This is a genomic window from Micromonospora sp. NBC_00898 (assembly GCF_045207895.1).
Lineage (GTDB): Bacteria > Actinomycetota > Actinomycetes > Mycobacteriales > Micromonosporaceae > Micromonospora.
In genome coordinates this window covers 5,910,038-6,138,799 of sequence record NZ_CP108775.1, presented here as the reverse complement: position 1 = coordinate 6,138,799, position 228,762 = coordinate 5,910,038, and the positions used below count along the sequence as shown (strand labels likewise).

The 228,762-nt window shown below is 72.8% G+C and carries 212 protein-coding genes, 6 tRNA genes and 2 pseudogenes (2 of these 220 only partly in view); 128 read left to right on the top strand and 92 right to left on the bottom strand.

Annotation, left to right across the window (positions count from 1 at the left end):
- On the bottom strand, positions 1-235 hold the beginning of the coding sequence (locus OG799_RS29815) for a M1 family metallopeptidase (RefSeq protein WP_406039775.1). It extends 1,238 nt beyond the left edge of the window; the window shows 235 of its 1,473 coding nt (coding positions 1-235); it begins with the start codon at positions 233-235; the stop codon falls past the left edge of the window.
- Here OG799_RS29815 and OG799_RS29810 point away from each other — a divergent pair.
- A complete protein-coding gene (locus OG799_RS29810) occupies positions 227-661 on the top strand; it encodes a hypothetical protein (protein ID WP_406039773.1) in 435 nt (144 codons plus the stop codon). The genes OG799_RS29815 and OG799_RS29810 overlap by 9 nt on opposite strands.
- On the opposite strand, the gene OG799_RS29805 is transcribed toward OG799_RS29810, so the two are convergent.
- Positions 649-1,050 (bottom strand): nuclear transport factor 2 family protein, encoded by a 402-nt coding sequence (locus OG799_RS29805; RefSeq protein WP_406039771.1) that lies wholly within the window; start codon positions 1,048-1,050, stop codon positions 649-651. The genes OG799_RS29810 and OG799_RS29805 overlap by 13 nt on opposite strands.
- 1,172 nt (positions 1,051-2,222) lie before the next feature.
- Between OG799_RS29805 and OG799_RS29800 the strand changes: the two genes are divergently transcribed.
- Positions 2,223-2,603 carry a VOC family protein gene (locus tag OG799_RS29800; protein WP_406039769.1) on the top strand — a complete coding sequence of 127 codons (381 nt, stop codon included), beginning with the start codon at positions 2,223-2,225 and terminating at the stop codon, positions 2,601-2,603.
- 237 nt (positions 2,604-2,840) lie between these two features.
- Here the strand turns inward: OG799_RS29800 and OG799_RS29795 are convergent.
- From OG799_RS29795 to OG799_RS29775, 5 genes and pseudogenes are all read right to left on the bottom strand, one after another.
- Positions 2,841-2,951, bottom strand: a tRNA-OTHER gene (locus OG799_RS29795).
- A gap of 259 nt (positions 2,952-3,210) precedes the next feature.
- On the bottom strand, positions 3,211-4,812 hold the full coding sequence (locus tag OG799_RS29790) for a hypothetical protein (RefSeq protein WP_406039767.1): 1,602 nt from the start codon (positions 4,810-4,812) through the stop codon (positions 3,211-3,213).
- Positions 4,813-4,895: 83 nt separating this feature from the next.
- Positions 4,896-5,158, bottom strand: a pseudogene (locus OG799_RS29785) (transposase); the annotation flags it as partial.
- A 169-nt stretch (positions 5,159-5,327) separates the two neighbouring features.
- Positions 5,328-5,400 (bottom strand) — tRNA-Arg (locus OG799_RS29780).
- Positions 5,401-5,436: 36 nt separating this feature from the next.
- Positions 5,437-5,527 (bottom strand) — tRNA-Ser (locus OG799_RS29775).
- Positions 5,528-5,661: 134 nt separating this feature from the next.
- On the opposite strand from OG799_RS29775, the gene OG799_RS29770 reads away from it, so the two are divergent.
- Complete coding sequence (locus OG799_RS29770) at positions 5,662-7,089, top strand: hypothetical protein (RefSeq protein WP_406039765.1); 1,428 nt, start codon at positions 5,662-5,664, stop codon at positions 7,087-7,089.
- A 73-nt stretch (positions 7,090-7,162) separates the two neighbouring features.
- Here the strand turns inward: OG799_RS29770 and OG799_RS29765 are convergent, their stop codons facing one another.
- Positions 7,163-7,936 (bottom strand): CPBP family intramembrane glutamic endopeptidase, encoded by a 774-nt coding sequence (locus tag OG799_RS29765; RefSeq protein ID WP_406039763.1) that lies wholly within the window; start codon positions 7,934-7,936, stop codon positions 7,163-7,165.
- A 146-nt stretch (positions 7,937-8,082) separates the two neighbouring features.
- Here OG799_RS29765 and OG799_RS29760 point away from each other — a divergent pair, with 146 nt between their 5' ends.
- Positions 8,083-9,204, top strand: coding sequence for a globin domain-containing protein (locus tag OG799_RS29760; RefSeq protein ID WP_406039761.1), 1,122 nt, complete (start codon positions 8,083-8,085; stop codon positions 9,202-9,204).
- A 112-nt stretch (positions 9,205-9,316) separates the two neighbouring features.
- Here OG799_RS29760 and OG799_RS29755 read toward each other — a convergent pair whose 3' ends face one another.
- The gene (locus tag OG799_RS29755) at positions 9,317-10,846 is read right to left on the bottom strand and encodes a peptide deformylase (RefSeq protein ID WP_406039759.1); all 1,530 of its coding nucleotides are present in this window, start codon (positions 10,844-10,846) and stop codon (positions 9,317-9,319) included.
- 394 nt (positions 10,847-11,240) lie between these two features.
- Between OG799_RS29755 and OG799_RS29750 the strand changes: the two genes are divergently transcribed.
- Complete coding sequence (locus tag OG799_RS29750; protein ID WP_406046449.1) at positions 11,241-11,966, top strand: IucA/IucC family C-terminal-domain containing protein; 726 nt, start codon at positions 11,241-11,243, stop codon at positions 11,964-11,966.
- Between the two features lie 27 nt (positions 11,967-11,993).
- Here OG799_RS29750 and OG799_RS29745 read toward each other — a convergent pair whose 3' ends face one another.
- Complete coding sequence (locus OG799_RS29745; protein ID WP_406039757.1) at positions 11,994-13,796, bottom strand: hypothetical protein; 1,803 nt, start codon at positions 13,794-13,796, stop codon at positions 11,994-11,996.
- Positions 13,797-14,006: 210 nt separating this feature from the next.
- On the opposite strand from OG799_RS29745, the gene OG799_RS29740 reads away from it, so the two are divergent.
- Positions 14,007-14,717 carry a class I SAM-dependent methyltransferase gene (locus OG799_RS29740; RefSeq protein ID WP_406039755.1) on the top strand — a complete coding sequence of 237 codons (711 nt, stop codon included), beginning with the start codon at positions 14,007-14,009 and terminating at the stop codon, positions 14,715-14,717.
- Positions 14,718-14,820: 103 nt separating this feature from the next.
- Here the strand turns inward: OG799_RS29740 and OG799_RS29735 are convergent, their stop codons facing one another.
- Positions 14,821-15,354: a YbhB/YbcL family Raf kinase inhibitor-like protein gene (locus OG799_RS29735; RefSeq protein WP_406039753.1), complete on the bottom strand. Its 534-nt coding sequence runs from the start codon at positions 15,352-15,354 to the stop codon at positions 14,821-14,823.
- Positions 15,355-15,568: 214 nt separating this feature from the next.
- A tRNA-Ser gene (locus OG799_RS29730) sits at positions 15,569-15,660 on the bottom strand.
- 97 nt (positions 15,661-15,757) lie between these two features.
- On the opposite strand from OG799_RS29730, the gene OG799_RS29725 reads away from it, so the two are divergent.
- On the top strand, positions 15,758-16,297 hold the full coding sequence (locus OG799_RS29725; RefSeq protein WP_406039751.1) for an AAA family ATPase: 540 nt from the start codon (positions 15,758-15,760) through the stop codon (positions 16,295-16,297).
- 9 nt (positions 16,298-16,306) lie between these two features.
- A complete protein-coding gene (locus tag OG799_RS29720) occupies positions 16,307-17,284 on the top strand; it encodes an NAD(P)H-quinone oxidoreductase (protein ID WP_406039749.1) in 978 nt (325 codons plus the stop codon).
- On the opposite strand, the gene soxR is transcribed toward OG799_RS29720, so the two are convergent.
- Entirely contained in the window at positions 17,271-17,729 is a 459-nt protein-coding gene (soxR, locus tag OG799_RS29715; RefSeq protein WP_406039747.1) for a redox-sensitive transcriptional activator SoxR, read from the bottom strand. The genes OG799_RS29720 and soxR overlap by 14 nt on opposite strands.
- 46 nt (positions 17,730-17,775) lie before the next feature.
- Here soxR and OG799_RS29710 point away from each other — a divergent pair, with 46 nt between their 5' ends.
- Both OG799_RS29710 and OG799_RS29705 read left to right on the top strand, forming a co-directional pair.
- On the top strand, positions 17,776-18,468 hold the full coding sequence (locus OG799_RS29710; protein ID WP_406039745.1) for a transketolase: 693 nt from the start codon (positions 17,776-17,778) through the stop codon (positions 18,466-18,468).
- A 2-nt stretch (positions 18,469-18,470) separates the two neighbouring features.
- On the top strand, positions 18,471-19,364 hold the full coding sequence (locus OG799_RS29705; protein ID WP_406039743.1) for a transketolase family protein: 894 nt from the start codon (positions 18,471-18,473) through the stop codon (positions 19,362-19,364).
- A gap of 184 nt (positions 19,365-19,548) precedes the next feature.
- Here OG799_RS29705 and OG799_RS29700 read toward each other — a convergent pair whose 3' ends face one another.
- Positions 19,549-20,256 (bottom strand): glycosyltransferase family 2 protein, encoded by a 708-nt coding sequence (locus OG799_RS29700; protein WP_406039741.1) that lies wholly within the window; start codon positions 20,254-20,256, stop codon positions 19,549-19,551.
- A 429-nt stretch (positions 20,257-20,685) separates the two neighbouring features.
- Here OG799_RS29700 and OG799_RS29695 point away from each other — a divergent pair, with 429 nt between their 5' ends.
- Positions 20,686-22,284: a ricin-type beta-trefoil lectin domain protein gene (locus OG799_RS29695; RefSeq protein ID WP_406039739.1), complete on the top strand. Its 1,599-nt coding sequence runs from the start codon at positions 20,686-20,688 to the stop codon at positions 22,282-22,284.
- Positions 22,285-22,345: 61 nt separating this feature from the next.
- On the opposite strand, the gene OG799_RS29690 is transcribed toward OG799_RS29695, so the two are convergent.
- From OG799_RS29690 to OG799_RS29665, 6 genes are all read right to left on the bottom strand, one after another.
- Complete coding sequence (locus OG799_RS29690; RefSeq protein WP_406039737.1) at positions 22,346-22,951, bottom strand: hypothetical protein; 606 nt, start codon at positions 22,949-22,951, stop codon at positions 22,346-22,348.
- A gap of 55 nt (positions 22,952-23,006) precedes the next feature.
- Positions 23,007-24,428: a sensor histidine kinase gene (locus tag OG799_RS29685; protein WP_406039735.1), complete on the bottom strand. Its 1,422-nt coding sequence runs from the start codon at positions 24,426-24,428 to the stop codon at positions 23,007-23,009.
- 135 nt (positions 24,429-24,563) lie between these two features.
- Positions 24,564-25,256, bottom strand: a complete 693-nt coding sequence (locus tag OG799_RS29680) for a response regulator transcription factor (protein ID WP_406039733.1) — start codon at positions 25,254-25,256, stop codon at positions 24,564-24,566.
- A gap of 69 nt (positions 25,257-25,325) precedes the next feature.
- A complete protein-coding gene (locus OG799_RS29675) occupies positions 25,326-25,838 on the bottom strand; it encodes a hypothetical protein (protein WP_406039731.1) in 513 nt (170 codons plus the stop codon).
- A 120-nt stretch (positions 25,839-25,958) separates the two neighbouring features.
- Complete coding sequence (locus tag OG799_RS29670; protein WP_406039729.1) at positions 25,959-26,105, bottom strand: hypothetical protein; 147 nt, start codon at positions 26,103-26,105, stop codon at positions 25,959-25,961.
- A gap of 243 nt (positions 26,106-26,348) precedes the next feature.
- On the bottom strand, positions 26,349-27,521 hold the full coding sequence (locus OG799_RS29665; RefSeq protein WP_406039727.1) for a thiolase family protein: 1,173 nt from the start codon (positions 27,519-27,521) through the stop codon (positions 26,349-26,351).
- Between the two features lie 117 nt (positions 27,522-27,638).
- On the opposite strand from OG799_RS29665, the gene OG799_RS29660 reads away from it, so the two are divergent.
- Entirely contained in the window at positions 27,639-28,070 is a 432-nt protein-coding gene (locus OG799_RS29660) for a PH domain-containing protein (RefSeq protein WP_406039725.1), read from the top strand.
- Between the two features lie 85 nt (positions 28,071-28,155).
- Here the strand turns inward: OG799_RS29660 and OG799_RS29655 are convergent, their stop codons facing one another.
- Complete coding sequence (locus tag OG799_RS29655) at positions 28,156-29,103, bottom strand: rhomboid family intramembrane serine protease (protein ID WP_406039723.1); 948 nt, start codon at positions 29,101-29,103, stop codon at positions 28,156-28,158.
- A gap of 25 nt (positions 29,104-29,128) precedes the next feature.
- Entirely contained in the window at positions 29,129-29,659 is a 531-nt protein-coding gene (locus OG799_RS29650) for a peptidylprolyl isomerase (RefSeq protein ID WP_406039721.1), read from the bottom strand.
- Positions 29,660-29,744: 85 nt separating this feature from the next.
- Between OG799_RS29650 and OG799_RS29645 the strand changes: the two genes are divergently transcribed.
- Positions 29,745-30,548 carry a hypothetical protein gene (locus tag OG799_RS29645; protein WP_406039719.1) on the top strand — a complete coding sequence of 268 codons (804 nt, stop codon included), beginning with the start codon at positions 29,745-29,747 and terminating at the stop codon, positions 30,546-30,548.
- A gap of 80 nt (positions 30,549-30,628) precedes the next feature.
- Here OG799_RS29645 and corA read toward each other — a convergent pair whose 3' ends face one another.
- Positions 30,629-31,777 (bottom strand): magnesium/cobalt transporter CorA, encoded by a 1,149-nt coding sequence (corA, locus tag OG799_RS29640; RefSeq protein ID WP_406039717.1) that lies wholly within the window; start codon positions 31,775-31,777, stop codon positions 30,629-30,631.
- A gap of 448 nt (positions 31,778-32,225) precedes the next feature.
- Positions 32,226-33,320 carry a PLP-dependent aminotransferase family protein gene (locus OG799_RS29635; protein WP_406039715.1) on the bottom strand — a complete coding sequence of 365 codons (1,095 nt, stop codon included), beginning with the start codon at positions 33,318-33,320 and terminating at the stop codon, positions 32,226-32,228.
- Positions 33,321-33,517: 197 nt separating this feature from the next.
- Between OG799_RS29635 and OG799_RS29630 the strand changes: the two genes are divergently transcribed.
- Together OG799_RS29630 and OG799_RS29625 are read left to right on the top strand one after the other, a co-directional pair.
- Positions 33,518-34,402 (top strand): 3'(2'),5'-bisphosphate nucleotidase CysQ, encoded by an 885-nt coding sequence (locus OG799_RS29630; RefSeq protein WP_406039713.1) that lies wholly within the window; start codon positions 33,518-33,520, stop codon positions 34,400-34,402.
- Between the two features lie 102 nt (positions 34,403-34,504).
- Positions 34,505-36,028: a hypothetical protein gene (locus tag OG799_RS29625; RefSeq protein ID WP_406039711.1), complete on the top strand. Its 1,524-nt coding sequence runs from the start codon at positions 34,505-34,507 to the stop codon at positions 36,026-36,028.
- 59 nt (positions 36,029-36,087) lie between these two features.
- On the opposite strand, the gene OG799_RS29620 is transcribed toward OG799_RS29625, so the two are convergent.
- From OG799_RS29620 to OG799_RS29605, 4 genes are read right to left on the bottom strand one after another with little or no spacing between them, the layout of a single operon-like run.
- Complete coding sequence (locus OG799_RS29620; protein ID WP_406039709.1) at positions 36,088-37,002, bottom strand: glycosyltransferase family 2 protein; 915 nt, start codon at positions 37,000-37,002, stop codon at positions 36,088-36,090.
- Positions 36,999-37,988 carry a sulfotransferase family protein gene (locus OG799_RS29615; RefSeq protein ID WP_406046448.1) on the bottom strand — a complete coding sequence of 330 codons (990 nt, stop codon included), beginning with the start codon at positions 37,986-37,988 and terminating at the stop codon, positions 36,999-37,001. Before OG799_RS29615 ends, OG799_RS29620 begins: the two co-directional genes overlap by 4 nt.
- 20 nt (positions 37,989-38,008) lie before the next feature.
- Positions 38,009-38,593, bottom strand: coding sequence for a glycosyltransferase (locus OG799_RS29610; RefSeq protein WP_406039707.1), 585 nt, complete (start codon positions 38,591-38,593; stop codon positions 38,009-38,011).
- The gene (locus OG799_RS29605; RefSeq protein WP_406039705.1) at positions 38,590-39,066 is read right to left on the bottom strand and encodes a UDP-N-acetylglucosamine--LPS N-acetylglucosamine transferase; all 477 of its coding nucleotides are present in this window, start codon (positions 39,064-39,066) and stop codon (positions 38,590-38,592) included. Before OG799_RS29605 ends, OG799_RS29610 begins: the two co-directional genes overlap by 4 nt.
- A gap of 498 nt (positions 39,067-39,564) precedes the next feature.
- On the opposite strand from OG799_RS29605, the gene OG799_RS29600 reads away from it, so the two are divergent.
- From OG799_RS29600 to OG799_RS29560, 9 genes are all read left to right on the top strand, one after another.
- A complete protein-coding gene (locus tag OG799_RS29600) occupies positions 39,565-41,370 on the top strand; it encodes a Wzz/FepE/Etk N-terminal domain-containing protein (RefSeq protein WP_406039703.1) in 1,806 nt (601 codons plus the stop codon).
- A complete protein-coding gene (locus OG799_RS29595) occupies positions 41,367-42,368 on the top strand; it encodes a DUF3048 domain-containing protein (protein ID WP_406039701.1) in 1,002 nt (333 codons plus the stop codon). Before OG799_RS29600 ends, OG799_RS29595 begins: the two co-directional genes overlap by 4 nt.
- Positions 42,365-43,864 (top strand): O-antigen ligase family protein, encoded by a 1,500-nt coding sequence (locus OG799_RS29590; protein WP_406039699.1) that lies wholly within the window; start codon positions 42,365-42,367, stop codon positions 43,862-43,864. The genes OG799_RS29595 and OG799_RS29590 overlap by 4 nt, the downstream gene beginning before the upstream one ends.
- Positions 43,864-45,075 (top strand): hypothetical protein, encoded by a 1,212-nt coding sequence (locus OG799_RS29585; protein WP_406039697.1) that lies wholly within the window; start codon positions 43,864-43,866, stop codon positions 45,073-45,075. The genes OG799_RS29590 and OG799_RS29585 overlap by 1 nt, the downstream gene beginning before the upstream one ends.
- A 17-nt stretch (positions 45,076-45,092) precedes the next feature.
- Positions 45,093-45,956 (top strand): sulfotransferase domain-containing protein, encoded by an 864-nt coding sequence (locus OG799_RS29580; RefSeq protein ID WP_406039695.1) that lies wholly within the window; start codon positions 45,093-45,095, stop codon positions 45,954-45,956.
- Entirely contained in the window at positions 45,944-47,554 is a 1,611-nt protein-coding gene (locus tag OG799_RS29575) for a lipopolysaccharide biosynthesis protein (RefSeq protein WP_406039693.1), read from the top strand. The genes OG799_RS29580 and OG799_RS29575 overlap by 13 nt, the downstream gene beginning before the upstream one ends.
- Positions 47,555-47,582: 28 nt before the next feature.
- Positions 47,583-48,515, top strand: a complete 933-nt coding sequence (locus OG799_RS29570) for a sulfotransferase family protein (protein WP_406039691.1) — start codon at positions 47,583-47,585, stop codon at positions 48,513-48,515.
- Positions 48,516-48,649: 134 nt separating this feature from the next.
- The gene (locus tag OG799_RS29565) at positions 48,650-49,690 is read left to right on the top strand and encodes a glycoside hydrolase family 26 protein (protein ID WP_406039689.1); all 1,041 of its coding nucleotides are present in this window, start codon (positions 48,650-48,652) and stop codon (positions 49,688-49,690) included.
- Positions 49,691-49,933: 243 nt separating this feature from the next.
- Entirely contained in the window at positions 49,934-52,984 is a 3,051-nt protein-coding gene (locus OG799_RS29560) for a malectin domain-containing carbohydrate-binding protein (protein WP_406039687.1), read from the top strand.
- 122 nt (positions 52,985-53,106) lie between these two features.
- Here OG799_RS29560 and OG799_RS29555 read toward each other — a convergent pair whose 3' ends face one another.
- Positions 53,107-53,499, bottom strand: a complete 393-nt coding sequence (locus OG799_RS29555) for a cyclic nucleotide-binding/CBS domain-containing protein (protein WP_406039685.1) — start codon at positions 53,497-53,499, stop codon at positions 53,107-53,109.
- Between the two features lie 115 nt (positions 53,500-53,614).
- On the opposite strand from OG799_RS29555, the gene OG799_RS29550 reads away from it, so the two are divergent.
- The 5 genes from OG799_RS29550 (at position 53,615) to OG799_RS29530 (ending at position 57,396) form a co-directional block, all read left to right on the top strand.
- Entirely contained in the window at positions 53,615-54,064 is a 450-nt protein-coding gene (locus OG799_RS29550; protein WP_406039683.1) for an NUDIX hydrolase, read from the top strand.
- Complete coding sequence (locus OG799_RS29545; RefSeq protein ID WP_406039681.1) at positions 54,061-54,831, top strand: hypothetical protein; 771 nt, start codon at positions 54,061-54,063, stop codon at positions 54,829-54,831. Before OG799_RS29550 ends, OG799_RS29545 begins: the two co-directional genes overlap by 4 nt.
- A gap of 81 nt (positions 54,832-54,912) precedes the next feature.
- Positions 54,913-55,644: a sugar phosphate nucleotidyltransferase gene (locus tag OG799_RS29540; protein ID WP_406039679.1), complete on the top strand. Its 732-nt coding sequence runs from the start codon at positions 54,913-54,915 to the stop codon at positions 55,642-55,644.
- Entirely contained in the window at positions 55,632-56,696 is a 1,065-nt protein-coding gene (locus OG799_RS29535) for an iron-containing alcohol dehydrogenase family protein (RefSeq protein WP_406039677.1), read from the top strand. The genes OG799_RS29540 and OG799_RS29535 overlap by 13 nt, the downstream gene beginning before the upstream one ends.
- Positions 56,674-57,396, top strand: a complete 723-nt coding sequence (locus tag OG799_RS29530) for a CDP-alcohol phosphatidyltransferase family protein (protein WP_406039675.1) — start codon at positions 56,674-56,676, stop codon at positions 57,394-57,396. Before OG799_RS29535 ends, OG799_RS29530 begins: the two co-directional genes overlap by 23 nt.
- 131 nt (positions 57,397-57,527) lie before the next feature.
- Here the strand turns inward: OG799_RS29530 and OG799_RS29525 are convergent, their stop codons facing one another.
- Positions 57,528-58,796 carry a glycosyltransferase gene (locus OG799_RS29525; protein WP_406039673.1) on the bottom strand — a complete coding sequence of 423 codons (1,269 nt, stop codon included), beginning with the start codon at positions 58,794-58,796 and terminating at the stop codon, positions 57,528-57,530.
- A gap of 80 nt (positions 58,797-58,876) precedes the next feature.
- Here OG799_RS29525 and OG799_RS29520 point away from each other — a divergent pair, with 80 nt between their 5' ends.
- The 24 genes from OG799_RS29520 to OG799_RS29405 all read left to right on the top strand — a co-directional run bounded on the left by OG799_RS29520 (position 58,877) and on the right by OG799_RS29405 (position 84,782).
- Entirely contained in the window at positions 58,877-59,737 is an 861-nt protein-coding gene (locus OG799_RS29520; protein WP_406039671.1) for an Fpg/Nei family DNA glycosylase, read from the top strand.
- 327 nt (positions 59,738-60,064) lie between these two features.
- Entirely contained in the window at positions 60,065-61,576 is a 1,512-nt protein-coding gene (locus tag OG799_RS29515) for a sugar transferase (RefSeq protein WP_406039669.1), read from the top strand.
- A gap of 32 nt (positions 61,577-61,608) precedes the next feature.
- On the top strand, positions 61,609-62,832 hold the full coding sequence (locus OG799_RS29510) for a sensor histidine kinase (RefSeq protein WP_406039667.1): 1,224 nt from the start codon (positions 61,609-61,611) through the stop codon (positions 62,830-62,832).
- Entirely contained in the window at positions 62,829-63,590 is a 762-nt protein-coding gene (locus tag OG799_RS29505) for a LytR/AlgR family response regulator transcription factor (RefSeq protein WP_406039665.1), read from the top strand. Before OG799_RS29510 ends, OG799_RS29505 begins: the two co-directional genes overlap by 4 nt.
- 68 nt (positions 63,591-63,658) lie before the next feature.
- The gene (locus OG799_RS29500; RefSeq protein ID WP_406039663.1) at positions 63,659-64,351 is read left to right on the top strand and encodes a DUF5701 family protein; all 693 of its coding nucleotides are present in this window, start codon (positions 63,659-63,661) and stop codon (positions 64,349-64,351) included.
- Between the two features lie 152 nt (positions 64,352-64,503).
- Positions 64,504-65,181, top strand: a complete 678-nt coding sequence (locus tag OG799_RS29495; protein WP_406039661.1) for a response regulator transcription factor — start codon at positions 64,504-64,506, stop codon at positions 65,179-65,181.
- A 68-nt stretch (positions 65,182-65,249) separates the two neighbouring features.
- Complete coding sequence (locus OG799_RS29490; RefSeq protein ID WP_406046447.1) at positions 65,250-66,251, top strand: ATP-binding protein; 1,002 nt, start codon at positions 65,250-65,252, stop codon at positions 66,249-66,251.
- Positions 66,248-67,903 (top strand): DUF4153 domain-containing protein, encoded by a 1,656-nt coding sequence (locus OG799_RS29485; RefSeq protein WP_406039659.1) that lies wholly within the window; start codon positions 66,248-66,250, stop codon positions 67,901-67,903. Before OG799_RS29490 ends, OG799_RS29485 begins: the two co-directional genes overlap by 4 nt.
- Before the next feature lie 75 nt (positions 67,904-67,978).
- Positions 67,979-68,422 (top strand): hypothetical protein, encoded by a 444-nt coding sequence (locus OG799_RS29480; RefSeq protein ID WP_406039657.1) that lies wholly within the window; start codon positions 67,979-67,981, stop codon positions 68,420-68,422.
- A 1-nt stretch (position 68,423) separates the two neighbouring features.
- Positions 68,424-70,064 carry a cation acetate symporter gene (locus tag OG799_RS29475; RefSeq protein WP_406039655.1) on the top strand — a complete coding sequence of 547 codons (1,641 nt, stop codon included), beginning with the start codon at positions 68,424-68,426 and terminating at the stop codon, positions 70,062-70,064.
- A 164-nt stretch (positions 70,065-70,228) separates the two neighbouring features.
- Positions 70,229-70,993, top strand: a complete 765-nt coding sequence (locus OG799_RS29470) for an ABC transporter ATP-binding protein (RefSeq protein ID WP_406039653.1) — start codon at positions 70,229-70,231, stop codon at positions 70,991-70,993.
- Positions 70,978-72,696: an ABC transporter permease gene (locus OG799_RS29465; protein WP_406039651.1), complete on the top strand. Its 1,719-nt coding sequence runs from the start codon at positions 70,978-70,980 to the stop codon at positions 72,694-72,696. Before OG799_RS29470 ends, OG799_RS29465 begins: the two co-directional genes overlap by 16 nt.
- 271 nt (positions 72,697-72,967) lie before the next feature.
- Positions 72,968-73,546 carry a flavin reductase family protein gene (locus OG799_RS29460; protein WP_406046446.1) on the top strand — a complete coding sequence of 193 codons (579 nt, stop codon included), beginning with the start codon at positions 72,968-72,970 and terminating at the stop codon, positions 73,544-73,546.
- Positions 73,547-73,704: 158 nt separating this feature from the next.
- Entirely contained in the window at positions 73,705-74,073 is a 369-nt protein-coding gene (locus OG799_RS29455) for a DUF485 domain-containing protein (RefSeq protein ID WP_109803791.1), read from the top strand.
- A complete protein-coding gene (locus tag OG799_RS29450) occupies positions 74,051-75,724 on the top strand; it encodes a cation acetate symporter (protein WP_406039649.1) in 1,674 nt (557 codons plus the stop codon). Before OG799_RS29455 ends, OG799_RS29450 begins: the two co-directional genes overlap by 23 nt.
- A 90-nt stretch (positions 75,725-75,814) precedes the next feature.
- Complete coding sequence (locus OG799_RS29445) at positions 75,815-76,795, top strand: NAD-dependent epimerase/dehydratase family protein (protein ID WP_406039647.1); 981 nt, start codon at positions 75,815-75,817, stop codon at positions 76,793-76,795.
- Positions 76,796-76,868: 73 nt separating this feature from the next.
- The gene (locus OG799_RS29440) at positions 76,869-78,107 is read left to right on the top strand and encodes an LCP family protein (RefSeq protein WP_406039645.1); all 1,239 of its coding nucleotides are present in this window, start codon (positions 76,869-76,871) and stop codon (positions 78,105-78,107) included.
- 207 nt (positions 78,108-78,314) lie between these two features.
- Entirely contained in the window at positions 78,315-79,529 is a 1,215-nt protein-coding gene (locus OG799_RS29435) for an LCP family protein (RefSeq protein ID WP_406039643.1), read from the top strand.
- Between the two features lie 190 nt (positions 79,530-79,719).
- Complete coding sequence (locus OG799_RS29430) at positions 79,720-80,658, top strand: LCP family protein (protein ID WP_406046445.1); 939 nt, start codon at positions 79,720-79,722, stop codon at positions 80,656-80,658.
- A gap of 29 nt (positions 80,659-80,687) precedes the next feature.
- On the top strand, positions 80,688-81,023 hold the full coding sequence (locus OG799_RS29425) for a rhodanese-like domain-containing protein (protein WP_406039641.1): 336 nt from the start codon (positions 80,688-80,690) through the stop codon (positions 81,021-81,023).
- A 12-nt stretch (positions 81,024-81,035) separates the two neighbouring features.
- Entirely contained in the window at positions 81,036-81,827 is a 792-nt protein-coding gene (locus tag OG799_RS29420) for a glycerophosphodiester phosphodiesterase (protein ID WP_406039639.1), read from the top strand.
- 76 nt (positions 81,828-81,903) lie between these two features.
- Positions 81,904-83,358 carry an ATP-binding protein gene (locus OG799_RS29415; protein ID WP_406039637.1) on the top strand — a complete coding sequence of 485 codons (1,455 nt, stop codon included), beginning with the start codon at positions 81,904-81,906 and terminating at the stop codon, positions 83,356-83,358.
- A 61-nt stretch (positions 83,359-83,419) separates the two neighbouring features.
- Positions 83,420-83,836, top strand: coding sequence for an ATP-binding protein (locus OG799_RS29410; RefSeq protein WP_406046444.1), 417 nt, complete (start codon positions 83,420-83,422; stop codon positions 83,834-83,836).
- 61 nt (positions 83,837-83,897) lie between these two features.
- Positions 83,898-84,782 (top strand): DUF5926 family protein, encoded by an 885-nt coding sequence (locus OG799_RS29405; protein ID WP_406039635.1) that lies wholly within the window; start codon positions 83,898-83,900, stop codon positions 84,780-84,782.
- A gap of 23 nt (positions 84,783-84,805) precedes the next feature.
- Here OG799_RS29405 and OG799_RS29400 read toward each other — a convergent pair whose 3' ends face one another.
- Positions 84,806-86,026, bottom strand: coding sequence for an arginine deiminase (locus OG799_RS29400; RefSeq protein WP_406039633.1), 1,221 nt, complete (start codon positions 86,024-86,026; stop codon positions 84,806-84,808).
- A 162-nt stretch (positions 86,027-86,188) separates the two neighbouring features.
- Here OG799_RS29400 and OG799_RS29395 point away from each other — a divergent pair, with 162 nt between their 5' ends.
- The 5 genes from OG799_RS29395 (at position 86,189) to pheA (ending at position 89,668) form a co-directional block, all read left to right on the top strand.
- The gene (locus OG799_RS29395; protein WP_406039631.1) at positions 86,189-86,926 is read left to right on the top strand and encodes a hypothetical protein; all 738 of its coding nucleotides are present in this window, start codon (positions 86,189-86,191) and stop codon (positions 86,924-86,926) included.
- Positions 86,927-87,158: 232 nt separating this feature from the next.
- Positions 87,159-87,617, top strand: a complete 459-nt coding sequence (locus OG799_RS29390; RefSeq protein WP_406039629.1) for a PAS domain-containing protein — start codon at positions 87,159-87,161, stop codon at positions 87,615-87,617.
- A 75-nt stretch (positions 87,618-87,692) separates the two neighbouring features.
- Positions 87,693-88,082: an ACT domain-containing protein gene (locus tag OG799_RS29385; protein WP_406039627.1), complete on the top strand. Its 390-nt coding sequence runs from the start codon at positions 87,693-87,695 to the stop codon at positions 88,080-88,082.
- A gap of 121 nt (positions 88,083-88,203) precedes the next feature.
- On the top strand, positions 88,204-88,701 hold the full coding sequence (locus tag OG799_RS29380) for a hypothetical protein (RefSeq protein WP_406046443.1): 498 nt from the start codon (positions 88,204-88,206) through the stop codon (positions 88,699-88,701).
- Positions 88,702-88,711: 10 nt separating this feature from the next.
- Positions 88,712-89,668 (top strand): prephenate dehydratase, encoded by a 957-nt coding sequence (pheA, locus tag OG799_RS29375; RefSeq protein ID WP_406039625.1) that lies wholly within the window; start codon positions 88,712-88,714, stop codon positions 89,666-89,668.
- 42 nt (positions 89,669-89,710) lie between these two features.
- On the opposite strand, the gene OG799_RS29370 is transcribed toward pheA, so the two are convergent.
- The 3 genes from OG799_RS29370 to OG799_RS29360 form a co-directional block, all read right to left on the bottom strand.
- Positions 89,711-90,433: an AIM24 family protein gene (locus tag OG799_RS29370; protein WP_406039623.1), complete on the bottom strand. Its 723-nt coding sequence runs from the start codon at positions 90,431-90,433 to the stop codon at positions 89,711-89,713.
- A 94-nt stretch (positions 90,434-90,527) separates the two neighbouring features.
- Positions 90,528-90,887 (bottom strand): metallopeptidase family protein, encoded by a 360-nt coding sequence (locus OG799_RS29365; protein ID WP_406039621.1) that lies wholly within the window; start codon positions 90,885-90,887, stop codon positions 90,528-90,530.
- Between the two features lie 102 nt (positions 90,888-90,989).
- Entirely contained in the window at positions 90,990-91,421 is a 432-nt protein-coding gene (locus OG799_RS29360) for an OsmC family protein (protein WP_406039619.1), read from the bottom strand.
- A gap of 145 nt (positions 91,422-91,566) precedes the next feature.
- On the opposite strand from OG799_RS29360, the gene OG799_RS29355 reads away from it, so the two are divergent.
- The 3 genes from OG799_RS29355 (at position 91,567) to OG799_RS29345 (ending at position 94,160) form a co-directional block, all read left to right on the top strand.
- Complete coding sequence (locus tag OG799_RS29355) at positions 91,567-92,292, top strand: hypothetical protein (RefSeq protein ID WP_406039617.1); 726 nt, start codon at positions 91,567-91,569, stop codon at positions 92,290-92,292.
- A 234-nt stretch (positions 92,293-92,526) separates the two neighbouring features.
- The gene (locus OG799_RS29350; RefSeq protein ID WP_406039615.1) at positions 92,527-93,348 is read left to right on the top strand and encodes an HAD family hydrolase; all 822 of its coding nucleotides are present in this window, start codon (positions 92,527-92,529) and stop codon (positions 93,346-93,348) included.
- Positions 93,348-94,160 carry an HAD family hydrolase gene (locus OG799_RS29345; protein ID WP_406039613.1) on the top strand — a complete coding sequence of 271 codons (813 nt, stop codon included), beginning with the start codon at positions 93,348-93,350 and terminating at the stop codon, positions 94,158-94,160. Before OG799_RS29350 ends, OG799_RS29345 begins: the two co-directional genes overlap by 1 nt.
- Positions 94,161-94,200: 40 nt before the next feature.
- On the opposite strand, the gene OG799_RS29340 is transcribed toward OG799_RS29345, so the two are convergent.
- Positions 94,201-94,797, bottom strand: a complete 597-nt coding sequence (locus OG799_RS29340) for a bacterial proteasome activator family protein (protein ID WP_406039611.1) — start codon at positions 94,795-94,797, stop codon at positions 94,201-94,203.
- An 84-nt stretch (positions 94,798-94,881) separates the two neighbouring features.
- On the opposite strand from OG799_RS29340, the gene OG799_RS29335 reads away from it, so the two are divergent.
- Together OG799_RS29335 and OG799_RS29330 are read left to right on the top strand one after the other, a co-directional pair.
- A complete protein-coding gene (locus tag OG799_RS29335; protein ID WP_406039609.1) occupies positions 94,882-95,709 on the top strand; it encodes an alpha/beta hydrolase family protein in 828 nt (275 codons plus the stop codon).
- A 50-nt stretch (positions 95,710-95,759) separates the two neighbouring features.
- A complete protein-coding gene (locus OG799_RS29330; protein ID WP_406039607.1) occupies positions 95,760-96,965 on the top strand; it encodes an ABC transporter substrate-binding protein in 1,206 nt (401 codons plus the stop codon).
- Positions 96,966-97,039: 74 nt separating this feature from the next.
- Here OG799_RS29330 and ddaH read toward each other — a convergent pair whose 3' ends face one another.
- Entirely contained in the window at positions 97,040-97,873 is an 834-nt protein-coding gene (gene ddaH, locus OG799_RS29325) for a dimethylargininase (protein WP_406039605.1), read from the bottom strand.
- A 59-nt stretch (positions 97,874-97,932) separates the two neighbouring features.
- Between ddaH and OG799_RS29320 the strand changes: the two genes are divergently transcribed.
- The 3 genes from OG799_RS29320 (at position 97,933) to OG799_RS29310 (ending at position 101,692) form a co-directional block, all read left to right on the top strand.
- Positions 97,933-98,391, top strand: coding sequence for an Lrp/AsnC family transcriptional regulator (locus tag OG799_RS29320; RefSeq protein ID WP_109800426.1), 459 nt, complete (start codon positions 97,933-97,935; stop codon positions 98,389-98,391).
- Between the two features lie 141 nt (positions 98,392-98,532).
- Complete coding sequence (locus tag OG799_RS29315) at positions 98,533-100,467, top strand: beta-propeller domain-containing protein (RefSeq protein ID WP_406039603.1); 1,935 nt, start codon at positions 98,533-98,535, stop codon at positions 100,465-100,467.
- Positions 100,468-100,738: 271 nt separating this feature from the next.
- The gene (locus OG799_RS29310; protein ID WP_406039601.1) at positions 100,739-101,692 is read left to right on the top strand and encodes a zinc-binding dehydrogenase; all 954 of its coding nucleotides are present in this window, start codon (positions 100,739-100,741) and stop codon (positions 101,690-101,692) included.
- A 154-nt stretch (positions 101,693-101,846) separates the two neighbouring features.
- Here the strand turns inward: OG799_RS29310 and OG799_RS29305 are convergent, their stop codons facing one another.
- The 3 genes from OG799_RS29305 to OG799_RS29295 form a co-directional block, all read right to left on the bottom strand.
- Complete coding sequence (locus OG799_RS29305) at positions 101,847-102,950, bottom strand: T3SS (YopN, CesT) and YbjN peptide-binding chaperone 1 (protein WP_406039599.1); 1,104 nt, start codon at positions 102,948-102,950, stop codon at positions 101,847-101,849.
- A gap of 172 nt (positions 102,951-103,122) precedes the next feature.
- Entirely contained in the window at positions 103,123-103,380 is a 258-nt protein-coding gene (locus OG799_RS29300; RefSeq protein WP_406039597.1) for a DUF6457 domain-containing protein, read from the bottom strand.
- On the bottom strand, positions 103,377-103,976 hold the full coding sequence (locus OG799_RS29295; protein ID WP_406039595.1) for a molybdenum cofactor guanylyltransferase: 600 nt from the start codon (positions 103,974-103,976) through the stop codon (positions 103,377-103,379). Before OG799_RS29295 ends, OG799_RS29300 begins: the two co-directional genes overlap by 4 nt.
- Positions 103,977-104,237: 261 nt before the next feature.
- Between OG799_RS29295 and fdhD the strand changes: the two genes are divergently transcribed.
- Positions 104,238-105,092: a formate dehydrogenase accessory sulfurtransferase FdhD gene (fdhD, locus tag OG799_RS29290; protein ID WP_406039593.1), complete on the top strand. Its 855-nt coding sequence runs from the start codon at positions 104,238-104,240 to the stop codon at positions 105,090-105,092.
- Positions 105,093-105,107: 15 nt separating this feature from the next.
- Here fdhD and OG799_RS29285 read toward each other — a convergent pair whose 3' ends face one another.
- From OG799_RS29285 to OG799_RS29270, 4 genes are all read right to left on the bottom strand, one after another.
- Positions 105,108-105,290, bottom strand: coding sequence for a hypothetical protein (locus tag OG799_RS29285; protein ID WP_406046442.1), 183 nt, complete (start codon positions 105,288-105,290; stop codon positions 105,108-105,110).
- Between the two features lie 764 nt (positions 105,291-106,054).
- Positions 106,055-107,356, bottom strand: coding sequence for an MFS transporter (locus OG799_RS29280; protein WP_406039591.1), 1,302 nt, complete (start codon positions 107,354-107,356; stop codon positions 106,055-106,057).
- A gap of 1 nt (position 107,357) precedes the next feature.
- Entirely contained in the window at positions 107,358-107,957 is a 600-nt protein-coding gene (locus OG799_RS29275) for a winged helix-turn-helix domain-containing protein (protein ID WP_406039589.1), read from the bottom strand.
- A 115-nt stretch (positions 107,958-108,072) separates the two neighbouring features.
- Positions 108,073-109,110, bottom strand: a complete 1,038-nt coding sequence (locus OG799_RS29270) for a DUF4192 domain-containing protein (protein WP_406039587.1) — start codon at positions 109,108-109,110, stop codon at positions 108,073-108,075.
- A gap of 162 nt (positions 109,111-109,272) precedes the next feature.
- On the opposite strand from OG799_RS29270, the gene OG799_RS29265 reads away from it, so the two are divergent.
- From OG799_RS29265 to OG799_RS29245, 5 genes are all read left to right on the top strand, one after another.
- The gene (locus OG799_RS29265; RefSeq protein ID WP_406039585.1) at positions 109,273-110,187 is read left to right on the top strand and encodes a fructosamine kinase family protein; all 915 of its coding nucleotides are present in this window, start codon (positions 109,273-109,275) and stop codon (positions 110,185-110,187) included.
- Complete coding sequence (gene moaA / locus OG799_RS29260; RefSeq protein ID WP_406039583.1) at positions 110,184-111,197, top strand: GTP 3',8-cyclase MoaA; 1,014 nt, start codon at positions 110,184-110,186, stop codon at positions 111,195-111,197. The genes OG799_RS29265 and moaA overlap by 4 nt, the downstream gene beginning before the upstream one ends.
- Positions 111,198-111,200: 3 nt before the next feature.
- Positions 111,201-111,446: a MoaD/ThiS family protein gene (locus tag OG799_RS29255; protein ID WP_406039581.1), complete on the top strand. Its 246-nt coding sequence runs from the start codon at positions 111,201-111,203 to the stop codon at positions 111,444-111,446.
- 20 nt (positions 111,447-111,466) lie between these two features.
- Positions 111,467-112,738: a metallophosphoesterase gene (locus OG799_RS29250; protein ID WP_406039579.1), complete on the top strand. Its 1,272-nt coding sequence runs from the start codon at positions 111,467-111,469 to the stop codon at positions 112,736-112,738.
- Between the two features lie 94 nt (positions 112,739-112,832).
- Entirely contained in the window at positions 112,833-116,027 is a 3,195-nt protein-coding gene (locus tag OG799_RS29245; protein WP_406039577.1) for a UvrD-helicase domain-containing protein, read from the top strand.
- Between the two features lie 361 nt (positions 116,028-116,388).
- Here OG799_RS29245 and OG799_RS29240 read toward each other — a convergent pair whose 3' ends face one another.
- Positions 116,389-117,009 carry a prepilin peptidase gene (locus OG799_RS29240; protein ID WP_406039575.1) on the bottom strand — a complete coding sequence of 207 codons (621 nt, stop codon included), beginning with the start codon at positions 117,007-117,009 and terminating at the stop codon, positions 116,389-116,391.
- Between the two features lie 11 nt (positions 117,010-117,020).
- Complete coding sequence (locus OG799_RS29235) at positions 117,021-118,061, bottom strand: EamA family transporter (RefSeq protein ID WP_406039573.1); 1,041 nt, start codon at positions 118,059-118,061, stop codon at positions 117,021-117,023.
- Positions 118,062-118,485: 424 nt separating this feature from the next.
- Here OG799_RS29235 and OG799_RS29230 point away from each other — a divergent pair, with 424 nt between their 5' ends.
- Together OG799_RS29230 and OG799_RS29225 are read left to right on the top strand one after the other, a co-directional pair.
- Entirely contained in the window at positions 118,486-118,920 is a 435-nt protein-coding gene (locus OG799_RS29230; RefSeq protein WP_406046441.1) for a hypothetical protein, read from the top strand.
- A gap of 139 nt (positions 118,921-119,059) precedes the next feature.
- Complete coding sequence (locus OG799_RS29225) at positions 119,060-120,295, top strand: AAA family ATPase (RefSeq protein ID WP_406039571.1); 1,236 nt, start codon at positions 119,060-119,062, stop codon at positions 120,293-120,295.
- A gap of 19 nt (positions 120,296-120,314) precedes the next feature.
- On the opposite strand, the gene OG799_RS29220 is transcribed toward OG799_RS29225, so the two are convergent.
- Positions 120,315-120,860 carry a GNAT family N-acetyltransferase gene (locus tag OG799_RS29220; protein ID WP_406039569.1) on the bottom strand — a complete coding sequence of 182 codons (546 nt, stop codon included), beginning with the start codon at positions 120,858-120,860 and terminating at the stop codon, positions 120,315-120,317.
- 146 nt (positions 120,861-121,006) lie between these two features.
- On the opposite strand from OG799_RS29220, the gene OG799_RS29215 reads away from it, so the two are divergent.
- Together OG799_RS29215 and OG799_RS29210 are read left to right on the top strand one after the other, a co-directional pair.
- A complete protein-coding gene (locus OG799_RS29215) occupies positions 121,007-121,555 on the top strand; it encodes a DoxX family protein (RefSeq protein ID WP_406039567.1) in 549 nt (182 codons plus the stop codon).
- A 204-nt stretch (positions 121,556-121,759) separates the two neighbouring features.
- The gene (locus OG799_RS29210; RefSeq protein ID WP_406039565.1) at positions 121,760-123,205 is read left to right on the top strand and encodes a glycosyltransferase 87 family protein; all 1,446 of its coding nucleotides are present in this window, start codon (positions 121,760-121,762) and stop codon (positions 123,203-123,205) included.
- 37 nt (positions 123,206-123,242) lie between these two features.
- Here the strand turns inward: OG799_RS29210 and OG799_RS29205 are convergent, their stop codons facing one another.
- From OG799_RS29205 to moaC, 4 genes are read right to left on the bottom strand one after another with little or no spacing between them, the layout of a single operon-like run.
- The gene (locus OG799_RS29205) at positions 123,243-123,674 is read right to left on the bottom strand and encodes a molybdenum cofactor biosynthesis protein MoaE (protein ID WP_406046440.1); all 432 of its coding nucleotides are present in this window, start codon (positions 123,672-123,674) and stop codon (positions 123,243-123,245) included.
- Positions 123,671-124,930: a molybdopterin molybdotransferase MoeA gene (locus tag OG799_RS29200; RefSeq protein ID WP_406039563.1), complete on the bottom strand. Its 1,260-nt coding sequence runs from the start codon at positions 124,928-124,930 to the stop codon at positions 123,671-123,673. The genes OG799_RS29205 and OG799_RS29200 overlap by 4 nt, the downstream gene beginning before the upstream one ends.
- Before the next feature lie 37 nt (positions 124,931-124,967).
- Positions 124,968-125,438 carry a molybdenum cofactor biosynthesis protein B gene (locus OG799_RS29195; RefSeq protein ID WP_406039561.1) on the bottom strand — a complete coding sequence of 157 codons (471 nt, stop codon included), beginning with the start codon at positions 125,436-125,438 and terminating at the stop codon, positions 124,968-124,970.
- A complete protein-coding gene (gene moaC / locus OG799_RS29190) occupies positions 125,435-125,926 on the bottom strand; it encodes a cyclic pyranopterin monophosphate synthase MoaC (RefSeq protein ID WP_406039559.1) in 492 nt (163 codons plus the stop codon). The genes OG799_RS29195 and moaC overlap by 4 nt, the downstream gene beginning before the upstream one ends.
- An 873-nt stretch (positions 125,927-126,799) precedes the next feature.
- On the opposite strand from moaC, the gene OG799_RS29185 reads away from it, so the two are divergent.
- The 5 genes from OG799_RS29185 (at position 126,800) to OG799_RS29165 (ending at position 132,590) form a co-directional block, all read left to right on the top strand.
- Positions 126,800-129,355, top strand: a complete 2,556-nt coding sequence (locus OG799_RS29185; RefSeq protein WP_406039557.1) for a putative bifunctional diguanylate cyclase/phosphodiesterase — start codon at positions 126,800-126,802, stop codon at positions 129,353-129,355.
- A gap of 72 nt (positions 129,356-129,427) precedes the next feature.
- Positions 129,428-130,771, top strand: a complete 1,344-nt coding sequence (locus tag OG799_RS29180; RefSeq protein WP_406039555.1) for a glycosyltransferase 87 family protein — start codon at positions 129,428-129,430, stop codon at positions 130,769-130,771.
- 10 nt (positions 130,772-130,781) lie between these two features.
- Positions 130,782-131,414 carry a phosphoribosyltransferase gene (locus OG799_RS29175; RefSeq protein ID WP_406039553.1) on the top strand — a complete coding sequence of 211 codons (633 nt, stop codon included), beginning with the start codon at positions 130,782-130,784 and terminating at the stop codon, positions 131,412-131,414.
- Positions 131,415-131,437: 23 nt separating this feature from the next.
- On the top strand, positions 131,438-131,815 hold the full coding sequence (locus tag OG799_RS29170) for a zf-TFIIB domain-containing protein (RefSeq protein WP_406039551.1): 378 nt from the start codon (positions 131,438-131,440) through the stop codon (positions 131,813-131,815).
- 94 nt (positions 131,816-131,909) lie between these two features.
- On the top strand, positions 131,910-132,590 hold the full coding sequence (locus OG799_RS29165; protein WP_406039549.1) for a maleylpyruvate isomerase N-terminal domain-containing protein: 681 nt from the start codon (positions 131,910-131,912) through the stop codon (positions 132,588-132,590).
- Positions 132,591-132,599: 9 nt separating this feature from the next.
- Here the strand turns inward: OG799_RS29165 and OG799_RS29160 are convergent, their stop codons facing one another.
- The 4 genes from OG799_RS29160 to OG799_RS29145 all read right to left on the bottom strand — a co-directional run bounded on the left by OG799_RS29160 (position 132,600) and on the right by OG799_RS29145 (position 138,819).
- Positions 132,600-133,016, bottom strand: a complete 417-nt coding sequence (locus tag OG799_RS29160; protein WP_406039547.1) for a nuclear transport factor 2 family protein — start codon at positions 133,014-133,016, stop codon at positions 132,600-132,602.
- 111 nt (positions 133,017-133,127) lie between these two features.
- Positions 133,128-133,304 (bottom strand): hypothetical protein, encoded by a 177-nt coding sequence (locus tag OG799_RS29155; RefSeq protein WP_406039545.1) that lies wholly within the window; start codon positions 133,302-133,304, stop codon positions 133,128-133,130.
- Positions 133,226-133,624, bottom strand: coding sequence for a sigma-70 family RNA polymerase sigma factor (locus OG799_RS29150; protein ID WP_406039543.1), 399 nt, complete (start codon positions 133,622-133,624; stop codon positions 133,226-133,228). The genes OG799_RS29155 and OG799_RS29150 overlap by 79 nt, the downstream gene beginning before the upstream one ends.
- A gap of 1,121 nt (positions 133,625-134,745) precedes the next feature.
- On the bottom strand, positions 134,746-138,819 hold the full coding sequence (locus OG799_RS29145; RefSeq protein WP_406046439.1) for a replicative DNA helicase: 4,074 nt from the start codon (positions 138,817-138,819) through the stop codon (positions 134,746-134,748).
- Positions 138,820-139,232: 413 nt separating this feature from the next.
- Between OG799_RS29145 and OG799_RS29140 the strand changes: the two genes are divergently transcribed.
- Positions 139,233-140,765, top strand: a complete 1,533-nt coding sequence (locus OG799_RS29140) for a hypothetical protein (RefSeq protein ID WP_406039541.1) — start codon at positions 139,233-139,235, stop codon at positions 140,763-140,765.
- 169 nt (positions 140,766-140,934) lie between these two features.
- On the opposite strand, the gene rplI is transcribed toward OG799_RS29140, so the two are convergent.
- From rplI to rpsF, 4 genes are all read right to left on the bottom strand, one after another.
- Positions 140,935-141,381: a 50S ribosomal protein L9 gene (rplI, locus tag OG799_RS29135; RefSeq protein ID WP_406039539.1), complete on the bottom strand. Its 447-nt coding sequence runs from the start codon at positions 141,379-141,381 to the stop codon at positions 140,935-140,937.
- Positions 141,382-141,395: 14 nt separating this feature from the next.
- Positions 141,396-141,635, bottom strand: coding sequence for a 30S ribosomal protein S18 (gene rpsR / locus OG799_RS29130; protein ID WP_013289355.1), 240 nt, complete (start codon positions 141,633-141,635; stop codon positions 141,396-141,398).
- A 41-nt stretch (positions 141,636-141,676) separates the two neighbouring features.
- A complete protein-coding gene (locus OG799_RS29125; RefSeq protein WP_186832304.1) occupies positions 141,677-142,210 on the bottom strand; it encodes a single-stranded DNA-binding protein in 534 nt (177 codons plus the stop codon).
- Between the two features lie 81 nt (positions 142,211-142,291).
- Positions 142,292-142,582, bottom strand: a complete 291-nt coding sequence (gene rpsF / locus OG799_RS29120) for a 30S ribosomal protein S6 (RefSeq protein WP_074315517.1) — start codon at positions 142,580-142,582, stop codon at positions 142,292-142,294.
- A gap of 660 nt (positions 142,583-143,242) precedes the next feature.
- Between rpsF and OG799_RS29115 the strand changes: the two genes are divergently transcribed.
- Positions 143,243-144,034: a deoxyribonuclease IV gene (locus OG799_RS29115; RefSeq protein ID WP_406039535.1), complete on the top strand. Its 792-nt coding sequence runs from the start codon at positions 143,243-143,245 to the stop codon at positions 144,032-144,034.
- Positions 144,031-146,136, top strand: coding sequence for a hypothetical protein (locus OG799_RS29110; protein WP_406039533.1), 2,106 nt, complete (start codon positions 144,031-144,033; stop codon positions 146,134-146,136). Before OG799_RS29115 ends, OG799_RS29110 begins: the two co-directional genes overlap by 4 nt.
- An 18-nt stretch (positions 146,137-146,154) precedes the next feature.
- Here the strand turns inward: OG799_RS29110 and OG799_RS29105 are convergent, their stop codons facing one another.
- The 3 genes from OG799_RS29105 to OG799_RS29095 form a co-directional block, all read right to left on the bottom strand.
- A complete protein-coding gene (locus OG799_RS29105) occupies positions 146,155-147,825 on the bottom strand; it encodes a glycosyltransferase family 87 protein (RefSeq protein ID WP_406039531.1) in 1,671 nt (556 codons plus the stop codon).
- 120 nt (positions 147,826-147,945) lie between these two features.
- Positions 147,946-150,702 carry a transglycosylase domain-containing protein gene (locus OG799_RS29100; protein ID WP_406039529.1) on the bottom strand — a complete coding sequence of 919 codons (2,757 nt, stop codon included), beginning with the start codon at positions 150,700-150,702 and terminating at the stop codon, positions 147,946-147,948.
- Positions 150,703-150,899: 197 nt separating this feature from the next.
- Positions 150,900-151,364, bottom strand: a complete 465-nt coding sequence (locus tag OG799_RS29095; RefSeq protein WP_406039527.1) for a DUF5318 domain-containing protein — start codon at positions 151,362-151,364, stop codon at positions 150,900-150,902.
- Between the two features lie 173 nt (positions 151,365-151,537).
- On the opposite strand from OG799_RS29095, the gene OG799_RS29090 reads away from it, so the two are divergent.
- Positions 151,538-152,176 carry a PadR family transcriptional regulator gene (locus tag OG799_RS29090; RefSeq protein WP_406039525.1) on the top strand — a complete coding sequence of 213 codons (639 nt, stop codon included), beginning with the start codon at positions 151,538-151,540 and terminating at the stop codon, positions 152,174-152,176.
- Positions 152,177-152,199: 23 nt separating this feature from the next.
- Positions 152,200-153,279, top strand: coding sequence for an inositol-3-phosphate synthase (locus OG799_RS29085; protein WP_406039523.1), 1,080 nt, complete (start codon positions 152,200-152,202; stop codon positions 153,277-153,279).
- An 80-nt stretch (positions 153,280-153,359) separates the two neighbouring features.
- Here the strand turns inward: OG799_RS29085 and OG799_RS29080 are convergent, their stop codons facing one another.
- Entirely contained in the window at positions 153,360-153,839 is a 480-nt protein-coding gene (locus OG799_RS29080) for a methylated-DNA--[protein]-cysteine S-methyltransferase (protein WP_406039521.1), read from the bottom strand.
- A gap of 101 nt (positions 153,840-153,940) precedes the next feature.
- Between OG799_RS29080 and OG799_RS29075 the strand changes: the two genes are divergently transcribed.
- Both OG799_RS29075 and OG799_RS29070 read left to right on the top strand, forming a co-directional pair.
- Positions 153,941-154,462: a SigE family RNA polymerase sigma factor gene (locus OG799_RS29075; RefSeq protein WP_406039519.1), complete on the top strand. Its 522-nt coding sequence runs from the start codon at positions 153,941-153,943 to the stop codon at positions 154,460-154,462.
- Complete coding sequence (locus tag OG799_RS29070; protein ID WP_406039517.1) at positions 154,459-155,559, top strand: hypothetical protein; 1,101 nt, start codon at positions 154,459-154,461, stop codon at positions 155,557-155,559. Before OG799_RS29075 ends, OG799_RS29070 begins: the two co-directional genes overlap by 4 nt.
- 102 nt (positions 155,560-155,661) lie before the next feature.
- Here the strand turns inward: OG799_RS29070 and OG799_RS29065 are convergent, their stop codons facing one another.
- Together OG799_RS29065 and OG799_RS29060 are read right to left on the bottom strand one after the other, a co-directional pair.
- A complete protein-coding gene (locus OG799_RS29065; RefSeq protein WP_406039515.1) occupies positions 155,662-157,713 on the bottom strand; it encodes a S8 family serine peptidase in 2,052 nt (683 codons plus the stop codon).
- 201 nt (positions 157,714-157,914) lie between these two features.
- On the bottom strand, positions 157,915-159,375 hold the full coding sequence (locus OG799_RS29060) for a CCA tRNA nucleotidyltransferase (protein ID WP_406039513.1): 1,461 nt from the start codon (positions 159,373-159,375) through the stop codon (positions 157,915-157,917).
- Positions 159,376-159,499: 124 nt separating this feature from the next.
- Here OG799_RS29060 and murJ point away from each other — a divergent pair, with 124 nt between their 5' ends.
- The 7 genes from murJ to OG799_RS29025 all read left to right on the top strand — a co-directional run bounded on the left by murJ (position 159,500) and on the right by OG799_RS29025 (position 168,121).
- A complete protein-coding gene (gene murJ / locus OG799_RS29055; RefSeq protein WP_406039511.1) occupies positions 159,500-161,260 on the top strand; it encodes a murein biosynthesis integral membrane protein MurJ in 1,761 nt (586 codons plus the stop codon).
- 456 nt (positions 161,261-161,716) lie between these two features.
- Positions 161,717-163,339 (top strand): protein kinase family protein, encoded by a 1,623-nt coding sequence (locus OG799_RS29050; protein WP_406039509.1) that lies wholly within the window; start codon positions 161,717-161,719, stop codon positions 163,337-163,339.
- 43 nt (positions 163,340-163,382) lie between these two features.
- Complete coding sequence (sigM, locus tag OG799_RS29045) at positions 163,383-164,171, top strand: RNA polymerase sigma factor SigM (RefSeq protein ID WP_406039507.1); 789 nt, start codon at positions 163,383-163,385, stop codon at positions 164,169-164,171.
- Positions 164,168-165,241 (top strand): hypothetical protein, encoded by a 1,074-nt coding sequence (locus OG799_RS29040; RefSeq protein ID WP_406039505.1) that lies wholly within the window; start codon positions 164,168-164,170, stop codon positions 165,239-165,241. The genes sigM and OG799_RS29040 overlap by 4 nt, the downstream gene beginning before the upstream one ends.
- Positions 165,242-165,434: 193 nt before the next feature.
- Entirely contained in the window at positions 165,435-166,388 is a 954-nt protein-coding gene (trxB, locus tag OG799_RS29035; RefSeq protein WP_406039503.1) for a thioredoxin-disulfide reductase, read from the top strand.
- Between the two features lie 39 nt (positions 166,389-166,427).
- Positions 166,428-166,751, top strand: a complete 324-nt coding sequence (gene trxA / locus OG799_RS29030) for a thioredoxin (RefSeq protein ID WP_091199733.1) — start codon at positions 166,428-166,430, stop codon at positions 166,749-166,751.
- Positions 166,752-166,960: 209 nt separating this feature from the next.
- Complete coding sequence (locus OG799_RS29025) at positions 166,961-168,121, top strand: N-acetylmuramoyl-L-alanine amidase (protein WP_406039501.1); 1,161 nt, start codon at positions 166,961-166,963, stop codon at positions 168,119-168,121.
- A gap of 7 nt (positions 168,122-168,128) precedes the next feature.
- Here OG799_RS29025 and OG799_RS29020 read toward each other — a convergent pair whose 3' ends face one another.
- Positions 168,129-168,794: a GNAT family N-acetyltransferase gene (locus tag OG799_RS29020; protein ID WP_406039499.1), complete on the bottom strand. Its 666-nt coding sequence runs from the start codon at positions 168,792-168,794 to the stop codon at positions 168,129-168,131.
- A gap of 289 nt (positions 168,795-169,083) precedes the next feature.
- Between OG799_RS29020 and OG799_RS29015 the strand changes: the two genes are divergently transcribed.
- Together OG799_RS29015 and OG799_RS29010 are read left to right on the top strand one after the other, a co-directional pair.
- Complete coding sequence (locus OG799_RS29015) at positions 169,084-170,397, top strand: PLP-dependent aminotransferase family protein (RefSeq protein ID WP_406039497.1); 1,314 nt, start codon at positions 169,084-169,086, stop codon at positions 170,395-170,397.
- 7 nt (positions 170,398-170,404) lie between these two features.
- Positions 170,405-171,400 (top strand): D-alanine--D-alanine ligase, encoded by a 996-nt coding sequence (locus OG799_RS29010; RefSeq protein ID WP_406039495.1) that lies wholly within the window; start codon positions 170,405-170,407, stop codon positions 171,398-171,400.
- A gap of 139 nt (positions 171,401-171,539) precedes the next feature.
- Here OG799_RS29010 and OG799_RS29005 read toward each other — a convergent pair whose 3' ends face one another.
- The 9 genes from OG799_RS29005 to rpmH all read right to left on the bottom strand — a co-directional run bounded on the left by OG799_RS29005 (position 171,540) and on the right by rpmH (position 180,473).
- Entirely contained in the window at positions 171,540-172,361 is an 822-nt protein-coding gene (locus OG799_RS29005) for a hypothetical protein (RefSeq protein WP_406039493.1), read from the bottom strand.
- A gap of 1,362 nt (positions 172,362-173,723) precedes the next feature.
- A complete protein-coding gene (locus OG799_RS29000) occupies positions 173,724-174,737 on the bottom strand; it encodes a ParB/RepB/Spo0J family partition protein (protein WP_406039491.1) in 1,014 nt (337 codons plus the stop codon).
- A gap of 27 nt (positions 174,738-174,764) precedes the next feature.
- Positions 174,765-175,910 (bottom strand): ParA family protein, encoded by a 1,146-nt coding sequence (locus OG799_RS28995; protein ID WP_406039489.1) that lies wholly within the window; start codon positions 175,908-175,910, stop codon positions 174,765-174,767.
- A 529-nt stretch (positions 175,911-176,439) separates the two neighbouring features.
- Positions 176,440-177,171 carry a 16S rRNA (guanine(527)-N(7))-methyltransferase RsmG gene (gene rsmG / locus OG799_RS28990; RefSeq protein WP_406046438.1) on the bottom strand — a complete coding sequence of 244 codons (732 nt, stop codon included), beginning with the start codon at positions 177,169-177,171 and terminating at the stop codon, positions 176,440-176,442.
- Positions 177,172-177,817: 646 nt separating this feature from the next.
- Entirely contained in the window at positions 177,818-178,411 is a 594-nt protein-coding gene (locus tag OG799_RS28985; protein WP_406039487.1) for a protein jag, read from the bottom strand.
- A 214-nt stretch (positions 178,412-178,625) separates the two neighbouring features.
- Positions 178,626-179,600 (bottom strand): membrane protein insertase YidC, encoded by a 975-nt coding sequence (yidC, locus tag OG799_RS28980; protein ID WP_406039485.1) that lies wholly within the window; start codon positions 179,598-179,600, stop codon positions 178,626-178,628.
- A gap of 3 nt (positions 179,601-179,603) precedes the next feature.
- Entirely contained in the window at positions 179,604-179,843 is a 240-nt protein-coding gene (yidD, locus tag OG799_RS28975) for a membrane protein insertion efficiency factor YidD (protein WP_406039483.1), read from the bottom strand.
- A gap of 44 nt (positions 179,844-179,887) precedes the next feature.
- Positions 179,888-180,301 (bottom strand): ribonuclease P protein component, encoded by a 414-nt coding sequence (gene rnpA, locus OG799_RS28970; protein ID WP_406039481.1) that lies wholly within the window; start codon positions 180,299-180,301, stop codon positions 179,888-179,890.
- Positions 180,302-180,335: 34 nt separating this feature from the next.
- Positions 180,336-180,473 carry a 50S ribosomal protein L34 gene (gene rpmH / locus OG799_RS28965; protein WP_067300964.1) on the bottom strand — a complete coding sequence of 46 codons (138 nt, stop codon included), beginning with the start codon at positions 180,471-180,473 and terminating at the stop codon, positions 180,336-180,338.
- 640 nt (positions 180,474-181,113) lie between these two features.
- On the opposite strand from rpmH, the pseudogene dnaA reads away from it, so the two are divergent.
- From dnaA to OG799_RS28940, 5 genes and pseudogenes are all read left to right on the top strand, one after another.
- Positions 181,114-183,050, top strand: a pseudogene (dnaA, locus tag OG799_RS28960) (chromosomal replication initiator protein DnaA).
- A gap of 785 nt (positions 183,051-183,835) precedes the next feature.
- A complete protein-coding gene (gene dnaN / locus OG799_RS28955) occupies positions 183,836-184,969 on the top strand; it encodes a DNA polymerase III subunit beta (protein ID WP_406039478.1) in 1,134 nt (377 codons plus the stop codon).
- Between the two features lie 41 nt (positions 184,970-185,010).
- Entirely contained in the window at positions 185,011-185,883 is an 873-nt protein-coding gene (gene gnd / locus OG799_RS28950) for a phosphogluconate dehydrogenase (NAD(+)-dependent, decarboxylating) (protein WP_406039476.1), read from the top strand.
- A 17-nt stretch (positions 185,884-185,900) separates the two neighbouring features.
- Positions 185,901-187,034, top strand: a complete 1,134-nt coding sequence (gene recF / locus OG799_RS28945; RefSeq protein WP_406039474.1) for a DNA replication/repair protein RecF — start codon at positions 185,901-185,903, stop codon at positions 187,032-187,034.
- Positions 187,024-187,767, top strand: coding sequence for a DUF721 domain-containing protein (locus OG799_RS28940; protein WP_406039471.1), 744 nt, complete (start codon positions 187,024-187,026; stop codon positions 187,765-187,767). The genes recF and OG799_RS28940 overlap by 11 nt, the downstream gene beginning before the upstream one ends.
- Before the next feature lie 102 nt (positions 187,768-187,869).
- On the opposite strand, the gene OG799_RS28935 is transcribed toward OG799_RS28940, so the two are convergent.
- Positions 187,870-188,424 (bottom strand): hypothetical protein, encoded by a 555-nt coding sequence (locus OG799_RS28935; RefSeq protein ID WP_406039469.1) that lies wholly within the window; start codon positions 188,422-188,424, stop codon positions 187,870-187,872.
- Positions 188,425-188,948: 524 nt separating this feature from the next.
- Between OG799_RS28935 and gyrB the strand changes: the two genes are divergently transcribed.
- From gyrB to OG799_RS28905, 6 genes are all read left to right on the top strand, one after another.
- Complete coding sequence (gyrB, locus tag OG799_RS28930) at positions 188,949-190,895, top strand: DNA topoisomerase (ATP-hydrolyzing) subunit B (RefSeq protein WP_406039467.1); 1,947 nt, start codon at positions 188,949-188,951, stop codon at positions 190,893-190,895.
- 130 nt (positions 190,896-191,025) lie between these two features.
- A complete protein-coding gene (gyrA, locus tag OG799_RS28925; RefSeq protein ID WP_406039465.1) occupies positions 191,026-193,545 on the top strand; it encodes a DNA gyrase subunit A in 2,520 nt (839 codons plus the stop codon).
- A gap of 4 nt (positions 193,546-193,549) precedes the next feature.
- Positions 193,550-194,461, top strand: coding sequence for a DUF3566 domain-containing protein (locus tag OG799_RS28920; protein WP_406039463.1), 912 nt, complete (start codon positions 193,550-193,552; stop codon positions 194,459-194,461).
- 150 nt (positions 194,462-194,611) lie between these two features.
- Positions 194,612-194,685, top strand: a tRNA-Ile gene (locus OG799_RS28915).
- A 42-nt stretch (positions 194,686-194,727) separates the two neighbouring features.
- The gene (locus tag OG799_RS28910) at positions 194,728-194,856 is read left to right on the top strand and encodes a DLW-39 family protein (protein WP_240943722.1); all 129 of its coding nucleotides are present in this window, start codon (positions 194,728-194,730) and stop codon (positions 194,854-194,856) included.
- A 46-nt stretch (positions 194,857-194,902) separates the two neighbouring features.
- A tRNA-Ala gene (locus tag OG799_RS28905) sits at positions 194,903-194,978 on the top strand.
- A 55-nt stretch (positions 194,979-195,033) separates the two neighbouring features.
- Here the strand turns inward: OG799_RS28905 and OG799_RS28900 are convergent.
- From OG799_RS28900 to OG799_RS28890, 3 genes are all read right to left on the bottom strand, one after another.
- Positions 195,034-195,201 carry a hypothetical protein gene (locus OG799_RS28900; protein ID WP_406039461.1) on the bottom strand — a complete coding sequence of 56 codons (168 nt, stop codon included), beginning with the start codon at positions 195,199-195,201 and terminating at the stop codon, positions 195,034-195,036.
- Between the two features lie 355 nt (positions 195,202-195,556).
- On the bottom strand, positions 195,557-196,330 hold the full coding sequence (locus OG799_RS28895) for a dienelactone hydrolase family protein (RefSeq protein WP_406039459.1): 774 nt from the start codon (positions 196,328-196,330) through the stop codon (positions 195,557-195,559).
- Between the two features lie 327 nt (positions 196,331-196,657).
- On the bottom strand, positions 196,658-197,617 hold the full coding sequence (locus OG799_RS28890; RefSeq protein WP_406039457.1) for a helix-turn-helix transcriptional regulator: 960 nt from the start codon (positions 197,615-197,617) through the stop codon (positions 196,658-196,660).
- Between the two features lie 128 nt (positions 197,618-197,745).
- On the opposite strand from OG799_RS28890, the gene OG799_RS28885 reads away from it, so the two are divergent.
- Positions 197,746-198,183 (top strand): VOC family protein, encoded by a 438-nt coding sequence (locus OG799_RS28885; protein ID WP_406039455.1) that lies wholly within the window; start codon positions 197,746-197,748, stop codon positions 198,181-198,183.
- A gap of 35 nt (positions 198,184-198,218) precedes the next feature.
- Here the strand turns inward: OG799_RS28885 and OG799_RS28880 are convergent, their stop codons facing one another.
- A complete protein-coding gene (locus tag OG799_RS28880; protein ID WP_406039453.1) occupies positions 198,219-199,118 on the bottom strand; it encodes an aminoglycoside phosphotransferase family protein in 900 nt (299 codons plus the stop codon).
- Positions 199,119-199,314: 196 nt separating this feature from the next.
- Here OG799_RS28880 and OG799_RS28875 point away from each other — a divergent pair, with 196 nt between their 5' ends.
- Positions 199,315-200,265 (top strand): L-threonylcarbamoyladenylate synthase, encoded by a 951-nt coding sequence (locus OG799_RS28875; protein ID WP_406046437.1) that lies wholly within the window; start codon positions 199,315-199,317, stop codon positions 200,263-200,265.
- Positions 200,266-200,274: 9 nt separating this feature from the next.
- On the opposite strand, the gene OG799_RS28870 is transcribed toward OG799_RS28875, so the two are convergent.
- The 3 genes from OG799_RS28870 to OG799_RS28860 all read right to left on the bottom strand — a co-directional run bounded on the left by OG799_RS28870 (position 200,275) and on the right by OG799_RS28860 (position 202,749).
- Positions 200,275-200,730 carry a GNAT family N-acetyltransferase gene (locus OG799_RS28870; RefSeq protein WP_406039451.1) on the bottom strand — a complete coding sequence of 152 codons (456 nt, stop codon included), beginning with the start codon at positions 200,728-200,730 and terminating at the stop codon, positions 200,275-200,277.
- 60 nt (positions 200,731-200,790) lie between these two features.
- Positions 200,791-202,209, bottom strand: a complete 1,419-nt coding sequence (locus OG799_RS28865) for a serine/threonine-protein kinase (protein ID WP_406039449.1) — start codon at positions 202,207-202,209, stop codon at positions 200,791-200,793.
- A gap of 204 nt (positions 202,210-202,413) precedes the next feature.
- Positions 202,414-202,749 carry a hypothetical protein gene (locus OG799_RS28860; RefSeq protein ID WP_406039447.1) on the bottom strand — a complete coding sequence of 112 codons (336 nt, stop codon included), beginning with the start codon at positions 202,747-202,749 and terminating at the stop codon, positions 202,414-202,416.
- Positions 202,750-202,821: 72 nt separating this feature from the next.
- Here OG799_RS28860 and OG799_RS28855 point away from each other — a divergent pair, with 72 nt between their 5' ends.
- Positions 202,822-203,241: a CBS domain-containing protein gene (locus OG799_RS28855; protein WP_406039445.1), complete on the top strand. Its 420-nt coding sequence runs from the start codon at positions 202,822-202,824 to the stop codon at positions 203,239-203,241.
- An 86-nt stretch (positions 203,242-203,327) separates the two neighbouring features.
- On the opposite strand, the gene OG799_RS28850 is transcribed toward OG799_RS28855, so the two are convergent.
- Positions 203,328-207,926 carry an HAD-IC family P-type ATPase gene (locus OG799_RS28850; protein ID WP_406039443.1) on the bottom strand — a complete coding sequence of 1,533 codons (4,599 nt, stop codon included), beginning with the start codon at positions 207,924-207,926 and terminating at the stop codon, positions 203,328-203,330.
- Positions 207,927-208,151: 225 nt separating this feature from the next.
- Between OG799_RS28850 and OG799_RS28845 the strand changes: the two genes are divergently transcribed.
- The 4 genes from OG799_RS28845 to OG799_RS28830 all read left to right on the top strand — a co-directional run bounded on the left by OG799_RS28845 (position 208,152) and on the right by OG799_RS28830 (position 210,785).
- Entirely contained in the window at positions 208,152-208,412 is a 261-nt protein-coding gene (locus OG799_RS28845; RefSeq protein WP_406039441.1) for a hypothetical protein, read from the top strand.
- Between the two features lie 83 nt (positions 208,413-208,495).
- A complete protein-coding gene (locus OG799_RS28840) occupies positions 208,496-209,893 on the top strand; it encodes an MFS transporter (protein WP_406039439.1) in 1,398 nt (465 codons plus the stop codon).
- A 92-nt stretch (positions 209,894-209,985) separates the two neighbouring features.
- A complete protein-coding gene (locus tag OG799_RS28835; protein WP_406039437.1) occupies positions 209,986-210,180 on the top strand; it encodes a hypothetical protein in 195 nt (64 codons plus the stop codon).
- A 56-nt stretch (positions 210,181-210,236) separates the two neighbouring features.
- A complete protein-coding gene (locus OG799_RS28830; protein ID WP_406046436.1) occupies positions 210,237-210,785 on the top strand; it encodes a YbaK/EbsC family protein in 549 nt (182 codons plus the stop codon).
- 55 nt (positions 210,786-210,840) lie between these two features.
- Here OG799_RS28830 and OG799_RS28825 read toward each other — a convergent pair whose 3' ends face one another.
- The 4 genes from OG799_RS28825 to OG799_RS28810 all read right to left on the bottom strand — a co-directional run bounded on the left by OG799_RS28825 (position 210,841) and on the right by OG799_RS28810 (position 214,229).
- Positions 210,841-211,473, bottom strand: a complete 633-nt coding sequence (locus tag OG799_RS28825) for a DsbA family protein (RefSeq protein ID WP_406039435.1) — start codon at positions 211,471-211,473, stop codon at positions 210,841-210,843.
- Between the two features lie 20 nt (positions 211,474-211,493).
- Positions 211,494-211,919: a SufE family protein gene (locus OG799_RS28820; protein WP_406039433.1), complete on the bottom strand. Its 426-nt coding sequence runs from the start codon at positions 211,917-211,919 to the stop codon at positions 211,494-211,496.
- 66 nt (positions 211,920-211,985) lie between these two features.
- Positions 211,986-212,405, bottom strand: coding sequence for a CBS domain-containing protein (locus OG799_RS28815; protein ID WP_406039431.1), 420 nt, complete (start codon positions 212,403-212,405; stop codon positions 211,986-211,988).
- A 54-nt stretch (positions 212,406-212,459) separates the two neighbouring features.
- Positions 212,460-214,229: a proline--tRNA ligase gene (locus OG799_RS28810; protein WP_406039429.1), complete on the bottom strand. Its 1,770-nt coding sequence runs from the start codon at positions 214,227-214,229 to the stop codon at positions 212,460-212,462.
- A 262-nt stretch (positions 214,230-214,491) separates the two neighbouring features.
- Between OG799_RS28810 and OG799_RS28805 the strand changes: the two genes are divergently transcribed.
- Positions 214,492-214,986: a GNAT family N-acetyltransferase gene (locus tag OG799_RS28805; protein WP_406039427.1), complete on the top strand. Its 495-nt coding sequence runs from the start codon at positions 214,492-214,494 to the stop codon at positions 214,984-214,986.
- A 199-nt stretch (positions 214,987-215,185) separates the two neighbouring features.
- A complete protein-coding gene (locus OG799_RS28800) occupies positions 215,186-215,347 on the top strand; it encodes a hypothetical protein (protein WP_406039425.1) in 162 nt (53 codons plus the stop codon).
- Positions 215,348-215,377: 30 nt separating this feature from the next.
- Here OG799_RS28800 and OG799_RS28795 read toward each other — a convergent pair whose 3' ends face one another.
- The 3 genes from OG799_RS28795 to OG799_RS28785 all read right to left on the bottom strand — a co-directional run bounded on the left by OG799_RS28795 (position 215,378) and on the right by OG799_RS28785 (position 217,123).
- Complete coding sequence (locus tag OG799_RS28795; protein WP_406039423.1) at positions 215,378-215,713, bottom strand: VOC family protein; 336 nt, start codon at positions 215,711-215,713, stop codon at positions 215,378-215,380.
- Complete coding sequence (locus OG799_RS28790; RefSeq protein ID WP_406039421.1) at positions 215,647-216,102, bottom strand: helix-turn-helix domain-containing protein; 456 nt, start codon at positions 216,100-216,102, stop codon at positions 215,647-215,649. The genes OG799_RS28795 and OG799_RS28790 overlap by 67 nt, the downstream gene beginning before the upstream one ends.
- Before the next feature lie 79 nt (positions 216,103-216,181).
- Positions 216,182-217,123, bottom strand: coding sequence for an inositol-3-phosphate synthase (locus OG799_RS28785; protein ID WP_406039419.1), 942 nt, complete (start codon positions 217,121-217,123; stop codon positions 216,182-216,184).
- 125 nt (positions 217,124-217,248) lie between these two features.
- On the opposite strand from OG799_RS28785, the gene OG799_RS28780 reads away from it, so the two are divergent.
- The 7 genes from OG799_RS28780 (at position 217,249) to OG799_RS28750 (ending at position 222,864) form a co-directional block, all read left to right on the top strand.
- A complete protein-coding gene (locus tag OG799_RS28780) occupies positions 217,249-217,542 on the top strand; it encodes a hypothetical protein (protein ID WP_406039417.1) in 294 nt (97 codons plus the stop codon).
- Between the two features lie 130 nt (positions 217,543-217,672).
- Positions 217,673-218,203 (top strand): SigE family RNA polymerase sigma factor, encoded by a 531-nt coding sequence (locus tag OG799_RS28775; RefSeq protein WP_406039415.1) that lies wholly within the window; start codon positions 217,673-217,675, stop codon positions 218,201-218,203.
- On the top strand, positions 218,200-219,330 hold the full coding sequence (locus tag OG799_RS28770; RefSeq protein WP_406039413.1) for a hypothetical protein: 1,131 nt from the start codon (positions 218,200-218,202) through the stop codon (positions 219,328-219,330). The genes OG799_RS28775 and OG799_RS28770 overlap by 4 nt, the downstream gene beginning before the upstream one ends.
- Before the next feature lie 168 nt (positions 219,331-219,498).
- The gene (locus OG799_RS28765) at positions 219,499-220,506 is read left to right on the top strand and encodes a hypothetical protein (RefSeq protein ID WP_406039411.1); all 1,008 of its coding nucleotides are present in this window, start codon (positions 219,499-219,501) and stop codon (positions 220,504-220,506) included.
- Positions 220,507-220,665: 159 nt separating this feature from the next.
- Positions 220,666-221,433, top strand: a complete 768-nt coding sequence (locus OG799_RS28760; RefSeq protein ID WP_406039409.1) for an SGNH/GDSL hydrolase family protein — start codon at positions 220,666-220,668, stop codon at positions 221,431-221,433.
- A 3-nt stretch (positions 221,434-221,436) separates the two neighbouring features.
- Positions 221,437-221,883, top strand: a complete 447-nt coding sequence (locus OG799_RS28755) for an imidazolonepropionase-like domain-containing protein (protein ID WP_406039407.1) — start codon at positions 221,437-221,439, stop codon at positions 221,881-221,883.
- Between the two features lie 78 nt (positions 221,884-221,961).
- On the top strand, positions 221,962-222,864 hold the full coding sequence (locus OG799_RS28750) for a sulfurtransferase (RefSeq protein ID WP_406039405.1): 903 nt from the start codon (positions 221,962-221,964) through the stop codon (positions 222,862-222,864).
- A gap of 74 nt (positions 222,865-222,938) precedes the next feature.
- On the opposite strand, the gene OG799_RS28745 is transcribed toward OG799_RS28750, so the two are convergent.
- Positions 222,939-223,523 carry a TetR family transcriptional regulator gene (locus OG799_RS28745; protein ID WP_406039403.1) on the bottom strand — a complete coding sequence of 195 codons (585 nt, stop codon included), beginning with the start codon at positions 223,521-223,523 and terminating at the stop codon, positions 222,939-222,941.
- Positions 223,524-223,623: 100 nt separating this feature from the next.
- Here OG799_RS28745 and OG799_RS28740 point away from each other — a divergent pair, with 100 nt between their 5' ends.
- Entirely contained in the window at positions 223,624-224,778 is a 1,155-nt protein-coding gene (locus OG799_RS28740) for an FAD-dependent oxidoreductase (RefSeq protein WP_406039401.1), read from the top strand.
- Here OG799_RS28740 and OG799_RS28735 read toward each other — a convergent pair.
- The gene (locus tag OG799_RS28735; protein ID WP_406039399.1) at positions 224,775-226,097 is read right to left on the bottom strand and encodes an MFS transporter; all 1,323 of its coding nucleotides are present in this window, start codon (positions 226,095-226,097) and stop codon (positions 224,775-224,777) included. The genes OG799_RS28740 and OG799_RS28735 overlap by 4 nt on opposite strands.
- Positions 226,098-226,225: 128 nt before the next feature.
- On the opposite strand from OG799_RS28735, the gene OG799_RS28730 reads away from it, so the two are divergent.
- The 3 genes from OG799_RS28730 to OG799_RS28720 form a co-directional block, all read left to right on the top strand.
- Positions 226,226-226,852 (top strand): TetR/AcrR family transcriptional regulator, encoded by a 627-nt coding sequence (locus tag OG799_RS28730; protein WP_406039397.1) that lies wholly within the window; start codon positions 226,226-226,228, stop codon positions 226,850-226,852.
- Positions 226,853-226,964: 112 nt separating this feature from the next.
- Positions 226,965-228,332, top strand: a complete 1,368-nt coding sequence (locus tag OG799_RS28725; RefSeq protein WP_406039395.1) for an acetyl/propionyl/methylcrotonyl-CoA carboxylase subunit alpha — start codon at positions 226,965-226,967, stop codon at positions 228,330-228,332.
- Between the two features lie 94 nt (positions 228,333-228,426).
- Positions 228,427-228,762: the beginning of a hydroxymethylglutaryl-CoA lyase gene (locus OG799_RS28720; RefSeq protein WP_406039393.1), read on the top strand. 585 nt of this gene lie beyond the right edge of the window; only the first 336 of its 921 coding nucleotides appear in the window; the start codon lies at positions 228,427-228,429; its stop codon lies beyond the right edge, outside the window.

Genomic DNA, 228,762 nt, shown 5'->3' with positions numbered 1-228,762 from the left:
CCAGGCCGTAGTGCAGCACGTCGAGTGTGGCAGTGCCCCGGGCCGGGTAGATCGGGTCGGCCACCGGGGTGGAGTTACCGGCCTGCCAGGCGGTGTAGTCCACCGCGGGCGCGGTCGGGCTCGGGCTGGCCGAGGGGGACGAGGACGTGCCGGCCGCCGGGGTGTCGCCGTTCGAGGTGCAGCCCGCGACGAGCAGCGGCGGCAGGAGCAGGGTCAGGAGTACTGGGTGACGCATCAGCGCACCGTACGGGAGCCGGCGTTTCCCGTGGGGGCGGTCCACCGCCGCCCGCGCGTGGTCGCAACTCTCAAAGCGCGGAAACAATCGAAACAAATTGCACCGTACGCGCAGTTGGCGACCTTCCCGACGAGGAGGCAGCGGTCGGCCCGGGCGGTGCCGCTGCCGGCGGTGGTCGTTCGTGCGCTCGGGGATCACCAGCAGGGCCAGGAGGCGGAACGCCTAAGCCTCGGGGCGAAGCGGCCGAGCCTGGGCTACGTCTTCACCACGCCGATCGGCACGCCGCTGGATCCGCGCCACTGCACCCGGCTCGTCCAGGACCAGTGCGCCGCCGCAGGGCTGCCGGCGATCCGGCTGCATGACCTACGGCACGGCTGCGTCTCAACCGCCGATGGTGTCGAGTCCCGATCGCGTCATTCGGCGTAGGGGTTGGCCACCTGGAACGAGTCCTCGTAGAGGCGAAACTTGACGACCTTGTCACCGCTCACCTGGAAGTGCATGGCCACGGCCATCTCGTACCGCCGGCCGGTGTTCAGCGCTACGCGTCCGAACCGCCCCAGCATCACCGCGTGATCCCCGTCGTACAGGATCGCCTCGACGTCGTCGACGTTCTCCTCCGGCACGATGTTCGCGGCGAGGGTCCGCATGTATTCAGCGACGTCGGCACGCTTGGACCGCCTTCCCGTCCACGGTATCGACGGAGGCCCGGGCACGTCCCAGTCGATGTCGTCGGCGAAGAGCATCGCGATGTCCTCCGGGTCGGCTCCGCCGCCGAGCATGCCGAAGAAATGCTCCACCACGTCACGAGTGGCCATTGTGTACCTACCTCCAGTGCAGTCTGCGCGGGAACCGGGTGTCCATCCGCGCGATTCGACTCATCCTTGAGGCGGGATGTCCGCGACGCCATTCGGCAGCACGGCGCGGGCCGCGCGTACGAGGTGCGTTTCTCAACGGTTCCTCTCCGTGCTTGACGCCACTATCGACCAACGGCTCAACACTGGTGACAGGCCGCTCTGGCCAGAGGTGAGAGAGAGCGCCACAGGCGCGATGGAGCGTCGCGAACCCCGACAACACCGGGCCCCGCTGCTGGCCGCCGCACGACGGCGAAGCGGGCGGCGCCGAGGTCACTGACGGTGGTGGTTCACGGCAGTTCGATGGCGTCCGCCTCGGCCTGGTTGAGGAGGGCCGGGGTTCGGTGCGGAGCCCGAGGTCCTCTGGTCCTGGTCCTCCGTCAGCGTGGCCGGCCGGCCCGGCCGATGCCGGCCGGAGGTCGCCAGCAGGCCGGGGCCGGGCCGGCGCGGCCCGCTTGCGGGCCGCCTTGATCGCGATCACCAAGGATGTCTACGGACACCTGATGGAGGGTGAGCGTCGATTGGCTGCGGAGGCGATGTCCCGTGCGCGGTTCGGGAGCTGAGGGACCGGTGGCTCCCAGCGTGGCTCCCAGGCCCCCCGCACGCTGATGCCGGCGGACATGAAAATGCCCCCGACCTGCCCTTTTGGCTGGTCGGGGGCAATCCCTCGCTCTGTGTGCCCGAAGGGACTCGAACCCCTAACCTTCTGATCCGTAGTCGTCCTCTCAAGACTCTGCGGCTGACCAGGGCTTTCACAAGATCGAAGCACCAGAGACCCAGCCGGGTAAGGCGCTCTGCCGCCTCCGCTCGGATGTTCACCAGCCATCGAATAAGTCAACTGCCTTCGTCGGTGCGCCGCGTGGTCCTCGACCGCTCCCGAAGGCCCTACCCTTCCCCGAGGTACCTGGGAGGCCAGGCAGGGCGGTACGCGCACGTCTAGGGCGTGTCTCAAAGTCAGCTGCCCTACTGCGCGACCTACGGCCCTCGCCTGGCAGCCCGGCCAGGCGAGGGCCTGAAATCACCTCGCCTCTGCTCGCCTCGCCCGGTACGGTCGCGCGAGTGTTCTCACTGCAGGGAGCCCATGAGATCCGCGTGCGGCCACCCCGGCAGTTCCCACGCTGAGAGTAGGTTCGTCAATGGCATGCCGTATCAGTGAGCTCGTGCTCAAGTGCCGCGACCCCGAGGTGCTGGCGCGGTTCTGGTGCGAGGTCCTGGACTTCATAGTGCTCGATCGCGAGGAGGAGGGCTGCATCGAGATTGGTCCGCGCGAAGGGTTCGGCGGCCCGCAGCCGACGATCTTCCTCATCCGCAACGACGAGCCGAAGAACGGGCATGCCCGGCTGCACATCGACGTCAACGCCACCGACCGCGATCAGGACGCCGAGCTCGAACGCCTCCTGGCCGTCGGGGCCGAACTCGTCGACATCGGTCAGCCCGCGGAGGCGTCCTGGCACGTCCTCGCCGATCCAGAAGGCAACGAGTTCTGCCTGCTCAAGCCCCGCCTCGACCCACTCTGACGGCCCTCGTCGGCAACGAGGGCCGCGCCCGGGTGGAGGGTGGGTGGCCACGAGGTCTCCGGGTCTCCCGGTAGTTCTGGGCGGTACGGGGCGAGCAGGTGCGGATCTTGAGGTCCCGCTCGTAGACGGTCACGTGCAGCGAGTTGATCATGTACGGAGAGTAAGGTTCTGTAGCGGTGAGTAGCTAGACAGAAAGAAGCCCCCTAGCTGGCTTTGGGCCTGCTAGGGGGCTGTCTGTGCGCCCGAAGGGACTCGAACCCCCAACCTTCTGATCCGTGGACAGATAGCTGTCGATGCACTGCGAGCTCGACCCGACCAGCCCGGCCCGGTCACGCTCCGTTCGGGCGCGTCCCGGCGGATACCAGCAGGTCCGGGCAATGCGCTCATCGGAAACGATGCGCCGAAGCTTCCCTGGGTGAGACGCAAGTCCAGTGGGGTACCGGCACGTCCACGCCAGTTCGCCGACGTCCGATCACCATCCGAGCACCAGCCGACCCCACTGCGCCTGGCTCTGCTGATCGCGATGCGCCTGAGCTGTCTGACGACAAAGGTGCGGCCCCTCCCGAACGGGGAGAGGGCCGCACCTTTTCTGCTGCATGGTGGTAGGTCAGGCCGCTGGCAGGCTGGTGAACACCAGCGGCCCGGACGGTGCCGGAGCACCGCCGTTGGGGTAGCCCCACGACCCGCTGTTGCCCGCCGAGGTGCTGAGCGTGAAGCCCACCGTGTACGTCCCCGGCGGCAGGTCGCGGAAGTACACCGGCAGCGAGACGTGCCCGTCGGGCCCGACTTGGATGCCGCCGTTCGCGCCGCCGACGGAGTGGCCGAGGGAGTTGTAGATGGTGGTCGAGAACCCGGTCACCGGAGCGAGCGTGACGTCGTCGATGGTGACGTCGACGGTGATGCCGTTGAACAGGTCGCCCGGAGCGGCCTCGGCGGGGTTCAGCGCCGCCGCGATCGCCACCGGCCGGGCCGTGTCGGGTACCCGAGTGGCCCGCAGGTCGAGCACGGGCCCGGCGTAGTAGGCGCCGTACACCGAGACCGCACCGGCCGCGTCGGTGAGCAGGATGCCGTCGATGGTGCAGGAGCTGGTCAGCTGGCTCATCACCACCGGCAGTGAATACGTGCCCGCCGGTCCCTCGGTCAGCACCTGGTTCCAGGTCGAGCAGCCCGTGGTCTCGACCGTGGCGGTCAGGTCGCCCTGTACTCCGCTCGCGGTGAACGTCAGCGTGGTCGTCGCCGGCTCGCGCCAGTTGTTCACCTGCGTCGGGTTCAGCGCGAACCCGGTCGCGTCGATCACCTCGTTACGAGTGACCCGCACTGTGGGCGCGCCGAGATCGGTGTAGCGCTTGGTGTTGCCAGCCCGGTCGGTCAGGCTGACTGCCTTGACCGCCCAGTCGCCCGTGGGGCTGTCCGCGGGCAGGGTCACCGGCAGGTTGCACTCCACGAACCAGATGTCGCCCCAGACCTGGCTGTCGCCGCAGAGCTGGTATCCCTGGCCGCTGTCCACCAGCGTGAACGGCGAGACGATCTCGGCGGTGCCGGGACCGTCCAGCACCAGGCGGCCCTTCCAGAAGCCCGCGCCCGGGTCGTCCTGGACGTACAGTCCGTAGTGCAGGGTCACGCCGGAGCCGCTGTTGTACACGTGCTCCTTGGTTGGCGAGGCGAGCCAGACCCGGTCGGTCACCGGCGGCGCGGTGTCGGGGGTCTGGGTGGCGGCCAGCACGGCGGCCGGGCTGATCTTGTTGCCGGACAGCGTGCGGGTGGTGCCCTGGTCGTCGGTCGCGGTGATCTTCGTGACGCGGTAGGTCACCGGCGCGGCCGGGCCGTACTCGGTCACGAGAAAGTCGTACGCGTATGACGAGCTGGCGATCCCGCCCGTGTACGGCCCGACGACGGGCCAGCCGCCGTCGAGACTGAATCGGATCTGCTCGACCGGCCCGAGCGCGGTGGTGCCGCTGTAACGCTGCACGTAGATGCTGCCGCTGAGGTCGTGGGCGGTGGTCGACGTGTCGGTCACCGTCCAGTTCAGGGTGACGGTCGTGCCGCCGGTGGTGGTGTCGACCTGGTCCGTCGCGAATGCGATGCCTGAGAAGGCGATCTTCGGGTTCGCCGCCGCGACGGCCGGTGCGGCCGCCGCCGCGAGCAGCGCCGTGGCCGCAGTGGCGGTGGCCAGGATGCGTGAGACTGCGCGAAGGCGGGCAGCTGCCATGTGTCCTCCCCGTTGACGTGCGACCGGACCGCGATGGTCCGGTCGGCGCGGGCCGCCGTACAGCGGACTGCGCGCGCAGCGTATTAGATGCGCGCAAGGGCGGGAAGCGCGAATACGGCCTCTCCCTGGCCGCGGAGGGGCCGTACGGTGCGCCCGGGCCAGCTGACCCGCAGGGTAGTCCACGATGGCGCTGGTGCCGTACCGTCGAGAGATCGGGTGACCAGGTAGAGGGACTTCAGCGCGGCCTGCTCGGTCGGGAAGTGCCCTCGGGCCCGGACGGCCGGCGGTAGCGGGTGTTGAGCGACTCGATGGCATCGGTGGAGCAGATGATCCGGCGAATGTCGATCGAGTCCGTCAATCGAACTCGGCCGTGGCTACACCGACGGAGACGGACAGACCGGGACGTAGGACAGCCTCGTCGTACGAGCACCATTCGAGCACCAATGCGTCCATCGGCACGGAACAACAAGCGGCGCCTGGCCGCCTTTTGGCAGGTCAGACGCCTCTTGATCTTGTGCGCCCGAAGGGACTCGAACCCCTAACCTTCTGATCCGTAGTCAGATGCTCTATCCATTGAGCTACGGGCGCCTGCTGCTCGGCCAGTCTACACACCTGGCTTTCGCGCGGAGACTCCGGGATTCGAACCCGGGAGGGGCTTTAAGACCCCAACCGCATTAGCAGTGCGGCGCCATAGACCAGACTAGGCGAAGTCTCCCTGGTGGCCCGGAGACCACCGCGCCCGAGGATACAGGTCCGTACCCACTCGGGGCAAAGCGACTACGGCAACGGCACCCCGATGCCGCGTTTCCGACGTGTGCCAGGTCACGCGCGGGTCTACGCTCCATCGATATGCAGGAGCAGCCGCCGAGCGATCCGCCCCGCCGCGAGCCCGCCCCCGGCGCCCGGCGGAGCCGCTCCCCGAAGCCGACCTTCGCCGCGCCGCCGACCCCCGAGCCGCCCGTCCCGCCGACCCGCCAACCAGAGGCGGACAGCGGTCCGCCGTCCGGGGCGCGGCGGGCAAAGGCCGCGCCGGCCGTGCTCTTCCAGCCGCCCGACCTCGCGCAGGCGGCGCCCCGCACCCCGGTGCGCGGCGAGCGATCCTCCGGGGCGGAGGGCCGGACCGGTCCCACCGCGACCGCCGCGCCTCGGCCCCGTCCCGCGACCAGGGCCGCCCCGCCTGGCGATCCCGATGACCCGGCGACCCGAGCTGTCCCGACTCCGCCGACCGGCGACCCGGCGACCGAGGCCACCCCGGCCCCAGGCGCTGAAGACCCGGCGACCGAGGCCACCCGGCCTCCCGGGGACGAGAACCCGGCCGCCGCAGCAGGTCCGCAGGCGGTCCCGACCGGCCGGCGGGCGGAACCAGCCCGTACCGGGCCGGATCCGGTCCAGCCCGGGTCGGTGGCGGACGAGGAGGCCCCGCAGCGCACCCGTCGCGCCCGGGTGAAGAAGGCGAGCGCGGTGAAGAAGGCGAGCCCCGCGAAGAAGGCCGCGCCGGACAAGGACGGCACCCGGGCCGCGACGCCGAAGAAGGCCACCCCGGCGAGGAAGACCACCGGGCGTCCCAGCCAGCCGGGTCCGGCCACGGTCGTCGTACCAGCAGCCGACGGGGTGGAGCCGGCGTCGGGGCGTACCGCCGGGGTGGAATGGCGGGCGATCACCTCGCGCGTCCTCGGCCACCCGGCCTTCGCGCCGGAGCTGCTGGCCCTGGCGGCGGTCGAGGCGCTCGGGCCGCGCGCCCGGGAGTGGGTCGGCGGGTTGCGGGACACCTACCCGGACGCCGACGCGGACGGGCTGGCCCGGCTGGCCACCCGGCGGTTCGTCCGGCTGGCCGGGGCCGGCGGCGCGGTCGCGGCGGGCGCCGGGCTATTCGCGCCGGTGGCCGAGCTGGCGGCGGTGCTCTGGGCGCAGGCCCACCTGGTGCTGCACCTGGCGGCGGCGTACGACCGGGACCCGGCGCATCCGGACCGGGCGGCGGAGCTGCTGGTGCTGACCCAGGTCCACCCGGACGCCGGGAGCGCCCGCGCCGCCTTGGACGCGGCCCGGGCGGCCGACGGGCCGGGGGAGGGGCCCTGGCCGCGGGCCGCCGAGGCGGCCTGGCGGCTGGCCACGCCGCTGGCCGCGCAGGCCGGCGGCTGGCTGGGCCTGCGGCTGGCGTCGCGGCTGCTGCCGGGGGCGGCGGCGCTCGCCGCGGCGGCAGGTGACGCGGCGGCCGCCGAGCGGCTGGCCGCCCGAGCGATCGCCGCCTACCGCCCGCCCCGGGTGCCCGGTCGATGATCGTCCCGCCGTGCGGCACGTGGGGCCTTCAGCCGCCCGGGAGAGCGTGGGATGCCGCCACCGGCCCCGCCGGTCACAGCCAGCCGAACCAGGCCTTCGGCAGCAGCGCGTAGCCGACGAAGGCGACCACGTCGAGCAGGGTGTGCGCCACGATCAGCGGCGCCACCCGGCGGGTACGCAGGAAGACGAGGCTGAAGATCACGCCCATCACCGCGTTGCCGAGGAACGCGCCGAAGCCCTGGTAGAGGTGGTAGGAGCCGCGCAGCAGCGCGCTCGCCGCGATCACCGCGACGAGCCGCCACCGGAGCTGCCGTAGCCGGGTGACCAGGTAACCGACCACGATCACCTCCTCCAGCACGGCGTTCTGCACGGCGGCCAGGATCAGCACCGGGACCGCCCACCACAGGTGTGGCAGCGCCGCCGGGACCAGGGTGGCGTTGACGCCGAGGTGCGCCGCCGCCCAGAACAGCGCCAGGCCGGGCAGGCCGATCAGCGCCGCCAGGCCGGCGCCCCGGGCCAGGTCCGACCCGGGCCGCCGCAGGTCCACCCCGAGCGTCCGCGCCGGGTCGCCCGGGTCGCGGGCCAGCAGGTGTACGGCGAGCAGCACCGGCAGCAGCGCGAAGAAGATCCCGACCAGCTGGTACGTCAGGTCGAGGTAGGGCCGGGCCGACTGGGAGGTGTTCAGCGTCGCGGTCTGCTTCGACAGCGGACCCGCGGCGGTCAGCTTGGCGGCCAGCGACACCAACGCGTAGACCGCCGACTGCCCGAGGGAGAGCCCGAGCACCAGCAGCGTCTCGGTACCCAGGGTCCGGCGGGACACCGGGCGGGTGAGCTCGTCAACCGTCACCGGACCACTGTGCCGCACTCCGGGGCCGCTCGGCACCGCCCGGTGAGGCGGAGTGAGCCGGTCGCACATTATGTGCGACCGGTGCGCACGCTCCGTGGAGATTCTGTGGGGGCCCGATCCGCCGTCAGGAGAAGGAGCGTGCCCCCGTGGAGAACTTCGCGCGGCTGCTGAAGGAGAGCTGGACCCTGGTCGAGGAGGACCGGAAACGGCTGAGCGCTCACTTCTACGCCCGGCTCTTCCTGCTCGACCCCGAGCTGCGCAAGCTCTTCCCGGTCCAGATGAGCGGGCAGGGCGACCGGATCCTGGAGGCGATCGTCACCGCCACCCAGACGGCCGGCGACCCGGAGAGCTTCGACGAGTACCTGCGCGGGCTGGGCCGGGACCACCGCAAGTACCACGTCGACGCCGCGCACTACGAGACCATGGGCGTCGCCCTGCTGGACGCGCTGCGCAGCACCGCCGGCGACGGCTGGAACCTGGAGTACGACCAGGCCTGGCGCGAGGCGTACGCGAGCATCTGCGAGAAGATGCTGGCCGGGGCGGCGGCGGACGACAACCCGCCGTTCTGGCACGCCGAGGTGCTCACCCACGAGCGGTACGGCCCGGACACGGCCGTGCTGACCGTCCGAGCCCTCCAGCACCCGCTGCCCTGGAAGGCCGGCCAGTACGTGAGCGTCGAGGCGCCCCGGCACCACCCGCGGGTGTGGCGGACGTACTCGGTGGCGAACGCCCCGAACGACGACAACGTGCTGGAGTTCCACGTGCGTACGCCGAGCGGCGCGGCCGGCTGGGTGTCCGGGGCGCTGGTCCGCCGGACGAAGCCGGGCGACCTGCTCCGGGTGGCCGCCCCGATGGGGTCGATGACGCTGGACCGGTCGTCGACGCGGGACATCCTCTGCGTGGCCGGCGGGGTCGGGCTGGCCCCGATCAAGGCGCTGGTGGAGGAGCTGATCAGCTTCAACCGGACCCGCTGGGTGCACATCTTCTACGGCGCCCGCCGGCCGGAGGAGCTCTACGGCCTCGCCGGCCTGGCGGAGCTGGTGACCGCGCACCCGTGGCTGTCGGTGACGCCGGCGTGCAGCGAGGACTTGGCCTTCGACGGCGAGCTGGGCGACATCTCCGAGGTGGTCACCCGGTACGGCCCCTGGACGACGCACGACTGTTACGTCTCCGGCTCGGCGCCGATGGTCCGGGCCACCCTGCGGGCGCTCGCCGCCGACGAGGTCCCGCCGGAGCACATCCGGTACGACACCTTCGGCAACCTGTAGGCGTTTCTCCCCCCGAGCCGGGTCGCGTGCCCCTGCCGCCTGGGGCACGCGACCCGGCCCCCGTCCGCCGGTGCGCGGGCCGGGCCGGCAACCGGCCCGCGTGCCGGAGGGGTCAGTAGCGCCAGGGGGCGCCGGACTCGCGGTACTCCCCCACCGGCACCAGGGGCACCCCGGGCGCCATCCGGTCGACGTAGAGCCGCCCCTCCAGGTGGTCGATCTCGTGGGCGACCAGGCGTGCCATCGCGTACTCGAAGGACGTGATGATCCGGCTGCCGTCCCACTGGGCGTGCTCCACGTCGATCCGCAGCGCTCGGGGCACCAGGCCGCGGTGGTCGAAGAAGGAGAGGCAGCCCTCGTACTGCTCGTCGGTGTCCGGGGCCGAGTCGACGATCCGGGGGTTGAGCAGGACGACGGGCTCGGCCATCCGGTCGGCCGGACGGACCACGGCGGCGGCCCAGCCGAGTCCGAGCTGCGGGGCCGCGATGCCGACCCCCTTGTTGAACGGGTGCAGCTCGTCGAGGCGGGCCAGGGTGGCGCAGAGCCGGTCGACCCCGTCCCGGGCGGTGTGTTCCTGGCGGGGCAGGTCGAACGGGCGGGCGGGCTGGCGGAGCAGGTCGTCACCGCGCTGCAGGATGCCGATGCCACGCATCCGGTCGCTCGCCCGGACCCGCACGCCGGTCGCCGGACCGTCCGGCTCGGCGTCCGGGGGCTGGTTGCGGAAGCGCCACTGCAGCCGGTAGCGGGCGTTCAGCGGCGGGTCGTCGGTGGACCAGTCGAAGAGCGCCCGGTCGCCCTGGTCGTGCCGCTGGATCTGGGTACGCAGCGGCCCCTCCTCCGAGGAGAGGGAGGTCTCCACCCCCCAGACCTGCGGGTCCAGCTCCACCGGGAGGTCCAGCCGGACGGCCAGGTGCCGGGTGGGCAGGCGGACCGCCCGCTGGAACCAGGGCCCCCACTTCTCCCGCCCCACCCGGTACGCGTACTCGATGATCACCCGGTCGCCGGGGTAGAGCGGGAAGCGCCCCTCGGCGTTCTCGAAGAGCAGCCAGATCTCCTTGAACGCGTCCCGGTCGTGCTTGGCCCGCCAGTGCATCGGCTCAGGCTCGCCGCCGTCGTCCCGGTACGCCCGCAGTTGCAGCTCGGCGAAGGTGAGCGGGTGTTCCCGGTGGTGCCGGTTGGAGCGGCCCGGGTCGTTGGGGTAGCGGTCGACGGCGACCCGGACCAGGTACCGGCTGACCGGCTCGGTCCCGGCGTTGTAGAGCTCCCGGCGGATCACGCAGCGGTAGCCGTCGCCGGTGTGGGTCAGGCTGGCCAGCTCCCGCTCGACCACCAGGCCGGTGCCGGGGGGCAGCCACTGGCCGGAAACGGGCGGTTCCCGGTGCGCGCCGCCGGCGCGGGCGTGCCGCAGCTGGTCGTACGCCCGGAAGCGCTGCCAGATCGCGCCGCTGGCCTCCAGGACGGCCTCGGCCCGGCGGGCGAAGTCCTCGGTGGGGCGGTGCCGGCGGCCCTCGACGTGGCTGACGTAGGACGGGTCGAAGCCCATCAGGATGGCGAGCTGTTTCTTGGACAGGCCCCGGTCGGTGCGGTGCCGGGCGAGTTCGGCCGCGAACGAGTCCGCGGCCAGATCGATGGGTGAGGTCGTCATCGGCTTCCTCGCGACCGGGAGTACCAGTTTCACTTTCGGTGGCCGAACGTGCACAGAAACTGGCTCGTACTCGACACTCACCTTGACAATTCAGCCACGTACGTCGATGCTTGCGCCGGTCCTGGACCGGCCGGGCGGCGTTTTCGCCCCCGCCCGCCGGGTAGTACGCCGACACGCGGTGACCGGTCGGCGGGGTGACCGGCACCTCTCCATCCGCCCCCCGGTGCAGCTTCCCCGGACCCGGAGCACGTGGTTAGGCTAGCCTTAGCTCAGATGGGCCTGCTCATACCGACCGGGCGGCACGACCAGACAGGGGACGGATCAGGTGACAGCGGTGCTGCCGAGGCGGGACGTCGCCACGCCGCTAGCCCCGGTGACCGCGACCCTGCGCGCCATGTTCGGCACGGACGACCTGCCCGGACTCGCGCCCGGCCTGCTGGTCACCTCCGACGAGGCGCGCTGGACCCCGGCGACCCGACTGGTCGACGGGACGATGCTGCCCGAGTTCCTGCGCGCCGCGACGGTGCGCTGGGGCGGCACCCCGCACGCCTGCGCCGCGCTGGCCTGGAAGTCGTACAGCTACTGGGTGGCGCTGCCGGTGGTGCTCGGCTGGGCCTCGGCCCGGCGGGTGCCGATGCTCGACCCGGCCGACGTCCTGATCCACTTCGAGGACCACCGTCCCCTGCTCACCCTGGGCCTGCGCCACTCGACCACGGTCGCGGTGCTGCCCGGCGACCCGCTCGCGCTGACCGACGCGCCGGACGTCCGGGTGGTCGCCGACGAGGCCGAGTTGCTCGGCGCGCTGCGCGCCTCGCTGCTCGACGCCCACCTCGCCCCGATGATCGCGGCCATCCAGGCCGAGGTCCGGATCGGCACCCGTACGCTGCTCGGCTCGGTCGCCTCCGGCATCGCGCACGGCATCCTGCGGGCCGCCGACACGCTGCCGGGCTCGTCGACCCGGAGCATCGAGACGCTGCTGGACGCGCTCGACCTCGCCGACCTGGTGGAGCTGCTCCCCGGCCCGGCCGGCGAGCCCACCGTCCAGCGACGGACCTGCTGCCTGGCCTTCACGCTGCCCCGGCCGAAGATCTGCCAGGGCTGCTGCGTCCGGCCCTCCTGACCCCGCCGTGCCGGGGCTCGGCCACGCTCAGTCGACCAGGGGGCGGACGTCCCAGAGCCACACCCCGCCGGTCAGCACCGGATCGATCCCGGTCAGCTCGGTCATCCCCCGGTGCAACGCGCCGGCCTGCTTCTGCCGGGGGTCGAGGAGCACCGCCCCGGCCCGCCAGTACCGCAGGTCGTCCACGGCGGCCACCCGGTCCTGCGGGGTGATCGGCGGCACCGCGTCGGTTTGCCGGATCGTCGTGAAGAAGGTGCTGGTGGGGCGGGGCGGCGCGGTGAAGAGGGCGACCCGGCCGGCGCCGGGCCGGGTGTCCGGGGCGAGGAAGTAGCCCCGGGCGAGCGGCATCTCCAGCCGGGTGTCGGCGGACCAGCGCAGCGGATCGGCGTAGGTGGTGTCCGGCAGTGGCAGGGTGACGACGCTGTGCCCACCCGCCACGTACGGCCGCCAGGCACCGAAGCGGACGAATTCCGGCGTGGGGTCGAGGCGTACCGAGGGCAGCGGCGTCGGCAGGATCGGCAGCAGGGCCATCGCCAGCACGGTCGCCGTGACGAAGCGGATCTGCGGGCGGGCGTCGGGGTGCCGTCGGGCCAGCCGCCGCGCGTGGTCAGCGCCGATCGCGAGCAGCACCCCGATGATCGGGGTCAGCGCGAGCGACCAGCGGGTCGGCACCACCGAGTGCAGGATCGGCAGGTCCTCCAGCGGCGCCCACGGCCCGGGCACCCCGGTGTCCCGCCCGTCGAAGCGGATCGCCCGGCCCAGCGAGAAGAGGGCGAAGAACAGGCCGGCCACGGCCAGGCCGAGCACGACGGCGTTGCGGCGCAGCCACCAGACCAGCGCGATCACCAGGACGACGAGGGGCCAGCCGAAGAAGGCGTTCTCCTCGGTGGCGTTCTTGGCCAACCGGGCGCTGTTGCGGGGGTCGCCCGCCAGCGACTCGCCGGACCAGGCCACGAACGAGGCGAGGTCGGTACGGTAGCCACGGATCAGGCGGGACAGCCCCTGGTACGCGCCGGGCCCGAAGAACTGCACGTACAGCGGGTACGCGAGCAGCGCCCCGGCGACCGCGGCGGCCACGCCCAGCCCGGCGGCGAACGGCCGGAGCCCCCGCCGCAGCTCCGGCCGGCCAAGCGCGAGCGCGGCGACGACGACGGCCAGGCCGATCGCGGTCATCAGCAGGATCTCCAGGTTGAGGAAGGCCTGCCAGACGATCACCAGTCCGAGCAGCACGCCGTTGCGCAGCCAGCGCCCGGGTTCGGCCAGCCGCAGGGTCCGCCAGACGATCAGCGGCACCACGAACTGGGAGACGATGTTGGGGTGGGCGTTGGCGTGCGACACCATCGCCGGCGCGAAGGCGCAGAAGCCCGCCCCGAGCCAGGCCGGCCCCCGGGCCCCGATCAGCACCCGGGAAAGGACGAAGTACCAGGCCACGCCGGTGGCGATCAGTCCTGCGGTGAGAAAGACCAGAAAGGCCGTACGTGGCCCGAAGAAGATGGTTATCGGTGTCATGGGTAGCGAAATGGATAATACGGACGTATTAGCCATGAGATTGACGCCGTCCGGGACATTCATCCGGTCCGAAAAGAACGGATAGGCGAAATCGGTCACGACCCGCGCGCCGTGCGCCATCATCCACTCGAACTGCGCCTGATCGGAGCGGTTGTCCCGCACCCCGTCACCGGGATTCAGCCAGAACCGCGCGGTCACCCAGAAAGCGAGCAGCACGAAGCTGAGCACGGCGGCGGCGTCGATCCAGCGGTCCCGCCCGCCCCGTACGTCCCGGTCGGGCTCACCCGCAACGACACCGCCGTCCGATTCAGGAGTAGTCATAACAATTCGGAGCGTAGTCAGGGTATGGCAGGGCCGTGACATGTTTCGGGGTACTGGCGTAATATGTGCCGGGTTCGCCGACCGCCGATCACGTGCCCACCCCCGACCGCATTTCGGCCACCCCCGGTGCCCCGATTCCCACACCATCCATGCGGATGGTTGACTCTGTCGGTCCAGGCGCGGGTCAGTCATATCGTGAGGAATCGACGCATGGCAGAAATCACTGGGGATCAGCGCGTCCAGTCGGAGGTGCTCGAAGGCCTGGCGACGGCGGTCAACCACCGCAGGTGGTTCGTCGAGCTGGCGGTGCCCTACCTCGGTGACAATCCCATCGAGATCGGCAGTGGGCTGGGCGACTACGCCCTGGAGTGGTCCGAACACCTGCCCCGGATCACCGCCACCGAGGCGGACCCGGACCGACTGGTCCAGCTCAAGGAACGGCTCGCCGAGCACCCGACCGTCGAGGTCCGGCAGATGCTGCTGCCGCACTCGGAGCGCGGCGACTACAGCGCCGCCGTGTCGTACAACGTGCTGGAGCACATCGAGGACCACGTGGGCGCCCTGCGCAGCATGCGCGACCTGGTCCGGCCCGGCGGCGCCGTGGTGATCATCGTGCCGGCGTTCCAGTTCGCGATGAGCCCGGCCGACATCGCCACCGGCCACGTCCGGCGATACACGAAGAAGTCCCTGGCCGCGGCCATGACCGAGGCCGGCCTGACCGTCGAGAAGATCCACTATGCGAACGCGCTCGGCCTGATCGGCTACTTCATGGCCACCAAGGTCTTCCGGCTGATGCCGAAGGAGGGCCCGATGGTAAAGGTCTACGACACCCTGGTCCTCCCCGCGACCAAGGCGGCCGAGCAGCGCCTCCGCCCCCCGTTCGGCCAGTCCGTCTTCGCGGTCGCCCGCGTCCCCTCCTGAGCCCCACTCCTCGCTCCCCGCGATCTTGCACTCTTGGTCCCCGATTCACGGCTTCTGTCCGTGATGCCGGGGCGGCAAGTGCAAGATCGCGGGGAGCGAGCGGTCACTCCTTGATCTGGTACGTGGGGCGGATGACCGCCCGGGCGAGGGTGTGGAAGGCGAGGTTGAAGCCGACGAAGGCGGGACTGGCGGCCGGGCCGACGTCGAGGCGCTCGACGTCGACGGCGTGCACGGCGAAGACATAGCGGTGCGGGCGGTCGCCGGGCGGCGGGGCGCAGCCGCCGTAGCCGGTGTCGCCGTAGTCGTTGCGGATGCTGAAGGCACCGCCGAGGTCGCTCTCCTTGACGCCGGTGGGCAGCTCGGTCATCGAGGCGGGGACGTCCACCAGCACCCAGTGCCAGAAGCCGCTGCCGGTCGGGGCGTCCGGGTCGAAGCAGGTCACCACGAAGCTCTTCGTCTCGTCGGGGAAGCCCGACCAGGAGAGCTGCGGCGAGACGTTCTCCCCACCGGAGCTGCCGTGCGCGTACCGCGCGTCCATCGGCTCGCCGTTGTGCACGTCGTCGCTGGTCAGGTTGAACGCCGGCACGATCGGCAGCAGCTCGTACGGGTCCGGGGCGATCGGTCGTTCCAGGGTCATCGATACGGGTCCTTCCGGGTGCGCGATTGTCCTGCGCCCCTTCATACCCCGCCGACGCGCCGACTCGAACCGAAAGCGCGTCGTGTCCGGGCCATCCCGGCAAGAAGGTCGGGGAGGAACGCCTCTGGCAAGCCGAACAGGGTCTGCTTCGGCGCCGTGACGGATAACCGGTCTGCTACTCGCCGAACGCGACTGAGGCTGCGCCGAGGGAGCGTGGCGGAGGGTGTGGGATTCGAACCCACGAAGGACATCGCTGCCCTTACCGGTTTTCAAGACCAGCGCCATCGGCCACTAGGCGAACCCTCCCGGTTCGCGCCCCCGAGGGGTACGCGACCGTGCCTAGTCTGCCACGGCCCCCTCGGCGGGCGAGCCGGCGTCCCACCCTCGGTGTCAGGATGGCCGCATGTGGGAGAAGCCGTCGGTGGTGCTGATCACCGGCATCATGGCGGCCGGCAAGTCCACTGTGGCCGAGCTGCTGGCCCGCCGGCTGCCCCGCTCGGTGCACCTGCGCGGTGACCTGTTCCGCCGGATGGTGGTCGGCGGCCGGGCGGAGATGACGGCGCAGCCGTCCGAGGAGGCGTGGCGGCAGCTGCGGCTGCGCTACGAGCTGGCCGCGTCGGTGGCCGACCGGTACGCGGAGGAGGGTTTCACCGTCGTCCTCCAGGATGTGGTGCTGGGGGCGGACCTGCCGGCCATGGTCGAACGGATCCGGCACCGGCCGCTCGCGGTGGTGGTGCTCGCGCCGCGACCCGAGGTGGTCACGGCCCGCGAGCGGGACCGGCCGAAGCAGGGGTACGGCGACTGGCCGGTGGCCGACCTGGACGTCGAGTTCCGCGCCGACACCCCGCGGATCGGGCTCTGGCTGGACACCTCCGAGCAGACGCCGCAGGAGACGGTGGCGCAGATCCTGGCCCGGGCGTGGACGGACGGCCGGATCGGGTAAGACTGGGCCATGCGTGCGATCACGATCCCGGAACCCGGCGGACCCGAGGCACTCGTCTGGGCGGAGGTACCCGATCCGGAACCCGGCCCGGGCGAGGTGATCGTCGACGTCCGGGCGAGCGCGGTGAACCGGGCGGACCTGTTGCAGCGGCAGGGGCACTACCCGCCGCCACCGGGCGCCCCCGCGTACCCCGGGTTGGAATGCTCCGGGGTGATCAGCGCGGTCGGGGCCGACGTGACCGGCTGGACGGTGGGCCAGGAGGCCTGCGCGCTGCTGGCCGGCGGCGGGTACGCCGAGCGGGTGGCCGTGCCGGCCGGTCAGTTGCTGCCGGTGCCGGCCGGCGTCGACCCGGTCGACGCGGCGGCCCTGCCCGAGGTGGCCTGCACGGTCTGGTCGAACGTCGTCGCGCTGGCCCGGCTCACGAAGGGCGAGACGCTGCTCGTGCACGGCGGCGGCAGCGGGATCGGCACCTTCGCCATCCAGCTCGGCGTGGCCCTCGGCGCGACGGTGGTGGTGACCGCCCGGGCGGGCAAGCACGAGCGGCTGCGCGAGCTGGGCGCCGCACACACGATCGACTACCGGGAGCAGGACTTCGTCGAGGAGGTCCGCCGGGTGACCGACGGCCGGGGCGCGGACGTGATCCTCGACATCATCGGCGCCGCCTACCTGCCCCGGAACGTGGCGGCGCTGGCCACCGGCGGCCGGCTGGTGGTGATCGGCATGCAGGGTGGCCGCAAGGGTGAGCTGGACCTGGGCGCGCTGCTGGCCAAGCGGGCCTCGGTGGCGGCGACCGCGTTGCGCTCCCGGCCGCTCGGCGAGAAGGCGGAGATCGTCCGGGGGGTCCGGGAGCAGGTGTGGCCGCTGGTCGAGTCCGGGGCGGTCCGGCCGATCGTGGACCGCCGGGTGCCGATGGCCGACGTGGCCGAGGCGCACCGCCTGGTGGAGACCAGCGACCACCTGGGCAAGGTGCTGCTCACGATTCCGTGACGGCGTCCGGGCGCGGCAGCATCAGCCGGGCACCCGGGCCCTCCGCGGCCAGCGAGTCACCGGGGTTGTAGAGAGCGCAGCGTTGCAGCGACAGGCAGCCGCAGCCGATGCAGCCGTCCAGGTCGTCGCGGAGCTTGCCGAGCAGCCGGATCTTCTCGTCCAACCGCTCCCGCCAGACCCGGGACAGGGCGGCCCAGTCGTCCGGCGTCGGGGTACGCGACGACGGCAGCGCGTCCAGCGCCTCCCGGATCTCCTCCAGCGAGACACCGACCTGCTGGGAGATCCGGACGAACGCCACCCGGCGCAGCTCGGAGCGGGCGTACCGGCGCTGGTTGCCGCCGGTGCGCTCAGCCCGGATCAGGCCGAGCCGCTCGTAGTAGCGCAGCGCCGAGGGGGCCACCCCGCTGCGGTCGGACAGCTGCCCGATGGTGAGTGATTCGTGCATCACATGACCTTGAGTTGAAGTGAGCTTCAGGTCTCAGGCTAGCCACATGACGACGACAACCGCCACCGACCCCGCCACGCTCGGGGCGTTACTGGACCGCATCCGGGCCGGCCGTGAGTTCGGCGCCAACGTGTACTCGACGCTCGACGTGCTCCAGGTGCTCTACGACCGGGTGCTGCGGATCACCCCGGAAACGACCGACGACCCGGACCGGGACCGCTTCCTGCTCTCCAAGGGGCACGCGGTCGCCGGCTACTACGCGCTGCTCGCCGCGAAGGGGTTCATCCCGGTGGCCTGGCTGGACGACCAGGGCGGCCCGGACAGCCGCCTCGGCGACCACCCGGACCGGCTGCTGGTGCCCGGAGTGGAGATCGGTTCCGGGTCGCTCGGCCACGGGCTGGGCCTCGGCGTCGGCACCGCGCTCGGGCTGCGGGCCCAGGGCCGGCACACCCCCCGCGTTTACGTGCTGCTCGGCGACGCCGAGCTGGACGAGGGCTCCAACCACGAGGCGATCGCGTACGCCGGGGCGACCGGACTGGCCGGCCTCACCGCGATCGTGGTGGACAACCGGTCGGCGAGCCACGGCTGGCCGGGCGGGGCCGCCAGCCGGTTCACCGTCAACGGATGGAGCGCCGTGACCGTCGACGGGCGCGACCACGACGCCCTGCACACCGCCCTCACCGGGCACGACAACCACCGACCGCACGTCGTCGTCGCGGTCATCACGGACGGGGAGTGACCATGCGGGACACCTTCGTGACCACGGCCGGCGAGCTGCTGGACGACCCACGGACCACCATCGTGCTGGCCGACATCTCCGCCGCCGCGTTCGCCCCGGCCGCCCGGCGCCACCCGGACCGGGTCATCAACGTCGGCATCCGGGAGCAGCTCATGCTGGGCGTGGCGGGTGGCCTCGCGCTCACCGGGCAGCGCCCGATCGTGCACAGTTACGCGCCGTTCCTGGTCGAGCGGGCGTACGAGCAGATCAAGCTGGACCTCGACCACCAGGGCGTCGGGGCGGTGCTGGTCAGCGTCGGCGCGTCGTACGACCGGGCGGCGGCCGGCCGCACCCACCTGGGCCCGGCGGACGTCGCTCTGATCGACACCCTGCACGGCTGGACGGTGCACGTCCCCGGCCACGCCGACGAGGTGCCCGGGCTGCTCCGCGACGTGGTGTGCGGGCGGGACTCGGCGTACCTGCGGCTGTCCACGCAGAGCAACGCGCACGCGTACCCCGACGCGGGTGACCTGCGGGTGCTGCGCGACGCCGGTCCGGGCGCGCCACTGCTGGTGGCGGTCGGGCCGCTGCTGGACGCGGCACTGGCCGCCGTCGCCGGGCTGCCGGTCACCGTGGCGTACACGCACCGGCCGCGCCCCTTCGACACCGTGGGCCTGCGGGCCCTCGCGGGCACCGAGGTGATCCTGGTCGAGCCGTACCTGGCCGGCACGTCCGCCCGGGTGGTCGGCGACGCGCTGGCCGACCGGCCGCACCGGCTGCTCGCCCTCGGCGTGCGCCGGGAGGAGCTGCGCCGCTACGGCTCGCCCGAGGACCACACCCGCCGGCACGGCCTGGACGCCGGCGGGTTGCGCCGCTCGATCGAGGGTTTCCTCGCCGCCGTGCCGGCGTCGGCCTGACCGACCGCGGGGTCCGGTCCGGTCGCCGCGGGCAGCTGCGCGGCGTGCCGGGCCGGCGCGCGGCCGTGGCCAACCACAACCGGGGCAGGCAGACGGCGGGCCGAGGAAGCGACGGGACCCCGCGCCCCGGTCGAGCCGGGGCGGCGGGGTTCCGCGGTGGTTCGGGTGGGCGGCGGCCCGTGATTCAGCGCTTCGCGGCACCGACCGGGTGGCGGCGGGCGCGCTCCCGGGTCAGGATCCAGAGCGCCTCGACGCCGTCCTTCCAGGTGATCTTCTTGCCCTCTTCGCGGCCGCGGGCACGGTAGCTGATCGGCACCTCGTACGGGCGGATCCGCTGGCGCAGCAGCTTGCCGGTGACCTCGGCCTCCATGCCGAAGCCACGCGACTTGATCTGAAGCGAGCGGTAGAGCTCGACCGGCAGCAGCTTGAAGCAGGTCTCCAGGTCGCCGATGTAGGAGTTGTAGAGCACGTTGGCGGCCAGGGTGACGCCCTTGTTGCCCATCACGTACCAGAAGCTGTAGGAGCTGTGGCTGCCGAAGGTGCGATTGCCGTAGACGACGGTGGCGTGCCCATCGAGGACCGGCTCCAGCAGGCGCGGGATGTCCTGCGGGTCGTACTCCAGGTCGGCATCGAGGATGACCATGTACTCACCCTCGGCGTTGTCGACGGCGGTCTTGATGGCCGCGCCCTTGCCGGCGTTGCGCTGGTGGGTGATCACCCGCAGCCGCGCGTCGTCCACCCGCCCGAGGATCTCCGAGGTGCCGTCCCGGCTGCCGTCATCGACGACGACGAGCTCGATCTCGCACGGGTAGTCGACCGCCAACGCCTGCTTCACGGCATCCGCGACCCGTTCTTCCTCGTTGTAGACCGGCATGAGGATCGAGAGCTTCACGGGATATCTCCACGGTGGGGTCGGCAAATCGGCCCTAGCGTAGCCTGGCTCTCCAGCGCGCTGCAGCCCACCACCTCGCCGACGGGTCGCGGGCGCCGGACGGCGCGACCCCGATGATCGTTGGCGGGGCGTCCGGGGACCGCCCTGCTCACGGCCGCCGCGGGCGAGAGCGCGGTGCGCCCGGCACCACCGAACCCGCCCCGCTCCCTCCTCTCGTAGCGGGCCACCCGGCCGCGCGGTGTCAGCCGTCCGGTCAGCCTCGGCCGACCCCGGGTACCGACCCGTACTCCCAGCCGCCCGATCTGTCGGAAGAGTTCCCTTCCGCACCGGGCCGCAAGGTTTCCGAGACGCATTCACATCTCGCCTCCCGACGGTTACCTTCTGGTAACTCAATCGACGTCCCACGATTGAGCCGAAAGGAGTGCGTCGATGCTTGGCACCTCCACCAGGCGCGAACGGACGACCCGACGGCGTGCCCTGGCCGTCCTGTCCGCCGCCGCCCTCACCCTGCCGACGCTCGTCGGACCGGCCTCCCCCGCGGCTGCCGCCGACCGTCCCGCCATCCAGCCGCTGCCGACCGCCCTCGAAACCATCCGCGCCGCCGAGGCCACCGCCCTCTACGGCGCCCCCGACATCCGTCCTCTGGAGCAACGCCGCACCGCCCTGGTCACCATGGGCGACAGCGAGATCTCCGGTGAGGGGGTCGGCAACTACGTCCCCGGCACCCACCAGGACGGCAACTGGTGCGACCGCTCCTACGACCAGGCCGTGTTCCGCACCGGCATCCCGGCCGACGAGAAGTACAACCTGGCCTGCTCCGGCGCCACCCCGTGGAACCTGGTCGCCGGCGGGCCCACCCAGCACAACGAGCTCAACCAGGGTGACCACCTGGCGATCAAGGCCCGCAACACGCACGTCAAGCTGATCTGGGTGGTCGCCGGGGCCAACGGCGACGGCACCATCCAGTTCGGACCGGTCGCCACCGACTGCGCGGTCCGCCGGGTCTTCTTCCAGGGCGCCTGCTACCCGACGTACACCGACCAGTGGACGATCCGCACCGACGGCAGCCGGCGGGCCGTCGAGGAGGCGGTCACCTCGATCCGGCAGACCATGACCGGTGCCGGCTACCTGCGCTCGGACTACGAGCTGGTGCTGATGTCGTACCCCAGCCCGGGCAGCCCGGACGTGGAGGACAACCCCGACTTCCCCGGCTGGTACGCCGGCGGCTGCCTGCTCTACCTGGCCGACGCCGCATTCGCCCGGAACAAGGCGGTGCCGCTGTTCGAGACGGCGCTGCGCGCCGCGGCGGCGAACACCGGCACCCGCTACCTGGACGCCAGCCGGCTCTTCCACGGTCACGAGGTGTGCACCGACAACACCTCGGTCCGGGGCCTCTACATCGAGGTGGGGATCTGGGACGAGAACGCCGCCCGGCAGTCGTTCCACCCCAACTACCGGGGCCACGGCATGTTCGCCCAGTGCATCACCCAGTTCTGGAACTCCGGGCAGGAGCGGGCGACCTGCGTCGACCCGGCCAGCACCGGCCAGGGCGTGCTCTACCCGGGGCTGATGGAGTTCAAGCAGCTCCGCAACGCGGCCACCGGCACCTGCGTGGACGGCAGGGGGTACGACTCCCGAAACGGCACCGTCCAGCAGTCGTACGCCTGCCACGGCGGCCGTAACCAGGGCTTCTGGTACGACCCGACCCGGCGGTCGCTGCACTCCGAGCTCTCCCACGACCGTTGCCTGGACGTCTCCGGCGGGTCGCTGACCTCGGGCACGGCGGTCAACAGCTACGACTGCCACGGCGGGCTCAACCAGCAGTTCGTCTTCGTCGGCGGCCAGCTCAAGCCGGCCGGCGCGACGAACCTCTGCGTGGCGTTCGACAACCCGTGGCTGGGCACCCCGCGGCTGCGGCTGGCCGGCTGCTCCACCAGCACCCGCCAGCAGTGGTCCTTCGAGTCGCGGTCGTTCGCCAACCCGGTGGGCTACGGCCACGACGACTTCATCGGATCCCGGGTCTACTGAACCGAGGCGCTAGCAGGGGCCCCCTGTACAAACGGAATCCGCTAACAGGGGGCCCTTCCTCTCAGCTCTGCTTGAACGGGACCACGACCAGCCGGGCCACGCCGCCGTCGCCGTCCTTGGCGCCGGCCACCCCGACCGTGGTGCCGACCTTGACGTCCGTCGACTGGATCGTGGTACGCCGCTCGACCACCCGCAGGTTGTCGCCGAAGGTCCAGGTCACGGTGAAGCCGTCGGTCGACTTGACGGTCATCGACTTCGCGTCGATCGCGGTCACCTGGCCCCGCTGGACGGCGACGGTCTTCGTACCGCCGTCCTTGGTCTGCACCACGACCTCGCCGTGCAGCGTGTTCTTGCGCAGCAGCACCCGGGCCCGGTGCCGCTTGCGCCACTCCTGCCCGCGCTCCCCGCGCTGGCCCTTCGAACCGGCCTGGGCGGAGGCGGACGGGTCGGGCGACGCCGAGGCGGCGACCGGCTCCACGTCCAGGTCGGCGGCGTCGAAGCCCATCGCGGTGAGCGCCTGGCCGTCGGCGCCCATCGCGGCGGCGACCTCGACCGCGGTCTCCTTCGCCGACTCCTGGGCCAGCTGGGCCGGGCCGCAGCCGGCGAGACCGAGCGCGGCCGCCGCGAGCAGCGCGGTGACGCCGGTGACGATTCCCTGACGTGCCATCAGTGTTCCTCTCGTCCGTGGAGCATCAGCGTCCCGCACGCGGGCGAGCGGACCGTCAGGCCCGTGTTCGGGTCAGGTAAGGATCTCCGGGCAGCCGGACGGTGAAGGCCGCCCCACCCTCCGGCGCGTGCCCGGCGGCGATCTCACCGCCGAGCCGGCGGACCAGCCCGGCGGCGAGCGCCAGCCCGAGCCCGCTGCCCACCTTGCGTGCCCCCCGGTACCGCTGGTGCAGCGCGCCCCGCTCGAAGGCCACCGCCAGGTCGTCGTCGGTGAAGCCGGGTCCCCCGTCGCGGACCTCGACGATGCCGCCCGCCGCCGGGTCCGCGCCGGCCGCCCGGGCCGCGAGCACCACCGGCGCCCCCGGCGGTACGACCCGCAGCGCGTTCTCCAGCAGCCCGTCGAGCACCTGCCGGATCCGCCCCGGATCGGTGTACGCCGGCACCGGCCCGTCCGGCACCTCCACCCGGAACGCCACCCCGAGCGCCGCGCACCGGTCGGACCAGGTCCGTTCCGCCTCGGCCGCCAGTCGGGCCAGGTCGACCGGGACCGGTTCGAGCGGGAAGTCGGCCGCCTCCAGCCGGGCCAGCGACAGCAGGTCGCTGACCAGCCGGTCCAGGTGCTCGGCCTCGGCGAGCATCGTCCGGCCGGTGTCCGGCACCCCGTCCGCGTCGATCACCCCGTCGGCGAGCGCCTCGGCGTAGCCGCGGATCGCGGTCAACGGGGTGCGCAGCTCGTGCGAGACCGAGAGCAGGAACTCGCGTTGCCGCCCCTCGCTGGTGGCCAGCGCGGCGGCCAGGCCGTTCAGCGCGTACGCCAGGTCGGCCACCTCGTCCGGCGGCTCGACGGGTACCCGTACCGCCCGGTCCCCGGCGCGCAGCCGGGCGGCGGCGGTGGCCGCGGTCCGGATCGGCCGGGCGAGTCGACGGGCGAGCAGCAGCCCGGCCGCCACCCCGGCGGCGAGCCCGGCCAGCAGCGGCAGCCAGAGGCTGAGCAGCACCTGCCGCCACGGCCCGTTGCGGGTGGCCCGGGTCAACACCACCCCGTCGCCGCCGGGCAGCGCCCGCCCCTCGACCAGGGCCCGCCGGCCGTCCACCAGCCGCCGTCCGGAGAGGTCCTTGCCGGTGGACACCCGGGTCACCACCTGCCGGGGCAGGCCCGGGCGGTCCACCTGGCCGGCGCGGACGACGTACACGTCGATCTCCTGCTGGCGGAGCTGGCGGATCAGCCGGTCCCCGGCGTTGTCGCGTTGCCGCGCGGGGCGGACCCGCAGCACGTCGGCGGCGAGGCGGGCCTGGGCGGCGAGGGCCTCCTGATCGCGCCGCTCCGCGCCGCGTACCGCGAGGGGGACCGCGACCAGCGCGGTCACCAGCACCGACACCAGCGCCACCGCGCAGGTGACCAGCACCGCGCGGGCGGTCAGCGTGCCGGCGAGGCGCTGCCGGCGCGGGGCCGGCGGCGCGGTCCGCGGCCCGATCACAGGCAGGGCGACGGTCGGCTGGTGCGGCCGGCCCGCTCCGACGTGCGGCGGTGGGCCGGCGGTTGGCGGCGGGCCGGGGGTGGCCAGGAGCCGGGCGGCGGCGGTGGCCCGGCGGGTGGTCGCGGCGCGGCGGGGTCAGGCATCGGCCGCGTACCCGACGCCGCGGTGGGTGCGGATCACGCTGGCCGGGCCGAGCTTGGCGCGGACCTGCGCCACGTGCACGTCGACGGTCCGGGTGCCGGCGTGCGCGGCGTACCCCCAGACCCCGGCGAGCAGCTCCTCCCGGGTGAACACCCGGCCCGGCCGGGCCATCAGATGGGCGAGCAGGTCGAACTCGGTGGAGGTGAGCTGGACGGGGGCGCCGGCCGCGGTGACCGTCCGGCGGGCCGGGTCGAGGACGACCGGGCCGACCACCCGGGGCTGCTCCGCCCCGGCCGGCGCCCCGGTGGCGCGCCGGAGCACCGCCCGGACCCGGGCGACCAGCTCCCGGGGGCTGAAGGGCTTGGTCACGTAGTCGTCCGCGCCCAGTTCCAGGCCGACGATCCGGTCGACCTCGTCGTCCCGGGCGGTGAGGAAGATGACCGGCGTCCAGTCGCCGGCCTCGCGGAGCCGCCGGCAGACCTCCGTCCCGGCCAGGCCGGGCAGCGCGATGTCCAGCACGCAGGCCACCGGGCGCAGCCGCCGCGCGGCGGCGAGGCCACCGACGCCGTCCCGTTCCAGGTGTACGCCGAACCCGTCCCGGCTCAGATAGAGCCGGACCAGGTCGGCGATGGCCGGCTCGTCCTCCACCACGAGGACGAGCCCGCGCTGCGGAGCGTCGGCGGTCACCGGCCCATGATTACCGACCGGTGGCCCTGCGGGACATCCGGGGAACGTTCGGGTTCGGTAAGGAGCCGGTCAGCGCACCGGCGCCGGGCGGAACGCGGCCGGCCGGGCGCCGAGCGGCGGCTCGCCGATGGTGGCGACCAGCCGCTCGGCGGGCGCCCGGAGGCGGGTACGGAAGGCGTGGTTGAGCAGCGCGTCGAGCTGCCAGACCTGCTTCGGGTGGTGGGTCCGGATGAGGAACCGCTCGCGGGCCCCGTCGATGGCCGTGGCGGCCAGCTCGACGCTGTGCAGGCGGGGGTCCGGGCTCCAGGTGACGTTGCTCAGCTCGCGCAGCTCGGTGTTGAGGTGCAGCCGCAGCCGGTGCAGCACCCGGGTCTGCTGGGTGACCACCAGGCGGCGGTGGGTGAGGAGCATCAGGTAGTCGCCGCCCACCGGGTGGTCCGGGCGGCTGCACCGGGTGACCAGGATGGTGGCGTCGCCGGAGCCCACGCACCGGCGGAAGACCGGCATGTGCCGGCTGACGATCTGGGTCGCCAGACCGGTCTCGGCGGCGGCCGGAAGGAACGTTCGGGAGAAGACGTCCATGACCTGTGCAACGACCGCTGACCAGGTGTGATATGGGTCACGGCTGATTTCTGCAACTTCCATCCGTGCAAGTCGCACGTGGAGTCCGACATCGGGACCCCCACCGCCACCGCTCCCAGGTCAGACCGGCAGGTCGGCGAAGAGCTCACCCAGCCAGCCGGGGACGGCCGAGGCGTACTCGGCGCGGGCCGGATCGGTCGTCCGCAGCGCGCGCCGCCAGGACAGCGCCCGGCTCACCGTCGCCACCCGCATCGCCAGGTCGGCCACCTCGCGCAGCGTCGCCCGGTCGTACCGGTCGGTCCAGGCCTCCAGGTACGCGTCCCGGAGCCGGACCAGCGCCCGGTCACCGGGCTTCAGCTCGCCCGCGTACGTCGAGCGCGTCGTCGCGCCACCGATCGGTCGACCAGGCGGTTCCTCCGGTGCGGGGCGTCGTCACGTTACGCAGAGTAGGTGCCTGCGCCTGCGGCGAGGCCATTTCCGGCCGCCGCCGGTTACCGATCGGGCCCCTGGTCAGAGCAGCTCGACGATGGTGGCGTTGGCCATCCCGCCGCCCTCGCACATGGTCTGCAGGCCGTAGCGGATGCCGTTGTCCCGCATGTGCTGGAGCATGGTCGTCATGATCCGGGCGCCGGAGCCGCCGAGCGGGTGACCGAGGGCGATGGCCCCACCGCGCGGGTTGAGCCGCTCCGGGTCCGCCTCGGTCTCCGCCAGCCAGGCCAGCGGGACCGGGGCGAACGCCTCGTTCACCTCGTACACCCCGATCTCCTCGATGCCCAGCCCCGCGCGGCGCAGCGCCTTCGCGGTGGCCGGGATGGGGGCGGTGAGCATGGCGACCGGGTCGTCGGCGGCGACCACGGCGGTGTGGATGCGGGCCAGCGGGCGCAGGCCGTGCCGGCTGGCCCACTCGCTGGTGGTGACCGCGAGCGCCGCGGCGCCGTCGGAGATCTGGGACGCGGACCCGGCGGTGACCACGCCGTCGGTCCGGAACGGGGTGGCCAGCTCGCCGAGCTTGGCCAGCGAGGTGTCCCGGCGGATGCCCTCGTCGGCGGCGAACTTGCCGCCGTCGGCGAGCGCGACCGGCGCCAGCTCGGGGTCGAACGCCCCGGCGTCCTGCGCGGCGGCGGCCTTCTCGTGGCTGGCCAGCGCGAACTCGTCGAGTTGGGTGCGGGAGAAGCGCCAGCGCTCGGCGATCAGCTCGGCGCCGACGCCCTGGTTGAACGGGAGCGGCGAGTCCGCGGCGACGCCCTCGACGCCCCGGTAGCGCTCCAGGATCTGGTCGCTGAACGGCATCCCGCCGGCCACGCTCGAACCCATCGGCACCCGGGTCATCGACTCCACGCCACCGGCGACCACCAGGTCGGCCTGACCGGAGAGGACGGTGGCGGCGGCGAAGTGCAACGCCTGCTGGCTCGACCCGCACTGCCGGTCGATCGTGGTGCCGGGCACCGACTCGGGCCAGCCCGCGGCGAGCACCGCGTTGCGGGCGACGTTCCACGACTGCTCGCCGACCTGCGAGACACAGCCCCACACCACGTCGTCGACCTGGCCGGGCTCGATGCCGGTCCGCTCGGCGAGGGCGCGCAGCACGTGCGCCGAGAGGTCGACCGGGTGGACGCCGGCGAGGCTGCCCTTGCGCCGCCCGACCGGGGTCCGTACCGCACCGACGATGACCGCGTCACTCATGTTTACTCCCCGGTAACCTGCGCTGCTCCCGATCCTACGTCGTCACCGGCCGGTCGTCCGCCCCCGCCCATCCCGCGGCGCCCGGCCGACCTCCCGTCCGGCTGGCATGCTGGGACGGTGCAACCACTGTCCTCCCCCGTGCAGAAGTGGCGGGTGCCGGTGATCCTGCCGGTGGCCAAGCTGGTCGGCGCGGTCGTCGTGCTCGGGCTCGGGCTGCTCTTCGCCGGCGACGACCGGGTCCAGCCGGTGCTCGCCGGCCTGGCCGCCGCCGCGCTGGCCGGCTGGGGGCTGCGCGACCTGCTGGCGCCGGTCCGGCTGGCCGTGGACCCGGACGGGATCACGGTGGCCCAGGGCTTCGCCGGGCACCGCCGGCTGGCCTGGTCGGAGGTCGAGGCGATCACCGTGGAGCGGCGGACCCGCCGGGGGCTCACCGCGGAGACGCTGGAGATCGACGCCGGGGAGTCGCTGCACCTCTTCGGCCGGTACGACCTGGACGCGCCGCCCGCCGAGGTGGCCGAGGCGCTCCGCGCCGCCCGGGCCGCCCGCTGAGCCGTTCGGGCCCACTGCCGGTGCGCCCGCCCTCGGGCACGCGGCTCCCGCCGGTTCGCCGCCCCTCGCGGCGCTGAGCGGTGGGTCAGCCGCCGGTCAGCATCCCGGTGCGGACCAGGGCCAGGCCGAGGAGCGCCACCAGGATGATCGCGCCGCCCGCGACCTGGAACACGCTCCGCCGCATCCGCGGGGCGTACGCCAGGACCAGCGCCATCACCGCGCCGGTGACCAGGCCGCCCAGGTGTCCGGCGATGGAGATGCCCGGAACGGTGAACGTGAAGATCAGGTTGATCACCAGGATCGGCACGATGGCCGAGGTGTCCCGGCCCAGCCGGCGCATGATCACGAAGATCGCGGCGAAGAGGCCGAAGATCGCGGTCGACGCGCCCGCCGACGGTTGGTTGACCGGGCTGAACAGGTAGACCGCGACGTTGCCGCCGAGTCCGGCGATCAGATAGAGCGCAAGGAAGCGCAGCGGGCCGAGCACCGCCTCCAGCGTCCGGCCGAGCACCCAGAGCGCCCACATGTTCAGCAGCAGGTGCGGCAGGCCGTAGTGCAGGAACATCGCGGTGACCAGGCGGTACCACTGGCCCTGGGCGACACCGCCGAGGGTGCCGTCGGGAAAGACGGCCTGGCCCAGCACCGCGCCCCAGTCAGTCAGCGGCGTGGAGCCGCCCATCAGGCCACCGAAGCCGGAGCCGCCGACGGCCGCGTCCCCGCCCCGGTCCGCGGCGATGGAGAGCAGCATGACCAGCACGTTCAGGGCGATCAGCGTCTTCGTGACGTAGCCGCGGCGGCCGGCGGCACCGCCACCGAAGGCGGTACGCGCCGGCCGCACACTGCGGCGGCCCTCGTTGACACACTCCGGGCACTGGTGCCCGACCGCGGCCTCCCGCATGCACTCCGGGCAGATCGGCCGGTCGCACCGGCTGCACCGGACGTACGTCTCCCGGTCGGGGTGGCGGTAACAGACCGGGGTGGTGGGCACCGACCCGCCGGTCCCGTCACCCGCCTGTCCGGAGCGCTCAGTCATGCAGGCAAAGGTACCCGGGTGGCGCTCACGCCGGCTGGCGCTCGATCTCGACGCGCTCGATGACCACGTCCTGCAGCGGCCGGTCGCTCGGGCCGGTCGGGGTGTTCGCGATCGAGTCCACGACCTTCGCCGACTGCTCGTCGGCCACCTGGCCGAAGATGGTGTGCCGGTTGTTCAGGTGCGGCGTCGGCGAGACCGTGATGAAGAACTGCGAGCCGTTGGTGCCCGGCCCGGCGTTCGCCATCGCCAGCAGGTACGGCCGGTCGAAGCGCAGCTCCGGGTGGAACTCGTCGGCGAACGTGTAGCCCGGGCCACCGCGACCGGTGCCGGTCGGGTCACCCATCTGGACCATGAAACCGCTGATCACCCGGTGCGAGATGGTGCCGTCGTAGTACGGCCCGCTGCCCGGCTGGCCGGTGCGCGGGTCGGTGTACTCACGGTTGCCCTCGGCCAGCTCGACGAAGTTGCGGACGGTCTTCGGCGCGTGGTTCGGGAAGAGCTCCAGCCGGATCGGGCCAGCGTTGGTGTGCAAGGTGGCGTAGACAGCCTCGGCCACGGGTACTCCTCACTCGTTGGTCAGTTTCCATGCGGATCCTCCCATGTGCCCGATCTGGCAGTGCGGAGGCATCCGAAGGTGGAGGATGGCGAAGGAACAACTCCCAGGAGGTGGGACCGTGTTTGGAATCGGGCGGCGAAAGACCCAGGGACAGTTGGCCAAGGCCGAGCTGAACCAGGGCATCGGTCACCTGAGGCAGGCTGCCACGTACGCGGCGAAGGGCGCCGGCGCCACCGTCGGCCCGCGGGTCCAGGCAGCCCGGGGTGCCGTCGCGCCCACCGCGGTCATCGTGCGGGACCGCGCGTCGAGCGGTGTCGCGTCGACGGTCGCGGCCCTCGCCCCGCTGGTCCTGGCCATGCGCAACGCGCAGGCCCAGTCCGCGGGCAAGGCCATCGTCGACAGGAAGGCCGCCGCCGCCAAGCAGGTCGCGGCGAGCAAGAAGGTGAAGGCGAAGAACATGAAGGCCGCCAAGAAGAAGCAGAAGAAGTCGCGGGGGATGATGACCGGCCTGCTGGCTGCCGGCACCGTCGCCGGCCTGGCCGGCGCGATGGCCATGCGCCGCCGCCGCGAGCAGCAGGAATGGGCCGAGTACGACCCGACCGGCAAGCTCGACCCGATGCGCGAGGACGTGGACACCATCGTGGTGGACACCCCGGAGCCCAGCGCCAAGGTGACCGACGCCACGACGACCGGCGCCGGCAGCTCGACGGTGGCGAAGGGCGGCAGCGCGTCCACCACCACCGCCGGCCCCCCGCCGGTGATCCAGCCGACCGACAAGGTCCCCTCGGTCGCCGAGGGCGCCCGGGACGCCTCCGGCCGGCCGGCCGACGACATCACCAAGGCGATGGAGAACGGCAAGACCAGCGCCAAGGCCAGCGGTCGCCGCTGACCGCGGGCTCCCGGAAAGCGCCGGCGCGCGGGGTCAGCCCCGCGTGGCCGGCGCTTCCGCGTGCCGGCCGCCGGCCGCCGTCAGAGCCAGCCGTTGCGGCGGAACAGGCGGTACAGCGTGAACGACGACGCCAGCATCAGCGCCCAGACGCCCGGGTAGCCGTACGTCCAGCCCAGCTCCGGCATGTACTTGAAGTTCATGCCGTAGATGCCGGCGATCGCGGTCCACACCGCGCCGATCGCGGCCCACGCGGCGATCTTGCGCATGTCGTTGTTCTGGTCGACGGTGACCTGGGCCAGCCGCGCCTGCAGGATCGAGTTGAGCAGGTCGTCGTAGGAGTTGACCTGCTCGACCGTGCGGCTGAGGTGATCCTGCACGTCCCGGAAGTAGCGCCGCACCTCCTGCGGCACCTCCCGGTTGACCTGCGAGGTGAGGCTCATCAGCGGGCGCTGCAGCGGCATCACCGCCCGCTTGAACTCCACCAGCTCCCGCTTCATCTGGTAGATCCGCTGGATCCGCCCGTTGCCCTGCCGGTCGAAGACGTCCGCCTCCAGCACGTCCAGGTCGTCCTCGAGCTGGTCGGCCACCTCCAGGTAGAGATCCACCACCCGGTCGGTGATCGCGTACGCGACCGCCCACGGTCCGTGCAGCAGCAGGTCCCGCTTCGCCTCCAGGTCGGCCCGGACCGGGGCGAGCCGGCAGGCGTCCCCGTGCCGGACGCTGATCAGGAAGTTCGGCCCGATGAAGAGCATCACCTGGCCGGTCTCGACGACCTCGGAGTTCTCGGTCAGCTCCGTGTGCTCGCAGTAGCGGGCGGTCCGCAGCACCAGGAAGGCGACGTCGCCGAAGCGCTCCAGCTTGGGACGCTGCTGGGCCTTGACCGCGTCCTCGACCGCCAGCTCGTGCAGCCCGAAGGTGGCGGCGATCGCGGTCATCTCGGCCAGCTCCGGCTCGTGCAGGCCGAGCCAGACGAACCCGTTGCGCTCCCGGCGGGCCGCCTCCAGCGCGTCGGCGTAGTGCCACTCGCCGGGCTGGCGCTTCCCGTCGACGTAGAGACCGCAGTCCACGATCCCGCTGCGGCCGGGGCCGACCGGCTCCGGGGTACGCGGGGAGCCGTCGGCGTTGAGGATCCGGGACATCGCGCGGACCGGCGCCGCCCAGGCGCGCGGCCTGAGCACCCGGCCGCCGTTCTGCCCGGTGGATCCGTCACGTTCGGTCCGGTCCGTCATCTCGCCCCCCTCCGCTGACGCTGCGGCTTGCAGGTTACGCCGCCGGGGGCGATCCGCAGCGCGGGCGAGCGCCGGGCGGTCGGCGGGCCGAGACGTGGCTCACCGGCCCGGCCGGCACCTGGATCATCACGGCCGGCTCGGGGGAGATCGACTTCAGGTCGCGGGGATGCCGAGCAGGTCCGCGGAATGTCGGCACAGCGACGGGTGGCGCCGGGCGGGCCGGCCGCGTCAGGGGGGTGAGGGGCGACACGGCCCACCCGGCACCCTTGGGGGCGGGAGTGGTGCTGCGCGCGCCGGCGGTCCGGGGCAGCCGAGGTGCGACTTCCGGCGTCGAACCGGCCACCCGGAGAAGGTGAACGGCGCTCGCAGCATTGTGAGCCGTCGGCCGGCCCGGGGGGGAGACCCGAGCCGGCCGGTATCGCTCAACTGTCAGAAACCCGACAGAAAATCAGCCGCGTACGGCCTCGATCGCCTCCGCCAGCCGCCGCACGCCCTCGTCGATGCGGTCCGCCGTCACCGCGGAGAAGGCCAGCCGCAGCGCGTGCCGGCCGCCGTCGAGCACGAAGTCGCTCCCCTTCACCACCGCCACGCCCCGCTCGGCGGCGGCCGGGGCCAGCCGGTCCACCTCGACGTCCTCCGGCAGTTCCACCCAGAGGAAGTAGCCGCCGTCCGGCTCCACGAACCGGGCCTCCGGGATGTGCCGGCGCAGCGACTCGGCGAGCACCCGGGCGCGCTCGCCCAGCGCGGTCGACACCTTCTCGATCGAGCGCTCGATGTCTCCCGAGACGCAGAACTGGTGCACGATCGCCTCGGAGACCATGCCGGGCGAGATGTAGAGGCTGGTGGCCTTCCTCGCGATGTCGGCGATCAGGTCCGCCGGCCCGACCAGGTAGCCGACCCGGACCCCCGGGCAGACCGTCTTGGTGAAGCTGGAGGCGTGCACCACCACGCCCCGGGTGTCCATCGAGAGCATCGACGGCTGCGGCTGGCCGCGGAACCGGATGTCCGCGTACGGGTCGTCCTCGAAGATCGTGAACTCGTACTCGGCGGCCAGCTCGAGCAGCTCCCGGCGCTTCTCCAGGGAGAGCGTCACGCCGGCCGGATTCTGGTAGTTCGGGATGACGTGCGCCAGCCGCGGCCGCACCCCCGACTCCAGCAGCTTGCGCAGCTCGGCGGTGTCCAGGCCGTCCGGCTGGATCGACACGCCGTGGATCTCGCCGCCCATCTTCTGCAGGTTGAGCAGCGTCCGGTCGTACGTGGGACGCTCGACCACCACCGCGTCGCCCCGCCGGACCAGGTGGTCGAAGAGGAACGCGTCGGCCTGGAGCGAGCCGTTGGTGATCAGCACCTGGTCGGCCTCGACCCCGTGCTTCTCCGCGATCCACTTGCGCAGGGGCGGGTAACCGACGGAGGTGCCGTACGCCGTGACCCCGGCGGGATCGGCGTCGAAGGCGCGGACGGCGGCGGCCTTGAGCCCCTCGACATCGACGATGTCCAGTGAGGGAGCGCCACGGGCGAAGGAGATCAGCTGCTCGGCGGTCATGCGCACGAGCCTAGGGCCTGGTCCGGCCGGTCCGACCGGCATACACGCGAAGTTCAACATGCGGGCAGCAGAACCGTCCACCTGGGCCACCCGGGATCCGAACCGGGCTGGCGACCTGTCGCCTGTCGGACCGTACGCTGGCGTCGATCACACGGCGACCGGAGGATTGCAGGTCGCTGTCGGACCAGGACGAGGTGGTGGCGCACGTGACCCAGGACGGAACCGGTCAGCTCGACGACCAGGCCTTCGCGGAGTGGCTGGCCGGGCGGGCGGGCGCGGCGCTGACCGCCCTGCGGGCCCAGCACGGCTTCGCGGACCCGGCCGCCCTCAAGGACGCCGGTGACCGGGCCTCGCACGAGCTGATGACGACCGCGCTGGCCCGGTGGCGGCCGGCGGACGCGGTGCTCTCCGAGGAGGAGGCCGACGCCCGACGGGCCTGGGCCGCCGGGGAGGGCGACGCCCCCGCCCGACTCGGCACCGACCGGGTCTGGATCATCGACCCGCTCGACGGCACCCGGGAGTTCTCCGAGACCGGCCGTACCGACTGGGCGGTGCACGTCGCCCTCTGGCAGCGGTCGGCGGGCCCGGACGGCGGGCTGGTCGCCGGCGCGGTCGGCATGCCCACCCGGACCACGGTGGACGGTGCACCGCTGATCCTGGGCACCCGCTGCCCGACCCCGGCGGCGGTGGACGGGCCGCTGCGTATCGCGGTCAGCCGCAGCCGCCCGCCGGCCTTCGTCGGCGAACTGGTCGACCTGCTCGACGCCCGCGCCGTGCCGATGGGCTCCGCCGGGGTCAAGGTCTGCGCGGTGGTGACCGGCGAGGTCGACGCGTACGTCCACGCCGGCGGCCAGTACGAGTGGGACTCCGCCGCCCCGGTGGCCGTGGCCCTCGGCGCCGGGATGCACGCGTCCCGGATCGACGGCTCGCCGCTGCGCTACAACCGGGCCGACCCGCGCCTGCCCGATCTGCTGGTCTGCCGGCCCGAACTCGCCGAGCGGCTGCTCGACGCCATCGCGCGGACCGGGGTCGAGATGCCCGCTTCGACCGTCACCGTCAGCACCGCTGAGGCGTTCGGCTGAGTGACACGGTACCCATGGCCCAGGTGACCGGGGGATAGTGTCGGGCGGGAAACAGCACCGACCTACCGCCCCGTGACGGGCCGCCGCCAGCCAGGGAGGGTCATGCCGGCCGAGCGAGACCAGCACCGCGTCGTCGGGTCGTCCCAGCCGACCGGCCTCTGGCCGGGTCAGGACATCCCACGCCAGCAGGGCGACCCGACCCTGCCGTGGCCGGACGCCGGCCACCCGGGACCCGCCGACGCCGCACGGACGGACGCCGCCGGGGCGGCGCTGCCCTGGCCGGGCGCCGGGGAGCCGACCAGGCCGGTCGGCACCGCCGTCCACCCCGCGCAGAGCTGGGCGGACGCCGGGTACGCGGAGCCCGGGTACCCGGACGTCGCCGACCCGGAACCGGGCTGGCCGGACGGCCCCGACGCGGCGCGGACGTGGCCGGGCGACACCCGGGCGATGCCGCCGAGCCCGCCGGTCGAGCAGCCGTGGCCGGGCGACGCCGGGTCCGTCCCACCGACCGCCGGCGGCCCGGACGGGCGGTGGCCCGGTGCGGCACCGCCCCCCGCCCCGCCCACCGGCCCGCGACGCCGCTGGCGGCTGGCCGCCGCGGCGGCCGTGACCCTCGCCCTGGCGAGCGGCGGGGTGGCCGTGGCGACGCTGCGCGAGCCGGACCCGACGTCGCCGCAGGCCGGCCCGAACCGGTCGGGCGCGGCGCAGACCGGGGCGCCCGACCCGGCGACGGCCGCGCCGTCGGCCACGCCCACCGGGGTGGCCGGGCTCGGCGGCCGACCGGCCAGCGCCTCGCCGTCCGCCGGGCGCGGCCCCGCGTTCGCCGGCACCCGGCTGACGCTGCCCGGCGCGTCGATCGCCGTGCAGGGTGGCGAGACGTTCGGCCAGGCCCTCGCCCGTTCCGACCGGACCTTCGGCAAGCTCCGGATGGCCCGGGTCTTCTTCCCCGGCCTCCCACCGGCCTGGAACGGCAGCCGGGCCGACGTCGCCGACCGGACCGTGGTGGTCTCCTTCAAGGCCTCTCCTCAGGAGGTCAACAGCGGGAAGTACGACTCCCGGCTGGCGTCCTGGTTCGCCTCGATCCCCCGCGACCACAACGTGTACTGGTCGTACTTCCACGAGCCGGAGGACGACGTCGAGCGGGGCGCCTTCACGCCGGCCGCGTACAAGGCGGCCTGGCGTCGGATCGCGGGTCTGGCCGACCGGGCGGACAACCCCAAGCTGATCAACACGGTCATCCTGATGTGCTGGACGCTCGACCCGAAGTCCGGGCGTGACTTCGACGCCTTCTACCCCGGCGGCGACGTGGTCGAGACCCTCGGCTGGGACTGCTACAACTGGGGCGCCAAGTGGAAGCGGTACGCGTCCCCGCAGGAGATCTACGGCCGCATGATCAGCAAGTCCCGGGAGCTGGGCAAGCCCTGGGGCGTCGCGGAGACCGGCAGCGACCTGGTGCCCGGCGACTCCGGCACCGGGCGGGCGACGTGGATCCGCTCGATGGCCGGTTACCTCAACGGCCAGCGGCCCGAGTTCGTGGCGTACTACAACCAGGTGGTCAGCCAGGGCGACTTCCGGTTGCAGGACTCCCCGAGCATCCAGGCCTGGCGGTCGTTCTGCGTGGCCTGACCTGACCGCGACGGAAACGGGCGGATGACCGGCTGGTCACCCGCCCGTCGCGGGTCCGCTCAGATGCCCCGGCCGCGCTTGTGCAGCGTGCGCAGCACCCGGTCGGCGTGCACCGCCCGGGTCGCCACCGCCAGCGCCAGGTAGGCGCGCGGCTCCTTCGGGTTGCGGGCCAGGGTGCGCCGGGCCCACCGGACGGCGTCGAGCCGGTTGCCCATCGCCGCCTGGGCGAAGGCGATCTGGCCGGCCACCCGGGCCTCGCCGTGCGGCACGGTCGCGAACTCGGGGTAGCGCCGCAGCAGCCACTGCAACGCCGTCGAGATGGTCTCCCAGCGCTGCGCGAAGTACGACCGCTTGTGCCACCGGACCAGCACGTACGGGCTGTCCACATTGACCAGCGGGGCGTACCGGGCGGCCCGGAGCAGGAACTCGTAGTCCTCCGCGTAGCTGCCCGGGATCTGCTCGTTGACCAGGCCGATCCCGTCGAGCAGGGCGGCCCGCCGGATCAGGAACGTCGACGGGTGCAGCTCGGTGAGCCGGTCCCGCAGCAGCGCCTCCAGCGACACCCGGGACCGGTCCAGTGAACGGTCCACCGTCCGGTCGTCGTAGCTGACCCGGATGCCGCAGCTCACCAGCGCCCCGTCCGGGTGCACGTCGAGCGCGCCGAGCTGGGCGGCGAGCTTGCCGGGCAGCCACTCGTCGTCGTCGTCGCAGAACGCGACCAGGTCGCCGGTGGCCGCCTCGATGCCGGTGTTGCGCGCCCCAGCCAGCCCCGGAGTCCGGGTGTTGGTGATAACCCGGACCCGCCGGTCCCCCTCGGCGATCTCCAGCGACCGGTCCGGCTCGGACTGGTCGTAGACCACGATCGCCTCGATCGGCCCCGGATGGGCCTGGCTGAGGATCGCGTCGAGCGCGGCCCGCAGCAGCTCCGGACGGTCCCGCGTCGGCACGACGACGGAAATGCTCGGACCGGTCACTGCGTCTCTCCTGTTCGCGAGGTGGACTCCCGCTGGCCCAGGTAGCCGTACCGGAGCCGGAAGGGCAGGGTGGCCAGGCTGACCACGGCCCGGCTGCGGCGCGGCAGCCGGCTGCGCCACGCCTCGTCCCGGCGGACCTGGAGCGGGCCGCCGCTGAACCGCAGCGGGTTGCCGGCGACGCTGTGCACCCGGACGGGCGACGCCGGCGGCGACGGTTCCAGGTCGCCGCGGGAGTCGTCGCCGGTGAGGATGCGCAGCGCCGCCGGGTCGTCCGGCAGACCGGCGAACTCGCGGAGCCGGCGGACGGTGCCGGCCGGGTCGGTGGTGAAGTCCTCGTAGCGCAGCCGCAGCACCGAGGCCCGGGCGGCGAGCAGGTGGAACGCGGCGTTCTGCGCGGTCCACAGCTTGCTCACCTCGAACGGCGAGAACGTCGGCATGAAGTCCTCACCGTCGACCACCTCGGGCCGCTTGACCTGCTTGCCCCACGAGTACGCGACCGCCCGGCTGTCCCGGACCAGGTGCAGCACCCGCAGGTCGAGCCCCTCGGCCCAGCGCAGCGCGAAGGCCAGCGAGGCGTGCTTGCTGGAGTCCACCACCACGCTGGCGCCGGTCACCTCGATCGCCGCCCGGTAGATGCGGGTGTAGAGGTCGGCGTACCGGCGGACGTCGGCGAGCTCCGCCGCGGCGAGCGAGCCCTTGGCCAGCCGAGGGATGTGCCGGGTCCGGTCGACCCGGTCCTTGAGCGCCAGCACCTCGTCCCGGTCGATGGTCGACCAGCCGCCGAAGGCGCTCTCGCCGACCTGCCGCCAGAACGGGCAGGCGGTGAAGCGTTCGCCGCAGCCGCACCGCTCGTCGGCGCCGAGCGCCCGCTCCCACAGGTGCACGACCTCACCCACGGCGCACACGTCGGGGCTCTGCGCGAGGAGGAGTTCCAGCAGGGTGGAGCCGCTGCGGCCGAGACCGCCGACGAAGAGCACCCGGGGCATGCCGGCCGTCCCGCCCCCGCTCACCGTCGCCCCCCGCCGGTGCGCTGGCGGACCCGCCGCGCCACCAGGTCGTCGATGACCCGGCCGACCCGGGCCACCGCCTCGGCGCGTGGATCCGGCCGGTCCGGGTCCGCCGTCAGGACGAACCGGGACGGGTCGGCCAACCCCTCGTCGAGGGCGGCGACCAGGTCGGCCTCGGACTCGCAGAGCCGGACCAGGCCGGCCGCGCCGAGCCGGCGCGCGAAGAGCTGCTGGTGGTTGTCCACGTGCTCGTCGTGGGTCGGATCCCGGGGCACCACGATCGGCAGGTGACCGGTGCGTCGCGCCTCGGTGATGGTGGCCGGGCCACCGTGGCTCACCACGAGCGTGGCCTCGGCCATCGCGCGCTGGAGTTCCTCGTGGTCGAGGAACGGCGCGGCGCCGGGCAGTCGCGGTGCGCGGCTGTGCCCGTACTGGAGGACGAGCCGGACCCCGGTGTGGCCGGCGTGCCAGCGCTCCAGCCAGTCCACCAGGCGGTCGAACCGGTGCACGTCGGTGCCCACCACGACCAGCACGTACGGCGCCGGGTCGCGGCCGTCGCGCTGCTGTGGGATGTACGCGGTCACAGCAGGTTCCCCACGACGGTCGCCTCCGGGTACATCCGGCGCTGCTCCTCCCACTGCACGAGCATCACGGAGAGGAAGGGGCGGCAGAGCCGGGCGGTCAGTGTCGCGCTGTCGATCCGGTCGTACACCTCGATGTAGACGGTCGGGATGCGCCGCAGCCGGGCCGCGACGACGAACGGCAGGGCCACCCCGGCGCCGGTGGTGACCACCGCGTCGACCTGGCGGCGGCGCATCACCCGCAGCGCCAGGAACGCGTTGCGGACCAGATTCGGCAGGTTCCGCGTGGTGGGGTAGTGGGCCCAGACGACGTCCTCGCCGTCGAGCAGCGAGCGGGCGTCCGGGGTGTCGAAGGTGACCCAGGCGCGACGCCGGTCCCGGTACCACGGCTCCAGGGCCAGCAGCTGGGCGAGATGCCCGCCACTGGACCCGACGAGCAGGACCTGACCCGCGCCCTCGGTTGACCCGCCTACCAACGTTCCTCCCCGTCCGGTGCGATCGCGCCCGGATTTTCGTGATTGACCCTCGGACGCGCCATGACAACCTATCGGCGCGGGGGCGGACAACTGAAGTGGCCGTTGGACCGATCCGCCGCCACCGGTCGGCCCGGCTCGCGCGGACCGTCGCGTCCGGGACCCGGGACCGGCGAGGGTCCGGGCCGCGGGCGAGGTCAGGCGTGGTCCGGGGCCACCGCATCACGACCGGCCGGGAGTGTGTCAGGATTCCGTCGCCCGCTCCGGGGGAGGCGTCGACGTGGACGCCGCGACCGGTGCGGACCGGCGGGGAGCGCGGGACCCCGCCGAATGGTCAGGCGTGGTCGGCCACATCTACGCGGGCCACCTACACCTGGGCATGCTTACCGGAACATGAGCGGACTTTCCCTCATCGTTCGGATCGGGGACACTCAAAGCCACGGTCCGGTCCAGCTGCGCCGTGGACTGCCCGGCTCGGTCGAAAGGGAGCGACAGACTCTGATGCCCTCACCCCACCTGGCCGAGAGCGACTCCGACGGACCCGTCCTGATGGCCTACCTGGGCTGGCTCCGCCGCCGCTGGTGGATCCTGCTCCTCGCGGCGGTCCTCGGCACGGTCGGCGGCCTGGCGATGAGCCAGTTGCAGCACGCGCGGTACACGTCGACCACCTCGCTGCTGGTGCGCCCGCTGGGGACCGGCCCGGACAGCAACCCGAACGCCAAGGTCAACCTCGACACCGAGGCGCAGGTGGTCCGCTCGCTCGTCGTCGCGGACCGGGCCCGCACCCTGATGAAGAGCACCACCCCGACCGACCAGCTGCTCCAGTCGGCGACCGTCACCGTGCCGCCGAACAGCCAGGTCCTCCAGGTGGCGTACGAGGCGGAGAGCCCCGCCCAGGCTCAGGCCGGGTCGCACGCCTTCGCGCAGGCGTACCTGGACCTGCGCAAGGCCACCGCCCAGAAGGGGCTGGACAACGAGACCACCTCGCTGAAGCAGCAGATCGCGGACGTCACAAAGCAGCTCAGCGCGGTCGCCGGGAAGATCGCGGCGGCGCCGGCCAACTCGGTCGAGCGGGAGCGGGCCGAGGCCGACCGGAGCGTGCTCACCAACCAGCTCGCGTCGCTGAACAACCGGCTCAGCCCGCTGCTCTCCACCGACACCGACCCGGGCGAGATCATCTCCGACGCCCGGCTGCCGACCAGCCCGAGCTCGCCGAACCGGATGCTGAACCTGGCCAGCGGCATGGGCGCCGGCCTGCTGCTCGGCATCGTGCTGGCGCTGGTGCTGGACCGGCTCGACACCCGGGTACGCCGCGGCCGGGACATCTCCGACCGGGTCGGGCTGCCGCTGCTGCTGGAGCTTCCGACGCGGACCACGACGCTGGCGGTGCTGCCGGCGACCCACAAGATCTCCCGGGAGCTGGGCCGGCTGCGCAACGTGCTGCTCTCCGCCGTGCCCCAGCCGGCCGAGGCCGGCCGGGGGCGTCAGCTCCTGCTCTGCGACGGTTCGGCCGGCACGGCCGCCGGGTTCGTCGCCGCGAACCTGGCCGCCGCGTACGCGCGTACCGGCCAGCAGGTCGCCCTGATCACCACCAAGCCGGACTCGGCCCTGACCGCCATCACCGGGGTCGCCGAGGGCCGGCACAGCCTGGCCGCGGTGCTCCGTCGGGACGTCCCGGCGCTGAAGGCGCTCGCCCCGGTCCCCGGGCTGGGCCAGCTGCGGGTGCTGGTCCCCGGTGATCTCGACGCGGACGTCGAGCTGCCGGTGGCCGCGCTGCTGGAGATCCTCGGCGAACTGTCCGCCCGCTTCGACCACGTGCTGATCGAGACCGCGCAGCCGACCCTCGCGGTCGAGGCGCAGGCGCTGGGCCGGCACGTCGACGCGGTGATCATGGTGGCCGAGGCCGGTCGCACCCGCAGCGGCGAGCTCACCGCCGCGCTGCGTCAGTTCGAGCAGGTCGACGCCCCGGTGATCGGCGCCGTCCTCGCGCCGCGCCTGCCCGCTCCGGCCGGTGCCGGCGGCGCGGGCGCCAAGCCGGTGGTCCCGGCGAACCGGCCCAAGCCGCGGCCGGGCCCCGGCCCGTCCGCCGGCTCGCCGTCGGTGGAGTCGACCATGGTGCTGCCCCGGATGAAGTCGTCCGCGTCCGGCGACGCGTCCGGGTCGGCCAAGCCGGCGAAGCCGGCCGGTCCGGTGCCGGTGACCGGCAACGGGCACGGCGGCACCTACCGGTCGCGGGGCGACGGCGCGGGCACCGACGGCCCGGCCCGGAGCAGCTACGCGCTGGACTCCGGCGAGGACCTGGGGTGAACCGCCGGCAGATGCTCCGCGCCGCCCTCGCCCCGGCCCTCGTGGTCGGCTTCGGCACGGCGTGCAGCGAACCTGAGCCCACCGGCAGCACCGAGGTGGTGGACCCGGGCGCGGCGGCGACCCCCGCCCCGAGCCCGACCCCGAGCCAGCCCCCGGCGCCACTCACCGGCCTGCCGGTCAGCGCCGCCCCGGTGGCCGCCCGGCAGGCGCTCGCCGTGCCGGTCCGGGTCACCCCGTCGACCGCGCCGGCCGGCCTGAGCTCGGCCGACCTGGTGTACGTCGAGTTCGCCGAGTCCGACACGCTGCACCTGACCGCGGTGTTCCAGTCCCGGGACGCGACCAAGGTCGGCCCGGTCACCGAGATCCGCCCGGTCGACATCCGCTCCGTCGGCGTGCTGCGGCCCTTCGTCGGCTACGACGGCGGCCCGACCGGTTTCCTCAGCCAGTTCGAGAAGTCCGGGCTGGCCGGGGTCACCCCGGCCGACGACGGCGACAAGGTGTTCAGCTCCGACTACACCTCCACCGCCGCGCTCTGGAAGGCCGCGCCGAAGGGCGGCCAGCCGCCCACGCCGGTCCTCGACTACGCCACCGCCGGCGCCGCCCTGGCCGGGCGGGACCTCGCCCCGGCCCGGGAGCTGACCGTCGCGGTCTCCGGCGGCCCGCCGATGGTCTGGCGGTACGACGCGCAGAAGTCGGTCTGGGTCGGCAAGGTCGGCACGGCGACGGTCACCGCCGCCTCGGTGATCGTGCTGACCATGGAGTACCGGACGTTGGACGTGCGAAATCCGTCGCCGCGTTCGCTGCCGTCGGCCACCGTGTTCGGCGCGGGCGCCGTCGTCGCCGTCTCCGGCCCGTCCAGCGCCCGGGGGACGTGGCGCAAGCCTGGCCAGCCGCTGGTCTGCAACATCGCCGACCTGGGCGGCGACCTGCTGCACCCGCAGCCCGGCAACGCCTGGGTGATCTACGCGCCGACCAGCGCCAAGGTCACCGTGAAATGAGCACGGCCACCCCGCACCGCACCGCCCGCGGCTCCGCTCCCGTCGGCGGGGGCCTCCCCCAGCCCAGCGCGGCCCGGCCCGCGCCGGCGCCGGCGCCGGCGCCGATCCGGCCGCGGGGCTGGTCGTTGCGGCTGCCGACGGGGTGGCCGCTGACCGCGCTGTTCGTGCTCTACCCGCTCTGGTGGGCGCTCGGCGTGTCGACCTTCATCGTCGTCATCCTGGCCGTGCCGATGGCGGTGCAGCTGCTACGCCGCAGGCAGGTGCGGGTGCCCCCGGGGTTCGGCATCTGGCTGCTGCTGCTGGTCTGGGTGCTGCTCTCCGTGGTGACGCTCGACCTCACCGCGCCGGACACCCTCCCGCCGGCTGGCGGCGGCCGCTACATCGGCTGGGCCATCCGGCTGGCGAACTACGTGGCGATGACCGTGGTCATGCTCTACGTGCTCAACCTGAGCGAACGGGAGCTCCCCCGGCGACGGGTGATCCGCAACTTCGGCTTCATGGGCGTCGTCGTCGTGATCGGCGGCTGGCTCGGCTCGCTCTTCCCGACGGCCGGGTTCGTCGCGCCGCTGCAGCTCGTGCTGCCGCACTCGATCGCCAGCCAGCCCTTCGTCGCTTCGCTGATGGACGTCAAGTTCGCCCAGGTCCAGCAGGTGATCGTCGGGGAGGCGAGCTCGCCGCGGCCGTCCGCGCCGTTCGCGTACACCAACTCCTGGGGCGAGAACACCGCGATCCTGCTGATCTGGCTGCTGGTCGGCTGGGTGGTGCTGGGCCGGCCGGTGCGCCGCGTGCTGGGCATCGCGATCGCGCTGGCGGCGATCTTCCCGATCATCTACTCGCTCAACCGGGGACTCTGGATCGGCCTGGGCATCTCCGCGGTCTACGTGGCGATCCGGCTGGCCCTGCGCGGCCGGATGGCGGTGCTCGGCGGCCTGGCCCTCGCGGTCGGTCTGATCGGCATCCTGATCATCGCCACCCCGCTCGGGAAGACCTTCGACGAACGCCTGCAGAACGGGCACAGTGACGACATCCGCACCACGCTGTCCGAGGGTGCCCTCACCGCCGCGAACCATTCACCCGTCCTCGGGTACGGCGGAAACCGCGCGCTGATCGGCAGCAACCGGTCGATCGCCATCGGCAAGTCCGACGACTGCAAGCAGTGCGGCAACCGGGAGCTGGGCAGCAACGGCCAGCTCTGGGCGCTGCTGGTCGGCCAGGGCTACGTCGGCGCGTTCTGCTACAACGCGTTCTTCCTCTACTGCCTCTGGCGGTTCCGACACGACCACAGCGCGATCGGCATCGCCGGCAGTCTGGTGCTGATCCTGATGCTCTTCTTCCAGTTCACGTACGGGGCACTGGAAGCCACCCTCGCCTACGGCCTGATCTCGGTCGCCCTGCTCGCCCGCAACGACCGGCTGCGCCGGGCCGTCGCGCCGGCGCCGCCCAGGAACACCGTGGGTGGGCTGCGGGCCCGAATCGAAGCAGCCGGTGACCGCTGATGGTGTTCCGTGTTCCTCCGGACGGTGACGGCCGGTCCGCGTACCTGGCCGAACTGGCGGAGCTGATCTGGCCCGCGCCGGCCGAGCCGACGCTGCGCAGGGGCGGCCGGGGCTGGGTGGTGGTGCCGTCGGCGGCCCGACCGCGGCTGCTGGTGCCCACCGGCTCTCCCCGGGCCGCGGCGAGCGCCGTCCGGCACTCCACGGAGGCGGTCGGCCGGAAGGCGAAGCTCGTCCGGCAGGGGCTGGCCGCCGCGTTCCGGCTCGGGCTGGGGCCGCTGGTGTTCCGCGACCGGCTGGTGGTGGACGCCGCCGCCGGCACGCTCGACCAGCACCTGGCCACCGTGCTGGGCGTACCGGCGCTGGTCAGCATGCACATCGGACCGGCGCGGGCGAACCGCAAGCCCGTGCTGCAACTGCTCGGCCCGGACGGGCGGGCACTCGGGTACGCCAAGCTGGGCGTCGACCCGCTCACCCGGACCCTGATCGACGTGGAGGCCGCCGCGCTGCGCCGGCTGGCGGACCTGCCGCTCGGCCCGGTGACCGTGGCCGGGGTGCTGCACCACGGCGAGTGGCACGGCCACGCGCTGCTGGTGCAGGAGGCGCTGCCGGTGCGGCTGCCCCGGGCCACCCCGGCCGCCGCCGCGGCGACCGAACGGGCGGCGATGGTGGCGGTGGCCGGCTGCCTGGGGGTGCGCCGCCGGTCGTACGCGGGAAGTGAGCACGCGGCCCGGCTGGCCGACGCGGTCGACGCGCTCGGCGCGCGGCCGGAGGCCGGGCGGCTGCGCGCGGTGCTGAAGGCCGTCGCGGACGTCGATCCGACGGTGGCCTTCGGCGCCTGGCACGGCGACTGGAACGGCGGCAACAGCGCCGTCCTCGCCGACGGCCGGGTGCTGGTCTGGGACTGGGAGCGGTTTGAGGCCGACGTGCCGGCCGGGTACGACGCGCTGCACCGGGCGGTGCAGACCGCCATCGGGCACGACGGCGTGGAGCCGGCGGACGCCGCCCGGGCGCTGATCGCGGGCGCGGCGGGGACGCTGGCGCCGTTCGACCAGGACGGCCGGAACGCCGACCTGGTGGCCGTGCTCTACCTGGTGGAGCTGGCGGCGCGCTATCTGCGGGACCGGCAGGCGGAGGCGGGTGCGCGACTGGGGCACGTCGACGCCTGGCTGCTGCCGGCCGTCGAGGAGCACCTGGCCCGCCGGGCCCGGTGAGAGTGAGGAGTGGGGACGTGACGGTGGCCAAGGAGCAGGCGCTCCGCGCGGTGAAGTCGGTGAGCCGGACGGTCGGTCGGTTGACCGCCGGATCGCGGATGACGCCCGGATTCCTGATCGTGGGGGCGCAGCGCTGCGGCACGACCTCGCTGTTCAAGACGCTCTCCCAGCACCCCGGCGTGCTGCCGCCGGCGTATCACAAGGGCGTGCACTACTTCGACACCGACTACCACCGGGGGATGAACTGGTACCTCGGGCACTTCCCCACCACCGCGAAGGCGGAGGCGGTCCGCGGGCAGCTCGGCGTCCGTGGGATCACCGGCGAGTCGAGCCCGTTCTACATGTTCCACCCGCTGGCCGGTCAGCGGATCGCCAAGGACCTGCCCGGGGTGAAGCTGCTGGTGCTGCTGCGCGACCCGGTGGAGCGGGCGTACTCGGCGCACTCGCACGAGCTGGCCCGGGGCTACGAGACCGAGGCGTCGTTCGAGCGGGCGATGGAGCTGGAGGAGGAGCGGACGGCCGGCGAGCGGGAGCGGATGACCGCCGACCCGACGTACCTGAGCCACCACCTCCAGCACAACGCGTACCTGGCCCGGGGGCGGTACATCGAGCAGCTGGAACGGCTGACGGCGCTGGTCGGCCGGGAGCGGCTGCACGTCATCGACAGTGATGACTTCTTCGCCGACCCGCGGCCGGCGTTCGACGCGGTCTGCGACTTCGTCGGCCTGCCCCGCTGGGCGGACATCTCCTTCGGCAAGCACAACTCGCGGTCCCGTTCGCCCATGTCGGCGGCGTTGCGGGCCCGGCTGGAGGAGCACTTCGCCCCGTACGACGAGCGGCTGGCCAGCTGGTGGGGACGTGTGCCGTCGTGGCGGCGGTGACCCGGACGGACGCCGGTGACGGCCCGACGGCGATCCTCCCGGTCGTCGGCGGGCCCACCCAGGCCGGCGCGGGCGCCGGCCTGGGTGGCGCGGCCCGACAGGGTTTCGCCAACCTGGTCGGCGTCGGCATCGCCGCGGTGGCGGGTTTCGGGCTGAACATCGTCATCACCCGGGGCTGGTCGGTCCGCGAGGCCGGCATGTTCTTCGCCGCCGCCAGCGCGTTCATGATCGCGTCGTCGGCGGCCCGGCTCGGCACCGACGTGGGGACGGTCTACTTCGTCAGCCGGTACCGGGCCCTCGGCCAGCGGGACCGGATCCGCGGCACTGTCCTGGCCGGGCTGCTGCCGGTGCTGGCCGTCGGGGCGCTGCTCGCCCTGGCGGGCTGGCTGGCCGCCCCGGCGCTCGCCGAGCTGACCATGCCGGAGGCCGGTCCGGGTGCGGTGACCGCGCTGCGCATCCTGCTGGCGTTCGTGCCGCTGGCGGCGCTCACCGACTACGCGCTCGCCGCCTGCCGGGGCTTCGGGCAGATGCGTCCGCTGTTGACCGTGGAGCGGCTCGGCCGGACGCTCATCCAGTTCGTCGCCGTCGCGGTGGCCGCCTGGCTGGGCCTCTCCGCCACCAGCGCGCTGCCGCTGGCCTGGGCGGTGCCCTACCTGCTGGCCGCCGCCGTCGCGCTGGCCTGGCTCGGCCGGCTGGTCCGACGCGCGGAACGGGACGTCGCCCGGCCGGTGCCGGCGGGCGAGCTGGCCGGGCCGTTCTGGCGGTTCACCGGGCCCCGGGCGCTGAGCAGCCTGGCCGCCATCATCGTGCAACGACTCGACATCGTGCTGCTCAGCGCGCTGCGCGGGCCGGCCGACGCGGCGATCTACACCGCGGCGACCCGGTTCCTGGCGCTGGGGCAGCTCTCCAGCGTGGCGCTGGCCGGCTCGGTGCAGCACCGGATGGCCGCTGCCTTCGCCCGGGACGACCGGGCCGAGGCGCGCCAGCTCTACCAGGCCGCGACCGGCTGGCTGGTGCTGCTCTCCTGGCCGGCGTACCTGGTCTTCGCCGCCTTCGCCGGGCCGATGCTCGCGCTCTTCGGCGCCGGCTACGGCGCGGGCCGCCGGGTGGTGGTGCTGCTCGCGCTGACCATGCTGGTGGCGACCGGCTGCGGCATGGTCGACATGGTGCTCAACATGGCCGGGCGGACCGCCTGGACCTTCTACAACGCGATGGCCGGCACCGCGGTCAACGTGCTGACCAACGTCGCGCTCATTCCGGCGTACGGCATCGTCGGCGCCGCCCTGGCCTGGACCGCGTCCATCCTGGTCACCAACCTGGTGCCGCTGGCCCAGCTCTGGTGGTCGCTGCGGCTGCACCCGTTCGGGCCCGGCGCCCGCGCCGCCATGGCCCTGTCCACCGCCGCGTTCGGGCTGCCGCTCGGACTGGCCAGCCTGCTCGGCGCCTCGGCACCGGTGCTCGCCGCGGTGGCGGCGGCTGGCGCGGCGGCGTACCTGGCCGGTGCCTGGCGCTGGCGGACCACCCTGCACCTCGACGCGCTCCGCACGCTGCGCCGCGGCCGGAACCGCTCCGGCCCGACGCCGGCCGCACAGTCGTGACCTGCCCCTGCGTACCGATGGGACACCGATGACCAGCAGCACGCCCCTCGCCCCGCACACCGGTCTCTCCGCCGTGAAGGCCGCGAAACTCGCCGCTGTCGGCCTGGTGGCGGACCGGAAGGAACGCCGCGAGCTGGAGCGGCCGGTCCCCGCGGCCAGCCGGAAGCTGAGCCTCAAGGTGGAGCGGCCGATCTTCATCCTCGGCGCGCCCCGCTCCGGCACCACGTTCCTGGGCAGCTGCGTCGGGGCGCTGCCGAACGTCTCGTACCACTTCGAGCCGCGGCTGACCAAGGCGGTGGCCCGCTGCGTGTACGAGGGCAGCTGGACCCCGCAGCGGGCGGCCCGCTACTTCCGCGGCTACTACGGGGCCCTGCTCGCCGCGTCCGGGCACGGCGGGCTGCGGTTCGCCGAGAAGGACCCGGAGAACTGCTTCATCGTGCCGTTCCTCACCGAGGTCTTCCCGGACGCGGTCTTCCTCCACGTCTACCGGGACGGCCGGGACGTGGCGGTGTCGCACGCCGAGCAGCCCTGGCTGAACGCCTCCTCCACCGGCACCGGCAGGAGCGGTCGCGGCGGCACCCCGTGGGGCGCCGCGCCCCGGTTCTGGGTGGAGCGGGAGCGGCACGACGAGTTCACGAAGGTCTCCGACCTGGCCCGCTCGGCGTGGATGTGGCGCCGGTTCACCGGCAGCGCCCTGGCCCAGCTCGCCGAGCTGCCCGCCGAGCGGGTCCGGCACCTGCGCTACGAGGACATCGTCACCCGGCCGGCGGAGGCCGCCGAGGCGGTCGCCGACTTCCTCGAGGTCGGCGACCAGGCGGGGCGGCAGGCCCTGCATGCCCGGTTCGGTCAGGCCCGCCCCGGGTCGGTGGGCCGCTGGCGGGCCCGGCTCGGCGAGACCGACCTGGCCGACGTCCGGGCCCAGGCCGAGCCGCTGCTGACCGAACTCGGCTACCCCGGGTGAGCGCTGTCGCACCGGTAGAGTGCTTGGGGTCGTCCGGCCTCCCCCGGCTCCGCTGACGCGGCGCCGCCGGGAAACCGTGGGGCGGGCGACCTTCCTGGGGAGAGGTTGCGGTGGTACGACGATTACGACGGACGATGGCGGCTGTGCTCACCCTGGCCTGCCTGGCGCCGGGGGTGGCGGCCTGCGAGTCGGAACCGGTCCGCCGGACGGAACAGCCAGTGGTGGTGCCGCCGCCCACGGTGGAGCCGCGGACCGGCCCGGTGCGGACCACCGGGCGCGGCCCTGAGCCGCCGGAGCAGGGCGCCTGGCTGGGCGCCTGGGTCAAGCCGCAGTGGCACAACGCCACCGGGCGGGCCGCCGCGCTCGACGAGTTCAACCGGGCCGCCGGCGGGAAGCTCACCATGGCGCACATGTTCCACCAGTGGAACGAGTCGTTCCCGGGCGCGACGGAGCAGGCGTTCCAGGCCATGGGGAAGCTCCAGATGATCTCCTGGCAGGGCACGGACACCCGCTCCACGGTCAGCGGCACCTACGACCCGCTGATCCGGCAGCGGGCCGAGGACGTGAAGGCGTTCGGGCTGCCGGTGCTGCTGCGGTACCGCTGGGAGATGGATCGGCCCAACCTGGCCGCCAGCATCCATTCGCCGGAGGACTACGTCGCCGCCTGGAAGCACATCCGGGCCATCTTCACCGAGGTCGGCGCCACCAACGCGGCCTGGGTGTGGTGCCCGCACGCGGACGGCTTCGCCGAGGACGAGCGGGCCGCCGAGGCCTACTACCCCGGTGACGACCAGGTGGACTGGCTCTGCGCCGACGTCTACCCGGGCCCGGAGTGGGCGAGCTTCAGCAACCGGATGGACCATTTCATGGCCTTCGCGCAGAAGCACCCCCGGCCGGTGGTGATCGGCGAGTACGGCCTCACCCAGGAGGGCCGGCCCGGCCAGCGGGCCGACTGGCTGCGCGAGGTGCGCCCGTACCTGAAGAAGCACCCGCAGATCAAGGCCGCGCTCTACTTCGCCGCGAAGCAGACCACCAAGCCGTTGTACGACAGCACGTTCGGCAACGACCCGGAGAGCGCGGCGGTGTTCCGCGAGCTGGCCACCGACCCGTACTTCTCCCCGCCACCGCCCGACCTGACCGCCTCGTCGGCGCCGCCGCCGACCCCGGCCCGGTGATCGTCCCTCGTCTTTTCGTGTGATCCGCGCTGGCTCCCCGGACCGGCCGGGAAAATTGCTCGGCCAATATCACGATCCCGGGTGGACGCGGCGCACCTTGATGCGCGAAAGTGTTGCTTTCACGTCTGTGGTCGGCCGTCCCGGTCGGACGCCTCACGCCGCTCCGATAACCGGCCCCGATCACAGCTCTCCGACGCGCCTCCGGAGTTGCCTGTGCCTTCCTCGTTACTGAGACACCGCACGGTGTCCCTGTTCGGCGCCGCCGTACTCGGCGTCGCCAGCCTCTTCACGGCGAGCCCCGCGCTCGCCGCCGCGCCGAACCACGACACCGTGGTCGCGGACGTGCCATCCAGCAAGACGCCGAACATCCTCGACGGCAACGTGGTGGCCATCTACGACGCGGGCAGCAAGGTGATCGTCGGCGGGTCCTTCACGCAGGCGCAGAACCACGGCTCGACGGACACCCTCAACCGCAAGTACGTGCTGGCCTTCGACAAGGCCACCGGCGACATCGACACCGACTTCGCCCCAGTGCTGGACAACGAGGTCAACGCGCTGGTCGCCGGGCCGACCCCGGGCACGGTCTACGTCGCCGGCAAGTTCAACACCCTCGGCGGCGCCAACGGGTACCGCAAGCTGGCCCTGCTCAACGTCGCCGACGGCACGCCGGTCGCCGGGTTCAAGGGCCCGGCGTTCAACGGCACCATCAACGACATCGCCAAGGTGGGGGACCGGCTGCTGGTCGGCGGCATCTTCACCTCGGCCACCGCGAACGACCCGCGCGCCGGGCTCGCCTCGCTGAACGCCACCACCGGCGCCCTGGACAACTACCTGACCACCGCGCTGACCGAGCACCACAACTGGACCACCGGCAGCACCGGCGCGCAGGCCGGCGTCGGCCCGGAGAAGCTCGCCGTGTCGCCGGACGGCAAGCAGATGGTGGTCATCGGCAACTTCAAGAAGGCCGACGGGGCGACGCACGACCAGATCGTGCGGATCAACCTCGGTGACACCTCGGCGAGCATCGCCGACTGGAACACCGACCGGTACGCCCCGGCCTGCCGGGCGCTGTCCTTCGACTCGTACGTCCGGGACGTGCAGTTCTCCCCGGACGGCAAGTACTTCGTCGTGGGCACCACCGGCGCCGCGTACCCGGGCACGCTCTGCGACGCGGTGGCGCGCTGGGAGACCGACGCCACCGGCACCGGGCAGCAGCCCACCTGGGTCAACTACAGCGGTGGCGACACCTTCCTCTCCGTCGGCATCAGCGAGCAGGCGGTCTACGTCGGCGGCCACTTCCGCTGGTCGAACAACACGACGGGCACCGACAAGGCCGCCCCGGGCGCTGTCGGCCGGCCTAGCATCGCCGCGCTCGACCCGGTGAACGGCCTGCCGCTGGCCTGGAACCCGGGCCGGCACCCCCGCGGGTACGGCGTCACCGAGCTGCTGGTCACCGATGAGGGCCTCTGGCTCGGCAGCGACGAGGACTGGATCGGCAACTTCCAGTACAAGCGGGCGAAGATCGCCTTCTTCCCGCTGACCGGCGGCGACGCTCCGCACTCCACCGCCATCAAGGGCCTGCCCGGCAACGTCTACCAGGCAGGCCAGTCGAAGCCGGCCCAGGTGCTCTACCGGGTCAACGCGGGCGGCCCGCAGCTGACCGCGATCGACGGTGGCCCGAGCTGGGCGGCCGACTCCTCCACCGCCCCGAGCAGCCTGCACAACGCCGGCAGCAACACGAAGGGCTACGCCACGCCGGCGACGCTGGACTCGACGGTGCCGGGCAGCACGCCGGTCGACCTGTTCAGCACCGAGCGGTGGGACCCGACCACCGCGCCCGACATGCAGTGGAACTTCCCGGTCCCGGCGGGCGCTCAGATCCAGGTGCGGCTCTACCTGGCCAACCGGTACTCCGGCTCCGGCACCGAGGGCGCGCGGGTCTTCAACGTGAGCATCGACGGCGCGCTGAAGCTGGACCGCTTCGACGCGGTCGCCGCCACCGGCGGCACGGACCGGGGCACCATGCGCTCCTTCCCGCTGGTCAGTGACGGCAACGTGGACGTCGACTTCGGCCACGTCGTGGAGAACCCGCTGGTCCAGGGCATCGAGATCGTGCAGGTCGCGCCGGCGCCCACCGCGGACGACGTGCTGTACCGGGTCAACGCGGGCGGCGCCGCGGTCGCCGCCGCGAGCGGCCCGGCCTGGGCGGTCGACACCGTCGAGGCCCCGAGCCAGTACCACAACGCCGGCAGCAACACGAAGGGGTACGCCACCCTGGCGACTCTCGACGCCACGGTTCCCGCCGGCACCCCGGCCGCGCTGTACAGCGACGAGCGGTGGGACCCGAGCACCGCGCCCGACATGCAGTGGGACTTCCCGGTCCCGGCCGGGCAACAGGTCCAGGTGCGGCTCTACCTGGCCAACCGGTACTCCGGCACCAACACCCCGGGCAAGCGGTTCTTCGACGTCAGCATCGACGGCCTGGTCCGGCTGAACGACTTCGACCCGGTGGTCGAGGCCGGCGGCACCGACCGGGGCACGATGCGCGCCTTCACCGTCACCAGCGACGGGAACGTCGACGTCGACTTCGGTCGGGTCGTGGAGAACCCGCTCGTGCAGGCCATCGAGCTGGTCAAGGTGGCGCCGCTGCCTAGCACGGCGGAGCTGAACAGCGTCACCAAGCGGTCGTACGACGGCGCCTCGGCGGCGGGTACGGCCGGCCCGGTGGCCAACTCCGACGGCACCGCCTGGTCGTCCGCGAATGGCGGCTTCTGGGTGGGCGGCACGCTCTACTACGGGATGAACGGCTCGCTCTACCGGCGCTCCTTCGACGGCGACACCTTCGGTACGCCGAGCAAGGTCGACCCGTACCACGACGCCCTCTGGGACACCGTCGAGACCGGGTCCGCCAAGCCCGGTGAGTCGCAGACGTACGCCGGGTCCGCGTCGAGCTTCTACGCGGAGATCCCGAACGTGACCGGCATGTTCTACAAGGGCGGGCGGCTCTACTACACCCTCGCCGGGCAGAGCAGCCTCTACTGGCGCTGGTTCACGCCGGACAGCGGCACCGTCGGTGCCGACCGGTTCACCTACATGACCTCGACGTTCTTCGCCGGGGCGGGTGGGGTCTTCACCGCCGACAGCTCGCTCTACGCGGTTCGGCAGAGCAGCGGCAACCTGGAGAAGATGGCGTGGCCGACCGACCCGTCGGCCCCGCAGTTCTCCTCCACGGTCAGCGGCCCGGGCGTGGACGGGGTCGACTGGCGCGGCGCGGCGGTCTTCGTCGGCCCGTGATCTGACGCGACACAGCGATGGCCCGGCCGGTATCGGCCGGGCCATCGCCTTTTCCCGGCCTGGACGCGTCGCGTCCGGGCCGTCGTCGTCCCCGGGGCCCGGGTCGCGCCCGGGCGGTCCGCTCAGACCGTGGTCGGCGCGTGCTCCCGGGCCCAGACCCGCATCAGGTCCCGGACCGAGATCACCCCGGCGACCTCCCGGCCGTCGAGCACCACCAGGTGCCGGAAGCCGCCGCGGGCCATGGCCGCCGCCGCCTCCTCCACCGTCCAGTCCGGGCCGGCGTAGACGACGTCCCAGGTCAGGTGGGCCGCCGTGTGTTCGGTGTCGGGGTCCAACCCCGCCCCGATCGCGTTGAGGACGTCACGTTCCGTCATGATCCCGACCCCCTCGGAGTCGGGGTCGATCACCACCGCCGAGCCCACCCCGCGGGCCGACATCATCCGGGCCGCCTGGCGGAGCGTGTGCTCCGGGCCGACCACGAGCACCTCACTGGACATCGCTTCCCGAACCTGCATCACGCATCACCCCTGTGGGACGGCGGCCATCGGTACGTCAATGGTGGGCCATCGATGCGTACCGGGACAAGACCGGGCATCGCCGGAACCGGCCCCGGCTCGCTACTGTCGTCACGTGCCCACCGAGCCTCTCCGCTGCGCCGGCGCGCTGATCGTGGACGACGACGGCCGCATCTTCATCCAGCGCCGGTCCCCGGACCGGGCCATCTTCCCCAACTGCTGGGACATCGTCGGCGGCCACCTGGAACCGGGCGAGGAGGTGGCGGAGGCGCTGCGCCGGGAGGTCACCGAGGAGACCGGCTGGAGCCTCTCGCACGTCCTCGGTCTGGTCGGGGAGTACCGCTGGACCGGCGACGACGGGCTGGACCGGCTGGAGACCGACTTCCTGGTCCGGGTGGACGGCGACCTGAGTCGGCCCCGGCTGGAGGCGGGCAAGCACACCGAGTTCCGCTGGCTGGGCGAGGAGGACGTCGCGCTGCTGGACGAACACCGCGACATCAACGACGGGCTGATCCGGCGGATCGCCGAGAACGGCTTCGCCGCGCTGCGGTCGATCGGTCTGTGAGCGACGGCGTCGAGCTGGCACCGCACCGGTTCGCCGGGCTGGTCGCCCCGGCAGTCGACCGGGCCTTCGTCGCCGGCATGCTCGCCGGCCGCGACGGCGGCGGCGCCGAGCTGAGCTCCCGGTACGGCGGGCCGGCCGCGACCGGCTTCCTGGTCGAGTTCCGCGCCCGGCTGGCCGCGCCCGGCGCGACGGTCGACGGGCCGGGCTTCGCGGCGGTCACCCGCTACCGCGATCCGGCGTCCTGCCGGCGCGCCCTGGACAAGCAGGTCGCCCACGGGATGCTCCACCGGATGCCCGACGGGGGCTTCGGCGCCACCGAGCGCGGGCTCGCCTTCCTCGCGGAGATCTACCAGGTGCACGCCGAGGTGACCGAGGAGCTCTGGGCCGGCCACGACGACCGGGTGGTCCGCCTGGTGGAGGCGCTGGGCAGGCTGCTCGCGTACGCGCTGGTGCTGGCGGACTCGGGTCCGGCGAAGGCGGGTTCAGCCTTCGGCGCGATGGCCCCACCGTACGAGCCGGAGGGCACCACGCCCGGGGTGCTGCTGCTCAACCGGCTGGGCACGCTGCGGTACCACCGGGCGGACGCGCACGCGGCGGCGTGGGCGGCGGCGGGCCACACCGCGGCGAGCATCGCGGAGCTGCCGCCCGGGGCGGAGCGGCTGGCGATCGAGCTGGAGACCGACCGCCGGGCCGCCGGCCCGTACGTCGTGCTGACCGCCGAGGAGCGGCTGACGATGCTCGCCGACCTGGCGGCCCTGCCCGGCTGAACCACGGTTGGCGGCAGCGGCGAAGTCCCCCGGGGCTATCCTCCACCGGTGACCCGGAGTCGTACTGAGGAGGATGCCGGCATGATCGGGATGGTGCTCGCGGCCGGTGCGGGGCGCCGACTGCGCCCGTACACCGACACCCTGCCCAAGGCGTTGGTGCCGGTGGACGGTGACACCACCATCCTGGACATCGCGCTGCGCAACCTCGCCGAGGTCGGGCTGACCGAGGTGGTGATCGTGGTCGGCTACGCGGCGGACGCGGTCGTCGCGCGGCAGGCGGCGCTGGAGGAGAAGTACGGCGTGACGATCACGCTGGTGCACAACGACAAGGCCGAGGAGTGGAACAACGCCTACTCGCTCTGGCTGGCCCGGGAGCACTTCGCCCGCGGCGTGCTGCTGGTCAACGGCGACACCGTGCACCCGGTGAGCGTGGAGAAGACCCTGCTGGCCGAGCGCGGCCCGGGCATCCTGCTGGCCATCGACAACATCAAGGCGCTGGCCGAGGAGGAGATGAAGACCACCTTCGACGCCGCCGGCCAGCTCACCCGGATCACCAAGGTGATGGACCCGCTCGAGGCGTACGGGGAGTACATCGGCGCGACGCTGATCGAGCCGCAGGTCGCCGACGCGCTCGCCGACGCGCTGGAGGCGACCTGGCGGCGCGACCCGAACCTCTACTACGAGGACGGCTACCAGGAGTTCGCCGACCGGGGCGGCGAGGTGCGGGCGGCGCCGATCGGCGACGTCTCCTGGGTCGAGGTCGACAACCACGCCGACCTGGCCCGGGCCCGGGAGATCGCATGCCGCTACTAGCGCGTAGCGTGCTGACCCCGCTGCACATCGACGTGCGGCGGGGCGCGGTGGCGGACCTCGGAACGATCCTCGCCGACGGACGGATCTCCTCCGGTGGTGACGTCGCGGTCGTGGTCGGGCCGGGGCAGGGGGAGAAGGTCGCCGACCTGGTCCGCCCATCGCTGCGGTCGGCTGACGTGTTCACCGTCGCCGGGGGCACCCTGGACGCCGCCGACGACCTCGGCGGCAAGCTCCGGGCCCGGTCGTACGACGCGGTGGTCGGCATCGGCGGCGGCAAGACCATCGACGTGGCGAAGTACGCGGCGACCCGCCGGGGCCTGCCGATGGTCTCGGTGGCGACGAGCCTCGCCAACGACGGGATCGCCTCCCCGGTGGCCAGCCTCATCACCGACGGGCTCAAGGGCTCCTACGGGGTGCACATCCCGATCGCGGTGATCGTCGACCTGGACTTTGTGGAGGCCGGACCGGAGCGGCACAACCGCGCCGGCGTCGGCGACGTGGTCAGCAACATCAGCGCGCTGGCCGACTGGGAGCTGGCCCGCCAGGTACGCGGTGAGCCGTTCGACGGACTAGCCGCCTCGCTCTCCCGGGCGGGCGCCGAAGCGGTGCTCAACCACCCGGGCGACATGAGCGACGACGCCTTCGTCACCGTGCTGGCCGAGGCGCTGATCTCCAGCGGCCTGGCGATGGCGATCGAGGGCACCAGCCGACCGTGCAGCGGCGGCTGCCACGAGATCATGCACGCGATCGACGCGCTCTTCCCCGGCACCGCCTCGCACGGCGAGCTGGCCGGCCTGGGCGCGCTGTTCTGCACCTTCCTGCGCGGCGACCACCGCCGCTTCGCGGAGATGTCGGCCTGCCTGGCCCGGCACGGCCTGCCCCGGCTCCCCGCCGACGTGGGACTGACCGACGACCGGTTCGTGGAGGCGGTGCAGTTCGCGCCGGCCACCCGGCCGGACCGCTACACCATCCTCGAACACCTGGCGATGTCGCCTACCGAGACGCGGGAGCGGCTGGCAGACTACGCCGGTGCACTCCGTGACCTTGGCTGAGCCGTCCCGCCCCACCGTCGCCGACTTCCACCGGGTCAACCGGGGCGGCGGCCTGTTCAGCGAGTCGGTCAGCCAGTGGCTGGGCGCGGTCTTCGCGCTGGTCGCCCAGCGGCTCGGGCTGCGCCCCACCGCGCTGACCCTCGCCAACCTGGTGCTCGGCCTGGCCGCCTCGGTCACCGTGGTCGCGCTCGCCGGCAAGGTCGCCGCCGGGTCCGTCCCGGCCTGGGTCGTCGGCCTGGTCGCGCTGGTCGGCTGGCAGGTCGCGTACGCCCTGGACTGCGCCGACGGGCAGCTCGCCCGGGTGACCGACCAGCGCAGCGCGGCGGGCGCGCGGGTGGACGTGCTCTGCGACGTGGCCGCCCAGATCGCGCTGGTCGCCGCCCTCGGCGCGACCGCCGTGGCGCAGCGCCCGTCGACGCCGGCCTGGCTGATCGCGGTCTTCGCCGGCACCTGGATGGTCAACCTGGTCACCTCGGTGATGCAGGCCGGCCCGAACGCGGCCAGCATGGTCACCTCGACCTCGCTGCCGGTACGCCTGGCGAAGCTGGTCCGCGACTACGGCGCGGTGATCTTCCTGGCTGGCCTGGTGCTGACCGTCGCCCCCGCCCTGACGCTCTGGGTGATCGTCGCCTTCACGATCGTCAACGGTGGCTTCCTGCTCGCCAGCATCGCCTTCTCCGCCCGCGCCTCCCTCCGCTGACGGCCCCGCGCCTCCCGCACGCGGCAAGGCCGCAACCTCGAGGAAGCTGCTGCCTCCACGCGACGGGATGCAGCAAGTTCCCCGAAGTTGCGTGAGCCGGACCCGGCGCGGCGCGAGCGGGCGGGGGTGGGTCAGGCGGGGTGGGGGGTGCGGGAGACCGCGGCGTAGATGTCGATGAGCTGCTTGGTGACCACGTCGGGGTGGAAGGTGCGCTCGTAGCGGGCGCGGGCGGCGGGTGCCAGCGCGGCGGCGCCGGCCCGGGCCACCGGCAGGGCGGCGGCGAGCGCGGCCGGCTCCGGGGCCACCACCCAGCCGGCCTCGCCGGCCTCGATCCCGACCGGCGGGGTGACCCGGCTGCCCCCCGGGACGGCGGAGGCGACGTCGGCCGGGCCGGTGCCGGCGGGTTCGCGGGGGGTGTCCGCGCCGACCAGGTACGGGATGCCGCCGAGCGCGGTACCGAGCACCGGCCGCCCGCTCGCCAGCGCCTCGATGATCACGGTGGGCAGCACGTCGTGCCAGGTGGAGGTGGCCAGCACGACCGCGCTGGCGTCCAGCGCGGCCCGCACCCCGGCGCGGTCGAGCGGGCCGAGGAAGGTGACGTCGGCCCGTTCGGCGGCCGCCGCCTCGACCAGCGGGCGCAGCTCACCGTCCCCGGCGATCCGCAGCGGGCCGAGCTCCCCGTCCGGGTGCCGCCGCCACGCCGCCAGCAGCAGGTCGAGGCCCTTCTCCGGGGAGAGCCGGCCGAGGAAGAGGAAGCCCTCGCCGAGCGGTGCGGGGGCGCCCGGGTCGGGGATCGCGTTCGGCTTGACCACGATCCGCTCGTCCGGGATGCCGTAGTCGCTCAGGTGGTCGGCGACCGCCGTGGTGAGCGCGATGAACCGGTCGACGGACTTCCAGGTCGGGCGGTGCACGGCCAGGGTGGTGGCCATCAGCGCGCTCTGCGCGCGGGACCCCCGATAGCAGCGGTGCACGATCGCCGGCACGCCCAGCGCCCGACCCCGGCAGTCCTGGCAGATCACGCCGTCGCGGAAGTAGAGCCCGGAGGAGCAGACCTGCCGGTAGTTGTGCACCGTCTGCACCACGGGCACGCCGTGCTTGTGTGCGGTCCGCACCACCCAGGGCGAGAGCAGCGGGTACGGGTTGTGCAGGTGCAGCACGTCCGGCCGGTGCTCGGTGAGCAGCCGGCTCAGCTCCTGCTGGGCGCGCGGCGCGTAGATCGGCGAGATCGGCAGCAGCGCCTTCGCCGTCTTCGGCATCGTCGGGATCTCGTCGGAGCTGCGGATGAAGGGCAGCACCTCCACCCCGGCCGCGGCGAGCTGGGCGATCTCCGCGTCGACGATGGTGTTCTCGCCGGAGGGCTGGGCTTCCCGATACCGGTTGTGCGCCACCACGATTCTCACGGAGCTCGCCTTTCGTTCGCGACTGCGGGACTCGCAAGCTCATTCCTCGCGCTCACCGGAAAGAAGGCTACCGTTGTGTGATGCCCGAACTCCCGGAGGTGGAAGCGCTCGCCGGATACCTGCGTGAGCGTGCGGTGGGGCGGCGGGTCGACCGGGTCGAGGTCGCCGCGATCAGCGCCCTGAAGACGTACGACCCGGCGCCGAGCGCGGTCGCCGGCCGGACGGTGGTCGACGCCGGCCGGCACGGCAAGTTCCTCGACGTGATCTTCGACGGCGGCCTGCACCTGGTGGTCCACCTGGCCCGGGCCGGCTGGCTGCACTACCGGGAGGCGTTCCCGTCGGCCGCGCCGCTGCGCCCCGGCAAGGGCCCGATCGCCCTGCGGGTACGCCTCGACGACGGCTCCGGCTTCGACCTGACCGAGGCCGGCACCAAGCGGAGCCTGGCCGCGTACCTGGTGACCGACCCGGCGCAGGTGCCCGGGGTGGCGAAGCTGGGTCCGGACGCGCTCGGCGCCGACCTGGCCACCTTCGCGGAGCGGCTGCGCAGCCGGCGCGGCCAGGTGAAGGGGGTGCTGACCGACCAGTCGGTGCTGGCCGGGGTGGGCAACGCGTACTCGGACGAGATCCTGCACGCCGCGAAGCTGTCGCCGTTCGCGATCACCGACCGGTTGACCGACGACCAGTTGGCCACCCTGCACGCGGCGACCCGGGCGGTGCTCGGCGACGCGGTCCGGCGCTCGATGGGTCAGCGGGCCGCCGAGCTGAAGGGCGAGAAGCGCTCCGGTCTGAAGGTGCACGCCCGGACCGGGCTGCCGTGTCCGGTTTGCGGGGACACGGTGCGGGAGGTCTCTTTCGCCGACTCCAGCCTCCAGTACTGCCCCACCTGCCAGACCGGCGGCAAGCCCCTCGCTGACCGTCGGTTGTCCCGACTCGTACGGTGAGTAACGACACCTCCCGACTACGGAGAGGAATCGGCCTGAGCGCGCCGAACCTCCCGGTCCGCGGCTCTACCGAGGCCGCCGTCCATCGGTATAGTGGCTCGGTCCCCGGCTTCGAAACTGGTGCGGAGCCGGCCGGATCCCAAGCTGGCACCACCGGGCGGGTTGTCCTTCGGGTCGCCGTCCGACCCGGAGCCCGCGTGGGAGACTGGAACGGTGGGCGACCCGGGCCCTCACGGCGAGTGAGGGCGCGTGTCATGCGGGAGGACATGGGTTGAGGTGACGGCAAGCCTCCAGCGCCCGGTAACCAACACAGGCCGGAGCAAGAGCGTGCGGCACGTCGACAGCTTCGAGATCCAGCCGCCGACTCCGCCGTCGCACAACGGCGTACCCCGGTCGGCGTGGGCCCGTGCCCGCCGTCGCGTCTCCCGCTGGCACCGCCCCTACATCGCGGTGCTGCTCCTGCTCGACTACGGTTCGGCGGCCCTGGCGAGTTTCCTCGCGATCAATGTCTTCGAACAGGCCTCCTCCGGCTTCTACGGCGCGGAGCAGAACCCGGCCTGGTTCCACACCGTCGCCTTCGGCCTCCTGCCCCTCGGCTGGTTGATCATCCTGTGGGGCAACCGGGCGTATGACCGGCGCTACCTCGGCCTCGGCCCGGACGAGTTCAAGCGGGTGGTCCGGGCCGGCGTCACCGTCGCCGCCACGGTCTCCTTCATCGCCTTCGCGACGAGGACCCTGCTCTCCCGGTGGACGGTCGGTTTCGCCCTGCTCGGGGCCCTGCTGCTGATCCTGCTCTGCCGCTTCCTGGCCCGGTTCGCCCTGCACGCCGTGCGCCGCCGCGCGGGCCACGCCGGGCACCGGATGGTGCTGGTGGGCACCCTGCCGGAGACGCTGGAGGTCTACACCGCGGTCACCCGCAACCCGGACGCCGGGCTGGTGCCGGTCGCCATCCACATCACCGACGGGTACGCCGCGGCCCGCGGCATGGAGACCCCGGTGCCGGTCTACGCCGGCCGGGACGTGCTCGCCCTGGTCCGGGAGGTCGGCGGGGACACCATCGCCGTCTGCGGCTCGGCCAGCGCCGAGCCGGGCGAGCTGCGCCGGCTGGCCTGGCAACTGGAGGGCTCCGGCGTCGACCTGGTGGTCGCCCCGCAGCTCACCGACATCGCCGGGCCGCGGGTGCACATCCGGCCGATCGAGGGCCTGCCGCTGCTGTACGTCGAGGAGCCGACCCTGTCGGGTCCGGCGCTGCTGGCCAAGAACCTGCTGGACCGGGTCGCCGCCGGGCTGGGCCTGCTGCTGCTGGTGCCGCTCTTCCTCGCCGTCGCCATCGCGATCCGGATCTCCGACCGCGGGCCGGTCTTCTTCCGCCAGCCCCGGGTCGGCCACGAGGGGCGGACCTTCCGGGTCTGGAAGTTCCGCACCATGTACGTCGACGCCGAGGAGCGGCTGGCCGGCCTGGTCGACCAGAACGAGACCGACGGCATGCTGTTCAAGATGAAGGAGGACCCCCGGGTCTTCCCGGTGGGCCGCTTCCTGCGCGCCTCGTCGCTGGACGAGCTGCCCCAGTTGATCAACGTGCTCTGGGGCGAGATGTCCCTGGTCGGGCCGCGTCCGCTTCCGGCCGACGACGGCGACTTCCTCGGCGACGTCCGCCGCCGGCTGCTGGTCCGCCCGGGTATGACCGGGCTGTGGCAGGTCTCCGGCCGATCCGACCTGTCCTGGGACGAGGCGGTCCGGCTCGACCTCTACTACGTCGACAACTGGTCGCTGGCGTACGACCTGAGCATCCTATGGCGCACGGTGGGCGTGGTGCTGGCCCGCAAGGGCGCGTACTAGCGCCCGGGCCCGCCACCCGTCAGGATCGCTGCGTGGGTGGCAACCTCTCCGCCGTGTTCGGCGTCGTCTCACTGGTCACCGCGCTGGCCGCGGCGCTCTGGGCGGTGCTGCGGCTGCGCGCCCGTCGGGGCATCGCCACGGCCACCCAGCGGGCCACGTATGAGGTGCTGCACACCGCCGGCCTGGCTGCCGAGCCGCTGCGCGGGGGGTTGAGCGCGGCGGGCGCGGCGAAGGCCGTACGTCACCTGCGGACCCTGGTGGGTGCGGCCGGGCTGGCCTTGACGGACCGGGCGGCGCTGCTCGCCCTCGACGGGCGCGGCGCGCACCACGGCGACCAACTGCTCGCGGCGGCCCGGCGGGCGGCGGCGGCCGGGCGCTCGACGGTGCTACGCGAGTCGGAGCTGCACTGCGACCTGGTGGACTGCCCGGTCCGCGGCGCGGTGGTGGCCCCGCTGAGCGCGGACGGGCGGGTGGTCGGGGCGCTGGTGGCGATCGCCGACGGCCAGCCGGCGCCCGGGCTGGTGCAGGCCACCCTGGAGACCGCGCACTGGGCCGGCGACCAGCTCGCCCTGGCCGAGCTGGACTCGTCCCGGGAACGGCTGGCGCGGGCCGAGGTGCGCGCTCTGCGCGCCCAGATCAGCCCGCACTTCATCTACAACGCGCTGACCGCGATCGGCTCGTTCGTCCGGACCGATCCGGAGCGGGCCCGGGAGTTGATCCTGGAGTTCGCCGAGTTCACCCGCTACTCGTTCCGGGCGCACGGCGAGTTCACCACCCTCGCGGAGGAGCTGCGCTCGATCGACCGCTACCTGACCATCGAGCGGGCCCGATTCGGTGACCGGCTCCAGGTGCGGCTGCAGATCGCCCCGGAGGTGCTGCCGGTCACCCTGCCGTTCCTCTGCCTCCAGCCGCTGGTGGAGAACGCGGTCCGGCACGGGTTGTCCCGCAAGCCGGGCACCGGCATGGTGAGCATCGAGGCCCGGGACGCGGGCGCGGAATGCCACATCACGGTGGAGGACGACGGAGTGGGGATGGATCCGACGACGCTCACCGCCGGCATCGCCGAGCTGGCCGGCGCCGGCAGCGACCCGACCGACGACCCGGGCCAGCACGTCGGCCTCTCCAACGTCGACGAGCGGCTGCGGTCGGCCTTCGGGGACCGGTTCGGCCTGGTCGTGGAGACGGGCCTCGGCTCGGGTACGAAGGTGAGCATGCGGGTACCGAAGTTCCACCCCGGCGTGCGGGCGAGCTCATGAATCAGACCGGGTTCCTCCGGGTGCTGGCGGTGGACGACGAACCGCCGGCGCTGGACGAGCTGGCGTACCACCTGCGGGCCGACCCTCGGGTGGCCCGGCTGCACACGGCGGGCGACGCCACCGAGGCGCTGCGGGTACTCCGGGACGGCGACGTGGATGTGGTCTTCCTGGACATCAGGATGCCCGGGCTGGACGGAATGGAACTGGCGCGGGTGCTGCGCCGGTTCGCCCGGCCGCCGGCGATCGTCTTCGTCACCGCGTACGACGACGGCGCGGTCGACGCCTTCGACCTGGGCGCCACCGACTACGTGCGCAAGCCGGTGCGGGCGGAACGGCTGGCCGAGTCGCTGCGCCGGGTGATCGGCTCCCGGGTGGTCCCGTCGCATCCGGCGGCGCTGGCCCGGGCGGAGGAGGATCCGACCATCCCGATCGAGCTGGCCGGGACGACCCGGATGCTGCCCCGGTCGGCGGTGCGCTGGGTGGAGGCGCAGGGGGACTACGCCCGGCTGCACACCGCGGACGGCTCGCACCTGGTCCGGGTGTCGCTGGCGACCCTCGCCGAGCGCTGGGCGGACGCCGGGTTCGTCCGGGTCCACCGGTCGTACCTGGTGCAGTTGAAGCTGATCGCGGAGCTGCGGCTGGTCAACTCCGGCTACGTGGTCGTGATCGACGGGGCGGAGCTGCCGGTGAGCCGCCGGCACACCCGCGAGTTGAAGGACAAGCTGGTCCGGGCGGCGAAACAGGACTGGAATCGCTGAGCCGGGAATAACCACCGCAATGGCGTACGTTGTACGGTAGGCCGTACGACACCAGTGGGAGGTCGCCCGTGTCCGCAACCCCGTCCGCCACCGCCGTGACCACGTTCGACGCCGCAGCCGAGTTCGACCGTCAGGTCGGGACGCTGCTCCGGCTCGGCTACCCGAAGCTGGCCGGGCTCACCGAGGAGGACTTCACCACGCTGGTCACCCCGCTCCGCGCCGCGGCCGTCGGCGGCCCGCCCGGTGGTGCCGGACACCGGCCGCCCACCGACGCCCGGGTGCCGTTCCTGCTGGTGATCACCCGCAACCTCGTGCCGGAGCAGGCGCGACTCGGGCTCACCACGCTCGCCGGCAAGCGGAAGCCCGGCTTCCTGGACCGCAACTTTCCCGCCGCCGACCTGCCGACCTTCGACCCGATCAAGGAGCTGGAGGCGCCGGCCGGACCGGCGTACCTGCTCTTCGACGTGGACCGGGGCGAGGAGTTCCGCAACCTGCCGCCGTCGGCCGCGCTGGAGGGGATGACCGCCCAGGACCGGCTGCCGCTCACCATCGACGAAGGGATCGCCTTCGTCACCCAGCACCCCGCCGCGCTCGCGTCCAACCGGTGCTTCTCGCTGGTCGGCTCCCGCTGCGGCGACAAGCGGGTACCGGCGCTCTGGATCAGCCAGGGCGCGCCGAAGCTCGGCTGGTGCTGGTACGGCAACCCGCACACCTGGCTCGGCTCCGCCACCGCCCACCCGGTCCGGGTGGGCCCGGCCTGACCACCGCCGGGTCGGTCGGGGAAGGTGACTCCGGTCGTCCACAGCGAACTCGCCCTCATCCACCGGGTTATCCACAGGAGTGAGGCGTTCTCCACAGGTTGTTCACAAGGCGAGCCACCGATCTCCACGGCTGGTCCCTACAGTCGGACGCCATGAAGGAACGCCGGGTACTGGTGGTCGAGGACGAACGGACCATCGCCGAGTCGGTCGCCGCCCGACTACGCGCGGAGGGCTTCACGGTGGACATCGCCGGGGACGGCCCGAGCGCCGTCGACCGGTTCCGGGCCGGACAGCACGATCTCGTCGTCCTCGACGTGATGCTGCCCGGCTTCGACGGGCTGGAGGTGTGCCGGCGGATCCAGTCCGACCGCCCGGTGCCGGTGCTGATGCTCACCGCCCGGGACGACGAGACCGACCTGCTGGTCGGGTTGGCGGTCGGCGCGGACGACTACCTGACCAAGCCGTTCTCCATGCGCGAGCTGGCGGCCCGGGTGCACGTGCTGCTGCGCCGGGTGGAGCGGGCGGCCGCCATTCCGCCGGCCACCCTGCGGCTGGGCGACATCGAGATCAGCCCGGCGGAGCGGCGGGTGGTCAAGGACGGCGCCGAGGTGCACCTGACCCCCACCGAGTTCGACCTGCTGGTGCACCTGGCCGGCCGGCCGCGCACGGTGCTGCCCCGGGAACGACTGCTCGCCGAGGTGTGGGGCTGGGCCGACGGTGCCGGCACCCGTACCGTCGACAGCCACGTCAAGGCGTTGCGCCGCAAGCTCGGCGCGGACCTCATCCGGACGGTGCACGGCGTCGGGTACGCGCTGGAGGTGCCCGCGTGACCGGCCGCCTGGTGGACCGGCTGAACCGAGTGCTGCCCAGACCGCTCGACCCGGTCCGCTCGATCAAGATGAAGCTCGGCGTCCTGCTGGTCGCCTCCTGGACGGTCGCCGTCGGCTACTTCTGGTACGGCGTCGGCTGGCTCCCGCCCGGCACGGCGCTGACCGCGATCGGCATCGCCCTGCTGACCGCCCAGGTGCTCGCCCACGGCATGACCTCCCCGCTGCGCGAGATGACCGCCGCCGCCGGGGCGATGGCCCGGGGCGACTACACCCGCCGGGTGCGGGCCACCTCCCGCGACGAGGTGGGCGAGCTGGCCCAGGCGTTCAACAAGATGGCCGCCGACCTGGCGGCCGCCGACCAGCGCCGGCGCGAGCTGATCGCGAACGTCTCGCACGAGTTGCGTACCCCGATCAGCGCCCTCCAAGGTGTGTTGGAGAACCTGGTCGACGGGGTCGCCACCCCGGAGCCGGCGGCGCTGCGCGCCGCGCTCACCCAAGCCGAACGGCTCGGGCACCTCGTCGCCGACCTGCTCGACCTGTCCCGGCTCGACGCCGGCGTGGTGCCCCTGCGCCGGGTCCGGGTGGACGTCGCCGACTTCCTCGACGAGGCGGTGGAGCACGCCGTCGCGACGGCGGCCGGCACCGGGCAGGACGTCCATTTCCGACTCCGGCCGCTGGCCGCCCCGCTGACCGTGCACGCCGACCCGTGGCGGCTGCACCAGGTCTTCGCCAATCTGCTCGACAACGCCGCCCGGCACAGCCCGCCCGGCGGGACCGTGCTCGTCGCCGCCGAGGAGCGGGCGGGGCAGCTGCACGTCGAGGTCAGCGACGAGGGCGAGGGCATCCCGGCGGCGGAACGCTCCCGGGTGTTCGAACGGTTCACCCGGGGCGAGCGGGCCGCCAGCGGCGGCACCGGGCTGGGCCTGGCCATCGCCCGCTGGGTGGTCGAACTGCACGGCGGCTCCATCCGGGTGGCCGACCCACCCACCGCCGAGACCGGCACCCGCCCCGGCTGCCGGATCGAGGTCACCCTGCCGCGTACCGAACCCGCCCGAGAAGAGGCCGCATGACCACCGCACCCCCGCCGCGACCGCCCGTGGACCCCCGACTGGCGCTGCCCGGCCCGGCGGCCCTGCGCTCGCAGCTCACCACACCGCCCGCGACGACCGGCCCCGTGCCGCAGCCGTCCGCGTGGAAGCGGCGCTGGCCGGGAGCCACCGGAGCGGCCCGGCCGGCGGTGCTCGGGGCGGTGGCGGCGGCCGCCGGGGTGAGCGCGTCGGTGGTGCCGGTGGACCGTCCGGGGCTGGGTTGGCTGGTGGCCGCCCTGGCCGGGAGCGCCGCACTCGGCACCGCCGCCGCGAAGCCCCGGACCGGCCCCGCGGCGCCAGGCGTACCGGAGAAGAGCGTCACCACCGCGGGGGCCGGCGCGGCCGCCCGTCCCGACGCCACGGGGGCGTCGGGCCGGGCGGTCCGGCTGACCTGGGCCGTCGCCACCGTCGCCCTGGCCGGGGTGGGCACGGTACGCGCCGCCGACTGGCTCTTCGCGTTCTGCGTGCTCGCCGCGGTCGGCACCGCCTCGCTCGCCGTGTCCGGCGGCCGGACCCCGCTCGGCGTGCTGACGGCGGGGGTGCTGCCGCCGATCGCCGCCCTGCGGGCACTGCCGTGGGCGGCCCGCGGCCTGCCCCGGCCGCGGCCGGACGGTCCGAGCGTCGGCCGGAGCCTGGTCAGCGTCGGCGTCACGGCCGCGCTGCTCCTCCTCTTCGGGCTGCTCTTCTCCTCCGCCGACGCGGTCTTCGCCGATCTGGTTGCCGAGGCGCTGCCGGACGTCTCCCCGCCGGGCGTGTTCGGCTGGGTGTTCCGGCTGCTGCTCGTCGGCGCGGTGCTGCTCGGTGGGGCGTACCTGCTGGCCGCGCCGCCGGACCTGGAGCTGCGGGCCGGACCGGCCCGGACGGTCCGGCGGCTGGAGTGGGCGCTGCCGCTGGCCCTGCTCGACGCGCTCTTCGCCGCGTTCGTGCTGGTGCAGCTCGCCGTCCTGTTCGGCGGTTCCGGCCACGTGCTGCGCACCGCCGGCCTCACCTACGCCGAGTACGCCCGCGGTGGCTTCTGGCAGCTGCTGACGGTCTCCGCGCTGACCCTGCTGGTGATCGCCGGGGCCACCCGCTGGGCGCCCCGACGCAGCCGCGCCGACCGGGTGCTGATCCGGGTGCTGATCGGCGGGCTCACCGTGCTGAGCCTGGTGGTCGTCGCCTCCGCGCTCTACCGGATGCGGGTCTACACCGACGCGTACGGGGCGACCCGGCTGCGGCTGGTGGTGGCCACCGTCGAGCTCTGGCTCGGGCTGCTCTTCGTGCTCGTGGGAGTGGCCACGGTCCGGCTCCGGGGCGACTGGCTGCCCCGGCTCGTGCTCGGCGCGGCGGTGGTCGCGCTGCTGGGTCTGGCGGTGGTGAACCCGGACCGGTTGATCGCCGACTGGAACGTGGACCGCTACCAGCGGATCGACCGGCTGGACGTGGGCTACCTGTCGCAGCTGTCCGCCGACGCCGTACCGGCGCTGGACCGGCTGCCGGAGCCGCTGCGGTCCTGCGCGCTGCGGGACATCGCCGGGCAGCTGCCGGCGGACGGGTGGCGCAGCGGAAACCTCGGCCGGGCCCGGGCCCGCGCGCTGCTCGGACCCGACCCGGCCGAGGCGGACGTCGTGGCCTGCCCGAACCTGCGCTGGTGAGCCAGGGGGGCGGTGCACCCGGACCGCTGAGCGCCGCCCCTTGACATTCCCGGCGGGCGGGCGAGACTGCCGGGGATGACCGGAGCGGAGGAACAGGACCGCCCGGGGCGGCCCGGGGTCGCCCCGGTGCCGACGCCGCGCCCGCCGGGGCCGCCCCGGCGGACCCGGATCGTGCTGGCCGAGGTGTCCCGCCGGGACAGCCCTGCCGACCGCACCCGCACCGAGCTGGCCCAGCAGACCCGGGTCGGCGAGGCGCTGGTCCAGGGCCTGGTCCGGGCGCAGCTCGCGCTGGCGCTCCGGCTGAGCCTGGTGGTGCTGATCGCGCTCGGCGGACTGCCCTGGCTCTTCGCCATCGCGCCCTCGGTCGGCCGGCTCACCGTGCTCGGGGTCAACCTGCCATGGCTGCTGCTCGGGGTGGCCTCGTTCCCGTTCCTGATCGCGGTCGGCTGGGCGTACGTGCGGTGGGCGGAACGGAACGAGCAGGACTTCACCGACCTGGTCCAGCGGCCGGAGCGCTGAGGTGGGCAACGGGTACGTGGTCCCCGCGATCGTGGCGGTCACCCTGGTCACCGTCGGGATCGGCTTCTACGGGCTGCGGCTGGCGCGGACCACCTCCGACTTCCTGGTCGCCTCCCGGGCGATCAGCCCGACCTGGAACGCCGCCGCGATCGGCGGGGAGTACCTCTCCGCGGCGAGCTTCCTGGGCGTGGCCGGGCTGATCCTCAAATACGGCGTGGACGTGCTCTGGTACCCGGTCGGTTTCGCCGCCGGATACCTGGCGCTGCTGCTCTTCGTGGCGGCCCCGCTGCGTCGGTCGGGGGCGTTCACCCTGCCGGACTTCTGCGAGGTGCGGCTGGGCTCCCGGCGGCTGCGGAAACTGGCCACCGTCTTCGTGATCTTCATCGGCTGGCTCTACCTGGTGCCGCAGTTGCAGGGCGCCGGGCTGACCCTGGCCACGGTGGCCGGCTCGCCGTACCCGGTGGGTGCGCTGCTGGTCGCGGTGGTGGTCACCGGGAACGTGGCGCTCGGCGGGATGCGGGCGATCACCTTCGTCCAGGCCTTTCAATACTGGCTGAAGCTGACCGCGCTGGCCGTACCGGCGATCTTCCTGGCGTTGCAGTGGCAGGCCGACGCCCGCCCGGCGGTGACCCCGCCCGACGGGCCGGCGTTCCGGACCGCGACCACCGTCGTGGTCGAGCACCGCGCCACCCTCACCCTCACCGACGGCGACGTCCGAGAGGTACGCCCGGGCGACCGCCTCGAATTCGCGGCCGGCGACCCGGTGCCGGAGGTCGCCGGCACGGCCACCCGGGCGACGGACTGGCTGCTGCCCGACACCGCCGGGGACGACGACCGGGGGCTCTTCGCGACGTACTCGCTGATCCTGGCCACCTTCCTCGGCACCATGGGCCTGCCGCACGTGCTGGTGCGCTTCTACACCAACCCGGACGGCGCGGCGGCCCGCCGCACCACACTGGTGGTGCTCGCCCTGGTCGGGGTCTTCTACCTGCTGCCCACGATCTACGGCGTGCTGGGCCGGATCTACACGCCGCAACTGCTGGTGACGGGGCAGACCGACGCGGTGGTGGTGCTGCTGCCCGGGGCGACGCTCGGGGGCGGCACGACCGGGCGGCTGCTGGCCGCGCTGGTCGCCGCCGGGGCGTTCGCCGCCTTCCTCTCCACCTCGTCCGGGCTGCTCACCAGCGTCGCCGGGGTGATTTCCACGGACGTGTTCGGGCGCGGCTCGGTACGCGGCTTCCGGCTGGCCACGGTGATCGCCGGCGGGGTGCCGGCGGTGCTCGCGCTGAACGTCTCCGGGCTGGACGTCTCCCAGGTGGTGGGGCTGGCCTTCGCGGTGGCCGCGTCGAGTTTCTGCCCGCTGCTGGTGCTGGGCATCTGGTGGCGCGGGCTGACCGACCTGGGCGCGGCGGCCGGGGTGCTGGTCGGCGGTGGCGCGGCGATCGGCGCCGTGCTGGTCACGGTCCTCGGGCCGCCGCTGAGCGGGTGGCCGGCGACGCTGACCACCCAGCCGGCGGCGTGGACGGTGCCGCTGGCGTTCACCGTGATGGTGGCGGTGTCGGTGGCCACCCGCCGCCGGCTCCCCGCCGACGTCGGCGCGACGATGCTGCGCCTGCACGCCCCGGAGACGCTGCGACTCTGACCCGTCGGTCTCGACTGCCGGAACGCCTGGCCGGGCTGGACGTGCTGCCGCTGGACCGCTGACCGGGTACGACCCGGGCCGCGATCGGCCTCCTGCCCGGGTAGGAGATCGAGGTCGTTCCGTGGCCGGAGAGATCACTGGCACCGGCGGACTAACGTCGGGACATGACCCAAGAGCACCCCGCGCTCGCGTTGCGCGGCCTGGCCAAGCGGTTCGACACCAAGGTGGCGGTCGCCGGGGTCGACCTGGACGTGCCGGCCGGCTCGTTCTACGGGCTGCTCGGCCCGAACGGGGCGGGCAAGACGACGACCCTCTCCATGGCCGTCGGCCTGCTGCGGCCCGACGCCGGCCAGGCCCGGGTGCTCGGGTACGACGTGTGGGCCGACCCGGTCCGCGCCAAGAGCCTGCTCGGCGTGATGCCGGACGGCGTACGGCTCTTCGACCGGCTCAGCGGGGCGGAGCTGCTGGCGTACCACGGTCTGCTGCGCGGCATGGACCCGGCGGTGGTCGACCAGCGGGCGGCGGAACTGCTCGACGTGCTGGCGCTCACCGACGCCGGCCGGACCCTGGTGGTGGACTACTCGGCCGGCATGAAGAAGAAGATCGGCCTGGCCTGCGCGCTGCTGCACGGGCCCCGGCTGCTGGTGCTGGACGAGCCGTTCGAGGCGGTCGACCCGGTGTCGGCGGCGCTGATCCGCGACATCCTGCACCGGTACGTCACCGGCGGCGGCACGGTGGTCTTCTCCAGCCACGTGATGGAGGTCGTCGAGCGGCTCTGCTCGCACGTGGCGATCCTCGCCGACGGGACCATCAAGCGGGTCGGCACGCTCGACCAGGTGCGCGGGGACCGACCCCTGGAGGAGGTCTTCGTCGAGGTGGTCGGCGGACGGACCGCGACGGGCGAGGAGCTGTCGTGGCTGTCCCGGTGACCGCGCCGGCCGAGCCGGCCCGGCGGGTCTCCGCCCGGCACTTCGTCCGGCTCAAGCTGCGGGTGCTCGGCAACAACTTCCGCGGCCAGGGCTGGCGGATCGCCCTCTTCGTGGTCGGCATGCTGGGCGGGCTCTGGTTCGCCGCCGGCGGCTTCTTCGCGCTGGCGGCGCCCGGCCTGGCCGGCGAGCCCCGGTACGCGCTGCTGACCGCCGCCTTCGGCGGGGGCCTGCTGGTGTTCGGCTGGCTGCTGCTGCCGCTGGTCTTCTTCGGCGTGGACGAGACGCTCGACCCGGCCCGGTTCGCGCTGCTGCCGCTGAGCCGCCGCACCCTGGTCACTGGCCTGTTCGCGGCCGCCCTGGTCAGCGTGCCGGTGCTGGCGACGCTGGTGGCGGTGTCCGGGCTGGTGGTCACCGCCGGCGCGTTGGGCGGCTGGGCGGCCGGCCTGGTCGCGGTCGTCGGGGTGGTCGCCGGGCTGCTGCTCTGCGTGGCGGCGGCCCGTGCGGTGACCAGCGCCTTCGCCACCATGCTCCGCTCCCGCCGGGTACGCGACCTGGCCGCCGTGCTGCTGGCCGTGGTCGCCGCCCTGCTCGGGCCGTTGCAGATCGCGGTGCTGGCGGCGGTCCGACAGGCCGACTGGGACCGGCTGACCGGGGTGGCCCGGGTGATCGGCTGGACCCCGTTCGGGGCGCCGTGGACCGCCGGCATCGACGTGGCCGAGGGGCGGGTGTGGGCCGGCCCGGTCAAGCTGCTGATCACCGCGCTGACCATCGGCGCGCTGCTGCTGTGGTGGTCGCGGTCGCTGGAGTCGGCGATGGTCGGCACCGTCAGCGCCGGCCCGGCCCGCGAGCCGCGCGGTCCGTTCGCCCGCGACGGGCGGGCCGCAGCCGGTGGGGCGGTCGCTCAACTCTTCCCGCGCGCCGTCGGCTGGGCCCGGCGGGACCGGTTCGGCGCCCTGGTCGCCCGGGAGTGCCGCTACTGGTGGCGGGACGCCCGGCGACGGGCCAACCTGATCACCATCGCGGTGGTCGGCATCTTCGTGCCGGTGATGGTCAACCTGGGCGGCTCCCGGCTCGCCACCGACGGCGGGCAGGCGTTCGGCGAGGCCACCGCGGACTCCTCGCCGGTCCTGGTCAGCCTCTCGATGCTCTTCGTCGGGGTGCTCGCCTCGGTGACCCTGGCCAACCAGTTCGGCTTCGACGGCAGCGCGTACGCGGCGAACGTGGTGGCCGGCGTGCCGGGGCGGCTGGAGCTGCGGGCCCGGATGACCGCGTTCTCGCTGTACGTGGTGCCGATCCTGGGCGTGGTCGCGGTCGTCCTCGCCACGCTGCTCGGGCACCCGGCCTGGCTGGGCGTGATGGCCGGCGCGCTGCTCGCCGCGTACGGCAGCGGGCTGGCGATCAACGGCTTCGTCTCGGTGCTCGGCGCGTACGCGCTGCCGGAGACGAGCAACCCGTTCGCGATGAACACCGGCGCCGGGGTGGCGAAGAGTTTCCTCACCCTGCTGTCCATGGTCGCCTCGGCGGCCGCGGCGGTGCCGACGGTGGTGGCCGCGGCGCTGCTGGGCGACCTCTGGCTCTGGCTGGCCCTGCCGGTCGGCCTGGCGTACGGGCTGGGCGCGGCGCTGCTCGGCTCGTACCTGGCCGGCGACGTGCTGGACCGCCGCCAGCCGGACCTGCTGGCCGCCGTCACCCCCCGCCGCTGACCGGTCTCTGGTCCCTCTCGGCGGGCGCGTTCACCACCGTCTGGCGTTCCGGCGCCGGTCGCCGAGCGGATCGGCGTCCGGCTGCTCGGGTCGCAGCGCCAGACATGCCGGCGAGCGATATGACTGACAGGCATAATTATGACGCTCAGGCATATCGCTCTCCGGTACGCCGGCTTCCGCCCGCTGGCGGCCGAGCGCCGGCGCAAGGAACCGGCCACGGTCCGCGCGACGCCCGACACCACGGGCACGGCCGTCGCGATGCCCCGCCGACCTGCACGACCGCTTCCTCGGTTGGGCGCGGGCCCGGGGCGGCACAATGTTTCACGTGAATCATGAGCCGGGTGCCGAGATCCACCACACCGACCCGTTCGCCGTGCCGGCCGGGCAGCGTTCCCCGGTACGCCGGCTGCGCGGGCGGCTCGCCACCCCGGTCACCCTCTGGACCGCGCCGGGGCCGGCCGGGCTGACCGTCTCGTCCACCCTGGTCGCCGAGGGCGAACCGGACCGGCTGCTCGGGCTGGTCGACCCGGAGGCGGACCTGTGGGCCGCGATCGAGGAGGCGGGCCGCTTCGCGGTCTGCCCGCTGGGCCCGTCGCACCGGCAGCTCGCCGACCGGTTCGCCGGCCTCTTCCCGTCCCCCGGCGGTCTCTTCGCCACCGGGCCGTGGACCGAGACCCCCTACGGCCCGGTGCCGGCCGACGGCGGCGGGTGGGCTGGCTGCCGGCTCGACACCGCCCGGGAGTACGGCTGGGGGCTGCTGGTCGAGGCCACCATCGAGGCGGTCGACCTGGTCGAGGAGACCGCCCCGCTGCTGCACTACCGGGGCCGGTACCGCGAGCTGACCGACTGAGCGGCGACCGGTCAACGGAGTGACCTGAGTCACTCGGCGCAGCCGGACCACCGTTCGGCGCAACCGGCGACCGACGTCGATCCCGGCCTTCCCCGGCGGGGAGCGCGCTCCTTACCGTGCGCGAAACTCCCCACGCCTGTGAAGGTGGTGATCCACAGATGTCCACGGACACACCCGCGTCCGCGCCGGCCGAATCCGCCGCGGAGCGGTACCTCGCCGTACAGCGGTCGGACGAGTTCGCCGGGTTGCGGCGCGCGCTACGCGGCTTCGTCTTCCCGATGACCGTCGCGTTCTTCCTGTGGTACGCGCTCTACGTCATCCTCTCCGCGTACGCGCGGGGCTTCATGGGCGCGAAGCTCATCGGCAACATCAACGTCGCCCTCGTCTTCGGCCTGCTCCAGTTCGTCTCGACGTTCGTGATCGCCTGGCTCTACTCGCGGTTCGCCGACCGGCGGATCGACCCGGTCGCCGACCGGATCCGCGCCGAGATCGGGGAGGTGACCCATGAGCACGGTCCTCGCGGCTGAGGCGGGCAGCACCACCGCCCGGAACCTCACCATCACGCTCTTCCTGATCTTCGTGGCGATCACGCTGGCCATCACCGTCTGGGCCAGCCGGCAGACGAAGACGGCGACCGACTTCTACGCCGGCGGTCGTTCCTTCTCCGGCTTCCAGAACGGCATGGCGATCGGCGGCGACTACATGTCGGCCGCCTCCTTCCTGGGCATCGCCGGGATCATCGCCCTCTACGGCTACGACGGCTTCCTCTACTCCATCGGCTTCCTGGTGGCCTGGCTGGTGGCGCTGCTGCTCGTCGCCGAACTGCTGCGCAACTCCGGCCGATACACGATGGCCGACGTGCTGGCGTTCCGGATGCGCCAGCGCCCGGTCCGCACGGCCGCCGCGGTCTCCACCATCACGGTGTCGATCTTCTACCTGCTGGCCCAGATGGTCGGCGCGGGCGCGCTGGTAGCGCTGCTGCTCGGCATCAAGCCGGGCACCACCTTCCTCGGCATGGACGCCGACACGGCCAAGATCGCCACCATCATCATGGTCGGCGCCCTGATGATCATCTACGTCACCGTGGGCGGCATGAAGGGCACCACGTACGTCCAGATCGTCAAGGCCTTCCTGCTGATGACCGGCGCGGTCGTGATGACCCTGCTGGTGCTGGCGAAGTACAAGTTCAACCTGTCCTCGCTGCTCGGCGACGCCGCCTCCGCCTCCGGCAAGGGCGCGAACTTCCTCGAACCCGGCCTGCGGTACGGCGTGGAGACGCCCGGCGACGCGCTGAAGACCTTCTACAGCAAGATGGACCTGCTCTCGCTCGGCATCGCGCTGGTGCTCGGCACCGCCGGCCTGCCGCACATCCTGATCCGCTTCTACACCGTGCCGACCGCCAAGGCGGCCCGGAAGAGCGTGCTCTGGGCGATCGGCATCATCGGCACGTTCTACCTGCTCACCCTGGCCCTCGGCTTCGGCGCGGCCGCCCTGGTCGGCGGGAAGGCGATCACCGCGCAGGACAAGGCCGGCAACACCGCCGCGCCGCAGCTCGCGGAGGCACTGGGCAAGGACTTCTTCGGCGGCAGCCTGGGCGGTGCCACCCTGCTGGCGATCATCGCGGCGGTCGCCTTCGCCACCATCCTGGCGGTGGTCGCCGGGCTCACCCTGGCCTCCTCGTCCAGCCTGGCGCACGACTTCTACGCCAACGTGATCAAGAACGGGCAGGCGTCCGAGCGGCAGGAGGTGACCGTCGCGCGGATCTCCGCCCTGGTCATCGGCGCGATCTCGATCGCGCTGTCGATCTACGCGCAGAGCCTGAACGTGGCGTTCCTGGTGGCGCTGGCCTTCGCCGTCGCCGCCTCCGGCAACCTGCCGGCGATCCTCTACAGCCTGTTCTGGCGGCGGTTCAACACCTCCGGCGCGGTCTGGGCGATCTACGGCGGCCTGCTCGCCGCCGTGGTGCTGGTCTTCTTCTCCCCGGTGGTCTCCGGGGCGCCGACGGCCATGTTCCCCAAGCACGACTGGCACTGGTTCCCGCTGTCCAACCCGGGCCTCATCTCCATCCCGTTCGGCTTCCTCTGCGGCTGGATCGGGACGCTGCTCTCCAAGGAGAACGACGAGGAGAAGTACGCGGAGCTGGAGGTCCGCGCCCTCACCGGCGCGGGTGCCCACTGACGCTCACCTGTTAAAAGGGGCCCCCTGCTATACGTGAGGCGTTAACAGGGGGCCCCTGCCTGCGTCCCGGCGCTGAGTAGGCTGGCCGGCATGAAGGTAGAGCCCCGCTTCGGACCCGGACACCGAATCCTCGTCACCGGCGGAGCCGGCTTCGTGCCGTCCCACCTGGTCGACGCCCTCATCGCCCGCGGCTGCACCGTCGTGGTACTGGACAACTTCGTCACGGGTTCCAAGGACAACGTCGCCCACCTGTTCGAGAGGCCGACCTTCACCCTGGTCGAGGCGGACATCTCCGAGGGGCTGCCGACCGACCACCCGGCGCTGGCCGAGCGCTTCGACGCGATCCTGCACATGGCCTCCCCGGCCAGCCCCACCGACTTCGAGAAGCTGCCGGTGGAGATCCTTCGGGTCGGCTCGGTGGCCACCCTGCACCTGCTGGAGCGGGCCACCGCCGACGGCGCCCGGTTCCTGATGGCCTCCACCTCCGAGGCGTACGGGGACCCGAAGGAGCACCCGCAGCGCGAGACGTACTGGGGCAACGTCAACCCGATCGGCGTGCGCAGCGTCTACGACGAGGCGAAGCGCTTCTCGGAGGCGGCCACCATGGCGTACCACCGCAGCCGGGGCACGGACACCGCGATCGTGCGGATCTTCAACACGTACGGCCCGCGGATGCGCCCGGACGACGGCCGGGCGATCCCGACCTTCATCTCCCAGGCGCTGCGTGGCGAGCCGATCACCGTGCACGGCACCGGCAACCAGACCCGCTCGATCTGCTACGTCGACGACCTGGTGCGCGGCATCCTGCTGCTGCTCGACTCCACCGAGACGGGCCCGATCAACTGCGGCACCGAGCACGAGATGTCGATGCGGCAACTCGCCGAGCTGATCGTGTCACTCTCCGGAAGCAGCTCCGAGGTGAGCTACATCACCCGCAGCGCGGACGACCCGGAGATGCGCCGGCCGGACCTCACCCTCGCCCGGGAACTGCTCGGATACGAGCCCACGGTGGCGCCCGAAGACGGCCTCGGACGCACGATCGAGTATTTCCGCGAGCGGCTAGGGTACTGATCCAGGCTGGAAGGACGCTGACACCGGCCGCACCTGAGAGCGCCACTGGCTCGAGCGACCTACCCTCGGTTACATGTCAGCGACCGCCTCTGTCGGCCTCCCGCTCCCGTACCTGGTCCGGAGCGCGGGTCGCGCCCAGGTCCCCGGCTCCGGCCGGGGCGCCGCCGGGCGCGCCCGCGCCACCGAGGCCCAGTGGTATCCGTCGTACGACGAGGAGCCGCGCCCCGGCGGCCCCGCCGGGCCGGGCGGGCCCTCCGGTCCGGGCGGCCCGGGCGGCGGCGCCGGCGGGCCGGGACGACGTGGCCCGCGCCCGCGCTGGGGCCGGATCGGTCTGGTGGCCGGCGTCGCGGTGCTGGTGCTCGCGCTGCTCGGCGGCGCGGGCGCCTGGTTCTACGCGCGCAACCTCAACGGCGACCTGGCCCGCACCGACCCCTTCTCGCAGATCACCGGGGGCCGGCCGGCCAAGACGGTCGACGGCGCGCTGAACATCCTGCTGGTCGGCAGCGACTCCCGGGACCCGGACGCCCCGGTGGAGAGCGCCGGCAAGTGGCGGGCGGACACGCTGATCGTGATGCACATCCCGGCCGACCACAAGCAGGCCTACCTGGTGTCCATCCCGCGCGACCTCTACGTGCGGATCCCGGAGAACGCGGGCGCCGACTGCGACTCCGGGCAGCGCGCGAAGGTCAACGCGGCGTTCGCGTTCGGTGGCCTGCCGCTCGCGGTGAAGACGGTGGAGTGCTTCAGCGACGTGCGTATCGACCACGTCATGGCGATCGACTTCGCGGGCTTCAAGGAGGTCACCGACGCGCTCGGCGGGGTGGACCTGAAGGTGGAGCGGACCATCACCTCGATCCACAAGCCGTACCGGACGTTCACCAAGGGCGTGAACCACATGGACGGCGCGGAGGCGCTGGACTGGATCCGGCAGCGCAAGCAGTTCCCCGAGGGCGACTTCGCCCGGATGCGCCACCAGCAGGAATTCCTCAAGGCGCTGATGGACAAGGCGGCGAGCACCGGCACATTGACCAGCCCCAGGAAGCTGAACGCTTTCCTCAAGTCGGTGACCGACGCGGTCACCGTCGACCAGGGCTTCTCGCTGGTCGATATGGCGATGCAGTTCCGCAGCCTGCGCGGGGAGAACCTGACCTTCATCACCAGCCCCAACGTGGGCAGCCAGACGATCAATGGCGAGTCGGTAGTGGTCTCCGACCGGGAGAAGGCCCTCGCGATGTACCAGGCGATGTCGGCGGACACCATGGCCGACTGGGTGAAGGCCAACCAGGAGAGTGGCGCGGGGAACGGCGGCTGAAACCCATCCCTCCGGAACACTCCACCGGTCGGCGGTCAAGGCTCCTCCACGGCGAGCCAACCGCCGACCGGTTGCTTTCAATTAGCCGTTCGGTCGAACCGCCGGGACAAGTGCCGGGATTGGCGGCAATAGTTCCGCGGGGAGGTCGCAAGAACGATAACGGGTACGTACAGTGGTCGAGCCCCCGATCATCGAGCTGGAGCACGCATGCCGGTCCAGACCAGCCGTCGCCCTCAGTCACCGGATCCCGGAGCACCCGGCCGGGTGCCGCCCCTCATCCCGACGCAGCCCGGCCCCGGCGGCCGGGGCGGCGGCGGAGCCAAGAAGAGCAACCGTCGCAAGGACCCGCTCTGGGCCCGGCTGACGCTCATTTTCGGCGCGGTGCTGATGATGACCAGCGGCCTCGCCATCGTCGGCAGCAAGGCCGTGATCGGCCAGGCCACCAGCAACATCGCCCAGCGCAACCTGCTCGGCGAGGCGGGCAAGACCGACGCCGAGGGCGGCAACAGCCTCGACGGCCCGATCGACATGCTGCTGCTCGGCGTCGACGCCCGGGAGCGCTGGGCCGCCGACGACGTCCGTTCGGACACGATCATCATCCTGCACATCCCGGCCAGCCACGACCAGGCGTACCTGATCTCGATCCCCCGGGACACCGAGGCGCAGATCCCACCGTTCGAGAAGAGCGGGTACAAGGGCGGTACGGACAAGATCAATGCGGCCTTCCAGGCAGGCGCCCGCAACGGCGGCGGCTGGGAAGGCGGCGCCCAGCTGATGGCCAAGACCATCAAGAAGATGACCGGGATCAGCTTCGACGGCGCCGCGATCATCAACTTCGGCGGCTTCAAGAACGTCATCGACGCCCTCGGCACCGTCCGGATCTGCGTCAGCCACGAGGTCAAGTCGCACCACATGATGATGGTCGATGGCAAGCCGATGTGGAACGCCGACGCGAAGAAGACCGGCAAGCCGATGACGCCGGTGGTGCACAAGAAGGGCTGCAAGGAGATGGCGGGCTGGGAGGCGCTCGACTACGCCCGCCAGCGCTACGGCCTGCCGAACAGCGACTACGACCGCCAGCAGAACCAGCAGCAGCTGATCAAGGCGATGGCCAAGAAGGCCACCCAGAACGGCACGCTGACCAACCCGATCAAGCTGAACCAGCTGATCAAGGCGGCCGGCAAGGCCTTCATCCTGGACACCGGCGGCGTCCCGATCGACGACTTCATCTTCACCATGAAGGGCGTCAACGGCAACGACCTCACCACGCTGCGCACCAACGGCGGCACCTACAGCCCCAACGCGGACCACACGCGGGAGTCCCTCAACCAGCTCAGCATGGACATGTTCAAGGCGGTCAAGAACGACAAGCTCGCCGAGTTCGTGGTGGCCAACCCGAGCGTCCTCTCCACCCGTAAGTGATCCGGCGTCCCGGCGGTGGCTGCACGAAAGCGGCCACCGCCGGCGTGTTTCACCCGTAGCCTGACGTGAGCGGTTCTCACGTCACGGCTGCGGGAGGGGTGTCACGTCCAGGCCAGCACGGACCAGACGCGGGCGGCCCGGACGGGGCGTCCGCCTCCCCCGGCTCCTGCTCGGCAGCGGCCTCGCCCTGATCCTGCTCGCCACCCTCGCCGTGGCCGCGCTGCACTGGCTGACCAACCGGTACGACCGCTCCGTGGTCAAGGAGCAGCTGCTCGACCCCAGCGCCAGACAGCGGCGCACCGACCTCCACGGCGCGCTCAACTACCTCCTCGTCGGCTCCGACCACCGCCCCGGCGCCAACGCCGAGGACCAGCGTTCCGACACCGTCCTCATCGTCCACGTGCCGGCCGGCATGCGGCAGGCGTACCTGATCTCGATCCCCCGGGACCTGCTGGTCACCATCCCGCCCGCGCCGGGCTACGGCGGCGGCCAGGACAAGATCAATGCGGCGTACGAGCACGGCGGCGGTGGGCAGGCCGGTGCCCGACTGCTCTCCGCCACCCTGACCCGGCTCACCGGCATCCGCTTCGACGGGGCCGCGCTGGTCGACTTCTCCGGCTTCAAGGAGGTCATCGACCTGCTCGGCGGCATCCGGATGTGCGTGGACACCGAGGTCCGCTCGATCCACACGAAGACCCTCTTCACCCCCGGCTGCCAGCAGATGGACGGCGCCCGCACGCTGGACTACATCCGGCAGCGCTACGACCTGCCCGGCGGCGACTACGACCGGCAGCGGCACCAGCAGCAGATGCTCCGCGCCGTGCTGGACAAGGCCGGCGAGACACACCTGCGCAGCGACCCGGTGAAGCTCGACCAGGTGCTCCGGGCGGTGGGCGGTTCGCTGACCGTGGACACCAACGGCGTACCGCTGGAGGACCTGCTCCTCGCGTTCCGGGCGCTGCCCGCGGACGCGCTGAGCGGGGTGCAGGTCCCGTCGTACCCGCGGACCATCGACGAGGTCTCCTACGTCGTGCTCGACAACGGCGGCAACGGGCTCTTCGACGCGGTCCGGGGCACCCGGCTGCCCGAGTGGGCCGGGGCCAATTCCCGCTGGGTCAACCGGTTGTGACCGGACCGGCCCGACTAGGCTTGGTAGCCGTGTTCGGACCCCAGGTTCCCAGCGTCCCCGCGTCGGCCGTGCCCGACGACACCTACCTGCTCGACGTCCGCGAGGACGACGAGTGGAACGCCGGTCACGCGCCGGCTGCCCACCACCTGCCGATGATGGAGCTGCCCGCCCGGCTCGCCGAGGTGCCGAACGACCGGGAGGTCGCGGTGGTCTGCCGCTCCGGCGGCCGGTCCGCGCAGGTCGTCGCGTACCTGATGCGCAACGGCTGGGACCAGGTGCGCAACGTCGAGGGCGGGATGGGTGACTGGGCCGCGGCCGGCCGACCGGTGGTCACCGACGACGGGCAGCCGGGCCGGGTCGTCTAGGGGCCGACGGGCATGGGCGACCCTTTGGTCTTCGCGCACCGCGGCTCCTCGTACGACCTGCCCGAGCACACCCTTGCCGCGTACCTGCGCGCCCTCGACGAGGGCGCCGACGGCCTGGAGTGCGACGTCCGGCTGACCCGGGACGGGCACCTGGTCTGCGTGCACGACCGCCGGCTGGACCGGACCAGCAACGGCCACGGGCTGGTCAGCGCGCGTACCCTCGACGAGCTGGAGATGCTCGACTTCGGCTCCTGGCACCCGGGCGGGCTGCCCGCCGACGGCGACGAGCAGCTCGACGAGTCGCACACCCGGCTGCTCACCCTGGAACGGCTGCTCGACGCCGTGCTGGCCGCCGGCCGGCCGGTCCGGCTGCTGGTGGAGACGAAGCACCCGTCGCGGTACGGCGGGGACGTGGAACGCCGGCTGGTCACCCTGCTGCGCCGGTACGGCCTCGCCGACCCGCGGCCCGACGACCGGGTCCGCGTCACCGTGATGTCCTTCTCCCCGCTGGCTGTACGCCGGATCCGGGACCTCGCCCCCGCCCTGCCCACGGTGCTGCTGCTGGAGGTGCTGCCGCGCTGGCTGCGGCTGGGCCGGCTGCCGTTCGGCACCCGGATCGCCGGGCCGGGGATCGGGCTGGTCCGGGCCCGTCCGCAACTCGTCCCCGCGCTACGGGCGGCCGGCAACCAGGTGTACGTCTGGACGATCAACGAGCCCGACGACCTGGAGCTGGTCCTCGACGCCGATGTGGACGGGGTGATCACCGACCGTCCGGCCCGCGCGCTGGCCCGGCTCGGCCGTTGAGCCCGGGCCCGGCGGTCGGCGCGGGTCGACCGCCCGGGGGTGTCCCCGGACCGGTCGGCCGGGGCACACTCGGGACATGCCGGAGCGAACCGACTACACCGCCCTCATCGCCGGCCACACCACCGTGATCAGGATGATCAACGCCGGGGACTCCGGCCTGCCCGTCCTCACCCAACTGCTCCGGGTCGTCCAGCCGGCGATCGGCGCGGCCAGCCTCGCGTTCGTGGAGTTCGCCCCCACCGGCGGTCGGGTGATCGCCGCGACCGGCGCCGCCGAGTGGGCCATCGGCCGGCCGCTGCCGGCCGCCGACCCGGCCACCGTCTGCCTCCTCTCCGGCCCCCCGGTACGCCAGTTGCGGGTGGACCGGATCCCCGGCGCGCTCGCCGACGAGCTGGCCGACCGGGGCCTGCTGCGCATGATCGTGGCCCGCGCCGAGATCGGCGGCCTGACCGTGGGCAGCCTGCACGCCCTCTACCCGGACGGCGACCCGGAGGACACCTCCCAGCACGCCGTCCTCGGCTACATCGCCTCCTGCATCGCCCACATGTACGGCGACCAGACGGGCCTACCCGTGCACGGCGACGGCCCGGTGGTGGCCGCCCTCGCCGACGGGCTGGCGGTGGTGGACCGGGACCACCACGTCCGGCTCTGGAACCCGGCCGCCGCCCAGGTCACCGGCCGTCCGGCCGAGGAGGCGACGAGCCGTCCGCTGCCCTTCCCGCTGCCCCCACCGGGGCAGGTGCTCGACCACCGGCTGCCCGACGGCCGCTGGCTGCGGATCACCTCCGGGGAGCTGCCCGGCCCCGGCGTGCTGCGGGTGGTCACCTTCCGCGACATCACCGACCAGCAGCGGCGCGACCACGACCGGGACCTCTTCGTCGCGGTGACCAGCCACGAGCTGCGTACCCCGGTCACCGTGATCAAGGGGTACGCGGACACCCTCACCGATCACTGGGAGTCGCTGCACGACGACGACCGGCGGCAGGCTGCCCGGATCATCGGGCAGCGGGCCAACGAGCTGGCCCGGCTCGTCGACCGGCTGCTCTCCGCGGCCACCGACAGCCGGCCCGGCGGCGAGCCGGCCGCCCCCTTCGACCTCGCCGACGCCCTCCGCGCCGCGGTGCCCGACCTGCCGGCCGACGTCCGGCACCGGATCGTCCTCGACCTGCCGGACGACCTGCCCAAGGCGCTCGGCGACCGGCGCAGCCTGGCCACCGTGCTGACCGAGCTGAGCACCAACGCCGGGAAGTACTCGCTGCCGGACACCCCGATCGAGGTGGGCGCGTCGGCCAGCGACGGGACCGTCTCGTTCCGGGTCGCCGACCGGGGCATCGGCATCCGCCCCGAGCACGTGGAACGGGCGTTCGACCGGTTCTGGCAGGGCGAGTCCGGCGACCGGCGGCGCTATCCCGGGGCCGGGCTCGGCCTCTATCTCGTCCGGCAGATCGTTGAACAGCAGAATGGATGGGTATCCCTTCGACCGAGGGTCGGTGGCGGTACCGTCGCAGAGGTGCGGCTGCCGCGGGGATGATCCCGACGGGGGCGGGAAGGGACGACGGGTGTCGAGGGGCTCGGCCGAACGGTCATGGTGCGTGGTGGTGCCCCACCACGCCACCGGTGCGCGCCTGGCCCGACACCGGCTCGCCGACGAGCTGGCCGATGTCGTACCGCCGATCCTCCTCGCCGACCTGGTCGCGGTCCTCGCCGAACTGGTCGGCAACGCCGTCCGGCACGCCGACCCGCTGCCCGGCGGGGTGGTCCGGGTGGCCTGGCGGCTCCGGTCGACCGCCGACGGGCAGCGCGTCCAGCTCCGGGTCACCGACGGCGGTTCCGCGTCGGGCCCGCTGATGCGGGCGGCCGACCCGGACGCCGTCGACGGGCGCGGGCTGCACATCGTCTCCGGCCTGGCCAGCCGCTGGGGAGTCGACCGGGACGGCCTCGGCCAGAGCGTCTGGGCCGAGTTCGACCCGGTCGCGACGACCCGGTCGGACCTGGTCGTGGCCGGCTGAGCGGGCCTCGGGGGCGGGTCGTGACCATCCCGCGCCGGCCCGGCATCTAGGCTGTCTCGCCGTGAGCAAGCGTCGAAAGAGCCAGCGGGCCGCCGAAGCCACCCCCAAGCGGGAGAAGGTGCGCGACATCTTCGTGCCCCGCCCGTTCGAGGGGCTGGTGGACGAGCCGGAGTGGATCGCCCTGCGCGAGCTGGTCCCGGCCGCCTCCGCGCCGCTGCGGCTGACCCCCGAGCTGGTCGACGAGTACGGCGACCGCCCGGTCACCCTGGCCACCGTGCTGCCGATGGCCGCCCCGGCGATGACCAAGCCGGACGGGCGGGTCTTCGTCGGCCTCCAGCGGCACCAGCAGTCCGGCGACGTCTCCCGGGACCTGGCCGAGGCGCTGCTCTGCGCGCTGCGGACCGAGCCGGGCGGCCAGGTCACCGTGCCGCCGCTGCCCGGCCCGGGCCCGCGCCTCCAGGACATCCTGGTGGACGGTCCGCTGGAGATCACCATGCACGACGGCTTCGAGTTCTGGCTCGACCCGGGCGCGGCCGACGACCCGACCGTGCAGGCGTCCCTGGAACGCGCCAACGCGGCGGTCTACCCGACCGTCCGGCTGGCCGCGGCCCGCGCCGCTTACTGGTGCCAGGTGCCGGAGAAGGCCCACGTGCGCTGGGTGCTGCCGGACGACGAGGACGCCGCGCTGGACGCGCTGTCCCGGCTGAGCGTGGCCGGCACACTGACCCTCGGGGAGCACACCCGCTTCGCCGGCATGTTCCGGGCGCACGGCCGGCTGGCGCCGGTGTGGGACCTGCCGGAGGAGACCCCGGCGGCCGAGTGGGAGGCGCCGGTGGCCGCGTTCGCCGACCGGTACGCCGAGGCGCTCAAGGAGACCGAGCCGCTGGACGCGGCGGGCCGGCGGGCCCGGCACGGCCTGGTCGGCCGGCAGATCACCCTCCGCTGACCGGCTCCGTGGCGGGAGCGGTCTCAGAGCTGCACGGGTCGCAGCGGCTCGCGGACCAGCGGGCAGGACATGCAGCGCGGACCGCCCCGGCCGGAGCCCAGCTCCGAGCCGGCGATCGCGATGACCTCGATGCCGGCCCGCTCCAGCTGGGCGTTGGTCTCCACGTTGCGCTCGTAGCCGACGCAGAGCCGGGGCGCGAGGGCGAGGGTGTTGTTGCCGTCGTCCCACTGCTCCCGCTCGGCGGTGACCGGATCGAGGCCGGTGTCGATCACCCGGAGCTGGTCCAGGTCCATCGCGTCGGCGGCGGCGCGCAGGAACGGCGCCGGCCCGTCCACCCGCAGCTCGTCGCCGTCCGCGCCGGCGATCACCGTGTACGCCGACAGCGTGCTGGCGATGTTCGGGTACATCAGCACGGCGTCCACGTCGACCATGGTGCAGACGGTGTCCAGGTGCATGGTGGCCCGCTGCTGCGCGACCGGCACCACCAGGATGGTGTGCGCCAGGCCGGCGGCGAAGACCTGCCGGGCGAGACGTTCCGCCCCGGCCGGGGTGGTCCGCTCGCCCACCCCGACGGCGAGCACCCCCGGCGCCAGCAGCAGCACGTCGCCGCCCTCCAGGTGCTCCAGCTGCGGGTGGTAGACGAACTCGGTGCCGACGAAGCGCGGGTGGTACCGGTAGATGGCGTCGGTCAGCGTGGTCTCCCGCCGCCGGGCCGGCATGGCCAGGCTGGTCACCCCGACCCGGTCGCCGATCCACACCGAGGAGTCCCGGGTGAAGAGCAGGTTGGGCAGCGGGTCGATGACGAAGTCGTGCCGGTCCATCAGCGTCCACACCAGACCCCCCGGGCGGTCCGGGCCGACCCGCAGCTCCTCGTGGGCGAGCCCGGCGATGAACACGTCGGCGAGGGCGGCCGGATCGAGGTAGGTGAGGTGGTCGGCGACCCGGCGGCGGAGGGTGTCGCCGAGCCGGGGCGAGCGCAGCACCAGGTCGGCGAGTTCGGCCCGGGCGTCGGCCACGGCGAGCGTCTCGGCCAACAGGGTGGCGAGGTAGAGCACCTCGACGCCGCGTTCCCGCAGGGCGGCGGCGAAGGCGTCGTGCTCCTCCTGCGCCCGGCCCACCCATGGGATAGCGTCGAAGAGCAACGAGTCGTTGTTGCGGGGGGTGAGCCGGGCGAGTTCCGGCCCGGGGCGGTGCAGCAGCACGGTGCCGAGCGGGGCGACCTCGCTGTCCACGTAGTGGGTCACCTTCGCAGCGTAGGCCAGGCTTCCGCACCATCCTGAAAAGAAGTGTGAATGAATATGGCATTCATCCGCAGTCATTCCGGCGTTCCAACTTGCCCAACACCGGGGTCCGCAACGTAGGGTGATGGAGACATAACTTCGAGGGACCTTTTGCCGGAGGTCGCGATGACTGTCTTTCCCGCTCGTCAAGCCGTACCCACCCGGGCCCTGCCGCCCGTCGCGGTGCCACACCCCAGGGTCGAGCCCACCTCGGTGCTCGAACCGGCCCGACCGACTCCGCTGGAGTGGGCCCGCCGCCGTCGGGCCGAGCGGGGCGCCCGCCGGCTGGAGGCCGCCGGAGCCCGCGCCCTGGGCCAGCTCGACCACCTCGGTCCCGCCTGGCACGTCATCGAGTGGCCGCGTACGGACGTCATGGATGTCCTGCTCGACCATGACCGGGACGACCGGGCCGGCTTCCTGGCCATCGGCCCGAGCGGCCTCTTCGCGGTCACCATTGCCGACCACGGCCGCGCCCGGGTGCTCGTCGCCGGGGACGTCGTGCAGATCAACGGCAAGCGTCCGCCCTATGTGGCCGAGGCGCGCCGGGACGCGAAGCGGGCGAGCAAGGCGCTCTCCGAGGCGGTCGGCCTGCCGATCCCGGTGAGCCCGGTGCTGACCTTCGTCGGCTCCGGCGTGATCAGCGTGTACGGCCTGCCGAAGGATTGCCTGATGGCCACCCACCGGGAGCTGGACCGCCTCCTCGTCGCCGGGGGCAACCGGATCAGTCCGGCCACCGCCGAGAAGCTGTCCCGGGTCGCGCAGCACCCGAACACCTGGCTCAACGACACGTACCGTCCAGCAGCCGACTACCGGTGGTACGACGAGGGCCGAACGGCCGCTGACAAGCGGGCCGCCCACCGGTAACGTCACCGGCGACGCCACGCGGTCCGGGGACCTACCTCGGCAGTGCCGTCGGTCGGCGCCGTCGCCGGCCGCCCGGTCACCGGGCATCCGCCACACCGACGCCTGTCCCACGGCACCACCGGCGCCCTGGGCAGCCGAGGAGCGCCGAACGCCGGTGCATCCGAACGCGGTCAGGCGGCCGTCGGGGCGACCGGATAGCGTGGACAGACCGTCGGTGTACATAGGAGGCGCGGTGGCCCACGTCGAGCTCTCGCTCTCGGAAGTGTTCGCGCCGACCACGGAGACACCGACAGCGCAGGAGTCCGACAACTTCGGGCAGTGGTCGAGCATCGTCTCCCACGCCGCGGAGCCCTGCCTGCTGATCGACGCCGACACCACGGTGGTGGCCATCTCCTCGTCCGGGTGCGACCTGCTCTGCCTCGGCGCCCCCGAGGACGTGATCGACCGGCCGCTGCTGGACGGCGGCCTGCGCCTGGTCGACTTCACCGCCAACCGCAGCGAGCTGACCGAGCAGGAGACGGACAAGATCCCACCGCTGCTCGCCCTGCACTCCGGCCGGCTCGCCCGCGGACTGCTCCGGGTCCAGGGCCCCGGGGACGACGGGCCGGGCGTCACCGTCGACGCGATCTCCACGCCGGTGCTCACCGACGGCTCGGTCGCCGGCTCACTCACCTTCTTCTCCGCGGTCTGACCTGCGACAACGGGTGGTACTCGCCGCACCCGACGGTGCTGGGGCGGACCCTCGCCGAGGACGTATGGTGCCCTCATGCTCGATGTCGCTCTGTTGCCGGGCGGGTACGCCGTGTGCCGGTTGCCGGCGGGCTTCCGCCTCTGCCCGACCCTGTGGGGCGAACTGGGCGACCACGACGTGGTGACGGTGAGCTGGAGCGTCGACGGGATCTCCCTGATCTGCCCCGCCCGTCGGGTGCCGGAACAGGCGGTGGTGGAGACGGAGTGGCGGTGCCTGCGGATCGTCGGCCCGCTCGACCTGGCGGTCACCGGCACCCTCGCCGCGCTGGTCGACCCGCTGGCCCGGGCCCGGGTCAACGTGGTGGCTTTCTCCACCTACGACACCGACCACGTGCTGGTTCCCGCCGTGCGGCTGGCCGAGGCGACGACGGCGCTGGAGCGGGCGGGGCACCGCGTGCACAAGTGACCTTCACCCCGCCGCGCGATCCTCCTACGATGGGCTCGGCCACCCGGCCGAAACGATGTCCGTCGATATCAAGGATCGGACCGTGCCACCCATCGCACCCCGCCGCACCGCCCACCGGCGGCTGACCGTACCGGTCACGCTGCTCGCCCTGCTGTCCCTCACCGCCTGCGGCACCCCGCCCGAACTGCGCCGACCCGCCCAGCAGACGGCCACCGCCCCGACCGCCACCGGCACGCCCACCCCGACCACGGCGACCCCCGCGCCCACCCCGACGGCCCCGACCACACCCACCCCCACCCCCACCGGCAACGACCTGGTCGCCGTCCCCTGCCCCACCGGCCCGTCCAGGGACCGGGTGATCTCGCTGCTGCGCGGTGCCGCCGGGGTGCTGCCCCGGGACGTCCGGGTCCGGGTCCGAATCGGCCCGCTCTGCGCCGGGGACTGGCAGTACACCGTGCTCGACGTGACCGGGCACGAGGAGCTGCAGGTGGTCACCCGGGGCCGGCCGGGGGCGCTGGAGCTGGTCACCGCCGGCACGGATGTCTGCGGGGCGCAGGTACGCGCCGCCGGGCCGCCCGGCATCCGGACGTTGGCCTGCGACGGCACGCCAGGTGCGTAGGCTGGTCGCCATGCCCGGAACACCGCCGACCCGCTACGTCTACCTGGGGCCCGAGGGCACCTTCGCCGAGCAGGCGCTGCGTACCGTGCCCGCCGCCGAGCGGGGCAGCCGGACGCCGGCCCGCAGCGTCGGTGAGGCGCTGGACAGCGTACGGGCGGGGGACGCCGACGCCGCCCTGGTGCCGCTGGAGAACTCGATCGGCGGCGCGGTCGGGGTGACCCTCGACGAGATGGCCGAGGGCGAGCCGCTGGTGATCACCCGCGAGGTGATCCTGCCGGTGGAGTTCGTGCTGGCCGCCCGTCCGGGGGCGGCGCTCGCCTCGGTCGGCAGTGTGGCGGCGCACCCGCAGGCGTCGACCCAGTGCCGGGGCTGGCTCCGGGACCACCTGCCCGACGCGACCGTGGTCGACGTGCTCTCCAACGGCGCCGCCGCGGCGGGTGCGGCCACCGGCGAGTACGACGCGGCCATCTGCGCCCCGATCGGGGCGGCCCGGCACCGGCTGACCGTGCTGGCGGACAAGATCGCCGACCACCCGGACGCGGTCACCCGGTTCGCACTGGTGTCCCGCCCCGGCCCGCCGCCGCCGCCGACCGGGGACGACGTCACCTCGCTGGCCATCTACATCGCCCATGACCGGGTGGGCGCGCTGCTGTCGGTGCTGATGGAACTCGCCGTCCGGGGGGTCAACCTGACCCGGATCGAGTCCCGACCCACCGGCGAGGCGCTCGGCCGGTACGTCTTCTTCCTCGACTGCGCCGGCCACGTCGCCGACGTCCGGCTCGGCGAGGCGTTGCAGGGCCTGCGCCGGGTCTGCGCCGACGTGCGCTTCCTCGGGTCGTACCCCCGGCACCGCTGGAGCCCGGCGGCGGCCGAACGGCCGGTCCCCGCACCGGCCGGCCTCTCCGACGCCGACTACGCCGACGCGGCGGCCTGGCTGGCCCGGCTGCGCGCCGGCGAGCTGAACTGACGGTGCGGGGACGACCGGACTGGGCGTCCCCGCACCCGACGGTCACTGCAGCAGGCCGCCGAGCAGACCGCCCTGCTGCTGCTGGGCACCGCTGCCGTGCACCGGCGGCTCCTCGGAGGGCTGCACCACCACGAAGCCCTGACCGGCGAAGCTCATGGTGAACGCCTCACCGGTGCTGCGGCCCAGCAGCGTGCCCAGGCCGAGCTGCTCCGCCCGGTGGTAGCCGGTCTGCAGGTTGGCCGACCAGCAGACCGCCGCCTGCGGGTCCACGTAGGTCGGCTGGTCCACGTTGAGCACCACCGGGGTGCCCTTGGTGGTGATCGCGATCCGGCCATGGCCGGTGAAGACGCAGTTGAACAGGCCGGACGAGGACGCCATGCCGGCGCCGCCGACCATCTTGATGTCGTACTGGAGGGTGGAGTCGAAGGCGAGCACGCTGGACCCGTTGATCGACAGGGCGTCGCCCGGCTCCAGGTCGATGATGTGCACGTCCTTGGCCAGCTCGGCGAGGAAGACGTCGCCCCGGCCGGCGAGCTTCATCAGCGGGACACCCTCGCCGGTCAGGCGCTGCTTGATGAACTTGCCGATGCCGCCGGAGCCCAGGGCCTGGAACTGCACCTGCCCCTGGTACGCGACCATCGACCCGACCCGGGCCATCGCCTCGCCGTTCAGCTCGATCTTCAGCATCTTGGAGTTCTGCAGCCGCATGCCCGGCTGCTGGGACTCCTTCTCAAGGTTCTCCGCGGAGAACAGCGCGCTGCGCATGGGTCTTCCTCCTGCATCGGGGTATCTCTCCCGCAGGCTAGGTGACCCGCGCAACGGCCGGCATCGGCCGAGCGGGGTGGGGCGGCCAGCCCGGTCAGCCCCAACCGAGCGCGTGCAACCGGGCGTCGTCGATGCCGAAGTGGTGGGCGATCTCGTGCACCACGGTCACCGCCACCTCGTCGACGACGTCCTCCTCCGTGTCGCAGATCCGCAGGATCGGCCGCCGGTAGATGAGGATGCGGTCCGGCAGGACGCCGGAGTAGTCCCAACCCCGGTTGGTGAGCGCGTGCCCCTCGTAGAGCCCGAGCAGGTGCTCGCCCGGCGGCGGGTCGTCCTCGACCAGGATGACCACGTTGCTCATCAACCCGAGCAGCTCCTCGGGCACCTCGTCGAGGGCCTCGCCGACCAGCTCCTCGAACCGCTCACGGCTCATCTCGACCGGCACGCCGCCCATTGTGCCCGACCGGGACCCACGCCGCGCCGCCCGCAGCCCTGGATGGGCGGAACGCCGGAGGCCCGGCCGGGCGGACCCGGCCGGGCGCCGGGTCGCCTCGGGTCAGGAGGCGAGGCGGGCGGTGAGGCTGATCTGCGCGCCCGGCGAGAGCAGCCGCGAGATCGGGCAGTTCTCCTTGGCGGCCTCGGCCAGCTTGGTGAACTGGGCCTCGTCCATGCCCGGGACCTGGCCGACCGTCTCCAGGTCGATCCGGGTCACGGTCATGCCCGCGTCGGTCTTGTCGAAGTGGACCTTGGCGGTGGTCTCCACCGAGGTGTCGGTCGCGCCCGCGTCGGCGAGCTGCTTCGACAGGGCCATCGAGAAGCAGCCGGCGTGCGCGGCGCCGATCAGCTCCTCCGGGTTGGTCCCCTCGCCCTCCTCGAAGCGCGACTTGAACGAGTAGTTCCCGGTCAGCCCGCCCTTGCGGGTGCGGACGGTCCCGGCACCCTCGGTGAGGTTGCCCTGCCAACGTGCGGATGCGGTACGGATAGGCATGCCCCGACGCTAATCGAAACCGGGCTGCCCCGCACCGAGCAGCGCGGACGAGGCGCGGGGCCAGGCGGCCCGACTCGCGGTACCCGACCGCCCCGTGCCGGCTGTGTCATGATTCGGCGCAGGCCCGCGCGCGGAAGGGTGGCCGATGTCCCAGGATCTCCCCATCCCCAGGCAGGACAACCGGTCCGACGGGACGACCGTCGTGGAGTGGGGCGACGGGGAACCCGCGCCGCCCGGCCGGGTCGGCCGCTCCCTGGCCGGCCTGGGGCGGGACCGCCGGCTGCCGCTGGTGCTGGCCGGCCTCGGCGCGGTGGCCGCGGTCGCCTCGCTGATCGGCGAGTGGCTGGTGATGACCGTGCCGAACGGCGGCCCGGAGGGGACCACCTTGATCCGGGTCCCCGGCGGGGTGGCCGACGTGGACGGCTTCGGGGTCGGCTACCTGGTCGGGCTGTTCGGCCTCGCCGGCGCGGTGGCGCTGGCCCTGCGCGGCACCGCCGCGGTCCGGCCCAACGCCCGGGTGGCCGGTCTCGGCCTCGCGCTGGCGATCCTCGCCGTACTGACCGCGACCGCGTTCTCCCTCGACCACTCGGGCCAGCGGACGCTCTTCTACTCCTCGGAGGCGGGGTTCCAGGTCGACTACGGCCGGGGCCTGGTCACCGCGTTTTTGGCCACCGTCCTGCTCGGGGCTGCGCTGTACCTGTCCGGCCGGACCGTGCCCCCGCCGGCCGCCGCCGGGTCCGGGGCGGAGCCGGAGCCCGGGTCGTCCGGCCGGGGTCGCCGCCGGCAGCGGACGGACGACCTCCCGCCCGCGCCGGCCGACCTGACGGTCCAGCCCACCGTGCCGTTCGCCCGCCCCGAACCCCCGGCCTGAGCCGCCCGCCTTCGCCACCGCCCCCGAGCCCCGGGCCGCCGGCTGAGTGCCGGCGAGGCCCGCGGGCGGGATCGTCGGACCGTCACCGCACGGTCGCCGTGGGTTGGCGCCCGATTCGCCGGGAAGCCATGGATGCGACCTGTTCCGCGAGGTACGGTTGCTGCCCGCCGTTCGAGGGCCGAGGCACCGACGACCAGGACGGCTGGCGTGACGGCGGCGGGCGAAGGAGGAACCATGACCCGCCCGGGACTGCCCAAGCTGATCGCCACCGACCTCGACGGGACGCTCGTCCGCAGCGACGACACCGTCTCCGCGTACACCCATGAGGTGCTCGACCGGGTGCGGGCCGCCGGGATCCCGGTGGTCGGCGCGACCGGTCGCGGGCCACGGCTGACCGAGCTGACCCGCAACGACATCCGCGCGGCCGACTTCCTGGTGATGGCCGGCGGGGGACGGGTGGTCGACCAGAGCGACCCGGCCGGCCCCGTGGTGCTGCGCGACGAACGCCTCCCCGGTGCGGTGCTCGCCCGGCTCCTCACCGACCTGGAGGCGGTGGTCGGCCCGCTCACCGTCATGGTCGAGGCCTCCGACGAGCACGACGCCCCGCTCTGGGGCGACTACCACCCGAGCTGGCCCTACCCGGACCGCTTCGAGGCGCGCAGCCGCGCGGAGTGCGTCTCGTCCGACGTGATCAAGGCGTTCGCCCGAACCGCCGACCACCACGTCGACGAACTGCTGGCCGCGGCCCGCCGGATCGTCCCGCCGGAGACGGCCACGCTCACCCAGGCGGGGCTCGGCTTCATCGAGATCTGCCCACCCGGGGTGGACAAGTCGACCGGCCTCAGCGTGGTCGCGCAGACCCTCGGGGTCGACCCCGCCGAGGTGCTGGTCTTCGGCGACATGCCCAACGACCTGCCGATGTTCGCCTGGGCGGGGTGGGCGCGGGTGGCCGTCGCCAACGCCCACCCGGAGGTTCGCGCCGCCGCCGACGAGGTGACCCTGCGCAACGACGACGACGGCGTTGCGGTCTACCTGGACCGACTACTGTCCCGGTGATGGGAGAGGCACCTCGGCTGGTCGCGACGGACATCGACGGCACCCTGCTCCGGGACGACCGGACGCTCAGCCCGCACACCGCCGAGGTGCTGGCCCGGATCTCCGCCGCGGGCACGCCGGTCGTGCTGGTCACCGGCCGGCCCATCCGCTGGCTCCAGCTCGTGTACGACCAGCTCGCCGAGCCGCTCCCGGCGATCTGCGCGAACGGCGCGGTGGTGTACGACCCGGTCACCGACGAGGTGCTGCGGGCCGACCCGCTCGCCCCGGAGCTGCTGGCGGAGGTGGCCCGGCGGCTGCGGGCCGAGGTGCCCGGGGTGAGCTTCGCGGTCGAGATCGTGGACAGCCGGCAGATGCGCCACGAGGCGCACTACCCGCTGCGCTGGGACGCCGACCACGACGCCATCCGGGCCGTCGAGTCCCCCGAGGAGCTGCTGTCGGTGCCGGCGGTCAAGCTGCTGGCCCGGGCCGGCGAGCAGGACCCGGACGCGTTCGTCCAACTGGTGGCGGGGTCGCTGGCCGGGCTGGCCGAGGCGACCCACTCGTCGTACAGCGGGTTGGTGGAGATCTCCGCCGCCGGGGTGACCAAGGCGGCCGGTCTGGCCTGGTACTGCGCCCGGCTCGGCATCGACGAACGGGACGTGCTGGCCTTCGGCGACATGCCGAACGACCTGCCGATGCTGACCTGGGCCGGCCGGGCCGTGGCCGTCGCCAACGCGCACCCCGCCGTCCTGGAGATCGCCGACGAGGTGACGGCGGCGAACTCGGCGGACGGCGTGGCCGCGTACCTGGAGAACGTCTTCGGGGTGGGCTGAGCGGTCCGGACGCCCGCGTGCGCGCGGCGCCCGGCCCCGGTCAGAGGTACTGGCCGGTGCTGTGCCCCTCGCCGCCCTGCGGCTGGCCCATGCCGGGCATCCCCGGCATGATCCCGTTGGGGCCGCTGGGCAGCGCCTGCCGGCCGGAGCGCATCTGCTCCAGCTGCACCCGGGCTGCCATCTGCTGGGCGACCAGAGCCGCCTGGATGCCGTGGAAGAGCCCCTCCAGCCAGCCGACCAGCTGGGCGTGGGCGATCCGCAGCTCGCTCTCGCTGGGTGCCTTCTCCTCGGTGAAGGGCAGCGAGATCCGCTCCAGCTCCTCGCGCAGCTCGGGGGCGAGTCCCTCCTTCAGCTCGACGATCGAACGCTCGTGGATCTCGCGCATCCGGTGCCGGCTGGCGTCGTCGAGAGGAGCGGACTTGACCTCCTCCAGCAGCTGCTTGATCATGCTGCCGATCCGCATCACCTTGGCCGGCTGCTCGACCAGGCGGGTGGGGTCCTCGCCCTGCCCCTCCTCGGTCTGCATGGCGCCGACCGGCCGGCCGTCCGGGCCGACCACCACCACGGTGCCGGGGATGCCGTCGTGGCCCGGCTCGTCATTCTGTCCAGCTGAGCGCGCATCGGTCATGGGTCCCATCTTTACCCAGCGCCCGCCACCCACACGCGGCGGGACCGGGTCCCGGGCCGAAACGACCCACCCGGGCGCGCTACCGTCGCGCTCATGTCCGCAGACCCGCGCGCCGTGCTGACCCGGCCCGCCCCGCCGCCGGACGCCACGGTCGCCTACGGCGACCACCCCGAACAGGTCGCCGACCTGCGCCGGCCCGCCGGCGACGGCCCGCCCCGACCGCTGGTCGTCGTGGTGCACGGCGGGTTCTGGCGGGCGGAGTACGACCGGAGCCACACCGGCCCGATGGCCGCGGCGCTCGCCGCGCTCGGCCACCCGGTCGCCCAGGTCGAGTACCGGCGCACCGGCCAGCCCGACGGGGGCTGGCCGCACACGCTGACCGACGTGCTGGCCGGGGTGGCCGCGCTGCCCGGGCTGGCCGCCGCCGCGCTGCCGGGCCGGGTGGCTGCCGTGCCGCCGATCCTGGTGGGTCACTCGGCCGGCGGTCACCTGGCGCTCTACGTCGCGGCGCGCGCGCCGGAGACGGTCGGTGGGGTGCTGGCGCTGGCCCCGGTCGCCGACCTCGCCGAGGCGTACCGGCTGGACCTGGACTCCGGGGCGGTGGCCGCGCTGCTCGGCGGCGGCCCGACGGAGGTGCCCGACCGGTACGCGGCGGCCGATCCATCGGCGTTGGTGTCGGTCCGGGTACGGAGCGTAGTCGTGCACGGCGGACAGGACCGCCAGGTGCCGGTCGTCATGAGCCGCTCCTGGGTCGCCTCGGCCCGGGCCGCCGGCTCCCCCGCCACCCTCGTCGAGCTGCCCGAATGCGAGCATTTCGGGCTGATCACGCCGGACTCGGCGGCCTGGCCCCGGGTGGTCGACGCGTTGCGGTCCCTGCACGATGATCTTCAGGGCATTGACGCAGCGTCGCCAAGCAGGTAGAACGCCGAAGGGGCGGTAAGCCCCTGCAACGTTTTTTCGGAAGGAAATCGGTGTCACAGATGAACCGCAGGCAGGCTCTTCAACTGCTGGCCGCGCTCGGTACCAGCGGACTGGCGGCCGGCTGCGGCTCCGACGCCGAGGACTCGGCCGCCGGCTCCGGCAGCCCGATCAAGATCGGGCTCATCGTGCCCGGCACCGGCGCCAACAAGGCGATCGGCGACGAGATCACCAACGGCTTCCAGCTCTTCCTGGGCCTCAACAACCAGCGCCTCGGCGGCCACCCGACGACCCTGATCTCCGCCGAGGAGGGTGAGAACGCCAAGAGCGGGCAGGCTGCCGTCGACCGACTGCTCTCCGAGGGCGTCCTCGCGCTCACCGGGGTGGTCAGCTCCGCCGTCATGCTCGGCATCCGGGACAGCGTCGAGCAGGCCCGAGTGCCGCTGATCGGCTCGAACGCCTCCCCGACCAGCCTGCAGAGCGTCGTCTACATCTGGCGCACCTCGTACGTGCTCGACGAACCCGGCCGGGCCCTCGGCCAGTACCTCAACGAGACCCTGCCCGCCACCAGCCGGATCGCCATCATCGCCCCGCAGAACGGGAGCAGCCGGGACGTCATCGACGGCTTCCGGAAGGGCTACGAAGTGAACAACCGCCGCATCGACGACGCCCCGATCTTCACCGCCGACGTCGCCAACCCGGGCAGGGGGGTGTACACCGACGCGATCCGCCGGGCCATGGACCACCGGCCCGACGTCATCTTCTGCCACTACGCCGGCCCGGCCGCCGTCCAGTTCATCAAGCAGATCTACGACGAGGGCTACCGTGGCAAGATCTACGCCCCCGGCTTCCTCACCGAGGGCACGGTCCTCGGCAACCTGGAAACCGAGGACAGGTCGATCGAGGCGTACGGCATCGAGACCGCACTCAACTACTCGGCCGACCTGAACAACCCGGCCAACCGGGTGTTCGCCTCGGCGTACCGCAAGACGTACCAGACCTCCCCGACCACCTACGCGATGGCCTCGTACGACGCCGCCCAGGTGCTCGACAAGGCGATCCGGCTGGTCGGCGGGGCCCCCACGCCGCAGCAGGTCAACCTGGCGCTGGGCAAGATCGGCCAGATCGACAGCCCGCGTGGGCCCTGGCAGTTCAACCAGCCGCGCACCCCGCAGCAGAAGTGGTACCTGCGCCGCGTGCAGCGCGACGGTCAGCTGCTCTCCAACGTCGTGATCAACGAGCTGGCCACGCTCGGCTGAGCCGCCGCCCCGTACGCCGACGGGCCGGTCTCCCCTGCGGGAGGCCGGCCCGTCGTTCGGGTGGGACCCGAGGGTCAGTGGCGCAGCTCGGCGATGCAGCACTTCACGCTGCCGCCGCCCTTCTTCAGCTCGGCCAGCTCCACCGGGACCGGGGTGTAGCCGGCCGCCTTGAGCTTGCCCGCCAGCCGGGTCGCCTCGCTGTTCAGCACCACGTTCGCGCCGTCGCTGACCAGGTTCAGGCCGAAGGCCAGGGCGTCCTCGTCGTCCGCGAGCACCGCGTCCGGGAAGAGCTGGGCGAGCACCTTCTGGCTGGCCGCCGAGAAGGCGCCCGGGTAGTAGACGACGTTGGTGTCGTCGATCGACGCGAGCGCCACGTCCAGGTGGTAGAAGCGCGGGTCGACCAGGCGCAGCGAGATCACCGGGCGGCCGAGCGCCTCCTGCGCCTCGGCGTGCGCCGGCAGCTCGGTGCGGAAGCCGTGGCCGGCGAGGATCAGACCGCCGTGCGCCTCCGGCAGGTACGCGAAGTCGCCCTCGCCCTCGTTGGTCTCGCTCGGCGCGATGAACCGCCAGCCCTGCGACTCGTAGAACGCCCGGTGCGCGGCGGCCTCGGCGGCCCGCTGCTCGTGCTTGAACTGGGCGCCGTAGACCGTACCGTCCACCACGAAGGCGCCGTTGGCCGCGAAGACCATGTCGGGCAGCCCCGCCTCGGGGGCGAGCAGGTGCACCTCATGGCCAAGGCCGGCGAGCGTCTCGCGCAGGCGGTCCCACTGCTTGACCGCCAGCTCCGCGTCGACCGGCGCGGTCACGTCCATCCACGGGTTGATGGCGTACTCGACCGCGAAGTGCTCGGGCGAGCACATGAGATATGTCCGCTTTCGCGGGACTCGCTGCTGGTTCACGGTCACCAAGAGTAGGTACGGTACAACTTTGGTAACAGCCACAACCATTGCTTCCCAGAGGCGGAACGTTGCAGATCGACGCCGTAGACCAGCGAATCATTGCGTTGCTCGTGGCGGACGCCCGCGCGTCGTACGCGGACATCGGCACCCGGGTGTCACTCTCCGCCCCCGCCGTCAAGCGACGCGTCGATCGACTCCGATCGGCCGGGGTGATCCGCGGGTTCACCGCGGTCGTCGACCCGGCCGCCGTCGGCTGGACGACCGAGGCCTTCGTCGAGCTGTTCTGCGCGGGCCGGACCACCCCGGCGCAGATCGGGGCGGCCGCCCGCCGGCACCCGGAGGTGGTCGGCGCGTACACCGTCTCCGGGGAGGCGGACGCGCTGGTACACCTGCGGGCCGCCGACATCGCCCACCTGGAGGAGGCGTTGGAACGGCTGCGCGCCGAGTCCTTCGTGACGTCCTCCCGGAGCACCATCGTGCTGTCCCGGCTGGTCGAGTCGCCCGGCGTCGGCCCCTCCGGCGGCTGACCCGTCCCCCGCCGCCTCCGCCCTTCCTCGGCGGCGCTCCCGTTCCCGGCGGCGCTCCCGTTCCCGGCGGCGCTCCCGTTCCCGGCTCGGCCCGCCGGGCGGGCCGGGAACCGGGCGGCGGGGGGCGGCGTCCAACGGTGCATGAGACCGGCGACCGCCTATGCCACGACCGGGGGCCTGCTCGCCCTGAGCCTGCTCGCCGGAAGCGCCGTCGCGCCCCGGGCGGCGGTGCCCGGGCCGACGCCACCCGCGGCCGCACCCCGGCTCGTCGGGTACGACTCCTGCGCGGAGGCGCTGGCCGGGCTGCGCGCCGCCGCCACCGCCGCCGTCGGACCGTGGGGCTTCGAGTCGGGCTGGCGTACCGGGTTCGCCGGTGACGCGGTGATGCCTGCCGGCGCCGCAGCGCGGCCCCAGGCAGCGCCGGCGGGCGACAGCAGGGCGACCGGGTCGAAGGCGCCGGAACATTCCGCCACCAACAGCCACGAACCGGGGGCGGACGAGCCGGACCTGGTGAAGACCGACGGCCGGCGGATCGTCGTGGCCAGCCAGGGGATGCTGCGGGTGGTCGACCCGGCCACCCGCAGGGTCACCGGGCAGCTCGACCTCTCCACCGGGGATTCGGGCCGCCGCTGGTGGTCGGAGAGCAGCCTGCTGCTGCACGGGGACCGGGCGCTGGTGCTGGTCCGACCGGCCGGCCCGGAGGCGCTGCCGGCGGCCGACCCCCCGACCGACCCGGACCGACCCGAGCGGCCGACCGACCCCGGCCGGCCGGCCCGCCCCGCCGGGCCGCGCCTGCTCCTGGTCGACCTGGCCGGGCGGCCCGCGGTCGTCGGGGAGTACCGGATCGAGGGGAGCCTGCTGGACGCGCGCCAGACCGGCGCGACCGTCCGGGTCGTGGTCCGCTCGCAACCCCGGATCTCCTTCCCGTACGACGAGCGGCGCACCGACGCCGAGCGGACCGCCGCCAACCGGGCGGTGATCGCCAGGGCCGGCCTGGACGCCTGGCTGCCCCGCTACGAGTGGACGGCCGGCGGGGAACGCCACACCGGTCGGGTCGGCTGCGACCGACTGAGCCGCCCGACCGCCAGCACCGGCACCGCCCTGCTGAGTGTGCTCAGCTTCGACCTCGCCACCGGCCGGCTGGGCGACGGCGACCCGGTCAGCGTCGCCTCGGACGCCGACACCGTCTACGGCACCGCCGACAGCCTCTACCTCGCCGGCGTGAGCGACACGGGCCGGCGACCCGGCCGGGGCGAGCCGCGACGGCCGGATCCGGAGCGCACCGACATCTACCGGTTCGACACCAGCGGCCCGGGCCGGCCCCGGTACGTCGCCGCCGGCAGCGTCCCCGGATCACTGCTCAACCAGTACGCCCTCTCCGAATGGCAGGGCCACCTGCGGGTGGCGACCACCCACGTCGGGTCGGGGGGCCGAACGGAGTCGGCCGTGTACGTGCTCGCCCGGCAGGGCGACCGGCTGACCGAGTCCGGCCGGGTTGACGGCCTCGGCCGGGGCGAACGGATCTACTCGGTGCGCTTCCTCGGCGGCACCGGCTACGTGGTGACCTTCCGACAGACCGACCCGCTCTACGCGCTCGACCTGACCGACCCGACCGCGCCGCGACGTACCGGCGAACTCAAGATCAACGGCTGGTCGGCGTACCTGCATCCGGTACCGGGCGACCGCCTGCTCGGCGTCGGCCAGGAGGCGGACGACCGGGGGCGGGCACAGGGACTCCAGGTCTCGCTCTTCGACGTCCACGACCCGGCCCGACCCGCCCGGCTGGCCCGCCACCACGTGCCAGGCGGCGGCTCGGCGGCGGAGTTCGACCCGCACGCGTTCCTGTTCGACCCGGCCACCGGCCTGGTCGCGATGCCGCTGTTCACCGGCGGCGTCCGCCTGCTCACCGTGACCGACCGGGGGATCACCGACATCGGCACGGTCACCCAGCCGCAGCACGGCGCCGCCAGCCGGTCCCTGCTGGTCGACGGCCGACTCTGGACCGTCTCCGAGACCGGGCTGGCGGTCGTCGACCCGGCCACGGCGCACAACCTCGCCTGGCTGCCCTGGACCTGACATCTCCCTCCCCCGGCGGGTGGGAGCCGGGAGCCCCACCGGCTACCGGCCCCCACCCGCCGACCAGCCCGGCCGGTCACCCCGTACCGGTCACGGCCCGCCGGGCGCCGCCGGTCGGCTCACCCCGGCCGGGCCCCAGTTGCCGGGCGCCGGGCGCCGGGCCTCGGTTGCCGGTCATGGTGCCGGTCGTCGGGCGCCGGGCGTCGGGCGCCGGTTGACCTCAACGTCGGTTGAGGTTGTTCAGTGTGGGTAGGACTGCGGAAGGGGAGCCGTGCGGGCGGTGTGGTTGCGGGAGTTCGGGGGTCCGGAGGTGCTGGTGCCGGGGCCCGCGCCGGATCCGGTGCCCGGACCGGGGCAGGTGCTGATCGAGGTGGCCCACGCCAACCTGACCTTCGTGGAGACCACGTTCCGGGCGACCGGCTTCGGGCCGTTCCGCGCCACGCCGCCGCTGGTCCCCGGCAACGGGGTCGGCGGCGTGATCGCCGCCGTCGGCCCCGGCGTCGACCCGGCGCTGGTCGGACGGCGGGTGGTCAGCGGGACCGGCGGCTCGGGCGGCTACGCCGAGCGCGTGGTGGTGGACCGGGACCTTCCCGTCGAGGTGCCCGCCGGGCTGCCGCTGGACGAGGCGGTCGCGGTGCTCGCCGACGGTCGTACCGCGATCATGCTGGCGGATGCGGCGCGACTGCGGCCCGGCGACCGGGTGTTGGTCGAGGCGGCGGCAGGCGGGGTCGGCATCCTGCTGACGCAGCTCGTGGCCGCGGCCGGCGTGCGGGTGGTCGCCGCCGCCGGGGGCACCCGGAAGGTCGCCCTGCTGCGCGAGCGCGGCCTGGACGTGGTGGTGGACTACCGGCAGCCGAACTGGACCGACCGGGTTCGGGCCACCGGTGGCGTGGACGTGGTCTTCGACGGTGTCGGCGGCCCGCTGGCCCGGGCCGCGTTCGACCTGCTGGAGGCGGGCGGGCGGATGCTGAGCTTCGGGCTGGCGAGCGGCGCCTGGGCCGAACTCCCAGCCGGCCTCGTGGCGGCCCGGGGAGTGACCCTGCTCCGCCCGGCCGCCGACCCGGCGGCGCTGCGCCGGTTCACCGAGCAGGCTCTGGCCGAGACGGCCGCCGGACGGCTGCGACCGCTGATCGGCCAGCGCTTCCCGCTGGAGCGGGCGGCCGAGGCGCACGCCGCGATGGAGTCCCGCGCCACCGTGGGCAAGACCCTCCTCGACGTCCACTGACCCGCCCACGCCCGTCGAGATCCGCGCACTTTCCCGGGAAGGTGGCCTCCGCACGCGGAATGGCCACTCATTCCGGGAAAGTTGAGGCCTCGGCGGGGAGCTGGGGCCTCGGCGGGGACCTGGGGGCTCGTCGGCGGGGGGGACGGGCGGGGCGTCAGAGGTACATGCCGGTGCGGTGCTCACCCTGCGTGCGGGACGGCTTGTCCCCTTCGCCGAAGAAGCGCTTGCCGCCGAACTCGCCGTGCAGCCGGTCGTCCAACTCGTCGGCCAGCCCGGTCATCACCTGAACGGCGAGCATCAGATGGGTGGCCTGGAAGTTCCGGCCGAAGACCGGGATCGAGGCCCAGACCGTGTCGTCGGCGCAGTAGAGCCGCCCGATCGGCATCCGGTTGGTCAGCTCGGAGAGCTTCACGTAGAGGCGTTCGGTCGGCTCGACCTCGGTGAGCACCGGGGAGAAGACGTCGACCAGGGGCGGGTTGTCGCGTACCCGGACGAAGACCATGGCCGAGCCGGCCCGGATGTTGATGTCGCCGTCCGAGTCGACCTGCAACTGGTCGGACGACGACTTCAGCATGGTGGAGACGACGGTACGGACCCGATCCTCCAGCGCCAGCACGTCGTTCTCGCCGGCCTGCGCGGCGGCCGCGGCGACCAGCGCCTCGTCGAGGTCGGACTCGACGTCGCGGTCCGGACCGAACTCGCTCCGCGCGGTGCCCATGGGCTCCATCGGCAGCGGCTCCCCCTCGGCGTCGTGCACGAGGTAGACGAGGAAGGCGGGGTGCGGCGCGCCGTAGACGTCGCGGAGGGTGCGGGAGAGCACCGCCGCGAGGCGGGTGGACTCGGAGACGGCGCAGTCCAGGCCGAACTGCTCGCCGGAGCCCTCGACCACGCCGGGCGGCGACCAGCCGAGCGCGATCATGTCGGCCACGGCGGCCCGGTCCAGCCGGTAGCCCTGCGGCAGGGTGGCGTTGCCGACCGCCCGCGCGGCGAGCCTGCCCTCCGCGCCGACGTCCACGCTGATCGAGTAGACGGCGTCTCCGGTGCCGGAGGCGGTGGGGTCGAGGGTCAGCTCCACGTGCGCGCCGGTGGGCAGGGCGCGCAGCCGGTCGGCCAGCGCGCGGGCGAACTCCCGCCAGGCCTCGGTCACCTTCGCCCGCAGGTCGGCAGTGGTCGGCTCGTCCAGCAGGATCGACTCGTACTGCTCCGGCGCACCGCCGGCCGCGTCATCCGCCGGCACCGAGGGGTGGTCTGCCGTCATGATCGCCTCCGTCCGTCATGGTCACCCTACCCACGGACGGTGAGCGCCGAATCAGGCCGACCCGGATCGGACAGCGGGCGGGGCCGACGAACTCGACCGGCTTTTCGGCCGGGCCGGTGCCGTCCAGCTCGACCGGCTATTCGGCCGGGCCGGTGCCGTCCAGCTCGACCGGCTATTCGGCCGGGCCGGTGCCGTCCAGCTCGACCGGCCAGGTGGCGGCCAGCTCGCTGAGCCGCGACGCCGCCCCGGCGGCGTCGGCGCCGCGCCCCACGGCGAGCCCCAGCAGGTACGCGGAGACCGGCGCGCCCGGACGCAGCACCTGGTGGGCCACGTCCTTGGCCAGGTCGAGCACGACCGGCACCGGCACCTGAGCCGGGTCGAGGCCCAGCTCGGCGCAGGCCGCCGTGACCCAGTCGTCCATCACCGTCATCGTGTCCACTCCTCGGCCCGGCGTACGTCCTCGTCAGTGTCGCAGTCGAACCAGGGCGGCGGGCCGGAGCCGGACCAGGCCACCTCCCGCACCGTCAGGCCGGCCAGCACCGCCCGCACCGGGGCCCCGTCGAGCGTGCCGCCCCGCTGCGCGGCGAGCCGGTCCAGGGCGGCCCGCAGCGCGGCGACCCGCCACACGCCGCAGAGCTGCTGCCGGCGACCATCCCCGTCGACGTAGCAGGCCCCGTCGGCCGTCGACCCGTCGAGCTGCCGCAGCAGGTCGTCCACCGCCCCGGCGGTGAGCAGCGGCAGGTCGGCGGCGAGCAGGGCGACGGTGGCCGTACCCGGGTCGAGCAGGGCGAGCCCGGCCCGCGTGGCGGCGGCCGGGCCGCCACCCGGCGGCTCCTCCCGGGTCACCCGCACGTCGGGCGGGACGCGGCCGGCCGCCCCGACCACGATCCGCGGCTCGGCCGCGGCGACCGCCGCCAGCACCCGGTGCAGCATCGGCCGGCCGCCGACCGGGAGGGCGGGCTTGTCCACCCCGCCCATCCGGCGGGCCGCGCCCCCTGCGAGCAGCACCGCCGCGTACGCCCTCACCCGGCCACCGTAACCCGGTCCCGCGTGACGCTGCCCACGGCCACCTGGCGGGCTGGCGAACCTGATCCACGGGTGCGGCAGCCGGCCGGGTCCGAGCAGGCGGTCACCGCCGTTCGCCGCGACCGGCCGGCATCACGCGGTCGCGGCGATCCCCGCCGCCGGGCGTGGATGCGTGGTCACCGCCGTTCGCCGCGGCCGAGGTGGATCACGTGGGGTCGCGTCGCCGTGCGGTGCGGCGGCCGGACGGGGCAGGATGGCGGAATGGGACGGGCGACTGATCGGCGCGGGGTTCTCCGGATCGACCTCGACGCGGTGGCGGACGGACGCGCCCGGGTACGCCGCCCGGACACCCTGGCGGTCGAGGAGCCGCTGGAGATCCGGGTGGGCCCGGGTGGGCCCGGCCGGCGGCGTCCGCTCGCGGTGACCATGCGTACCCCCGGCGACGACCTGGACCTGGCGATCGGTTTCCTGCTCACCGAAGGGCTGATCCGGTCCACCGAAGACGTGCACACCGCCCAGCTCTGCGCCGGGCCGGAGACGCCGAACACCTACAACGTGGTCGACGTGGTGCTGGCCCCGGGTGTGCCGGAGCCGATCACCGACCCCTCCCGCAACTTCTACACGACCAGCTCGTGCGGGGTCTGCGGCAAGGCGAGCATCGACGCCATCCGGACCCGTTCGACCTTCACCATCCGGGACGACCCGATGACCGTGCCGGCGGAGGTGCTGGCCGCCCTCCCGGACCGCCTCCGCTCGGCCCAGCGCGCCTTCGACCGGACCGGCGGCCTGCACGCGGCCGGCCTCTTCACCCCGGACGGGGAACTGGTCGTGCTGCGCGAGGACGTGGGTCGGCACAACGCGGTGGACAAAGTGGTCGGCTGGGCGGTGCGGGAGCAACGGTTGCCGCTGGCCGGGCACCTGCTGCTGGTCTCCGGCCGGGCCAGCTTCGAGCTGACCCAGAAGGCGTGGATGGCCGGCGTACCGCTGCTCGCGGCGGTCTCCGCGCCCAGCACCCTCGCCACCGAGCTGGCCGAGGAGGCCGGCATGACCCTGGTCGGCTTCCTGCGCGGGCGGACCATGAACGTCTACGCCGGCGTTAAGCGGATCACCGGGTAAGGCCGCGCGAACGCGCTACTCCTCGTCGGCCAGCTCCGGCCGGTGCTCGCGTATCCATCGTTCGACATCCTCCGCGAGCCACACGTTCCCCTGCTGCAGCTCGGCCACTGGAATCGGGAACGAGCGGTGCGACGTGATCGCGTAGACGCGCTGGCGGCTGATCCCGCCAAGCCGCATCCGGATCTCGTGCGCGCCCATCAGCTTCACAAGCTGACCGTAGGCACCCGTCAGCGGGTCACGGAGCAAGATGCTTTGCGCCGTTGACTTACGCTCTTGTCATACGTCAACATACTGCCATGGGTAAACAAGCAGCTACGGAGCGAATACCGTCGAACCTCGTCCACAGGCGTCCGCACTGGTGGTCCCGGTACTGTGTGTGCGGCCTGCGGTGGCCCTGCCCAGACAGACGCTACCGGCCCGCCCCGGCCGAACCGCCGAACCGCGCCCGCTGGATCGACAACACCCAGACCGTTGCCTTCCCACAGGTGGGCCGGGCGGGCTGGCTGACCCCCGCTCAGGCCTGGCGGGCGAACGGCGGTCGTTGGTGAGTCGCCCATCCCGCCCCCACCTGCCGATGCGCCCGCTATGGATGTGCCGCAACTGCGGCCAACCCTGGCCGTGCGGCTCGGCCCGACTGTCGCTGCTCGCCGAGTACGAGGGCAATCGGGCAGCCCTGATCCTGTATCTGTCTGCTCAGTTGGCCGAGGCCCGCGATCAGCTCGGGCAGCTTGGCGACAACATCTCACCCGCCGATCTCACGGACCGCTTCATCGGATGGGCCCGTTCGCGCGCCTAATACGGCAGCCGCCGTTTGAGATTGTCGCGGGTCGGTTCGGGGTGGACGAGGTGCGGCCACCGCATGATCGTCTGTCTTTTATGGACAAAAACTGAAATCTGGCGGTGGCCATGTGCCACAGCGTAGGCCTTGCCGGATGGCGGGGGTCCTGGCCGAGGTGCCCGGATCATTCGCGGGCCGGTTCGGGCGAGTCGAGCCGCGCCGCGCGGCGGCGGCGTTCGTGACCGGGCTGCGGTCGGAGCTCGAGTTCGCCCTGTGCCGGTGCAGGTCTGGGGAGGGCGAGCAGCACGACCACGCCGGCCAGGCAGTAGGCCCCGCCTTGCGTGACGATGACCGGCAGGATCCCGATGCGTTCACCGAGGGTGCCCGCCGCGATCGTGCCGAGCAGCATTGCCGCGCCGTTCACGGCGGCCGTCGCCCCGAACACCCGGCCGCGGTGGTTATCGGTTGTCGCGTTCTGAAAGACCGCCATGCCGCCCGCTGTCAGGAACGCGGCCGGCAGCCCGACGAGCGCGATGAGTACCGGCGCGGGCCAGAGCACGTGCGTGGCCAGCGGATACAGGAACAGCACCAGGTCCAGTGCGCCGAATACGACCGTTCCCCAGCCGAACATCGTTCGCGGCGCGAAATGGTGCCCGATCACCGTCGCGGTAAGGCCACCCACGATGCCGCCGACCGCCTGGGCCGCCATGATCACACCGAATGCGCGGGCGTCGCCGCCCAGCACGTCGCGCACGAACGGCGCCATCAGCGTTCCCATGATCGCTTCGCCGATGCCCGTGATGACGGTGAACGCCAGGAAGACCTGCAGGACCCGGCTGGAAAGCGCGATGCGCATGCCTTCGGCCCATTCCCGCAGCACGTGCGGACGCGTCGCCGAGCCGGATCGACGCCGGACGCTGATCAGCCACAGCAGCCCGGCCGCGAGCGCGAACGTCACCATGTCCACGAGGCTCAGCAGGGCGATGCCACCGACTGCCGCGATCACCCCACCCAGCGCGGCGCCGACCAGGCGGGCGACGTCGCGGGCCTGGCCGTTGAGCGAGTTGACCGTGACGAGGTGGTCGGCCGCCACCAGGGACGGCACGAGCGCGGCCTCGGCCGAGGTGAAGAACGGCGCGATGCAGCTCTGCACCGCGATCACCAGGTAAACCAGCCAGACCTGCCCGGCGTGCTGCACCGCGAGCAGCGGGAGCAGGGCCACGACCATCAGCACGTTGGTGACGACCATGGTGCGGCGGCGGTCCCACCGATCGGCGTAGACGCCCGCGATTGATCCGAGCGCGATCTGCGGGAGCAGCGAGGCCAGGACCGAGCCTGCGGATGCGAGCGTGGACCCGGTCAAGACATAGATCTGGTAGGCGAGCCCGGTCCGCAGGATCCAGTCACCGGTAAGCGAGATCAGGTTCGCGGCGAGCAGCAGCCGCAGGTCGCCGTTGCCAGCGAGGATCCGCCAGAGCCGTCGCACGTCATCCTCCCGTGGCCGTCGCACGCAGCGGCGTGGCCACAAGCGTCAGATTCACCGGTACCGCGTTGGCAGGCCGTTTGTCGGCGTCGCCGAGCGGCCGCCGCTGAGCCAACGGCGCCACGAGCTCGTCCCACCGCTGCTTGAGCTCGGCGAACTCCTCGGCCGTGAGGTAGAGCAGACTCTGCGAGACGCCGACGTGCTCAGCCCAGCGGGGATCCTCGTCGGCGCGGCGCTTCTGCCAGTCCGCGAGTTGGGCGGCAGCCTGTTCAACGAGATAGCGGTCGAGCAACTCAACGGATTCCCAAGCCTCGAGCGACCTGTCCGCCGCCTCGAACCGATGCGAGACGGCAGTGAGCCGCCAAGGCCGCTCCCGGTTGTCGTCGGCGTCGGCATGTTCGACGAAGCCGTACTTGGCGAGCTGGCGCAAATGATGCGAAGCGAGCGCCTGACTGATGCCGAGCTGCCGGGCGGCGTCCGCGGCGGTGATGGATCCCTCGCGACCAACCAGAGCACCCAGCTTCAGGCGTAAGGGATGAGCAAGCGCCCGCAGCGCGAGCGGATCATTGACGACCCGCCGCCCGCGATCCGATTCCAAGGACATGCTTGGAGTCTCAACTCGGCAGCACCGGACTGTCAAGCAAGCACTTGGAATCGTGCCCACCAGCGACATCTCAGACGGTGGCTGCGGTACTAACCCACGAGTAGTTGGTCCATGATTATCTGGGCCGGCGGGATCGTCGACGTACGACGGCAGTTGTGAAAACGGCCGGCCAACCGTCCAGCTCGGACGGGGCCACGCCGCGCCGGAGCAGGTCGTCGAGGAGCAGCGCGAGGGAGTAGTCGGGACGGGTGGCGAGCACCCGTTCCAGCGCCACCGCCGCCAGGGCGCCGTGCCCGGCCCGCCAGGCGGCGAACGCGAGCAGGCTGCCCGGCGCGGCGATCAGTTCCGGCTCGGCCCGGCGTAGCACGTCGGTCCAGAGGCCGATGTCCCCGTCCCGCCCGTCGGTCCGCTCCCAGGCGAGGTCGCGTACCGGGAGCTGGGTCAGGAGCACGGTCAGCCAGGCCACCTCGTCGTCGCCGAGCCGCTCGCCCCGCCGGTGCCGGCGGAACGCGGTGCGGACCGCGGCCACCCCGGCCGACCGGACCGACCGGCCACCGACCAGGGCGGTTTCCGCCGCCTCCTCGGTCAGCACCGCCAGCCGTCGCCGGGCCCGGGCGGTGGCCCGGCGCATCGCCACCCGGACCGGCCCGTCGAGCGGGGCCACCTGCGCGGTCAGCGCGGCCCGGTCGGGGAGGGCGACCTGGCCGGCGAAGACGGCCGCCGCACTGACCTCGCTGGCCGCCGGGTCGTACGGGGTGCCGTCGGGCGGGCAGCAGTCAGGTTCGACGCACAGGTACGACCACCAGCGGCCGTCGGTCACCCGCAGCGCGTCGAGGACGACCACCCCGGCGTCGTCCAGTGCCTCGCCGACCGCGTCCACCGCCCCGGTCACCCGGGACGCCGGCCCGTAGCCGATCACGGTCGCCGACTCGGCGCCCTGTCGGGTGATGACCCCGGCCAGGTGGCGGGCCGGCGGACGGGGATCGGCGCCGGGCTCGGGCAGGTCGCCGCGGGCGGCGAAGATGACCTGCCGGCCGCGCAGCGCCACCACGACCACGCTGTCGGCGGGGTGGAAGCCGAGCAGGTACGGCACGGCGGCGATGAGGTCGGCGGGTGAGCGGACGGCGAGCCGGGGGCGGTCGGTCGGTGTCATGCCGGGAGCGTGCGGCGGACCGGGGCCCGGCCGACAGGCCCTGTGGACGACACGCGGGTTGTCCACAGATACGGAGAGTATCGGTGCAGGTGACGACGATCCGCGGCCGCCGGCAGCGCTACGTGGCCCTCGCATGTCGGCTGGAGCGGCTACCTTGCGCTCATGGACCTGGCGTACCTGCGGGCGCACCCGGAGCACCTGCCGACGTTCCTGACCCACCAGCGGATCCGGGAGACACCGGTCTCCGGCGGTGACATCTGCGCCGCCTCCCGGCTCACCCTGGACGACGGCCACTCGGTCTTCGCCAAGACCTGGCCGGAGTCGGCGGGTCGGCCGGTGCCGGAGGGCTTCTTCGCCGCCGAGGCGGCCGGGCTGCGCTGGCTGCGGGGCGCCGGCGCGGTGGGCGTACCGGAGGTGGTGGTGGCCCTGCCCGGGCTGCTGGCGCTCGACTGGGTCGAGCCGGGCGAGCCGACGCCGGAGGCGGCCGAGCGGTTCGGCCGGGAGCTGGCCGCGCTGCACCGGGCGGGGGCACCCGCGTTCGGGGCGGAGTGGCCCGGCTTCATCGGCGCGCTGGCGCAGGACAACACCCCGGATCCGGGCCCGTGGTCCGACTGGTTCGCCCGCCGCCGGCTCATGCCCTACCTGCGGCTGTCGGTGGACGACCGAGCGCTGGGCCAGCCGGAGATCCGCCTGGTCGAGGAGCTGGTCGACCGGATCGGGGAGCTCGGCGGGGACGAGCCGCCCGCCCGGACCCACGGCGACCTCTGGCCGGGCAACCTGCTCTGGGGCGCCGACGACCGGGGGTGGCTGATCGACCCGGCCGCGCACGGCGGGCATCGGGAGACCGACCTGGCCCAGCTCACCCTCTTCGGAGGCGCAAGCCACCTGGACCGGATCCTGGCCGCCTACGACGAGACCTGGCCGCTCGCCGACGGGTGGCGGGAGCGGGTGCCGCTGCACCAGCTCCACCTGCTGCTGGTGCACACCGCCCTGTTCGGCTCGGCGTACCGGGATGCGGTCGGCGCCGCCGCCCGAGCCGCGCTGCGGGGGGCCGGACGCGCTACCGTCGACAGGTGACCGCCGCCCCGACGACCCCCGGCGTCCTCGTCGACCGGTACGGCCGTGTCGCCCGGGACCTGCGGGTCTCGCTGACCGACAAGTGCAACCTGCGCTGCACGTACTGCATGCCGGCCGAGGGGCTGCCCTGGCTGGCCGGGCCGCAGCTGCTCACCGACGAGGAGATCGTCCGGCTGGTCCGGGTCGCGGTGCAGCGGCTCGGCGTCACCGAGGTCCGCTTCACCGGCGGCGAGCCGCTGATCCGGCCCGGCGTGGCCGGCATCGTGGCCGCCGTGTCGGCGCTGGAACCCCGGCCCCGGATCTCGGTGACCACCAACGGCATCGGGCTGGAACGGCTCGCGCCGACCCTGCGCGCCGCCGGCCTGGACCGGGTGAACGTCTCGCTGGACACCCTCGACCGGTCCCACTTCACCGAGCTGACCCGCCGGGACCGGCTGGCCGATGTGCTCGCCGGGCTGGCCGGCGCCGCCGCGGCCGGGCTGACCCCGGTGAAGATCAACTCGGTGCTGATGCGCGGGGTCAACGACGACGAGGCGCCCGAGCTGCTGCGCTTCGCCCTCGACCACGGCTACGAGCTGCGCTTCATCGAGCAGATGCCGCTCGACGCCCAGCACGGCTGGGACCGGGCCACCATGGTCACCGCCGAGGAGATCCTGGCCTCGCTGGGTCGGGAGTTCACCCTGACGCCCGACCCGGTCGAGCGGGGGGCTGCGCCGGCCGAGACGTGGCTGGTCGACGGCGGCCCCGCCAAGGTGGGGGTGATCGCCAGCGTGACCCGGCCGTTCTGCGGGGACTGCGACCGGACCCGGCTCACCGCCGACGGCCAGGTACGCGCCTGCCTCTTCGCCACTGAGGAGTCGGACCTGCGCGCCGCGCTGCGCGGCGGCGCGGACGACGCCGAGCTGGCGGCCCGCTGGCGCACGGCGATGTGGGGCAAGCGCGCCGGCCACGGCATCGACGACCCGTCGTTCCTGCAACCCGTCCGGCCGATGTCCGCGATCGGAGGCTGACCGGTGGAGCTGACCGTCCGCTACTTCGCCGGCGCGCGGGCTGCCGCCGGCCGTCCCGAGGAGACCGCATCCGCCGGGCGCTCGCTGGACGAACTGGTGGGTGAGCTCGCCGAGCGGCACGGCGAGCGGCTCGCCGCCGTGCTGGGGGTGGCGAGTTTCCTGGTCGACGGCGTCGCCTGCCATGATCGCCGGGCACCGCTGCCGGCCGGGACGACGGTGGACGTACTGCCGCCGTTCGCGGGCGGCTGAGGAGGCTCACGGTGTTGGCGATGGCGACCTTCGTGGGCTTCGCGGTGCTCGTCACCGCCCTCATCCACCTCTACCTGTGGACGCGGCTGGTCCGGGACACCACCGGCCCGGGCCGCTGGCGGAGGATCGGCGGCCTCGCCGCCCTGCTGCTGGCGCTGCTGGTCCCGGCCACCATGGCGGGGACCCGCAACGGGACGTACTGGCTGGCCTGGCCCGGGTACCTCTGGCTGGCGCTGATGTTCTACCTGCTGGTACTGCTGCTGGTGCTCGAAGTGCCGATGGCGGTGGCGAAGCTGGTGCTGCGACGCCGCGCGGCGGTCGCCGAGCCCGCCGCGGCCGCGCCGGAGCCGGCCCTCGTCGGCGCCGCCGAGCCGTCGGCCGCCGGCAGCCTCGCGCCGCCGGCCGGGCCCGTCGCCGACCCGCCGGCCGCGGCGGTCGACCTGCCGGACCACGACCCCGCCCGCCGCCTGCTGCTCGCGCGCGGCGCGGCGATCTTCGCCGGGCTCACCGCCGCCGGGATCACCGGGTACGGCGTCCGCACCGCGATGGGCCCGCCGCAGCTCGACCGGGTACGGATCCCGCTGGCGAAGCTGCCGCGCAGCATGGACGGCCTGCGGATCGCCACCGTCTCCGACATCCACCTGGGCCCGCTGCGCGGGCGGGCGCACACCGCGCGCATCGTCGAGATGATCAACCGGATGGACGCCGATCTGGTGGCCGTCGTCGGTGATCTCGTCGACGGCTCGGTGGCCGAGCTGGGCGAGGCGGCGGAGCCGCTGCGCGACCTGCGCTCCCGCTACGGCAGCTTCTTCGTCACCGGCAACCACGAGTACTACTCGGGCGTCGAGGAGTGGGTCAGGGAGGTCGACCGGCTCGGGTTGCGGGTGCTCCAGAACGAGCGGCAGGAGATCCGCGCCCGCGGCGGGGTGCTGGACCTGGCCGGAGTCAACGACGTGAGCGCCGCCGGCACCGGGCTGGCCGCCCCCGCCGACTACGCCGCCGCGCTGGGCGACCGTGACCCGAGCCGGCCGGTGGTGCTGCTGGCGCACCAGCCGGTGGCCGCGCACGAGGCGGCGAAGTTCGGCGTCGACCTGCAACTGTCCGGGCACACCCACGGCGGTCAGATGGCGCCCTTCAACCTGGCCGTGAAGCTGCAGCAACCGGTGGTCTCCGGCCTCGGCAAGGTGGACGGCACCACGGTCTACGTGACCAACGGCGCCGGCTTCTGGGGCCCGCCCGTCCGGGTCGGCGCCCCGCCTCAGGTCACCCTGGTCGAGCTGCGCGCCCCATAGCGCGCCCGCGCCGCGCAGTCCAGCACCGCATTGCTCAGGTCACGCGTACGCGTGGCGGCGGGCGGGTGGTGCACCGGGCGTGACAGTATGCGGCGTGCCTCCGTTCAGCGCCGCGCCCCCCGGTGGCCTCCCGCCATTCGTCGCGGACCTGCACATCCACTCGAAGTACTCCCGCGCGTGCAGCCGTGACCTGACCCTGCCGAACCTCGGCTGGTGGGCCCGGCGCAAGGGCATCGGCGTGCTCGGCACCGGCGACTTCACCCACCCCGCCTGGTACGACCACCTCCGCGAGACCCTGCACCCGGCCGAGCCGGGTCTGTACCGGCTGAGCCCGGAGGCGGAGCGGGACATCGCCCGACGCCTCCCGCCCCGGCTGGCGAGCGCGGCCGAGGCGGACCCGGTCCGGTTCATGCTGAGCGTGGAGATCTCCACGATCTACAAGCGGGACGACCGCACCCGCAAGGTGCACCACCTGATCTACCTGCCCGACCTAGACGCGGTGGCGCGGTTCAACGCCGCGCTCGGGCGGATCGGCAACCTGGGCTCGGACGGCCGTCCGATCCTCGGCCTGGACTCCCGGGACCTGCTGGAGATCACCCTGGCGGCCAGCCCGGACGGCTACCTGGTCCCGGCGCACATCTGGACGCCCTGGTTCTCGGCGCTGGGCTCGAAGTCCGGCTTCGACGCGATCGCCGACTGCTACGCCGACCTGGCCGAGCACATCTTCGCGGTGGAGACCGGCCTCTCCTCGGATCCGGAGATGAACTGGCGGGTCGGCAGCCTCGACCGCTACCAGCTCGTCTCGAACTCCGACGCGCACTCGCCGCCGGCGCTGGCCCGCGAGGCCACGGTCCTGAACTCGGCCCGCGACTACTTCGCCATCCGGGAGGCGCTGCGGACCGGCGAGGGGCTGGCCGGGACGATCGAGTTCTTCCCGGAAGAGGGGAAGTACCACGCCGACGGGCACCGGCTCTGCGGCGTGAACTGGTCGCCGGAGCGGACCCGGGAGGCGGGCGGGCGCTGCCCGGAGTGCGGCAAGCCGCTGACGGTGGGCGTACTGAGCCGGGTCGAGGAGCTGGCCGACCGGCCCGAGGGGCACCGGCCGGCGCACGCCCGCGCGGTGACGCACCTGGTGCCGCTGGCCGAGATCCTCGGCGAGATCAACAAGGTGGGCGCCCGGTCGAAGAAGGTCGAGGGGAAGCTCAACGAGCTGGTCGCCGCGCTGGGACCGGAGCTGGGGATCCTCACCGCCACCCCGCTGGACGAGATCGGCCGGGTCGGCGGCGAACTGCTCGCCGAGGGGATCGGCCGGCTGCGCCGCGGCGACGTGCGCCGGCTGCCGGGCTACGACGGCGAGTACGGCGTGATCACCCTCTTCGACCCCGCCGAACTGGGCGGTGCCGGCAACACGGGAGCCCAGGAGACGCTCTTCGACGTACCGGTGCCGGCGCAGCGACGGCCCGCGGAGTCGGCGCCGAAGCCGAAGGCCAGGCGCCCGGCGGCGGCGAAGGCCGAGCCGAAGCGGAAGGCCACGCCGCCACCGCCACCGCCGATCGCACCGGCGCCCTCCCCGCACGAGCCGTTCGAGCCGATGCTCGCCGGCATGGAGGAGGTCGGTACCGGCCTGCTGGACCGGCTCGACGCGATGCAGCGGGTGGCCGCCTCCGCGCCGGGCGGCCCGTTGCTGATCGTGGCCGGCCCGGGCACCGGCAAGACCCGGACGCTGACCCACCGGATCGCCTACCTCTGTGCGGAGCTGAACGTCTTCCCCGAGCAGTGCCTGGCGATCACCTTCACCCGGCGGGCCGCGGAGGAGCTGCGGCACCGGCTGGACGGTCTGCTCGGCCCGGTGGCCGAGGACGTCACCGTGGGCACCTTCCACTCCCTCGGGCTGAGCATCCTGCGCGAGAACGCCGAGGCGGCGGGCCTGCCTGCGGACTTCCGGATCGCCGACGACGCGGACCGGGCGGCGGCCCGCACCGAGGCCGGCGACGACGCGGCCCGCTACACCGCGCTGCTGCGCAAGCAGGACCTGGTCGACCTGGACGAGCTGCTCACCCTGCCGGTCGCGCTGCTGAAGGGCGACAAGAAGCTGGTCCGCGAGTACCGGGACCGCTGGCGCTGGATCTTCGTCGACGAGTACCAGGACGTCGACGCCGTCCAGTACGAGCTGTTGCGGCTGCTCAGCCCCGCCGACGGCAACCTCTGCGCGATCGGCGACCCGGACCAGGCGATCTACTCGTTCCGGGGCGCGGACGTCGGCTACTTCCTGCGCTTCTCGCAGGACTTCACCGACGCCCGGCTGGTCCGGCTGAACCGCAACTACCGATCGTCGGCGCCGATCCTGGCCGCCGCGGTGCAGGCCATCGCGCCGTCGTCGCTGGTCCGCGGCCGCCGGCTGGACCCGGCCCGGCTCGACCCGGAGGCCCCGCTGGTCGGTCGCTACCCCGCGGCCTCCGTCTCCGACGAGGCCGATTTCGTGGTACGCACCGTCGACGAGCTGGTCGGCGGCCTCTCCCACCGGTCGCTGGACTCCGGCCGGATCGACGGCCGGTCGACCGCGCTGTCGTTCTCCGACATCGCGGTGCTCTACCGGACCGACCAGCAGGCCGCGCCGATCGTGGACGCACTCGCCCGGGCGAACATCCCGGTGCAGAAGCGCTCGCACGACCGACTGCGGGACCGGCCCGGGGTGGCGGCAATCGCCCGGGAGCTGCGGCACGCCGACGGCGTCGACGGTTCGTTGGCCGCCCGCGTCCGGCTGGCCGGTCAGGTGGTGGCGGAGCGCTTCGCCGTGCCGACGCTGGACGGTTCCGGCACGGTCCGCCCGGAGGACGTCCGGACGGCGGTGGACCTGCTCACTCCGCTGGCCCGGCGCTGCGGCGACGACCTGGAGCTGTTCCTGTCGCAGCTCACGACGGGCGCGGAGGTGGACGCCCTCGACCCGCGCGCCGAGGCGGTCACCCTGCTCACCCTGCACGCGGCGAAGGGCCTGGAGTTCCCGGTGGTCTTCCTGGTCGGCGCCGAGGACGGGCTGCTGCCGCTGCGCTGGCCCGGCTCGGAGCCGGACGACGACGCGGTGGCCGAGGAGCGCCGGCTCTTCTTCGTCGGCCTGACCCGCGCCCAGGACCGGCTGTACGTCAGCCACGCCGCCCGCCGGGTCAGGCACGGCGCGGAACGCGAGTGCCGGCCCTCACCGTTCCTCGACGTGATCGACCCGGGCCTCTTCGAACGCTTCGGCGAGGCCGAGCCCCGCCGCCCCAGGGACCGCCAGCTCCGCCTGATCTGAGCGGGTGGCGTGACCGATGGCGGCCGGAGGCCGGTGGCGGCCGGTCGCGGGCGCGACGCGGTCACAGGCGCGACGATCCGGCGGGCAGCCCTGCCAGGAAGTCGGACGACGCAGGGTGATGACCCTGCGTTACCTCGCTCCGTTCCGCCATTGTCGTGGGCATATGACTGTCAGGCATATTTATGCCTCCCAGTCATATCGCTCAGCGGGGGTTAGTCCCGGACGGCGCGACACGCCGTCGCCGGCCGGTCGCGACTCGGACCGACCGGGAGGCGCCGACCGGGAGGCACCGACCGACGAGACCCGTCGGCCCGTCCCCGTGGTCGAGCCGACGTTCCACGGGCTGTCTTGGCGGGGCGCGTCAGGAGAGCAGGACGGCCAGCCAGGCGCCGGCGAGGATCGCCGGGCCGAAGGGCAGGGCGGTGTCCCGGCGGACCCGGCGGGCGACGAGCAGCACCAGCACCACGGCACCGTTGAGCAGGTGGGGCAGGAGCAGCCCGAGCCAGAGGGTCGGCCAGCCCGACCAGCCGAGCGGCAGCCCCAGCGCCGCGGCGAGCTTCACGTCCCCGAAGCCGAGCCGCGCGCCGGGTAGCAGCGCCAGCAGCACGTACCCGGCGAAGGAGAGCGCCGCCCCGGCCAGGGCGCCGAGCAGCCGGCCCGGGGTGCCGGCGGCCAGCGCCGCGGCGACCAGGCCGAGACCGCCGCCGAGCGCGGCGGCGGCGACCAGCGAATCGGGGAGCCGCAGGCAGGTCAGGTCGACCAGGGCGAGCACGAGTCCGGCGGTCGCCACCAGCAGGAACGCCGGCAGCGCCGGATCGGCGTCGCACCGGACGGCCAGCCCACCGAACACCAGCGCCCCGACCGGCGCCGCCACCCGTCGCCGCGACCCGGGGCCGGGCGTGAAGCGGTCGGCGACCACGGGGGCGGCCCAGCCGGCCAGCGCGCCGAGCAGCGCGACACCCGTCACCAGCCCGGCGGACACAAGCCCGGACGTTACCGGCGGGCCGGCTCCGGGGCTGTCCCGTCCACCGGCCGGCGCGGCCGTTCGGTGGTCACCACCAGCGCCACGCCGGCGACGATCACCGCCCCGCCGAGCAGCACCCGGGCGGTGACCGGCTCGGCGGCGAGCAGGGCGCCGAGCGCCACGGCGACCGCCGGATTGACGTAGGCGTACGTGGCGACCAGGGAGATCGGCGCCTGGTGCAGCAACCAGACGTACGCGGTGAAGGCGACCAGCGAACCGGCCACCATCAGGTACGCCAGCGCCGCCCAGGACCGGCCGGTCACCTGGGCCGGGGAGAAGCCGTGCCACTCGCCCCGCACCGCGCCGGTCACGGCCAGCGCCACCGCGCCGGCGACCATCTCGTAGACCGTAGCCACGAAGGGGTCGGCCGGCATCCGCAGACGTCCGGAGAGGAAGGACCCGACGGACCAGCAGGTGGCCCCCGTGACCACGGTGAGCGCCCCGGCCAGCGGCACGGACCCCGAACCGCCGGTGGGGAGCACGAGCAGAACCAGGCCGACGAAGCCCAGCGTCACCCCGGCGAAGGTCCACGGCCGGGGCCGGTCGCCGCCGAGCGTACGGAGCAGCACCACCAGCAGCGGGACGGTCGCCACCAGCAGCGCGGCGATGCCGGAGGGCACCGCGACGCCGACCGGACCGGACTCGGCCAGCACCACCAGGCCGTTGCCGCCGGCCAGCAGGAGCACCCCGACCAGCGCGGCCGAGCCGAGTTGCCGGCGGTCCACGCGGAGCGCGCCGGGGCCACGGCGGAGCCGCAGCACCACCGCCAGCACCAGGCCGGCGGCGGCGAACCGGCCGGCCGCGGAGGTGAGCGGCGGCAGCGACTCGACCGCGATCCGGATGCCCAGGTAGGTGGAGCCCCACAGCACGTACACCAGGACCAGCGCGGTCCAGATCAGCGCAGGTCGGGTGGGCGGGGCGGGGCGGTCGACGGCGACCGGCCCGTCCGGCGTGGCCGCGGAGGCCGGGACGGGTCCGGAGGGCGTCGCACTTGCGGGGCGTGAGCTCATCGGTGGACCACGCTACGGTGACCACGGCGTCGGCGTCCCCTGTTGGTGGCCGGCCTCTCAACACTGGCGCAGCAGGAGGGCGTTCATGACGAACTTCGGACCACCGGTCGGCGGCTCCCCGGAGCCGTGGGGTGGACGGCGGGCCGACGACGCGTACGCTCCGCCGCCCGACCCGCGGTACGACGCGCAGCCCGGCGGGTGGGGCGAGCCGCCCGCCCAGCGGTACGAGCCGGCGGCGGGGACGGGGTGGGAGGGGCAGCCACCCCGGCAGCCCAGCTACGGCTCCGCGTACCCGCCCTACCAGCAGCCCGCCCAGGGGTACCCGCCGGCCGGGCAGCCCGGCTACCCGCCGGCCCCGCCGTACGGCAGCGACGATCACCCGTACGCCGAGCCACCGCCCCCGCCGAAGCGCGCCAAGGGTCCGCTGATCGCGGTGCTCGCCGTGCTGGCGGTGCTCGTCCTGGGCGGCGCGGCCACCCTCTACCTGCTGCGGGACGACCCGGCCCCGGTGGCCGGGCCGACCCAGCCCGCCGACCCGGCCGCCGGGCCGTCGGCGGGGGCGACCGAGCCGGCCGTCCCGGCCACCACGGCGCCGGCGCCGGCGTCGTCGGCGGATCCGCGGTTCGTCAAGGTGGGGCAGTGTGTCCGCAACGAGGGTCCGGCCGGCGGCAAGCCGAAGCTGCTGATCAGCGAGTGCGGCGCGAAGACGTACCAGGTGCTGCGCCGCTACGACGGCTCGACCAGTGGGGAGAAGGACGCCCAGGCCAAGTGCGCCAAGGTGGACGGCTATACGAACTGGTACTTCTTCGACAGCGAGCTGGACACCCTCGACTTCGTCCTCTGCCTCAAGCAGCGCTGATTCCATCCGTAGCCAAAACTAGGGCTGTCTAGCGTGAGAGCTAGACAGCCCTAGTTTCATCTCGACGGTCCCGACACGCCGGTAGGGCCATCTATCCATGTCTAGCCCTGCGGCTAGACGGCCCGATACTCTGCGATGCGTGGATCCGGTCCGCAACCCGTACGCCCCGGGCGCCGGGCAGCGCCCGCCCGAGCTCGCCGGGCGGGGGCGGGAGCTGGACGTCTTCGACGTCGTGCTGGAACGCATCGCCCGGGGCCGCCCCGAGCGCAGCCTGATGCTCACCGGCCTGCGCGGCGTCGGCAAGACCGTCCTGCTCAACACCCTCCGCTCGCAGGCGATCAACCACTTGTGGGGCACCGGCAAGATCGAGGCCCGCCCGGACCAGTCGCTGCGCCGGCCGGTCGCCGCCGCCCTGCACATGGCGGTCCGCGAACTCGCACCCCGGCACCGCGCACCGGACCGCATCGACGGCTTCCTCGGCGTGCTCAAGGCGTTCGCCCAGCGTTCCGCGCCGACCGGACGCGGGACGGCCGCGCCGAAGCTGCGCGACCGCTGGCAACCCGGCATCGACGTACCGGCCAGCAGCGGCCGGGCCGACTCCGGGGACATCGAGATCGACCTGGTCGAGCTGCTCACCGACGCCGCCGCGGTGGCCACCGACGTGGGCACCGGCATCGCGGTCTTCATCGACGAGATGCAGGACCTCGGCGCGGAGGACGTCTCGGCGCTCTGCGCCGCCTGCCACGAGCTGTCCCAGCTCGGGGCGCCGCTGATCGTGGTCGGCGCCGGGCTGCCGCACCTGCCGGCCGTGCTCAGCGCCGCCAAGTCGTACTCGGAACGGCTCTTCCGCTACCAGCGGATCGACCGGTTGGACCGGATCGCCGCCGACCAGGCGCTCTGCGCGCCAGCCGAGCGCGAGGAGGTCGAGTACGAGCAGAAGGCGCTCGACCTGCTCTACGAGAAGTCCGGCGGCTACCCCTACTTCGTCCAGGCGTACGGGAAGGCCACCTGGGACCACGCCCCGCGCTCGCCGATCACCGCCGCCGACGTGCGGGTGGCCGCTCCGGAGGCCGAGGCCGAGTTGGCCGTCGGCTTCTTCGGTTCCCGGTTCGAGCGGGCCACCCCGGCCGAGCGTGAGTACATGCGGGCGATGGCGACGCTCTCCCTGGTCGAGGGGGAGGAGAACGGGCGGGACGACATGGACGCCGCGGTGCCCACCGCGGAGATCGCCCGCTCGCTCGGCCGCAAGCCGGCGAGCCTGTCCCCGGCCCGGGACGCGCTGATCAAGAAGGGGCTGATCTACTCCGGGGAGCGGGGCACGGTCGCCTTCACCGTCCCGCACTTCGGCCGGTACCTGCGGACCCAGCCGGCCTGATCGCGGCCGTGCCGGAAGGTCAGACCTGGGCCCAGGGCGACGGGAAGATCACCTCGCCGCGCGGCGGCGGCGCCTCCCCGCTGACCGACGGGGGCAGCACCAGCGCCTGCCACGGCTCCCCCAGCCCCGACCACGGGCTGGTCAACCCCATCCGGTCGGCCCGTTCGAAGCCGAACCGCCGGTAGAAGGCCGGGTCGCCGAGCACCACCACCAGCCGCTCGCCCAGCTCGGTCGCGGCGTCCAGCGCCGCCTGCACCACCGCCGTGCCGTGGCCGACCCGCTGCCGGTGCGGGGCGACCGCCACCGGGCCGAGCGCCAGCGCCGGCGCCACCCCGCCGTCGGAGTGGACCCGGACCCGGGTCAACAGTGCGTAGCCGACCACCTCGCCGCCGTACTCGGCGACCATGGCCAGCTCGGGGATCCAGGCGTCGCTGTGCCGCAGCTCGTCGACGAGCCCCACCTCGGGTGGGGTGGCCACGTCGGGCCGGGCGAAGGCGGCGGACAGCACCCGGGCGACCGGCGCCTCGTCCGCCGGCCCCTCTGGTCGCAGCCGCAGGGTCGTCACCCGCGCGACCTTACCGGTCCGGAGGCGTCCATCCGCGACGGTCGCTGGAATTCGTCGCGGCGCGGGTCCCGCTGGATGTCCATGTCGGCCGATCCCTTTCGGGTGTTGCCCGGATAGCGGACCCCGGCACGGGGTATGACTGAGGCATGAAACCCGTGCGATCCCTCGCCCGTGTCATGTTGAGCGGAATCTTCGTGGTCAGCGGTGCCCGCAACTTCCAGAATCCTGGTCGTCTGGTCCCGGCCGCCAAACCGATCACCGACCGGGTTGCCCCACTGATCCAGAAGAACGTCCACCCCCGGTTTCCCACGGACGCCGAGACGCTGGTCCGGGTCAATGCGGTCACCCAGTTCCTCGGCGGCCTGATGCTGGCCAGCGGCAAGTTCACCCGTCCCGCCGCACTCGTCCTCGCCGGGTCCCTGGTGCCGGTGACCGCGGCCGGCCATCCCTTCTGGAACAACGACGACCCGGCGGCGCGGAACAACAACCAGATCCACTTCCTGAAGAACGTCGGGCTCTTCGGCGGGCTGCTGCTCGCCGCCGCCGACACGGAGGGCAAGCCGGGGCTGCGCTGGCGCGCCGGCCACCGGATCGGCCACTCCCGACGCTCCGTGCAGCGGGCCGTCCGGACCGCCCGCCGGGAGGCGAAGATCGCCGTACGCTCGGCGGCCACCGCCCGACGACTTCCGGGCTGACCTGCATCAATACGGCCACCACCCCCCGCAAGGCCGCGAATTACCTGAACCACCAGACACCCGTTAACGCGGTGGAAATGTCAAAAACATGTGTGGGATCGGACACGGTCGCATAACGCGGGAGGCAGCAACGTGAGGCACCGTTCTAGGCTCCGTGCGGGACCTGGACGGGTAGGACGAGCTTGGTACGGGGGTGGCCACGCCATGCCGGCGACCGTCGGTAGACGGATGGACCGCCTCGCCCCAGTCCACCGCGTGACCCGTGGGATCGATCGCAGGACAGTCGTACGGACCGGCATCGTGGCCGCCGTCGCCTACGCCGCATGGCTCGCCATCGGCGCGTTCGGGCGGCCGTACAACTTCTTCGACATGAAGATCTACCACGGCGCCGTGGTGTGGTGGGCGAGCGGCAACGAGCTGTACGACTTCATCGCGCCCTCGACGACGCTGGGTTTCACCTACCCACCCTTCGCCGGCCTGGTCATGCTGCCGATGTCCTGGCTGCCGGTGGGGGCCGCCGGCTGGTTCAACGCGCTGGCCAGCATCGGCGCGGTGGCGGTCGTCCTGGCCGCGCTGCTCCGTCCGATCGTGGACCGGCTGGGCTGGCCGCTCTGGTTCACCGTGGGCATCGCCACGCCGATGGCCGTCGCCATCGAACCGGCTCGGGAGACGCTCGGCTACGGGCAGGTCAATCTGCTGCTCTTCGCCCTGATCATGGCGGACCTGATCGGCCTGCGCTGGCGGGCGAAGCGGGGCACCCACCACGACACCGCCACCTCGGCGCTGGCCCGGTTCGTCTACAGCGGCGTCTGGGCCGGGGCCGGGATCGGCCTGGCCACCGCGGTCAAGCTGACGCCCGCGCTCTTCATCGCGTACCTGATGATCACTCGTCAGTGGCGGGCCGCGCTGACCGCGGTCGGCACCACCATCGGCGTGACCCTGGGGACGTTCGCGCTGGTCGGCGAGGAGTCCCGGACGTACTTCAGCAGCGTGCTCTGGCAGACCGAGCGGGTCGGCGCGGCGGACATGACCCCCAACCAGTCCCTCGCGGGCCTGCTGGCGCGGCTGTACGACTCGATCGAGACGCCCGGCCTGCTCTGGCTGGCCTTCTCGGTGCTGATCCTGGCGCTCGGGCTGTCCCGGGCCGCCGCCGCCCGGGCCGACGGCGACGAGCTGACCGCGTTCACCCTGGTCGGGCTCACCACCAACGTGATCAGCCCGATCTCCTGGTCGCACCACCTGGTCTGGGTAATCCCGGCGATCATCGTGCTGGCCGACGCCGCGGTCCGCCGCCACGAGGCGAGCCGCGGCCTGCTGCCCCGGGTGGGCACAGCGCCGGCGGCCAACGGGGTGCCGGGGGTCAACGCGTTGCGCCCGCCGATCTGGTACCCGACGCTCACCGGCCTGCGGCACGGCGTGGCCGCGCTCGGCCTCTACCTGCTCTTCCTGATCTCGCCCATCTGGCCGTACGAGCACCAGCTCCCCGAGGTGTCGCACTACCAGGACGGCCTGTTCGGCGCGCTGATGGAGAACTCGCTGGCGATCGCCCTGATCGTGCTGGTCGCGGCGCTGCCCTGGCGGCCCGGCGCGGAGCCGGCGTTCTACAACGACCGGCCGATCCGGGCCGCCCAGCCCGCCGGCCGCCGCTGACCGTCCGGCCGGGACGGCGGCCGGGCCCGTCGGCCGGTCAGGGGCAGTTCACCCACTCCTCGGTGCCGTCGGCGAAGACCTGCCGTTTCCAGATCGGCAGCCGCGCCTTCACCTCGTCGACGAGGCGGGCGCAGGCCGCGAACGCGGCGGCCCGGTGGGCGGTGCTGACCGCCGCGACGAGGGCCACGTCGCCGATCTCCATTGGGCCGATCCGATGGGAGACGGCCACCGCGTACACGTCCGGATCGGCGGCGACCTCGGCGGCGACCTCCCGCAGCACGGCCTCGGCGCTCGGGTGGCCCTCGTACTCCAGGCTGATCACCGGACGGCCGTGGTCGTGGTCGCGGACCACACCCTGGAATGAGACGACCGCGCCGGCCCGCCGGTCGGCCACGGCCGCCTCGTGGGCGGCGAGGTCGAGCGGTTGGTCGGTGACCGTGCCGTGGGCGAGGGTGTCGGCGGGGCTCACCACGTCCGCTCCCCGGGGGTCAACGGCAGCGGGACGACCGGCACCCGCGCGCCGGCCTCGCCGGTGGTGCCGGGGCGGATGACCGCGAAGCCGTCCGCGCCGGCCAGGCCGCGCAGCATCGCCGAACCGACGTGGCGGACCGGATGGGCGGTACCGGCGGCCCGATCCAGCCGGACCAGGGCGAGATGGGTGTGGTCACCCCGGCCGGGCACCGGCTCGGCGAGGGTGGCCAGCGGCAGCGTCGGCATCGGTCGCCCCTGCAGGCCGGCGAGCAGCGGCGCGACCAGCGAGACCAGCGCGACGATGGCGGACTGCGGGTTGCCGGGCAGGCCGGCGACGAACCGCACCCGACCGTCCGCGTCGACCAGCCGGGCCAGCAGCATCGGGAAGCCGGGGCGCACGGCGACGGTGTTGACGACGTAGTCGGCGCCGAGCGCCGCCAACGTCGCGTGCAGGTGGTCGACCGGCCCGTGCATGGTGCCGCCGGTGGTGCAGACCAGGTCGGCGTTGGTGAGCGCGGCGCGCAGGGCGGCCACGTGGGCGGGGAGGGTGTCGGCCACCGGGCCGACCACGTCGCCCGGGCGAATCTGGCAGCCGTACCGGCGCAGCCAGGCGGGCACCGCCGGGCCGAGGGCGTCCCGGACCCGACCGGCGGCCGGCGGACCGGAGGTCAGCAGCTCGTCGCCGAAAACCAGCAGCGCGGCGCGGGGCTGGCGGCGGACCCGCAGGGTGTCGTGGCCGCAGGAGGCGGCCAGCCCGATCAGCGCCGGGTCGACCGGGGTGCCGGCGGGGAGCAGTTCCTCCCCGGCGTACGCCTCCTCGCCCGGCTCGCGCCACTCCGGCGCCGGCCGCGGCGTGCCGGCGACGCGGCCGTCGTCGGTCCGGGTGGACTCCTCGATCCGCAGGATGGCGGTGGTCCCCTCCGGGACCATCGCGCCGGTGGCGATCTCGACGGTGGTGCCGTCGGCGGCCAGCGGCGGCGGCGTGTTGCCCGCGAGCACCCGCCCCACCACCTCCCACGGGCCGTCCCCGCGCACCGCCCAGCCGTCCACGCTGGAGGTGGGGAACGCGGGCAGGTCGGTCCGGGTGGTCAGCGGCTCGGCGAGGGTGTGGCCGTCGGTGTCGGCGAGCGGCCGGTTGACGGCGGGAAGCGCGGCGGCCAGGCCGACGGCGTACACCCGGGAGCGGGCCTCCTCCCAGCCGGCCGGCGGCGGCGCGGCGACCTGGGCCGCCGCGGCTGCGGTTTCCGTGCTCATCCGGCGAGCCTATCGCCGCGCCGGCGGACCCGCGCCGTCAGTGGTCGCCGCCACGAAGCTGGTCGACGGCGTGGCTGAGGATCGGCCCCAGCACGGCGAGCCCGTCCTTCGCACCGCCGGTCGACCCGGGCAGGTTGACCACCAGCATCCGGCCCGCCACCCCGGCGACCCCCCGGGAGAGCGCGGAGGTGGGGACCCGGTCGCGGCTGTGTGCCCGGATGGCCTCGGCGATGCCGGGGATCTCGTAGTCGAGCAGCGCCCGGGTCACGTCCGGCGTCCGGTCGGTCGGCGTGATGCCTGTCCCGCCGCTGGTCAGCACGACGTCGACCGCGTCGGCCCGGGCCGCGCGCAGCGCCTCGCCGACCGGCTCGCCGTCCGGCACGACGACCGGCTCGTCGACCTCGCAGCCCAGCTCGCGCAGGCCGGCGACGAGCAGCGGGCCGCTGGTGTCGGCGTAGACGCCGGCGGACGCCCGGTTGGAGGCGACCACCACCCGGGCCCGGATCACGGCCGGTCCTCCGGCCGCACCCACTCGCCGGTCTTGCCGCCTTCCTTGCGGAGCACCCGGACCGCGTCCACGCTGGCCGCCGGGTCGACGGCCTTGACCATGTCGACCAGGGCGAGGCCGGCGACGGCCACCGCGGTCAGCGCCTCCATCTCGACCCCGGTCCGGTCGGCGGTCTTCGCGGTCGCGGTGATCTCGACCGTGTCGACGGTGAGCCGCAGGTCGACGGTGACCCCGTGCAGGGCGATGGGGTGGCAGAGCGGGATCAGGTCGGGGGTGCGCTTGGCGCCCATGATCCCGGCCAGCCGCCCGACGGCGAGCGCGTCGCCCTTGGGCAGGCCGTCGCGGCGCAGCAGGTCGACGACCTCCGCGGTGGTGCGGAGCCGACCGGCGGCGACGGCGAGCCGGCCGGAGACCGGCTTGGCGGAGACGTCGACCATCCGGGCCGCGCCGGCCGGGTCGACGTGGGTGAGCTGCGCGGGTTCGGTCACGGCCGCGAGCCTATCTTTCGCGTACGACGCGTGCCGCGATGCTCGGGAGCAGCGTCGCGTCCTGCAACACCCGCCGGAGGACGGTCGCCAGGCGGCGACAAGAAATCGATAACGCCGTTCGGCCTGCTCAACCCGGCTACGGGTGGCTCGTAGATTGGTGAACCGCCGTAGGTCCAGCCGATCCTGGGTGAGGTCACATCGGTAACCGCAGCCTTCCCGGACAAGAAGCCCCCGCCTCCTCCCGAGGGGTCGAAGAGGCGGCGCAGATTGGCGGCGTAGGTGCGGATATTGGCCGCGCTTCCGGCCACCGGGCCTGATTTCCAAAGCCCGGCTCAGCCTGCACAAATGAATCCGTTGCGCGGTCCCACGATCTGCATGGAATTCCACCGGCCGGCGCTACCGACAGGATGCGGGCCCGGCGAGTCCGCAGTTCATCCGCAACGCCTTGAAACGTCGCCCGAACTGCTGATGAGACTTGCCGGAAAACAGGCAAGTCTGATGGCACTCTTCGGCTCGGCCGACCCCTCCGGGATCGCGCTGGGCTACTGGACCGACACCTTTTGCTTACGGGTGGACGCTCTCCGCACAGCCACTATGGACAGAACGTCATGAAGCGTCACAGTGTTGGCTAATATTGCGCATAGCGACTTTTATGCCTTCTAAGCGTGCGCTTGCATCTCCTATTCTGTCGTTCGCACGGTAAAGGTCCTAGCGGGACCTCTCGAGAGACGATCTGGAAGGAGCCAGCGATGCGCGGCAGCGAGTGGCACTGACTCAACGCTTCACGCAGGGAACCTCCCACGGTAGGCTCCCGGCATCAACAATGCCGGCTGATGCCGGCCCAGGCTTCAGCCGTTCAGCCCGTGGAGCCGGATGAGCCACACCGACGGACGACGTGTTGTGGGGACCGATCGGCACCTTGTGACGCTCGTCGGTCTCATCGTCGTTCTTGCCTCGGTCACCACGGTCTACGCGTTCCTCTTCTTCCTGCGAGACATACCCAGTTCCGTGCGGGATGTCGCCACCCTGATCACGCTGCCCTTCATGATCGCGGTCAGCGTGATCGTCAAGACACCCGTACGGATACGGTCCACGACACTCGCCATCGCCTGGGTCGAGACCGCCATCGTGATCGGAGTGGCGGTCGCGCCCTGGCCATGGGTCATCCTGAGCACCGGCGTCGGGGTCGCGGCAGCCTCCGCCGTACTGCGTCTCCCCGCGATCAAGACGGCCTTCGGGGTCGGCAAGAACATCCTCATCGCAGCGGGTGCCGCAACCATGGTCGCCCTGCTGAACTGGCACTGGTCCTCATCGTCCGTCGGAGACCTCATCGGCGCGTTGGGGGCCATCTACCTGGTCGCGGCGATTCTGGACGACGTGCTGGCCATGCCCGTCATCGCGCTCGCCTCCGGCACCCGGATCTCCCGCCAGTTCCGCAGCGACCTCGACCTCCGGATCGCCGGCTTCGCCGTCCGGTTCGTGGTGGCCGTCTGCACCCTGCTCATCCTCCGCGCCGACCCCCGGCTGCTGCTCGCCGTGCCACCGCTGGTGCTCAGCCTCCACCTGGCGTACTCCACCCGGATCCGGACCCGCACCGAACAGCAGGCCTGGCAGCGGCTGGCCCGGACCACCGACGCGCTCAACGTGGTCGACCTGGACCAGGTGCTGACCACCGCCGTCACCCAGGCCGCCGAACTCTTCTCCGCCGACGAGGTCGAGATCGAGCTGCGCGAGGGCGGCCGCACCGTACGCGGCACCACCGTCGGCATCCGGCACTACGGCGACCGCGCCGAACCCAGCACGGTCGGCGGGACCGTCATCCCGGCCGCGCTGGAGGGACACGACCGGGCGGTCGACCTGGGCGTGCTGCGGCTGCGCTTCGCCGGCCCGGTCGAGCTTTCCGAGCGGGAGCAGTACACGCTGCGTACCTTCGCCTCCGCGCTCTGCACCGCGGTGCGCAACGCGCAGGCGTACGCCGAGCTGGCCCGGATCGCCGAGGAGCACGCGCACGACGCCACCCACGACACCCTGACCGGGTTGGCCAACCGGCGCCAACTGCTGGACGAGGGCACCCAGCAGCTCACCAACCGGCACGCCGACGGGGTGACCGCGCTGGTGCTGATCGACCTCAACCACTTCAAGGAGGTCAACGACACGCTCGGACACAGCGCCGGGGATCGGGTGCTCATGCAGGTCGCCGACCGGCTGCGCGGCGCGACCCGCACCGGCGACCTGGTGGCCCGGCTCGGCGGCGACGAGTTCGCCGTGCTGCTGCGGGGGCTGCCGGCCCCGGCGGTCGCCGCGCACCGGGCGGAAGCCCTACTGGCCGCCCTGCACGAGCCGCTGCACCTGGACGGCATGCGGATCAGCGTGGAGGCCAGCGGCGGCATCGCCGTCGCGCCGGCCACCGGTGGGATGACCGAGCTGCTGCGCCGCGCGGACGTGGCGATGTACCAGGCCAAGCGGGCCGGCCAGCGAATCTCCACGTACGCGCCGGCCCGGGACACCGCCGACCTCGGCCGGCTCACCCTCAACGGTGAGCTGCCCCGGGCGGTGGCCGACCACGAGTTCACGGTCAACTTCCAGCCCATCGTCGACCTGGGCAGCGGCGAGGTCACCGGCGCGGAGGCGCTGGCCCGCTGGCACCACCCGACGCACGGCATCATCGATCCGCTGCGCTTCCTGGAGGCGGTGGAACGCTCCGGCCTGCTGCCCGCGTTCGCGGAGGCGATCCTCGACCAGGCGCTGATCGCGGCCGGCAGTTGGCGCGCCGCCGGTTTCGACCTGCCGGTGTCGGTGAACGTGTCGCCGCGGAGCCTGCTCGACGCCCGCTTCCCGGGGGCCGTGCTGGCCCGGCTGCGGGCGCACGACCTGCCGCCCGACCGGCTGGTACTGGAGCTGACCGAGACGCTGACGCTCAGCCAGCTCGACGTGGTCGACCGGGTGCTCAGCCGGCTGCGCGACTCGGGCGTCCGGCTCGCCCTCGACGACTTCGGCACCGGCTACTCCTCGCTCTCCCTGCTGTCCCGCATCCCGGTGCACGAGCTGAAGATCGACCGCAGCTTCGTGACGGCGATGGAGACCTCCGCCGAGGCCGCCGCGGTGATCCGCTCCACCCTGGACCTCGGCCGCAGCCTCGACCTGGCCGTGGTCGCCGAGGGTGTGGAGAGCGAGCCGCAGCGGCGGGCGCTGTGGGAGCTGGGCTGCGCCGCCGGGCAGGGCCACCTCTTCGCCCGGCCGCTGCCGGCCGGTTCGCTGCTCGCCGCCCTCCAGCGCGGCGCGGGCGGCCGCCCGGGCACGCTCGCGGCCGCGCTGCACGACGCGGGCGCGGTGATCCGCCTGCCCGGCCGCCGCCAGGCCGGTCGCGGCCGCACGGCCGGCGCCCCACCCACCGCCGGCCAGACCGCCGACGAGCCCCGGCTGCGCTGACCGGCCCGCTCGGGGTCGACGCATCCCGAGCGCCGGACGGTACGGCGGTCACGGTCTGCGAGACTGGCCGGCGTGACCGCCACCCCCCAACGGACGATCCGCCGCCGACGCTGGCCGGCCCTGGACTCCGCCGCCGGCGGCCTCGCCCTCGACCTCGGCCTGTACGCGGTGTCGGCGCTCTTCGCCGCGGTCACCGCCGCCACGTCCACCCTCGCGCCGCATCGCGCCTGGGGGGCGATCGCAGCCGTCGGCTACCTGGTGGCGGCGCTCACGGTGACCGGTCAGCTCCTGCTCCGGCAGCGCCGGCCGGAGGCCGCCGGGCTCGCCGCCCGCGCCGCGGTGACCGCCTTCGCCTGGGCCACCGCGACGTTGCTGCCGCTGGCGGTACTCAGCAGCCAGCGGGCGTCGGGGCGTACCGACCGGGCGCAGGAGGAGGTGGTGGTGGTCGAGCACGCCGGAGCCCGGCTCGTCGAACACGGCACCCCCTACCTCGGCCACGACGCGATCGCCGCGCTGCCTCCCGCCGAGCAGTTGCTCGGCTACACCCCGTACCAGCCGGGGATGGCGCTGTTCGGGCTGCCCCGGGCCGCCGTCGACGCCTGGTGGACCGACCCGCGGGTCTGGTTCGCCCTGGTCACCGCGCTGGTGCTGGCCCTGGCCGTGGGCACCCTGCGGGCCAGGACCGCGTCGGGGCCGGGTCGCCCGGACGCCGCTGTGCTGCGGGGCGTACAGGCGGCCACCGTGCTACCGGTCTGCGCGCTGACCCTCGCCACCGGCGGCGACGACCTGCCCGTACTCGCGCTCTGCCTGCTGGCCCTCGCGCTCGCCGCCGCCGACCGGCCCGGCCGGGCCGGGGTCGCGGTGGGGGTGGCCGGCGCGCTGAAGCTCTTCGCCTGGCCGGTCGCGGTCGTCCTGATCTGCTGGGCGGCCACCCGCCGGGCCGGCGCCCGCACCGCCCTCGGCGCGGTCGGGTTGCCGGTGGCCGCGCTCCTGCCCGCCCTGCTGGTCGACCGGGACGCCCTGGTGGAGAACGTGCTGCGCTTTCCGCTCGGGCACGGGCTGGTGACCAGTCCGGCGCAGTCCCCGTTCCCCGGCCACCTGATCGCCACGCTGCTGCCCGCCGGCCGGGTGCTCGCCGCCGCGCTGCTGGTGGCGGTGGGGGCGGCGATCGCCGTCCGGCTCGTCCACCGTCCGCCGCGCACCGCCGCCGCCACCGCGCTGATCTGCGGGTACGGGTTGCTCGCCGCGATCCTGCTGATGCCCTCGACCCGCTTCGGCTACCTGCTCTACCCGCTGGCCCTGCTCGTCTGGGCCCCGGCGCTCGCGCTCGCCGGGAGCCGGACCGCCGAGGACCGGCTCACCGCCCTGACCGGCATTACCGGCAAGTGCGGGGCGGAGCCCGCAAACAGGGCGTAAACCTGAGGACATGAACACCTATCGCGACCGGACCGAGGCCGGCCAGGCGCTCGCCGACCGACTCAACGGACTCGCCGGGCAGCCGGACGTCGTCGTCCTCGGGCTGGTCCGCGGCGGTGTCCCGGTGGCCCGGGTGGTCGCGCAACGGCTCGGCGCGCCGCTGGACGTGCTGGTGGTCCGCAAGCTCGGCATGCCCTGGGCGCCCGAGGTCGCGTACGGCGCGCTCGGCCCCGACGGGGTACAGGTGCTCAACGAGATGATCGCCGGCGGGCTCAGCGAGCACGACCGGGCCGAGGTGCGGCGGCGGGAGCAGGCCGAGCTGGACCGGCGGGAGAGCCGGTACCGGGCCGGTCGGCCCCCGCTGGACCTGCACGGGCGCACCGCGGTCATCGTCGACGACGGCCTGGCCACCGGGGCCACCGCGCGGGCCGCGGTGCAGGTGGCCCGGCACCTGGGCGCCGGCCGGGTGGTGGTGGCCGTCCCGGTCGGCTCCGAGCAGGCGTACCAGATGCTGGCCGCCGAGGCCGACCAGGTCGTCTGCCCCCAGACCCCGCCGGACTTCGGCGCGGTCGGCGCGTACTACGACGACTTCCACGAAGTCTCCGACGACGAGGTGGCGCAGGCGCTCACCGCCACCGCGTGACCCCACCGGGTACCGTCGGTGTCATGCAGCTCACCTGCCCCAAGTGTCACGGAGACATGCGCCAGTACGAGCGCAGCGGCGTCATCATCGACCAGTGCGGCGAGTGCCGCGGCATCTTCCTCGACCGCGGTGAACTCGAAAAGCTCTTCGAGGCCGAGGCCAACTGGAACAAGCAGCACGGCGCCCCCGCCCAGGCGGCCCAGCCGGCCGGCGGGTACCCGCCGCCCCCGCCGCCGCCCGCCTCGCACCAGCCCGGGTATGGCGCCGTCCCGCCGCCGCCCCCGCCGCCCGGCCACGGCTACGCCCAGCCCGCGTACGGCCACGGACAGCACTACGGCTACCACGGCCACTACAAGCGGAAGAAGCACCACGGCGGCTTCCTCGGCGAACTCTTCGACTGACACCGGCATGGCCGGGTCGGCACCCCGCCGGCCCGGCCGTCCCGGGTCGGGGGCCGACGTGCCGACCGGCCACGGTCGTGGCACGCTGCACCCCATGACGGCCATCCGGCAGCACGAGGCGCTGCGACAGGCGTACGACGGGCTCACCGCCGTGGTCACCGGGCTGGACGACGCGGGCTTGCAGCTGCCGACCCGCTGCCGCGGCTGGCTGGTCGCGGACCTGCTCTTCCACGTTCTCTGCGACGCGCAGCGGGCGCTGGTCGCGCTGGCGAGCCCTGCCGACGGCCCGGCCGACGTGGACGACGTCAGCTACTGGCGCTCGGTCCCGACCGGCGGCGACGACACCAGCGCGAAGCACGCCTGGTGGGCCCGCCGTTCGGCGGCCGCCTTCGACCGGCCCAGCGGGGTGGTCCGGATCTGGTCGGACACCGCGCCCGCCGCCGCCCGGGCGGCCGCCGCCGCCGACCCGGACGGCTTCGTCACCACCCAGGGCCACGTGCTGCGGGTCCCCGACCTGCTCGCCACGCTGACCACCGAGGCGGTGATCCACCACCTCGACCTGGTGGTTCAGCTGCCCGACGCGCCGCCCCCGGCCGAGCTGCCCACCCGGGTCGCGGTGGCCACCATGGACGGCCTGCTCAGCGACGACGCCGTCCGCCCCACCGGCTGGGACGACCGCGACTACCTGCTCCGCGCGGCCGGGCGGATGCCGCTCACCGACCGGGACCGGCTGGAACTGGGCGGGGCCGCCGGCTGGTTCCCGCTGATCGGCTGACCCCGCCGCTCAGCACTCGGCCGGCAGGCCGAAGTCGGGCAGCAGCCTGGCGTCGAAACTGGCCACCTCCGACACCACACCGTCGGCCACGGTCAGCACGGTCAGCCCGAGCCCCGTCCGCCGGGGCGCCCCGGGCATCCGCAGGTACGTGCCGACGGTTGGCTGCCGGTTCGCCCAGGTGGGCAGCGCCCGCACGGCGAGGGGCCCGGTCGGGTGCAGCAGCGGCGCCCACGCGTCGAGGATGCGCTCGCGGCCCGCGTACCAGCTCGGCTCCGCACCGGTGTGGCCGCCGGCCCCGGCCTGGTGGGAGACCCGGGCGTCGTCGCGCAGCAGCGCGCGGAGCGCGTCGTCGTCTGACCCCTCGATCGCCGCGACCCAGCGGTCCAGCAGTTCCCGCTCCGCCCGGTCGGCCACCGGTGCGGCCACTCGTCCCAGCGGGCCGGCAGCAGCTCCCGTAACGGCGGAACGGGCGCGTTGCGGCGCGCTGTTCACGGCGGCGACGCTGGTCGCCAGGGCCGCGGCGGTGCCGGCCGCGTTTTAGCCGAGCACGTCGCGGATGATCAGCACCGCCCGCTGCCGGGGCGACAGGTGCTGGAGGGCGGCGAGGAAGGCCAGCTCGATCGTCTCCCGCCGGATCAGCGCCGCTTTCGGCTCGGCCTCGGGCGCCGCGGCCGGTTCCAGCAGCCGGTCCGGGTACGGCTGCAGCCACGGCACCGCGACCACCGGCGGCACCCCGGCCGGCCCCGCCGGTCGGCGGGATGCCGGTCGAGGTGGTCCAGGCAGGCGTTGGTGGCGATCCGGTAGAGCCAGGCGCGGAAGGACGGCCGCCCCTGCCAGGTCTCCCGCCGCCGCCAGGCCCGCAGGAGCGTCTCCTGGACCAGGTCCTCCGACTCGGCGTACGAGCCGAGCATCCGGTAGCAGTGCACCCGCAGCTCGCCGCGGTGCCGCCCGGTCACCCGGGCGAAGGCCCGCTCGTCGCCGGCCGCCGCGGCCTCGTCCTCGGTACGCGTCGTGCTGATGCCGCCGTCCACCACGTCCCCCAGCCTGTCACCGGTCGTGCCGATCGGTGCGGACCGGCGCTGTCATCCGGTGTGGCGGCGGCGGGGCGGAAAACTCATCGCGGGCCCCCGCAGGGTCAGACGATCGCCATGTCGACGAAGCGCGACAGGTGCAGCTGGGCGAACGTCACGGTCTGCCTGCATTGCGGGCTGCCACGAACCCTACCTATCTAGGTTCGCGGCATCCAATATTTGCGCTGCCGCCTCTGCCTTGCGACTCAGCGCCATCACAGCGTTCTCGTAGAGCAGCGCGATGATCCTCTCAGCCGGCCTGCACGTCGTTCCGATGTTATAGATCGTTTTGTGGGGCCGGACAGAGAGTCGACCCAAACCTTGGGTGACGAGGAAGTCGGCAAATGGCTCGAGTATTCGAGACTTTCCGACCAGCCTGAATTGAGAGAATGACCGGGCACTGTTCTGAGACCTCTTGTATCTCCCTATCGAACCGTCTCCGTCAACCACCCCCCGCCAGAAGTCGCGAGATGTCACGAGCCGGTGATCAACAGGGCCCTCGTACCGGCCCAATTCGATGAGTCGTCCAGCCAATCGAACCGACCGGACCGAGAACTGACATGCTCCGTGAGTGACGCTCGGCTCCGAGATACTGCTCGTCGAGCCTAGGAAGGTACGCAGAGCGGCCAGGTGGTCACGATCACGTTGGGCCAAGCCTACCGAGACCTGAGGCATATAGCCTTGACGATAACTGACAGATCCATCTGCAAAAAGAAAGCCGATCCAGTAGCAAGCAATAGGCGTGAGATGATCAAAGGCATCATCTCGCAACGTGTGAATGGTTCTGCGAAGGACGACACCACGCCGAACCAAAAGCCCGCGGACGGACGGCTCGGTTACACCGTAGGCAGCTGCGAGTTCCGCCATGGCCGCGCCGCGCAAATATTGCTGGACCACTTCCGCACGTTGTAACTCAGTGAGTTTCCCGCTGCTTCTGGCGGGCACCCCTCGGCGACGGAGTACTCCACGCACCGCCTGACGGGTGACTCCATAGGTTTCGGCCAACTTGGTTAGGGTTTCACCACCAGCCGCCAGACCAACGATTTCTTCCCGTTGCAGGTTGGACAGCCGAGTAGGCGACATGGTCACACTATAGCCATATCCACAAAACGCGAGAGGTGCAACTGCGCGGCTACCGTGACCGTATCTGTAGGCCCATTCCGATGCTTAGCAATAATGAAGTCCGCCTCGCCCGCCCGCGGCGACTCCTTGTCGTAGTAGTCGTCGCGGTGCAGCAGGATGACGACGTCGGCATCCTGCTCGATCGAGTTGTGGGTGGCTATGCCGTTGGCGATGAAGTTGTGCGTGCCGAGGACCGTCGCGTCGTAGACGTCCCGCTCCCCGAGCGATTCGACCGACACGATCTCATCCCAGAAGATGTCGTTGGTCGCGTGCAGATCGAGGTCCGCCGCGTCCAGTACCCCCGCGATCTTCGCCAGCCTCGATCGGCTGGGTGCGCGCTTCCACATCGTGCTGCCGCAGAACTGGGTGCCCACGGCCGCCGCGAACTCCCGGTGGCTCATGCCCTGTTCGGCGAGGATCTCCCGGACGCGCGCCCACACCTCTGTCGGAACCGTGTCGACGTTCGTGTTGCTCTGCATCGCCTCCAGCGAGGCCAGCAGGGCGGAACACCTGACGGCTCGTTCGCCGTGGACCCCGATTTCCCGAAGGAAGCGAAGCTGGTCGTCCCGGCCGGAGATGTCAAGGGTGTACTGAGGGCGGTGCCTGGCGACCGGAACCTGCCTCAGACGGGCGGTGATGCCGTATCTCAGCAGCAGACGTGAGATGTCCTCGAGCAGCCGACGGCTCGTTGAGCCGAAGTAGACCCGGCCCCCTCGGCCGGACTTGTTGACCGTAACGGATCCGTCAGTCGCCCAGAGGTGGCGGAGGAAGAGTGTGACCTGCTCTTTGGGCATGCCGAAGACCGGTTGCGGCACGAACTTCTCGTGGGACCTGAGACCGAACAGTCCGAGCCTGTCGAGCCACTCGGCCACTGGGTTGCGCCGCCCGCGAGCAAGACGGTAGGGAGCCGGAAGCCGAAGAGTCGTCACCCGAGCGGCAGGGTAGTCATCACGCACGGCGGTGATGCCGAAGTGCTTCGCCGCGTCTGCGACCGCCTTGAGGTTCATCTCGTCGCAGCTCGCATAGCGGATGGGTTGACGCCGCACAAAGGAGCCATCGCCGAGCAGGTGTGCCAGCAGAACAACTTCGGGTTCCGCCCAGGGGCGGATGTCAAGCGGCGGCGGCACGTGCCTGGGCGTGGCGACCCGCGTCCCGGCAGTCAACTCATCCAGGGGCATCCAGCCGGCAAAGGTGAGGAAGGGGTGGTTCGCTGTCGCATCGATGCTCTTACCCGAGGCGAGAGTCATCCGGTAAACCTCGCGGACTCCGCTCGGGAAAACGTGCGTCATCGTGTGCGGGGTGTATCGAAGGCTCTCATCCAGTGCCCACACCGGAATCTGCCGGCTCTTGTCGGCGAGGAGCTGCCCCAGAGTGACCTCAGCGTTGTTGTCGGCACGGATCAGCCGTGTCTCCGCGGTCAGGCATCCCGACTCACGCAGGTCGGAGAGCTGCGGGCGCTTGTCGGTCCGCTGCTCCGGGCCACGGTTCAGCTGACTCACCGCGATGACCGGGCACTCGACCTCCTTGGCCAGCAGCTTGAGGCCACGGGAGAGGTCAGCGACCTCCTGCTGCCGGCTCTCGGTGCGCTTCGGCGAGGTCATCAGCTGGAGGTAGTCGACCACGATCATCTTGAGGTCGTGCTTCTGCTTCAGCCGCCGCGCCTTGGCCCGGATCTCCATCAGGTTCATGCTCGGCGTGTCGTCGACGAAGAGCGGCGCCTCACTGATCTCGCCCATGCAACGGGCCAGCTTGGTCCAGTCGTCGTCGGAGAGTTGCCCGCTGCGCAGCACGTGCAGCGGCACCCGCGCCTCGGCCGAGAGAAGTCGCATGACGATCTCGACCTTGCTCATTTCCAGCGAGAAGATCGCAGCGGCCTGGTTGGCCCTGATAGCTGCGTTCCGGGCGAAGTCCATCGAGGCGGTGCTGTTGTGCGTGGGGATCATCGCCCGACCGGCCAGGTAGAGATGATCGGGGTTGTCCACGGTGACGCAGCGGACCGGCACGCTCGCCACCGGCCGGACGTCCACGATGAAGCGGGAGGTCGTCCGAACGTCCGACGACGTCCGCCGCCGGGCCTCGTGCGTCGTACGCTTCCTGGCCAGCCGGAAGACCGCGTCGGGCGTGGAGAAGTTCAGGGTGTACGCGGTCGACGAGGCCTCGGTCCGGCCCGCCACCCGCCTCTCGTTGATCGTGCAGCGATAACCGAGGCTCACCACGAGCTCCCTGACGTCCTCGGCCAACCGCTTCGAGGTCGAGGTGTACTGGAGGTTGCCCGCCGGAGCCACCGTCCCGTCGGTGTCCATCAGTCCGGCCAGCAGTGCCCGGCGCTGGGCCTCCGAGGCCCGGAGGTAGTCCCGCGGGATGTGCTTCTCCGCCGCGACCCCGATTTGGCGCAGCAGGGCGAGGAGGGAACCGTTCCGCTCGTGACACGCGGCGCAGCGCCGGATCGCCGGATTCTCCCGCAGGGCCCGGATGGAGCAGCCGCAGTCGACACAGGTCCGGTCAGCCGTGGCGACCGGGGTGGGCCGCACGACGGTGTACGCCATCGGTCCGCTGGGACGTACGACGAAGCCGTCCCGGGCGACCAGATCCGTCATCTCCGGGTCGGCCGTGGTGAAGCGGCTCGCCCCGGTGTGTCCGTCGCCGAGCCAGACGCCGAGGGTGTACGGGGGGACGACCAGGTCCCGCTCGGGAAGCTGCAGCGGCCCGCAGTTCTCGACCGCGTGGTTGAGTCGGCGGTCGGCCGTGTCGATACGCAGGGTGGCGGCGATCTCGGCGGTCGTCACGACTCCGTCGTGGCGTACCCGGGTGCCGGCGTTGACCTGCCGCTCGGCCCGCTCGCGAAGCCCGGTCAGGAGCGGCCCGGCGGGGTAGCCGGGTGCGGTCCAGTTCCCCGTCTTGCCCGCCCGGGTCACCGGCCGGGCGACCCGACCGTTGGCCCCCACCTGCCGGGTGTGCAGCACGTTCCGGAACTCGGGCCCGACCTGTTGGAGGGCCTGCGCGAGGGTGACCAGACGCTGCGGCTCGCCGCCGACCATCGCCTCGGCCGCCCGCACCCTGGCCGGGGCAGGCTCCGACCAGTAGTGGCGTGCACGCGCGTCGGGCTGCCGACGGCTGGCCCGGGTGGTCGTCTTCCACAGGTGCTCTGCGTCCGCCACGATCACCGAGCCGTCCGAGAACTCGACCTCGTAGCAGGGGCGGTCGTGCATCACCTCGAACGCGGCCGTGACGGTGGTCGGGGTGCCGTCCGCCGCGAGCAGCCGGTCGCCGACGGCCACCTCACCCATGGTGGTCCAGCCGTCGGGGGTCGGCAGCGGGGTGTCGAGCGCGAGCGCCTTTCCGAGACCCGGTCGGCCGGCCACGATGATGAGTTGGCCCGGGTGCAGGCCGTTGAGCAGCCGGTCGAGGTCGCTGAAGCCGGTCGGCACCCCGGTCATCATCCCGCCGTGGGCGCCGACCGCCTCGATCTCGTCGAGGGTCGGCTGGAGCATGTCGGCGAGCACCGCGAAGTCCTCGTTGACCCGCCGCTCGGTGATGTCGTAGACGGCCTGCTGGGCCAGGTCGACGACGTCGTCCACGTCCCGGGTGCCACCCTGGCCGGTGCCGTACCCGAGCTGAACGATCTTGGTGCCGGCCTCGACCAGCCGGCGGAGCACTGCGCGCTCGCCGACGATCCGCGCGTAGTACGCGGCGTTCGCGGCCGTGGGCACGCTCGCGATCAGCGTGTGCAGGTAGGGGGCGCCGCCGATCCGGGCCAGGTCGCCGGAGTCGGCGAGGGCGGCCGCGACGGTGATCGGGTCGGCCGGCTCGCCGCGGCCGTAGATGTCGAGGATCGCATCGAAGATGGTGGCGTGCACCGGGCGGTAGAAGTCGGTGGACTTGAGGATCTCGACGACGTCGGCGATGGCGTCCTTGGAGAGCAGCATGCCGCCGAGGACGCACTGCTCGGCGGCCACGTCCTGGGGTGGGGTGCGCTCGAACTGCCCCTCGCGGGGTGCCGGCGCGGGCGCCTGTCCACCGGAACGCTCCGTCCGCATGTCGTCGGCGACCGACACGGGTCCCCCCTCACTGCGTTCGGATCCGGTTCAGGTCTACCGCCAGCGTCTGACAACTTCCGACGACTCTCCGGTCGATCGGGGGCCACCGGCCGGACGGTCGGGGGCCAACGATACGGAACCCGAGGTCAGCCACTCAACAACGCCGGTGGACGAGCCTCGGGACAACCTGTGGACGCCGGTGCACAGGCATGTGCGCAGGGTGTGCACAGCATGTGGACAACAGCTGGGGAATTCCGGCCGGGAGGCCCCTGGCCTGCGGTTATGCAATCCCCAGCCTGTGGACGGAAGATTTCGGGTCGAGCCTTGAGGCCGATCGTCCCGTACTATCTCAGCGAACGGCTACACCTGGACAGCGGATTGCACTTTCGGTTGAGAAGGGTCACGCTCCGGCCGTGAGTTACCGGGACTGGGGAAGCGGGGAGGGCAGCCCGCGCGAGCGCCAGCCGATCGCCCCGTGGGACGATCCCGCCGAGTCGCTCCCGGTCGACCCGTACGCGTCCGAGCGTTACCGCACCCCGAGTCGTCGCCGCGCCATCGAGCGGGGCCAGCAGGAGCCGGTCGACACCTACCTTCCCCGCTGGGCGCTCGAGTCGGGGGTCAGCCACGCGGACGGCGGGGGCCGGCATGCCGTCCCCGATGACGACGACCTCGGCCGCCCGCGTGCGGACGACGGGTGGCGCGGGTCCGTCGACACCGCCTGGCGCCGGGAGCGCGAGCCGCACGCCATCGGGGCCGGCCCGGTCGGCGAGCACACCGCCGAGTGGACCCTCGACACACCCCAGGAGCAGGGGTATGTCGGGAGTCGGCGCGCCGAGTCCGCCGAGGACCAGCCGGTCTCCGGCGCCGCCCCGCGCAGCCGGCCACGGCGCGCCCAGGCCCGTCGGCCCCAGGTGACCTGGTCGAGCGTGGAGGACGCGGCCTCGTCCGAGGGGGCGCCCGACCGGTGGGACACCGGGCGGCCGACCTGGCGCAGCCGGCGGGCGGCGGATTCGTGGTCGCGGCCGGCGGAGGATTCCTGGGAGCGCGGCCGGTCCGTCCAACCGGATCCCGCCGACCAGCCGGCCGTCGACCCGTGGGACGCCTCCGGGGTGCACGCCTGGGACCGCTCCGCGACCGGCGGGCGGTGGGACCAGGCGGACGGTACGGGCCGCTGGGACCGGTCCGACCACACCGGCGAGTGGGACCGGTTCACCGACACCGGCCAGTGGGACCGGTACGGGGACACGGGCCGCTGGGACCGGTCCGCCGAGGTCGACGAGTGGGACCGGACGGTGCCGCCCGGGCCGCTGCGGGACCGGGGTGCCGAGGGGTGGTCGTCGGCCGGGCAGGCCGAGGGTTTCTGGTCCGGCACCCGGCTGGCCGGCGACGATCCGCGCTGGGTGGACGCGCCGCCGTCCGCGCCCCGGTCGCCGGTGGTCGCGTACACCGCGCCGCGCCCGCGTTCGGCGCCCCGGCGCCGCGTCGAGCCGGTGGACGCCGGCCATGGTGCGGGTGGGGCGTCGATCCGCCGGCGGGTCGAGACGAGCGGTGGTGGGTCGTGGAGCCGCCGGCTCGAGGACGACCTGCTGGATCCGGATCCGGGTGGGCCGATCCGCCCGCTGGTCTACACGGCCGCCTGTTACCTGGTTCCCGCGGTGCTCGTCTTCCTCTGGTTGCTGACGCTCAACGGGCAGGCGCCGCCGGGCTGCGTCACCGACATCACCGGTGGAGGGTGTGATTCCCCCCGGGCGCACGCCTTCGCCTCGCTGATCGCGGGGGCGCCCCGGTTCGGGCTGGCGCTGGTGAGCAGTCTGGTCATCGCGGTGCTGCTGCGCCGGGTCGGCACGACCTGGCGGTCGGCGACGGTGGCGCTGGCGGCGGCGGTGGTCGGTGGGGGCCTCTCCACGGTGATGATCAGCGCGGTGACCGGCCAGCCGATCGGCTGAGTGCCCGTCGGCGGGCCCGGCCGAGTGACGGCCCGGGCCGGTCGCGGCGCGCCCCCAGCCCCCGGGGTGCGGCCCCGACGCGGTCCGACGCCGGCCACCTGGGGCGTCGGAACGCGAGCAGGGCCCGCACCGTTTCCGGTGCGGGCCCTGCTCGTGGTGCTGGTGGGTGTCAGCCCTGGACGACGTGCAGGTCGAACTTGGCGGACACCTCGGGGTGCAGCTTGATCCGCACCGGGTAGCCGCCGGTCGACTTGATGTGACCGGGCAGCTCCAGCCGACGACGGTCCAGGGTCGGGCCGCCGGCCGCCTTGACGGCGTCGACGATCTCGGCCGGGGTGACCGAGCCGAAGAGCCGCCCGCCGTCGCCGGCGCGGGCCTTCAGGGTGACCTTGAGACCCTCGAGCTGGGCCTTGACCTCGTTGGCGTGGTCGAGGTCGCGGATCTCGCGGGCCGAGCGGGCCCGCTTGATGACCGTGACCTGCTTCTCCGCGCCCTTGGTCCAGGCGATCGCGAAGCCCTGCGGCAGCAGGTAGTTACGGCCGAAGCCGTTCTTCACCTCGACGATGTCGCCCGGGGCACCGAGGCCGGACACCTCCTGAGTCAGGATGATCTTCATGTCGGTGCCTCCTCTCAGCGGGTCGTGGCCGTGTACGGCAGGAGCGCCATCTCGCGGGCGTTCTTGACCGCGCGGGCGATCTGCCGCTGCTGCTGCGAGGTCACGCCGGTCACCCGTCGAGCGCGGATCTTGCCGCGGTCGGAGATGAACTTGCGCAGCAGCGCGGTGTCCTTGTAGTCGATGTAGGTGATCCCGTCCTTGTCGAGCGGGTTCACCTTCTTCTTCGGCTTGCGAAGTGCCGCAGCCTTGGCCATTGCACGTGCTCCTGGTTTGCGATCGCGGGCGCTCGGCGCCATTAGAACGGAGGCTCCTCGTCGAAGTTGCCGCCCGAACCACCGCGCGAGGGAGCCGGCGCAGCCGAGGCCCAGGGGTCGTCGAAGTTACCTCCGCCGCCACCCTGGCCACCGCCACCACCGGAGCCGAAGCCACCGCCGCCACCACCGGAGCGCGACATCTTCTGCACCTTCGCCGTGGCGTAGCGCAGCGACGGGCCGATCTCGTCGACCTCGAGCTCGATGACCGTGCGCTTCTCACCCTCGCGGGTCTCGTACGACCGCTGACGCAGCCGACCCGAGACGATCACGCGGGCGCCCCGCTGGAGCGACTCGGCGACGTGCTCCGCCGCCTGCCGCCACACGGTGCAGGCCAGGAAGAGCGGCTCGCCGTCCTTCCATTCGTTGGTGGTCTTGTCCATGAACCGGGGCGTCGAAGCGACCCGGAACTTGGCGACCGCCGCACCGGACGGGGTGAACCGCAACTCGGGGTCATCGGTCAGGTTGCCGATGACCGTGATGGTGGTGTCTCCTGCCATGACCATCTCCTCGCGCACTCATCAGATCCCGCCGTACAGACTCGCAGAGCCGTACGACAGAGCCGATGAGGCTGATCCGGACGAACCGGGGTTGAATGCTTAGCGCATCTCCGGCCGGATGACCTTGGTGCGCAGCACGGACTCGTTGAGCCGCAGCTGACGGTCCAGCTCGGCCACCGCCGCAGGCGTGGCCTGCAGGTCGACGACGGCGTAGATGCCCTCGGCCTTCTTGTTGATCTCATACGCGAGGCGCCGGCGGCCCCACACGTCGGTCTTCTCCACCGAGCCACCCGCGGTCCGGATCACGTTCAGGTACGTGTCGAGCGACGGGGCGACGGTGCGCTCCTCGAGGCTGGGGTCGAGGATCACCATGACTTCGTAATGACGCAAGACGTACTCACCTCCTGTGGGCTATGCGGCCACGGTCCTTCCGTGGCAGGAGGTCTGCGTCGTGGCCCGCTCCGGTGCCGGGGGGACCCGGCCGGACGCGGACAACCGGACCAGAATACCCGGTCCGGACGATCATGCCCGGGCCGGTCGGCAAGACCGGCCGGGCGCGGTGACAGGGGTCCACCGCCGGCGTCGAGCACCGAGGTGGACCCCTGTCCACGGGGCCGCGGGGCGTCCCGTCCGCATTCCTTGGGTGGGACCTGGGGAGGAACGACCACACCGATGAGGTTGGATCGAGGACGCCCCGCGGAGCTTTATAGTGTTGTCGGTTGATCTGACCATACAACGGCTCTCGTCACCTGTTGGGGTAAATGGAGGAATTTGCCCCGACCGCTTCGTCGAACGGTCGCCGGGTGGTGCGAGCCGGATCCCGCCCCGCCGCGCCGGGCCGCACGACGGGGCGAGCCGCTTCCGGGGGTTCAGCCGCCCGGGCCTGGTGTGGACCGCGCCCGGGTGGAGCGTCGAGCTTCGATCCCATCTCGGACAACGACCGCCCGCCCGCCGGGTGACGCGCCCGTCGCCACCCCCGCCGATCCGGTCGCCGCGACACCGTCGCCGCCGTCACCCCGTGCGTCGGTGGCGCGACGTAGGCTCCCGTGCATGCGAATCGGAGCCCACGTCGATCCGACCGACCCGCTGGCCGAGGCCGCCGCCCGCGACGCCGACGCCGTCCAGTTCTTCCTCTCCGATCCACAGGGATGGAAGGCCCCGAAGCCGCGGGAGGACGCCGAGCTGCTGCGCGGCGCGGACGTCGACCTCTACATCCATGCGCCGTACGTCGTCAACGTGGCCACGCTGAACAACCGGATCCGGATCCCGAGCCGGAAGCTGCTGCTGGGCCATGCCGCGGCGGCGGCGGCCGTCGGCGCGAAGGGGCTGATCGTGCACGGCGGCCACGTCAACGCCGGCGACGACCTGGCGGTCGGCTTCGACAACTGGCGCAAGACCTTCGCGTACGCGGCCGACTCCGGGGGCTTCCCGCTCCCGGTCCTGATCGAGAACACCGCCGGCGGCGACAACGCCTGCGCCCGACACCTCGACGCGCTGGCCCGGCTCTGGGACGCCCTCGGCGACTACGAGGTGGGCTTCTGTCTGGACACCTGCCACGCCCACGCCGGCGGCGAGGAGCTGCTGGGGCTGGTCGACCGGGTCAAGGCGATCACCGGCCGGATCGACCTGGTGCACGCGAACAACTCCAAGGGCGCCTTCAACTCGGGGCAGGACCGGCACGACAACCTCGACGGCGGCACCATCGACCCCGAGCTGGTGGTGGCGGTGATCCGCGCGGCCGGCGCCCCGGTCATCGTGGAGACGCCCGGCGGGGTCGACGGCCAGGCCGCGGACATCGCCCTCCTGCGCGGGCAGCTCGGCGCGGGAACGTCGGCGGCATGACCGCGAAGCAGTCGGACGCGACGGGCGGCGGGGCCGGCGCGAAGGCCGACCCCACCCCCGGCGCGGGCAGGGCCGCCGCCGGGACGGCCGACGACACCGTAGGGACCGCGCCGGACGCCACCGCCACCGGACCGGACGCCAAGGGCGCGGCCACCGGACCGGACGCCAAGGACGCGGCCAACGGGTCGGCCGGCAAGGACGGCGCCACCACCAAGGACGGCAAGGACGCCGCCGCGGGCAACGACGGCAAGGGGGGCGCCGCGGGCAAGGAGGGCAAGGGGGGCGCCGCGGGCAAGGACGCGGCCGCCGGGGGTACGGAGAAAGCCGACCCCTGGTCCGCCTTCGGCCCCGCCCCCGACCCGGTGCTCACCCGGACCCGCCGGGCGGTCCGCGCGGTGGGCCGGTTCCTGGTGCACGAGTGGACCCTGGCGGTCGTCGCCGCGCTGGCCCTGGCCGTCCTGCTGACCTGGCCGACGCTGCGCTACCCGCTCTACACCCTGCCGCAGGACTACTGGGACCCGAGCCTGCAGTCGTGGCAGATGGCCTGGTCCGGGCACATCCTGCTGACGGACCCGGCGCAGCTCTGGCAGTCCAACACGTTCTTCCCGGAGCAGTGGAGCTTCGCCTTCTCCGACACCCTGCTCGGGTACGCCCCCGCCGGCATGATCGGTACCGGCCCCGAGGCGGCGGTGCTGCGCTACAACATCATGTTCGTGCTGGCCCACGCGCTCGCCACGTTCGGGGCGTACGCGCTGGCGCGGCAGTTGGGCGCGGGCCGAATCGGTGCCGCGGTGGCCGGGGTGAGCTACACGTACGCCCCGTGGCTGCTGGCGCAGGCCGGGCACCTGCACATCGTCTCCAACGGCGGCATCCCGCTGGCGCTGGCCATGCTGGCCCGGGGACACGGTTGGTCGCTACGGTACGGCTACCGCCCGGCGCGTCGGCACGCCGGCTGGGCGTACGCCGGCTGGGTGGTGGCGGCGTGGCAGCTCAGCCTGGGGTTCGGGATCGGGTTGCCGTTCGCCTACCTGCTGGCCGGCATCGTGCTGGTCGCCGCGGTGACCTGGGCCGCCCGGCGCTGGCTGGTGCGGCCGGTGCGGCGACCGTTCGGCGGACGGCTGCTCGCGGCCGACCTGATCGGCGGCGCCCTCTTCGCCGCGGTGGGCGCGCTGCTGGCCGTACCGTATTTCAAGGTCGCCGAGCTGCACCCGAACGCGGAGCGGACGATCGGCGACATCGCCCTCTACTCGCCGCCGGCGAGCGGCTTCTTCACCGCGCCGGCGGAGTCACGGATCTGGGGTGGCCTGCACGAGGGGGCCCGGGCGCTGCTGCCCTGGCACCCGGAGATGACGCTGCTGCCCGGCTTCGTGCTCTACGCGCTGGCCGCCGGCGGCCTGTTCTTCTCGGTCTGGCGGGTGCGGCGCCGGCTGCTGCTGCTCGCCGGGGTGCTGGTGACGATGGTCCTGGCCATGGGGACCCGGTTCTTCGGCGGCACCTTCACCTATGTGCCGCTGTTCGAGTACCTGCCGGGCTGGAACGGGTTGCGGACGCCGGGCCGGATGATGCTCTGGACGACCCTGCTGCTCGGCCTGCTCGCCGCGGGCGCGGTCACCGCGTTCTGCGCCCGCGTCCGCGAGCTGGCCGCCGAGCGGGTGCCGTCCTGGCCGGGGCCCTGGATGCGGCTGGCCACCCTGCTGCCGCTGCTGCTGGTGGTCGTGGAGGGGCTGAACACCACCCCGCACCCGGTGGTGCCGGTGCAGCCGGCGGCGATGCGCACCGTGGACGGTCCGATGCTGGTCCTGCCGAGCAGCCAGAACCTGGATCAGCCGGTGATGCTCTGGTCGACCAGCCGGTTCCAGGACATGGTCAACGGGGGCAGCGGCTTCACCCCGGACACCCAGGCCCGGGTCCGCGAGCTGACCCTCGGTTTCCCGGACCGGCCCAGCGTCGACTATCTGCGCACCCTGGGCGTCCGCAACGTGGTGATCCTGCGTGCCCAGTTGGCCGGCACGCCGTGGGAGCGGATCGTGGACAACCCGGTGGACGGGTTGGGCATCACCCGCGAGGAGGTCGGCGACGCGATCGTCTACCACCTCTCCTGAGAGTGCAGACCGGGCGGCTCAGGCGGCGGCCGGCTGAGCCGGTGACTCGACGGCTGCGGAGCGGTGCCGCCAGCGCAGGTACCAGGGGGCGTCGGGGGAGCCGTCGAGGACGCCGCCGTCCGGGTCGTCGGCGTAGGTGTGCCGGACGGCGTCCCGCTCGGGGTACAGGATGTCCCGGATCACGAAGCCGCAGAGCACCGCGACGGTGATCAGCCGGAGGCTGGCGGCCAGCACGAAGATGCCCTCGGGGAAGACCGGCCGACTGGTCGCCGAGCCGAGCAGTTCGCCGTAGAAGGCGGCGAAGTAGCAGACCTCGGCGATCTGCCAGGCGAGGAAGGCGCCCCACCGTGGCCGGGCGAGCACCGCGAGCGGGAGCAGCCAGAGCACGAACTGCTGGGACCACACCTTGCTGAAGATCAGGAAGGCGGCGACCACCAGGAAGGCGAGCTGGGCCAGCCGGGGCCGGCGCGGCGCCAGCAGCGCCAGCGCGCCCACGCCCAGGCAGGCCAGCCCGAAGAGGGCGTACGACACCCAGTTGAGGGCGGGGATGTTGGCGTTCAACCAGTCGAACGGCCCCTGGTCGGGGCTGACCTTGCCGTCGAGGTAGCGGCCGATGTACCAGAGGGTGCCCCAGTCGATGGGCCGGGTGGTGTTCAGTTCGAAGAATCTGCCCCAGCTCTCCCGATAGGGCAGGGCCACCGGCAGGTTGACCGCGACCAACACCGCCACCGCAGTGGCGATGGCGGTGACCGCGGCGTGGATAGGACTGTCACGCAAGCGCTGCACGATGCGCTGCGCATGGACCTGAAGCAGGCCAAGAAGCCGTCGGACAGCTGATGGCAGGCTAATGACACGCCGCATGATCCAGGACCTTGGAATGTCCAAGGTAATGGCTGGGACTCTCGTCCTCACCATGGTCTTTCGAGTGGGGCGGATCCGCCCGGCCCGGACCGCGAGCACCAGGATCGGCCCGAGGATGAACAGCGGCCACATCTTCGCCGCACCGCCGAGCCCGAGCAGCACTCCGGCCAGGGCGGGTCGTCGGCGCGCCCAGGCCAGCAGCCCGAAGGCGGCCAGCCCGACGGCGAGCAGGTCCCAGTTGACCGTGGCGGTGAGCACCAGCGCGGGCGCGAGCGCGAAGAGTGCCGCGTCCCAGGGTCGGCGTCGTCGTAGGGCGAGGATCACCCCCACCGTGGCCACCGCGAGCGCGCTGAGCACCAGTGCGTTCAGGTTGTAGAACCACTGGCCCTGGTTGATGCCCGGGTCGTCCGCGCCGAGGGCGTGCACCGGCAGCCCGAGCGCCCCCATGAAGTACCCGGTCAGCACCGGGTACTCGACCGGATGGTCGGCGTAGGGCACCTTGCCCTCGTTGAGTCCTTCGGCGTAGTAGAGCGCCAGCACGTCCGTGTAGCACATCCGGGTGTACTGGACGTTGTTCTGCCAGGCGCCGTCCTGGCAGGGCGACTTCTGCACCCAGTGCAGGGCGAGGGTCAGGCAGACCAGGGCCAGCACGATCCGGGCGGCCGTCCAGAAGCGCCCCTCCCGGCCGGCGGGTCGGTTCAGCGCGACCGCGTGGTCGCCCAGCGGTCCGCCGATCAGTTCGGAGACGCCGCGGACGAGGCCGTCCGAGCGGGACGGGTGGTCGGTGGTCCCGGCGTCGTCGATGCCTGCCGTCGACTGGGTGCTCATGGAGAGGAATCCTGCCGTACGGCAGGGGTCGGCGTCGCGCCTCGACCGCACAATTCCGTACGCGGATACGCCGACGACGGCCGGACGTGGGTCCGGCCGCCGTCGGCGGGTGCGTGGAGATCAGTACGTCTGGCGTGGTGGTGTGGTCGGCAGGATGCCTCCGCCACCGCCACCGCCGCCTCCGCCGGGTCGCGGGTCGAACGGGTTGGTGTTCCCGCCGTTGCCGTTGCCGCCACCGTTGACCGGGCAGAACGGGTTCAGCGGGTCCGGGCAGCCCGCTGGCACGGGCGGCGCCGTGGGCGTCGGGGCCTCGCCGTTGCCGGATTCCGGGTCGCCGACGTGCGCGGCCTCCGGGAAGTCCATCTTGTCCTTGCCCTTGAGCGCGTCGTTCATGAACCGCTGGAAGATGGCACCCGGCATGCCGGCACCGCTGATCTTGGCACCGCCCTTCGTCTTGATCGGCAGACGGTTCTTGACGTTGCCGACCCAGACCGCGGTCGCGAGCTGGGGCGTGTAGCCGATCATCCAGGCGTCGCCGTTCTCGGTGGTGCCCGGCTTCTGCTCCCAGGTACCGGTCTTCTCGGCCACCTTGCGGCCGTTCTCGAGCTCGCGGTGCGACGACTTCGCCGGGTACTGCTCCAGTACCGAGGTCACGTCGCGAACAATGTCCTCGTCGATTCGCTGCACCGGCTTGACCTGCTCACCGCCCAGCTTCCGCCACCTACCGGTCTGCTGGTCCTGCTTCTCCACCAGCTTCACGAAGTGCGCCTTGATGTACTTCCCCCCGTTGGCGAAGGTGGCGACGCCGTTGGCGTGGTCCAGCACGGTGATCGGGTACTGGCCGTAGCCGACCACGTGGAAGAAGGGCGCCGGGGCCAGGTCCTTCGGGTCTTCCTTGGTGAGGTCGTGCGGCTTCGCCGGGTTGGTGTCCGTCTGCCACATCATCGTGACGCCGGCGTTCCTGGCCATCTCGACGACCTTGTCCGGGCCGATCTCCTGGGTCACGTAGTAGAACGGCACGTTCAGCGACTTCAGCGTCGACACCTCGAGGGTGCAGGAGTTGTGGCAGGACGGGTCGTCGAAGCCGGCGTTGCTGACCTTGAACTTGGTCCCCTCGGGGGTGAACGCCTTGCCCTTCCACCGGGACTCGAGGGACTTGCCGGCCTTGAGCGCCGCGGCCAGCGTGTAGATCTTGAAACTCGAACCGGGCGAGTGACCACCGCTGACGACGCCGTTGTCGTAGTTCTTGCCGGCGTAGTCGGTGCCGGTGCCGTTGTCACCGCCGTAGTAGGCACGCACCCCGCCGGTCTTGGGGTCGATCGACACCACGGCCGCCATCAGGTTCTTCGGCTGACCGTCGAGCTCGGAGCCCTTGGTGGCGCGCTGGGCCGCCTCGAGCGCCGCCTTCTGCACCTTGGTGTCGATGGTGGTGGTGATCCGGTAGCCGCCCTTGCTGAGCGCCTGCGAGCAGAGCGGTATGTCGTCGGTGACCTCGGCGTCGTTGTCGGTGCAGAGCTTCTTCTCCCGCATCTCCTGCGCGACATAGTTGATCACGTTGCCGTACGGCGTGTTGACGCCGAAGTCGACGCCGACGCCCTTCGAGTTGGGCTTCTTGAGCGTCTTGGTCGGGTACTCCGTCGGGTGGGGCTGCTTGCCCGACGCGTCCAGCCAGCCCTCGGTGATCATGCCGCTGATCACGTAATTCCAGCGGTCGAGGGCGGCCTGCGGGTTGATCGCCGGGTCGTAGCCCTTGTGAGTGGCGCTCGGCTCCGGTTGCTTGATCAGCGCCGCGAGTACCGCGGCCTCGGCCACGGTCAGCTGGTTGGTGTGCTTGCCGAAGTAGGTCTGGGCCGCCGCCTCGATGCCGTACGCGCCCCGCCCGAAGTAGACGATGTTCAGGTAGTGCTGCATGATCGTCGGCTTGTCGTACTTGTCGTTCAGCTTGGAGGCGAGAATCGCCTCCTTCAGCTTCCGGGCGTACGTGTCCTGCTTGAGGTTGTCATAGGCGTTGCGGGCGTACTGCTGGGTGATGGTCGAGGCGCCCTGTTTGTCGCCGCCGGTGAAGTTGTTCCAGGCGGCCCGGGCGATGCCCTTGTAGTCCACGCCGGAGTGCCGGTAGAAGTTCCGGTCCTCCGCCGCGGCGACCGCGTCCTGCACCCACTGCGGAATGTCCTTGATGGCGACGAAGGCTCGGTTCTCCGCACCGACCTTGGCGATGATCTGCTTGCCGTCGCCCGCGTAGATGGTGCTGGCCAGCGGCGGGGTGGTGTCCTCGGGGAGGATGACGTTGGTGGAGTAGTAGGTGAAGCCGACCACGCCGATGCCGGCGAGCATGATGAAGACGGCGAAGCCGGCGATCAGCATGTTCATCCGCCGGCGCTTCTTCGCCCGGGTCGCCGCGCCCGGGTCGTCACCGCGACCGCCGCGACCGCCCCGGCCGGGACCGTTCGGCCCACCGGGACCACCCGGGCCGCCGCCCGCCATGCCCGGGACCCCGGCGCGGGCCACCGCGGCCCGACCGCCCACCGCCGCCGAGCCGACACTCGCCCGCCCGGCCGTGCCCACCGCGGCCGCGCCGACCGTGGCGCGGCCCGCCGGACCGCCCGGGGCCGGGGAGACCGGCACCGAGGCCCGTCCGGCGCCGGCCCGGCCCACCGAGGCCGAGCCCGCCGTGCCGCTGCGCGGTGCCGGGGCCGCGCCGCCGACCGAGGCCCGTCCGCCGGACGCGGACCCCCGGGGCGGTACGGAGGCGCGGGCCGAGGCCCCGCCCTCCGGGGCGGATGACCAGCCGTTTCCCTGCGGGCTCCCACCGGGGTCGCCGTTAGGGCCCGGGATCTGGGCCCGCCCACGCGAAGAACTGGGATCGCCGTAGTTCATTCCTCACACCCTGCCGGTCGCGGTGGGGCGCGGAAGCGCCGCCACCGGGTTGCCGTGAGCCGGACCACGAGACGCTACACCCCGGGCGTGCCGGGGCGCAGGCGTGGAATCCGAAGCAATCGGACTAATCAGACGTCGAAGCTGTCGGTCCGCCCACCCGTCGTCAACCGGGCCGGGGTCGGCCGATACAGCTGGATTCACCGCTGCGCCTCTCGCCTTCGACGAGGGGTGGAACGGTTCGGGGTGGACGAACCACTCACCGCGCCCTGCTCCGACCCGTCATCCGTGCCGCCGGCCAGCCCGTCCCGGCCGAGCAGGAACTGCTCGATGAGATGGTTCCAGTCACAGCCGAGGCACACCTCCACCACGAAGACCTGGAACTCACGCAGCGTCATCGCCAGGACGGGCAACTCGGCCCGGGTACGCGCCTGGCCGGCGGACTGCTTGAGCTCGTCCCCGTAAATGTAGTGGACGTGGATGAGGTTCTCGCTGCGGCAGATCGGGCAACGCTCGTCGGTGGGCTCGCCGTGGAACCGAGCGGCGTTCTTCAGGTACGGCGAGGCGTCGCAGACGTCGTACGTGCCGACCCGGCCGGCGTGCAGCTCGCGCAGCACCGCTCGCTTCTGGAGCGAGTAGTCGACGACCTGGCGAGACGTACGCATGCGGCAAAGGGTACGCGGTCCGGCCGGACGAGGCGACCACCGTGACAATCCGTGACGATGGCACTTCGGAACGGGGGTTTGCCCCGATCATGGGACTCCGCTAACGTGCGATGTATCGGTCCGATACATCGCGGCGGTTACCGCTCCGCGCCGGGGGTAAGAAGGGGTGGCCCGTGCTCGAGTTCGCCATCCTCGGCCTCCTGCAGGAGGCTCCGATGCACGGCTATGAGCTGCGCAAGGAGTTGACCGCCAAGCTTGGCGCGATCCGGGCGGCGATCAGCTACGGCTCGCTCTACCCGACCCTGCGCCGGCTGCAGGCGGCGGGCTGGATCACCGAAGCCGCCGAGACACCCGCGACCGCCGAGGAGGTTCCCGCGCTGACCAGCCGACGCGGTCGGGTGGTCTACACCATTACCGCGGAGGGCAAGGAACGCTTCGCCCAACTGATAGCGCAGGCTGGTCCCGAGACGTACGACGACACGGGCTTCGGCGTGCACTTCGCGTTCTTCGCCCGGACCGACCAGGCCACCCGGCTCCGGATCCTGGAAGGTCGTCGTCGAAAGATCGAGGAGCGTCGCGAAGGCCTTCGCGACGTGCTCGGCCGGGCAGCCGAGCGCCTCGACGCGTACACCCTGGAACTGCAGCGCCACGGCCTCGACGCCTGTGAGCGTGAGGTCCGCTGGCTGGAGGAGCTCATTGCCAATGAGCGCTCCGGCCGTGCCCCGACCGTCCCGCGAGCCGGGACAGCCGGCGGCCGACGAGAAGACAACAGCCCGCCCCCGCCTGGAGCGTCCAGGAAAGAGCGGCCGTGATGAAGAAGAAGGAGGCAGACGCTATGGGCTCCGTCCGCGTCGCCATCGTCGGTGTGGGTAACTGCGCCTCGTCCCTCGTGCAGGGCGTGGAGTACTACCGGAACGCCGACCCGAACGACCGCGTCCCGGGTCTCATGCACGTCACCTTCGGCGACTACCACGTCTCGGACGTGGAGTTTGTCGCGGCGTTCGACGTGGACGCCAAGAAGGTGGGCATGGACCTCGCGGAGGCGATCGTCGCCAGCGAAAACAACACCATCAAGCTCTGCGACGTGCCGCCGACCGGCGTCAGCGTGCAGCGCGGTCCGACCTTCGACGGCCTGGGCCAGTACTACCGCGAGATCGTCGAGGAGTCGGACGCCGAGCCGGTCGACGTGGCCAAGGCGCTGCGCGACGCGCAGGTCGACGTGGTCGTCTCCTACCTGCCGGTCGGTTCCGAGCAGGCCGACAAGTTCTACGCCCAGGCCGCGATCGACGCCGGCTGCGCGTTCGTGAACGCCCTGCCGGTCTTCATCGCGTCCGACCCCGAGTGGGCGAAGAAGTTCGAGGACGCGGGTCTGCCGATCGTCGGCGACGACATCAAGAGCCAGGTCGGTGCCACCATCGTGCACCGCGCGCTGGCGAAGCTCTTCGAGGACCGCGGTGTCGAGCTGCTGCGCACGTACCAGCTCAACTTCGGCGGCAACATGGACTTCATGAACATGCTGGAACGCACCCGCCTGGTCTCGAAGAAGATCTCGAAGACCCAGTCGGTGACCTCCCAGATCCCGCACGAGATGAGCAAGAGCGACGTGCACATCGGCCCGTCGGACCACGTGCCGTGGCTCGACGACCGCAAGTGGGCGTACATCCGCCTGGAGGGTCGCTCCTTCGGTGACACCCCGCTCAACGCCGAGCTCAAGCTCGAGGTGTGGGACTCGCCGAACTCGGCCGGTGTGATCATCGACGCCGTCCGGGCCGCGAAGATCGCGCTGGACCGCAAGATCGGCGGCCCGATCCTGTCGGCCTCGTCGTACTTCATGAAGTCCCCGCCCAAGCAGTACGCCGACCACGACGCGCACGCCGCCGTCGAGGCGTTCATCAAGGGCGAGGTCGAGCGCTGACGCGCTGACCAGCAGCACCGTCGAGGGCCGGGTCCGCACGGACCCGGCCCTCGCGCGTGCGGTGAAGACCTCGGCGTACGTCAGGACCAGGCGCGTTGCAGGGCGAAGCGGGCCTCCAACTCCAGCAGCGTCACCTTGCGCGGCAGGCCACCGCCGAAGCCGACCAGCTTGCCGCCCGCCCCGACGATCCGGTGGCAGGGCACGATCACCGGCACCGGGTTCCGGTTGCAGGCCACCCCGACCGCCCGCGCCGCGCCCGGCTCGCCGACCGCCCGCGCCACCTCGCCGTAGGTGAGCGTCTCGCCGTACGGGATGCGGGTCATCTCCCGCCAGACCGCCCGCTCGAACTCGGACCCCCGGCGGGCCGCCACCGGCACGGTGAAGTCGGTCAGCTCGCCGGCGAAGTACGCCCGCAGCTCGGCCACCGCCCGACCGGCCAGCGCGTCGACGGGCTCGTCGGTCGCCGACTCCACCCGCCCGAAGTGCGCCCCGCGGACCGCCTCGTCGTCGGTGGCCACGGAGAACTCCCCGATCGGCGAGTCGAGGACGGTCCAACGCATGGGGCCCATTCTGCCGCCCGGCACCGACACCGGATCACACCCGTGGCCGCGGTGAGGCAAAGTTCCCCCGACCCCGTGCGTCTGTAGTACGGAGGTGGACGGTGGCAGAGGTCATCGACGGGGAGTTCACCGCGTTCGTCAACGAGCGGGGTGACGCGCTGCTGCGCGTCGCGTACGCGCTCGCCGGCAACCAGCACGCCGCGGAGGACCTGCTCCAGAACGCGCTGGCCAAGGCGTACGCCCGGTGGCCGAAGATCCGGGGCGACGCGGAACCGTACGTGAGACGGATCCTGTACCACGACCAGGTCTCCGGCTGGCGGCGCCGGGCGCGGCGCTCCGAGGTGCCGGTCGCGGTGCTGCCGGAGCGCGTGGCGGCCGGCGACGGCGGTCACGACGCGGACCTGCGGATGCTGCTGCGCGAGGCGCTGCTGACCCTGCCGCCCCGGCAGCGGGCCGTGCTCACCCTGCGCTACCTGGAGGACCTCAGCGTCGAACGGACCGCGGCGATCCTCGGCTGCCGGGCCGGCACGGTGGCCAGCCAGGCGTCCCGGGCGCTGGCGAAGCTCCGGGAGCTGGTGCCCGCCCTCGACGAGCTGACCACGCGTTCGGAGGTGAAGCGATGACCGGGCCGGTGGAGGACGCGCTGCGGGTGGCCGTACACGATCTCGCGGACGGGGTCCGGCCGGTGCCCGACCTGGCCGTCCGCGCGCTCGGCCGGGGCCGCCGGCTGCGGCGGCGGCGCCGGGCCACGGCGGCGGGCGCCGCCCTGGTCGCGGTCGTCGCCGTCGCCCTGCCGTTCGTGCTGCTTCGCCCGCAGCCGACGGCGCCGCCCACCACCCCGCGCCCCACCGCGACGGCGACCCCGCCGGCCCCGATCCGGCCCAAGCCCGGCCCGGACTGGTCGGCGAAGCCGCTGGTCCTGCCCGGCGACTGGGTGGTGACGGGGGGCACCTTCGTCAACGGGCCGGGCAAGGGCTTCGTGCTGGACCGCAACCGGGGCCGCTACCTGACGGCCGACGGGTACGACGGAGTCTTCCCGGCGCCCGTCGGCTCGCTGACCGCGGTGACGGACGAGGACCGGCCCCGCCAGATCGGCCTGGTTGACCTGGCCACCGGGAAGACCCGCTGGTACGAGGTCGGCCGGGCGCTCTCCCCCCCGACATGGTCGCCGGACGGCCGCCGCCTGCTCCTCACCACCCACCAGCTCGACCACTTCGGCTTCATCGTCCTTTCGGCGGACGGCATGAAACGGACGTTCCGGGTGGACGAGAAGGGGTACTTCTGCACCGACTACTGCGACTTCACCTGGAGCCGGGACGGCACGGAGGTGGTGCTCCCGCAGACCGGCGGGTCCGGCCACGACGAGTCGGTCCGGGACCTCCGACGGGGCGTACAGCTCTTCTCTGTCGACGACGGGCGGCCGACCCGGTTCGTGCCGGTGCCCGGCGACCCCGCCGGACCGTGGGCCTGGTCGCCGGACGGCAAGCTGGTGGTGGTCCAGGGGCAGCACGATCCGCTGCTGGTCGAGACGGACACCGGCCGGGTGGTCCGCACGCTGCCCAGCGCCGAGGTGGTCTGGATCTCCGCCGACCGGCTGCTCTACCGCCGGCCGTACGGCGCCCGCGACGTCGTCCTCGCCGACCTGACCGGGCGGGAGCTGGTCCGCCAGCCACTGCCGAAGGAACTGGTCGAACGCGAGATCACGGTGGCGCCCCGCTGAGCCGACGGTGCCCGCCGCGCCGCCGTGCGGCAGCTCGGAAGCGACGAGCCCGCCCGGACCGCCCGAGGGCGGCCTGGGCGGGCTCGTCCGTGCTCGACCGGCCTAGAGGGCCTCGACGACGAACTTCTCGCCGACTCCGAGACCCAGGGTCTCGCTGTTCCAGTCGATGGTCCGGCTGGCGATCAGCTGGCTGGTGCCGGCGCTGCCCGCGGTGACCGCCTTAAGGTTCGCGTTCGCTCGCAGGTAGATCGACCCGTCCGGGTTGTAGTCCAGGAAGTCGAACACCTCCCAGGCGCCGATCGACGTCCCCCGGGCGATCAGCGGCTTGGTACCAGCGCTCTCGGCGGTGACGAACCTGCTGTTCACCAGCGCCCGCAGGCCGAAGTAGCCGTCCCCGAGGTTGACGATCTCGAACTTCTCCCAGGCCCCGACGGTCGTGGCCCGAGCGATCAGTGGCAGGGTGCCCGCCTTCTCCGCGGTGACGAACTTGCCGCTGGCGACCGACTTGATGCCGACCACCGGGGCCGGGGCATCGAAGTCGAACTTCTCCCAGGCACCGATCGTCGTCCCACGGGCGATCAGCGGCAGCGTGCCCGCCTTCTCCGCGGTGACGTACCGGCCGTTGATGTTCGCCTTCAGGCTCACGGTGCCGTCGGTGTTGTTGATGATCTGGAACTTCTCCCAGGCGCCGATCGCCGTTCCACGGGCGATCAGCGGCTTGGCGCCCGCGCTCTCCGCGGTCACGTACTTGCCGTTGACCTTCGCCCGCAGCCCGACAAGGCCGCTGCCCGCATCGACGACGTCGTACTTCTCCCACGGCCCGAGGGCGGAGCTCCGGGCGATAAGCGGTTTCGTGCCCGCGCTCTCGGCCGTCACGAACTTGCCGTTGATCCGCGCCTTCAGGCCGTACGAGCTGCGGGCGGACTGGACGGCACCGACGTGCAGCAGCCGGTCCATCGACCCCATGGTGTCGTGCACGGCGCCGCCGGTGCCGGTGGTGACGATGCTGTCGCGCACCTGCTGCGGGGTCCAGCCGGGGTTCGCCTCGAGCAGCAGCGCCGCGGCACCCGCCACGTGCGGGGAGGCCATCGAGGTGCCGCTCATCGCCACGCTCCCGCTGGTGGTCCCCATCGCCGCGGAGACGATGCTGACCCCGGGGGCGAAGGTGTCCAGGCAGCGGCCGTAGTTCGAGAACCAGGCCCGGAAATCCACCTTGTCGGTCGCGCCGACGGTGATGGCCGTCGGCACGGCCGCCGGCGAGAAGCCGCATGCGTCCTGGTCGCTGTTGCCGGCCGCGATGGCGTAGGTGATGCCAGAGGCGATCGAGCGGGCGACCGCGTCGTTGACGGCCTGGTCGATCACGGAAACGCCGAGGCTCATGTTGGCCACGGCCGGTTTGACCGCGTTCGTGGTGACCCAGTCGATGCCGGCGACGACCTCTTCGCTCGTGCCGCCGGGGGTGCCTGCGCAGCCGAGCACCCGCACCGCGACGAGCTTGACGTTCTTGGCGACGCCGTACTTCGTGCCGCCGACGGTACCGGCGACGTGGGTGCCGTGGCCGTCGCAGTCCTGCGCCACCGCGTCGTTCTCGACGAAGTCGTAGCCGTAGCTGGCCCGCCCGCCGAAGTCCTGGTGGTTGATGTCGATGCCGGTGTCCAGGATGTACGCGGTGACGCCGGTCCCGGTGGTCGGGTACGTGTAGGCGCCGTTGGTCTTCGCCGTCGTCTGGTCGATCCGGTCCAGTCCCCAGGACGGCGGGTTGCTCTGGGTGTCGGTGGCCGAGTAGCGCTGGACCTGCTCGACGTAGGACACATCGGGATCGGCCGCCAGCCGCTCCGCCTGCCGCCGGCTCATCGCGGCGGAGTAGCCCTTGAGCGCCTTGGTGAACACGTGCCGGACCGAGCCGCCGTTGGCGGCGGTGAGCGCCGACGCGCTGGCCCGCACCTCGCTGGGGCTGGCCTTGCCGTCCTTCAGGACGACGATGTACCGGTCGGGCACGGCACCGGCGCTGTCGGCGCCCCGCACCGGTGCCCTGTGTGGATCGGAGGGGGCGGCCATCGCGGCGCCGCCGGTGCCGGCGAGCACGATGGACGTCGCGGAGGCGAGGGCGAACCCGGCCACCGCCGAGCGGCGAATCCTGCCACGGCGTTTCATTGAGAGATCTCCCCGTTTGCAGCAACCGTCCACCTCGGATGAGCGGACGAGCGATCGGAGCAGCCTCACCACACGGATGACCGGGAGGCTGACGGATGTCGCACCATCATGAATGACGACCGCCGCCGGTGGCGTCAGCTGTTCGGTCGATACGCCGACGTGTCGGCGTATCCCGGGGCGGTGCGGCGTAGCCGGCCGTCCTCAGTCGAGGACGCCCTGCTCCCGGGCCCAGCGCCGCAGCTCCGCCTCGGCCTCGTCGCGGTCCAGCGGGCCACGCTCCAGGCGCAGCTCCTTCAGGTGCTGCCAGGCCTTCCCCACCACCGGCCCCGGGGGCACGCCCAGCAGCTCCATGATCGCGTTGCCGTCCAGGTCGGGGCGGACCCGGGCCAGGTCCTCCTCGGCGGCGAGGCGGGCGATCCGCTCCTCCAACGCGTCGTAGTCGGCAGCGAGGGCGGCCGCCTTGCGCCGGTTCCGGGTGGTGCAGTCCGACCGGGTCAGCTTGTGCAGCCGCGTCAGCAGGTCACCGGCGTCCGCGACGTACCGCCGCACCGCCGAGTCGGTCCACTCGCCCCGGCCGTACCCGTAGAAGCGCAGGTGCAGCGCGACCAGGGCGACCACCTTCGAGGTGACGTCCTTCGGGTACCGCATGGCCTTCAGCCGGGCCTTGGTCAGCCGGGCCCCAACCACCTCGTGGTGGTGGAAGCTGACCCGGCCGTCCGGGCCGACCGCCTTGGTGGCCGGCTTGCCGACGTCGTGCATCAGGGCGGCCATCCGCAGCACGAAGTCGCAGCCGTCGGACTCCATCGACATGGCGTTCTCGACCACGGTGAGGGTGTGCTCGTAGACGTCCTTGTGCTGGGCGTGCTCGTCGATCGTCAGCTTCAGCCCGGTCAGCTCGGGCAGGAACCGCTCGGCCAGCCCGGTGTCGACCAGCAGCCGCAACCCGGTGATCGGGTCGGCGCCGCAGAGCAGCTTGGTGAACTCGTCCCGGATCCGCTCGGCGGTGATCCGGTCCAGGTCGGCGGCCATCCGCGTCATCGCCTCGCGGACGTCCGGGTGGACGGCGAAGCGGAGCTGGGCGGCGAACCGGGCCGCCCGCAGCATCCGCAGCGGGTCGTCGCGGAAGGACTCCTGCGGCGTTCCGGGGGTACGGATGACCTTGGCGGCGAGGTCGGCCAGGCCGCCGTGCGGGTCGGTGAACCGGTGGTCGGGGACGCTCACCGCCATCGCGTTGATGGTGAAGTCCCGCCGCTTGAGGTCGTCGTCGAGGCTGGTCCCGTACTCGACCACCGGGTTGCGGCTGACCTGGTCGTACGCCTCGGCGCGGAAGGTGGTGATCTCCAGCCGTAGCCCGTCGCGCTGCGCGCCGATGGTGCCGAACTCCCGGCCGGTCTCCCAGATCGACTCGGCCCAGCCCTTGATGATCCGCAACGTCTGGTCGGGATGCGCGTCGGTGCAGAAGTCCAGGTCTTCGCCGAGCCGGCCGAGCAGCGCGTCCCGCACCGAACCGCCCACCAGGTGCAGTTCGTGGCCGGCGGCGACGAACCGGCGGCCGAGCTCGTCGGCGACCGGCGAGACGCGGAGCAGCTCGGCGACGGCGTTGCGCTGCGCGGCGGTGAGCCCGCGGCGGTCGGCGGCGTGGGATGCGGAGACTTCGGACATGGGATCGCCAGCCTATCGGTCCGGCCCGGGAACTCCGCCGCCGGGCGCGGGTAAGAGGTACAGGTTGACTAAGGTTCTGACGTCGGGACGTGCCCGGCCTGACGTACCCACTGGGAGGCTGGAGATGAGCGGCGGGCTCTACCGCAGCGCCAACGCCACGCCGGACGGCGCCATCCCGCCGACGGACGAGGCGACCTTCATCTCGGCCGAGCCGCTCAACCAGCCCGCGGTGGAGGCCACCGCGCCGCCGCCCGAGCAGGTGGCGGAGGCCAGCGCCGCGGCGAACAGCGCGGTGATGGCGGTCGGCAGCCTGGTCAGCCGGGGTACGGGCTTCATCCGCAACCTGATGATCGGCGCGGCCCTCGGCGGCGGCCTGGTCGGCAACGCGTACACGACCGCGCAGTTCCTGCCGAACCAGGTGTACGAGTTCCTGCTCGGCGGGGTGCTCACCAGCGTGCTGATCCCGGTGCTGGTGCGCCGGCGCAAGGTCGACGCGGACAAGGGCGAGGCGTACGCGCAGCGGCTGCTCACCCTGGCGGTGCTCTCGCTGGCCGCCGCCGCGCTGATCGCGGTGGCCCTGGCGCCGGTGCTGACCGCGCTGTACGCGAGCGGCAAGGGCGCCGACTACACGGGGCTGGTCAACAACCTGTCCTACCTGATGCTGCCGATGCTCTTCTTCACCGGCGTCAGCGCGCTGATCGCCGCGGTGCTGAACACCCGGGGACACTTCGCCGCGCCGATGTGGGCGCCGATCCTGAACAACCTCGTCGTCATCGGCACCTGCGGGCTGTACATCGCGGTCTACGGGGCGAAGATCCTCAAGCCCGCCGAGATGGGCTGGGGCCGGATCCTGCTGATCGGCGGCGGCACCCTGCTCGGTGTCGCGATCCAGGCCGCCGGCCTGCTGCCGGCGCTGCGCAAGGTGGGGTTCCGCTGGAAGTGGCGGTTCGACTTCCGCGAGCTGGGCCTGCGCGAGCTGGGCAAGCTCGGGGCCTGGATGTTCTGCTACGTGGCGGTCAACCAGCTGGGCCTCTTCGTGGTGGTCAACCTGCTCACCCGGGCGGCCGGCGAGAACGGCGACGGCAAGACCCGGGCCGGCATCCTGATCTACAACAACGTCTTCCTGCTGCTGATGATGGCGCACGGCATCATCGCCGTCTCGATCATCACCGCGTTGATGCCCCGGATGAGCGCCGCGGCCGCCGAAGGCCGGCTCCGCGAGGTGACCGCGGACCTGTCCCGCGGCACCCGGATGGTCACCGCGGTGCTCGCCCCGATCGCGGTCTGCTACGCGGTGCTGGCCGGGCCGATCGCCCGGGTGATCTTCCAGTACGGCGCGTTCGACGGCAACAACGCCCGGGCCACGTCGACCGTGCTGCTGGTCGCCGCGGTGGGGCTGGTGCCGTTCGCGATCAGCCAGCTGTTCACCTTCGCCTTCTACGCGCTGCCGGACACCCGCACCCCGGCTCTGATCAACATCCCGGTGGTGGCGCTGCGGGTACTCCTCCAGATCGGGCTCTTCCTCGCCTTCTCCGCCACCTTCGCGGCGGCCGGCATGATGCTCGGCAACGCCGTCTCGTACCTGGCCGCCGCGGTGATCTCCGCGATGCTGCTGCGGCCCCGGGTGGGCCGGATCGGACTCGGCGGCATCATGCGCACGTTGGGTCGGGTGGTCGTCGCCGCGCTGGGCGCCGCACTGGTGGGCCTGCTCGTGGTGAAGCTGCTCCCCGGCGACCCGGCCGACCTGAGCTGGCTGGCGGCGGCGGTGCAACTGGTGGTCGGCGGCGCGGTGATCGGCGCGACGTACCTGGGCCTGGCCATGGTGCTGCGGATCGGCGAGATCACCGAGGTGGTCGGGATGGTCCGCCGCCGCCTCGGCCGCTGATCCGGCACACCCGTCGGCGGGGTCCCGTCCCGGGCGGTCGACCACGTACCGTGAACGAGGATCACCAACCTGGGGATGCGGCTGTGGATAACTGCGCGTTTCCCCGCTCAGCTGCCCTCCCGGCCTGTGGACAACCAACCGTACGGATGAGGGTGCGGGGCCGATCGGGGGGAATTCGGACAGGCGTCGGGGAGACCGCCACACCCGGTGTGCCCCTCCGTCGACTACTTGCGGTCAACCTCTAGATTGGCTGGTGCGTGTACCAGCGACGTGGCTGACAACGGTCATGACCGGACCGGGCGGCTCGTGGCTGGCGCCCCGCCGGCCGCGGCGGGAAGATGACATGTCGGGGAACCGGGCATCCCGGGTAAGGTCGCACTCGACGGGTACGGCAGGCACGGACGCGGGCGTCGGCGCCGGTCTGCCGGTTCCTTCGAAGGCAGAGCGGGAAGCCACATGCCCAGCAACACGGGTCCATCGATCGACACGATCACCGAGGGAGGACGGGTGACCCAGGTCGGCGAGGGTCAGGAGGCGGAGGAGTCTGCTCCGCCGGTCATGACCTTCGGTGCTCCCACGGCCGGTGAGGTCCTCGCCGAGCGGTACGAGCTGGTCGAGCACATCAACAACGACAGCGCGGGCCGGCTGGTCTGGCGCGGGGTCGACGTAGTGCTGCGCCGTCCCGTCGCGGTGGTCCTCCGCTACCCGGGTGGCGACTCCGCCACCGAGATGCTCCAGGCGGCCGTCGCGGCCAGCCGGGTCATCCACCCCAACCTGGTCGGCGTCTACGACGCGATCGACGAGGCGGACCGGGCGTACGTGGTCCGCGAGTGGGTGGACGGCCAGTCCCTGCGCGAGCTGGTCACCGGCGACGGGCCCCTGGACCCGGCCCGGGCGACCGCCATCGGCAACGCCGTCGCCAGCGCCCTCGCCGCCGTGCACGCCACCGGCATGGTGCACGGGAACGTGCACCCGGGCACCGCGATGATCAGCGACGACGGCCGAGTGGTGCTGGCCGACGCGCGGACCGACGGTGCGGACAGCCAGGAGAACGACATCCGGGCGGTCGGCGGGGTGCTCTACTTCGCCCTGACCGGGCACTGGCCGCACGGGGAGGCGCCGCTGCACGGCGCCACCGCCGGTCACGGCCGGGCCGCGCTGCCGGACGCCGTACGCGACGCGGCTGGCGCGATCGCCGCTCCCCGGCAGGTCCGGGCCGGGGTGCCGGCCTACCTCGACGACCTGACCATGGACCTGCTCGATCCGGAGATCGCCCCGCCCTCCTCGGACGTCCTCGCGGCCGAGCTGGGCCGGCTGGACATCCCCGCCGACGAGCACTTCCTCAACCAGGCGGGTCCGCTGCGCTTCACCGCGGACACCGAGGAGGAGCCGTCGCCGCTCGCCGCCGCCGGTGGCCGCAGGGTGGCCCTGGGCATCGCCGGGCTGCTCGCGGTGGCCCTGGTCGGCCTGCTCATCGGGATCAGCGCGCTGGGCGGTAAGGACAAGGACTCCAAGGCCGAGCCGGTGGCCCGCCCGTCCAACAGCGCGCCGGCCGACCAGCCCACGGAGCCCGCCCCCGCGCGCAAGCTGAACGTGGAGGATGTCCAGATCATCGACCCGGACAGCAGGAGCCGCAATGAGCTGGGCGACGCCGAGAAGGTGATCGACGGCAGCGAGGACGAAGGCTGGGAGACCGACACCTACAACGCGCCCAAGTTCGGCGGCCTCAAGAAGGGCATGGGCGTCTGGATCGACCTCGGCGCCGAGCACACGGTCAAGTCGGTGCAGGCGATCCTCTCCGCCAGCGGCGCCACCGCCCAGCTCTACACCGGCACCACCGACCCGGGGGGCTCCAGCTCCTCCGGTGACAAGAAGCTGTACACCGAGTACGTGACGGTGAAGAACCGGATCGGCGACGGCTTCGCCCCGGCCGAGGGCAGCACGCTGATCTTCAGCAACGGCTTCGACCCGGACAAGAAGTACCGCTACCTGCTCTTCTGGCTCACCGAGCTGCCGCAGAAGGACAGCGGCGGCGGCTACAAGATCGGTGTCCAGGAGATCACCGTCCAGGGGTCGTGAACCGGCCGCCGCTGCCCGGGCACCACGCCCGCCGGACGTGGTGATGGGCGACCGCGGCGAGGGACGGGCCGGCGCGCCGACGGGCGGCGCACCGGTGGCCGTGCCGACCCGCGCCGGGCCGGGCGCCGGGACGACCGACATCGAGCTGCTCCGCGCCCACGTGGCCGGCGACCGGGACGCCTTCACCGAGCTGTTCCACCGGCACCGCGACCGGCTCTGGGCGGTGGCGCTGCGTACCCTCGGCGACCGCGAGGAGGCCGCCGACGCGCTCCAGGACGCTCTGCTCTCCGCGCACCGCGCGGCGGCCCGTTTCCGGGGTGACTCGGCCGTGACCACCTGGCTGCACCGGATCGTGGTGAACGCCTGCCTGGACCGGATCCGCCGGCGTCAGGCGCACGCCACCGTCCCGCTGCCGGACGGCGTGCACACCGACGGGGAGCCCGGCCGGCACACCGGCGGGGTCGAACCGGCCGCCCCGGTCCGGGACCACGACACCGCGCTGGTGGTCCGGCAGGCCCTGGCCGAGTTGCCGCCCGAGCAGCGCGCCGCGCTGATCCTGGTGGACGTGCAGGGCTATCCGGTGGCCGAGGTGGCCCGCATCCTCGGCGTCGCCGAGGGGACCGTGAAGAGCCGCTGCGCCCGGGGCCGGGCCCGGCTGGCCACGCTCCTCGGTCACCTGCGCACGGGGGCTGACGGCGCGCCGTCGGTGCCGCGCCCGGCCGGCCGTACCGCCGCGGACATGCCGCACGTCACGGCGGGGAACCCGCGACCGTCGGAGGGCGTCGAATCGGCGCCGGGATGGTCCCGGTCCGCGAACGAGGAGGAGCCGTGACCGCCGGGAAGTTCAGCGAGGTCGACCACGACCTGCTCGCCGACTACGTCGGTGGGGCGCTGGACGACACTCCGGAGCGGGTCAGGGTCGCCCGCCTGATCGAGGAGGACCCGGCGTGGGGCGGGGCGTACGCCGAGCTCGCGCCGGCGGTGGAGCTGGTCCGGGCCGACCTGGCCGACTGGGCCGCCGCTGCCGTACCCGACATGCCGCTGGCCGTCGCCGACCGGATCGCCGCGGCGCTGGCCGGCGCCGGACCGGCTCCGACGCCCACCGACGCCGCAGCTCCGGCCTCCGCCGCCGCGGCGACCGACCCGCTCGCCGCCGCCGACTCCCTCGACGGGGTGGCGGCGAGCCGACCGGGCGGCCGCGACGCGGGGCCGGTCGACGCCGGGAGGATCCGGGCGGGCGGGCAGGTCGGGTCCGGTGCCGTGCCGGCGCAGGTGACCGGGGACCGGCGTACCGGCCGGACGGGCCGACCGGTCGAGAGTCCCGGCCGGGGCACCGGGCCGGGACGCCGGCCACGGCGCTGGGTGCGGGTTGCCGGTCCGGTCGTCGTCGCGGCGGCATCGGTCGCCGCGGTCGGACTGGGCCTCAACCAGCTGGTCGCCACCGGCAAAGACGCGGCGGTGACCGCCGACAACGCCGCCGCGCCCGACGCGGTGGCGGCCGAGCCGTTCCAGACGACCGGCACGCCGCTTCGCAGCGGCACCGACTACACCCCCGAGCTGTTGTCCGGCGTGAGCCCCTCGACGGTGCCCCCGGCGGCGGGCGGCGATGCCGAGAAGTCCACCGCGGCGGCGCAGGACGGCCGGCGGCTCTCCGCCGTCGGCGGGCTCGACCGGCTCACCGGCCGAGACGCGCTGGACGCCTGCCTGCGGGAGATCAGCGCAGAGCACGGGAGCGGGCCGGTGACCGTGACCGTGGTCGACTACGCGTCGTTCCAGGGGCGGCCGGCGCTGGTCGTCACCCTCGTCGACACAGGCGGCGCACGCTGGGCGTGGGTGAGTGGACCGGAGTGCGGCGTGCCCGGGTCCGGCGCGGACACCCGGTTCCGAACGCGGGTAGGGTGAGGTCGCGGTCATCGGCGGCTGCCGTTCCACGTGACGTGACCCACCGGATGACCGGTTCGGGAATCGCCGCTTCGTACGATGACGTTCTGCAAGTCAGGCGCCGACGCCGCTGAGCCGTCGGCACTCGGATCGACATCGTCCCGGCGGCAGAGCGGCCGGAACGGATGACGAACACACACATCGGGAGACGGCAGTGGACGAGGTCCGCAACCTGATCATCATCGGCTCCGGGCCGGCCGGTTACACGGCGGCGGTCTATGCCGCGCGCGCCAACCTCAAGCCGCTCATCATCGAGGGCGTGCAGTCCGGCGGCGCGCTGATGACCACCACTGAGGTGGAGAACTTCCCCGGCTTCGCGGACGGCATCCTCGGTCCCGAGCTGATGGACAACATGCGCAAGCAGGCGGAGCGGTTCGGCGCCGAGTTTCTGACCGACGACGTCACCCGGGTCGAGCTGAAGGACACCGGCGACACCGGCTCCGGTGCGGTCAGCACCGTGTGGGTGGGCGAGACCGCGTACCGGGCGAAGGCCGTGATCCTCTCCACCGGCTCCGCCTGGCGTCCGTTGGGCGTGCCGGGTGAGCAGGAGTACCTGGGCCACGGCGTGTCGTCCTGCGCCACCTGTGACGGCTTCTTCTTCCGCAACCAGCACATCGTGGTGGTGGGCGGTGGCGACTCGGCGATGGAGGAGGCCAGCTTCCTCACCCGGTTCGCCGACTCCGTGACGATCATCCACCGCCGCGACTCGTTCCGGGCCAGCAAGATCATGGCCGGTCGCGCGCTCGGCAACGACAAGATCAAGGTCGAGTGGAACAGCACCGTCGAGGAGATCCTCGGCGCCGACGGCAAGGTCAGCGGGGTCCGGGTCCGCAACGTGCACACCGGCGACAACAAGGTGCTGGACGTCACCGGTGTCTTCGTGGCGATCGGCCACGACCCGCGCAGTGAGCTCTTCCGTGACCAGGTGGAACTCGACGACGAGGGGTACGTGAAGGTGCAGGCGCCCAGCACCCGGACCAGCGTCCCGGGTGTCTTCGCCGCCGGTGACGTGGTCGACCACACCTACCGGCAGGCGATCACGGCGGCCGGTACGGGCTGTGCCGCCGCCCTCGACGCCGAGCGCTTCATCGCCACCCTGCAAGGCTGAAACATCTTCGTAGAGCAGTTCCCGGAGGAGGGGTTCATAGTGGGAGCAACCAAGGCGGTCACCGACGCGAGCTTCGCGAGCGACGTGCTGAAGTCCGACAAGCCGGTTCTGGTGGACTTCTGGGCGGAGTGGTGCGGGCCGTGCCGCAAGGTGTCGCCGCTGCTGGAAGAGATCGCGGGCGAGATGGGTGACCAGGTCACCATCGTCAAGCTCAACATCGACGAGAACCCCGAGACCGCGCGGGCCTACCGGGTGATGTCCGTGCCGACCCTCACCGTCTTCAAGAACGGCGAGCCGGTGCAGTCCATCGCCGGCGCCAAGCCGAAGGGCGAGCTGGTCAAGCTCATCGAGTCGGCGCTGTAGATCCGACGCCCGATCCGCGGAACCCCCGTGCCCGACCCCGGGCGCGGGGGTTTCCTCTTTCCCCGTCCGGCCCGCCGGCGGCTCCGCTACCTGCGCGAACCCGGAGCCGTCCGTAACCGCCCACGGTACGCTCCGTAAGCACCCGCAGCGCCTCGCCTCGTGCGCACGCGGGCCCGGTCAGCCAGCATCCGCGCAGAGGGGGTCGTGCGTTGCGTCCGATCCGACCCGGTGACCGGGGGCCCGCGGTGACGGAGATCCGTACCGTCCTCACCGGTCTCGACCTACTTCCCTCCGGCGGCCACGGCGACGAGTTCGACCCGGAGACGGAACGCGCCGTCCGCGCCTTCCAGCAGTCCCGCGGCCTGAGCGTGGACGGTCGGGTCGGCACGGAAACCTGGCAGGCGCTCGACGCGGCCCGCTGGCGGCTCGGGGCCCGCACGCTCTACCACGCCGTGCCGGAGCCGCTGATCGGCGAGGACGTCCGCTCGCTCCAGGAACGCCTGCTGGAGATGGGGTACGACGTGGGTCGCGCCGACGCCATCTACGGCATCCGCACCTCCCGCGCGGTCGCCCAGTTCCAACGCGAGATGGGGCTCAAGCCGGACGGCTCCTGCGGCCCGCACACCATGAACGCACTGCGCCGCCTCGGCCGGAAGGTGGTCGGCGGGCGCCCGCAGTGGCTGCGCGAGTCGGACGCGATCCGGCAGGCCGGGCCGACGCTGGTCGGCCGGACCGTGGTCATCGACCCCGGGCACGGCGGCACCGACCCGGGCGAGGTGGTCCCGGACGGCCTGGTGCGCTGGACCGAGGCGGACCTCGTCCACGACCTGGCCAGCCGGCTGGAGGGGCGGCTCGCCGCCGCCGGGGTGCGGGTGCAGCTCACCCGCGGCCCGGCCCCGGAGACCTGCCTGCCCGACGCGGACCGGGCGGAGCTGGCCAACTCGCTCGGCGCCGACGTCTTCATCTCGCTGCACACCGACGGCCACCCCAACCCGGCGGCGAACGGGGTGGCCACCTACCACTACGGCACCGACAACGGCGTCACCTCGGCCACCGGGGAACGCCTCGCCGGCCTGGTGCAGCGGGAGATCGTGGCCCGGACCGGGCTGCGTGACTGCCGCACCCACGCCAAGACGTGGGACCTGCTGCGGCTGACCAGGATGCCGGCGGTACGGGTCGAGGTGGGCTACCTGACCTCCCCGGAGGACCGTGCCAGGCTGGTCGACCCCCGGTTCCGCGACCGGGTGGTCGAGGCGATCATCGCCGCGGTGCAGCGGATGTACTTCCCGGTCGAGCGGGACGTGCCGACCGGCTCGATCGACGTGAGCGAACTCCGGGCGGTGGTGGCCGCCGGCACGGTGGTCGACTGAGCCGACCTCAGAGCCCGCTGGACCGGGTGGCTGGCGCCGGGCGCACCGGGCGCAGCAGCGTCTCCGGGCTCATCGAGCCCAGCAGCTTCTCCAGCGCGTACTCGACGTCTGACTTCCAGCTCAGCGCGGTGCGCAACTCCAGCCGCAGGCGCGGGTAGCGGGGGTGCGGGCGGACCGTCTTGAAGCCCACCGACAGGAAGAAGTCGGCCGGCGCGACACACGCCCTGGTCGGGTCGTCCCCATCGCCGAACTTGGCGTCCCCGAACGCCTCGATCGCCTTGATGCCGCGCTTGGTGAGGTCCCGGGCGACGCCCTGGACGAGCATCCGGCCCAGCCCGCCCCCGGCGAAGGCGGGGACCACGTTGGCGGTCATCAGCAGCGCGGCGTCCGCGGAGACCGGCGAGGTGGGGAAGGCCATCGAGCGCGGGACGTACGCCGGTGGGGCGTACATGACGAAGCCGGCGGGCATGCCGTCGACGTACGCGAGCTTGCCGCAGGAACCCCACTCCAGCAGCGTCTGGGAGACCCAGGCCTCCTTCTCCAGCCCGGGGTCACCGACGGCGCACGCCCGGTCGGCGGAGACCGGGTCCAGCTCCCAGTAGACACACTGCCGGCACGGGCGGGGCAGGTCCTCCAGGGTGTCGAGGGTCAGACTGACCAGACGTCGCGACATCAACGCACCCCACAACTAGGCTCGGAGGTGAAACACCACGGTCCGGCACCGCATCCTGCCCCCGACGAGCGATCGTACGCCGCTCCCCGACCGTACGGGAGGGGACGCGCCAACGCCCCGCCCGAGCCGGTACGGGCCGGTCCGGGATGTGGAAGCACCCTCATGTACCACGCCCGGGCGGGCCGGCGGGGACTACCATCGACCAACCGGCCCCGCGCCGCCATGGTCGCCGGCATCGTGGGTACCACACCGGGCGGCAGCCCCGCCGACACCCGATCGAGGTGATGTCATGACCGGCACGACGCTCGACGACTACACCGACCGGTACGCCCGCCGAGTCCGGGGGATGACTGCCTCCGAGATCCGGGCGCTGTTCGCGGTGGCCAGCCGGCCGGAGGTCGTCTCGCTCGCCGGTGGGGCCCCCTACATCGCGGCGCTGCCGCTGGACGCGGTCGGTGAGATGCTCGGCCGGCTCGGCTCGGAGCACGGCGCCACCACCCTCCAGTACGGGATCGGCCAGGGCACGCTGGAGCTGCGCGAGCGGATCTGCGAGGTGATGGCCCTCTCGGGCATCGACGCGGCCTGCGGCGCCTCGCCGGAGGACGTGGTGGTGACCGTCGGCGGCCAGCAGGCGCTGGACCTGGTGGCCCGGCTCTTCCTCGACCCGGGTGACGTGGTGCTCGCCGAGGGCCCGACCTACGTCGGGGCACTCGGGGTGTTCCAGGCCGCCCAGGCCCAGGTGGTGCACGTGCCAATGGACGACGACGGGCTGATCCCGGAGGCGCTGGAGACCGCCATCGCCGACCTGGCCCGGGCCGGGCGGCGGGTGAAGTTCCTCTACACCATCCCGACCTACCAGAACCCCACCGGTGTGACGCTGAGCGAGGAGCGCCGCGAACGGGTGCTCGACATCTGTGAGCGCGCCGGCCTGCTGGTGGTGGAGGACGACCCGTACGGCCAGCTCGGTTTCGAGGGGGACGCCCCCGCGCCGCTGCGGGCCCGGCGCCGGCACGGGGTGTTCTACCTGAGCACCTTCTCCAAGACCTTCGCCCCCGGCCTGCGGGTGGGCTGGATCCTGGCCCCGCACGCGGTCCGCGACAAGCTGGTCATCGCCAGCGAGGCGCAGATCCTCTGCCCCAGCGGGTACGCCCAGGCGGCCGTCTCGACGTACCTCGGCACCATGCCGTGGCGGCAGCAGCTGAAGGTGTACCGGGAGGTCTACCGGGAGCGCCGCGACGCGATGCTCGACGCGCTGGCGGACCTGATGCCGGCCGGCACCACCTGGACCACCCCCGGCGGCGGCCTCTTCGTCTGGGCCACGCTGCCCGACGGCCTCGACTCGAAGGCGATGATGCCGCGGGCCATCGCCGCCCGGGTGGCGTACGTGCCGGGCACCGGCTTCTACGCCGACGGCGCGGGCGGCGGCAACATGCGGATCAACTTCTCCTTCCCGCCGCCGGAGCGGATCCGGGAGGGCGTGCGCCGGCTGGCCGGCGTGATGGAGCAGGACATCGCCATGCGCCGGGTCTTCGGGACGGTCGGCGGGGCCGGGGTCCGTCGCCGACAGGGCGGCTCCGACACGCCGGGTCCCGACTTGGCATGATTCCCGCATGGCCGTCACCTCCGCCCGGACTCTCGTGACCGATCCCGCCGTCGCCGCCGAACTGCACGTCCTGGTGCTCGCCGGCGGGCTCTCCTACGAGCGGGACGTCTCCCTGCGGTCCGGCCGGCGGGTCCTCGACGCGCTGCGGGCCGTCGGCGTGGAGGCCGAACTGCGGGACGCCGACGTAGCCCTGCTGCCGGCCCTGGCGGCCGACCCGCCGGACGCGGTGGTGATCGCCTTGCACGGCGCCACCGGCGAGGACGGCTCGCTGCGCGGCGTACTCGACCTCTGCGACGTCCCGTACGTCGGCTGCGACGCCCGCGCCTCCCGACTCGCCTGGGACAAGCCGTCCGCGAAGGCGGTGCTCCGCGAGGCCGGCATCCCCACCCCCGACTGGGTGGCGCTGCCGCACGACCGCTTCTCCGAGCTGGGCGCGGTGGCGGTGCTGGACCGGATCGTCGAGCGGCTCGGCCTACCGCTGATGGTGAAGCCCGCGCAGGGCGGCTCCGGCCTGGGGGCCGCGGTGGTCCGGGACGCCGGGTCGCTCCCGGCCGCGATGGTGGGCTGCTTCGCGTACGACCAGACGGCGCTGGTGGAGCGCTACGTGCCCGGCATGGACGTGGCGGTGTCGGTGCTCGACCTCGGCGCGGGCCCGCAGGCGCTCCCGCCGGTCGAGATCGTGCCTCGCAACGGCGTCTACGACTACGCCGCCCGCTACACCGCCGGCCGGACCACCTGGCACGCCCCCGCCCGGCTCGACCCGGAGGTGACCGAGCGCGTGGCCGAGGTGGCGCTCGCCGCGCACACCGCGCTCGGCCTGCGCGATCTCTCCCGGGTCGACCTGATCGTCGACGCCTCGGGGCAGCCGCACGTGCTGGAGGTCAACGTCTCCCCGGGGATGACGGAGACCTCGCTGCTGCCGCTGGCCATCCAGGCGGCCGGCCTGGACTTCGGCCGGGTGCTCGGGTCGCTGGTGACCCGAGCCGCCGCCCGCCGTCCCTGATCGACCGCCGCCCGCCCGGCCCGGATCCGGCCCGCGCTGACCTGACCCGGCCCGCGCTGACCTGACCCGGTTGACCTGACCCCGCCGGCGCTGGTCCGGCCCGGCCCGGCCCGGCCCCGATGATCGGCCGGCTTTGGTCTCAGCCCGTGCGGGAGTCGCTCTCCGGCTCCTCGTCGTTCCCGCTCTGCGGCTTCTCGTCGGCGTCGGTCTCCAACTTTTCCTCGGTGCTGCTCTCCGGCTCCTCGTCGGATTCCCTCGCCGGCTCCTCGTCACTTCCGGCCGCCGGCTCCGGGATCTCCTCGGCCGCCTCGATGACGGAGACGGCCTCCTCTTCGTCGCCGGCGGCGTCCGTCGCCGTCATTGCGGAGAGACTCGACGGCGCCTGCCATTGGATGCGCGGCGGCTCAGCCAGCGGGCGACCGCCGAACTCGGCCAGCCAGGCGGCGACCATGGCCAGGTTCTCTCGCCACCGCGCCTCGGAGATCGGCGGCAGGATCGAGTCCCAGAGCGAGAGGAACGTGCCGCGCAGCTGAAGCCGCCCGTACGGCCGGGCGAGGAACCACATGTGCAGGTGCGCCGAGCCGTCACCCCACCGGTTGACGTGGACCCGGGCGACGCCGTCGAGGGACCGGATGGCGCGCTCGAGTCGTACGGTCATGACGCCCAGCTCGGCGGCGAGCAGGTTGGGCAGATCGCCGAGATCGAGGTGCGACCGCGACTCCAGGATCAGCACCATCGGCAGGCCGGTGGGGCGGTCCATCGCCCGCACCCGCCATCGCTCGCCCACCCAGATGTAGGCCTCGTCGAGCGCGTTGCAGGCGGTGCATTCCCGATTGCCCTCACCACGGCGGGGAGGTTCGACCGGGACCGGATCGTCGAGCTGCTTGACCCGAAGGTCCCCTTCGAAGGGGAAGGAGGGCCACTGGGTGAAGTCCGGAACTGAGGGAGGGGTGTCCTGCACGACGCTGACCCTAACGGAGACGACGACCCCTGTCCCTACCTGATTCGTCGCCTGTCGTCTGGGACGTGCGCAGCGCGACTCGTCGATCAGGGGAGACCGCCTGACCGGCTCACGCCGGCGCTGCCCAGCCCCGCCAACCGCGTTGTCCACAGGGTGCTGAGATCACCAGCACACCGCGTCATCCACAGGTCAGCACGCGTTTCTCAGCGCTGTTTCACGTGAAACGGAGGGTGCCTGTGGAAAACCGTTGTGGATAACTTGGCCGGTGCCGACCGGGCGTTCCCCGGCATGCCGCGCCTCCCGCTGAACCCTCTCTTCCTAACGAGCCGGCCCGGGATCGGCACCGCCCCGGGCCGGGTCTTTTCGACGGGCCGGCGACGCCCTCGACGGGACCCGCGTAGACGGTGAAGGCAGCCGGCCGGGCAGGCTCTGGGCGCACCGGGAGTCGGCGGGACAGGCTGGGCGGCTCACCCGAGCCGCCAAAGGCCGAGAGGCGAGGACGGACGGCACGGCCGGATCTGATGCGGGCGCCAGTGGCGTTTCACGTGAAACGGCTGCGACTCGTTGAGCGGTTCTGCCTGAGCCCGATCCGCGTCCCAGCCCTCCTCCTCGCGGCACTCTTGGAACCCGGTCACCGGACAACGACATGGGCGACGCCGGCCAGCCGCAAGGCCCGCTGCGACCTCCTCGGGCACGATTCAGTGTCTGCACCCGACCACCCACCGCCGCTCCCGCCGTTGTAATGGAGTCGCTGTGGCGCCGGGTCGCGGGGCGCGCGTCTATCGCGAGGCAGCTGGGCCCGGGCAACGGCTGGGCCCAGCCGCGACTGGACTGCGGTCCCGCCGGCCCCTCAAGTTGCCTCGCCGACCTGTCCGCAGCTTCGATGGTGGATCCAGAGCTGCCGCCCTGAGTCGCCGCTGTTGGGACGCGGACGATTCGCGCACCGTCCCCACCGCCCCGCCAGCCCACCCGCCGACCTCGAACCGACGAGGCGGATCGCGGTTTCACGTGAAACGACCCCGGCAGGAACTTGGAAACCTGGGTGTGGCGGGACGTGCTTGACAGGCGGTCGAAGAGATCCGGTCAGGAACTCAGCTTCACCGAACGCCACCCGCAGCGGCGCACGGCAGGCGAGCGGGCCGCACAGCTCGGGCGGGAAGGGCCCTGAGCGGCCCGGTGCGGCCACTGCGGCCGGATCACCGACCGGACCAGCCGCCCCGGGCCTCCGAACGCGCTGAGGGCCCTGTGGCGCTCGGGCACGGTCGGGCCGCGGTCCGATGCGGTCGAGCCGCGGTCCTGCCGAAAAAGAACGGCCGCGTGGTCCCGAGGCGGGACCGCGCGGCCGAGGCCGAGGCGGGGAGATCACTCCTCGGGCTGCTCCTCCTGCCCGACGCCGATGATGCCCACAATCCGCTCCAGGTCGTCGACCGTCGCGAACTCAATGGTGATCTTCCCCTTGCTCCGGCCGATGTCGACCTTCACCCGGGTGTCGAAGCGGTCGGAGAGCCGGTCCGCCAGGTCGGTCAGTGCCGGGGCATGCGGCTTTGGTCGGCGCTTGGCGGCCGGGGTCTTCGCCGGCCCGTCGGCCAGCGCCAGGGCCACCAGTTCCTCGGTAGCCCGTACCGAGATCCCCTCAGCGACGATCCGCAGCGCGAGCTGCTCCTGGGCGTCGGCGTCATCGAGGCTGAGCAACGCCCGGGCGTGACCGGCGGAGAGGACGCCGGCGGCGACCCGCCGCTGCACCTGAGCCGGGAGGTTCATCAGACGGATCGTGTTGGAGATCTGCGGTCGGCTACGGCCGATCCGGCGGGCCAGCTCCTCGTGGGTGGCGCCGAACTCCTCCAGCAGCTGCTGGTACGCGGCCGCCTCTTCCAGCGGGTTCAGGTTGGCGCGGTGGATGTTCTCCAGCAGCGCGTCCCGGAGCATCGCGTCGTCCTTGGTGTCCCGGACGATGGCCGGGATGCTCTCCCGGCCGACCGCCTGAGCCGCCCGCCAGCGCCGCTCACCCATGACGAGCTCGTACTTCTCGTCGTCGAGCTGGCGTACGACGATCGGCTGGAGGAACCCGACCTCCTGGATCGAGGTCTTCAGCTCCTCCAGCGCCTCCTCGTCGAAGACCTGACGGGGCTGCTTGGGGTTCGGCACGATCGCGTCGACCGGGATCTCGGCGAACCGGGCACCCGGGACCGGGCTCAGCTGCGGCCCGGACTCCGCCGCGGGGGCGACGGCCGCCGAGGGCGTCGGCGCGGCAGTTCCCACTGTGGCCGGGGCGACGGCCTCCGACTCACCGGCCGCCGGAACGGCCGGCTCCACCGGTGCGGTCGGGATCAGTGCCCCGAGTCCTCGGCCCAGACCGCCACGAGGACGGTTCTTCATGCGACGCCTCCCAGCGACTTCTCCGTGCTACGCATTCCGGCTCACCGGCTCCTTGACCCCACGTTCGGCGATCTCCTGGGCGGCTTCGAAGTAGCTCGTCGCCCCCCGCGAACCGGGATCGTAGGTCATCACGGACTGCCCGTAGCTCGGCGCCTCGGAAACGCGCACGTTCCGCGGGATCACGGCCTGGAGCACCTTGTCGCCGAAGTGGTTCCGGACGTCCTGCTCCACCGCGTCGGCCAGCCGCGTACGACGGTCGTACATGGTGAGCAGGATGGTGGAGACCTCGAGCTTCGGGTTGAGGTGCTGGCGGACCAGGTTGATGTTGTTGATCAGCTGGTTCAGGCCCTCCAGCGCGTAGTACTCGCACTGGATCGGGATCAGCACCTCCTGCGCGGCCACCAACGCGTTGACGGTCAGCAGGCCGAGCGAGGGCGGGCAGTCGATGAAGACGTAGTCGAAGTGGCCGGGGTAGGCGGCGATGGCCCGGGCCAGTCGGGACTCCCGGGCGACCACCGACACCAACTCGATCTCGGCACCCGCCAGGTCGATGGTGGCCGGCACGCACCACAGGTTCGGGATGCCCTCGACGGCCTGGGCGACCTCCTCCAGGGGCACACTGTCGATCAGGCAGTCGTAGACGTCGGGGATGCCGGTGTGGTGCGGGACGTTCAGCCCGGTGGAGGCGTTGCCCTGCGGGTCCAGGTCGACCACGAGCACCCGGTTGCCGTGCAGGGCCAGAGCCACCGCCAGGTTCACCGTGGTCGTGGTCTTACCCACACCGCCCTTCTGGTTCGCGACGCACATGACCCGGGTCCGGTCCGGCCGAGGCATGGTCACCTCGCCACTGGGATTCAGGATCTGCACGGCGCGCATAGCCTCCATAGCCAACGGTGGGTCATCCTCTTCGCGCGTCGGGGTTTCACGTGAAACGTACGTGCTGGGGGTGGCCTCGGCTTCATAGCCGGTGACCGGTGGCGTGTCCGTCCGGACCACCGCGACCGGACCGGCGTCCGGCACCGTGTGCGGTGCCGGCTTCTGCGGCACCGGCGCCCCCGGTGCGGGGGGCGGAGGCTCGAAACGGGCGGAGGCGGCGGTGTTCCGCCGCGGCGGGACCGGCCTCGGGTCGGCCACGTTGGCCGGACGCCCCGTCGACTCAGGCGCTTCCCGCATGGGCGGCAGGTTCGCCGGTACGCCCGACGTCGGCTGCGGCCCACCGGCGGCCGGCGGGAGATTGGCCGGGACGCCGGAGGTCGGGTGGAGCCCACCGGCGGGTGGGATGTCGCCGCGTACCACCGGGTCGCGGTCCGGCGGACGCGGCGACGGGTCGCGGAACTCCGTACCCCCGGGCCAGCCCTCGTGGTCGGTTTCACGTGAAACGGGACCGGCGGCAGAGGATCGCCCTCCTGGCCCGGTCACCCGTGGATCGTCGTACCTGCCGTCGTCATGCACCTGTCATCCCTGCCCGCTCCGGATGGTCGGTCCGCACCCCGTCAATCGACCGTCCCGCGCTCTCAGCGCACGGCGTACGGCCCGGCGGGAACGGTTGGGGTCCGGTGCCATCCGGCACCGCCGTTCCACACTATCGACGCGCGGCCAGCCTACGGCGGACGGGCGCAGCGGGTCCACGTCGGGTTCTGATCGATCGGCCATCTCGCGACGTTTCCGACGACCGAACCGTCCGCCGGAAGCCGTTACGGGATCAGCGATCGCGCCCACCGCGGCCACCGCGGCGGCCACCCCGTGACCGCCTCGCCGCGGCCTTCTTGCGGACCGGGCCGACCGCCCGCGCCCGGACCACCTCAATCACCGTCGCCGGCGGCTCGATCACGCCGACGCCACAGCGGTGCACCTCCGGCTGCCCGCCGCCGAGCCGGGTCACCGCCTCGGCGTGCTCGGCGACCTCCTCGGCGGCGGAGGCGCCCTTCAGGGCGACCAGCCGCCCGCCGCGCCCGACCAGCGGCAGGCACCAGGCGGCGAGCCGGTCCAGCGGGGCCACCGCGCGAGCGGTGACGATGTCGCCGCTGAGCGGTGACGTGTCGCGCGAGCCCGTCGCCGCCTCGTCCGCCCGTCCCCGGAAGACCCGCACCATCTTGGCCAGACCCAGGTGCTGCACCGCCTCGATGAGGAAGGAGGTACGCCGGGCGAGCGGCTCGATCAGCGTGACGGTCAGGTCGGGCCGGGCGATCGCCAGCACCAGGCCTGGCAACCCGGCGCCGGAGCCGACGTCGAGCACGGTCGCACCCTGGGGGATCCGCTCGGCCATCGCGGCGCAGTTGAGCAGGTGCCGCTCCCAGATCCGGGGCGCCTCCCGCGGGCCGATCAGGCCGCGGACCACGCCGTCCGTCGCCAGCAGCTCGGCGTACGCGGCGGCGAGATCGAGCCGGTCGCCGAAAAGGGTACGGGCCGCCTCCGCGAGTTCGGGCGGAAGCATCACCTCGGCGGGCGCCGGACGATCGTCGTCGGGCAGCCGGTCGTCGTCGGACGCGCCTTCGGCTGGGCCGCCCGGCACAGCCGTGAGGCCGCGCGATGCCTCGCCGGCCGGTAGGCCGGAATCCATCCGGTCAGCCACGGCCGGATCATGAGCGCCGGCCGGTTTGTCGGTGGCGGCGGACGCATCAGCGACGGCCGGCGCGCCGGTGCCGACGGGGCCGTCAGTGCGCACGTACGCGTCCGCGTCGGCGGACTCGGCAGTGCCGGGGACGTCATCGACATCGGAATCGGCAGCCTCGGCCGGGACGTCGACGAAGGCGGGGTCGACCGAGCCGATCGGGACGTCGACGACGGCCGGCCCGGCGGGGCCAGTCGGCGTACCGGAGAAGGCCGGTTCGGCCGAACCCGCCGGCGCGGCCGGAGCCGGTTCACCCGTGGGGCCGGACGGCGTACCCGAGAAGGGCGTGCCGGCCGGCGCGGCCGGGCCGCCCGGGGGCGGAGACACGGCGTCGGTCGTGCCGTCGGAGAAGAGCGGGGCGGGCGCGCCCGGCTCCTCGGCGGGGTCGGGCCGGACAGGCGACGGCCCGGACGGCGTACCGCCCGGGCCGGACACGGCACCCGCCGTTGTCTCGTCGTAGGTCACCCGGTCAGTCCGCCGGCCGGACGATGATGCGCCGGTTCGGCTCGACGCCCTCGGACTCGCTCTCCACGCCGCTCATCGCGTTGACCACATCGTGCACGCACTTGCGCTCGAACGCGGACATCGGCTCGAGGCGCACCGGCTCGCCGTACTCCTTGACCTTCTCGACCGCGTTCTTGGCGACTGCGGCGAGCTCCTTGCGCCGGGTGGCGCGGTAGCCGCCGACGTCGAGGAGCAGCCGGCTCGGCACGCCGGTCTGCCGGAACACCGCCAGCCGGGCCAGCTCCTGGAGCGCCTCCAGGGTGGCGCCGCGCTGGCCGACCAGGTTCTGCAGGCTGGAACCGACGACCTCGACGACCGGGCGGCCGCCGGAGACCAGCTCGTCGATGTCACCGTCGTAGTCGAGGATGTCGAGCAGGCCCTCGACGTAGTCCGCCGCAATCTCGCTCTGCCGGAACAGCTCGCTCTCGGCGGGCACCTTCTTCTCCCGGGTCGCCTCGGCCTCTGTCTCCTCGGTGTCGACGTCGACGTCGGCGACGGCGGCCGGCGCGGTCTCCGCGTCCAGGGACTGGTCGGCGCTGGGGATGCTGGTGTCGGTCACGGTCTCATCTCCGTACTCGCTCGGCCGGACCGTCGGGTCCGCTGGTCTCCCGGGGCCGGCGGGAGGTCTCGCCGGTGCCCACGGGCACGTCTGTATGGGCAGTTTCGCCCGTGACCGCGCTGCGCGCGGCGGTTCCGGCCCGGCGCCGACCGTACGGCGGCTGCACGGGGCCGGAAAGGGCCGCCGCCGGGGGTCCCGACGGCGGCCCGGAGGCTCAGCCCTGCCGCTTGACCGGGCGGGTCTTCTTCGGGTTGACCGGCTTGGCGCCGGGCTTGGGGCCGGCCACCTTCGGGGTGGTCACCTGCGGCTTCGCCGGTGCCGGGGCGGCCTTACGGCCGAGCAGGCCACCGGTCTTCGCCGGCTGGGCGGTACGGCCGGTGGCGTTGGGCTTGGCCGTCACCAGCGGCGGGAACTTGCGGAGCACCCACTGCTGCTGCCCGAGGGTGAAGAGGTTGTTGGTGACCCAGTAGATGATCACGCCGATCGGGAAGATCGAGCCGGAGACCAGCAGCGACACCGGGATGCCGTAGAGCATCAGCCGCTGGACCATCCGCTGCTGCGGGTCCTCCGCCCAGCCGGTCTTGAGGATCATCTGCCGGCTGGTCATATAGGTCGTCGCAATCATGATCGCGACCAGGATGCCGGCCACGATCTTGACAGTGTGGCCGCTGGCCCCCAGCCGGGCCAGCTCGTCCGCCGTGGAGCCGAACTTACCGGCGATCGGGGCGCTGAAGAGCTTGGCGTTCGCGGCGCTGTCGAACTGCTCCACGGTCCAGCCGTAGAGGGTCTTCTGGGTCTTGCCCGGGTCGAGCCGCCGCAGCGTGTGGAAGAGGCCGAGGAAGACGGGGATCTGGAGGAACATCGGAAGGCAGCCCATCAGCGGGTTGGCCTTTTCCTTCCGGTAGAGCTCCATCATCTCCTTCTGGAGCGTCTCCCGGTCACCCTTGTGCTTCTCCTGGAGCTCCTTGACCTTGGGCTGGAGCGCCTGCATCGCCCGCTGCGACTTGATCTGCTTGACGAAGACCGGGAAGAGGATCACCCGGACCGTGACCACCAGGAAGATGATGGCCAGGATCCAGGACCAGTTCGTACCGATCACCGCGTCGACCGACACCCCGATGGCGTCCCAGGCCGAGTGCCAGGTCAGCAGGATCCACGAAATCGCGTAGTAGACCCAGTCGAGACTCAATTCTCAGGCTCCAGTCACATCGGCACGACGGCGGCCGCCCGGCTCCGGCACCGGGTCGTGTCCACCTGGGTGAAAGGGGTGGCAGCGCGACAACCGCCGGACCGACAGCCAGGCCCCCCGGAGCGCACCGTGCCGGGAGACCGCCTCCACGGCGTAGGCACTGCACGACGGGTAGAACCGACAGCGGGCCGGCAGCGCCGGGCTTATCCAACGACGGTACGCGACGATGGGCGCCAACAGCACTCGGGCACCGGTTGCCAAAGGCCGCGGGGTGGCGTTTTCGCCGCTCAACGGGACCGCCGACCGCGCGGGGCCCGCGCCGCGGCGAGCGCGGCGTCCAGGTCGGCCCCGAGCCGGGCGTACGGCGCCTCGGCGGTCGCGGGCAGTGCGCGTACCACCAGGGTGCTCCCGGCGGGGAGCTGGTCGAGCCGCTCGCGGACCAGGTGCCGGAGCCGGCGGCGGACCTTGTTCCGGACCACGGCGTTGCCGACCGCCTTGGACACGACGAAGCCGGCGCAGCTCGGTGCGGAGGTCTCCGCACCGGTGTTCCGCGCCGGCTCCGGCGAGGTTGTCGCGGTGGGTCCGGTGTTCGGGGGGAGGGTCAGGTGCACCACGACGGCACCGCGGCCGACACGTCGGCCACCCCGGACCGCTGCGGCGAAGTCGCTACTGCGCCGCAGTCGCTGTGCGGCGGCCAGCACGACTGCCCACCTCCCCGGACCGGACCGGTCGGCCTCAGGCCGACAGGCGGGTGCGGCCCTTGGCGCGACGGGTCGAAAGGATGGCGCGGCCGGCACGGGTGCGCATGCGCAGCCGGAAGCCGTGGGTCTTCGCGCGCCGGCGGTTGTTCGGCTGGTAGGTGCGCTTGCTCACGTCAGGCTCTCCGTTTTCGTACGCCCCACGCGGGGGATCGCCCGGGGTCGTGTGGTGGTCCAGGCCACCTCGGCGGTGGCCCACGATCGGTGCTGCCCGGCGATGCGGGACCTCGGCGATGCGGGGAAGCGACCGCGGACAGCAAACACCCATCACCCTAGCAGAGGGCGAGAGAGCAGCCGCTCCAGCCTACGCAGGGGGGCAATGACCGTCAAACATCACACCCGCGCCCGTCGCCGCGCCCTCCAGCACGACCGAAGGGGCGGTTTTCACTGATGTTGACAAGGGTGCCAGCGCGTTGACGGTTGATGACGCAGGGTCCGCGCTGTTAGCGTGCCCGATTGCGGTCAGCGTCGGGGGTCCGGGTTGTCGCTGACAGGAAAGACCGGACAAGGTAGTGAATCGTTCGGCACGGTGAACCCGCTTCAGCGCCTCCCGTGGATCAGGGGGCAGGTCCGACCCGCGTCCGATGGGCGGCCACAATCGGTCGGTACACACAGGCTGTGGATAACTTGTGGATGACGACCGGTCAGCCGTCCGGGTGGGTGTGACGTACACCCGCGCGAACGCGGTGGCGGGCCCGGAACGGTCGCTGGACATCAGCGGCGGCCGGGAGCAGAGGCGAGGGGGTGGCACGACGGTGACCGGAGCGACCGACCTCGCCGCGGTGTGGGCGGCGGCGACCGACGAACTCGCCGACGAGATCATCTCCGCGCAGCAACGGGCGTACCTGCGCCTCACCCGGCTGCGGGCGATCGTCGAGGACACCGCCCTGCTCTCCGTCCCGGACGCCTTCACCCGGGACGTGATCGAGTCGCGGCTCCGCCCGGCCATCACCGAGGCGCTCAGCCGCCGGCTCGGCCGGGCCATCCAGGTCGCCGTCACCGTGCGCGTCGCCGAGGATCCCGCCGCCCGGCCCCCGGGCACCGTCTACCGGACCGGCCCCGAGCCGGCCGACCTCGACGCCCCCCAGGACCTGCTCGCCGGCTTCGACCAGCCCGGCCCGGCCCCGGCCGGCACCCCCTTCCCCGGGCTCGCCTACCCGCCCCGGGGTGACGAGGCCGGCTATCCGACCCGAGCTGACGAGGCCGGTTACCCGGCCCGCGGCGACGAACCCGGCTACCCCGCCCGCGGCGACGAACCCGGCTACCCGTCGCGGGGCGACGAACCCGGCTACCCGGAGGCGCGGCCCGAGCCGCAAGCCGAGGAACCGGCGCCCCGGCAGCGCACCGCCGACGCCGGCCGGCCACAGCTCATCCCGGCCAGTCGGGACGGCCAGGACACCCTGTTCGGCGCCGCCTTCGCCGAGCCGCTGCGCGCCGCCCGGCCCCCGAGCGCCGGGGCTTCGACGAACGGGCCGCCCGGGCCGAGCCGCCGGCCGCCGACACCCGCGGGTACGAGCCCCGGTACCGGGAGAACGCCGCCGCCGACCCGCAGCCGCTGGGCGGCCTGCCCCGGGACGGCGGTACAGACAGCGGACCGGGTCGCGGCGGCGTGGATCGCCGGGCGGGCGGGCGGGACGACCGCCGCCCCGGTGGCGCGGAGAGCGGCAACCGGCTCAACCCGAAGTACATGTTCGAGACGTTCGTCATCGGCTCGTCGAACCGCTTCGCGCACGCCGCGAGCGTCGCGGTGGCCGAGTCACCGGCGAAGGCGTACAACCCGCTCTTCATCTACGGCCATTCCGGGTTGGGCAAGACCCACCTGCTGCACGCCATCGGGCACTACGCCACCACCCTCGGCAACGCCCGCTCGGTCCGGTACGTCTCGACCGAGGAGTTCACCAACGACTTCATCAACTCGCTCCGGGACGACAAGACCAGCGCGTTCCAGCGCCGCTACCGCGATGTCGACATCCTGCTGATCGACGACATCCAGTTCCTGGAGAACCGGGAGCGGACGCAGGAGGAGTTCTTCCACACCTTCAACACCCTGCACAACGCCAACAAGCAGATCGTGATCACCTCCGACCGGTCGCCGCGCCAGCTCGCCACGCTGGAGGACCGGATGCGGACCCGGTTCGAGTGGGGGCTGCTGGCCGACATCCAGCCGCCGGACCTGGAGACCCGGATCGCGATCCTGCAGAAGAAGGCCGCGCAGGAGCGGATGTACGCCCCACCGGACGTGCTGGAGTTCATCGCCTCCCGGGTGTCGAACTCGATCCGGGAGCTGGAGGGGGCGCTGATCCGGGTCACCGCGTTCGCCAGCCTCACCCGCTCGTCGGTCGAGCTGTCGCTGGCCGAGGAGGTGCTGCGGGACTTCATGCCGGACGGTGCCGGACCGGAGATCAACGCCGACCAGATCATGGCCTCCACCGCGGACTACTTCGGGGTGAGCCTGGAGGACCTGCGCGGCCAGTCCCGCTCGCGGGTGCTGGTCAACGCCCGCCAGGTGGCCATGTACCTGTGTCGGGAGCTGACCGAGCTGTCGCTGCCCCGGATCGGGCAGGCCTTTGGCGGCCGGGACCACACCACGGTCATGCACGCCGACCGGAAGATCCGCCAGCAGATGGCGGAGCGGCGCTCGCTCTACAACCAGATCGCCGAGCTGACCAACCGGATCAAGCAGAGCACCTGAGTCGTACGCCACACCGGCGCCCCCCGGAGTTGGCGCAGGAGACGCCCGGCGAGCCTCGGCCGGGCGTTTTTCGCATCTGGGTAGAGTCCCCGGCTTGACCCTGCACCGGCTTCAGGGCCCAGGATCGCTGTCATGTTCGTCCACAGGACCGCCCGGTTGTCCACATCCCCTGTTCCACAGACGGTGGAAAACCACACTCCGTCCACGAGTGGTTACCCACAGACTGTGGACAACTCCTGGGGACGAGCCTGTGGACGCCTGGGGATGACGGGGAAGTTGTCCACCGACGACGGTCGACCTGTGGGCGGCCTGTTGAAGGTTCTGGGGACGACGTCGATCGACGCGGTCCGGCCCGTCCACAGCGGTGGGGAGAAACCCCGTGGATTACCGGTGGACAACCGGTGGACAACCGTGGAAAACCTGGGGGCGGACGGCGCCTGTGGACTCCGACACGGGTTGTACCCCTGGTTCTCCACAGCCAAACCACCGGTGGATAACCTGTCTGACCTGCGCAGACGCCGGTTCTCCACAGTTTGCACAGGTGCGATGAAGACGATGAGTTATCTCTTCTAAAAGAATCAAAAACCAATCATCACCGTTGGACTTCCTGTGGATCGGTCCCGACACCGCCGTCGGCGGTCGCCCGGGCACCTGGATCCACGGGGTCGGGCGCACAGCCGATGCCCACGCGCCCTAAGGTGCGATGGGTACCCGCACGGTCGGGCGGGTCGGTAGGCAGCGGTCGGCATGAGAGAGTTGTCGCTGACGTCGACGCGGAGGCATTGATGAAGTTCCGAGTGGAGCGCGACGCGCTCGCCGAGGCGGTCGCGTGGACCGCGAAGAGCCTGCCCAACCGACCCTCCGTACCGGTGCTCGCCGGGGTGATGCTCCGGGTCACCGACGGCAACCTCCAGGTCTCCGGCTTCGACTACGAGGTCTCCAGCCAGGTCACCGTCGAGGTGCAGGGGGACGCCGACGGCGCCGCCCTCGTCTCCGGCCGCCTGCTCGCCGAGATCACCAAGGCGCTGCCCGCCAAGCCGGTGGACATCGCCGCGGTCGGCGCCCACCTGGAGCTGGTCTGCGGTAGCGCCCGCTTCACCCTGCCGACCATGCCGGTGGAGGACTACCCGGCCCTGCCGGAGATGCCGGAGAGCGCCGGCACCGTCGACGCCGCCGCGTTCGCGGCCGCCGTCGCCCAGGTCGCCGTCGCCGCCGGCCGCGACGAGACGCTGCCGATGATGACCGGCGTACGCATCGAGCTCTCCGGCGGCACGCTCGCCATGCTGGCCACCGACCGCTACCGCCTCGCGCTGCGCGAGATGGAGTGGAACCCGGACGACCCCGAGGTGAGCATCAACGCCCTGGTGCCGGCCCGGACCCTGAACGACACCGCGAAGGCACTCGGCCCGCTCGGCGGCCAGGTCACCATGGCGCTGTCCCAGGGCGCCGCCGGCGAGGGCATGATCGGCTTCTCCGGCGGCACCCGCCGGACCACCAGCCGGCTGCTCGACGGCGCCAACTACCCGCCGGTGCGCTCGCTCTTCCCGGCCAGCCACAACGCCGAGGCGCGGGTCCCGGTGAGCACCCTGATCGAGGTGGTCAAGCGGGTCGCCCTGGTCGCCGAGCGGACGACGCCGGTGCTGCTGAGCTTCAGCGCGGACGGACTGGTCGTCGAGGCCGGTGGCACCGAGGAGGCCCGGGCCAGCGAGGCGATGGAGGCCACCTTCACCGGCGACGCGCTGACCATCGGCTTCAACCCGCAGTACCTGATCGACGGCCTGGCCAACCTGGGCGCCCAGTACGCTCTGCTCTCGTTCGTCGACGCCTTCAAGCCGGCGGTGATTTCCCCGGCCGGTGAGGATGGCGAGGTCATCCCGGGGTACCGGTACCTCATCATGCCGATCCGCGTGTCCCGCTGATCGCGCCCCAGCAGACCACAGACGCACGGAGGTAGGAACAGATGCAGCTCGGCCTGGTAGGACTCGGCCGGATGGGCGGCAACATGCGCGGACGGTTGCGCGCCGCCGGTCACGAGGTGGTCGGCTTCGACCGCAACGCGGAGCTGAGCGACGTCGCGAGCCTGGCGGAACTGGCCGAGAAGCTGGAGTCGCCGCGTGCGGTGTGGGTGATGGTCCCGGCCGGCGTCACCGACGCCACGATCGACGAGCTCGCCGCGGTGCTCGGCGAGGGCGACATCATCATCGACGGCGGCAACTCGCGGTTCAGCGACGACGCCCCGCGCGCCGAGCGCCTGAACGAGCAGGGGATCGGCTACCTCGACGTCGGCGTCTCCGGCGGCGTCTGGGGCATGCACAACGGCTACGGCCTGATGGTCGGCGGCGCCCAGGAGCACGTCGCGCGGCTGCTGCCGATCTTCGAGGCGCTCAAGCCGGCGGGCGAGTTCGGGTTCGTGCACGCCGGGCCGGTCGGCGCCGGGCACTACGCCAAGATGGTGCACAACGGCATCGAGTACGGCCTGATGCACGCCTACGCCGAGGGCTACGAGCTGCTCACCGCCTCCGAGCTGGTGACCAACGTGCCGGGCGTCTTCAAGTCGTGGCGCGAGGGCACCGTGGTCCGGTCCTGGCTGCTCGACCTGCTGGATCGCGCGCTGGACGAGGACCCGGAGCTGGCCGAGCTGAGCGGCTACACCGAGGACACCGGCGAGGGCCGGTGGACGGTCGACGAGGCCGTCCGGCTGGCCGTGCCGCTGAACGTCATCACCGCCTCGCTCTTCGCCCGGTTCGCCTCCCGGCAGGAAGACTCCCCCGCGATGAAGGCCGTCGCCGCGCTGCGCCAGCAGTTCGGCGGCCACGCCGTCCACAAGCGCTGACCGGTATCCACACACCTGTGTACGTCCGCCGGCTCGAACTGGTCGACTTCCGCTCGTACGAGCGGGTCGGCGTCGACCTGGAGCCGGGCCCGAACGTGCTGATCGGCGCCAACGGCGTCGGCAAGACCAACCTGGTCGAGGCGCTGGGCTACGTGGCGACCCTGGACTCACACCGGGTCGCCACGGACGCCCCCCTGGTCCGGATGGGCGCCACCGCTGCGGTGATCCGCTGCGCGGTGGTGCACGACGGCCGGGAACTGCTGGTCGAGCTGGAGATCGTTCCCGGCAAGGCCAACCGGGCCCGGCTGGGCCGCTCGCCGGCCCGCCGCGCCCGGGACGTGCTCGGCGCGCTGCGGCTGGTGCTCTTCGCCCCGGAGGACCTGGAACTCGTCCGGGGCGACCCCGCCGAGCGGCGGCGCTATCTGGACGACCTGCTGGTCACCCGGCAGCCCCGGTACGCCGGGGTGCGCGCCGACTACGAGCGGGTGGTGAAGCAGCGCAACGCCCTGCTCCGGACGGCGTACCTGGCCCGTAAGACGGGCGGGTCGCGGGGCGGGGACCTGTCCACCCTCGCGGTGTGGGACACCCACCTGGCGCAGCACGGCGCGGAGCTGCTCGCCGGCCGGCTGGAGCTGGTCGCCGCGCTCGCCCCGCACGTGACGAAGGCGTACGACGCGGTCGCGGCGGGCCGGGGGGCGGCCGGGATCGCGTACCGGCCGTCGGTGGAGCTGCCCGACCCGACCGTGGACCGGTCCGCGCTGGCCGAGGCGCTGACCGTCGCGCTGGCCGAGTCGCGCTCGGCGGAGATCGAGCGCGGCACCACGCTGGTCGGGCCGCACCGGGACGACCTCGCGCTCACCCTGGGGCCGCTGCCCGCCAAGGGGTATGCCAGCCACGGCGAGTCCTGGTCGTACGCGCTGGCCCTGCGCCTGGCCGGGTACGACCTGCTGCGCGCGGACGGCATCGAGCCGGTGCTGGTGCTGGACGACGTGTTCGCCGAGCTGGACGCCGGCCGCCGGGAGCGGCTGGCGGAGCTGGTCGGCGGGGCGAGCCAGCTCCTGGTGACCTGCGCGGTGGATGATGACGTGCCGGCGGCCCTGCGCGGCACCCGGTACACGGTCGGTGAGGGGACGGTGCGTCGTGTCGGATGAGCCCCTGCTCCCGCCGGCCCGGCTCGGGCCGGGGCGCGGTGACCGTACCCCCGATGGTGGGGCGGACGGTCGGGCCGCGGGCCGCGGCGCCCGCCGGCGCGCGGTCGACGGCCCGGCCGGCGCCGGAGCCGCCGGCGGCGGTGAGGCAGCGACCGGCGGTGAGGCAGCGACCGGCGGTGAGGCGGCGACCGGCGGTGAGGCGGCGACCGGCGGCGGTGAGGCGGCGGGACCGGCCGGGCCGGAGCTGGCCCGGGCGGTGCTGGACGCGGCGAAGGCCCGGCGGCAGGCCGCGGCCGGCACGCGGCGGCGTAGCGCGGTCGGCGGTGACGGTGGGGGCGAGCGGCGCCTGCGCGGCTACTCCGGCCCGGGGCCGGACCCGCGTGACCCGCAGCCGCTCGGCGCGGTGCTGGACCGGTTGATGAAGGCGCGCGGCTGGCAGCAGCCGGCGGCCGAGGCGACGGTCTTCGGCGCGTGGGAGCGGGTGGTCGGGCCCGAGGTGGCCCAGCACAGCCGGCCGGTGAAGCTGGAGAACGGCGAGCTGACCGTGGAGGCCCGCTCCACCGCCTGGGCGACCCAGCTACGGCTGCTCGCCGGTTCGCTGCTCAAGCAGATCGCCAGCGAGGTCGGCCATAACGTGGTGCGCAAGCTGCACATCCACGGGCCGGCCGCCCCGTCCTGGTCCCGCGGCCCGCGCCGGGTCCGTGGCCGCGGCCCGCGCGACACCTACGGCTGAGTTTGTGCGACATGCGGCATGTCGCGGCTTCCCCGGGACGGGACATCGCGATCTGCCGCAAAGCGCCCCCGCCCGCCAGGGCGCCCGCCCGCGAGGCGGCGGTCAGGCGTCGGCGTAGACCGCGAAGCCGCGGTCGGCGCAGCGCCGGTAGAACGCGGCGAGCACGCTCAGCTCGGCGCAGGTGAAGTTCCACTGCGGCGGGTCGCCGTTCTCGTCGCGCAGCCCGTCGAGGCGGGTGTCGAGCCAGCGCAGCTGCTGCTCGGCGAGGCGACCGTCGGCCATCAGCGAGCGGAGCACCTCGCTGACCGACTCGAAGGTCACCGCCTCGCCGAAGGGCCGGTGCTGGGCGACGAACTTCTCCACCCCGCCGGCGATCCACGAGCACCCGTCGGGGTCGATCACCGGATCCTCGTCCTCGGCGGCGGCGTCAGTGGCGTAGAGCACATTTTCCAGCCCGAGGATCAGGTCGACCAGCTCGGTGTACGCGGTCGCCCGCACCGTGCCGGTCTTGGCGATCAGCTCGGCGAGCGCCGCGGTCGGCGCGGAGATCCGGGGCAGGTCGACGATATCGCCGAAGTCGACGAACTCGGCCGGCGCGACCGGGTCGTAGAAGCGGCCGGTCCGCGGCCAGTGCACCGCGACGTTGTCCAGCCCCATCTGGCTCACCTCTTACAGCACGTTGTCGGACCGGTCGGGTCGATCGTCCCGGTTCCGACCGGGAAAGATCAAGACCGCTGCGGCGGGCGCCGCAAAGGTACGGCACGGCCGGTTCGGCCGCGACCCCTGGGCGGTTACGCACCGGTACCGATCCGGTGGCCGGTCGCGCCCTCGATCAGGGCCTGGCGTGTAGGGGGAGTCGCGGACAGCACGGTTCGGCCGGCTACGGAGGTCTCAGCCGCCCCGCAGGGGTGCCGAGTGGCGGTTTAGTCGTGTGCGCACAGTAAGATTGACGGCGAGACGAAGACTCGACCCGGAGCGACGGACACGGGCCCACGAGGGCCCTTGATCATTGCCCCGGATCGGGTCGAGCCGATCGCGATCCGCGGGCAACCGCGGCGACCGGCGTACGCGATCCGTGACCTGGAGAATATCCGGGCCGGTCCGTGCGCCGACGTCGCGTCCTGTCCGCCGAACCCGCGCCCCCGCGCCCTGGCGCGGTCGGCGCAAGAAAGTGGCCGAGGGTGGCAGCGCAGGACAAGCAGGAGTACGGCGCCGAGTCGATCACCGTTCTCGAGGGGCTGGAGGCGGTCCGGAAGCGGCCCGGTATGTACATCGGGTCCACCGGTGAACGCGGTCTGCACCACCTCGTGTGGGAGGTCGTGGACAACGCGGTCGACGAGGCGCTGGCCGGGTACTGCGACACCATCGACGTGGTGCTGCTCGCCGACGGCGGCGTCCGGGTCACCGACAACGGCCGTGGCTTCCCGGTCGACCTGCACCCCAAGCTGAAGAAGCCGGGTGTCGAGGTCGCGCTGACCGTGCTGCACGCGGGTGGCAAGTTCGACGGCAAGGCGTACGCGGTCTCCGGCGGTCTGCACGGCGTCGGCGTCTCCGTGGTGAACGCCCTCTCCACCCGGATGGCGGTGGAGATCCACAAGTCCGGTTTCGTCTGGCGCCAGCAGTACTCCAACTCCAAGCCCAGCCCGCTGGAGAAGGGCGAGACCACCGACCGCACCGGCTCGGCGGTCTCCTTCTGGCCCGACCCGAACGTCTTCGAGACGGTCGACTTCGACTTCCAGACCATCTACCGGCGCCTCCAGGAGATGGCCTTCCTCAACCGCGCCCTCTCCATCCACCTGCTCGACGAGCGGGTGCCGGAGGAGGAGGAGGGCAAGCCGCGCGAGGTCACCTTCTACTACGAGGGCGGTATCGCCGACTTCGTCCGGCACCTCAACGCCTCGAAGAACCCGATCCACAAGACGGTGGTCGAGTTCGGCGCCGAGGAGGAGGGCATGTCGGTCGAGATCGCCATGCAGTGGAACGAGTCGTACGGCGAGTCGGTCTACACCTTCGCCAACACGATCAACACGCACGAGGGCGGCACCCACGAGGAGGGCTTCCGGGCCGCGCTGACCAGCGTCGTCAACCGCTACGGCGCGGACAAGAAGCTGCTCAAGGGCGACGAGAAGCTCTCCGGCGAGGACATCCGGGAGGGCCTGGCGGCGATCATCTCGGTCAAGCTGGCCAACCCGCAGTTCGAGGGCCAGACCAAGACCAAGCTGGGCAACACCCCGGTGAAGAGCTTCGTGCAGCGGGTCTGCAACGAGTGGCTGGTCGACTGGTTCGACCGGAACCCGGCCGAGGCCAAGACGATCATCCAGAAGGCCTCCCAGGCGGCCCGGGCCCGGATCGCCGCCCAGCAGGCGCGGAAGCTGGCCCGGCGCAAGTCGCTGCTGGAGTCCGGCTCGATGCCGGGCAAGCTGGCCGACTGCCAGTCCACCGACCCGCGCGAGTCCGAGGTCTTCATCGTCGAGGGCGACTCGGCGGGCGGCTCGGCCAAGCAGGGCCGGGACCCGCGGACCCAGGCGATCCTGCCGATCCGCGGCAAGATCCTCAACGTGGAGAAGGCCCGGATCGACCGGGTGCTCAAGAACAACGAGGTCCAAGCGCTGATCACCGCGCTGGGCACCGGCATCCACGACGACTTCGACATCGAGAAGCTGCGGTACCACAAGATCGTGCTGATGGCCGACGCGGACGTCGACGGCCAGCACATCCAGACGCTGCTGCTCACCCTGCTGTTCCGCTTCATGCGGCCGCTGGTCGAGCTGGGCCACGTCTACCTGGCCGCTCCGCCGCTCTACAAGATCAAGTGGAACAAGAAGGGCGACGACGCCCAGTACGCGTACTCGGACCGGGAGCGGGACGGGCTGATCGCACTGCGCCAGCAGAAGAAGCCCAACGCCCGGCCGGACGACATCCAGCGGTTCAAGGGTCTCGGCGAGATGAACTATCCCGAGCTGTGGGAGACCACGATGAACCCGGCCACCCGTACGCTGCGTCAGGTGACGCTCGACGACGCCGCAACCGCCGACGAGCTGTTCAGCGTGCTGATGGGTGAGGACGTCGAGGCGCGCCGCTCGTTCATCCAGCGCAACGCCAAGGACGTGCGGTTCCTCGACATCTGACCGGTCGCGCCGGGCCCGCCGGTGATCCATCGACAGGCCCGGCGGTCCACAGGGTTATCCACAGCTTGGCCGGTTTCCACAGCCGTTATCCACAGCGCGAAAACGACTCTGAGTCTGATAAGGGTTAACAGTGACCGATACTCCCGAGTCCACCCCGAGCGAGCCGGAGATCCCGGAGACAGCCGCCGCCGTCGTGGCGCACGACCGGATCGAGCCGGTCGGCCTCGAGGTCGAGATGCAGCGCTCGTACCTCGACTACGCGATGAGCGTCATCGTGGGGCGGGCCCTGCCGGACGTCCGGGACGGGCTCAAGCCGGTCCACCGCAAGATCCTCTACGCCATGTTCGACTCCGGCTACCGGCCGGACCGCGGCTACGTGAAGTGCTCCCGCGTCGTCGGTGACGTGATGGGTCAGTTCCACCCGCACGGCGACTCGGCGATCTACGACGCGCTGGTCCGGATGGCCCAGCCCTGGTCGCTGCGCTACCCGCTGGTCGACGGCAACGGCAACTTCGGCTCGCCCGGTAACGACCCGGCCGCCGCCATGCGGTACACCGAGTGCAAGCTCGACCCACTGGCGATGGAGATGCTGCGGGACATCGACGAGGACACCGTCGACCTGCAGGACAACTACGACGGCCGGGCCAAGGAGCCCACCATCCTGCCGTCGCGGATCCCCAACCTGCTGGTGAACGGCTCCGAGGGCATCGCGGTCGGCATGGCCACCAAGATCCCGCCGCACAACCTGCGCGAGATCGGCGCGGCGGTGCAGTGGTGCCTGGACAACCCGGAGGCCGACGAGGCGACCACCCTCGAAGCGCTGCTGGAGATCGTCAAGGGCCCCGACTTCCCGACCCACGGCCTGATCGTCGGTCAGGCCGCCATCCAGGACGCGTACCGGACCGGCCGCGGCTCGATCCGGATGCGCGCCGTGGTGGAGGTTGAGGAAGACAAGCGGGGTCGCCCCTGCCTGGTGGTCAGCGAGCTGCCGTACCAGGTCAACCCGGACAACCTGGCCGAGCGGATCGCCGAGCTGATCAAGGAGGGCAAGCTCGCCGGCATCGCCGATATCCGGGACGAGTCCTCCGGGCGTACCGGCATGCGGATCGTGCTCGTGCTCAAGCGCGACGCGGTCGCCAAGGTGGTGCTGAACAACCTCTACAAGCACACCCAGCTGCAGGAGACCTTCGGCGCCAACATGCTGGCCCTGGTCGACGGGGTGCCGCGCACGCTCAACCTGGCCCAGTTCATCCGCTACTACGTCGAGCACCAGATCGACGTGATCCGCCGGCGGACGGCGTTCCGGCTGCGCAAGGCCGAGGAGCGGGCGCACATCCTGCGCGGTCTGTCCAAGGCGCTGGACGCCCTGGACGAGGTGATCGCCCTGATCCGGCGCTCGCCCACCGTCGAGGACGCCCGGCAGGGCCTGATCCGGCTGCTGGAGATCGACGAGATCCAGGCGACCGCGATCCTGGACATGCAGCTGCGCCGCCTGGCCGCCCTGGAGCGGCAGCGGATCCTCGACGACCTCGCCAAGCTGGAAATCGAGATCGCCGACCTGAAGGACATCCTCGCCAAGCCGGAGCGGCAGCGGAAGATCGTTTCCGAGGAGCTGGGCGAGATCGTCGCCAAGTGGGGCGACGAGCGGCGGACGAAGATCGTGCCGTTCGACGGCGAGGTCTCGATGGAGGACCTGATCGCCCGCGAGGACGTGGTCGTCACCATCACCCGCACCGGGTACGCCAAGCGCACCAAGGTCGACCTCTACCGCTCCCAGCGGCGCGGCGGCAAGGGTGTCAGCGGCGCGACGCTGCGGCAGGACGACATCGTCAGCCACTTCTTCGTATGCTCCACCCACGACTGGATCCTGTTCTTCACGAACAAGGGGCGGGTCTACCGGGCCAAGGCGTACGAGCTTCCCGAAGCCAGTAGGGTGGCCAAGGGCCAGCACGTGGCCAACCTGCTCGCCTTCCAACCGGACGAGCAGATCGCGCAGATCATCGAAATCCCGAACTACCAGGTGGCGCCCTACCTGGTACTGGCCACGAAGAACGGCCTGGTGAAGAAGACGCGGCTTGAGGAGTTCGACTCCCCCCGTTCCGGCGGCATCATCGCGATCAACCTGCGCGATGAGGACGAGCTGGTCGGTGCTGCCCTGGTTGCGCCGGAGGACGACCTGCTGCTGGTCTCCAAGAACGCGCAGGCGATCCGGTTCAACGCCAGCGACGAGGCGCTGCGGCCGATGGGCCGGGCCACCTCGGGCGTGATCGGCATGCGGTTCAGCGAGGACGACGTCCTGCTCGCCATGGAGGTCGTGCGCGAGGGCCTCGACGTGCTGGTCGCGACGAACGGGGGATACGCGAAACGTACCCCGATCGAGGAATACCCGGTCCAGGGCCGGGGAGGTAAGGGCGTGCTGACTGCGAAGATCACCGAGCGACGCGGTGGTCTGGTCGGTGCGGTGGTGATCGACCCGGACGACGAGCTGTTCGCGATCACCAGCAACGGTGGTGTCATCCGGACTCCGGTGAAGCCTGTACGCCGTACGCGTGACCGGAACACAATGGGGGTCAAGCTGATGGACCTCCCGGACGGCGTGACTATCGTGGCGATTGCTCGCAATGCCGACGAGCCTGACGAACAGGACTAGTTGAATGACGGAGACACAGGCGAAGTCGGGGAACACGGGGACCTCGGCCAACCCGGTCGACGAGGAGGCCGCCAAGGGCGGCACACCAGCGACCGGCCGCGCGGCCGTGGGCCGGGCCACCGTCCCCGCCGACGCGCCTGCCCCGAAATTCACCCGGGCCCCCGGCATGACACCACCGCCGGAAAAGCCCTCGGAGGACTCGGGGGCGAGCGACAAGACCGAGAAGGCCAAGGTCGACGCGCCGACGTCCGCCGACGGCCTGGCCGCCCCGGCGGCCCCCACGGCGAAGCCCGCCACGGCACCGCCGATCGCGGCCGCCGCGGCCCGACCGCCGAGCGGGACCACCGGCACCCAGCCGCGGGTCACGTCCGGCGTCGGCACCCCCACCAGGCCGTCCCCGGACGGCGCCCGCCCCGGTACACCGAACCGACCGGCCAACGGCGGCGGCCTGCCGCCGGGGATCAGCGGCGCGGCGGCCGTCGGCGCCGCCCGCGTGGGTGAGGCGGTACGCGCCGCGCGTACCTCGGTCAGCTCGGCCGCGTCCCGCGGACCGCGCCGGGCCCGGCTGAACCTCAAGCGGATCGACCCGTGGTCCGTGATGAAGTTCGCGTTCGCCGTCTCGGTGGTGCTCTTCATCGTGGTGGTCGTCGCCACGTCGGTGCTCTACCTGGCGCTGGACGCCATGGGCGTGTTCAAGAGCGTCAACGACAGCCTGACCGACCTGGTCAGCGCCGGCGGCGGGCAGAGCGCCAACGGCTTCCGGATCACCGCCAAGGGCGTCATTCTCAGCTCCGCGCTGATCGGCCTGGTCAACGTCGTGCTCTTCACCGCGCTCGCCACGCTCGGTGCGTTCGTCTACAACGTCTGCGCCGACCTGGTCGGCGGGATCGAGCTGACGCTCGCAGAACGGGACTGAACCAACGCCGACGCCGGGGCACCGTGTAAAGCGGTCGCCCCGGCGTCGCGCATCCGGGTAGGTTCGAGCTGGTACGGGTGAGAGGCTCGCCACGGGCACCCCGATTTGGGGCCGACCGCGGCGATGGGTTAACCTTGCTCGTCGCTACGCGGGGCTATAGCTCAGTCGGTTAGAGCGCAGAGCTGATAACTCTGAGGTCGCTGGTTCGATTCCAGCTAGCCCCACCGCACACCGTCCGACGGTAGTCGAGCGCGAGGGGTCGCCCCATGTTCAAAAAGCTTCTGATCCTGGTCGGCGTCGTCGGCGTGGCCGCCGTCGTGGCGAAGAAGGTCAAGGCGTCGAACGACGAGCGCGCCCTGTGGCACGAGGCCACCACCGCGCCCGACCTGCGCTGAGCATCCGCTTCCCGACTGCCAGCACCAGGCGGTTTCGCCCGCCCTCGGGGCCCTAGCTCAACTGGCAGAGCACTGCCTTTGCAAGGCAGGGGTTAGGGGTTCAAGTCCCCTGGGCTCCACCAGCACTTTCCTTGGTTGATCTCGGTTCCGAGTACAGCCAAGCCGTCCCGCCATCCCCTACTCGCCCAGCAGTCGATCGATGGCCGAGGCAGCCTGACGAGCATGCGCCGGCAGGACGCGCAGGAACGTGGCGAAGGCGTGCCGCAGGTCGTGCAGGTGCAGCCAGTCCATGCCGGCGGCCGAACGAAGCTGCTCGAAGCGCCGGATGACGTTCCGCGGCCCCATCGGCGTGCCGATCGTGCTGTGCCTCAGGCCCTGCTACTGGCCACGAATCCTCCGCCTGATCTTTGGAGCCAGCAGCCACGACGTAGCCACCTACGGCTTCGAAGACCTCCAGTCTTACCGCGGGGTCGCCATGCCAGCCGACCGTCGGTCATTGCGCGAACAGGTTGCCGAAGGAGCCCTCCGGGACCAGGCCGTCGACGTACTACGCAACAGGTTCCAGTCGTCCAGGTATCAACTGGCCGGGGCCATCAACGCCCTGTCATGCCGACGAGCGTGTATATCGGCTCCGACGAAAGACCAGGTGCGGCGACGGTATCGGCGTCCGGCTCCGCACCGGACGCCGATACCGGTCAGGTCAGGCCGGTGACGTGCCGGCCCGGCCGAGATGCCGGGCCAGGAACTCGTTGTCGACCCCGACCCAGCGGATGGTGCGATGGTCGCCCGGGTTGGCGTGCAACGTCTTTTCCTTCGAGGCGAAGGCGTCGAACAACGCGAGAGCGGATTGGCGGTCGACGTGCTCGTCGTCCCACGGGAGCAGGAACTGGATGGGAACGGTGATCCGTCTCGCCGCCTCGATCAGCGCCTCGTACACGAAAAACCCGCCACCGAAGATGGCGGCGGTGATCCGGGGTTCGGTCGCCGTCAGCGGCACCCCGATCGCGGTGCCCAACGATATGCCGCCGCCGTAGCCGATCGGCACTTCGGTGCCGATCTCGGGCAGTTTCTGAAGGGCGTCCAGGGTCGCCTGCCACTCCGGTACGGCACGCTCCGCCAGCGAGGTGACGTAGCGGACGCTGATCGACTCGAAGCGCTCGGTGTCGCCTGCCGCCTGAGCCTGCCGGAACTCGGCGCGGGCCAGCTCGTCCTCCGTCGTGCGCGGGCGGTCGCCGTGTCCAGGCGCATCGATGGCGACCACGGTGAAACCCCAGTTGGTCACGGTGTCGTGGGCGCGGGCCATGAGTGCCGGCGTTTTCTTGTGCAGGCCGCCACCGTGACCCATCAGCACCACGGGCGCGTGATCGGAGCCGGATGCGGGCGACCAGAGCACGCCGGGGACTTCGCCCACAATGAAGTCGCGTTCGACGACACCGTTCGACGATGTCTCCGCGGTGAAACACACAGAATGCATGGGTTGGTGCCTTTCGGGAGTGCCGTGGTATCGAGGCGCTCCCGGCGACGCCTACGTCAATCGCCCGACCGTGACGACGAGGGGGAGCACCCACGTGCGTACAGCGTTCATGGGTCTCACCTCCTCGCGCGGTGTCACGGCCGCGGGCACGTTACCAACCCGAACGCCGAGTGTCCGGACTTTCGGCAGCCAGCAGTTGCAGCTTGACAACCAGGACACGTGGTTCGACCTGTACCTGTTCCCGGACTCCGGGAGCTGATGACCAGCATCCGCCACGATGAATGGGCGGGGCCATTGTCGTGCGGCCTGGTCAGTGCCGCGGGTCCGTCAGCCGATCCCGGCCATCGCGGTGAGGCGGCGGGCGAGCAGGGCGGCGGCCTCCCGCAGCTCCGGAGGCTCCAGCACCTCCGCCTCGAAGCCCAGCCGGGCCACGTGCATGGCGAGCCAGTCCAGGTTCTCCCCGCCGACGACGAGCACGCACCATCCGTCGCGATCGTCCTCGACGCGCCCCACCTGGGGCGGCACCAGCTCTCGCACCCGGTCGGGTCGGGCGTGCACCCGCACCCGGGCGAGATACCGGTATGGCGCCTCGGTCACGGACCGCTGCACGTAGGCGATCGGGTCCGGATGCTCGCTCGCCCGGAAGCGCCAGGTCGTCGCCACCACCTCGCGCATCCGGTCGAGCCGGAAGGTGCGCCAGTCGTCGCGGTCGACGTCCCGGGCCATCAGGTACCAGCGGCGGCCGGTGGTGACCATCCGCACCGGCTCGACCGTGCGCTCGCGTTCCCCACCGTCGCGGCCGGCGTACCGGAATCGCACCCGCACGGCGTCGCGACAGGCCCGCGCGAGCGTCACCAGCAACTCCGCGTCGATCTCGACTCCAGGGCCGACAAGGGTCTCGGTGGCGCCATGCACCGCCCGCACCTCGGCGCGCAGCCGGGTCGGCATCACCTGGTCGAGCTTCGCGAACGCCCGCAGTGCCGCCTCGCCCGCCCCGGCGACCGTGCCCCACGACGCCAGCCGCAGGGAAACCGCCGTCGCGATCGCCTCCTCGTCGTCGAGGAGCAGCGGCGGCAGCCGGGTGCCCGCGCCGAGCTGGTAGCCGCCGCCGACGCCCGCCGTCGCGTGCACGGGGTAGCCGAGCGCGCGCAGCCGCTCCACGTCGCGGCGCACCGAGCGGTCGGTGACCCTCAGCTCGGCGGCGAGTTCGGCGGCGGTCCAGGACGGCCGCCGCTGCAGCAACGCCAGCAACCGCAGCACCCGCTCGGTCGTCGCCTCGACGGTCACGCGCTAATCGTTTCACAGATCTAGGAACGATCCTGTCCGCTATCTGCGGGAGGCTGATTCCATGACCGACCAGACCTGGAAGCTAGCGCTGCACACCCACCAGCAGACCCGGCGGGAGGCGAGCTGAGATGGCCCGCGACGTCCAGATCACTTTCGACTGCGCCGACCCGGCCGGGTTGGCGGCGTTCTGGGCCGAGGCCCTCGGCTACCAGTTGCAGGACCCGCCCAAGGGCTTCGAGTCGTGGGAGCAGGCACTGGAGGCGATGGGTGTGCCGCCCGAGAGCCGCAACGACGCCTCGGCGGTGGTCGACCCCGAGGGCTCCGGGCCGCGGCTGTTCTTCCAGCGGGTGCCGGAGCCCAAGCAGGCCAAGAACCGCGTGCACCTCGATGTGCGGGCCGCCCCCGGACTCGAGGGCGACGCGCGGATGGCGGCCCTGGAGGCGGAGGCCGAGCGGCTCGTCACCCACGGCGCCACCCGGCTCAGGCGCTACGAGCCCGCTCCTCCGCTCGGCGCCGGTCACATCGTGATGGCCGACCCCGAGGGCAACGAGTTCTGCCTCGACTGATCGGCCGCGCGGCGGGGCCGGCGAGATCAGCGCCCTCAGCCCGCCGTGTCGCGCAGGACTTCGGAGAGCGCGCGGGACGCCTGACGGATCATCCCCGGATTGGTGTCCCAGTAGTAGGGCATGGCGATCACGGCCTGCAGGAGCGCCCAGCCCCGGCCGCGCAGCCAGGACGCGTCGTCGACCGACAACTCCTCGCGGAACCGCTGCCGGCTGGCGCCGGCGAACACGTTCCACGCCGGCTGCAGGTCACAGGCCGGGTCGCCGACGTTGAGGCCGCCGAAGTCGATGACCGCGGCGAGCCGCCCGTCGACCACGAGCAGGTTGCCCGGCAGCAGGTCGCCGTGTACCCAGACCTCCGGCCCGTCCCAGGCCGGCGCCTCCTGGGACTCCTGCCAGGCGCGCAGCGCGGCGGGCCCGTCGATCCGCTCGCCGAGTTCCCCGATCGACCGGCGGACCCCCGCGTCGAACTCGGCCAGCGCGCTGCCCCGGTCGCGGGGCGGGCGGGGGAACGCGCCGGTGGTGTCGATCCGCCGCAGCGCCGTGATGAACGCGGCGAGGTCGACGGCGGCCTGGTCCAGGTCCTCGAGGGTGCCGTTGGCGTTCTCTCCGGGCAGCCACTCGTACACAGACCAGGCGAAGGGGTAGCCCTCGGCGGGGCGGCCGGTCGCCAGCGGAGCGGGAAGGGCGAGCGGGAGGTGCGGCGCGAGCCGGGGCAGCCACTCGGCCTCCTTCGCCGCCTGCCCGGTGGCCCAGCCGACGCGGGGCAGCCGTACGGACAGGTGCGCACCGAGCCGGTAGATGTCGTGATCGGTCCCGTACGAGTCGACCAGCCGGACCGGCAGGTCGGCCCAGTGCGGGAACTGCCCGGCGAGCAGTCGGCGTACGAGGTCGGTGTCCGTCTCCACCTCGTCGGCGTGCATCCTGACCCGGCCCATGGCGGCCATCCTCCGACCACCGTGGCGACGCGGCAACCGAGTTGTGCCCGAGGGGCCGCCGCGAGCGCATGACCCCGCACCCTGGTTCCCGTCCCGACGCCGCCTAGATCGACGGTCGCCGTCCCCGCCGACCCGTCGTACCGCCGGGCGGGCGGCAGGCTAGCGTCGGGGCGTGACCACCGGATCCCCGCGCGTCCTGCCGGCCGACAGCGGCATTGCCGAAGCCGCCGCCGTCCTCCGTGCCGGAGGGCTGGTCGCCTTCCCCACCGAGACGGTCTACGGGCTGGGCGCGAACGCCCTGGACGCCCGGGCGGCGGCGCGGATCTTCGAGGCGAAGGCCCGGCCCAGCTTCGACCCGCTGATCACCCATCTGGCCGACGCGGCCGACCTGCCGGGCCTGGTCGGCGCGATGCCGCCGGCGGTCGCCGCGCTGGTCGAGCGCTTCTGGCCCGGTCCGCTCACCCTGATCGTGGACCGGCCGGCGGCGATCCCGCCGATCGTCACCTCCGGGCTGGACACCATGGCGGTCCGGGTGCCGGACGAGCCGTCGGCCCGGGCGCTGATCGCCGCCGCCGGGGTGCCGGTCGCCGCGCCCAGCGCGAACCGGTTCGGGCAGCTCAGCCCCACCCGGGCGGAGCACGTGGTGGCCGGGCTGGGTGACGCGGTCGACGTGGTGCTCGACGGCGGCGCCACCCGGTGCGGCATCGAGTCGACCATCGTGGACGCCCGGGGCGACCGGCCGGTGGTGCTCCGGCTGGGCGCGCTGCCGGTGGAGGCGCTGGTCGAGGCGGTCGGGGAGGTCACCGTACGACCGGGAAGCTCTGGCCAGCCGGTGGCGCCCGGGACGCTCGCGGCGCACTACGCCCCGCGTACGCCGCTGAAGCTGGGCGCGGCGGAGTCGGCGGCGAGCGACGGCGGCCGGCGTGGCTTCCTGGCCTTCCGGGAGCGACCGGTGGACGGTTGGGCGGCGGTGGAGGTGCTCTCCCCGGAGGGTGACCTGACCGCGGCGGCCGCGCGGCTCTTCGACGCGCTGCACCGGCTGGACGCGGCCGGGGTGACCGAGATCGTCGCCGAGCCCGTCCCCGACGTCGGGGTGGGCCGGGCGATCAACGACCGGCTACGGCGCGCCGCCGCCACCTGGCACTGAGCCGCGGCGTCACAGCGCGAGCGCGCCGACCACCTGGTCGCCGCTCAGCTCTCCGGTGCGCTGAAAGCCGAGCCGCCGGTAGAAGAGCTCCGGGCCGTGCTCACCCGGCACCCAGGTGGTGAACAGCCGGGTGCGGCCCCGCCGGCGGACCTCCTCGCCCAGCGCCGCCACCGCGAAGCGGCCGTATCCCCGGCCCTGCTGGGCGGCGTCGATGTTCAGCCGCCACAGCCCGGAACGGACGTCGGACGGGTCGTCCGCGCGCCACGGCACGTCGAAGAAGGCCATCAGGAAGCCGACCGGGGTGTCGCCGTCGACGATCAGCCGCGGCCAGGCGACGTCGGGCTGGACGTACGCCTCGGCGAGCGACCGGGCGACCGGCGCGACCAGCCCCGCCTGGTCGGGCCGGACCACGATCGCGCAGGCGGCGAGGACGTTGTCGGTGGTGATCGGTTCGAGGCGGGTCACCGGCGGCACGCTACCGGTGGACCCGCCACCCGCTCGACCGGTTTACGCCCCGGGCCGAGCTCACGGCAGTTCGGCGGCGATCCGGTCGACGTCGGCGGTCAGGTCGTCGTAGCCGGCGGCGGTCAGCTTGCCGCCGCGCAGCAGGTCGGTGAGCTTGTCACGCAGCTTCTTGATCTGCTCCTGGGCCTGGTCCACGTCGTCCTCGGCCAGCTCCTTGGCGATCGCGTCCACCTTGGCGTGCAGGTCCTTGGCCACGTCCGGATTCAGCTGACCCGTGTCCACCTGTTCCTGGATCGACAGACGCATCGCCACGACGGGATCGGCGGGTGGGCTCGGGCTCGGCGTGCGAGAGGTGGCCTGCGGGGTCGGCGCCTGGCTGGCCGGTGGCTGGGTGGTGGGGGTGAGCGTCCGCGGCGTCGGGGTGGTCGGAGCGACGGTGACCGGCACGGCCGGTGCGCCGGGCCGGGTCGCCGTGGCGGTCGAGGCCACCGTGGGCCGGGCGGCGGGCGGGCCGTTGTCGGGGGTCAACAGCGCCGCGGTGGCCAGCGCCAGCAGCGCGCCGCCCAGCACGACGACCACCGCCAGCAGCAGGCCGCGCCGGCGCCGCCACGAGGACCGGTCGCGGAGGCCGCCGCCACCGGCCGCGGTGGGAGAACTTACCGGCGGCAGCAGGGCCGCGAGCCGGTCCCGGACCGTGCCGGCGCCCGCCGGCCGGTCGGCCGGGTCCTTCGCCAGCAGCTCCGACACCAGGGCGTCCAGCTCCACCGGTACGTCGGGACGGCGGGTACGCAGCGGCGGGGGTGGGTCGTTGACGTGCTGGTGCAGGACACCCAGCGGGTCACCCGCGAAGGGCGGGGTGCCGGCCAGCATCGCGTAGAGCGTGCAGCCCAGGCCGTACAGGTCGGTGCGGGAATCCACCGGCCGGCCCAGCGCCTGCTCCGGCGCCATGTACGAGCTGGTGCCCAGCTTGGTCGCCGGGCCGGTGAGGGTGTTCTCGCCGGCCGTCCGGGGAAGGCGGGCGATGCCGAAGTCGCAGATCTTCACTGTGCCGGCCGGGGTGACGATCAGGTTGCCCGGCTTGACGTCCCGGTGCACCACCCCGACCGCGTGCGCAGCAGCGATCCCGTCGCAGGCCTGCACGGCGATCGACACTGCCTGGTCGACGGGGAGCGGGCCGTCGGCGATCAGCGCCGACACGGTCCGCCCCTCCACCAGCTCCATGACCAGGTAGGAGTCGTTCTCCTCGGTGCCGACGTCGTACACCCCGACGATGTGCGGGTGACTCAGCCGTGCCGCTGTGCGGGCCTCCCGGTCGAACCGTTCGGCGGCCATCGGCTCGTCGAGGCCGGCCGCGGTGAGCACCTTGATCGCCACCGGCCGGTCGAGTCGCAGGTCGCGTCCGCGCCACACCTCGCCCATGCCGCCACGGCCCAGCAGCTCCTCGGACTGGTAGCGGCCATCCAGCAGACGTCTCAGCACCACGTCACTTTTTCCAGCCGCGGTCCCCGTTACACCGGGCCGCGGGTGAGACGGTCGGTCCGGCACCCGCCGGACGGGGGGTCTGCGGACCGAGCATCCCAATCTGCTCTCCCTGGACCATCCCCCCAAGCTAGTCGGCGTGCTGCCCCCGGACGGGCACCGACAGGCCGCCGGCGCCGGTCCGGTCGGGTGCGCCGACGGTGGTCACGTCTCCCGTTGGGCGACCTCCAGGTTGACGAAGCGGGGTTCGCCCTTGGCGAGGCGGCGCATCCGGGACGCGTAGGCGTCGGTCTCCGGTTGCGCGCTGTGCGCCATGGCCTGGTCGTAGCTGTCGAACTCGGCGACCATCACGAAGTGTCCGGGCCGCTCCCGGTCCTCGGCGAGGGTCATCCGCGCCGGGGCGTTCGACAGCTGCTGCTGTCCCCACTCCTCGCTGAGCGCCCGCACCTCGGCGGGGCGGTCCGTGTCGTACTCGATGACCTGGACGAAGGGCATCTCGATCACCTCCACCGGCGGCTTTCCCGCGAGGTTGCGGTCCATGCGCCGGAGTGTCCTCCGCCGCTCGGGGTAGGAGAACAGGCAACAACGCCCCGAAAGTGAGGTGTCAGGGCAATGCCGACCGCACGCGAGATCATGACCAGTGACGTGACCTGTGTCCGGGAGCAGGACGACCTCAAGGCCGCCGCCCGGCGGATGGCGGAGCTCGGTGTCGGCTCGCTGCCGATCTGTGGCGACGACAACCGGCTCAAGGGCATGCTGACCGACCGCGACATCGTGGTGAAGGTGCTCGCCGAGGGCCGCGACCCGGGCAGCGTCACCGCCGGTGAGCTGGCCCAGGGCGAGGCGGTGACCATCGGCGCCGACGACGACGCCGCGGAGATCCTGCGGACCATGGGCCAGCACAAGGTACGCCGGCTGCCGGTGATCGACGGGCACGAGCTCGTCGGGATCGTCGCCGTCGCCGACGTGGCCCGGTCGCTGCCGGAGCGCCCGGTGGGCGACCTCATCGAGGCCATCTCCGAGCGCGCCTGACCGCGCGTCCACACCGCTCGCCGCCCCTCCGGCCCCGCCGGGGAGGGCGGCGTTGCCGTACCCGGGATCGGGTGCGGCCATCCCGGTCAGCGCTCCGCGGTGGGTTCGCCGTGGTCCTCGCGCGACGGCCGCACGCCGGGCTGGGGCAGCCGGTCGACCAGCCGGGTCAGCGCGCCGTTCGCGACGGTGGCGCCGAGCGCGGAGCCGACGGCGATGGACCACCCCACCGGGCCCAGCGGGGTGCAGCCGAAGAACTGGCTGACCCCGGGGGTCTGTACCACGGCGACCAGCACGCCGATCGACGCGGCGGTGGACGCCAGCACGGTGGGGCTGGTCCCGCCGGCCAGCACGGTCTGCCCGAGCTGGGTGCCGACCAGGGAGGCGAGGGCGACCGTGCCGGCCCGGCGGCGTCGCCCGGTGTACCGGGCCAACGTCCAGCCGGCGGTCGCGCCCAGCGTGGTGGCGGCGGCCCGCAGCGCGATCTCCCGGGTCATCGTCGCGCCCAGCGAGGTGTCCGGACCCTCCCGGAGCAGACCGTCGGCCCCGTCGGCGCCGTCCGCGGCGGGCGGCCGGACCGCGATGGCCAGCGCCGGTGCCAGGTCGGTGAGCAGGTTGACCAGGAGCAGTTGCCGGCCGGTCAGTGCGGAGCGGCCGGTCGACGCGGCGGTCAGCACGCTGAACCCGATCTCACCCAGGTTGCCGCCGACCAGGATGCTCAGCGCGTGGCGGACGGAGGACCACATCGCCCGCCCCTCCACCAGGGTGGCGATGATGGTCTCCAGCCGGTCGTCGGTGACCACCAGGTCGGCCGCGGCGCGGGCCGCCGGGGTGCCCCGCTGGCCGAGCGCGATGCCCACGTCGGCCAGCCGGATGGCCGGCGCGTCGTTGGCGCCGTCCCCGGTCATCGCCACCGTCCGGCCGTGCCGCTGCAACGCCTGGATGATGCGTACCTTGTGGGCCGGGGTGCAGCGGGCGACGACGTCGGTGGCGGTGAGCCGGTCGGCGAGGGCCTCGTCATCGAGCCGGTCCAGCTCCGTCGCGGTGACCACCCGCTGGTCGCCGTGGTCCGGGCTGATGATCGCCGCGATCGCCGCGGCGGTCGCCGGGTGGTCCCCGGTGATCATGATGGTGTGCACGCCGGCCTGCCGGATCCGGCGCACGGCCGGCGCGGCGCTCTTTCGGACCCCGTCGGCGAGCGCCAGGAACCCGACGAAGACCAGGCCGTCGACCTGCTCGTCGGTCACCGTCTCCGCGCCGACCGCGCACTCCGCGACGGCGAGGATCCGGTGCCCGGCCCCGGCCCGGTCGGCGAGCATCCCGTGCAGCGCCGCCCGGCCCGCCTCGTCCAACGGCTCGTCCCCCGCCGTGGTACGCCGGGCCGCGCAGCGCGGCAGCACCGTCTCGGGCGCGCCCTTCACGCTCAGCAGCAGCCGGCCCCCGGTCCGCCCCACCGTGGCGTGATAGCCCCGGGACGGCTCGAACGGCAGCCCGCCCACCGCCTCCCACCCCGCCGCGCCGGTCCGCTCCGCCACCCCGGCGGTATTCGCGCCGCGGCGTACCGCCCGGTCGGTGTGCTGGGGCAGCTCTTCCGGGTCGGCCGCGGCGGGGGTGGCGCGCAGCGCCGTGGCCAGGGTCAACTTCAGCGGCTCTGCCAGCCGGTCCGGCGGGGCGTACCGGCCGCCGCCGTCGCCCACCCCGGCCAGCAGCAGCTTTCCCTCGGTGAGCGTGCCGGTCTTGTCGAAGCAGAGCACGTCCACCCGGCCCAGCGCCTCGATGGTGCGCGGGTTGCGGACCAGGGCGCCGTGCTCGGCGAGCCGGCGGGCCGCCGCCAGCTGCGCGGCGCTGACCAGAAACGGCAATCCCTCCGGCACCGAGGCGACGGCCAGGTTCGCGGCGGTCGCCGCCGTCTCCGCCAGCGGTACGCCCCGGAGCAGCCCTGCCCCGGCCACCGCGATCGCCGAGCTGGCGGCGAGCGGCACGGCGGCGCTGGTGAGCCGGCCCAGCCGGGCCTCCACGCCGCTGGCCGGCGGCGCCTCACGGGCCAGGGCGAGGCTGCGTCCCGCCTCGGTCTCCTCCCCGGTCGCCACGACCACGGCGGTGCCGTGCCCGGCGGCGACCGTGGTGCCCTCGTAGAGCATCGACCGCCGGTCGGCGACGGCGGCGGCCACCACCGGGTCGGGGGCCTTGCCCACCGGCAGCGACTCCCCGGTCAGCGACGACTCGTCGGCCTCCAGCCCGTCGGCGGTGAGCACCCGGCAGTCGGCGGGGATCGCGTCGCCGGGGCCGACCGCGACCACGTCGCCCGGCACCAGCTCCTCCGCGGCGATCACCTGTTCCGCGCCGTCCCGGACGACCCGCGCGGTCACCGCCGCCCGGGTCAGCAGCTCGGCCAGGGAACGTTCGGTGTTGCGCTGGTGCACCGCGCCGATCAGCGCCGACCCGCCGACCACGCCGCCGACCAGGGCCGCGTCGACCAGCGAGCCGAACGCGGCGGAGAGCACCGCCCCGGCGGCGAGCACCGGGGTGAGCGGATTGGCCAGCTCGTCGACGAACGCCCGGAGCAGCCCGGACGGTCCGGCGGCCTCGCCGGTGGCCGCGCCGCGCCGGCGGGCCGCCTCGGCCGCGCTGAGCCCGTCCGGGCCGGTATCGAGCTGCCGCAGCACGGTCTCCACCGGCATCAGGTGCCAGGCGGTCACCGCCGGCGCGGACCGGCTGGTCCGGTCCGGCAGCCGCCGGGCCCGCCACACGCCGTGCGCGAAGGCGAGCGCCCCGGCGCCGTTGACGGCGGTCAGGACCCGGCCGGGGAGCAGCCGCCGGTCGGCGGTGAACGCGGCGAGGGCGCCGAGGCCGCTGCCGGCCATCCCGATCCGGATGTTCTGCCCGGTCATCCGGCGGGCCACCCCGGTCGCCTCAATGATCAGCGCGGGGATCCGCAGGTCGGCGCCGACCAGCAGGTGGGCGCCCCACGGCGGGAGGTCGGCCGGGTCGGACACGCCCAGGCCGCAGTCGGCGGCGCCGAGCGCCGAGCGGTCACCGGAGACCACCATCACCACCGCGCCGTCGCGTTGCAGGGCGCGTACCGACTCGGCGAGCTGCGGGCCACCGGGCAGCACGGCGTCGGCGAAGTCGTACCGGCCGTCGCCGCCGCCGGCCACCACCAGCCGCAGTCCGGCCTGGCGGATGGCGGTGGGGAGGGCGTCGACGCCGGGTGCCGGCGCGGGTTCCACCCGCAGCAGCGCGGCGAGGGTGTCGCCGTCGGCGAGGCCGAGCAGGCTGCCCCCGGCGTCTCGGAGCCGGCGGCTGTCCGGGGTGTCGCCGGGGTCGTCGGCGTCGATCCGGTCCACCGGCCCGAGCCGCCACCCGTCGGCCTCCCGCAGCCCGTCGGGGGCCGCCGGGTCGAAGAGCTCGAAGGCCCGCGCGGCGACCTGCCCGGTGTCCGCCCCGGGCAGCGGCGCCAGGTCGGCCAGCACGCCCCGGTCCGAGCCGAGGACCGCCGCGTCCAGCACCACCGTGTCGATCCGGTCGAGTTCGCGCAGCACGCTGCGGTCCATCGCGATCACCCCGCGCCGGGCCAGCATCCGGCCGAGCTGGGCGGCGTACCCCTCGCGGCCATTCCCCGGGGCCTTGGGCAGCGCGGACAGCGCCAGCGCGGCGGCCCGTTTCGGGCCGGCCACCGGCGCGCCCGCGGCGAGCATCCGGGTCACGTACCGCTCGGCGGGCCCGGCCGGCGCCGGGCAGGGGCGTTCGCCGTCGGGTACCCGGGCGACCGCCCGTTCCGGGTCGCCGGTCAGCCGCGGCTCGGCCTTCGACCATGCGGCGAGCTGGGCGCGTGCCTCACCCCACTGCACCACCCGCTGCGCGCCGTCCAGCACGATCCCGGTCCAGCCTCCGGCGAGGCCCTGGGCGACCGCCTCGGCGAGGGGGAACAGCAGCTCGGCGCGGGGGTCGGCGCGCAACCCCCGGTCGGCGAGGGCGTGCAGCTTCGGGTGCAGGTCGATCGCGGTGAGAAAGCCGGCGACCTCGCCGGGGACCGGGGTGAACGGGAGGATCCGGGTGGCCGCGGAGATGGTCAGGCCGAGCGCGTCGGAGGCCAGCGCGCCGAGGGTGCGGGGCGTGCGCGGCCCCTCCTCCGGCGGTTGGGGCGGTGGGATCTCCGGGTCGGGCTCATGCGGGCAGACCCGCTCGGTGCGGGCGATCGTGGCGATCAGGTTGCGCAGCTTCGGCTTCGGCTCCTCGACGGCCACCACCACCCGGCCGGAGGGGGCGTTCACCCGGGCCCAGGCCACCCCGGGCATCCGTTCCAGCGCCTGCTCGACCTGGCGGGCCAGCCGGTCGCCACCGTCCTGGCAGACGCCGTGCACCTCGATGTGGTGCCGCCCGTCCCGGGACCAGACCCCGCGGCCGGTCAGCCCGGCGAGCCGGGCCACCCGGGCCGCGGCGGCGGTCACGGTGTGCGCGGCGGCGGAGACCGGCTCCGGCACGGCCGCTCGCCCGGCGGCGTCCTTGACCGCCGCGGCGCCGGGCACGGCCGAGGTTGCGGCCCGGGCCGCGTCCGGCAGGGCCGACGCGACGCCGCGGGCCGCGTCCGGCACGGCGGCGGCGACGGTACGGATCGCGTGCGCGACCGCGTCGGGCACACCGACCGGCGGCAGGAGCCGACCGGCGACCCGACCCAGTGACGTCATCGAGCGGTACGGCCGGGTCGCCGGCCCTGCTCCCCGGTGCCGCTGCCGCCGCGCTCGCCGTACGCCATCTCGCCTCCCGCGCCTCGTCCCGGCGGCCTGGCTTCCCGGCGGGGCGTCCGTTATGCCCTCCGAGCAGGGGAAGTTTCCGTGCTGGCCCGGGCATGGACCGGGGCGCCGGTGGAATGCCGGTCGGACACCGATGGCCGGTGAACCGGGGAGGTCGGGATGAGCACGCTGACGCGACACCTCAGTGGGACGCACGAGACGCTCCGCACGTACTGCCGGCGGGTGGAGGTCCCGCTGCTGGGCGAGGTGGCGGTGCCGCCGCCGGACAAGGTCGCCTACTACGCGGGGCTGGGGGTGCTGGCCGCGTTGCAGGTCATCGAGTGGCCGCTGGCCGTGGTGATCACCGCCGGGCACCTGCTGGCCGACCAGCACATGTCCGGGCTGGTGAAGGGGGTGGGCGAGGCGCTGGAGTCGGCCTGACGAGACCGGGCGCACAGTTGACCTCAACCCGGGTTGAAGGCCGAGGCTGAGGCCATGCCGATCGCACCCCGCGCCGACCGCCGGTGACCGCCACCGCCGCTCCGGCCGCCCCGCCCGAGCATCTGTACGCCCCGCGCCTGCGGGCGATGACCGTGGGCAGCGTCGCCCTGGTGTCCCTGCTGGCGTTCGAGGCATTGGCCGTCGGCACCGCCATGCCGACGGTCGCCCGCAGCCTGGACGGGCTGGCCCTGTACGCGCTCGCCTTCGGCGGCCCGTTCGCCTCCGGCGTGGTGGCGATGGTGGTCTCCGGCATCTGGTGCGATGCGCGGGGACCGCGGGCGCCGATGTGGCACGGGGTGGCCTGGTTCGTGGTGGGGCTGCTCGTCGCCGGCACCGCCCCGACGATGGAGGTGCTCGTCGTCGGCCGGGTGCTGCAGGGCTTCGGCTCGGGCCTGCTGTCGGTGGCGCTCTACGTGATCGTCGGTCAGGCGTACCCGGAGGAGTTGCGGCGGCGGGTGTTCGCCGCGTTCGCGGCGGCCTGGGTCGTACCGTCGCTGGTCGGTCCGGCGTTGGCCGGCCTGATCGTCGAGCACCTCGGCTGGCGGTGGGTCTTCCTGGCGGTGCCGGCGGTCGCGGTGCCGGCGGTGCTGCTGATCCAGCCAGGGTTGCGGGCGCTCGGCGCGACGGTGCCGGTCCGGCCGCCGGCCGGCGCGGCGGCCCGGATTGGCTGGGCCTGCGGGGCGGGGGCGAGCGCCGCACTGCTGCACTACGGGGGGCAGCAGCGCGGCGCGCTCGCGGCCGGGCTGGTGGGGGTGGCCCTGGTCGGGCTGATCGGCTGCGCGCCGCGGCTGCTGCCGGCGGGTTTCCTGCGGGCCCGGCGGGGATTGCCGACGGTTGTGGGCCTGCGGGGGCTCGCCTCGGCGGCGTTCGCCGGGGCGGAGGTGGTGATCCCGCTGATGCTCTCCCGGGAGCGGGGGTTCGCCCCGACGGCGGCGGGTCTGGTGCTCACCGTGGGCGCGGTCTCCTGGTCGGTCGGCTCCTGGCTGCAGGGGCGGCTGCGCACCCCGCGTTCCGCGGCCACGCTGCCCCGGGCCGGGCTGAGCTGCGTCACCGCCGGTACGGCCGTCGTGGCGCTGACGGTCGTGCCGGCCGTGCCGGTGCTGTTCGCGGTGCTCGGCTGGGCCACGGCCGGGCTCGGCATGGGGTTGCTCTATCCGTCCCTGTCGGTGCTCACCCTGGCCCTGTCGGCCCCTGGTGAGCAGGGCCGGAACAGTTCCTCCCTGCAACTGGGCGACTCGTTGTTCGCCGCCACCGTGCTGGCGCTGACCGGCGCGGTGCTGGCCGTCGGTCCGGCTCCCGGCCCGGCCGGGTACGCGGCCACCCTCGCGGTGGCGGCCGGCTGCGGACTGTCCGGTGTGCTGTTGGCGGGGCGGGTTGTGGTGCCGTCACGAGCGGGGATGCCGTCTCGTCAGTCCGGGTGAGGCACGGAAGGGGCGGAACCTCGCTGACACGTACGGGGGAACCGGGCGGAGATGAAAGCGTTTGCGATTCACCTTCGCCCTACCGTGGCGGCATGTTCGTCTTTGTCACCACGGTGATCCTCTACGTGTTCGGTTTCGTCTTCCTCTACGGCGTGATCCGGCTGGGTGTCCGGCACGGCTTGGAGGATCTGGAAGCGCAGCGAGCCCAGGCGGCCCGGGCGGAGCAGCTCGCCACGTTGCAGGACCGCACCTTCGCCCGGGAGAACGCATTCCTCACCGGCAGCTGACCTCGGCCGGGCCTGCCGAGCGGGACCGGCGCGCGGGTGCGAGGATCGCATCCGTGATGGGGACGCTGAAGACCGAGCCGGCCCGCGCCCGGCTGGACCTGCTGGCACCGCCGGTGGCCACCGCGATCGAGCGGTGGCCGGCCGAGGCGCCGGTAGACGTGGACGACGTGCTGGTCGCGCCGATCGACGCCGAGTTGGCCGACACGGCGGCCTTCTGCGCGGCGTACGAGGTGGGCCTCGACGTGTCGGCCAACTGCGTGGTGATCGCCGGCAAGCGGGAGGGCGCGGTCCGGTACGCCGCCTGCATCGTGCTCGCCACCACGCGGGCCGATGTGAACGGCGTGGTCCGCCGGACGCTGGACGTCCGCAAGGCCAGCTTCGCGCCGATGGCCGAGGCGGTGGAGCTGACCGGCATGGAGTACGGCGGCATCACCCCGATCGGCCTGCCCGAGGATTGGCCGATCCTGGTCGACTCGCGGGTGATCGCCACGCCGCACGTGATCATCGGTTCGGGCGTACGGCACAGCAAGATCGCCCTGCCCGGGCCGGCGCTCGGCGCGCTGCCCGGGGCGACGGTGGTGGAAGGGCTGGCCAGGCCGGCCTAGCTCATCGCGGGCGTCGATGTGGTTGCACGTGAAACATCATGCCCGTCGATGTTGATCAGCCGGCCGACTCCAGGCGCTCCACCTCGCGGAGGGCGGCGAGCAGCGTCTCCGGCTCCTGCGCGCCGGTGACGGCGTACTTGCCGGCCAGCACGAAGGTGGGCACGCTGGTCACCCCGAGCTGATGGGCGGCGGCCAGGTCGGCGGCCACCTCACGCCGGCCCGCGTTCGACTCCAGGTGGTCGCGGACCTCGGTCTCGTCGAGGCCCACCCCGGACGCGAGCTTGACGAGAGCGTCCGTCGAGCCGACGTCGACGCCGTCGGAGAAGTGTGCCCGGTAGAGCGCGTCGATCATTTCGGTGGCCCGACCCCGCTCGGTGGCGAACCGGATCAGCCGGTGCGCCTCGAAGGTGTTGGCGGCCACCGCCCGGTCGAACCGCATGTCCAGACCGACGCTCGCCCCGACCTGCGACACCTGGGCGGCCATCGACTCGGCCCGCTCCCGCCCGCCGAACTTCGCGCCCAGCGCCTCCACCAGCGGCTTCGGCTCGGTGACCGGCGTCGGGTCGAGCTGGAACGGCCGGTACCGGACGGTCACCTCACCGTCGTACGACGCGAGGGCCTGCTCCAGCCGGCGCTTGCCGATCCAACACCAGGGGCAGACCACATCGGCGTAGATCTCGATCTCCATGAGAGGGGTGAACGCCCAGCTCAGCCGACTTGTTCCCGGACCTGGCGCTTGAGCCGGGCCAGGATCGCCGTGCCGCCCCGCACCCGCAGCGGGCTGATCGCCTGGGCCAGCCCCATCCGCTGGTAGAGGTCGTCCGGCACGGCCAGCACCTGCTCGGCGCTCGCCCCGGCCAGCCCTTCGGCGAGGATGCCGGCGAAGGCCCGGGTGGTGGGGGCCTCAGGCGGGCAGTCGAACCAGGTGAGCACCGTCCCGTTCGGCTGGACCTGGGCGCGCAGGAAGAAGGCCGTCTGGCACTCGGGCACCTGTTCCATGCCCTCCCGGTCGATCTCGGCCGGCAGGGGCGGGATGATGTCGGCGTACTCCAGGAGCATCTCCAGCACCACGTCGCGGGGCGCGGCGGCGAACTCGTCGACGATCTCGGCCAGCTTGGTCGGCATCTCGGGCATCCCGTCAGGCTACCGCCGTCGACGCGGCGCCAACCGGGGTCGGCGGAGGGCGCCGCGTCGATCGGGTCACATGTTCGGGGCGGCCTCGCTGATGTCGCTGAGGGCGGAGTTCGGGTCGAGCTGCATCGCCAGGTCGCCCAGCGAGACGACGCCGACCAGCTTGCGATCGTTGTCGCAGACCAGCACCCGCCGGATGTTGCGCTCGCGCATCAGCGCGGCCGCCTCGCCGGCGGTGGAGTGCTGCTCGATCATCACCACCTCACGGGTGATGATCGAACCGATGGTGGTGGTCCCCGGGTCGGCGCGTTCGGCCACCGCCCGTACCACGATGTCGCGGTCGGTCAGCATGCCGGCGAGGGTGGCGCCGTCGGTGACCACCACGTCGCCGATGTCCGCCTCCTTCATCACCCTGGCCGCCTCGTCCAGCATGGTCTCCGCCGGGAGGTAGACCACCTGCTTCGTCATCACGTCGCTGACCCGGTACATGAGAGCCTCCGCAAACTTCGGTCGATCCCGCAGCGGTACCCCGTGGCGCGTCCGCTACACCCCGTCGCGGCGCGCCGCGCGTACCTCGTCGACGACCCGTTCGACCAGACCGTCCAGCGGCAGCTCGATCCGCTCGCCGCCGGCCCGGTCGCGCAGCTCGACGTACCCGTCGGCGAGCCGGCGGCCGACCACGACGGCGCGCGGGATGCCGATCAGCTCGGCGTCGGTGAACTTCACCCCGGCCGAGACGTGCGTCCGGTCGTCGACCAGCACCCGCAGGCCGGCGGCGGCCAGGCGTCCGCCGAGGTCGAGCGCCGCGTCGAGCTGCGGCCCCTTCCCGGCCGCCACCACGTGTACGTCACACGGCGCGACCGCCGCCGGCCACACCAGACCCCGCTCGTCGTGGTGCTGCTCGGCGACCGCCGCCACCGCCCGGGACACCCCGATGCCGTAGCAGCCCATCGTCGGCCGGACCGGCTTGCCCGCCGGGCCGAGCACGTCGACGGCGAACGCGTCGGTGAACCGGCGGCCCAACTGGAAGATGTGCCCGATCTCGATGCCCCGCCGCATGGTCAGCTCGCCGGCCTCGCACGCCGGGCACGGGTCGCCGGCGCGCACCTCGGCCGCCTCGATCGTGCCGGCCGGGGTGAAGTCCCGGCCGCAGACCACGTCGACCGCGTGCCGGCCCGGCTCGTTGGCCCCGGTCAGCCAGGCGGTGCCGGGCACCACCCGGGGGTCGACCAGGTAGCGGACGCCGAGCTTCTCCAGGATCTGCGGCCCGATGTATCCGCGGACCAGTTCGGGGTGGGCCGCCCAGTCCTCGAATACCGCGACCGTCGCCGGGTGCAGCGCCGCCTCGACCCGCTTGAGGTCCACCTCCCGGTCCCCGGGCAGCCCGATCACCAGCAACTCGGACTCCTCGCCGCCCGGCCGGCGGACGGTCAGCACCACGTTCTTCAGGGTGTCCGCCGCGGTCCAGTCGCGCCGGCCGCCGAGGCCGCGCGCGTTCGCCAACTCGACCAGCGAGGCGATGGTGGGCGTCTCCGGGGTGTCGTGCACCTCCAGCGCCGGGTGGGCCTCCGGGTCCCCGGCCGCCGGGGCGCTTGTCACCACCGCCTCCGTGTTGGCCGCGTAGTGGCAGGCCGTGCAGCCGACGAAGCTGTCCTCGCCGACCGGCGTGGCGGCCAGGAACTCCTCCGATGCCGAGCCGCCCATCGCCCCGGACATCGCGTGCACCACGGTGAAGTCCAGTCCGAGCCGGGTGAAGATCTTCTGATACGCGTCGCGGTGCCGGTCGTACGCGGCCTGGAGCCCGGCGTCGTCCAGGTCGAACGAGTACGCGTCCTTCATCAGGAACTCGCGCCCGCGCAGCAGGCCGGCCCGGGGCCGGGCCTCGTCCCGGAACTTCGTCTGGATCTGGAACAGCGTCACCGGAAAGTCCCGGTACGAGGAGAAGAGGTCCTTGACCAGCAGCGCGGCCATCTCCTCGTGGGTCGGGGCGAGCAGGTGCTCGGCGCCCTTCCGGTCCGCCAGGGTGAAGATGTCGTCGCCGTACTCCGCCCACCGGCCGCTGGTCCGGTACGGCTCCGCCGGCAGCAGCGCCGGGAAGTGCACCTCCTGGTCGCCGATCGCCGTCATCTCCTGGCGGACGATCTCGCTGATCCGGTCCAGCACCAGCTTGCCCAGCGGCAGCCAGGTGTAGCCGCCCGGCGCGGCGCGGCGGACGTATCCGGCGCGGAGCAGGAGCCGGTGGCTCGGCACCTCCGCGTCCGCCGGGTCCTCGCGCAGGGTCCGGAGCAGCAGGGTCGACATGCGCAGCAGCATTGCCGCAGCCTAAGACCGGTGCAGGGCAGGCGGCGATCCTATTCCGTCGTGGCAGTCAGAAGTCATCCACCGTCGGCAGTGCCTGCTGCGGCAGGCCGTCGTGCCGTGAGACCCCTGCCGGATCATAGGTGACCCACGCCTTGCATAGATCAAGACGGCTGTCGGCTGATGTCGGGCAACGTCACTGGCCTGCTCGACCACGTACCGCCCTTACAGCGGGAGCTGGGTTGCCTGATCCCCACACCTGCGGCAGCCTCGCGGTGTGATCGAGACGCGGGTGCTCACCGAGGGCGATTGGAAGATCTGGAGGGAACTGCGGCTCGCCGCGCTGGCGGAGGCGGCGTACGCCTTCGGTTCCCAACTGGCGGACTGGCAGGGCGACGGCGACCGTGAGGAACGCTGGCGTGGTCGGCTGGCCATCCCCGGCGCGTACAACGTAGTGGCGATGCTCAATGGGCGGCCCGTCGGGATGGCCAGCGGGGTGCCGACCGATCAGGACGGCGTCGTCGAGCTGATCTCGATGTACGTGGCGCCGGTGGGACGTGGCCGGAGCGTGGGCGACCACCTCGTGATGGCGGTCGAGCAGTGGGCTCGGCAGGTGGGCGCGGGGACGCTGAGGCTGGCCGTGGTGGAGGGCAACAAGAACGCCTGGGCGCTCTACCAGCGGAACGGCTTCCGTGACACGGGTGAGCCCGGCGACCTCATGCCCGACGGCCTGCGTCGGGAGCACATTCTGGCCAAGAGTCTCACCGCTTAGCGGGCCGGCCGTCGACCGTGGGTGCGCCGCTACCGGATACGCGGTGGCGGCGCACGCCCTCGCCCTGCGCAGCACCGTGCTCAGGTACTTCGCCAGGGCCTTGGCAAAGCCAGCTCGGGCGCACTTCGTTGACGTCCTTGCCCGATCAGCGGCAAATCCGTGCACCTCGTAAGGAACGGGCGCCTAGCAGGATGTCGGGATGGCTCAGGATCGAAAGATCGTCTACGGCAAGCTTGTTCGTGATCGCATACCCGAGATCATCTCCGCCGGTGGCGAGATACCGGAGGTCCAAGTTCTCGGAGCAGAGGACTTCTTCCCGGCGCTCATCGCGAAGTTGCACGAGGAAGCCGACCGTGGCTGATCGCCCCGATCCGCACGCCGCGCCGCTGGTTCAGCCCCGATGGTACGCGATGTTGATCACGTTGCCGTCTGGTGCCCGGACGAAGAACCGGCGCACACCCCATGGCTCTGTGGTCAGTGGATGCACGATCTCGTAGCCGAGTTTCTGAGCATCTTCATAAGCACCTTCCACGTCATCCACGTGGACGGAGATGACCGGGTCTTCGGGTGCGGTTGCGTCGCGCGTCACGAGCTGGACGTTCGCCCCGCTGTCAGGAGAGGTGTAGCGGGCCACCCATCCCATGTTGAACTCCTCGGTACTCAGCCCGAGGTAGTCGGTGTAGAAGCTCTTCGCTGCCTCGACGTCAGCCACTCGAAGGTCGGCCATGACGCGTATGACGCGCATGTGGTCCTCCTGCTCGCAAATGAATTCTCATGATTGTCTTCCGAACGCTGCGGGTTGTCGACTCGCGCACTCCGGTGATGGCCGTTCTCCCGAGGCGCACGAAGGCTCCAGGTCGAGAACGGCAGGCCGTGCTCGGCCGGCTTGGACTTGGCGATCTTCTTGATTTCGCGCCGCTCGGGCAGGGTGAACGTCCTGGGCCGGCCGCCCTTGTACTTCGGATAGAGCGCCTCGATGCCGTCGGCGTTGAAGCTGTGGATCACGTTCCGCACAATCCGTAACAGCCGCTGCCCCTCGTCGTCATCGATTTCGCGAACGCGTACTCGTTCCGCCACTCGCGCGGCCTGGCGACACCGCGCCGTCCGGACCAGCATCCAAACAGCGTGTCACATCACAACAAAGCAAAGGTTCTCTGATGCGGCACTGGAACCCGAAGTATCGGCTCACCGGTCGTCAGATCGCCGTCCCAGGTGGAGACTTCAGGAGCGACGCTGACTCGACTGGATAGCCGCCACGCCCTGATCGCAAAGCGGTGGCCGCTAGGCGAATCAGGTCGATGTTGACGCCGGCGGCGCCACTTGGGTCATGCACCTTCAGCCGTACATCCAGGCTCACCGCGGTTTCACCCCAGCCCTGCGCCTCGATGTTGAGGTGGGCGATCTTTTGTGATTTCAAATGCGGGAGGTACCCGAGGGGAGCCATCTGAACCTTGTCGGACCCCAGGGCGTTCAATTTGGACTGCTTCTTGGTGTTGGAGTTTTCGACCAGGTTGCGGAAATCTTCGGTACCCCCCAGATTGACCTGATAGGAACTGACCAGGGTGAGGCCGCGCTCCTGGAGTAACCGCAGCAGTGTGTGATGCACCACGGAGGTGCCGAACTGGCTGGCCAGGTCATCGCCGAGAAGAGGTAGACCAGCATCCTCAAAACGCTTGAGCCATAACCGTTCCCGGGCAACCGCGTCCGACGTGGTGTTGATGAATGCTACCCCCGCCATCAGGGCTGCCTCGGCGTAAGCCTGAGCTGTTTCCAGCCTGCCGCTCGGCGCGGAGTAGAGCAGCACCTCGGCGCCTGTCAGCGCGTGCGCCACCCGCTCGATCTCTGTCGAGTCCACGAGACCACGCTGCACTGTCACGCCTGAAGGCGGCAGCTCCACGTCGAGACGGGGAAAGTTGTTGGGAGGCACGAAAATCGCCTCGTGCAGGTCCTTGCCCACCTTGCCATCAGAGAGGGCGAAGGCTGCGACGAAGTCGATGTCGCCGACGCCCAGCCCCACTATCTCCGGCCGGTGGATGCCCACCAGGCTGCCCGTGTTGCGATAGAAAGTAATCCCCTGCACCAGCGCTGACGTGTTGTTGCCTACGCCAACGACTGCGACTTTCACGTTTTCGACCACGGCACGAGGATACTGGGCTAGTTTGCGCCGTCCCCGGTACGGACCCGAACCTTCGAGTCGGTGGCGCATCCTCAAACCGCGTACTCCAACACTGCGGCAGCGGACCTTGCCGCAGCACACCAGCAGTGCTGTCCGGCTCAGGGCCGTACCCGGATCGGCCGCGGCCGTACCCGCCGGGCCACCCGCCGCACCTGGCGCTCCGCCCGCTGTGGGTGTGCCGGGCCTGCGGGCTGCCGTGGCCGTGCGCCGAGGCCCGGCTGCTGCGCAAGGTCGTGTACGACGGCAGCCCCGTCGACCTGGCCATCTACCTGTCCGGGCTCTACCACGAGGCGACCCACGACCTGTTCCGGCTGAACCCGCACGACGGCCCGACCCCGCGCGAGCTGTTCGTCGCCTGCGGTCCGTACCGGAAAGGGTAGGTCGAGCCTCCCACCTGCGACGAATGATCGGCCGAAACTTCTCATCGAGGCACGGCAACCACCGCGGCTGAGGGTGACGTCTGGAAGGGCGTCAGGATGATGCACCACCTCACCCCAAGGATCGGCTCGTGTGGACCCTCTGCTGAGTGAGTTCGACTCGTTCGTCCGTCACCGCACACCGGCGCTGCTGCGCTCGGCCTACCTGCTCACCGGCGACCAGCACCTGGCCGAGGACCTCGTCCAGTCGGCGTTGGCCCGGACCCACCGGTCCTGGAGCCGGCTGCACGACAGCGGTAACGCCGAGGCGTACACCCGCAAGATCATGTACCACCTCCAGGTCTCCTGGTGGCGACGGCGCCGGGTTCCCGAGTCGATGCCGGGCGACCTGCCCGAGCCGCGCGGAGGCGACTCGGCCCCCGACCACGCCCAGCAGACGACGCTCCGGCTGACCCTGCGGGCGGCGCTGGCGAAGCTCTCCACCAAGCAGCGCGCCGTGCTGGTGCTGCGCTTCTTCGAGGACCGCACCGAGGCCGAGGCCGCCGACCTGCTCGGCGTCACCGTCGGCACCGTCAAGAGCCAGACCTCGAAGGCCCTCGCCAAGCTGCGCACCGTCGCCCCGGAACTCGCCGAGCTGTACGTCCTGGAAGGAAGCGCCCGATGAACAACGATCGCCTCCGGCTCGACCTGGCTGGGCTGGCCGAAGAGGTCACCCCGGTCGACCTGCGGGACCGGGCCCTGCGTACCTCCCGACGGCTCGGCATTCAGCGGGCCGTCGCCACCTCGGCCGCCGCCCTGGTGCTGCTCGGCGCCGCCACCGGCACGGCCCTGGCGATCCGGCCGAACGGGCAGGCGAACCCGCCCGCCCCCGCCACGTCGGTCACCAGCAGCGCGCCGCCGGTCGAGGTCACCCCGGCCCCGCAGCCGTCCGCGACCGCCTCGGCGAGCACCAGCCACAGCAGCCAGCCGGCCAAGCCGGCTGTGCTCGCCGGTACCCGCAACTACCTGGAGCTCACCGACAGCGAGGCCCGCATCCACGTGGTACGCAGCGGGCGGCACGACACGAACGTGCTCCCGCTCGACAAGAGCGGCTGCGTTGCCAACTCGATGACCATCTCGCCGGACGGCAAGCGGCTGGCCTGGGTGAAGGACGGCAACGCCGACGGGATGAACGGCACGCTCGTCACCTCCCGCATCGACGGATCCCGGCAGCGGACCGTCGCCACCGGCATCACCTGCCTCGGGCCCCGGCCACTGGTATGGCAGGGCGGGGACCTGCTGATGGCGCAGGCGGGCAACCGCTCCGTGCTCATGGACATGGCCGCCGGGAAGCCGGTCAACGGCGACCCGGGTCAGGAGACCGACCGGTGCTGGTCCGCCGACGGGAAGTGGTTGGCGGCGTTCGACGCGGAGTTCGGCAAGCACTGGGTGGCTGGCAATGGCGTGGTACACCAGTACACCTACACGCCGCCGAAGGACGAGGCCGCGCTGCACGACGGCTGGCAGCCTCGCAGCGTCTCGATGGACGGCCGGTACGTCGCGGTCGGCTGGGTGGGCACCGACCCGTCCCGCCAGGACGGCAGTTTCGCGGTCGTCGACACCACCACCAGCAAGGTGGTCGAACTGCCCGGCGCCGGCAAGGTGCGCAGCATCCTGTTCACCCTCGACGGCAAGGTGATCGTCCAGCGGGAGAACACGCTCACCGTGCTCGACGGGGACTTCCGGCAGCTCGGCAGTGTCGCTGAACCGGCGTCCGTGCGGGGACAGCGACTGCTGGCGTACGTGCCCTGACCTGCCCCTCCATGACCCTGCACAGGCCCTCGGCACCTCGGTGCCGGGGGCCTGTGTCGTGTCGCCGAACATCGTCGGAAATTCTCTCGACGAGGCGGCAACCCCCCATCGGGAACTTGACGTCTTGGGGTACGTCGAACACGCACCGCCACCCCCAAGGACAAAACCATGAACGTTTTCGCCGCTGACGCCGCCACCCGCACCGCTCGTCTCCGTACCCTCCGGCGTGCCGTGGCCCTCTCGGCCGCCGCGCTCGCGGCGGTGGGCCTGAGCGCCTGCGGCGGGGACAAGACCGCGACCCCCACCGCCGCCGCGTCCTCCGCCGCGCCGGCCGCCGTCACCAGCGCGGCTCCGGTCAGCAACTCCGACGCCGCGACGCTCGCCGGCACCCGCTACTACCTGGGGACGAGCGGCAAGGAGGCCAGCATCCACGTCGTCCAGGGCGACACGGACAAGGTGACCGCGCGGATCCCGTTCGGCTCCGGCTCCTGCACCGAGAACACCATCACCGTCTCCCCGGACGGCAAGCGGATCGCCTGGGTGCAGAACGGCGACGACACCGGCACCCTGATGACTGCGGCGATCGACGGCTCGCAGCAGCGGACCCTGGAGAAGGGGGTCAACTGCCTCGGCAGCCGGGCGCTGGTCTGGCAGGGCGACGACTGGCTGATGGTGCAGCAGCGCAACCGCTCGGTGCTGATGGACATGGTGGCCGGCGAGCCGCACCACGGTGACCCGGGCGAGGAGACCGACCGGTGCTGGTCCGCCGACGGGAAGTGGCTGGCCGCCGTCGACGACTACGGCAAGCCGTTCGTGACGGGCGGCAAGGCGGGACGCAGCTACACCTACACCCCGCCGAAGGCCGACGCTGCGAAGCACGACGGCTGGCAGGCCCGCAGCGTCTCGACGGACGGCCGGTACGTCGCCGTCGGTTGGAAGGGCACCGACCCGTCCCGCCAGGACGGCAGCTTCGCGGTCGTCGACACCACCACCAGCAAGGTGGTCGAGCTGACCGGCGCCGGCTCGGTCCGGAGCATCCTGTTCACCGCCGACGGCACGGTGCTCGTCCGCCGGGCGACCGGCATCACCGTCCTCGACGCGAGCTTCAAGCTGGCCGGCACGGTCCAGGAGCCGGGCGCGGTGAAGGACCTGACCCTGCTGGCGTACGCGGCCTGACCTCGAACGACGGAAGGGGCGGACCACCGACCGGTGGTCCGCCCCTTCTTCGTGCGCGCTGTCGTCTCCGCCACGTCGTACGCCGGGGGCATCCGGTGACACCGGGCGCGGTGACAGACTGAGCGACGCAGCTCTGCCGGGACGTCAGAGGGAGGCGCAGTGCGCTGGCGCAGTTTCGTGGCGGTGGGCGACAGCTTCACCGAGGGCATGGACGACGCGTATCCGGACGGGACCTACCGCGGTTGGGCGGACCTGGTGGCCACCCGGCTCGCCGCCGAGGCCGGCCCGGACTTCGGGTACGCCAACCTCGCGATCCGGGGTCGGCTCTTCCCCGACATCGTGGCCGAGCAGGTGCCCGCCGCGGTGGCCATGAAGCCCGACCTGATCAGCTTCGCCGCCGGCGGCAACGACGTGCTGCGGCGGACCTTCGACCCCGACTCGTTCGTCGCCCGGTTCGACGACGTGGTCGGCGAGCTGCGCTCCGGCGGCGCGGACGTGATCCTCTTCCGATTCGCCGACGTGATGGCCCGGCTGCCCGGCCAGCGTCTCGTCGCGCCCCGGGTGACCCTGCTCAACCGGGTGGTGGGTGAGGTCGCGGAGCGGCACGGCGCCATCCTGGTCGACCTGTATGCCGACGACACGTACCTCAACCCGATGCTCTGGAGCACCGACCGGCTGCACCTGTCGGTCGCCGGGCACCGGCGGGTCGCCGGGCAGGTGCTGACCGCGCTCGGCGTCGGCTGCGACGAGGACTGGCTGATGGTGCCGCCGCACCCCGCGCCCACCCCGTGGCTGGCCGCGCGCGCCGCCGACCTACGCTGGGCCGGCCAGCACCTGGCGCCCTGGATCAAGCGCCGGCTGACCGGGCGCTCGTCCGGCGACACCGTCACCGCGAAGCGCCCGCTCCTCGGCCCGCTCACCGACTGACCCGTGCGGACCATCCACGCCGCCCCGCTGCTGCGGGTCACCCTCGACGACGCACCGGTCGTCGGTCACGCGGTGCTGGTGACCGGGGACCGGGTCGAGGCGGTCGCGCCGCTGGACGAGCTGACGGCGGCATACCCGCAGGTGCGGGTGCGGCGGTGGGCCGGGACCCTCGGGCCGGCGCTGGTGCACGACGGGCCGCTGCCCGCCGCGCCGACCCCGCGCGAGCGGGTGCACGCCCTGTTCCGGCTCGGTGCCGCTGCCGTGCTCGCCGCGGAGGTGACCGAGCCGGGGCTGCGCGCCGCGGCCGTCCGCAACGGCGTCGCGGTGCTGGACACCCCTCGGCCGCCGGCGCTGGTGCCGGGCGGACGGGCGGACCTGGCCGTCCTCGCCGCCGACGGCGCCTGCCTGGCCACCGTGGTGGCCGGTCGGCTGGTGCACCGCCGCGCCTGACGTGCGCGGCGCCACATCCGCCCCACCCGATCCGCGTTGCCCGGTCGTCGGCCGGGGATCGGGCGTACCTTGGGGATCATGCCTGTGTCGAGCGATCCGAATCCCCGCCTCCAGTCGTACGCCGACCCGCAGCGGCTGGTCACCACCGAGTGGCTGGCCGAGCACCTGGGCGACGAGGGCCTCGTCGTGGTGGAGTCCGACGAGGACGTGCTGCTCTACGACACCGGTCACCTCCCGGGTGCGGTCAAGGTCGACTGGCACACCGAGCTGAACGACCAGGTGACCCGGGACTACCTGGACGCGGAGAGTTTCGCCGAGCTCTGCGCCGCCAAGGGCATCGGGCGGGACGACACGGTGGTCTTCTACGGCGACAACTTCAACTGGTGGGCGGCGTACGCCCTCTGGGTCTTCTCCCTCTTCGGCCACCCGGACGTGCGGCTGCTCGACGGCGGCCGGCAGAAATGGATCGCCGAGGGGCGGGAGCTGACCCGGGAGAAGGTGACCCGCCCCCGCGCCGAGTACCCGGTGCCGCAGCGGAACGACGCGCCGCTGCGGGCGTTCCGCGAGCAGGTGATGGCGCACATCGCGGCCGGTCGTCCGCTGGTCGACGTGCGCTCGCCGGGCGAGTACACCGGCGAGATGCTGCACATGCCGGACTATCCGCAGGAGGGCGCGCTGCGCGGCGGGCACATCCCGGGCGCGGTGAGCAAGCCGTGGAAGTCCGCCGCGAACGACGACGGCACCTTCAAGTCGGCCGGCGAGCTGCGGGCGATCTACGCCGACCAGCTCGGGCTGAGCCCGTCGGACGACGTGGTGGCGTACTGCCGGATCGGGGAGCGGTCCAGCCATACCTGGTTCGTGCTGCACCACCTGCTGGGCTTCCCGCAGGTGCGCAACTACGACGGCTCGTGGACCGAGTGGGGCAACCTGGTCCGGGCCCCCGTCGTGAAGGGCGATCAGCCGGGCGGCCTCGCCGGCTGACCCTTCCCGCGCCGCCGACGGCCGTGGTCACCCTCGGGTGGCCACGGCCGTCGGCGTCCGCGCCCTCCAGCTGCTCAACGGGTACGGTCCGGGACCGGGCCGGTCAGGTAGCGCTGGAGGGTCGGGGCGACCCAGGCGACCAGCTCGGCCGGCGGCGCGTCCACCATCGGCGGCAGGCCGACGATGTAGCGGGTGAAGGCCAGGCCGAGGATCTGGCTGGCCACCAGGCCGGCGCGGCGCGCGGTGGTCGCCGGGTCGGTGCCGAACCGGGCCACGACCGCGCCGAGCTGGTCGGCGAAGATGCCGCGCATCCGTTCGGCCGCGCCCGGGTTGGTGCTGGCCGCCCGGAGCAGGGCGGCGAGCGTCTCGTCGCCCTCCCACCGGTCGAGGAAGTGCCGGACCAGCACCTCGCCGAGCTGCCCGGACGGCACCCCGGCCAGGTCGGGCAGGCGCAGGTCGAACTCGGCCGCCGCGGCGAAGAGCCCCTCCTTGCTGCCGTAGTAGCGCATCACCATCGACGGGTCGATGTGGGCGTCGGCGGCGATGGCCCGGATGGTGGCCCGGTCGTAGCCGTCGGCGGCGAACCGTTCCCGGGCCGCGCGGAGGATCGCGGCGCGGGTGGCGTCCGAGCGGCGGGCGCGGGGTGCGGCGTCGGTCATGTCCACGACTGTATGCCAACAAGCGTTGACATCGATAGCGGCCCGCGCCTAACGTTGCCAACAAGCGTTGGCAAACACTTGTTGGCAATGGAGGTGGGCCGTGCTGCCCGAACGCACCGACGTCCTCGTGGTGGGGGCCGGACCGACCGGCCTGACCGTGGCCGCAGCCCTGGCCGGGCGCGGCGTCGACGTGACCGTGGTCGACCGGCTGGCGCAGCCTCCGGTCACCTCCCGCGCGGCCGTCGTGCACGCGTACACCCTGGAGGAGATGGACCGCATCGGCGCGGCCGCGCCGCTGGTGGCCCGGGGGCTGCCCGCGCCGCGGTTCACCGTGCGGGACCGGGACCGGGTGCTGCTCAGCGTCCCCTTCGGCGCGCTGCCGTCCCGCTACCCGTACGCGCTGATGGTCTCCCAGTCGGAGACCGAGGCGGTGCTCGCCGAGCGGCTCACCGCGCTCGGCGGCCCGGTGCTCCGGCCGTACACGATGACCGGCCTGACCCGCGACGACGCCGGCGCGACGGTCAGCTTCGCCGACGGCGCCACGGTCCGGGCCCGCTGGGTGGTCGGTGCCGACGGGATGCGCAGCACGGTGCGCGAGCTGGCCGGGATCGGGTTCGGCGGGTCCCCCGACCCCGGCGAGTCGTTCCTGCTCGCCGACGTGCGGGTGGAGAGCGGGCTGCCCCGCGACCAGGTCGCGTTGTTCCTGGCCCGGCAGGGGCCGCTGGTCTGGGCGCCGCTGCCGGACGGCGTGGTCCGGCTGGTCGCCGCCGTGGCCGACGCGCCGCGTGAGCCGGGCGCCGAGCAGTTCCAGGCCCTGCTCGACGAGCGGGGGCCGGCCCGGCGGCCGGACCGCGTGACCGAGGTGCTGTGGGCGTCCCGGTTCCGGGTCCACCACCGGATCGCCGAGACGTTCCGCGCCGGGCCGGTCCTTCTCGCCGGGGACGCCGCGCACGTGCACAGCCCTGCCGGCGGGCAGGGGATGAACCTCGGCATCTGCGAGGCGGTCGCCCTCGGCGACACCCTCGCCGACGTGCACGACGGCGGACCGGAGGCGCTCCTCGACGGCTGGGCCGCCGCGCGCCGGCCGCTCGCCGAGGAGGTCGTCGGCTTCGCCGACCGGATCACCCGGCTCGCCACCGTGCCCCCGGCCGGCCGCCCCCTGCGCGACGTGCTGCTGCGCACCGTCTCCGCGCTGCCGCCGGCCCGGCAGCGGCTCGCCCTGCGGCTCTCCGGCCTGAGCCACCGCCCCGCCTAGGCTGCCCCGGTTGCGTTCTCCTCGACGAGGTGCTGCGCACCGCGATCGGCCCTGCCGACCGTGGTGGGGGCGACCGCCTCCGGCCGCGACCCCGGTGCCCGCCACGCCGCGAGCGTGACCAGGGCGAAGACCGCCGCCGCCGCGCCGACCACCGGCGCCACCCCGTACGCGGCGCCGGCCAGCCCGGCGAGCGCGGCGCCGACCGGCGCGGTCAGCAGGGCGAGGACCCGTTGCGCGGCGCCCACCCGACCGAGCAGCTCGGCCGGGACCCGCCCCTGGCCGTACGCGGCCCAGAGGCTGTTCCACACCGTGCTCCCAGCGGCGAAGACGGCCAGCGTGAGCCCGCCCGCCACCGGGTTCCGGACCAGCGCGAAGCCGGCCAGCGCGACGGTCTGCACGGCCAGCACCGCGCGCAGCGCCGGCACCGTGCCGAGCCGGCCGGCGATCCGCCCCGCCGCGAGCGCCCCACCCAGTCCACCCAGCACCACCGCCGCCATGAACAGCCCGTAGCCCCCCGCCGGCACCCGCAGCACCTCCAGCGCGTACAGCACCAGCACCGCCATCAACCCGCTGATCGCCAAATTCGTCCCCGCGCTCAGCACCGCCACCCGCCACAACACCCCGTCGCCCCGGACGAACCGCACCCCCTCCCACGCCCCGCTCTTCGCGCCGATCTTGCAGTTGTGGTCGGTGATCCGCCCCTTTTCACCCGTTACGCCGGGGTGGCAAGTGCAAGATCGCGGGGTCGAGCTGGGGCGGAGGGAGGCGGCGAGGAGGGCGGCGGCGGCGAAGGTGAGGGCGTCGAGGGTGAAGGGGAGGGGGGCCGCGAGGGTGAAGAGGACGCCGGCCAGGGGGGCGCCGAGGAGACCGCCGGCCACGGCCGTGCCGGCCTGGAGGCGGCCGTTGGCCGTGGGCAGGGCGGCGGGGGAGACCAGGGACGGGAGCACGGCGAAGGAGGCGGCGTCGAAGAGGGTGCCGAGGGTCGCCAGCAGCGCCGCGGTCGCCGCCAGCACCAGGACGCCGGCCCGGTCCGCGGCGACCAGCGCGGCCAGGACGGCCACCACGGCGGCCCGCAGCCCGTCCACCACGGCCATCGCACGGCGGCGGTCCCAGCGGTCCGCGTACACGCCGCCGAGCAGGCCGAACAGCAGCGGCGGGAGTTGCCCCGCCACGGTCACCGCGGCGATCGCTCGGGGGTCACGGGTGAGCGTGGCGGCCAGCAGGGCCAGTGCCGGCGTACGCAGGGAATCGCCGAACCGGGAGGAGACGGCGGCGGACCAGAGCAGCCGGTAGTCGCGGCCGAGCGGGAGAGCGGTCATGCCGACGGACCCTGCGGCCTGCACCCGGTCGAGGGTCAAGCGGGCCGGAAACGGGACGGAGTCAACGTGAGGCAACTGACGGGTAACCGAGCCTCCACCACGCCGCGCCCGCGGTCTAGGCTTGCCCGGTGGCGGTGGAACAGCAGGCGCGGGGTGCGGCGAGCGGCGCGACGGGCGCGGGCCGACGCCGGTCCCGGCGGGACGAGATCCTGGAGATCGCGGTCGGCCTCTTCGCCGCCCGCGGCTACCACGGCGTGTCGATGGACGACATCGGCGCCGCCGCGGGGGTGACCGGCCCGGCGCTGTACCACCACTTCGCCGGCAAGGAGGCGATGCTGGTCGCCGCGCTGATCCCGGTCAGCGAGGGGCTGCTCGCCGGTGGTCGGGAACGGGTCGTCGACCATCCGGACGACCCGCGCGGCACGCTGGAGTCACTGATCGACTTCCACGTCGAGTTCGCGCTGGCCAACCCGGCGGTGATCGCCCTGCACCTGCACGAGCTGGATCGGCTCCCCGACGAGCCGCGCCGGCGGATCCGCCGGCTCCAGCGCCTCTACGTCGAGGAGTGGGTGACGGTGCTGACCGCGCTGCACCCGGGCCTGCCCGACGGGGAGGCGCGGGTGCTGGCCCACGCCGCGTTCGGCCTGATGAACTCGACCCCGTTCCTCGGGGGTGAGGTCGACCGTCGCCGCCGCGCCGAACTGCTCCGCGCCGCCACCCTGGCCGCCCTCCTCGCCCCGACCACCCCCGCCTGAGCCCACTCTCACCCGGTCACCGACCGGGTCACGGGCGCCTGGCGACTCGTGAGTAACCGGCGGCTCGTGGTTACCTGGCAGCCGTCCCCACCCCTGGACGCTGGGAGAAAACATGATCGAGTCACTGCTGGTCGCCAACCGGGGCGAGATCGCCCGCCGGATCATCCGGACCGCCAAGCGGCTCGGGATCCGCGCGATCGCGGTGCACTCGGAGGCCGATGCCGGCCTGCCGTTCGTGACGGAGGCCGACGAGGCGGTCTGTGTCGGCCCGGCCAACCCGGCGCAGAGCTACCGGAACGTCGAGGCGATCCTCGCCGCCGCCAGGTCCACCGGCGCGCAGGCCATCCACCCCGGGTACGGCTTCCTGTCGGAGAACGCCGACTTCGCCCGTACGGTCGAGGCCAGCGGCCTGATCTGGGTCGGGCCCGGCGCGGACGCGATCACCGCGATGGGCGACAAGATCAATGCGCGGAACCTGATGGCGGCGGCCGGCGTGCCGGTCGCGCCCGGCACCACCGACCCGGCCGCCGACCTGGACGCGGCGGTCGCGGCCGCCGCCGAGATCGGCTACCCGGTGATGGTGAAGGCCGCGGCCGGTGGCGGCGGCATGGGCATGGGCGTGGCGACCGACGAGGCCGCGCTGCGCACCGAGTACGACAAGGTGCGCTCGTTCGCGGAGCGGATGTTCGGCGACGGCTCGGTGCTGATCGAGCGGTACTTCCCCCGGGTGCGCCACGTCGAGGTGCAGATCCTCGGCCTGGCCGACGGCCGGGTGGTGGCCCTCGGCGAGCGGGAGTGCTCGGTGCAGCGGCGCAACCAGAAGCTGGTCGAGGAGTCCCCGTCCCCGGCGGTCTCCCCGGAGCTGCGCGAACGCTTCCTGGCTGCGGCGGTCCGGGCCGGTGAAGCGGTCGGCTACCGCAACGCGGGGACCGTGGAGTGCCTGTTGGTCCCGCGTCAGCGGGACTCCGAGGGTGCGGGCTCCGGCTCCGAAGAATTTTTCTTCCTGGAGATGAACACCCGGCTCCAGGTGGAGCACCCGGTGACCGAGCTGGTCTACGGGGTGGACCTGGTGGAGGAGCAGCTGCGGGTCGCCGCCGGCCTGGCCCCCACGTTCGACCCCGACGCGCTGGCCCCGCGCGGCCACGCCATCGAGCTGCGGATCAACGCCGAGGACCCGAAGCGGTTCCTGCCCGGCCCCGGCGCGATCAAGACCTGGGTGGAGCCGACGGGTTCCGGGGTCCGGGTCGACTCGGGCTACGTCGAGGGCAACACGGTCACCCCGTTCTACGACAGCCTGATGGCCAAGCTGATCGTCAGCGGCAAGGACCGGACGGAGGCCGTCGAGCGCGCGACGGCCGCGGTGGCCCAGTTCGAGATCGCCGGCCCGAAGTGCAACCTGCCCTTCTTCGCCGAGCTGCTGGAGAACGACGAGTTTCTCTCCGGCGACTACGACACCGGCATCGTCGGCCGAATGCGCTGATCCCCCGGCCCACCCCGGCGCGTGCGGGTGCCGGGGTGGGAGTGGGAGGCTGGGGGGACCCCCAGAGCACTACGTCACAGTGAGGTGACCCCTTATGGCGGAACTGCCGGACTTCGTCTCCATCCGTGAGGTCGGGCCCCGCGACGGGCTGCAGAACGAGGACCCGATCCCGACCGACGCCAAGGTGCGGCTGCTCGACGCGCTCTCCGGCACCGGCGTCAAGCGGATCGAGGCGGTGTCGTTCGTGCACCCGAAGGCGATCCCGCAGATGGCCGACGCCGACGAGGTGTGGCAGCGGGCCACGAAGGCCGACGGCGTGCGGTACTCGGCGCTGGTGCCGAACACCCGGGGCGCGCAGCGCGCCCTGGCCGCCGGCTTCACCGAGATCGAGGTGGTGGTCTCGGCCAGCGACACCCACAACCGGCGCAAC

What these genes read in the sequence shown, in the direction of transcription:
- OG799_RS29335 (WP_406039609.1), top strand. Translation starts at nt 94,882, where the DNA reads ATGTCCGCAGACCCGCGCGCCGTGCTGACCCGGCCCGCCCCGCCGCCG.
- murJ (WP_406039511.1), top strand. Translation starts at nt 159,500, where the DNA reads ATGAGCGGCGGGCTCTACCGCAGCGCCAACGCCACGCCGGACGGCGCC.
- OG799_RS29175 (WP_406039553.1), top strand. Translation starts at nt 130,782, where the DNA reads ATGAACACCTATCGCGACCGGACCGAGGCCGGCCAGGCGCTCGCCGAC.
- OG799_RS29170 (WP_406039551.1), top strand. Translation starts at nt 131,438, where the DNA reads ATGCAGCTCACCTGCCCCAAGTGTCACGGAGACATGCGCCAGTACGAG.
- OG799_RS28725 (WP_406039395.1), top strand. Translation starts at nt 226,965, where the DNA reads ATGATCGAGTCACTGCTGGTCGCCAACCGGGGCGAGATCGCCCGCCGG.
- OG799_RS29470 (WP_406039653.1), top strand. Translation starts at nt 70,229, where the DNA reads ATGACCCAAGAGCACCCCGCGCTCGCGTTGCGCGGCCTGGCCAAGCGG.
- OG799_RS29480 (WP_406039657.1), top strand. Translation starts at nt 67,979, where the DNA reads ATGACCGGAGCGGAGGAACAGGACCGCCCGGGGCGGCCCGGGGTCGCC.
- OG799_RS29185 (WP_406039557.1), top strand. Translation starts at nt 126,800, where the DNA reads ATGAGCCACACCGACGGACGACGTGTTGTGGGGACCGATCGGCACCTT.
- OG799_RS29720 (WP_406039749.1), top strand. Translation starts at nt 16,307, where the DNA reads ATGCGTGCGATCACGATCCCGGAACCCGGCGGACCCGAGGCACTCGTC.
- OG799_RS28910 (WP_240943722.1), top strand. Translation starts at nt 194,728, where the DNA reads ATGTTCAAAAAGCTTCTGATCCTGGTCGGCGTCGTCGGCGTGGCCGCC.
- OG799_RS29725 (WP_406039751.1), top strand. Translation starts at nt 15,758, where the DNA reads ATGTGGGAGAAGCCGTCGGTGGTGCTGATCACCGGCATCATGGCGGCC.
- OG799_RS29275 (WP_406039589.1), bottom strand. Translation starts at nt 107,957, where the DNA reads ATGTCCTTGGAATCGGATCGCGGGCGGCGGGTCGTCAATGATCCGCTC.
- OG799_RS29535 (WP_406039677.1), top strand. Translation starts at nt 55,632, where the DNA reads ATGCCGCTACTAGCGCGTAGCGTGCTGACCCCGCTGCACATCGACGTG.
- OG799_RS29050 (WP_406039509.1), top strand. Translation starts at nt 161,717, where the DNA reads ATGCCCAGCAACACGGGTCCATCGATCGACACGATCACCGAGGGAGGA.
- fdhD (WP_406039593.1), top strand. Translation starts at nt 104,238, where the DNA reads ATGGGACGGGCGACTGATCGGCGCGGGGTTCTCCGGATCGACCTCGAC.
- OG799_RS29435 (WP_406039643.1), top strand. Translation starts at nt 78,315, where the DNA reads ATGCCGGTCCAGACCAGCCGTCGCCCTCAGTCACCGGATCCCGGAGCA.
- OG799_RS29710 (WP_406039745.1), top strand. Translation starts at nt 17,776, where the DNA reads ATGACGACGACAACCGCCACCGACCCCGCCACGCTCGGGGCGTTACTG.
- OG799_RS29285 (WP_406046442.1), bottom strand. Translation starts at nt 105,290, where the DNA reads ATGGGCGCGCACGAGATCCGGATGCGGCTTGGCGGGATCAGCCGCCAG.
- sigM (WP_406039507.1), top strand. Translation starts at nt 163,383, where the DNA reads ATGGGCGACCGCGGCGAGGGACGGGCCGGCGCGCCGACGGGCGGCGCA.
- OG799_RS29585 (WP_406039697.1), top strand. Translation starts at nt 43,864, where the DNA reads ATGGTGTTCCGTGTTCCTCCGGACGGTGACGGCCGGTCCGCGTACCTG.
- OG799_RS28795 (WP_406039423.1), bottom strand. Translation starts at nt 215,713, where the DNA reads ATGGCCGACCTTCGAGTGGCTGACGTCGAGGCAGCGAAGAGCTTCTAC.
- OG799_RS28895 (WP_406039459.1), bottom strand. Translation starts at nt 196,330, where the DNA reads ATGCATTCTGTGTGTTTCACCGCGGAGACATCGTCGAACGGTGTCGTC.
- OG799_RS29365 (WP_406039621.1), bottom strand. Translation starts at nt 90,887, where the DNA reads ATGGGCGGCGTGCCGGTCGAGATGAGCCGTGAGCGGTTCGAGGAGCTG.
- OG799_RS29740 (WP_406039755.1), top strand. Translation starts at nt 14,007, where the DNA reads ATGGCAGAAATCACTGGGGATCAGCGCGTCCAGTCGGAGGTGCTCGAA.
- OG799_RS29635 (WP_406039715.1), bottom strand. Translation starts at nt 33,320, where the DNA reads ATGACCGCCGAGCAGCTGATCTCCTTCGCCCGTGGCGCTCCCTCACTG.
- OG799_RS29450 (WP_406039649.1), top strand. Translation starts at nt 74,051, where the DNA reads ATGAGCACGGTCCTCGCGGCTGAGGCGGGCAGCACCACCGCCCGGAAC.
- OG799_RS29395 (WP_406039631.1), top strand. Translation starts at nt 86,189, where the DNA reads ATGACTGTCTTTCCCGCTCGTCAAGCCGTACCCACCCGGGCCCTGCCG.
- OG799_RS29340 (WP_406039611.1), bottom strand. Translation starts at nt 94,797, where the DNA reads ATGGGACCCATGACCGATGCGCGCTCAGCTGGACAGAATGACGAGCCG.
- OG799_RS28935 (WP_406039469.1), bottom strand. Translation starts at nt 188,424, where the DNA reads ATGGGGCTGGACAACGTCGCGGTGCACTGGCCGCGGACCGGCCGCTTC.
- OG799_RS29655 (WP_406039723.1), bottom strand. Translation starts at nt 29,103, where the DNA reads ATGACTGAGCGCTCCGGACAGGCGGGTGACGGGACCGGCGGGTCGGTG.
- OG799_RS29445 (WP_406039647.1), top strand. Translation starts at nt 75,815, where the DNA reads ATGAAGGTAGAGCCCCGCTTCGGACCCGGACACCGAATCCTCGTCACC.
- OG799_RS29370 (WP_406039623.1), bottom strand. Translation starts at nt 90,433, where the DNA reads ATGCGCAGCGCGCTGTTCTCCGCGGAGAACCTTGAGAAGGAGTCCCAG.
- OG799_RS29060 (WP_406039513.1), bottom strand. Translation starts at nt 159,375, where the DNA reads ATGTCCGAAGTCTCCGCATCCCACGCCGCCGACCGCCGCGGGCTCACC.
- OG799_RS29110 (WP_406039533.1), top strand. Translation starts at nt 144,031, where the DNA reads ATGACCGCGAAGCAGTCGGACGCGACGGGCGGCGGGGCCGGCGCGAAG.
- OG799_RS29505 (WP_406039665.1), top strand. Translation starts at nt 62,829, where the DNA reads ATGAATCAGACCGGGTTCCTCCGGGTGCTGGCGGTGGACGACGAACCG.
- OG799_RS29675 (WP_406039731.1), bottom strand. Translation starts at nt 25,838, where the DNA reads ATGGACGTCTTCTCCCGAACGTTCCTTCCGGCCGCCGCCGAGACCGGT.
- OG799_RS29250 (WP_406039579.1), top strand. Translation starts at nt 111,467, where the DNA reads ATGGCGACCTTCGTGGGCTTCGCGGTGCTCGTCACCGCCCTCATCCAC.
- OG799_RS29745 (WP_406039757.1), bottom strand. Translation starts at nt 13,796, where the DNA reads ATGACTACTCCTGAATCGGACGGCGGTGTCGTTGCGGGTGAGCCCGAC.
- OG799_RS29385 (WP_406039627.1), top strand. Translation starts at nt 87,693, where the DNA reads ATGCTCGATGTCGCTCTGTTGCCGGGCGGGTACGCCGTGTGCCGGTTG.
- OG799_RS29455 (WP_109803791.1), top strand. Translation starts at nt 73,705, where the DNA reads ATGTCCACGGACACACCCGCGTCCGCGCCGGCCGAATCCGCCGCGGAG.
- OG799_RS29000 (WP_406039491.1), bottom strand. Translation starts at nt 174,737, where the DNA reads ATGAAGAACCGTCCTCGTGGCGGTCTGGGCCGAGGACTCGGGGCACTG.
- OG799_RS29070 (WP_406039517.1), top strand. Translation starts at nt 154,459, where the DNA reads ATGACCGGGCCGGTGGAGGACGCGCTGCGGGTGGCCGTACACGATCTC.
- OG799_RS29315 (WP_406039603.1), top strand. Translation starts at nt 98,533, where the DNA reads ATGAGACCGGCGACCGCCTATGCCACGACCGGGGGCCTGCTCGCCCTG.
- OG799_RS29165 (WP_406039549.1), top strand. Translation starts at nt 131,910, where the DNA reads ATGACGGCCATCCGGCAGCACGAGGCGCTGCGACAGGCGTACGACGGG.
- OG799_RS29360 (WP_406039619.1), bottom strand. Translation starts at nt 91,421, where the DNA reads ATGCCTATCCGTACCGCATCCGCACGTTGGCAGGGCAACCTCACCGAG.
- rpsR (WP_013289355.1), bottom strand. Translation starts at nt 141,635, where the DNA reads ATGGCCAAGGCTGCGGCACTTCGCAAGCCGAAGAAGAAGGTGAACCCG.
- soxR (WP_406039747.1), bottom strand. Translation starts at nt 17,729, where the DNA reads ATGCACGAATCACTCACCATCGGGCAGCTGTCCGACCGCAGCGGGGTG.
- OG799_RS29695 (WP_406039739.1), top strand. Translation starts at nt 20,686, where the DNA reads ATGCTTGGCACCTCCACCAGGCGCGAACGGACGACCCGACGGCGTGCC.
- OG799_RS29645 (WP_406039719.1), top strand. Translation starts at nt 29,745, where the DNA reads ATGGCGAAGGAACAACTCCCAGGAGGTGGGACCGTGTTTGGAATCGGG.
- OG799_RS28815 (WP_406039431.1), bottom strand. Translation starts at nt 212,405, where the DNA reads ATGTACCGGGTCAGCGACGTGATGACGAAGCAGGTGGTCTACCTCCCG.
- OG799_RS29015 (WP_406039497.1), top strand. Translation starts at nt 169,084, where the DNA reads ATGACCGGCACGACGCTCGACGACTACACCGACCGGTACGCCCGCCGA.
- OG799_RS28800 (WP_406039425.1), top strand. Translation starts at nt 215,186, where the DNA reads ATGGCTCAGGATCGAAAGATCGTCTACGGCAAGCTTGTTCGTGATCGC.
- OG799_RS29420 (WP_406039639.1), top strand. Translation starts at nt 81,036, where the DNA reads ATGGGCGACCCTTTGGTCTTCGCGCACCGCGGCTCCTCGTACGACCTG.
- OG799_RS28845 (WP_406039441.1), top strand. Translation starts at nt 208,152, where the DNA reads ATGAGCACGCTGACGCGACACCTCAGTGGGACGCACGAGACGCTCCGC.
- OG799_RS29770 (WP_406039765.1), top strand. Translation starts at nt 5,662, where the DNA reads ATGCAGGAGCAGCCGCCGAGCGATCCGCCCCGCCGCGAGCCCGCCCCC.
- OG799_RS29540 (WP_406039679.1), top strand. Translation starts at nt 54,913, where the DNA reads ATGATCGGGATGGTGCTCGCGGCCGGTGCGGGGCGCCGACTGCGCCCG.
- OG799_RS29020 (WP_406039499.1), bottom strand. Translation starts at nt 168,794, where the DNA reads ATGTCGCGACGTCTGGTCAGTCTGACCCTCGACACCCTGGAGGACCTG.
- OG799_RS29345 (WP_406039613.1), top strand. Translation starts at nt 93,348, where the DNA reads ATGGGAGAGGCACCTCGGCTGGTCGCGACGGACATCGACGGCACCCTG.
- OG799_RS29300 (WP_406039597.1), bottom strand. Translation starts at nt 103,380, where the DNA reads ATGACGGTGATGGACGACTGGGTCACGGCGGCCTGCGCCGAGCTGGGC.
- OG799_RS29355 (WP_406039617.1), top strand. Translation starts at nt 91,567, where the DNA reads ATGTCCCAGGATCTCCCCATCCCCAGGCAGGACAACCGGTCCGACGGG.
- corA (WP_406039717.1), bottom strand. Translation starts at nt 31,777, where the DNA reads ATGACGGACCGGACCGAACGTGACGGATCCACCGGGCAGAACGGCGGC.
- OG799_RS28790 (WP_406039421.1), bottom strand. Translation starts at nt 216,102, where the DNA reads ATGCTGGTCCGGACGGCGCGGTGTCGCCAGGCCGCGCGAGTGGCGGAA.
- OG799_RS29570 (WP_406039691.1), top strand. Translation starts at nt 47,583, where the DNA reads ATGACCAGCAGCACGCCCCTCGCCCCGCACACCGGTCTCTCCGCCGTG.
- OG799_RS28835 (WP_406039437.1), top strand. Translation starts at nt 209,986, where the DNA reads ATGTTCGTCTTTGTCACCACGGTGATCCTCTACGTGTTCGGTTTCGTC.
- OG799_RS29800 (WP_406039769.1), top strand. Translation starts at nt 2,223, where the DNA reads ATGGCATGCCGTATCAGTGAGCTCGTGCTCAAGTGCCGCGACCCCGAG.
- OG799_RS28745 (WP_406039403.1), bottom strand. Translation starts at nt 223,523, where the DNA reads ATGACCGACGCCGCACCCCGCGCCCGCCGCTCGGACGCCACCCGCGCC.
- OG799_RS29265 (WP_406039585.1), top strand. Translation starts at nt 109,273, where the DNA reads ATGGACCTGGCGTACCTGCGGGCGCACCCGGAGCACCTGCCGACGTTC.
- OG799_RS29305 (WP_406039599.1), bottom strand. Translation starts at nt 102,950, where the DNA reads ATGACGGCAGACCACCCCTCGGTGCCGGCGGATGACGCGGCCGGCGGT.
- OG799_RS28770 (WP_406039413.1), top strand. Translation starts at nt 218,200, where the DNA reads ATGAACAACGATCGCCTCCGGCTCGACCTGGCTGGGCTGGCCGAAGAG.
- OG799_RS29440 (WP_406039645.1), top strand. Translation starts at nt 76,869, where the DNA reads ATGTCAGCGACCGCCTCTGTCGGCCTCCCGCTCCCGTACCTGGTCCGG.
- OG799_RS29590 (WP_406039699.1), top strand. Translation starts at nt 42,365, where the DNA reads ATGAGCACGGCCACCCCGCACCGCACCGCCCGCGGCTCCGCTCCCGTC.
- OG799_RS29095 (WP_406039527.1), bottom strand. Translation starts at nt 151,364, where the DNA reads ATGCGTACGTCTCGCCAGGTCGTCGACTACTCGCTCCAGAAGCGAGCG.
- OG799_RS29805 (WP_406039771.1), bottom strand. Translation starts at nt 1,050, where the DNA reads ATGGCCACTCGTGACGTGGTGGAGCATTTCTTCGGCATGCTCGGCGGC.
- OG799_RS29555 (WP_406039685.1), bottom strand. Translation starts at nt 53,499, where the DNA reads ATGCAGGTTCGGGAAGCGATGTCCAGTGAGGTGCTCGTGGTCGGCCCG.
- OG799_RS29520 (WP_406039671.1), top strand. Translation starts at nt 58,877, where the DNA reads ATGCCCGAACTCCCGGAGGTGGAAGCGCTCGCCGGATACCTGCGTGAG.
- OG799_RS28860 (WP_406039447.1), bottom strand. Translation starts at nt 202,749, where the DNA reads ATGGACCGCAACCTCGCGGGAAAGCCGCCGGTGGAGGTGATCGAGATG.
- OG799_RS29085 (WP_406039523.1), top strand. Translation starts at nt 152,200, where the DNA reads ATGGGCTCCGTCCGCGTCGCCATCGTCGGTGTGGGTAACTGCGCCTCG.
- dnaN (WP_406039478.1), top strand. Translation starts at nt 183,836, where the DNA reads ATGAAGTTCCGAGTGGAGCGCGACGCGCTCGCCGAGGCGGTCGCGTGG.
- OG799_RS29495 (WP_406039661.1), top strand. Translation starts at nt 64,504, where the DNA reads ATGAAGGAACGCCGGGTACTGGTGGTCGAGGACGAACGGACCATCGCC.
- OG799_RS29600 (WP_406039703.1), top strand. Translation starts at nt 39,565, where the DNA reads ATGCCCTCACCCCACCTGGCCGAGAGCGACTCCGACGGACCCGTCCTG.
- OG799_RS29755 (WP_406039759.1), bottom strand. Translation starts at nt 10,846, where the DNA reads ATGACGACCTCACCCATCGATCTGGCCGCGGACTCGTTCGCGGCCGAA.
- OG799_RS28855 (WP_406039445.1), top strand. Translation starts at nt 202,822, where the DNA reads ATGCCGACCGCACGCGAGATCATGACCAGTGACGTGACCTGTGTCCGG.
- OG799_RS28885 (WP_406039455.1), top strand. Translation starts at nt 197,746, where the DNA reads ATGGCCCGCGACGTCCAGATCACTTTCGACTGCGCCGACCCGGCCGGG.
- OG799_RS29065 (WP_406039515.1), bottom strand. Translation starts at nt 157,713, where the DNA reads ATGAAACGCCGTGGCAGGATTCGCCGCTCGGCGGTGGCCGGGTTCGCC.
- OG799_RS28880 (WP_406039453.1), bottom strand. Translation starts at nt 199,118, where the DNA reads ATGGGCCGGGTCAGGATGCACGCCGACGAGGTGGAGACGGACACCGAC.
- OG799_RS28830 (WP_406046436.1), top strand. Translation starts at nt 210,237, where the DNA reads ATGGGGACGCTGAAGACCGAGCCGGCCCGCGCCCGGCTGGACCTGCTG.
- OG799_RS28850 (WP_406039443.1), bottom strand. Translation starts at nt 207,926, where the DNA reads ATGACGTCACTGGGTCGGGTCGCCGGTCGGCTCCTGCCGCCGGTCGGT.
- OG799_RS29010 (WP_406039495.1), top strand. Translation starts at nt 170,405, where the DNA reads ATGGCCGTCACCTCCGCCCGGACTCTCGTGACCGATCCCGCCGTCGCC.
- OG799_RS29735 (WP_406039753.1), bottom strand. Translation starts at nt 15,354, where the DNA reads ATGACCCTGGAACGACCGATCGCCCCGGACCCGTACGAGCTGCTGCCG.
- OG799_RS28920 (WP_406039463.1), top strand. Translation starts at nt 193,550, where the DNA reads ATGACGGAGACACAGGCGAAGTCGGGGAACACGGGGACCTCGGCCAAC.
- OG799_RS29080 (WP_406039521.1), bottom strand. Translation starts at nt 153,839, where the DNA reads ATGCGTTGGACCGTCCTCGACTCGCCGATCGGGGAGTTCTCCGTGGCC.
- OG799_RS29790 (WP_406039767.1), bottom strand. Translation starts at nt 4,812, where the DNA reads ATGGCAGCTGCCCGCCTTCGCGCAGTCTCACGCATCCTGGCCACCGCC.
- OG799_RS28820 (WP_406039433.1), bottom strand. Translation starts at nt 211,919, where the DNA reads ATGCCCGAGATGCCGACCAAGCTGGCCGAGATCGTCGACGAGTTCGCC.
- OG799_RS29690 (WP_406039737.1), bottom strand. Translation starts at nt 22,951, where the DNA reads ATGGCACGTCAGGGAATCGTCACCGGCGTCACCGCGCTGCTCGCGGCG.
- OG799_RS29615 (WP_406046448.1), bottom strand. Translation starts at nt 37,988, where the DNA reads ATGCCCCGGGTGCTCTTCGTCGGCGGTCTCGGCCGCAGCGGCTCCACC.
- OG799_RS29705 (WP_406039743.1), top strand. Translation starts at nt 18,471, where the DNA reads ATGCGGGACACCTTCGTGACCACGGCCGGCGAGCTGCTGGACGACCCA.
- OG799_RS29145 (WP_406046439.1), bottom strand. Translation starts at nt 138,819, where the DNA reads ATGCGGACGGAGCGTTCCGGTGGACAGGCGCCCGCGCCGGCACCCCGC.
- OG799_RS29105 (WP_406039531.1), bottom strand. Translation starts at nt 147,825, where the DNA reads ATGAGCACCCAGTCGACGGCAGGCATCGACGACGCCGGGACCACCGAC.
- OG799_RS29565 (WP_406039689.1), top strand. Translation starts at nt 48,650, where the DNA reads ATGGCGGCTGTGCTCACCCTGGCCTGCCTGGCGCCGGGGGTGGCGGCC.
- OG799_RS29490 (WP_406046447.1), top strand. Translation starts at nt 65,250, where the DNA reads ATGAAGCTCGGCGTCCTGCTGGTCGCCTCCTGGACGGTCGCCGTCGGC.
- rsmG (WP_406046438.1), bottom strand. Translation starts at nt 177,171, where the DNA reads ATGCTTCCGCCCGAACTCGCGGAGGCGGCCCGTACCCTTTTCGGCGAC.
- OG799_RS28900 (WP_406039461.1), bottom strand. Translation starts at nt 195,201, where the DNA reads ATGGGGCCGCGGAACGTCATCCGGCGCTTCGAGCAGCTTCGTTCGGCC.
- OG799_RS29485 (WP_406039659.1), top strand. Translation starts at nt 66,248, where the DNA reads ATGACCACCGCACCCCCGCCGCGACCGCCCGTGGACCCCCGACTGGCG.
- OG799_RS28810 (WP_406039429.1), bottom strand. Translation starts at nt 214,229, where the DNA reads ATGCTGCTGCGCATGTCGACCCTGCTGCTCCGGACCCTGCGCGAGGAC.
- OG799_RS29415 (WP_406039637.1), top strand. Translation starts at nt 81,904, where the DNA reads ATGCCGGAGCGAACCGACTACACCGCCCTCATCGCCGGCCACACCACC.
- OG799_RS28765 (WP_406039411.1), top strand. Translation starts at nt 219,499, where the DNA reads ATGAACGTTTTCGCCGCTGACGCCGCCACCCGCACCGCTCGTCTCCGT.
- OG799_RS29750 (WP_406046449.1), top strand. Translation starts at nt 11,241, where the DNA reads ATGTTCGGCACGGACGACCTGCCCGGACTCGCGCCCGGCCTGCTGGTC.
- OG799_RS28825 (WP_406039435.1), bottom strand. Translation starts at nt 211,473, where the DNA reads ATGGAGATCGAGATCTACGCCGATGTGGTCTGCCCCTGGTGTTGGATC.
- OG799_RS28750 (WP_406039405.1), top strand. Translation starts at nt 221,962, where the DNA reads ATGCCTGTGTCGAGCGATCCGAATCCCCGCCTCCAGTCGTACGCCGAC.
- OG799_RS29270 (WP_406039587.1), bottom strand. Translation starts at nt 109,110, where the DNA reads ATGACACCGACCGACCGCCCCCGGCTCGCCGTCCGCTCACCCGCCGAC.
- rplI (WP_406039539.1), bottom strand. Translation starts at nt 141,381, where the DNA reads ATGAAGATCATCCTGACTCAGGAGGTGTCCGGCCTCGGTGCCCCGGGC.
- OG799_RS29215 (WP_406039567.1), top strand. Translation starts at nt 121,007, where the DNA reads ATGAAACCCGTGCGATCCCTCGCCCGTGTCATGTTGAGCGGAATCTTC.
- OG799_RS29350 (WP_406039615.1), top strand. Translation starts at nt 92,527, where the DNA reads ATGACCCGCCCGGGACTGCCCAAGCTGATCGCCACCGACCTCGACGGG.
- OG799_RS28735 (WP_406039399.1), bottom strand. Translation starts at nt 226,097, where the DNA reads ATGACCGCTCTCCCGCTCGGCCGCGACTACCGGCTGCTCTGGTCCGCC.
- OG799_RS28995 (WP_406039489.1), bottom strand. Translation starts at nt 175,910, where the DNA reads ATGCGGGAAGCGCCTGAGTCGACGGGGCGTCCGGCCAACGTGGCCGAC.
- OG799_RS29115 (WP_406039535.1), top strand. Translation starts at nt 143,243, where the DNA reads ATGCGAATCGGAGCCCACGTCGATCCGACCGACCCGCTGGCCGAGGCC.
- OG799_RS29100 (WP_406039529.1), bottom strand. Translation starts at nt 150,702, where the DNA reads ATGAACTACGGCGATCCCAGTTCTTCGCGTGGGCGGGCCCAGATCCCG.
- pheA (WP_406039625.1), top strand. Translation starts at nt 88,712, where the DNA reads ATGCCCGGAACACCGCCGACCCGCTACGTCTACCTGGGGCCCGAGGGC.
- gnd (WP_406039476.1), top strand. Translation starts at nt 185,011, where the DNA reads ATGCAGCTCGGCCTGGTAGGACTCGGCCGGATGGGCGGCAACATGCGC.
- OG799_RS29665 (WP_406039727.1), bottom strand. Translation starts at nt 27,521, where the DNA reads ATGAGTGACGCGGTCATCGTCGGTGCGGTACGGACCCCGGTCGGGCGG.
- OG799_RS29200 (WP_406039563.1), bottom strand. Translation starts at nt 124,930, where the DNA reads ATGAGCACGGAAACCGCAGCCGCGGCGGCCCAGGTCGCCGCGCCGCCG.
- OG799_RS29625 (WP_406039711.1), top strand. Translation starts at nt 34,505, where the DNA reads ATGCCGGCCGAGCGAGACCAGCACCGCGTCGTCGGGTCGTCCCAGCCG.
- OG799_RS29210 (WP_406039565.1), top strand. Translation starts at nt 121,760, where the DNA reads ATGCCGGCGACCGTCGGTAGACGGATGGACCGCCTCGCCCCAGTCCAC.
- OG799_RS29235 (WP_406039573.1), bottom strand. Translation starts at nt 118,061, where the DNA reads ATGAGCTCACGCCCCGCAAGTGCGACGCCCTCCGGACCCGTCCCGGCC.